Source organism: Microbacterium sp. C7(2022), from assembly GCF_028823665.1.
In the GTDB taxonomy this organism is placed as follows: domain Bacteria; phylum Actinomycetota; class Actinomycetes; order Actinomycetales; family Microbacteriaceae; genus Microbacterium.
In genome coordinates this window covers 1-230,686 of record NZ_JAPEHV010000001.1, presented here as the reverse complement: position 1 = coordinate 230,686, position 230,686 = coordinate 1, and the positions used below count along the sequence as shown (strand labels likewise).

The 230,686-nt window shown below is 67.2% G+C and carries 197 protein-coding genes, 4 tRNA genes and 2 pseudogenes; 84 read left to right on the top strand and 119 right to left on the bottom strand.

Going from position 1 to position 230,686, the window contains the following annotated elements:
- Window positions 1-19 precede the first annotated feature (19 nt).
- From ON062_RS01015 to xylA, 5 genes are all read right to left on the bottom strand, one after another.
- Window positions 20-724, bottom strand: a complete 705-nt coding sequence (locus ON062_RS01015) for a GTP pyrophosphokinase family protein (RefSeq protein WP_274645270.1) — start codon at window positions 722-724, stop codon at window positions 20-22.
- A gap of 46 nt (window positions 725-770) precedes the next feature.
- On the bottom strand, window positions 771-1,604 hold the full coding sequence (locus ON062_RS01010; RefSeq protein WP_274645269.1) for a transposase: 834 nt from the start codon (window positions 1,602-1,604) through the stop codon (window positions 771-773).
- Window positions 1,605-1,677: 73 nt separating this feature from the next.
- A complete protein-coding gene (locus ON062_RS01005; protein WP_274645268.1) occupies window positions 1,678-2,406 on the bottom strand; it encodes a VIT family protein in 729 nt (242 codons plus the stop codon).
- A 64-nt stretch (window positions 2,407-2,470) separates the two neighbouring features.
- Window positions 2,471-3,778, bottom strand: coding sequence for a xylulokinase (locus tag ON062_RS01000; RefSeq protein ID WP_274645267.1), 1,308 nt, complete (start codon window positions 3,776-3,778; stop codon window positions 2,471-2,473).
- Window positions 3,779-3,889: 111 nt separating this feature from the next.
- Entirely contained in the window at window positions 3,890-5,077 is a 1,188-nt protein-coding gene (xylA, locus tag ON062_RS00995) for a xylose isomerase (protein ID WP_274645266.1), read from the bottom strand.
- 108 nt (window positions 5,078-5,185) lie between these two features.
- Here xylA and ON062_RS00990 point away from each other — a divergent pair, with 108 nt between their 5' ends.
- The 3 genes from ON062_RS00990 (at window position 5,186) to ON062_RS00980 (ending at window position 12,343) form a co-directional block, all read left to right on the top strand.
- The gene (locus ON062_RS00990) at window positions 5,186-6,193 is read left to right on the top strand and encodes a LacI family DNA-binding transcriptional regulator (RefSeq protein WP_274645265.1); all 1,008 of its coding nucleotides are present in this window, start codon (window positions 5,186-5,188) and stop codon (window positions 6,191-6,193) included.
- Between the two features lie 169 nt (window positions 6,194-6,362).
- Window positions 6,363-11,042 (top strand): endo-1,4-beta-xylanase, encoded by a 4,680-nt coding sequence (locus tag ON062_RS00985; protein WP_274645264.1) that lies wholly within the window; start codon window positions 6,363-6,365, stop codon window positions 11,040-11,042.
- 128 nt (window positions 11,043-11,170) lie between these two features.
- Window positions 11,171-12,343: an ROK family transcriptional regulator gene (locus tag ON062_RS00980; RefSeq protein WP_274645263.1), complete on the top strand. Its 1,173-nt coding sequence runs from the start codon at window positions 11,171-11,173 to the stop codon at window positions 12,341-12,343.
- Here ON062_RS00980 and ON062_RS00975 read toward each other — a convergent pair whose 3' ends face one another.
- The gene (locus tag ON062_RS00975; protein WP_274645262.1) at window positions 12,344-13,360 is read right to left on the bottom strand and encodes a LacI family DNA-binding transcriptional regulator; all 1,017 of its coding nucleotides are present in this window, start codon (window positions 13,358-13,360) and stop codon (window positions 12,344-12,346) included. It lies immediately after the preceding gene.
- Between the two features lie 180 nt (window positions 13,361-13,540).
- On the opposite strand from ON062_RS00975, the gene ON062_RS00970 reads away from it, so the two are divergent.
- The 4 genes from ON062_RS00970 to ON062_RS00955 all read left to right on the top strand — a co-directional run bounded on the left by ON062_RS00970 (window position 13,541) and on the right by ON062_RS00955 (window position 19,013).
- Window positions 13,541-14,833 (top strand): ABC transporter substrate-binding protein, encoded by a 1,293-nt coding sequence (locus ON062_RS00970; protein ID WP_274645261.1) that lies wholly within the window; start codon window positions 13,541-13,543, stop codon window positions 14,831-14,833.
- 1 nt (window position 14,834) lies between these two features.
- Window positions 14,835-15,851 carry a carbohydrate ABC transporter permease gene (locus tag ON062_RS00965; protein WP_274645260.1) on the top strand — a complete coding sequence of 339 codons (1,017 nt, stop codon included), beginning with the start codon at window positions 14,835-14,837 and terminating at the stop codon, window positions 15,849-15,851.
- A gap of 5 nt (window positions 15,852-15,856) precedes the next feature.
- Entirely contained in the window at window positions 15,857-16,729 is an 873-nt protein-coding gene (locus ON062_RS00960) for a carbohydrate ABC transporter permease (RefSeq protein ID WP_274645458.1), read from the top strand.
- A gap of 61 nt (window positions 16,730-16,790) precedes the next feature.
- On the top strand, window positions 16,791-19,013 hold the full coding sequence (locus ON062_RS00955; protein ID WP_274645457.1) for a glycoside hydrolase family 3 N-terminal domain-containing protein: 2,223 nt from the start codon (window positions 16,791-16,793) through the stop codon (window positions 19,011-19,013).
- 57 nt (window positions 19,014-19,070) lie between these two features.
- Here the strand turns inward: ON062_RS00955 and ON062_RS00950 are convergent, their stop codons facing one another.
- From ON062_RS00950 to ON062_RS00940, 3 genes are read right to left on the bottom strand one after another with little or no spacing between them, the layout of a single operon-like run.
- Entirely contained in the window at window positions 19,071-20,153 is a 1,083-nt protein-coding gene (locus ON062_RS00950; protein WP_274645259.1) for a Gfo/Idh/MocA family protein, read from the bottom strand.
- The gene (locus ON062_RS00945; RefSeq protein WP_274645258.1) at window positions 20,132-20,830 is read right to left on the bottom strand and encodes a ThuA domain-containing protein; all 699 of its coding nucleotides are present in this window, start codon (window positions 20,828-20,830) and stop codon (window positions 20,132-20,134) included. The genes ON062_RS00950 and ON062_RS00945 overlap by 22 nt, the downstream gene beginning before the upstream one ends.
- Window positions 20,827-22,008: a Gfo/Idh/MocA family protein gene (locus ON062_RS00940; RefSeq protein WP_274645257.1), complete on the bottom strand. Its 1,182-nt coding sequence runs from the start codon at window positions 22,006-22,008 to the stop codon at window positions 20,827-20,829. Before ON062_RS00940 ends, ON062_RS00945 begins: the two co-directional genes overlap by 4 nt.
- An 80-nt stretch (window positions 22,009-22,088) precedes the next feature.
- On the opposite strand from ON062_RS00940, the gene ON062_RS00935 reads away from it, so the two are divergent.
- Entirely contained in the window at window positions 22,089-23,084 is a 996-nt protein-coding gene (locus tag ON062_RS00935; RefSeq protein ID WP_274645256.1) for a substrate-binding domain-containing protein, read from the top strand.
- Between the two features lie 23 nt (window positions 23,085-23,107).
- Here ON062_RS00935 and ON062_RS00930 read toward each other — a convergent pair whose 3' ends face one another.
- Both ON062_RS00930 and ON062_RS00925 read right to left on the bottom strand, forming a co-directional pair.
- Window positions 23,108-24,880, bottom strand: coding sequence for an ATP-binding cassette domain-containing protein (locus tag ON062_RS00930; RefSeq protein WP_274645255.1), 1,773 nt, complete (start codon window positions 24,878-24,880; stop codon window positions 23,108-23,110).
- On the bottom strand, window positions 24,877-25,980 hold the full coding sequence (locus tag ON062_RS00925) for an ABC transporter permease (protein ID WP_274645254.1): 1,104 nt from the start codon (window positions 25,978-25,980) through the stop codon (window positions 24,877-24,879). Before ON062_RS00925 ends, ON062_RS00930 begins: the two co-directional genes overlap by 4 nt.
- A gap of 75 nt (window positions 25,981-26,055) precedes the next feature.
- Here ON062_RS00925 and ON062_RS00920 point away from each other — a divergent pair, with 75 nt between their 5' ends.
- A complete protein-coding gene (locus ON062_RS00920; protein ID WP_274645253.1) occupies window positions 26,056-26,679 on the top strand; it encodes a TetR/AcrR family transcriptional regulator in 624 nt (207 codons plus the stop codon).
- The gene (locus ON062_RS00915; RefSeq protein WP_274645252.1) at window positions 26,676-28,358 is read left to right on the top strand and encodes an MDR family MFS transporter; all 1,683 of its coding nucleotides are present in this window, start codon (window positions 26,676-26,678) and stop codon (window positions 28,356-28,358) included. Before ON062_RS00920 ends, ON062_RS00915 begins: the two co-directional genes overlap by 4 nt.
- Here ON062_RS00915 and ON062_RS13910 read toward each other — a convergent pair.
- Window positions 28,343-28,732, bottom strand: a complete 390-nt coding sequence (locus tag ON062_RS13910; RefSeq protein ID WP_274645251.1) for a response regulator transcription factor — start codon at window positions 28,730-28,732, stop codon at window positions 28,343-28,345. The genes ON062_RS00915 and ON062_RS13910 overlap by 16 nt on opposite strands.
- A gap of 237 nt (window positions 28,733-28,969) precedes the next feature.
- Here ON062_RS13910 and ON062_RS00905 point away from each other — a divergent pair, with 237 nt between their 5' ends.
- Window positions 28,970-30,373 (top strand): aspartate aminotransferase family protein, encoded by a 1,404-nt coding sequence (locus ON062_RS00905; RefSeq protein WP_274645250.1) that lies wholly within the window; start codon window positions 28,970-28,972, stop codon window positions 30,371-30,373.
- A gap of 69 nt (window positions 30,374-30,442) precedes the next feature.
- Entirely contained in the window at window positions 30,443-31,867 is a 1,425-nt protein-coding gene (locus ON062_RS00900; protein ID WP_274645249.1) for a DUF2252 domain-containing protein, read from the top strand.
- A 3-nt stretch (window positions 31,868-31,870) separates the two neighbouring features.
- Here ON062_RS00900 and ON062_RS13905 read toward each other — a convergent pair whose 3' ends face one another.
- From ON062_RS13905 to ON062_RS00885, 3 genes are all read right to left on the bottom strand, one after another.
- Entirely contained in the window at window positions 31,871-33,433 is a 1,563-nt protein-coding gene (locus ON062_RS13905) for an SLC13 family permease (RefSeq protein ID WP_274645248.1), read from the bottom strand.
- Window positions 33,434-33,473: 40 nt separating this feature from the next.
- Window positions 33,474-33,878: an arsenate reductase ArsC gene (locus ON062_RS00890; RefSeq protein ID WP_274645247.1), complete on the bottom strand. Its 405-nt coding sequence runs from the start codon at window positions 33,876-33,878 to the stop codon at window positions 33,474-33,476.
- 62 nt (window positions 33,879-33,940) lie between these two features.
- Window positions 33,941-34,810, bottom strand: coding sequence for a metalloregulator ArsR/SmtB family transcription factor (locus tag ON062_RS00885; protein WP_274645246.1), 870 nt, complete (start codon window positions 34,808-34,810; stop codon window positions 33,941-33,943).
- Between the two features lie 176 nt (window positions 34,811-34,986).
- On the opposite strand from ON062_RS00885, the gene ON062_RS00880 reads away from it, so the two are divergent.
- Together ON062_RS00880 and ON062_RS00875 are read left to right on the top strand one after the other, a co-directional pair.
- Window positions 34,987-35,280, top strand: coding sequence for a metalloregulator ArsR/SmtB family transcription factor (locus tag ON062_RS00880; RefSeq protein WP_274645456.1), 294 nt, complete (start codon window positions 34,987-34,989; stop codon window positions 35,278-35,280).
- Complete coding sequence (locus ON062_RS00875) at window positions 35,277-35,984, top strand: MIP/aquaporin family protein (RefSeq protein ID WP_274645245.1); 708 nt, start codon at window positions 35,277-35,279, stop codon at window positions 35,982-35,984. The genes ON062_RS00880 and ON062_RS00875 overlap by 4 nt, the downstream gene beginning before the upstream one ends.
- Before the next feature lie 164 nt (window positions 35,985-36,148).
- Here ON062_RS00875 and ON062_RS00870 read toward each other — a convergent pair whose 3' ends face one another.
- The 3 genes from ON062_RS00870 to ON062_RS00860 form a co-directional block, all read right to left on the bottom strand.
- Window positions 36,149-37,177 carry an endonuclease/exonuclease/phosphatase family protein gene (locus ON062_RS00870; protein ID WP_274645244.1) on the bottom strand — a complete coding sequence of 343 codons (1,029 nt, stop codon included), beginning with the start codon at window positions 37,175-37,177 and terminating at the stop codon, window positions 36,149-36,151.
- Window positions 37,178-37,245: 68 nt separating this feature from the next.
- Window positions 37,246-37,788 carry a YaeQ family protein gene (locus ON062_RS00865; protein WP_274645243.1) on the bottom strand — a complete coding sequence of 181 codons (543 nt, stop codon included), beginning with the start codon at window positions 37,786-37,788 and terminating at the stop codon, window positions 37,246-37,248.
- An 18-nt stretch (window positions 37,789-37,806) separates the two neighbouring features.
- Entirely contained in the window at window positions 37,807-37,971 is a 165-nt protein-coding gene (locus ON062_RS00860; RefSeq protein WP_274645468.1) for a hypothetical protein, read from the bottom strand.
- 39 nt (window positions 37,972-38,010) lie between these two features.
- Here ON062_RS00860 and ON062_RS00855 point away from each other — a divergent pair, with 39 nt between their 5' ends.
- Both ON062_RS00855 and ON062_RS00850 read left to right on the top strand, forming a co-directional pair.
- Complete coding sequence (locus tag ON062_RS00855; RefSeq protein WP_274645242.1) at window positions 38,011-38,991, top strand: formylglycine-generating enzyme family protein; 981 nt, start codon at window positions 38,011-38,013, stop codon at window positions 38,989-38,991.
- A 123-nt stretch (window positions 38,992-39,114) separates the two neighbouring features.
- On the top strand, window positions 39,115-39,285 hold the full coding sequence (locus ON062_RS00850) for a CsbD family protein (protein WP_274645241.1): 171 nt from the start codon (window positions 39,115-39,117) through the stop codon (window positions 39,283-39,285).
- A gap of 78 nt (window positions 39,286-39,363) precedes the next feature.
- On the opposite strand, the gene ON062_RS00845 is transcribed toward ON062_RS00850, so the two are convergent.
- The 3 genes from ON062_RS00845 to ON062_RS00835 form a co-directional block, all read right to left on the bottom strand.
- Window positions 39,364-40,854, bottom strand: coding sequence for a sulfatase (locus ON062_RS00845; RefSeq protein WP_274645240.1), 1,491 nt, complete (start codon window positions 40,852-40,854; stop codon window positions 39,364-39,366).
- Window positions 40,855-41,035: 181 nt separating this feature from the next.
- On the bottom strand, window positions 41,036-43,525 hold the full coding sequence (gene pepN / locus ON062_RS00840) for an aminopeptidase N (protein ID WP_274645239.1): 2,490 nt from the start codon (window positions 43,523-43,525) through the stop codon (window positions 41,036-41,038).
- A 25-nt stretch (window positions 43,526-43,550) separates the two neighbouring features.
- On the bottom strand, window positions 43,551-44,120 hold the full coding sequence (locus ON062_RS00835) for a dienelactone hydrolase family protein (protein WP_274645238.1): 570 nt from the start codon (window positions 44,118-44,120) through the stop codon (window positions 43,551-43,553).
- A gap of 82 nt (window positions 44,121-44,202) precedes the next feature.
- Between ON062_RS00835 and ON062_RS00830 the strand changes: the two genes are divergently transcribed.
- Complete coding sequence (locus ON062_RS00830) at window positions 44,203-44,676, top strand: GbsR/MarR family transcriptional regulator (protein WP_274645237.1); 474 nt, start codon at window positions 44,203-44,205, stop codon at window positions 44,674-44,676.
- On the top strand, window positions 44,673-45,959 hold the full coding sequence (locus tag ON062_RS00825; protein ID WP_274645236.1) for a glycosyltransferase: 1,287 nt from the start codon (window positions 44,673-44,675) through the stop codon (window positions 45,957-45,959). Before ON062_RS00830 ends, ON062_RS00825 begins: the two co-directional genes overlap by 4 nt.
- A gap of 9 nt (window positions 45,960-45,968) precedes the next feature.
- Here ON062_RS00825 and ON062_RS00820 read toward each other — a convergent pair whose 3' ends face one another.
- The 3 genes from ON062_RS00820 to ON062_RS00810 all read right to left on the bottom strand — a co-directional run bounded on the left by ON062_RS00820 (window position 45,969) and on the right by ON062_RS00810 (window position 47,787).
- Window positions 45,969-46,640, bottom strand: coding sequence for a GAP family protein (locus ON062_RS00820; RefSeq protein WP_274645235.1), 672 nt, complete (start codon window positions 46,638-46,640; stop codon window positions 45,969-45,971).
- A 127-nt stretch (window positions 46,641-46,767) separates the two neighbouring features.
- Window positions 46,768-47,415 (bottom strand): hypothetical protein, encoded by a 648-nt coding sequence (locus ON062_RS00815; protein WP_274645234.1) that lies wholly within the window; start codon window positions 47,413-47,415, stop codon window positions 46,768-46,770.
- A gap of 282 nt (window positions 47,416-47,697) precedes the next feature.
- Window positions 47,698-47,787 (bottom strand) — tRNA-Ser (locus ON062_RS00810).
- A gap of 141 nt (window positions 47,788-47,928) precedes the next feature.
- Between ON062_RS00810 and ON062_RS00805 the strand changes: the two genes are divergently transcribed.
- Both ON062_RS00805 and ON062_RS00800 read left to right on the top strand, forming a co-directional pair.
- The gene (locus ON062_RS00805; protein WP_274645455.1) at window positions 47,929-49,317 is read left to right on the top strand and encodes an MFS transporter; all 1,389 of its coding nucleotides are present in this window, start codon (window positions 47,929-47,931) and stop codon (window positions 49,315-49,317) included.
- 12 nt (window positions 49,318-49,329) lie between these two features.
- Window positions 49,330-50,280, top strand: coding sequence for an L-lactate dehydrogenase (locus tag ON062_RS00800; RefSeq protein WP_274645233.1), 951 nt, complete (start codon window positions 49,330-49,332; stop codon window positions 50,278-50,280).
- A gap of 7 nt (window positions 50,281-50,287) precedes the next feature.
- Here the strand turns inward: ON062_RS00800 and ON062_RS00795 are convergent, their stop codons facing one another.
- Window positions 50,288-50,755, bottom strand: a complete 468-nt coding sequence (locus ON062_RS00795) for a hypothetical protein (protein WP_274645454.1) — start codon at window positions 50,753-50,755, stop codon at window positions 50,288-50,290.
- 85 nt (window positions 50,756-50,840) lie between these two features.
- Between ON062_RS00795 and radA the strand changes: the two genes are divergently transcribed.
- Genes radA through ON062_RS00780 form a run of 3 tightly spaced genes read left to right on the top strand, consistent with a single transcriptional unit; the run spans window position 50,841 to window position 52,911 of the window.
- Complete coding sequence (radA, locus tag ON062_RS00790; RefSeq protein ID WP_274645232.1) at window positions 50,841-52,208, top strand: DNA repair protein RadA; 1,368 nt, start codon at window positions 50,841-50,843, stop codon at window positions 52,206-52,208.
- A 41-nt stretch (window positions 52,209-52,249) separates the two neighbouring features.
- A complete protein-coding gene (locus ON062_RS00785; RefSeq protein WP_274645231.1) occupies window positions 52,250-52,507 on the top strand; it encodes a type II toxin-antitoxin system VapB family antitoxin in 258 nt (85 codons plus the stop codon).
- Complete coding sequence (locus tag ON062_RS00780; RefSeq protein ID WP_274645230.1) at window positions 52,504-52,911, top strand: type II toxin-antitoxin system VapC family toxin; 408 nt, start codon at window positions 52,504-52,506, stop codon at window positions 52,909-52,911. The genes ON062_RS00785 and ON062_RS00780 overlap by 4 nt, the downstream gene beginning before the upstream one ends.
- Window positions 52,912-52,923: 12 nt before the next feature.
- Here the strand turns inward: ON062_RS00780 and ON062_RS00775 are convergent, their stop codons facing one another.
- The 8 genes from ON062_RS00775 to ON062_RS00740 all read right to left on the bottom strand — a co-directional run bounded on the left by ON062_RS00775 (window position 52,924) and on the right by ON062_RS00740 (window position 61,445).
- Window positions 52,924-53,328, bottom strand: coding sequence for a dehydrogenase (locus tag ON062_RS00775; RefSeq protein WP_274645229.1), 405 nt, complete (start codon window positions 53,326-53,328; stop codon window positions 52,924-52,926).
- Window positions 53,329-53,405: 77 nt separating this feature from the next.
- Window positions 53,406-54,089 (bottom strand): hypothetical protein, encoded by a 684-nt coding sequence (locus ON062_RS00770; RefSeq protein WP_274645228.1) that lies wholly within the window; start codon window positions 54,087-54,089, stop codon window positions 53,406-53,408.
- Between the two features lie 31 nt (window positions 54,090-54,120).
- Complete coding sequence (locus ON062_RS00765; protein ID WP_274645227.1) at window positions 54,121-54,651, bottom strand: amino-acid N-acetyltransferase; 531 nt, start codon at window positions 54,649-54,651, stop codon at window positions 54,121-54,123.
- An 81-nt stretch (window positions 54,652-54,732) separates the two neighbouring features.
- Window positions 54,733-57,258, bottom strand: a complete 2,526-nt coding sequence (locus tag ON062_RS00760; RefSeq protein WP_274645226.1) for an ATP-dependent Clp protease ATP-binding subunit — start codon at window positions 57,256-57,258, stop codon at window positions 54,733-54,735.
- Between the two features lie 336 nt (window positions 57,259-57,594).
- Window positions 57,595-58,554 carry an endonuclease domain-containing protein gene (locus tag ON062_RS00755; RefSeq protein WP_274645225.1) on the bottom strand — a complete coding sequence of 320 codons (960 nt, stop codon included), beginning with the start codon at window positions 58,552-58,554 and terminating at the stop codon, window positions 57,595-57,597.
- 321 nt (window positions 58,555-58,875) lie between these two features.
- Window positions 58,876-59,589, bottom strand: a complete 714-nt coding sequence (locus ON062_RS00750; protein WP_274645224.1) for a hypothetical protein — start codon at window positions 59,587-59,589, stop codon at window positions 58,876-58,878.
- Between the two features lie 136 nt (window positions 59,590-59,725).
- Entirely contained in the window at window positions 59,726-61,189 is a 1,464-nt protein-coding gene (cls, locus tag ON062_RS00745; RefSeq protein WP_274645223.1) for a cardiolipin synthase, read from the bottom strand.
- 52 nt (window positions 61,190-61,241) lie between these two features.
- A complete protein-coding gene (locus ON062_RS00740) occupies window positions 61,242-61,445 on the bottom strand; it encodes a hypothetical protein (protein ID WP_274645222.1) in 204 nt (67 codons plus the stop codon).
- A gap of 129 nt (window positions 61,446-61,574) precedes the next feature.
- Here ON062_RS00740 and ON062_RS00735 point away from each other — a divergent pair, with 129 nt between their 5' ends.
- Window positions 61,575-62,846: a DUF4192 family protein gene (locus ON062_RS00735; protein ID WP_274645221.1), complete on the top strand. Its 1,272-nt coding sequence runs from the start codon at window positions 61,575-61,577 to the stop codon at window positions 62,844-62,846.
- 26 nt (window positions 62,847-62,872) lie between these two features.
- On the opposite strand, the gene lysS is transcribed toward ON062_RS00735, so the two are convergent.
- The 16 genes from lysS to tilS all read right to left on the bottom strand — a co-directional run bounded on the left by lysS (window position 62,873) and on the right by tilS (window position 77,705).
- Window positions 62,873-64,402, bottom strand: a complete 1,530-nt coding sequence (gene lysS, locus ON062_RS00730) for a lysine--tRNA ligase (protein WP_274645220.1) — start codon at window positions 64,400-64,402, stop codon at window positions 62,873-62,875.
- 84 nt (window positions 64,403-64,486) lie between these two features.
- Window positions 64,487-65,350 (bottom strand): pantoate--beta-alanine ligase, encoded by an 864-nt coding sequence (gene panC, locus ON062_RS00725; protein WP_274645219.1) that lies wholly within the window; start codon window positions 65,348-65,350, stop codon window positions 64,487-64,489.
- A complete protein-coding gene (locus tag ON062_RS00720; RefSeq protein ID WP_274645218.1) occupies window positions 65,347-66,075 on the bottom strand; it encodes a DUF2520 domain-containing protein in 729 nt (242 codons plus the stop codon). Before ON062_RS00720 ends, panC begins: the two co-directional genes overlap by 4 nt.
- Window positions 66,059-67,741 (bottom strand): PH domain-containing protein, encoded by a 1,683-nt coding sequence (locus ON062_RS00715; protein ID WP_274645217.1) that lies wholly within the window; start codon window positions 67,739-67,741, stop codon window positions 66,059-66,061. The genes ON062_RS00720 and ON062_RS00715 overlap by 17 nt, the downstream gene beginning before the upstream one ends.
- On the bottom strand, window positions 67,738-68,367 hold the full coding sequence (locus ON062_RS00710) for a PH domain-containing protein (RefSeq protein ID WP_274645216.1): 630 nt from the start codon (window positions 68,365-68,367) through the stop codon (window positions 67,738-67,740). Before ON062_RS00710 ends, ON062_RS00715 begins: the two co-directional genes overlap by 4 nt.
- Window positions 68,309-68,806 carry a DUF3180 domain-containing protein gene (locus ON062_RS00705; protein WP_274645215.1) on the bottom strand — a complete coding sequence of 166 codons (498 nt, stop codon included), beginning with the start codon at window positions 68,804-68,806 and terminating at the stop codon, window positions 68,309-68,311. The genes ON062_RS00710 and ON062_RS00705 overlap by 59 nt, the downstream gene beginning before the upstream one ends.
- Window positions 68,803-69,354: a 2-amino-4-hydroxy-6-hydroxymethyldihydropteridine diphosphokinase gene (gene folK / locus ON062_RS00700; RefSeq protein ID WP_274645214.1), complete on the bottom strand. Its 552-nt coding sequence runs from the start codon at window positions 69,352-69,354 to the stop codon at window positions 68,803-68,805. The genes ON062_RS00705 and folK overlap by 4 nt, the downstream gene beginning before the upstream one ends.
- Window positions 69,351-69,734 carry a dihydroneopterin aldolase gene (folB, locus tag ON062_RS00695; protein WP_274645213.1) on the bottom strand — a complete coding sequence of 128 codons (384 nt, stop codon included), beginning with the start codon at window positions 69,732-69,734 and terminating at the stop codon, window positions 69,351-69,353. Before folB ends, folK begins: the two co-directional genes overlap by 4 nt.
- Entirely contained in the window at window positions 69,731-70,552 is an 822-nt protein-coding gene (gene folP / locus ON062_RS00690) for a dihydropteroate synthase (RefSeq protein ID WP_274645212.1), read from the bottom strand. Before folP ends, folB begins: the two co-directional genes overlap by 4 nt.
- Entirely contained in the window at window positions 70,549-71,154 is a 606-nt protein-coding gene (gene folE / locus ON062_RS00685) for a GTP cyclohydrolase I (protein WP_274645211.1), read from the bottom strand. Before folE ends, folP begins: the two co-directional genes overlap by 4 nt.
- Before the next feature lie 5 nt (window positions 71,155-71,159).
- A complete protein-coding gene (gene ftsH / locus ON062_RS00680; RefSeq protein WP_274645210.1) occupies window positions 71,160-73,175 on the bottom strand; it encodes an ATP-dependent zinc metalloprotease FtsH in 2,016 nt (671 codons plus the stop codon).
- Window positions 73,176-73,305: 130 nt separating this feature from the next.
- A complete protein-coding gene (gene hpt / locus ON062_RS00675; RefSeq protein ID WP_274645209.1) occupies window positions 73,306-73,857 on the bottom strand; it encodes a hypoxanthine phosphoribosyltransferase in 552 nt (183 codons plus the stop codon).
- Between the two features lie 43 nt (window positions 73,858-73,900).
- Complete coding sequence (locus ON062_RS00670; protein ID WP_274645208.1) at window positions 73,901-74,356, bottom strand: hypothetical protein; 456 nt, start codon at window positions 74,354-74,356, stop codon at window positions 73,901-73,903.
- A 75-nt stretch (window positions 74,357-74,431) separates the two neighbouring features.
- On the bottom strand, window positions 74,432-76,333 hold the full coding sequence (locus ON062_RS00665; RefSeq protein ID WP_274645207.1) for an alpha/beta hydrolase: 1,902 nt from the start codon (window positions 76,331-76,333) through the stop codon (window positions 74,432-74,434).
- On the bottom strand, window positions 76,330-76,614 hold the full coding sequence (locus tag ON062_RS00660) for a hypothetical protein (protein WP_274645206.1): 285 nt from the start codon (window positions 76,612-76,614) through the stop codon (window positions 76,330-76,332). The genes ON062_RS00665 and ON062_RS00660 overlap by 4 nt, the downstream gene beginning before the upstream one ends.
- A 95-nt stretch (window positions 76,615-76,709) precedes the next feature.
- The gene (gene tilS, locus ON062_RS00655) at window positions 76,710-77,705 is read right to left on the bottom strand and encodes a tRNA lysidine(34) synthetase TilS (RefSeq protein ID WP_274645205.1); all 996 of its coding nucleotides are present in this window, start codon (window positions 77,703-77,705) and stop codon (window positions 76,710-76,712) included.
- 84 nt (window positions 77,706-77,789) lie between these two features.
- Between tilS and ppa the strand changes: the two genes are divergently transcribed.
- Window positions 77,790-78,323 carry an inorganic diphosphatase gene (gene ppa, locus ON062_RS00650; protein ID WP_274645204.1) on the top strand — a complete coding sequence of 178 codons (534 nt, stop codon included), beginning with the start codon at window positions 77,790-77,792 and terminating at the stop codon, window positions 78,321-78,323.
- Between the two features lie 84 nt (window positions 78,324-78,407).
- Here ppa and ON062_RS00645 read toward each other — a convergent pair whose 3' ends face one another.
- Window positions 78,408-79,856 carry a M23 family metallopeptidase gene (locus ON062_RS00645; RefSeq protein WP_274645453.1) on the bottom strand — a complete coding sequence of 483 codons (1,449 nt, stop codon included), beginning with the start codon at window positions 79,854-79,856 and terminating at the stop codon, window positions 78,408-78,410.
- A 223-nt stretch (window positions 79,857-80,079) separates the two neighbouring features.
- Between ON062_RS00645 and ON062_RS00640 the strand changes: the two genes are divergently transcribed.
- The 3 genes from ON062_RS00640 (at window position 80,080) to ON062_RS00630 (ending at window position 80,388) form a co-directional block, all read left to right on the top strand.
- Window positions 80,080-80,152: transfer RNA gene (locus tag ON062_RS00640), tRNA-Glu, on the top strand.
- Window positions 80,153-80,173: 21 nt separating this feature from the next.
- A tRNA-Asp gene (locus ON062_RS00635) sits at window positions 80,174-80,247 on the top strand.
- Window positions 80,248-80,315: 68 nt separating this feature from the next.
- Window positions 80,316-80,388 (top strand) — tRNA-Phe (locus tag ON062_RS00630).
- A gap of 297 nt (window positions 80,389-80,685) precedes the next feature.
- On the opposite strand, the gene ON062_RS00625 is transcribed toward ON062_RS00630, so the two are convergent.
- Window positions 80,686-81,612, bottom strand: a complete 927-nt coding sequence (locus ON062_RS00625) for an alpha/beta hydrolase (RefSeq protein WP_274645203.1) — start codon at window positions 81,610-81,612, stop codon at window positions 80,686-80,688.
- Window positions 81,613-81,688: 76 nt separating this feature from the next.
- On the opposite strand from ON062_RS00625, the gene ON062_RS00620 reads away from it, so the two are divergent.
- Both ON062_RS00620 and pgi read left to right on the top strand, forming a co-directional pair.
- A complete protein-coding gene (locus ON062_RS00620) occupies window positions 81,689-82,528 on the top strand; it encodes an SDR family NAD(P)-dependent oxidoreductase (protein ID WP_274645202.1) in 840 nt (279 codons plus the stop codon).
- Between the two features lie 92 nt (window positions 82,529-82,620).
- Window positions 82,621-84,303 carry a glucose-6-phosphate isomerase gene (pgi, locus tag ON062_RS00615; protein WP_274645201.1) on the top strand — a complete coding sequence of 561 codons (1,683 nt, stop codon included), beginning with the start codon at window positions 82,621-82,623 and terminating at the stop codon, window positions 84,301-84,303.
- Between the two features lie 6 nt (window positions 84,304-84,309).
- Here pgi and ON062_RS00610 read toward each other — a convergent pair whose 3' ends face one another.
- The gene (locus ON062_RS00610) at window positions 84,310-84,825 is read right to left on the bottom strand and encodes a glycine cleavage system protein R (protein WP_274645200.1); all 516 of its coding nucleotides are present in this window, start codon (window positions 84,823-84,825) and stop codon (window positions 84,310-84,312) included.
- Window positions 84,826-84,943: 118 nt separating this feature from the next.
- Between ON062_RS00610 and ON062_RS00605 the strand changes: the two genes are divergently transcribed.
- A complete protein-coding gene (locus tag ON062_RS00605) occupies window positions 84,944-85,960 on the top strand; it encodes an SDR family oxidoreductase (RefSeq protein ID WP_274645199.1) in 1,017 nt (338 codons plus the stop codon).
- A 13-nt stretch (window positions 85,961-85,973) separates the two neighbouring features.
- Here the strand turns inward: ON062_RS00605 and ON062_RS00600 are convergent, their stop codons facing one another.
- The gene (locus ON062_RS00600) at window positions 85,974-86,324 is read right to left on the bottom strand and encodes a hypothetical protein (RefSeq protein ID WP_274645198.1); all 351 of its coding nucleotides are present in this window, start codon (window positions 86,322-86,324) and stop codon (window positions 85,974-85,976) included.
- 20 nt (window positions 86,325-86,344) lie between these two features.
- Entirely contained in the window at window positions 86,345-87,487 is a 1,143-nt protein-coding gene (locus ON062_RS00595) for a glycosyltransferase family 2 protein (protein ID WP_274645197.1), read from the bottom strand.
- Window positions 87,488-87,525: 38 nt separating this feature from the next.
- On the opposite strand from ON062_RS00595, the gene ON062_RS00590 reads away from it, so the two are divergent.
- From ON062_RS00590 to ON062_RS00565, 6 genes are all read left to right on the top strand, one after another.
- A complete protein-coding gene (locus ON062_RS00590; RefSeq protein WP_274645196.1) occupies window positions 87,526-87,789 on the top strand; it encodes a glutaredoxin domain-containing protein in 264 nt (87 codons plus the stop codon).
- Between the two features lie 49 nt (window positions 87,790-87,838).
- A complete protein-coding gene (gene kynA, locus ON062_RS00585) occupies window positions 87,839-88,696 on the top strand; it encodes a tryptophan 2,3-dioxygenase (RefSeq protein WP_274645195.1) in 858 nt (285 codons plus the stop codon).
- Complete coding sequence (locus ON062_RS00580) at window positions 88,696-89,673, top strand: hypothetical protein (RefSeq protein ID WP_274645194.1); 978 nt, start codon at window positions 88,696-88,698, stop codon at window positions 89,671-89,673. The genes kynA and ON062_RS00580 overlap by 1 nt, the downstream gene beginning before the upstream one ends.
- Window positions 89,666-90,919 carry an aminotransferase class V-fold PLP-dependent enzyme gene (locus tag ON062_RS00575; protein WP_274645193.1) on the top strand — a complete coding sequence of 418 codons (1,254 nt, stop codon included), beginning with the start codon at window positions 89,666-89,668 and terminating at the stop codon, window positions 90,917-90,919. Before ON062_RS00580 ends, ON062_RS00575 begins: the two co-directional genes overlap by 8 nt.
- Before the next feature lie 61 nt (window positions 90,920-90,980).
- Window positions 90,981-92,495: an MFS transporter gene (locus ON062_RS00570; RefSeq protein WP_274645192.1), complete on the top strand. Its 1,515-nt coding sequence runs from the start codon at window positions 90,981-90,983 to the stop codon at window positions 92,493-92,495.
- A 26-nt stretch (window positions 92,496-92,521) separates the two neighbouring features.
- Window positions 92,522-94,324 carry an aldehyde dehydrogenase family protein gene (locus tag ON062_RS00565; protein ID WP_274645191.1) on the top strand — a complete coding sequence of 601 codons (1,803 nt, stop codon included), beginning with the start codon at window positions 92,522-92,524 and terminating at the stop codon, window positions 94,322-94,324.
- A gap of 11 nt (window positions 94,325-94,335) precedes the next feature.
- Here the strand turns inward: ON062_RS00565 and ON062_RS00560 are convergent, their stop codons facing one another.
- Complete coding sequence (locus ON062_RS00560; RefSeq protein WP_274645190.1) at window positions 94,336-95,925, bottom strand: DEAD/DEAH box helicase; 1,590 nt, start codon at window positions 95,923-95,925, stop codon at window positions 94,336-94,338.
- A 173-nt stretch (window positions 95,926-96,098) separates the two neighbouring features.
- The gene (pip, locus tag ON062_RS00555) at window positions 96,099-97,139 is read right to left on the bottom strand and encodes a prolyl aminopeptidase (protein WP_274645189.1); all 1,041 of its coding nucleotides are present in this window, start codon (window positions 97,137-97,139) and stop codon (window positions 96,099-96,101) included.
- A gap of 180 nt (window positions 97,140-97,319) precedes the next feature.
- Here pip and ON062_RS00550 point away from each other — a divergent pair, with 180 nt between their 5' ends.
- Entirely contained in the window at window positions 97,320-99,086 is a 1,767-nt protein-coding gene (locus ON062_RS00550) for a sodium:proton antiporter (protein WP_274645188.1), read from the top strand.
- A gap of 73 nt (window positions 99,087-99,159) precedes the next feature.
- Entirely contained in the window at window positions 99,160-99,675 is a 516-nt protein-coding gene (locus ON062_RS00545; protein WP_274645187.1) for a recombinase family protein, read from the top strand.
- Window positions 99,676-99,687: 12 nt separating this feature from the next.
- On the opposite strand, the gene ON062_RS00540 is transcribed toward ON062_RS00545, so the two are convergent.
- The 20 genes from ON062_RS00540 to ON062_RS00445 form a co-directional block, all read right to left on the bottom strand.
- Complete coding sequence (locus ON062_RS00540; protein WP_274645186.1) at window positions 99,688-100,410, bottom strand: hypothetical protein; 723 nt, start codon at window positions 100,408-100,410, stop codon at window positions 99,688-99,690.
- Window positions 100,411-100,469: 59 nt separating this feature from the next.
- Window positions 100,470-102,248, bottom strand: a complete 1,779-nt coding sequence (locus tag ON062_RS00535; protein WP_274645185.1) for a serine/threonine-protein kinase — start codon at window positions 102,246-102,248, stop codon at window positions 100,470-100,472.
- Window positions 102,245-103,678, bottom strand: a complete 1,434-nt coding sequence (locus ON062_RS00530) for an FHA domain-containing protein (RefSeq protein ID WP_274645184.1) — start codon at window positions 103,676-103,678, stop codon at window positions 102,245-102,247. The genes ON062_RS00535 and ON062_RS00530 overlap by 4 nt, the downstream gene beginning before the upstream one ends.
- Window positions 103,675-104,538 carry a PP2C family serine/threonine-protein phosphatase gene (locus ON062_RS00525; protein ID WP_274645183.1) on the bottom strand — a complete coding sequence of 288 codons (864 nt, stop codon included), beginning with the start codon at window positions 104,536-104,538 and terminating at the stop codon, window positions 103,675-103,677. Before ON062_RS00525 ends, ON062_RS00530 begins: the two co-directional genes overlap by 4 nt.
- Entirely contained in the window at window positions 104,535-104,912 is a 378-nt protein-coding gene (locus tag ON062_RS00520) for an FHA domain-containing protein (RefSeq protein WP_274645182.1), read from the bottom strand. The genes ON062_RS00525 and ON062_RS00520 overlap by 4 nt, the downstream gene beginning before the upstream one ends.
- Window positions 104,909-107,218, bottom strand: a complete 2,310-nt coding sequence (locus ON062_RS00515) for a transglutaminase family protein (RefSeq protein ID WP_274645181.1) — start codon at window positions 107,216-107,218, stop codon at window positions 104,909-104,911. The genes ON062_RS00520 and ON062_RS00515 overlap by 4 nt, the downstream gene beginning before the upstream one ends.
- On the bottom strand, window positions 107,215-108,474 hold the full coding sequence (locus ON062_RS00510) for a DUF58 domain-containing protein (protein WP_274645180.1): 1,260 nt from the start codon (window positions 108,472-108,474) through the stop codon (window positions 107,215-107,217). The genes ON062_RS00515 and ON062_RS00510 overlap by 4 nt, the downstream gene beginning before the upstream one ends.
- Window positions 108,474-109,445 carry a MoxR family ATPase gene (locus tag ON062_RS00505; protein ID WP_274645179.1) on the bottom strand — a complete coding sequence of 324 codons (972 nt, stop codon included), beginning with the start codon at window positions 109,443-109,445 and terminating at the stop codon, window positions 108,474-108,476. Before ON062_RS00505 ends, ON062_RS00510 begins: the two co-directional genes overlap by 1 nt.
- A 40-nt stretch (window positions 109,446-109,485) precedes the next feature.
- Window positions 109,486-115,572, bottom strand: coding sequence for an Ig-like domain-containing protein (locus tag ON062_RS00500; RefSeq protein WP_274645178.1), 6,087 nt, complete (start codon window positions 115,570-115,572; stop codon window positions 109,486-109,488).
- Between the two features lie 154 nt (window positions 115,573-115,726).
- Entirely contained in the window at window positions 115,727-118,078 is a 2,352-nt protein-coding gene (locus ON062_RS00495) for an excinuclease ABC subunit UvrA (RefSeq protein ID WP_274645177.1), read from the bottom strand.
- 93 nt (window positions 118,079-118,171) lie between these two features.
- Window positions 118,172-118,786 carry a hypothetical protein gene (locus tag ON062_RS00490; RefSeq protein WP_274645176.1) on the bottom strand — a complete coding sequence of 205 codons (615 nt, stop codon included), beginning with the start codon at window positions 118,784-118,786 and terminating at the stop codon, window positions 118,172-118,174.
- Window positions 118,783-119,241: a hypothetical protein gene (locus ON062_RS00485; protein ID WP_274645175.1), complete on the bottom strand. Its 459-nt coding sequence runs from the start codon at window positions 119,239-119,241 to the stop codon at window positions 118,783-118,785. Before ON062_RS00485 ends, ON062_RS00490 begins: the two co-directional genes overlap by 4 nt.
- Window positions 119,242-119,266: 25 nt before the next feature.
- Window positions 119,267-120,871 carry a hypothetical protein gene (locus tag ON062_RS00480; protein ID WP_274645174.1) on the bottom strand — a complete coding sequence of 535 codons (1,605 nt, stop codon included), beginning with the start codon at window positions 120,869-120,871 and terminating at the stop codon, window positions 119,267-119,269.
- Window positions 120,868-121,158 (bottom strand): hypothetical protein, encoded by a 291-nt coding sequence (locus tag ON062_RS00475; protein ID WP_274645173.1) that lies wholly within the window; start codon window positions 121,156-121,158, stop codon window positions 120,868-120,870. Before ON062_RS00475 ends, ON062_RS00480 begins: the two co-directional genes overlap by 4 nt.
- 85 nt (window positions 121,159-121,243) lie before the next feature.
- A complete protein-coding gene (locus ON062_RS00470; RefSeq protein WP_274645172.1) occupies window positions 121,244-121,819 on the bottom strand; it encodes a DNA-3-methyladenine glycosylase I in 576 nt (191 codons plus the stop codon).
- 48 nt (window positions 121,820-121,867) lie between these two features.
- Window positions 121,868-123,973, bottom strand: coding sequence for an acyl-CoA dehydrogenase (locus ON062_RS00465; protein ID WP_274645171.1), 2,106 nt, complete (start codon window positions 123,971-123,973; stop codon window positions 121,868-121,870).
- 206 nt (window positions 123,974-124,179) lie between these two features.
- Window positions 124,180-125,010 (bottom strand): SDR family oxidoreductase, encoded by an 831-nt coding sequence (locus ON062_RS00460; protein ID WP_274645170.1) that lies wholly within the window; start codon window positions 125,008-125,010, stop codon window positions 124,180-124,182.
- Between the two features lie 84 nt (window positions 125,011-125,094).
- Window positions 125,095-125,637, bottom strand: coding sequence for a TetR/AcrR family transcriptional regulator (locus tag ON062_RS00455; protein WP_274645169.1), 543 nt, complete (start codon window positions 125,635-125,637; stop codon window positions 125,095-125,097).
- Window positions 125,638-125,759: 122 nt separating this feature from the next.
- Window positions 125,760-127,535, bottom strand: a complete 1,776-nt coding sequence (locus ON062_RS00450) for a glycoside hydrolase family 3 protein (RefSeq protein WP_274645168.1) — start codon at window positions 127,533-127,535, stop codon at window positions 125,760-125,762.
- Window positions 127,535-128,839, bottom strand: a complete 1,305-nt coding sequence (locus ON062_RS00445; RefSeq protein WP_274645167.1) for an MFS transporter — start codon at window positions 128,837-128,839, stop codon at window positions 127,535-127,537. The genes ON062_RS00450 and ON062_RS00445 overlap by 1 nt, the downstream gene beginning before the upstream one ends.
- A gap of 134 nt (window positions 128,840-128,973) precedes the next feature.
- On the opposite strand from ON062_RS00445, the gene ON062_RS00440 reads away from it, so the two are divergent.
- A complete protein-coding gene (locus ON062_RS00440) occupies window positions 128,974-130,272 on the top strand; it encodes a TetR/AcrR family transcriptional regulator (RefSeq protein ID WP_274645166.1) in 1,299 nt (432 codons plus the stop codon).
- Window positions 130,273-130,316: 44 nt separating this feature from the next.
- Here the strand turns inward: ON062_RS00440 and recQ are convergent, their stop codons facing one another.
- The 3 genes from recQ to ON062_RS00425 are packed head-to-tail and all read right to left on the bottom strand — an operon-like array spanning window position 130,317 to window position 136,738.
- The gene (gene recQ / locus ON062_RS00435; protein ID WP_274645165.1) at window positions 130,317-132,323 is read right to left on the bottom strand and encodes a DNA helicase RecQ; all 2,007 of its coding nucleotides are present in this window, start codon (window positions 132,321-132,323) and stop codon (window positions 130,317-130,319) included.
- A 41-nt stretch (window positions 132,324-132,364) separates the two neighbouring features.
- Entirely contained in the window at window positions 132,365-134,869 is a 2,505-nt protein-coding gene (locus ON062_RS00430) for an RNA helicase (protein WP_274645164.1), read from the bottom strand.
- 12 nt (window positions 134,870-134,881) lie between these two features.
- Window positions 134,882-136,738 (bottom strand): MDR family MFS transporter, encoded by a 1,857-nt coding sequence (locus ON062_RS00425; RefSeq protein WP_274645452.1) that lies wholly within the window; start codon window positions 136,736-136,738, stop codon window positions 134,882-134,884.
- Window positions 136,739-136,856: 118 nt separating this feature from the next.
- Here ON062_RS00425 and ON062_RS00420 point away from each other — a divergent pair, with 118 nt between their 5' ends.
- Window positions 136,857-137,168, top strand: a complete 312-nt coding sequence (locus tag ON062_RS00420; RefSeq protein WP_274645163.1) for a GNAT family N-acetyltransferase — start codon at window positions 136,857-136,859, stop codon at window positions 137,166-137,168.
- Between the two features lie 35 nt (window positions 137,169-137,203).
- Window positions 137,204-138,202 carry a pirin family protein gene (locus ON062_RS00415; RefSeq protein ID WP_274645162.1) on the top strand — a complete coding sequence of 333 codons (999 nt, stop codon included), beginning with the start codon at window positions 137,204-137,206 and terminating at the stop codon, window positions 138,200-138,202.
- A 97-nt stretch (window positions 138,203-138,299) separates the two neighbouring features.
- On the opposite strand, the gene ON062_RS00410 is transcribed toward ON062_RS00415, so the two are convergent.
- Window positions 138,300-141,869, bottom strand: coding sequence for a S8 family serine peptidase (locus ON062_RS00410; protein ID WP_274645161.1), 3,570 nt, complete (start codon window positions 141,867-141,869; stop codon window positions 138,300-138,302).
- 140 nt (window positions 141,870-142,009) lie between these two features.
- On the opposite strand from ON062_RS00410, the gene ON062_RS00405 reads away from it, so the two are divergent.
- The 5 genes from ON062_RS00405 (at window position 142,010) to ON062_RS00385 (ending at window position 146,766) form a co-directional block, all read left to right on the top strand.
- Window positions 142,010-142,561: an ECF transporter S component gene (locus tag ON062_RS00405; protein ID WP_274645160.1), complete on the top strand. Its 552-nt coding sequence runs from the start codon at window positions 142,010-142,012 to the stop codon at window positions 142,559-142,561.
- Window positions 142,562-142,627: 66 nt separating this feature from the next.
- The gene (locus ON062_RS00400) at window positions 142,628-144,388 is read left to right on the top strand and encodes an ABC transporter ATP-binding protein (RefSeq protein ID WP_274645159.1); all 1,761 of its coding nucleotides are present in this window, start codon (window positions 142,628-142,630) and stop codon (window positions 144,386-144,388) included.
- Window positions 144,385-145,218 carry an energy-coupling factor transporter transmembrane protein EcfT gene (locus tag ON062_RS00395; protein ID WP_274645158.1) on the top strand — a complete coding sequence of 278 codons (834 nt, stop codon included), beginning with the start codon at window positions 144,385-144,387 and terminating at the stop codon, window positions 145,216-145,218. The genes ON062_RS00400 and ON062_RS00395 overlap by 4 nt, the downstream gene beginning before the upstream one ends.
- A 49-nt stretch (window positions 145,219-145,267) precedes the next feature.
- Window positions 145,268-146,197, top strand: coding sequence for a siderophore-interacting protein (locus ON062_RS00390; RefSeq protein WP_274645157.1), 930 nt, complete (start codon window positions 145,268-145,270; stop codon window positions 146,195-146,197).
- On the top strand, window positions 146,194-146,766 hold the full coding sequence (locus ON062_RS00385; protein ID WP_274645156.1) for an ECF transporter S component: 573 nt from the start codon (window positions 146,194-146,196) through the stop codon (window positions 146,764-146,766). Before ON062_RS00390 ends, ON062_RS00385 begins: the two co-directional genes overlap by 4 nt.
- 80 nt (window positions 146,767-146,846) lie before the next feature.
- Here ON062_RS00385 and ON062_RS00380 read toward each other — a convergent pair whose 3' ends face one another.
- Window positions 146,847-148,010, bottom strand: coding sequence for an acyl-CoA dehydrogenase family protein (locus ON062_RS00380; protein WP_274645155.1), 1,164 nt, complete (start codon window positions 148,008-148,010; stop codon window positions 146,847-146,849).
- A gap of 100 nt (window positions 148,011-148,110) precedes the next feature.
- Here ON062_RS00380 and ON062_RS00375 point away from each other — a divergent pair, with 100 nt between their 5' ends.
- Window positions 148,111-148,950 carry a thioesterase family protein gene (locus ON062_RS00375; protein WP_274645154.1) on the top strand — a complete coding sequence of 280 codons (840 nt, stop codon included), beginning with the start codon at window positions 148,111-148,113 and terminating at the stop codon, window positions 148,948-148,950.
- On the opposite strand, the gene ON062_RS00370 is transcribed toward ON062_RS00375, so the two are convergent.
- Window positions 148,951-150,015, bottom strand: coding sequence for a M15 family metallopeptidase (locus tag ON062_RS00370; protein WP_274645153.1), 1,065 nt, complete (start codon window positions 150,013-150,015; stop codon window positions 148,951-148,953).
- 97 nt (window positions 150,016-150,112) lie between these two features.
- Here ON062_RS00370 and ON062_RS00365 point away from each other — a divergent pair, with 97 nt between their 5' ends.
- Entirely contained in the window at window positions 150,113-151,210 is a 1,098-nt protein-coding gene (locus tag ON062_RS00365; RefSeq protein WP_274645152.1) for an Rv2578c family radical SAM protein, read from the top strand.
- A 132-nt stretch (window positions 151,211-151,342) separates the two neighbouring features.
- Here ON062_RS00365 and ON062_RS00360 read toward each other — a convergent pair whose 3' ends face one another.
- Complete coding sequence (locus tag ON062_RS00360) at window positions 151,343-153,190, bottom strand: DEAD/DEAH box helicase (protein WP_274645151.1); 1,848 nt, start codon at window positions 153,188-153,190, stop codon at window positions 151,343-151,345.
- A 386-nt stretch (window positions 153,191-153,576) separates the two neighbouring features.
- Here ON062_RS00360 and ON062_RS00355 point away from each other — a divergent pair, with 386 nt between their 5' ends.
- Entirely contained in the window at window positions 153,577-154,206 is a 630-nt protein-coding gene (locus ON062_RS00355; protein ID WP_274645150.1) for an antibiotic biosynthesis monooxygenase, read from the top strand.
- Window positions 154,207-155,387: 1,181 nt separating this feature from the next.
- On the opposite strand, the pseudogene ON062_RS00350 reads toward ON062_RS00355, so the two are convergent.
- The 5 genes and pseudogenes from ON062_RS00350 to ON062_RS00330 form a co-directional block, all read right to left on the bottom strand.
- Window positions 155,388-158,462: pseudogene (locus tag ON062_RS00350) on the bottom strand (efflux RND transporter permease subunit); the annotation flags it as partial.
- A gap of 147 nt (window positions 158,463-158,609) precedes the next feature.
- The gene (locus ON062_RS00345; protein ID WP_274645149.1) at window positions 158,610-158,984 is read right to left on the bottom strand and encodes a CrcB family protein; all 375 of its coding nucleotides are present in this window, start codon (window positions 158,982-158,984) and stop codon (window positions 158,610-158,612) included.
- Window positions 158,981-159,418, bottom strand: coding sequence for a CrcB family protein (locus ON062_RS00340; protein WP_274645148.1), 438 nt, complete (start codon window positions 159,416-159,418; stop codon window positions 158,981-158,983). Before ON062_RS00340 ends, ON062_RS00345 begins: the two co-directional genes overlap by 4 nt.
- 38 nt (window positions 159,419-159,456) lie before the next feature.
- A complete protein-coding gene (locus ON062_RS00335) occupies window positions 159,457-160,443 on the bottom strand; it encodes a DNA topoisomerase IB (RefSeq protein ID WP_274645147.1) in 987 nt (328 codons plus the stop codon).
- 18 nt (window positions 160,444-160,461) lie between these two features.
- The gene (locus tag ON062_RS00330; RefSeq protein ID WP_274645146.1) at window positions 160,462-160,731 is read right to left on the bottom strand and encodes a Rho termination factor N-terminal domain-containing protein; all 270 of its coding nucleotides are present in this window, start codon (window positions 160,729-160,731) and stop codon (window positions 160,462-160,464) included.
- Window positions 160,732-160,980: 249 nt separating this feature from the next.
- Between ON062_RS00330 and ON062_RS00325 the strand changes: the two genes are divergently transcribed.
- Window positions 160,981-161,145: a hypothetical protein gene (locus tag ON062_RS00325; protein WP_274645145.1), complete on the top strand. Its 165-nt coding sequence runs from the start codon at window positions 160,981-160,983 to the stop codon at window positions 161,143-161,145.
- A 98-nt stretch (window positions 161,146-161,243) separates the two neighbouring features.
- Here ON062_RS00325 and ON062_RS00320 read toward each other — a convergent pair whose 3' ends face one another.
- Entirely contained in the window at window positions 161,244-162,068 is an 825-nt protein-coding gene (locus ON062_RS00320) for a TipAS antibiotic-recognition domain-containing protein (protein ID WP_274645144.1), read from the bottom strand.
- A 144-nt stretch (window positions 162,069-162,212) separates the two neighbouring features.
- Here ON062_RS00320 and ON062_RS00315 point away from each other — a divergent pair, with 144 nt between their 5' ends.
- Both ON062_RS00315 and ON062_RS00310 read left to right on the top strand, forming a co-directional pair.
- On the top strand, window positions 162,213-163,136 hold the full coding sequence (locus ON062_RS00315; protein ID WP_274645143.1) for a DUF4097 family beta strand repeat-containing protein: 924 nt from the start codon (window positions 162,213-162,215) through the stop codon (window positions 163,134-163,136).
- Entirely contained in the window at window positions 163,133-163,747 is a 615-nt protein-coding gene (locus ON062_RS00310) for a PadR family transcriptional regulator (RefSeq protein WP_274645142.1), read from the top strand. Before ON062_RS00315 ends, ON062_RS00310 begins: the two co-directional genes overlap by 4 nt.
- Before the next feature lie 38 nt (window positions 163,748-163,785).
- On the opposite strand, the gene ON062_RS00305 is transcribed toward ON062_RS00310, so the two are convergent.
- Window positions 163,786-164,325 (bottom strand): universal stress protein, encoded by a 540-nt coding sequence (locus ON062_RS00305; RefSeq protein ID WP_274645141.1) that lies wholly within the window; start codon window positions 164,323-164,325, stop codon window positions 163,786-163,788.
- A 153-nt stretch (window positions 164,326-164,478) separates the two neighbouring features.
- Here ON062_RS00305 and ON062_RS00300 point away from each other — a divergent pair, with 153 nt between their 5' ends.
- Window positions 164,479-164,664 (top strand): DUF3073 domain-containing protein, encoded by a 186-nt coding sequence (locus ON062_RS00300; RefSeq protein ID WP_274645140.1) that lies wholly within the window; start codon window positions 164,479-164,481, stop codon window positions 164,662-164,664.
- Window positions 164,665-164,717: 53 nt separating this feature from the next.
- On the opposite strand, the gene ON062_RS00295 is transcribed toward ON062_RS00300, so the two are convergent.
- From ON062_RS00295 to purM, 3 genes are all read right to left on the bottom strand, one after another.
- On the bottom strand, window positions 164,718-165,083 hold the full coding sequence (locus ON062_RS00295; protein WP_274645139.1) for a TIGR02611 family protein: 366 nt from the start codon (window positions 165,081-165,083) through the stop codon (window positions 164,718-164,720).
- A gap of 236 nt (window positions 165,084-165,319) precedes the next feature.
- A complete protein-coding gene (purF, locus tag ON062_RS00290) occupies window positions 165,320-166,780 on the bottom strand; it encodes an amidophosphoribosyltransferase (RefSeq protein WP_274645138.1) in 1,461 nt (486 codons plus the stop codon).
- 6 nt (window positions 166,781-166,786) lie between these two features.
- Window positions 166,787-167,935: a phosphoribosylformylglycinamidine cyclo-ligase gene (gene purM / locus ON062_RS00285; RefSeq protein ID WP_274645137.1), complete on the bottom strand. Its 1,149-nt coding sequence runs from the start codon at window positions 167,933-167,935 to the stop codon at window positions 166,787-166,789.
- Window positions 167,936-167,999: 64 nt separating this feature from the next.
- Between purM and ON062_RS00280 the strand changes: the two genes are divergently transcribed.
- Window positions 168,000-168,605, top strand: coding sequence for a zinc-binding alcohol dehydrogenase (locus tag ON062_RS00280; protein ID WP_274645136.1), 606 nt, complete (start codon window positions 168,000-168,002; stop codon window positions 168,603-168,605).
- Window positions 168,606-168,617: 12 nt separating this feature from the next.
- Here the strand turns inward: ON062_RS00280 and ON062_RS00275 are convergent, their stop codons facing one another.
- Window positions 168,618-168,947, bottom strand: coding sequence for a potassium transporter Trk (locus ON062_RS00275; protein ID WP_274645135.1), 330 nt, complete (start codon window positions 168,945-168,947; stop codon window positions 168,618-168,620).
- Between the two features lie 142 nt (window positions 168,948-169,089).
- Window positions 169,090-169,458: a sterol carrier family protein gene (locus ON062_RS00270; protein WP_274645134.1), complete on the bottom strand. Its 369-nt coding sequence runs from the start codon at window positions 169,456-169,458 to the stop codon at window positions 169,090-169,092.
- A gap of 51 nt (window positions 169,459-169,509) precedes the next feature.
- Here ON062_RS00270 and purD point away from each other — a divergent pair, with 51 nt between their 5' ends.
- Window positions 169,510-170,775 (top strand): phosphoribosylamine--glycine ligase, encoded by a 1,266-nt coding sequence (gene purD / locus ON062_RS00265; protein ID WP_274645133.1) that lies wholly within the window; start codon window positions 169,510-169,512, stop codon window positions 170,773-170,775.
- A gap of 124 nt (window positions 170,776-170,899) precedes the next feature.
- Here the strand turns inward: purD and ON062_RS00260 are convergent, their stop codons facing one another.
- Both ON062_RS00260 and ON062_RS00255 read right to left on the bottom strand, forming a co-directional pair.
- A complete protein-coding gene (locus ON062_RS00260) occupies window positions 170,900-172,396 on the bottom strand; it encodes a DHA2 family efflux MFS transporter permease subunit (RefSeq protein WP_274645132.1) in 1,497 nt (498 codons plus the stop codon).
- 5 nt (window positions 172,397-172,401) lie between these two features.
- Entirely contained in the window at window positions 172,402-173,019 is a 618-nt protein-coding gene (locus tag ON062_RS00255) for a PadR family transcriptional regulator (protein WP_274645131.1), read from the bottom strand.
- Window positions 173,020-173,212: 193 nt separating this feature from the next.
- Here ON062_RS00255 and ON062_RS00250 point away from each other — a divergent pair, with 193 nt between their 5' ends.
- Complete coding sequence (locus tag ON062_RS00250; protein ID WP_274645130.1) at window positions 173,213-174,115, top strand: phosphoribosylaminoimidazolesuccinocarboxamide synthase; 903 nt, start codon at window positions 173,213-173,215, stop codon at window positions 174,113-174,115.
- On the opposite strand, the gene ON062_RS00245 is transcribed toward ON062_RS00250, so the two are convergent.
- The gene (locus ON062_RS00245; protein WP_274645129.1) at window positions 174,105-175,613 is read right to left on the bottom strand and encodes an SPFH domain-containing protein; all 1,509 of its coding nucleotides are present in this window, start codon (window positions 175,611-175,613) and stop codon (window positions 174,105-174,107) included. The two genes, ON062_RS00250 and ON062_RS00245, sit on opposite strands and share 11 nt — an antisense overlap.
- A gap of 50 nt (window positions 175,614-175,663) precedes the next feature.
- Between ON062_RS00245 and ON062_RS00240 the strand changes: the two genes are divergently transcribed.
- The 3 genes from ON062_RS00240 to ON062_RS00230 all read left to right on the top strand — a co-directional run bounded on the left by ON062_RS00240 (window position 175,664) and on the right by ON062_RS00230 (window position 178,210).
- Window positions 175,664-175,861, top strand: coding sequence for a hypothetical protein (locus ON062_RS00240; protein WP_274645128.1), 198 nt, complete (start codon window positions 175,664-175,666; stop codon window positions 175,859-175,861).
- A gap of 50 nt (window positions 175,862-175,911) precedes the next feature.
- Entirely contained in the window at window positions 175,912-177,264 is a 1,353-nt protein-coding gene (locus ON062_RS00235) for a uracil-xanthine permease family protein (protein ID WP_274645127.1), read from the top strand.
- Window positions 177,265-177,379: 115 nt separating this feature from the next.
- Window positions 177,380-178,210, top strand: a complete 831-nt coding sequence (locus tag ON062_RS00230; RefSeq protein ID WP_274645451.1) for a VOC family protein — start codon at window positions 177,380-177,382, stop codon at window positions 178,208-178,210.
- An 18-nt stretch (window positions 178,211-178,228) separates the two neighbouring features.
- Here the strand turns inward: ON062_RS00230 and ON062_RS00225 are convergent, their stop codons facing one another.
- From ON062_RS00225 to ON062_RS00205, 5 genes are all read right to left on the bottom strand, one after another.
- A complete protein-coding gene (locus tag ON062_RS00225) occupies window positions 178,229-179,242 on the bottom strand; it encodes a LacI family DNA-binding transcriptional regulator (protein WP_274645126.1) in 1,014 nt (337 codons plus the stop codon).
- A 37-nt stretch (window positions 179,243-179,279) separates the two neighbouring features.
- Complete coding sequence (locus tag ON062_RS00220) at window positions 179,280-180,722, bottom strand: GH1 family beta-glucosidase (protein ID WP_274645125.1); 1,443 nt, start codon at window positions 180,720-180,722, stop codon at window positions 179,280-179,282.
- A gap of 61 nt (window positions 180,723-180,783) precedes the next feature.
- Window positions 180,784-181,698, bottom strand: a complete 915-nt coding sequence (locus ON062_RS00215; protein WP_274645124.1) for a carbohydrate ABC transporter permease — start codon at window positions 181,696-181,698, stop codon at window positions 180,784-180,786.
- On the bottom strand, window positions 181,695-182,723 hold the full coding sequence (locus tag ON062_RS00210; protein WP_274645123.1) for a carbohydrate ABC transporter permease: 1,029 nt from the start codon (window positions 182,721-182,723) through the stop codon (window positions 181,695-181,697). Before ON062_RS00210 ends, ON062_RS00215 begins: the two co-directional genes overlap by 4 nt.
- Window positions 182,724-182,826: 103 nt before the next feature.
- Window positions 182,827-184,104 (bottom strand): ABC transporter substrate-binding protein, encoded by a 1,278-nt coding sequence (locus tag ON062_RS00205; protein ID WP_274645122.1) that lies wholly within the window; start codon window positions 184,102-184,104, stop codon window positions 182,827-182,829.
- Window positions 184,105-184,358: 254 nt separating this feature from the next.
- Here ON062_RS00205 and purS point away from each other — a divergent pair, with 254 nt between their 5' ends.
- Together purS and purQ are read left to right on the top strand one after the other, a co-directional pair.
- Entirely contained in the window at window positions 184,359-184,607 is a 249-nt protein-coding gene (purS, locus tag ON062_RS00200; protein WP_274645121.1) for a phosphoribosylformylglycinamidine synthase subunit PurS, read from the top strand.
- Window positions 184,604-185,308, top strand: coding sequence for a phosphoribosylformylglycinamidine synthase subunit PurQ (gene purQ, locus ON062_RS00195; RefSeq protein ID WP_274645120.1), 705 nt, complete (start codon window positions 184,604-184,606; stop codon window positions 185,306-185,308). Before purS ends, purQ begins: the two co-directional genes overlap by 4 nt.
- A 291-nt stretch (window positions 185,309-185,599) precedes the next feature.
- On the opposite strand, the gene ON062_RS00190 is transcribed toward purQ, so the two are convergent.
- Window positions 185,600-186,037 (bottom strand): DUF1761 domain-containing protein, encoded by a 438-nt coding sequence (locus tag ON062_RS00190; RefSeq protein WP_274645119.1) that lies wholly within the window; start codon window positions 186,035-186,037, stop codon window positions 185,600-185,602.
- A 52-nt stretch (window positions 186,038-186,089) separates the two neighbouring features.
- On the bottom strand, window positions 186,090-186,365 hold the full coding sequence (locus ON062_RS00185; protein WP_274645118.1) for a hypothetical protein: 276 nt from the start codon (window positions 186,363-186,365) through the stop codon (window positions 186,090-186,092).
- A gap of 99 nt (window positions 186,366-186,464) precedes the next feature.
- Here ON062_RS00185 and ON062_RS00180 point away from each other — a divergent pair, with 99 nt between their 5' ends.
- A complete protein-coding gene (locus ON062_RS00180; RefSeq protein ID WP_274645117.1) occupies window positions 186,465-187,391 on the top strand; it encodes a 2-hydroxyacid dehydrogenase in 927 nt (308 codons plus the stop codon).
- A gap of 38 nt (window positions 187,392-187,429) precedes the next feature.
- Here the strand turns inward: ON062_RS00180 and ON062_RS00175 are convergent, their stop codons facing one another.
- From ON062_RS00175 to ON062_RS00165, 3 genes are read right to left on the bottom strand one after another with little or no spacing between them, the layout of a single operon-like run.
- Window positions 187,430-187,639 (bottom strand): SCO4848 family membrane protein, encoded by a 210-nt coding sequence (locus ON062_RS00175; RefSeq protein ID WP_274645116.1) that lies wholly within the window; start codon window positions 187,637-187,639, stop codon window positions 187,430-187,432.
- Window positions 187,640-187,691: 52 nt separating this feature from the next.
- Complete coding sequence (locus ON062_RS00170; RefSeq protein WP_274645115.1) at window positions 187,692-187,862, bottom strand: hypothetical protein; 171 nt, start codon at window positions 187,860-187,862, stop codon at window positions 187,692-187,694.
- 41 nt (window positions 187,863-187,903) lie between these two features.
- Window positions 187,904-188,179: a hypothetical protein gene (locus ON062_RS00165; RefSeq protein ID WP_274645467.1), complete on the bottom strand. Its 276-nt coding sequence runs from the start codon at window positions 188,177-188,179 to the stop codon at window positions 187,904-187,906.
- Between ON062_RS00165 and pucL the strand changes: the two are divergent.
- Together pucL and ON062_RS00155 are read left to right on the top strand one after the other, a co-directional pair.
- Window positions 188,154-188,639 (top strand): annotated as a pseudogene (pucL, locus tag ON062_RS00160) (factor-independent urate hydroxylase); the annotation flags it as partial. The gene ON062_RS00165 and the pseudogene pucL overlap by 26 nt on opposite strands.
- A gap of 61 nt (window positions 188,640-188,700) precedes the next feature.
- Complete coding sequence (locus tag ON062_RS00155; protein WP_274645114.1) at window positions 188,701-189,864, top strand: GTPase; 1,164 nt, start codon at window positions 188,701-188,703, stop codon at window positions 189,862-189,864.
- 279 nt (window positions 189,865-190,143) lie between these two features.
- Here the strand turns inward: ON062_RS00155 and ON062_RS00150 are convergent, their stop codons facing one another.
- Entirely contained in the window at window positions 190,144-190,659 is a 516-nt protein-coding gene (locus tag ON062_RS00150; RefSeq protein WP_274645113.1) for an adenine phosphoribosyltransferase, read from the bottom strand.
- Between the two features lie 97 nt (window positions 190,660-190,756).
- On the opposite strand from ON062_RS00150, the gene ON062_RS00145 reads away from it, so the two are divergent.
- From ON062_RS00145 to sufU, 5 genes are all read left to right on the top strand, one after another.
- The gene (locus tag ON062_RS00145; RefSeq protein WP_274645112.1) at window positions 190,757-192,433 is read left to right on the top strand and encodes a glycoside hydrolase family 13 protein; all 1,677 of its coding nucleotides are present in this window, start codon (window positions 190,757-190,759) and stop codon (window positions 192,431-192,433) included.
- Between the two features lie 19 nt (window positions 192,434-192,452).
- On the top strand, window positions 192,453-193,472 hold the full coding sequence (locus ON062_RS00140; protein WP_274645111.1) for a LacI family DNA-binding transcriptional regulator: 1,020 nt from the start codon (window positions 192,453-192,455) through the stop codon (window positions 193,470-193,472).
- Between the two features lie 58 nt (window positions 193,473-193,530).
- Window positions 193,531-194,745 carry an amidohydrolase gene (locus tag ON062_RS00135; RefSeq protein WP_274645110.1) on the top strand — a complete coding sequence of 405 codons (1,215 nt, stop codon included), beginning with the start codon at window positions 193,531-193,533 and terminating at the stop codon, window positions 194,743-194,745.
- 103 nt (window positions 194,746-194,848) lie between these two features.
- The gene (locus ON062_RS00130) at window positions 194,849-196,147 is read left to right on the top strand and encodes an aminotransferase class V-fold PLP-dependent enzyme (RefSeq protein WP_274645109.1); all 1,299 of its coding nucleotides are present in this window, start codon (window positions 194,849-194,851) and stop codon (window positions 196,145-196,147) included.
- The gene (gene sufU / locus ON062_RS00125; RefSeq protein ID WP_274645108.1) at window positions 196,144-196,602 is read left to right on the top strand and encodes a Fe-S cluster assembly sulfur transfer protein SufU; all 459 of its coding nucleotides are present in this window, start codon (window positions 196,144-196,146) and stop codon (window positions 196,600-196,602) included. The genes ON062_RS00130 and sufU overlap by 4 nt, the downstream gene beginning before the upstream one ends.
- A gap of 11 nt (window positions 196,603-196,613) precedes the next feature.
- Here sufU and ON062_RS00120 read toward each other — a convergent pair whose 3' ends face one another.
- The gene (locus ON062_RS00120; protein WP_274645107.1) at window positions 196,614-197,513 is read right to left on the bottom strand and encodes a TerC family protein; all 900 of its coding nucleotides are present in this window, start codon (window positions 197,511-197,513) and stop codon (window positions 196,614-196,616) included.
- Between the two features lie 56 nt (window positions 197,514-197,569).
- Between ON062_RS00120 and ON062_RS00115 the strand changes: the two genes are divergently transcribed.
- From ON062_RS00115 to ON062_RS00085, 7 genes are all read left to right on the top strand, one after another.
- On the top strand, window positions 197,570-197,830 hold the full coding sequence (locus tag ON062_RS00115; RefSeq protein ID WP_274645106.1) for a type II toxin-antitoxin system Phd/YefM family antitoxin: 261 nt from the start codon (window positions 197,570-197,572) through the stop codon (window positions 197,828-197,830).
- Window positions 197,827-198,234 (top strand): PIN domain-containing protein, encoded by a 408-nt coding sequence (locus ON062_RS00110; RefSeq protein ID WP_274645105.1) that lies wholly within the window; start codon window positions 197,827-197,829, stop codon window positions 198,232-198,234. The genes ON062_RS00115 and ON062_RS00110 overlap by 4 nt, the downstream gene beginning before the upstream one ends.
- Before the next feature lie 42 nt (window positions 198,235-198,276).
- A complete protein-coding gene (gene purL / locus ON062_RS00105) occupies window positions 198,277-200,625 on the top strand; it encodes a phosphoribosylformylglycinamidine synthase subunit PurL (RefSeq protein ID WP_274645104.1) in 2,349 nt (782 codons plus the stop codon).
- Between the two features lie 10 nt (window positions 200,626-200,635).
- Window positions 200,636-200,776 carry a hypothetical protein gene (locus ON062_RS00100; protein WP_274645103.1) on the top strand — a complete coding sequence of 47 codons (141 nt, stop codon included), beginning with the start codon at window positions 200,636-200,638 and terminating at the stop codon, window positions 200,774-200,776.
- 65 nt (window positions 200,777-200,841) lie between these two features.
- Complete coding sequence (locus ON062_RS00095; protein ID WP_274645102.1) at window positions 200,842-201,708, top strand: hypothetical protein; 867 nt, start codon at window positions 200,842-200,844, stop codon at window positions 201,706-201,708.
- Window positions 201,709-201,717: 9 nt separating this feature from the next.
- Window positions 201,718-202,731 carry a hypothetical protein gene (locus ON062_RS00090; protein ID WP_274645101.1) on the top strand — a complete coding sequence of 338 codons (1,014 nt, stop codon included), beginning with the start codon at window positions 201,718-201,720 and terminating at the stop codon, window positions 202,729-202,731.
- A 45-nt stretch (window positions 202,732-202,776) separates the two neighbouring features.
- Window positions 202,777-203,205 (top strand): SLC13 family permease, encoded by a 429-nt coding sequence (locus ON062_RS00085; protein WP_274645450.1) that lies wholly within the window; start codon window positions 202,777-202,779, stop codon window positions 203,203-203,205.
- A gap of 13 nt (window positions 203,206-203,218) precedes the next feature.
- Here the strand turns inward: ON062_RS00085 and ON062_RS00080 are convergent, their stop codons facing one another.
- The 4 genes from ON062_RS00080 to ON062_RS00065 all read right to left on the bottom strand — a co-directional run bounded on the left by ON062_RS00080 (window position 203,219) and on the right by ON062_RS00065 (window position 206,979).
- Window positions 203,219-203,554, bottom strand: coding sequence for a nuclear transport factor 2 family protein (locus tag ON062_RS00080; protein ID WP_274645100.1), 336 nt, complete (start codon window positions 203,552-203,554; stop codon window positions 203,219-203,221).
- A gap of 75 nt (window positions 203,555-203,629) precedes the next feature.
- Window positions 203,630-204,547 carry a glycine betaine ABC transporter substrate-binding protein gene (locus ON062_RS00075; protein ID WP_274645099.1) on the bottom strand — a complete coding sequence of 306 codons (918 nt, stop codon included), beginning with the start codon at window positions 204,545-204,547 and terminating at the stop codon, window positions 203,630-203,632.
- 144 nt (window positions 204,548-204,691) lie between these two features.
- On the bottom strand, window positions 204,692-205,633 hold the full coding sequence (locus tag ON062_RS00070; RefSeq protein ID WP_274645098.1) for a proline/glycine betaine ABC transporter permease: 942 nt from the start codon (window positions 205,631-205,633) through the stop codon (window positions 204,692-204,694).
- Window positions 205,633-206,979, bottom strand: a complete 1,347-nt coding sequence (locus ON062_RS00065; RefSeq protein WP_274645097.1) for a glycine betaine/L-proline ABC transporter ATP-binding protein — start codon at window positions 206,977-206,979, stop codon at window positions 205,633-205,635. Before ON062_RS00065 ends, ON062_RS00070 begins: the two co-directional genes overlap by 1 nt.
- A gap of 383 nt (window positions 206,980-207,362) precedes the next feature.
- On the opposite strand from ON062_RS00065, the gene ON062_RS00060 reads away from it, so the two are divergent.
- The 3 genes from ON062_RS00060 to ON062_RS00050 are packed head-to-tail and all read left to right on the top strand — an operon-like array spanning window position 207,363 to window position 209,343.
- The gene (locus tag ON062_RS00060; RefSeq protein WP_274645096.1) at window positions 207,363-207,743 is read left to right on the top strand and encodes a GntR family transcriptional regulator; all 381 of its coding nucleotides are present in this window, start codon (window positions 207,363-207,365) and stop codon (window positions 207,741-207,743) included.
- On the top strand, window positions 207,740-208,651 hold the full coding sequence (locus ON062_RS00055; RefSeq protein ID WP_274645095.1) for an ABC transporter ATP-binding protein: 912 nt from the start codon (window positions 207,740-207,742) through the stop codon (window positions 208,649-208,651). The genes ON062_RS00060 and ON062_RS00055 overlap by 4 nt, the downstream gene beginning before the upstream one ends.
- On the top strand, window positions 208,648-209,343 hold the full coding sequence (locus ON062_RS00050) for a hypothetical protein (protein WP_274645094.1): 696 nt from the start codon (window positions 208,648-208,650) through the stop codon (window positions 209,341-209,343). Before ON062_RS00055 ends, ON062_RS00050 begins: the two co-directional genes overlap by 4 nt.
- A gap of 44 nt (window positions 209,344-209,387) precedes the next feature.
- On the opposite strand, the gene ON062_RS00045 is transcribed toward ON062_RS00050, so the two are convergent.
- Entirely contained in the window at window positions 209,388-209,681 is a 294-nt protein-coding gene (locus ON062_RS00045; RefSeq protein WP_274645093.1) for a chorismate mutase, read from the bottom strand.
- 66 nt (window positions 209,682-209,747) lie between these two features.
- Between ON062_RS00045 and ON062_RS00040 the strand changes: the two genes are divergently transcribed.
- Entirely contained in the window at window positions 209,748-210,908 is a 1,161-nt protein-coding gene (locus ON062_RS00040; protein WP_274645092.1) for an AI-2E family transporter, read from the top strand.
- Window positions 210,909-210,980: 72 nt separating this feature from the next.
- Window positions 210,981-212,852 carry an alkyl/aryl-sulfatase gene (locus ON062_RS00035; protein ID WP_274645091.1) on the top strand — a complete coding sequence of 624 codons (1,872 nt, stop codon included), beginning with the start codon at window positions 210,981-210,983 and terminating at the stop codon, window positions 212,850-212,852.
- A gap of 2 nt (window positions 212,853-212,854) precedes the next feature.
- Here the strand turns inward: ON062_RS00035 and ON062_RS00030 are convergent, their stop codons facing one another.
- From ON062_RS00030 to ON062_RS00020, 3 genes are all read right to left on the bottom strand, one after another.
- Window positions 212,855-213,886 carry a beta-propeller fold lactonase family protein gene (locus ON062_RS00030; protein WP_274645090.1) on the bottom strand — a complete coding sequence of 344 codons (1,032 nt, stop codon included), beginning with the start codon at window positions 213,884-213,886 and terminating at the stop codon, window positions 212,855-212,857.
- Entirely contained in the window at window positions 213,886-215,172 is a 1,287-nt protein-coding gene (locus ON062_RS00025) for an adenylosuccinate synthase (RefSeq protein ID WP_274645089.1), read from the bottom strand. The genes ON062_RS00030 and ON062_RS00025 overlap by 1 nt, the downstream gene beginning before the upstream one ends.
- Window positions 215,173-215,240: 68 nt before the next feature.
- Window positions 215,241-225,431: a DUF5979 domain-containing protein gene (locus ON062_RS00020; RefSeq protein WP_274645088.1), complete on the bottom strand. Its 10,191-nt coding sequence runs from the start codon at window positions 225,429-225,431 to the stop codon at window positions 215,241-215,243.
- Between the two features lie 179 nt (window positions 225,432-225,610).
- Between ON062_RS00020 and argG the strand changes: the two genes are divergently transcribed.
- Window positions 225,611-227,053, top strand: coding sequence for an argininosuccinate synthase (gene argG, locus ON062_RS00015; RefSeq protein ID WP_274645087.1), 1,443 nt, complete (start codon window positions 225,611-225,613; stop codon window positions 227,051-227,053).
- A 63-nt stretch (window positions 227,054-227,116) separates the two neighbouring features.
- Here the strand turns inward: argG and ON062_RS00010 are convergent, their stop codons facing one another.
- Window positions 227,117-227,476, bottom strand: coding sequence for a hypothetical protein (locus tag ON062_RS00010; RefSeq protein ID WP_274645086.1), 360 nt, complete (start codon window positions 227,474-227,476; stop codon window positions 227,117-227,119).
- 203 nt (window positions 227,477-227,679) lie between these two features.
- Here ON062_RS00010 and ON062_RS00005 point away from each other — a divergent pair, with 203 nt between their 5' ends.
- A complete protein-coding gene (locus ON062_RS00005; RefSeq protein WP_274645085.1) occupies window positions 227,680-230,310 on the top strand; it encodes a penicillin acylase family protein in 2,631 nt (876 codons plus the stop codon).
- Window positions 230,311-230,686 lie beyond the last annotated feature (376 nt).

The window sequence follows — 230,686 nt, the reverse complement described above, 5'->3', positions numbered from 1 at the left end:
TCAGCGTACCCGCGGCGGCCTAGACCCCTGTCACACGCGGGCGGGCGCTGCCACGGATCTCCTCGTGAAGGCCATGCATGCGCTGATCCAGTTCGGACGCGGTCAGCGCCGCTTCGCGCAGGCTGTCGAGCAGGTGCGATGGCACGTGGCGGTCGTACTTGTAGTAGATCTTGTGCTCGAGGCTCGCCCAGAAGTCCATCGCGACGGTGCGGAACTGCACCTCGACGGGCACCTCGATGCGCCCCGTCGATAGGAAGACGGGCACTTCGAGGATCGCGTGCAGACTCTTGTAGCCGTTGTCTTTCGGCGACGCGATGTAGTCCTTGACCGACAGCACGCGCACATCATCCTGTGTGGTCAGCAGGTCGAACAATCGATACACGTCACTCACGAACGCACACGTGATGCGCACGCCCGCGACGTCGTGGATGCTCGCGCGAATGCTGTCGAAGTCGGTCTCGACGCCCTTGCGCTGCACCTTCTCCAGTAGTGAGTCGGCCGTCTTCACCCGGCTGGAGACGTGCTCGATCGGGTTGTAGTCGTGCATGAGCTGAAACTCTTCGCGCAGGATGGCGATCTTCGTCTCGATCTCTTGCATCCCGAAGCGGTACTCCAGCAGAAAGCGCTGGAACTCGTCACGCGCGGCCCGCAGTTCGGCCGGCGAGACCGTGATGGATTCCTCCAGGCCGTCGAGGGGATCGAGCGTCGATGCGGGGTTCGCCATGCGCCCCACCGTAGGACGCCCGCTTACGAGAGTCCTGTGAGCTGCACTAGTCGGCGTCAAGGCTCGTGCGGGCGCGCTCCGCGGCGGCTCGTGCGCGGGCGGCTGTCGCACGCGCCTGCCGCAGGTCGCTCTCGAGAGAGGAGAGATCGGATGCCGCGGCCGCCGCGTCGCTCTGCACCCGCTCGAGGTCGCGGCGCAGGTCGTCGACGCGTTCGTTCAGGTGATCCACGCGTTCCTGCACCTTCGCGCGCTGCTCGTCGAGGCGCTGCTCGATCCGCTCTGCCTCGTTCGCGGCACGCTCGCTCTCGCGCGCCGCGCGCTCGGCTGCCTTGCGAGCGCGGCGTGCGGCCAGATCGTCGCGTGTTGCGGGCGGCGCCGGCGCGGCGCCGGGGAGTGTTCCGCCGACGGCGTCTGCGGGCACCTCTCCCCCGGCATCGAGGCCCGTCACCAGACGAGCGGTGAGCACAGCCGCGGCGGACGCGGCATCCATCACCGCCGCATTGATCGTGGCGCGGATGCTCTCGTGCGCGGCCGAACTCACCGACACCCCCTGCGCCGTCGCGAGGCCCGCCGCACTGTCGGCGAGCGCGGCGACGAGGGCACGACGCTGCGGCGCGAGGCGCGACAGCTCTGCCGCGTCGAGGTCGTCCTGGGCTTCGCGCAGCGCCGCCGACAGCTCGACGGCTTCGCTGAGCTGCCCGTCACGGGTCAACAGGTTCACCGCGAATGCCGCGACCGTTGGTTTGCGCAGCGCCCGGATGGCGCGGGCAAGCGGCGGCGCTTCGCGCTGTGCGCGGGCATTGCGAGCCGCCGTGAACTCGGCGGGTGGCAGCGCGTAGAGCTCTGCTGCCACCGCGTCGAGGTCGTCATCACCCGCCATGGGTTCATTCTGGCCCAGTCGCTGGCTCGATCACGCGGACGCGGTCAGACCCGGTGGAACTTCTCTACGCGCATCAGACGACGGTCGTACCGAACAGCGAGCCGACAAGGAATGTCGCGCCCAGCGCGAGCGCGCCGCCAATGACCGTGCGGAGGATCGCACGCCCACGGCTGGCGCCGCCGATCCAGGCCGCGACGAACCCTGTGGCGGCGAGAGCGACGAGCACAGCGACGAAGGTCAGCCAGATCCGCGCGGGGTGCGGTGCCAACAGAATGGTGGCCATTGGCAGAAGCGCCCCCACGGTGAACGCGATCGCCGACGCAAACGCCGCATGCCAAGGGCTCACGACGTCGTCCTGATCGATATTGAGCTCAACGGCAAGGTGCGCCTTAAGCGGATCTTTCGCGGTGAGTTCCTGCGCCACCGTCGTCGCGGTGGCATGGCTGAGTCCCTGCGCTTCGTACAGCGCAGTCAATTCCGCCAGCTCTGCCTCGGGGTCTTCGTCAAGCTCGCGGCGCTCCTTTTCGATGAGCGCCTTTTCGGTGTCCCGCTGCGAAGACACGGAGACGTACTCGCCGAGCGCCATCGAGATGGCCCCGCCGACGAGTGCTGCCGAGCCAGCGAGCAGCACGGGAGCGGTGTCGGATGTCGCAGACGCGACGCCGACGACAACGGCGGCCGTGGACACGATGCCATCGTTCGCACCCAGCACACCGGCGCGGAGCCAATTCAGGCGTTGCGCGAGCCCCGCGTTGTGCGGTTCGCCGGCATGGCCCGAAACGGGCGTGGTCTCGTCAGTCACGGCGCCAGACTACCCACGCGTGCCTCGATGCTTCGCGAGGCTTGCTGCGGTCGCTCTATCGGCGTCAATCCGCGCGGAGCACGCTCACCGCCTGCCGCGCCGCCCCTCGGGCAACGTACTCCCCCGGCTCGGGCACCTCAACTGGCAGGCCCAGCACCTGCGGCGCGATCTCGCGCACGGCCGCAGACTGCGCGGCCCCGCCGATGAGAAGCGCTCGCTCGAGCGGCACACCCAGACCGCGAAGCGCCTCGAGTCCGGCTCCCATGCCCGACAGCATCCCCTCGACAGCCGCACGCGCGAGGTTCTCCCGAGTCGTGGAAGCGAGAGTCATGCCGAGCAGTGACGCCGTCGCGTCGGGAAGGTTCGGCGTGCGCTCCCCCTCGAAATAGGGCACGAGCGACAGTCCGCCAGCGCCGGTTTCGGCCGCGAGCGCGAGTGTGGCGAGCTCGTCATGCTCCACGCCGAGCAGACGCGCAATCGCGTCGAGGACGCGCGCAGCGTTGAGGGTCGCGACCAACGGCAGGAAGCGCCCCGTGCAGTCGGCGAAGCCGGCGACCGTCCCCGTGGGATCGATCGTGCGGGTCTCGCTCACGGCGAAGACCGTGCCGCTCGTCCCGATCGACACGACGACGTCGCCGGGGCCTGCACCGAGGCCGAGTGCCGCGCCGGCGTTGTCGCCGGCTCCCGGTCCGACGCGGCGGCCAGCGGCATCCGTCACCCATTCCTCAGGCCCAAGCACGCGCGGGAGCACCGCGTCGCGCCCGAGTGCGGACGCAAACAGTTCGCGGTCGTACTCCCCCGTCGCCGGGTTCCAGTAGCCGGTGCCCGACGCGTCGGAGCGATCGGTGACGAGCTCATCGATCGCCGGACCGAGAGCGCTCGTGTCGGCCGGGCCGTAGCCGCGCAAGCGCCAGGTCAGCCAGTCGTGCGGCAACGCGACCACCGCGACGCGCGCAGCGTTGTCGGGCTCGAAGTCGCGCAGCCAGCGCAGCTTTGTGATCGTGAAGGATGCCACGGGCACCAGCCCGGTGCGCTCGGCGAGCGCGTCCGCGCCGTACTCGGCGATCAGGTCCGTGGCCGCTGCGGCCGAGCGAGTGTCATTCCACAGCAACGCGTCACGCACCACGCGACCCTCGGCGTCGAGCGCGACCATGCCATGCTGCTGCCCGCCGATCGCCCACGCCTCGACGTCATCGATGCCGCCCGCCTCGGTGATGGCGGACTGCAGCGCCTGCCACCAGGCCTCGGGGTCGACGCTGGTGCCGTCCGGGTGCCCGGCGCGCCCCTGGCGCACGATCTGCCCACTATCGGCATCCGTGATCACGACTTTGCACGACTGGGTCGACGAGTCGACCCCCATCACCAGCGCCATGACGGCTCCGTTTCGTTCTTCGTTCGATGAGACACGCCCCGTGCGCTGAGACACCGTGGCAGGCACGATGTCTCAGCGCGACGAGCGTGTCTCGACCAGCCGGGGGTCGGATTAGCGCGCGCCCATGAGGTGCTCGGTGGCGAGCTGCTGCAGACGTACGAAGCCGAAGCCCTTGCCGCCCAGGTACGCCGAGGGGTCGAAGTCCTCGTACGCCGAGCGGTCGGCCAGCAGATCGTCGTACGACTCTCCCTCGCCGAGCGTCGGCTGCGCGAGCTCGAACACCTTCGCTGCCTCGAGTGCCTCCTGCACCTCGGGGTCGGCGCGGAACGCCGCGGCGCGCTCCTTCAGCAACAGGTACGTGCGCATGTTGGCGGCAGCCGAGTCCCACACGCCGGTCTCGTCTTCGGTGCGGCTCGGCTTGTAGTCGAAGTGGCGCGGGCCGTCGTAGGACGGGCCGCCGTTCGGGCCGCCGTTCTCGAGAAGATCAACCAGCGCGAACGCGTTGTGCAGGTCGCCGTGGCCGAATACGAGGTCCTGGTCGTACTTGATGCCACGCTGACCGTTCATGTCGATGTGGAAGAGCTTGCCGTGGTACAGCGCCTGGGCGATGCCGGCGGCGAAGTTGAGGCCCGCCATCTGCTCGTGTCCGACTTCGGGGTTCAGGCCCACCAGCTCGGGGCGCTCGAGCGAGTCAATGAAGGCCAGCGCGTGGCCGACCGTCGGCAGCAGGATGTCGCCGCGGGGCTCGTTGGGCTTGGGCTCGATCGCGAATCGGATGCCGTAGCCCTTGTCGGTCACGTAGTCGCCCAGCAGGTTCACGGCCTCGCGGTAGCGCTCAAGAGCCTGGCGCACATCCTTGGCGGCGTCATATTCGGCACCCTCGCGGCCGCCCCACATCACGAAAGTCTCGGCGCCGAGCTCGGCAGCGAGGTCGATGTTGCGCAGCACTTTGCGCAAGGCGAACCGGCGCACATCGCGGTCGTTCGACGTGAATCCGCCGTCCTTGAAGACCGGCGCGGAGAAGAGATTGGTCGTGACCATCGGGGTCTTGAGGCCCGTCGCCTCGAGCGCACCCTTCAGGCGGTCGATCTGCGTCTGACGCTCGGCGTCGGTCGAGCCGAAGGCGAAGAGGTCATCGTCGTGGAAGGTCAGGCCGTAGGCGCCGAGCTCGGCGAGCTTCTCGACCGCGTGAACGACGTCGAGTGGCTGACGCGTCGGGCCACCGAACGGATCGGTCCCGTTGTAGCCGATGGTCCAGAGGCCGAAGGTGAACTTGTCGGCGGGCGTGGGGGTGGGCATGACGCTCCTTCGCGGTAATTGTTGCTGAAGACAACCTATACCACGAGCGCCGCGCCGTCCACCCCCTGCCACACCTCCCCGATAGTTTCGAAGCGCTAGCATGCGTGCATGGCCGATACCGCACGCGTGACGCTCGCAGACATCGCCGCCGAGGCGGGCGTCTCGCTCGCGACGGTGTCGAAGGTGCTCAACGGGCGACCCGACGTCTCGTCCTCCACACGCGCGCGCCTGGAGGAACACCTGGCGCAGCACGGCTACAAGCGGCGCACCGCGTCACAGCACAGCGAGTACATCGAATTGGTGTTCCATGAACTCGAGCCCAGCTGGTCGATGGAGGTCATCGAAGGCGTGGAGCAGGTAGCCCACGCGGCTGGACTGTCGGTAGTCCTCACCGTGAGCGGCGATCGCCATGCGCCGGCGGCAGACTGGGTCGACGGAGTGCTTCGGCGCAGACCCACCGGCGTCGTGCTGGTCTTCTCTGACATCACCGAGGGGTTTCGAGAGAAGCTGCGCTCGCGCAGCATCCCGTTCGTGATCGTCGACCCCGCCGGCGACCCTTCCCCGGATGTGCCGTCGGTCGGCTCAGCGAACTGGTCGGGCGGACTCATGGCGACGCGCCACCTGATCGACCTCGGACATCGACGGATCGCGGCGATCACCGGGCCCGAAGACATGATGTGCTCCCTTGCCCGCGTCGACGGCTATCGTTCCGCGATGAACGCCGCCGGCATCGAGATCGATCCGTCCCTGATCCGATTCGGCGACTTCCACACCACCGGCGGCGAGCGACACGCCCGCGACTTGCTCGCCCTCGCAGATCCTCCGACGGCGATCTTCGCGGGGAGCGATCTGCAGGCCCTCGGGGCGATCGCCGCAGGGACGGCGGCGGGGCTGCGCGTTCCCGACGACCTTTCGGTGGTCGGCTATGACGACATCGCGCTGTCGCGGTGGATGAGCCCACAGCTCACGACAGTGCACCAGCCGCTGAAGCGGATGGGCGAAGAGGCCGCGCGCCTGGCACTCAGGCTCGCAAGCGGATCGACCGTCGACACTCCGCGGATGGATCTCGCGACGCACCTCGTCGTGCGCGAGAGCACCGCGCCGCCGCGCCGCTGACCTCGCCTCAGCGCCCGCACCTCAGAGAGTCAGGCTGCCGCGTCATCTCCCGAAACTTCCGCGGTAGTTTCGTAACGCTTACGTAACGGTCATGCCGCGCTGGGCTCATGCGGGATTAGTTTGCGAAGACCACAAATCGGTCACCTTCCCCAGCGCAAAGGAGCGCAGCGTGACGCAACGCCGTGTCCGCACCACCCTCTTCGCCGTCGCCACGGCGGGAGCGATGGTGCTCGCCCCCCTCATTCCCACAGCGGCCACTGCCGCACCCACCACTGTCACAGCGGTGGACTTCAACGACTCCAGCATCGGCGACTGGACGCAGAGCGGCGGCGGAATCGACACGCTCTCGTACGTCGCCGACCCCGACGATGCCGCCAACACGGTGCTGCGCGTGAACGACCGCGACGCGGACTTCGTGGGCATCGAAAGCTCGCTCGGACTGTTCACCGAAGGTGAGGAGTACTCGTTCTCGGCACGCGTGCGACTCGCCGACGACGCCCCCGCCGAGAGCACCGAGGCGCGGTTCATCGTGAAGGACGGCTTCCACTGGGTCGACGGGAGCAACGCGACCATCACGAAGACCGCCTGGACGACAATCTCGGGCACCCGAACCGCCGACGCCGACGATTCGAACGTCTACATCGGGACCAGCGAACTCACGCCCGCTGCCCCGTACTCGTACCTCATCGACGACGTCCTGATCACGACGGAGTCGTCCGAGCCGGCCGGCCCAACGGTCGTGCTGGAGAGCGACTTCGAGACCGAGGTCGCTTCTTGGGCCGGTCGCGGAGCGACCGTCGCCCGCATGGATGCCGCTGCGCACTCGGGCGTCTGGAGTCTGGCGATCACCGACCGTGCGAACGCCTGGAGCGGAGCATCCCTCGATGTCTCGTCCCTCTTCGACGAAGGCACCCCCTACTCGATCAGCGCGTGGGTGCGCCTCGCCGACCCTGCGGCAACCCCCGTCGGGGTCAACCTCGGTGTCAACCAACCCGGAGCATCGAACGAATACCCCTGGGTGGGCACGCGGACCACGGTCGGCGCCGAGTGGGTCGAGCTGACCGGCACGGTCACCAGCGCCGCAGAAACGCCCATCACCACGCTCTACATCGAGGCGGCTGCCGCAAATGTCGACCTTCTCCTCGATGACGTGACCATCCTCGGCCCCGAAGACGGCGGCGAAACCCCGACCAACCCCGATGTCGTTCCCGGAGGAGCAGTGAACCCCACCACCACGCCGGTCGCCGCGGCACAGGGCACGGGTGATGTCGCCGCGCTGACGTTCGACGACGGCCCCAACCCCGGCACCACGCCCGCTCTGCTCGACTACCTCGCCGAGAACGACATCACCGCGGTGTTCTGCGTGATCGGGCAGAACATCACCGCACCCGGCGGTGCGGACATCCTGCGTCGCATCGTCGCCGAGGGACACGTCTTGTGCAATCACTCGACAGGCTACGGTGACATGGGGTCGATGTCGGCCGAGCAGGTGGAAGCCGACATGATCGAGAACCTGCGGATCATCCGCACGGCGCTCGGCGACCCGAACGCGGCCGTCCCGTTCTGGCGCGCCCCCAACGGCAGCTGGGGCGTAACCCCTTCGGTCGCGGTCAGCCTGGGCATGCAGCCCCTCGCCGTGATCAACACCATCAACGACTGGGCCACCCAGGACGTGCCCACACTCACGGCCAACCTGCGTGCGGCGATCACGCCGGGCGAGATCGTGCTCGCACACGACGGTGGCGGCGACCGATCGGGCACCCTCGCGGCGGTACGCACCGTGGTCGACGAGCGCCTTGCCGACGGCTGGACGTTCACACTGCCGGTCGGAACACCGACTGCGGCAGGCAAGGTGCTGATCAGCACCGACTTCGAGGACGGCCTGGACGGATGGAGCGCGCGCTCCGACGGCACGGGCGATCCGACGGTGACCATCTCGACTGCGCAGGCCCACGGCGGAGCGCAGTCCGCCCTGGTCTCGGATCGCACGTCGCAGGGCAGCGGCATCGGCGTGGACGTGACCGGCGTGCTGGTGCCCGGCGAGACCTACGAGCTGACCGCCTGGGTGCGCTTCGCCGACGAGCAGCCGACCGATGCGGTGTGGCTGAGCATGGCACGCACCGTTGACGGCGCCACGACGTACAGCACCCTCGCGCAGTTCTCGGAGATGTCGAACAGCGAATGGGTCGAGGTGACCTCGACGTTCCAGATGGGGGCGGCCGACAGCGCACTGCTCTACTTCGAGACGAACTACAACGGGACGAACACCTCGCCGTTGTACATCGACGACATCGTGGTGCGCACCCCCGAGCCCGCCGTCATCGAAGACATCCTGCCCATCAAGGACACCGCCGACTTCCCCGTCGGGGTCGCCATCGACAGCCGTGAGACGCAGGGATCGGCATCCGAACTGCTTCTGCGCCACTTCGATCAGGTGACGGCCGAGAACCACATGAAGCCCGAGGCGTGGTACACCGCGGCCGGAGACTTCCAGCCCGCCGCCGACGCCACCGCGATCATGGACTTCGCCGCCGAAAACGACCTGAACGTCTACGGTCACGTCCTGGTCTGGCACAGCCAGACTCCGGCGTGGTTCTTCCAGGATGCCGCGGGCGACCCGCTCACCACGAGTGAGGCCGATCAGCAGATCCTGCGCGAGCGCATGCGGACGCACATCTTCGACGTCGCGGAGTACCTCTCCGACGACTGGGGCCTGTTCGGCAGCAACACGAACCCCCTCACGGCCTTCGACGTCGTGAATGAGGTGGTCTCCGACAGCGGCGACTTCGCGGACGGTCTGAGGCGCAGCGAGTGGTACCGGATCCTCGGCGAGGAGTTCATCGACCTGGCATTCGAGTACGCGGACGAGGCCTTCAACGACACCTACGCCGCGCCCGGCGCGGGCCGACCGGTAACGCTGTTCATCAACGACTACAACACTGAGCAGGGAGGCAAGCAGAACCGCTACCTCGCTCTGGTCGAGAGGATGCTCGAGCGCGACGTACCGATCGACGGAGTCGGCCACCAGTTCCACGTCAACCTGGCGATGCCGGTGTCGGCGCTCGACACGGCGATCCAGCGCTTCCAGGGCCTCGGCCTGACGCAGGCGGTCACCGAACTCGACGTGACGACCGGCACCCCGGTGACGCAGGCGAAGCTCGTGGAGCAGGGCTACTACTACCGCGACGCATTCCGGGTCTTCCGCGAGCACGCCGCCGACATCTTCTCGGTGACGGTGTGGGGACTCACGGACGGGCGCAGCTGGCGCGCCGACAACGGCGCCCCGCTCGTGTTCGACGACGCGTATCAAGCCAAGTCCGCCTATGACGGCATCGTCGACGCCGGCCTGCCGGACCGGTTGCGGACGGCCAACGTGTTCCAGGCCGACATCGCACTCGACGCCGACGCCCTCGACCTGGTCGAGTGGAGCCAGCTTCCGCTGCACACCATCGATGACGATGCCGCGTTCCAGCTGCGCTGGTCGCCGGGTCACCTGACCGTCTTCGTACGCGTGGCCGACACGCGCCCCGACGCGGTGAATCTGACCGTCGACGACGACACTTTCTCGGTCGACCCCGAGGGCTCAGGTGATCTCGAAACGGTCTCTCGCGACGTCGACGGCGGCGTCGAGATGGTGATCGAAGTGCCATGGGACGGCGCGGCATCCTCGGACACCGTCTCGTTCGACGTGTCGATCGACCGCGACGGCGCGGTCACCGGGTGGAACTCGCCCGGCGCACTGGGCACGCTCACGCTCGTCGAACCGCTGTCGTACACGGAGGTGGCGCGTACGGATGCCGCGCCCGCCATCGACGGCGACATCGACGATGCGTGGGCCGACGCCGGCGCTGTGTCGACCGACAAGCAGGTGCAGGGAACGTCGACGGCGGGCGCCGAGGTGCGCACGCTCTGGCGTGAAAACACCCTCTACGTGCTGCTGGAGGTCGCCGACGACGTCATCGACGTGACGGGGTCGGATCCGTGGATTCAGGACTCCGTGGAGATCTATGTCGATCCCGGCAACGTGAAGGACGGCTCGTACCGATACGACGACATGCAGCTGCGCATCAGCGCCGATAACGTGGTGTCCTTCGGCACCGGAGACGAAGCGTTCCAGCGGGCTCGTGTCGAGAGCGCGACGTCGGTGACCGACACCGGGTACGTGGTCGAGGCGGCGATCAGCCTCCTCGAGTACGGCGGCGAGGGGTCGTTCCACGGCGTCGACTTCCAGGTGAACGACGCCGCGGACGGCGCGCGACTCGGCATCCGGAACTGGGCGGACCCGACCGGTGCCGGCTATCAGTCCACCGCGCGCTGGGGCGTGGCGCAGCTGGTATCGGAACAAGATGGCGGGCCCACCGATCCCACGGACCCGACCGATCCCACGGATCCCACGGGCCCGACCGACCCGACCGATCCGACCGATCCGACAGAGCCCGGCGCGTCATGGGCGACGGTGGACATCGGCTCGGGCACCGTCGAGCAGGGCGGCGTTCTGCCTGTGCGACTGACGGGACTCGGACCCGGTCAGCAGGTGGGTGCCACGCTGTTCAGCGACCCGATCGTGGTGGAGGGGATCCCCGCGGCCGATGCGGCGGGATCGGTGTCATTCGATGTCGCGATTCCCGCCGACCTGCCACTCGGTGAGCACACCCTGGTTCTGACGTCGGGTGACCTCGATCCGATCAGCGTCGCCGTGACGGTCGTGGCGCCCGGTCAGTTGCCGATCACCGGCGCGCAGGCGCCGTGGGCCATCGCGCTGATGGGCGCGTTCGCTCTCGCCGTCGGCACGATGCTGATCGCCCGCAAGCGCCGCCCCACCGGAGTCGCGAAACGCGCCCAGGCGTGACCCCCAGGAGGAGTGCGGCTTGCCCGTGACCACCCCGTCAGTGCGGGCAGCCACACTCCTCCTGGGCCGTTGCCGGTCTCGGATCACCGCGAACGACGCGTGCGAGAGGAACCCCCTACAGTGAAGACGTGAGGTCAACGAGCGGCGCGATCAACGTGCGACAGCAGAACCTCGCCCGTGTTCTCCGTCTGGTCCACCTTTCGGGGCCGCTGTCGCGAGCGGCACTGACTGAAGCGACCGGACTCAATCGCTCGACGATCGCCGACCTCGTCGCGCAGCTCAGCGACGAAGGTCTGGTCGCCGAGCGCGACCCTGATCCGTCCTCACGGGTCGGGCGACCTTCGAACATCGTCGTGGCTGATCCCCGCGTGGTCGCCATCGCCGCCAACCCCGAAGTCGACGCGATCACGATCGCCGCCGTCGGCCTGGACCGGGAGATCCGGGTGAGCCAGCGCATCGAGATGACGGCGGCCCCGACCGCGACCGACGCGGCTGATGTCGTCAGCGCCACCATCCAGTCGTGGACGGGCGGTCCGCTTCACGGCTCCCGCATCGTCGGCGTCGGCCTCGCCGTCCCCGGCTTGGTCCGGGCGCGGGACGGGCTGGTGCGGAGCGCCCCCCACCTCGGCTGGACGGACGCGCCGATCGCCGATCATGTCCGCATGCGAACCGGACTCCCCGTCGCGATCGAGAACGATGCCAGCTTCGGCGCGCTGGCCGAGCACAGATTCGGCGCAGCCCGCGGCCACGACTATGCCGTGTACCTCAACGGCGGTGCCAGTGGAATCGGAGGCGGGCTCATCGTCCATGGGCAACCCACCGGCGGCGCCATGGGCTACGCAGGCGAATTCGGCCAGAACCGCCCCGGCATCGGGTCCGATGCGGATCGCACCGCTCGCGACGGGGTACTCGAGGACGAGGTGTCCCGCGCGCGGCTGCTCTCGTACGTCGGACTCACATCGGCCGATGAGCCCACGCTGGCCGCGGCGCTGCGCAACGCCCAGCCGCCGGCCCACCACGAGATGGGGCGACAGCGACGCATCCTGGCGACGGCGCTCGCCAACGCCGTCAACGTCCTCAACCCGACCGTGGTTGTGCTGGGCGGGCATCTCGCGACCCTCGCCGAAAGCGACATGGACGAGCTCCGCCGACTCGTCGTCGCCCAGGCGATGCCGGCGACCATGGAGGACGTAGAGATCCGCGTTGCGTCGCTGGGCGAGGATCGCCTGTTGATCGGCGCGGCCGAGGGTGCCTTCGAAGCCCTGTTGAATGCCCCCACCGGCGGCAACCCCGCGGCGTGATCAGTCCGTCGCCACGCCGGCGTGCACGCGTGCAGTCGTTGCACGCGGAACAAGACGCGTAGGCAGGCGTATGTGCGTGGCCCGCGGCTCTTGACCCTCCAGCAGCGTGAGCAGCATGCGTGTGGCTTCGGCGCCCACCCGCTGTATCTGCTGTCGCACCGTGGTCAGCCGGGTGAGCGAACGCGAGGCTTCCGGAATGTCGTCGAAGCCGATCACGGAGAGATCGCGAGGGACGTCGAGCCCCATCTCCACCGCAGTGTCGATGACCGCCAGCGCGGATACGTCATTCGCGGCGAACACCGCGGTGGGCCGATCGGAATGTTGCAGCAGCGCCCGCGCCACTCTTCGCACGATCCGGTCTTCATACTGCCCCTCGACGATAAGGCGGGGGTCCGGGCGGATGCCCGCGTCGGCCAGCGCCTTGCGATACCCCGCCTCGCGCGCCGCCGACGACCGCAGATCGGCGCGACCCGAGACGTAGCCGATCCGCTCGTGCCCCAGATCGATGAGATACCGCACAGCTTCGCGCGCTCCCGCGAAGCTGTCCGATTCGACTGTCGGCAGGTCTGCGGGCCCTGTGTGCGGGTCGACGGCCACGACGGGGATGTCGACCCCGACGTTGACGACCGTCGGGGTCACCAAGATGGCACCGTCGATCATGGATCCGCTCAGTCGGTTGAGCGAGCGACGCTCCCACCCCTCGCTCCCACGCTGGCGCGATCCGCTGTACGCCAACAGGTCGTATGCCGTGTCGTGCAGGACCTGGCTCACCCCTTTGAGCACCTCGGCACTGAACGGCTCGATCTCGGGAACGAGCACACCGATGACACCGGATCTCTGGGACCGGATGCTGCGCGCCCCCAGGCTGGACTCGTAGCCCAGCTCGCGCACGACGGCCTGCACGCGGTCGACGGTGCGTGGGGCGATGCCGTATCGGCCGTTCATCACCTTCGAGACTGTCGAGACCGATACGCCGGCCGCAGCGGCGACCTCGTGGATGGTCACTCGTGTGGTCACAGAGCGAGCGTAGATCAGTTTCATCACATTTTCGAAAACGTTTGACGGTACATGGCCGGGTTGTCACACTTGACTCGTTCATGGTTCGAACATCGCGCAATGCAGAGCGAAAGTTTCGCTGTGCATGTTGCATCAACGCATGCCGGTTCCGGGGATGCGTACTCAAAGAGGAGACATCACATGAGAAATAGGAAGTTCGCGCTCGGCGCGGCGGCCCTCGCGATCGGGGCGCTGGCCATCAGCGGCTGCTCCGCGGGAGGCAGCGAGTCGACCGAAGAAGGCGGCGCGGTCGAAATGACCCTGTGGCAGAACTCGACCACCGGTCCCGGGCAGGAGTTTTGGGAGAACGCGATCGCGTCGTTCGAGGACGAGAACCCGAACGTCACGATCGAGATGCAGTCCATTCAGAACGAAGACCTCGACGGAAAGCTGCAGACCGCCCTGAACGCCGGCGACCCGCCGGACATCTTCCTCCAGCGCGGTGGCGGAAAGATGACGGCGATGGTCAACGCCGGTCAGCTCATGGATCTGACGGACCTCATCACGGACGACGTCAAGAGCGAGGTTCCCGCAGGATCGTTCGCCGCCGAGACCTACCAGGACAAGGTGTGGGCGATGCCGTTGTCGGTGCTGCCCGGCGGGCTCTTCTACGCACAGCAGGCGTTCGATGAGGCCGGCATCACCGAGAACCCGACCACGATCTCCGAACTCGAGGATGCCGTCTCCGCCCTGAAGGACACCGGAATCGCGCCCATCGCCCTCGGCGCCAAGGACGCGTGGCCGGCCGCGCACTGGTACTACTTCTTCGCGATCCGCGAGTGCAGCCCGGCCGTCATCGAGGCGACCGGCGACAGCAAGGACTTCAGTGACGAGTGCTGGATGCGCGCGGCCGAGGACCTCGAGGACTTCGCGGCGATCGAGCCGTTCAACGAAGGCTTCCTGACCACCCCGGCGCAGCAGGGCGCAAGCAGTTCGGCGGGCCTCGTGGCAAACCGGCAGGCTGCCATGGAGCTCATGGGCGCCTGGGACCCGGGTGTGATCGCATCGCTCACGCCGGATGAGCAGCCCCTTCCTGACCTCGCATGGTTCCCCTTCCCCGAGATCGAGGGTGGAGACGGTGAGCCCGGATCGATCATGGGTGGCGTCGACGGTTACTCCTGCTCGGCTCAGGCTCCGAAGGAGTGCGCGGACTTCCTCAACTTCATCGCCAGCTCCGAGCAGCAGACGCTGTACTACGAGGCGTTCAACTCGCCGGTAGTGAACACGGTGGCGCAGGAAGCGATCACCGAGCCCTACCTGCAGCAGATCCTCGAGGCGTACAACAACGCTCCGTTCGTCTCGCAGTGGCTGGACACCGTGCTCGGCCAGAACGTCGGAAACGCGCTGAACGTCGCCGTGGTCGACATGCTCGCCGGCAACAGCAACCCGCAGAAGTTCGTCGACACGATCCAGACCGCGGGCGCACAGGGCTGACATGAATACACGCGAGACGTCCCCCGCGGATGCTCGCGAACTCGCGCCACACAGCGGGGGCGGCGACACGCCGCCCCCGCCTGTGTTGCGAGAACGCAAGCGCCGCCCAGGTCTGAGCTGGCTCGGCCGACTCGAGGTCCTCCTCCTGGTCGGGCCCGCTGTCATCTTCTTCGTAGGCTTCGTGATCGTGCCGGTCGTGATGGCCGGGTACTACGGATTCTTCCGCTGGTCGGGCTTCGGCCCTGCAACCGACTTCGTCGGGCTCCAGAACTACGTCATCATCTTCAGCGACCCGAACTTCCAGGCAGCGCTGGGCCACAACGCCTTCATCGTCGTGATGTCGCTCATCTTGCAGGGACCCATCGCAATCCTGCTGGCGCTGCTTCTGAATCGGCGGATGCGCGGTCAGTCGGTGATCCGCGTGCTGATCTTCGTGCCGTACGTGATCGCCGAGGTCGTCGTCGGCACCGGATTCTCCCTGATGCTCGCCACGAATGGCGCGGCCAACGCGATGTTCGAGAAGTTGGGACTCGGATTCCTCGCTCACGACTGGCTCGCCGACCCCCAGATCGCCATCTGGACGCTCATGGCCATCCTCACCTGGAAGTACATCGGGTTCGCGGTCATCCTCTTCCTCGCCGGCCTTCAGAGCATCCCGGAGGAGCTCTACGAAGCCGCGGCGATCGACGGCGCGTCCTATTGGCAGATCCAGCGCAGGATTACACTGCCGCTCCTCGGACCCACCCTCCGAATCTGGGCCTTCCTGTCGATCATCGGCGCCCTCCAGCTGTTCGACCTGGTCTACATCATCTGGGGTCAGTACGTCTCCTCGGTCGCCGGCACCAACACGATGGCGATCTACATGGTCGCCACCGGGCGAAATTCTGGGAACTTCGGCTACGGCAACGCTGTCGCAGTGGTCATCTTCATCATTTCGCTCATCGTCGCACTGGTGTACCAGCGCTTCGTCCTGCGGCGCGACACTGCCGGGGCGATCACAGAGAGGGGTGCCCAGTGAGCACCATGGCCATCACCACGCAGCCCAAGGTTGACCGGCGGGGCAAGTACTCCAAGCCCAAGCTGCCGTGGGGACCACCATCGGTCTACTTCATCGCGCTCGTCACCATCGCGTTGATGCTCGGACCTGTGATCTACATCATCCTCGGCGGCTTCCGGTCGAACTCGCAGATCACCGTCGACCCGGCGGGCCTACCCGACCCGTGGCAGCTGGAGAACTACGTCAGCGTCATCACGAGCGGCCTGTTCTGGAATCAGGTGTTCAACTCGACTCTGGTCGCCCTCGCCACCACCGTGGGGGCCGTGGCCCTCGGTCTCATGGCCAGCTACGTGATCGCGCGATACAGCTTCCGCGGGCGCGGTGCACTGTACGCCCTCTTCGCGGCGGGGCTCATGTTCCCGATCACCGTCGCGATCACGCCGCTGTACATCGTGGTGCGCAACCTCGGACTCATGAACACGTTGCCCGGTGTGATCCTTCCGCAGATCGCCTTCGCCCTGCCGGTCACGATCATCATCCTCGTGCCGTTTCTGCGAGCCATCCCCGACGAGATCCAGGAGGCTGCGTACATCGACGGATGCGGTCGCCTGTCGTTCTTCTGGCGGATGGTCCTTCCGTTGTCGGTGCCCGGAGTCATCACGGTGGGGATCCTGGCATTCATCGGCAGCTGGAACGCGTACCTGCTGCCTCTGTTCATCCTCAACAATGAAGGAGCGTTCACGCTGCCGCTGGGCGTTCAGGCGTTCTCCTCGCAGTACTCGGTCGACACGGCAAAGGTACTGGCGTTCACCTCTCTGTCGATGCTTCCGGCGCTGGTGTTCTTCAGCCTGTTCGAACGACGGATCGTCGGCGGCCTCACCGGCGCAGTGAAGGGGTGACCGCGTGACCATCGCAGATCACAAGACAGTGGTGCACAGGGCCGACGCACTCCTGGCCCAGATGACCCTCGAAGAGAAGGTTGCCCAGCTGGTGGGCTTCTGGGTCGACCAAGGCGACGAGACGGTCGCGCCGATGGCGGGCGAGATGGCGACCTCGACGCGATACGAGGAGGCGAGCATCCATGGCATGGGTCACCTCACCCGCGTCTACGGCACCCGCCCGGTCGATCCGAGCGAGCGTGCCGGGTGGCTGTGGTCGGAGCAGCGCAGGCTGCGCGCCGAGACACGCCTTGGCATCCCCGCGATCGTGCACGAGGAGTGCCTGACCGGGCTGGCGACGTGGAAGGCGGCGACCTACCCGACGCCTCTGGCCTGGGGCGCCGCGTTCGATCCGGAACTCGTTGAGCAGGTCGGCACGCAGATCGGCGAGTCGATGCGTGAGCTGGGCATCCATCAAGGTCTCGCCCCGGTGCTCGACGTGGTCCGCGATCCCCGGTGGGGGCGCGTGGACGAGTGCATCGGCGAAGACCCGTATCTCGTAGGAACCGTCGGCACCGCGTACGTGCGTGGACTGCAGTCCACCGGCATCCACGCGACGCTCAAGCATTTCGTCGGCTACTCGGCGTCGCAAGCCGGGCGCAACCACGCACCGGTGAGCATGGGGCGGCGCGAACTCGAAGACGTGATGCTGCCTCCGTTCGAGATGGCCATCCGCGACGGAGCCGTGCGAAGCGTCATGAACTCCTATGCGGCGATCGACGGCATCCCCGTCGCGGCGACGCCGGAGTATCTCACCGAGATCCTGCGCGATCGATGGGGCTTCGACGGCGTCGTCGTCTCGGACTACTTCTCGGTGGCCTTCCTCCACACCATGCATGCCGTGGCGGCAGACCTCGGTGAAGCCGCACACCTCGCCCTCGAGGCAGGGATCGACGTCGAGCTGCCCACGGGCGACGCCTTCGTCGCTCCGCTCATCGAACGCCTTCGGGACGGTCGCACGGACATCGGTCTGGTCGATCAGGCGGTACTGCGTGTGCTGCGCCAGAAAGAAGAGTTGGGGCTGCTCGACGAGACCTTCGACGAGGCACCACAGGGCGTCGACCTGGACTCGTCCGAGCACCGGTCATTGGCGCGGCGACTCGCCGGCGAATCCGTGATCCTGCTGTCCAATGACGGCATCCTTCCTCTGGCTCGCACACCTCGGCGCATCGCGGTGATCGGCCCCAATGCCGACGCCTCCGAGGCGCTCATGGGCTGCTACTCGTTCGCCAACCATGTGCTCCCCCACCATCCCGGCACCCCGCTGGGATTCGACGTGCCGACCGTCCTGGAACGCCTCACGGCCGAGTTCGCCGACACGGACGTGGTCCACGAGGCGGGATGCGACGTCGAGGGCGATGACGAATCGCGTATCGCCTCGGCGGTGAACGCGGCGCGAGAGGCGGATGTGGTCATTGCGGTGGTGGGCGACCGAGCCGGCCTGTTCGGGCGTGGCACCGTCGGCGAAGGAAATGACGTGGACGACCTCGAGCTGCCCGGGCTGCAACGCCGACTGGTCGAGGAACTGCGCGCCACGGGGACTCCCGTCGTGATGGTCTGCCTGACCGGACGCCCGTATGCGCTGGGTTGGGCGATCGAGGGTGAGAACGCGCCCGCGGCGGTGCTGCAGACGTTCTTCCCCGGCGAAGAGGGAGCGGATGCGATCGCGGCGGTGCTCTCCGGTCGCGAAGCACCGTCGGGCCACCTGCCGGTGTCTCTGCCGCGCTCGTCCGGATCGCAGCCGTACTCGTACCTGCACCCGCTCCTCGGGGGGCCGAACGAGATCACCAGCGCCGACAACGCGCCGGTTCTCGCGTTCGGCCACGGGCTGACCTACTCGTCGTTCGAGCGACGACTGTCGACGGTCGACGCGGTACCTGCCGGAGGACGGTTCACCGCCGAGGTACGCGTGCGGAACACAGGGTCTCGAGAAGCTACCGATCTCGTGCAGCTGTATGCGCACGACGAGTTCGCCACGGTCGCCCGACCGCTCGCGCAGCTGGTCGCATACACCCGGGTCTCGCTCGCACCGGGCGACGAAGCAGTCGTGCGCTTCGACGTTCCCACCACACGATTCGCGCTGACCGACCGGTCCTTCCGGCGAGTGGTTCAGCCCGGCGACGTCGAGCTGTGGGTTGGGCCGGACTGCCGCACGAAAGAGTCCATCGCGCGCGTGACGGTCTCGGGCGACGAGTACCTCGTCACCGACGCGGATCCGCGAGTGGTCGACGTCACGCTCGGCTGACGTGTGAGTGCGATGTGGTGCTTCGACCGCGCCCCCGGCGGCCGAAGCACCACATCGTCATGCCGAGGCGGACGCGGTGAGCGGCACCACCGGTGGCCGCTCTACCGTCGTCGCCAGCACCACACGCGCGTGGTCGGCGGCGGCCCGGTGCAGCGACTCCATGACATCAAGCACGTGCAGGGCCATGTCGCCGCTCGCGCGACGATCACCCGCGACGAAGTCCAGCAACCCGATCCCCCGAGCCGCGTGCTCGTAGCCAGCGCTCACGGGCACCGGTGACCAGTCGTCCGCGCCGCGCATGCGCACCCGAACCTCACCGGCGTGCATGTTGGGGTCCGGAACCGTAAGCGCACCCTCGGTGCCGTACACCTCGATGGGGCGTGCGGACGTGGCCACGCCGTCGAAGCTCATCGTGATCGTCGAGATGGCGCCCCCTGCGTGTTCGAGCACACCCGCGATGTGCGTGTCGACCTCGACGCGCACGGACTCGCCGGCGCGCGGTCCGGTTGCGATCACGCGCGTCCGGTGCGCGCGCGAGGCGGCTCCCGAGACGGCGACCACGGGCCCGAGCAGCTGCACCAGGCTGGTGACATAGTAGGGACCCATGTCGAGCAGTGGGCCGCCTCCCGCCTGGTAGTAGAAGTCGGGAGCGGGATGCCAGTGCTCATGCCCCGGCGAAACCCACGATGCCGTTGCGCCGACCGGAGACCCGATCATCCCGCCGTCGACGGCGGCTCGCGCGGTCTGCACGCCCGTGCCCAGGACGGTGTCCGGCGCGCACCCCACGGGCACACCGGCCTGCTCCGCGGCATCCATCACCGTCTGCGCCTCGGCGAACGACGCCGCCAGCGGCTTCTCGCCGAACACCGCCTTGCCGGCGCTGATCGCCGCGAGGGCGACCTCAGCATGCGCGGCGGGAATCGTGAGGTTCAGCACCGTGTCGATGTCGGAATCTGCCATGAGTTCGGCGGTCGTGAGGGCACGGCATCCCTCGATCTCTGCGGCTGTCGCCTCAGCGCGCGACGCGTCCAGATCGGCGACGGCGGCGATGCGGATGCCGGGGTGCCCGGCGAGGGTGTCGAGGTAGGCGCGAGAGATGACCCCGAGTCCGACGATTCCTATCGCGTGCGTGCTGCCCACAGCATCCCCCTCTCGATGATGGTGCGGACGTTGTCGTCGCGCAGGACGTCGAGGCTGTGGCCCGGCGTGGCGACGAAGACCCGTCCCCGGCCCCACAGCCGCGTCCATACCGCCGGGGACACCAGCGGACGGCGCCAGGGGTGGTACGGCTGGACCGGGTGTGTGGTTGTGGCCAGCACATCGATCAGGCCGTCGTGCAGCACCCAGTACTGCTCGGTGTGCAGCGTGAAGTCATCGATGCCGTCGGTGATCTGGTGCTCTCGGCCGAGGTCGGTCATCTCCACGCGATACGTGAGGTAGTTGTCGGTCTCGTTCCCGCACACCTCGTCGGGATGCTTCGACGGATGCGTCGCGAACTGACCGCCGACGAGCTGCAGGTAGTCCGAGCTGTTGCGGTACGAGTCCGCGATCCCGCCGTGCCAGCCGGCCAGTCCGGTGCCCGCCTCGACAGCGGCGCGCAGGCCGTTCACCGCGTCGCCGGATGCCTCGGACATGGTCACGGACTGCAGGATCAGGTCGACGGATGCCATCCGCTCGGCATCCGCGTAGACCTCGGGGGTGTCTTCGATCGTCACGTCGAAACCCTCGGCCCGGAGGAAGGGGACGAACAGGTCCGTCGCTTCAACGGGGTGGTGCCCCTCCCAGCCGCCACGGACGATCAATGCGTTTCGGGTCATCGGGGATTCCTTTCGACCGGTGTCATCACAGAGTCATGGTTCGCGCTCGCCTCGACAGCGGCGAGCACGCGTTGCACGGCGGCGGCTTCGGCGAACGTCGGGGATGCGTCGGTGCCGCCGACGATCGCATGCACGAAGTCGACGGCCTGGTGGATGAACAGGTGCTCGTAGCCCAAGCCGTGGCCGGCGGGCCACCACGCCGCGGCATAGGGATGCTCGGGCTCGGTCACCTGGATGCGACGCAGACCCTGCTCCCCCGCGGGGTCATCGGCGCGGTAGTACTCGAGTTCGTTCATGCGCTCGAAGTCGAACGCGATCGACCCCTCGGATCCGTTGATCTCGATGCGGTTCGCGTTGCGGCGTCCGGTCGCGATGCGCGTCGCCTCGAACACACCGAGCGCTCCCTGTGCGAATCGCGCGGTGAAGGCGGCAGCATCGTCGACCGTCACGGGCAGCCGAGCGCCATCGGCGTCGCCCACTCCGCCCAGCCCCTGCGCCTGCGCCATCACGGGCCGATCGGCCACGAACGTGCGCATCGTCGCCGATACCGCGGTGATCACGTCACCAGTCAGCCACTGCGCGGTGTCGATCGAGTGTGCGCCGATGTCGCCGAGTGCGCCCGAGCCGGCCCGGTCTCGATCCATGCGCCAGGTGTAGGGAGCATCGGGGTCACTCAGCCAGTCCTGCAGGTACTGCGCGCGGACGTGACGGATCTCACCCAGCCTGCCGTCGGCGATCAGACGCCGAGCTGCGGCGAGCGCTGGAGTGCGGCGGTAGCTGAAGCCGCACATCGAGACTCCCGGCGCGGCGGCGGCGGCATCGGCCATGCGTTCGGCTTCGTCAACCGAATTGGCGAGCGGCTTCTCGCACAGCACGTGCTTGCCTGCGGCGAGCGCGGCGAGCGCCATCTCGGCATGCGTGTCGCCGGGTGTGCAGATGTCGACGATGTCGATGTCGTCGCGGTCGACGACATCACGCCAGTCGTCGGCGTAGCTGTCGAAGCCGAGCGACGAGGCCACGTCGCCGCCGTCCGGGCTGCGACCGACCAGCACGCTGAGCTCGATCGGGCGGCCGAGGTGGAAGAACCTCGGCGCCGTGCGCCACGCGTGCGCGTGCATGCGCCCCATGAATCCGCCGCCGATCACTGCGATCCGCAACGGAGTAGTGGATATCGACATTGATGTCCTTCCGTCGTCACCTGCCACGAGAGTGTCACCCCCATCACGCGCAGCACAGGAGTTTGCGCAATACTGGCGCGATGTCGTCACCCACGCTCGCCGAAGTCGCCGCGGCTGCCGGAGTGAGCGTCGCGACGGCCTCGCGGGCGCTCTCCGGCCGCGGCGACCTCTCCGCGGCGACCCGCCAGCGCGTGAGGAGCAGCGCGGCGGCGCTCGGCTACACGCGCGAGCGATCACGCGGGGGCCGACCACACGCCACCGCTCAGGTGTTCGATCTGGTGTTGGGCGGTTTCCACAACCCCTGGGCGGATGAGGTGGCCGCCGGAGCCCATGTCGCCGCGACGGCACGCGGCTTCGACCTGACGCTGACCTCGGAGAGGGATGCCCCGGGCGACGATTGGCCGGTGCGCATCCGCCGCAGAGGATCTGCAGGCGTCATTCTCGGGCTCATCGCTCCGACCACGCCTCAGATCGCGCTGGTGCGGAGCATCGGCGTTCCCGTGGTGGTGCTCGATCCTCCCTCCGAGTCGACCCACGACCTGCCGAGCGTGCGGACCACCGACATCGCGGGTGCCGCCGCCGCAGCCCGCCACCTGGCGTCTCGCGGCGCGACACGGTTCGCGGTGATCAACGGCTCACCGCCGTTCCGCTACGGACGTGCGCGCCATGCCGGATTCACCGCCGAACTCGCCCAGCACCTGCCCCACGCGCAGATCGACGTCGTGAGCAGCGCCTGGCGCGGAGCAGCAGCCAGGGACGCCGTGGTCCCTGTGTTGCGATCGCTTGCTCCCGATGACCGCCTGGGCCTGTTCGCCATCTCGGACGAGCTGGCGGCAGGAGCGTACGCCGCGGCAGCGGTCACGGGGCACCGCATTCCCGAGGACATTCTCATCGTCGGCTTCGACGACGTCCGCGGCGCTCGCTGGCTGACCCCACCGCTGAGGACGGTGCGCCAGCCGATCCGCGAGATGGCTGCGGCTGCCGTCGACATGCTCGCGGATGCCGTGGACGGCGCCTGCCTGCCTGCGGCGCCGACGATCCTGCGCACCGAGCTGGTCGTGCGCGGATCGACGTGAGGGCGCATCCCGCAACGCCTTCCTTACTCGTCGAGGAGAACCATCGCCTCTTCGAGGGTCGGTGCGACGTCGTCCACCTCGGCGTCGATCCCGCCCAAGGCGTCGCGGACTGCCGGAACAGATGAACCCGCGACCCGTACTGTGCGTCCGTCGAGCGTCGTCGCAAGCCCCGCTTCACCGAGCGCGAGGAACGCCCGCTGCCATTTGGTCGCACGCACGCGCACCGCGCTGAGGCCGGCGGTCAGTTCGGCGACCGAGCCCACACCGAGCAGCTTGCCGTGCGACATCAACGCCAAACGCGTGCACTGCTCCGCCTCTTGCAGATAGTGCGTCGTGACAATGACACCGCGACCCGCTTCGGCCTGCGCGTGGATGATGTCCCACAAGCGCGCACGAGAGAGCGGATCGACACCCGATGTCGGTTCGTCGAGCACCAACAGGTCGGGTTCGTGCTCGAGAGCAAGCGCGAAGGCAAGCTGCCGCTGTCGCCCCAAACCGATCGCTTTCACAAGACTGCGGTGGACCGGCCGCAGCGACGGCGGCAAGCTCGCCGGGTCGGTCTCGTACACCCGAGCGAAGAACCCCACGTTCTCGTCGACACTGAGCGTTTGATAGAGCCCGAGGCCTTGCGGCACGTACCCGAGACGACGACGGGATGCCGCGTCCGGCGCCTTTCCGAAGAGTTCGATGTCCCCCTCATCCGCGCTGTCGAGTCCGATGAGCGTGCGCAGGAATGTCGTCTTCCCGGCACCGTTCGCGCCGATGAGGCCGACGATCTCGCCGGCGCGCACGTCGAGCGAGACGTCGTCGACGGCGACATGCGAGCCGAAGCGGCGCGTGACCGAGTGGCCGGCTGCGTAAACCGCGCCGGGCCGGTTGCTCGTCGATTCAGCAGACGTCGACGCTGCGCCGAGCGCGGACTCCGAATCCGGCTGCGCGCGCTCGTTCGTTTCACCGTCGCCCTGTTCGCGCGCGGCCTGCACGGTGAGGGCGATGAGCGCGTCCTCGAGGTCGGGCGCGCCGAGCGGCGTCGCCCCGGCGGCAGCGCCGTCGTACCAGCCGTGGCGTTCGGTTCCGCGACGCCAGGAGTCGACCGGCGGTGAGGACTCCCCCGACAGCCGCGCGATGGTTCCGGGAACGGCCGCGATGATGCCGTCGGGTTCACCCGCGGCCAGAACTCTGCCTCCTTCGAGGGCGGTGACGGATGCCGCGCGTTGTGCCTCGTCGAGGTAGGTCGTCGCCATGAGCACAGCGGTCTCACCCGTCGCCGCGGTGGAGATGAGCCGCCACAGCTCGACGCGGCTGACGGGGTCCACACCGGTGGAGGGTTCGTCGAGAAGAATCAGTTCGGGTTCATGCAGAATCGCGAGCAGGAAGCCGAGCTTCTGTCGCATGCCGCCCGAGAGTTGGGCGCCGGGCCGAGCACGGGCGGCTGTGAGTCCTGCGCGTTCGAGCAGTTCATCGCCGCGCGTGCGGATCGCCTTGGCCGACATCCCGTAGGACTGGCCCACGAACCTCACGTTCTCGATAACCGACAGGTTGCCCCACACGCCCGACGTCGAAGGTTGGTACCCGATACGGCGCTGATCGAGGGTGCACACGTCTCCGGCATCCGGAATCAGTCGACCCGCAAGAATCCGCAGCAGGGTGGATTTGCCGGCACCGTCTCCCCCGACGACGCTTGTCACCCGCCCGCGCGGCACGTCGATGGTGACGTCGTCGAGCGCGACGGTGTCACCGAAGGTCACCCGCACGCCCGCGACGCCGAGCTCGGTCTTCGTCAGGGAACCCCTCACGCGTCCTTCGACGCCCTGCGCGCGTGTCGGCGCGCGACGCGCGAGGGCTTCGCCGGCGAGATGCTCGCGTGAAGGCGGAACACCGCAAGCCCGAAGATGACGATGGCCATCACCGTCAGCACCGTCAGCGGCAGCCACAGCGAGTCGAGCGGTGCGCCGCGCAACATGACGCCCTGCGAGATCATCGTGAAGTAGGTCAGCGGCAGCAGGTAGCCGATCCAGCGCACGCCCGCGGCCATGGCATCAAGCGGGAAGATCATGCCCGACAACAGGATCTGCGGCAGCAGCGTCATCATCGCCAGCTGGATCGCCTGACCCGATGTCTGCGACACCGACGAGATGAGGAGGCCAATACCGAGCACGGCGAACAAGAAAATCGCCGCGCCGAGCGCGAACACCCACACGTTGCCGACGAACGGTACATCGAACAGCCAGATGCCCAGCACTGCGATCAGAACGAGGTCGAACGCCGCCAAGAGGAAGTACGGCATGATCTTGCCGAGGATCACCCCGGTCGAGCGCAGCGGCATCACCGCCAGCTGCTCGAGGGTGCCCGACTCGCGCTCGCGCACCAGTCCGATGCTGGTGATGATCGTGCCGATGAAGGTCACGATGAGACCGATGATCGCGGGGATCATCACCCACGACGTCTTCAGGTCGGGGTTGAAGAGCACGTCGATCTCAACCGGCGGCGCCTGCGGATTCTGCGCCATCTGCTGCTCGGCCTGAGTGAAGAGCACGAGCGCGGATTGTGCCGCGAAGAGGTTCGATCCGTCGATCAGAACCGTCATCGCATCCGAATCGGCCACAATCGCGACATCGGCGCGGTCTTCGACCAGCAGTTCCTCCGCGTCGTCCTTCGTGGCGTCCGGCTCGGCGGAGATGACGTCGAGCGTGTCCGACAGGTCGTCGTTGTCATCGATCAGCGTCTCGACCTGGTCGGTCTGCGCACCCACGATCGCGACCTTGAACTCGTCCACCGTGAAGTTCGCCGCATAGCCGAAGATCACCAGCAGCAACAGGGGCATGACCACGAGCATCCCGAGCGTGCGGCGATCGCGCCGCAGTTCCTGAAACTCTTTGACGAAGACGGCGCGCATGACCCCATGCATTCCCACGCGGCGCGAGCAACGCAAGAGTTGCACTATCGGACTGAGAGTGTAAAGTTGCACGCTATGTCTGAGAGTGCACGTTCCCTGCGCGAACAGCGGGTGGTCGATACCGCGCGCGCTCTGCGATCACGCGCGCGCGAACTGACCGCCGAGCGTGGCATCCACGGCTTCACCGTCGAGGAACTCTGCACCGACGTCGGGGTCTCGCGCCGCACGTTCTTCAACTACTTCGCGACCAAAGAGAATGCCGTTCTGGGCGTCGCGATCCGCGCCGATCTCACAGGTCTCGACGAGCAGTTCGTCACCGGGTCGGGAACCCTGGTCGACGACCTTGCGGACCTGATGATTGCACGATGGGATGCCGCCGACATCGCCGTCGATGACTTCGCCTTGGTCGCCGCCGCCGTCGAGCGCTCACCCGAATTACATCGGCACTTCTTGGAAAATCTGGCGCAGAACGAGCGCGAGGACATGGCGCTGGTCGCTCGCCGCGAGGGAATCGACCCCGACGATGACCGCGCCACCGCGGCGGTGTTCCTCATGGGTGCCGTCATGCGACCCAGCGTCGCCGAGGTTCTCCGCCCCGAGGTCGAGGACGACTTCGCCACCATCTTCCGCCGCCGCCTCGAGGCCACCCGTGGCCTGCTCGCACCGATTTCTTCTTCGACCTCGAACGGAAAGTCATGACCACCACCGCCACGGAGCAACCCTTCCTGCTCACTCAACGGCGCATCTGGATTATCTTCAGCGCGCTCATCGCTGGCATGTTGCTGGCGAGCCTCGATCAGACCATCGTCTCGACCGCCATGCCCACCATCGTGGGCGAACTCGGTGGCGTCGAGCACCAGGTGTGGATCGTCACCGCCTACCTCCTCGCCACCACGATCGTCATGCCGATCTACGGCAAGTTCGGCGATGTGCTCGGGCGGCGACACCTGTTCCTCATCGCGATCGCCCTGTTCACGCTCGCATCGGTCGGCTGCGCGTTCGCCGGGGACTTCTGGATGTTCGTCGTCTTCCGCGCCATGCAGGGCCTCGGCGCTGGCGGTCTCATGATCTTGTCGCAAGCGATCATCGCCGACATCGTGCCCGCCTCAGAGCGCGGCAAGTACCTGGGCCCCATCGGCGGCATCTTCGGTCTCTCCGCCGTCGCCGGGCCCTTGCTCGGTGGATACTTCGTCGACCACCTCACGTGGCAGTGGGCGTTCTACATCAACATCCCGATCGGGATCGCCGCATTCATCATCGGCTTGGTCGCCCTGAAACTGCCGAGCAAGAAGGCAACGAAGAAGATCGACATCCTCGGTGTCGTGTTCCTGTCGGCCGCGACCACATGCCTCATCTTCTTCACCGACTTCGGCGGCGACGCCGCCCACGGCTGGGATGCACCCGAGACGTGGATGTGGGGTGCCGGGCTGGTGGCCGCCGCCGCCGCGTTCATCCTCACCGAGGCGCGCGCGGAAGACCCCATCATCCCGTTGGCGTTCTTCCGTAACCCCGTGTTCGTCAACGCCACGGCAATCGGTCTGTTGCTCGGCATCGGCATGTTTGCCGCCATCGGCTTTGTCCCCACGTTCCTGCAGATGGCCTCGGGCACGTCGGCCGCGGCATCCGGTCTTCTCATGCTCCCGATGATGGTGGGCCTCATGGGCACCTCGATCATGTCGGGGCTGCTCATCACCAAGACCGGGCGCTACCGCGTGTACCCGATCGTGGGAACGCTCGTCACGGGCGCCGCGATCGTCATGATGACGAGCCTCACCGCGGCCACCCCGATCTGGCTGATCTGCGTCTTCCTGTTCATCTTCGGCGCGGGGCTCGGCCTCATCATGCAGGTCGTAGTGCTGGTCGTGCAGAACGCCGTTCCAGTCGCCGACCTCGGGTCGGCCACCAGCACGAACAACTACTTCCGCGAGGTCGGGGCGGCGCTCGGCACGGCGGTGTTCGGCACGCTGTTCACCACGCGACTGAGCGAAAACCTCATGGACGTGTTCGCGTCCGCCGGGGCAGACCCTTCCGCCGCCGCCGAGGCCACCGCCACGATCGATCCGCAGACGCTCAGCCAGCTGCCCGAGACCGTGCAGGACGGCATCGTGAACGCGTACGCCGACGCCCTCGCGCCCGTGTTCTGGTACATCCTGCCCTTCATCGCCGCGGCATTCCTGCTGGCGCTCTTCCTCAAGCAGATTCCCCTGTCAGATGTTGCCGGTCTCGTCGCCCGCGGCGAGGCCATCGGCGGCGAAGAGGCAGAGCGGATCGAGGCCGCGCAGCGCTCGGGCGCGAAGACCTCCGAGGCGCCTGCGGCGGAAACCGGAGCCGGACCAGACACCGGCTCGGTCACGACCGACTCTCACTCGGTCAAGTAGTGCAGCACCGCGCGCACGCGACGGTGGTCATCGGCATCCACCGGGAGCCCGAGCGTGTCGTAGATACGCGACGTATGCTGCACAACGGCCTTATCTGAGCACCCGAGGGCTGCGGCGATCCACGAGTTGCTGCGGCCCTCGGCCATCAGTGCGAGCACTTCACGCTGACGCGGCGTGAGCTGCTCAACGCCGCCGCCGAGCATGCGCGCCCGAGAGACGAGAATCTCGACGACGTCGGGATCCAGCGCTGTGCCCCCGCGTGCCACCCGGCGCAGATCGCCGGTGAACACGTTCGCCTTCGCCCCCACCGGTGAGAACGCCCCGGCAGGTTCGCTGTCGTCGGCGACGTTCGAACGCACCGGAGAAGATGTCACATCCGTCACTCTGCAGTTCTTCGACGGGCGTGGCTTGGGCACCTGGGGCGCCCCGGCAACGCAGTGACGCGGGCGCAGGGTCGGGGAGACTTGGGGACCCCGCCCCTGCGCCCATCCCCTGACGGCGCACCATGACCGGACGGTTCGACGCGTAGCATCCGCGATTCGGACGAACCGGCCATGGCCGGTGACGAACCCGCACGAGTAGGGTCGAGACAACGCCAGAGTGGAGTTCTCATGTCGACACCGTCCTCGCGCGCCACGCGCTCCGAATCCGAACTGCAGCAGATGGCGAAGGACCACCTGTGGATGCACTTCGCCCGCCAGTCGGTGATGACCGAGGGCCCGGGCGTGCCCATCATCGTCAAGGGCGAGGGTCACCACATCTACGACTCGCAGGGCAAGAAGTACATCGATGGCTTGGCAGGCCTCTTCGTCGTCGCCGCCGGGCACGGGCGCAAGCGCCTCGCGCAGGCCGCGGCCGCACAGGCCGAGCAGCTGGCCTTCTTCCCCATCTGGTCGTACGCGCACCCCGCCGCGATCGAGCTGGCCGATCGCATCGCCAGCTACGCGCCGGGTGACCTCAACAAGGTGTTCTTCTCGACCGGTGGTGGCGAGGCCGTCGAGACGGCATTCAAGCTCGCGAAGTACTACTGGAAGCTTCAGGGCCAGCCCACCAAGCACAAGGTCATCTCGCGCTCGGTCGCTTACCACGGCACACCGCAGGGTGCGCTGGCGATCACCGGCATCCCCGCGATGAAGGCGATGTTCGAGCCTCTGACGCCCGGGGGTTTCCGCGTCCCCAACACCAACTTCTATCGGGCAGCCGACATGGGGGCGCCGTCAGAGAACCTTGAAGAATTCGGCGTGTGGGCGGCTGACCGCATCGAAGAGATGATCCAGTTCGAAGGTCCCGAAACGGTTGCCGCCGTGTTCTTGGAGCCGGTGCAGAACTCGGGTGGATGCTTCCCCCCGCCGCCCGGATACTTCAAGCGAGTCCGCGAGATCTGCGACAAGTACGACGTTCTACTCGTCTCGGATGAAGTGATCTGCGCCTTCGGCCGCATCGGGCACATGTTTGCGTGCGACGCGTACGACTACCAGCCCGACATGATCACGTTCGCCAAGGCCGTCACCAGCGGCTACTCACCCCTGGGCGGCACGGTCGTGAGCGACCGCATCTACGAGCCGTTCGCCCACGGCGACACTGCGTTTTACCACGGCTATACCTTCGGCGGGCACCCGGTCTCGGCCGCGGTCGCCATGGAGAACCTCGACATCTTCGAGGAAGAGGGGCTGCTCGGGCACGTTCGCGAGAACTCACCGATCTTCCGCAAGACGCTGGAGAAGCTCACCGATCTGCCGATCGTCGGCGATGTGCGCGGCGACGGCTACTTCTTCGGCATCGAACTGGTGAAGGACAAGGCGACGAAGGAAACGTTCAACGACGAGGAGTCCGAGCGCCTGTTGCGGGGCTTCTTGTCGAAGGCGCTGTTCGACGCAGGGCTGTACTGCCGTGCCGATGACCGCGGCGACCCCGTCATCCAGCTCGCGCCGCCGCTGACGATCGGTCCGAGCGAGTTCGACGAGATCGAGCAGATTCTGCGCGGTGTGCTGACCGAGGCGGGTAACCGACTCTAAGCCTGGGGATGCCGAGGTCCGGCGGTTCTGTCTCTCGCGCAGCCGCCCGACTTCAGCCATGATCTGATCATGCCCGTCGACGACCTGCGCCCCGCGTGGGACCTCCCTGTCCTCTCTCGCGCGGATTCACGCGCGCTCGGGCGCGGCCGACGCAAGGTCGCACCCCGTCGAGCGCTGGCCGGCCTCGACGTCGCGGCGGATCGCGACCCGGTCGCGCACCTCGAACATCAAAACGCCGACCGCGTTCCCGAGTTGGTGCCACTGCGGATGCAGCGGATGTTGGCCAACCCGTTCGCGTTCTATCGCGGCACGGCAGGACTCATGGCCGCCGACCTTGCCGCGGGAACGAGTTCGGGCATCCCGGTGGCCGCATGCGGCGATGCCCACATCAGCAACTTCGGGTTCTACGCCTCCCCCGAGCGTCGCCTCGTGTTCGACCTCAACGACTTCGACGAAGCGGCGATCGCCCCATGGGAGTGGGATGTGAAGCGGCTTGTCACGAGCGTCATCATCGGCGGCCGGCACGCGGGCTACGATCCTGCCGATGTGCACCGCACTGCCAAAACCGCGGTGCAGGGCTACGCCCTCGCCCTGCGGTCGAGCGCCGGAAAGAGCGCCCTCGAGCGCTACTACATGCACCTCAGCAGCGAGTTCGCGAACCAACGCATGAGCAAGAAGGGGCGCGCCGCCGCGAAAGCCGCGATCCGCGCGGCACAGAAGCGCACCGGTCTGCGCGCGATCGAGCGCACGACCGAGCGCGCCGAGGATGGCTCGCTGCGGTTCCGTGAGCAGGCTCCGACCATGACTCGAATGAGCCTCGCTGACGCCGAGCGCGCGGGCGGCACCGCGCACGCAGACGGAGGCATCGAAGAGCTCCTCGAGCAGTACCGCGCGAGCGTGCCGATCGACATCGACATCGTCCTGTCGCAGTACGTTCCCCGTGATCTCGCGCGGCGTGTGGTGGGTGTCGGCAGCGTCGGCACGCGGTGCTACCTGCACCTGCTTGTCGGTGCGGACGATGATGCCCTGGTGCTGCAGATCAAAGAAGCCGGCCCGTCGGTTCTCGAGTCTCACGGCGGGATCGCGCAGCCTCCTCGCCTCGAAGACGGTGTCGCCGCGCACGGCCACGGGTACCGAGTAGTCAGCATGCAGCGGATCCTGCAAGCCGTCTCAGACCCGTTCTTGGGCTACTTGCGAGGGCCCAACCGCGACTATTACCTGCGACAGTTCCACGACATGAAGGGGTCGATCGAGCTGGAGGGCCTCGCGTACGAAGCGTTCCACGACTATGTCGTGGGTTGCGCAGCCGTGCTCGGGCGTAGCCACGCCCAGAGCTACACCGCGGGCCAAGTCGTGGGCTATATCGGCGACCCCGCAGCGGCAAGCACGGCGCTGGTGACGTGGGCCGAGGCGTACGCCGATCTGTCGCAGCAGGACTATGAGCGCGCGTGCGGGCGGTGGGATGCCACGACCGGAGCGGACCGCGACGCGTAGGCGTTAGAACGGCCAGATCAGGGGCACGTAGAGCACCGCCATCGCGAGGAAGAAGAGCGCCAGCGGGAGCCCCAGCTTCCAGTAGTCGCCGAACCGATACCCTCCCGGCTCCATCACCATGAGGTTGGCGGGCGTCGCGATCGGGGTGAAGAACGCGGCGGCGCCCGCCACGGTCAGTGCCATCATGAACGGCATCACCGACAGATCCAGGATCCCGGCGAGCGCAACGGCGATCGGGGCGACGATCAGCACCGTGGCTGTGTTCGAGATCAACTGGCCGAGGATCAGCGTCAGCGCGCACAGCGCCAGCAGCGACAAATAGGGGTTCGACCCACCGAGCCAGCCGATGAGCGCATCGGCCACCAGGTCGGCGGTGCCGGTGACCGACACCGCGGTGGCGAGCGGCATCATGCCGGCGATGAGCACGATCGTCGTCCACGACACCGAGCGATACGCCTGCGGGAAGGTGAGGCCGCGGCTGAGGATGAGGGCCCCAACGGCGAGCAATCCGGCAACGGCGGGCGGCACCAAGCCAGTCGCAAGAAGGACGACCATCCCGGCCAGAACGATGAGCGAACGACGCGCGCCGCGACCCAACGGCACCGATCGACGCAGTTGACGCGGAGCGTCGACGGCCAACACCCCCGAGGTCTCACTGTGGATCACCAGGTCGTCCCACGACCCCTGCATCAGGAGGGCATCGCCCGCCCGGATGACGACCTCCTGGTCGTTGATCACGTCATCGCCCCGACGCACGGCGAGCACAACCACGGCGTCTCCGGGTACGGCCATACCGGGAACCACGCGCTCGCCGATCATGGGCGAGCGCGGGGGTACGACGATCTCGCTGACGCCGTCGGTGGTGTTGACGATCGCCGCCGTCTCGAGAGTGACGTGGTACTGATCGCGGAGGAGGCGGGCATGGCGCGACAAGTCGACCGGCACCGTCGCCGCGGGCCGTTCGGGCAGCAGGCGCGGACCGAACAGAAGAATGATCGCGATGGTGCCGAGCACGACCGGAATGCCCACCAGAGCGAATTCGAAGTAGCCGAATGCTCGCCCTCCGTTGGATGCCGCAATGTCGGAGACGACGATGTTTACCGGCGTTCCGGTGAGAGTAAGGAGAGACCCCGCCGAGGCTGCGAAGGCGAGCGGAATCAGGAGTTTGGATGCCGCGATCCCCGCCCGCGCGGCGACCACCACGACCAGCGGCAGCAGGGCCGCCACGGCACCGTTGATGCTGATGAAGGCCGACACGACGGCCACCAGCAGGCCGATCACGATGACCAGCCGCGTGGGTTTGGTGCCCGCCCGGCCGATGACCCACTGCCCCGCCCAGGCCATCACGCCCGCGGCATCCAGCGCCTCACTGACAATGAACAGGGTCGCGATGAAGATGACGGTGGGGTCACCGAAACCCGACAGCACCTCGGGGAGCGTCAGGATGCCGGTTGCCCACAGCGCGAGGGCAACCCCGACCGCCACGATCTCCAGCGGCACGCGGTTGCTCACGAACGCGATGATTGCGACCGCGAGGATGACGAGCGTCGTGATGACGGGATCCACGGCGCCAGCGTAGCGGGGCCGTGGACCCCCGCGCTCCGAATCAGTCGGTCAGGAGTTCGGCAAGGAGAGTCTGCACGCGGGCCTTGATGTCATCGCGCACGCGCCGGACCGTCTCGATGTCTTTCCCGGCGGGGTCTTCGAGCTCCCAGTCTTCGTAGCGCTTGCCGGGGAAGATCGGGCACGCGTCGCCGCAGCCCATGGTGATCACGGCATCCGATTCCTTCACCGCTTCGACGGTGAGGACCTTGGGTACGTTGTGCGCGATGTCGATGCCCTCTTCGGCCATCGCTTCGATCGCGATCGGGTTGATCTGGTCTTTCGGTGCCGATCCGGCCGACAGCACCTCGACGCGCCCCTCGGACAGCGCCTGCATGTAGCCGGCGGCCATCTGCGAGCGACCCGCGTTGTGGACGCAGACGAAGAGGACGGTAGGTGTGTGAGTCATGCGGAAAGCATAGACCACCATCTATGCTTTCTCATCACGCGAAGCCGCCACTCACCCGATGTTCACCCGAGCGTCGCCAACAGGCCTCGCACGCGCGCCTCGATGTCATCGCGGATGCCCCGCACCCCCGGGAGCGACAGTCCGGCCGGATCTGCGATCGGCCAATCGAGATACGTCTTTCCCGCGTAGACCGGGCATGCATCCCCGCACCCCATCGTCACGACTACGTCGGCGGCCCGCACGACCTCGTCGGTGAGGGGCTTAGGGAACTCACCCCCGAGCGGCACACCGATCTCATCCAGGGCCGACACGACGACCGAGCGCACCGCCGACGCAGGCTCGCTGCCGGCGGTCCGCACGTGCACGCGATCCCCCGCGAAGTGCCGCATCATGGCGGCCGCCATCTGCGAGCGCCCGGCGTTTTGCACGCACACGAACAGGACTTCTGGACGCACGGCCGGTCGCTCGACGGAAAGGAGGGCATCCAAACGCTCAGCCGCAAACGCAGCGGCACGCGATGACTCGCGCGCATCGGCGCCACGCGCGCGAATCAGCTCCACGCTCTCCCGCACGTAGCGCTCCACGGTTTCGCGGCTCAGCCCGCCGTCGAAGCGCTGCGCGAGATCGTCGACCATCCGCGCGATCACATCTTCGGTCATGCCGCCGGCGCGGTCATCCGCCGGCAGCAAGCCGGCGAGGGCGTCAGAGCGATCGGGGGCGATGGAGTACCACACACGTCGGCCCTCCTGCTCTCGACGAAGCAGTCCCGCGTCGAAGAGCGCCTTGAGATGGTGCGACACCGTGGGTTGCGACACCCCGAGCTCCCGCGCCAGCACCGTCACACTCTGTCGACCCGCAGCGCGCACGAGCGAGACGATCCGGGCGCGCGTGGGGTCGGCGAGCAGTCGAACATCATCGAGAGAAGCATCCATCGATTCCAGTCTATGGATGCGAATCTCGCGGAGCATTGCGGCTCCAATATCGATGACTGTCGATGTACATCGTCGACCCTATATTGACGAGTGTCAATATTCGCTATCATCGATGCGTGAATCAGACGACCCCCGCGTCTTGCGCCCCCGATACCGACGCGTGCTGCACGTCCCTCGTGCGCGACCCGCTCGACGCCGAACAGGCGGAAGCACTCGCCCGCACCCTCAAGGCCCTCGCCGACCCGGCGCGCTTGCGGCTGCTCTCGATTGTCGCCGCGAGCGACGGCGCCGAAGCGTGCGTGTGCGACCTCACCGAGCCGGTCGGACTCAGCCAACCCACGGTGTCTCACCATCTAAAAGTGCTGACCGAGGCGGGGTTCCTCACCCGCTCCAAGCGCGGAACCTGGGCGTACTACGCACTCGTACCCGATGCGCTCGAGTCCCTCTCGACCCTCCTGGCGCAACCATGAATACCACCGCCGAGACCACTCGCCCCATAGACGACGTCCGGCTGTCGCGACGCCTGACCGCGGAGTTTCTCGGCTCGGCCGGGCTCGCCGCCGTCGTCGTCGGCTCGGGCATTGCGGCATCCGAACTCTCCCCCACCGATGTCGGCCTGCAACTCCTCGAGAACGCGATCGCGACCGCCCTCGGTCTCGCCGTGCTGATCGTTGTATTCGCGCCGTTCGGTGGGGCACAGTTCAACCCGGTCGTCACCCTCGTCGACGCGGTGTCACGAGGGCGCACGTGGTCGGATGCCGCGGCGTACATCCCGACTCAGATCGCAGGCTGCATCAGCGGCGCAGTGCTCGCGAATGTGATGTTCGCGGGGCCCGCGGTCAGCATCAGCACGACACAGCGACTGACCCCGGCGACTTTCCTCTCAGAGATCGTGGCGACCACGGGCCTGGTGCTGGTGATTTTCCTTCTCGCACGCACGGAACGACAGTCGGTCATCCCGTGGGCGGTCGGCGCGTACATCGGGGCGGCGTATTTCTTCACCAGTTCGACGAGTTTTGCGAACCCCGCAATCACGGTGGGGCGCATGTTCAGCGACACGTTCGCCGGCATCGCGCCCTCGTCTGCGCCCGGGTTCATCGGCGCACAATTGCTGGGCGCCACCCTCGCGGTTCTGCTCCTGCGGTGGATGGGAAACCCTCGCTCGCACCCTTGACGGCCGTCGAAATCGACGATGACAAGCCCAGCCGCGTCGAGCGGGCGGTGCAACGCGCCGTCGAAGCGATCCGCTCGATCTTCGACTGGCTGCGAGGCATCTTCGGCTGATCGAGTACCCATCGTCCGGGGCGTGTGACGTCGCGTCACCGCCCCGGACGCATGTCAGCGGAACGGGCGGTAGCGGAATCGGACGGTGACGATGCCGTGATCGCCGCTCCCGTCGGCTCGGTGGTCTGCAGCATCCAGATGATCGTTGTTGATGCGGAGTCCGTCGAACAGCCACAACCGCCGGCGAGAGTTGTCGTAGAACTGCTCGCTGACCAGCACGTGGTCCAGCGATTCCCGTAGGTCTTCGTGCACGTGCGTGTAATACACGTCACGCGTATCGCGGTATTCCTGCAGCGTCTGCGCGGTGTACAGGCCAATGTCGGCACCGCCGCGCGAATCCCCGACGAGGTAGCGCGGTTGCTCGGTGAGGATGTTCACCGTGTTGCTGTGCTGCCCGTCGTTGATGTCGCCCAGCACGATGACCGGCGTGACCGTGCCCTTCATCAGGGTCGTGAGCAACACGCGCAGAGCGGTCGCCTCGGCCGTGCGCTGAATGGTCGCCAGCGCCGCGCCGATCGCCGTCGCGTGCGGTTTGTAAACGTCAGGTTCGTCCTCGAACCACGGCTCGGTATCGATGCGGATCGGCAGTTTCGACTTGAGGTGCGCGACGAAGACCTCGGTGTGCGGGTGGTCATCACGCAGAGCGATACGAAAGCGAAGGACGGGTCGCGCGAAGCGATCGATCGAGACATGGATGCCCGGGGATTGCAGGTCCATGGGGGTGTTCGACTGCAGCCGCAGGGCGTCGGGGAAGTGCTCGATCCATTCCGGATCCCCCACCCGCAGGCCCGTGCGGACGAGCGCCGCGCAGATGATACGCCCGCCCCCGGCGGGGGTGGCCAGCAACTCGTAGTCGTCGCGCAGGCCCGCGGCATCCATCACCGCTTCCATGGCGTCCGCGTGCCAGAGCTCTTGCAAGCCGATGACGTCCGCATCCAGCGCACGGATTTGCCGTCCGATCCACTCGACCTTGCGGTCGAATTCTTCCGGCGTCCAGTGACGCTGGCCCGGATTCATGTGCAGACCGGGCAACTGGAAGTTGTACAGATTGAACGTGGCGACGCTGAAGTGCTCGAGGTTCATGGCGTTTCCTCCCGCTGGGGAGAGTCTCGCCTCTCGGCGCCTGATACGCCAGGGGCGGACGTTGGCCGTCAGACGCTCAGCGTGTGGTCGTGCACAGCCGACGACAGGTGAGTGCCGTTCAGTTCGAGGTAGAGCTGACGTTCGGTCACCGAAAGGGTCGCGGTGTTGCGCCGGTCGAGCGCGCGCACGGCGTCATCGATGAAGCCGGGATCGAAACTGTGCAGCGTGATGGCCGCGCTGTCGTGAATCTTCTTCCCCGCCCACGGCGCCATCACCTTCGCGGGATCTCGGTGCGTGTACACGGTGGTGCGATCGGCGAGCTTGCTGCCGTAGTGCAGACGCGCGGCATCCGGAGCCCCCACCTCGATCCAGGTGGTGATTCGCCCCGTGAGGTCGCGAACGATCACCGCGGGCTCCTCGGTCGACGAGATGCCCTCGCTGAACGCGATGCCCTCTTCGTACTCGAGCAGGTACGCCAGCAGGCGCGTCATCATGTACGCCTCGGTCTCAGACGGATGCCGCGCCACGCGCAGCGACACCTCTTCGTACACCCCGCGATCGACGTCGGCCAGGTTCACCGTGAAGGTATGGATCGTCGCGGGAAGTGCCATAAGGCACGAGCCTACGCGTCAGTCGGTGATCGTGACGCCGGGGGCGAAGGCGACGTAGACCGAGAAGTCCTTGCCGACGCGGTCGAAGGCCGACGGGTACGGCGTCGGGTAGCTCCACGCGGCGTCTTTGTGCTCTGTGCCGAGCCTAGTTTCGCCACGGGGAAGAGCCAGGCCCTTGCGCATGCCCGCCATCTGTGCTGAGCCCCCCGATAGGCTGAGGGGGTGGCTGACGACGACTCGACCTGCGGTGACAACTGCCGTTGCGGCGCACCGGCGCGGGATGCTTTTCTTTCGATCGGGCGGGCACCGGCGTCCGCTTCCCCGACCCCGGCCGAAGAGAGCCCACGCCACCTGATCCCGCAGGTACTGATCCCGGCAGGCCGCTTCATCATGGGCGACTCGTCGGGCGACGAGAACCGTGGCGACGGCGAGAGCCCGCAGCACGAAGTCGAGATCTCGGAATTCTCGATGGATGCCACGACCGTGACGAACCGCGCATTCGCCGAGTTCGTCGACGCGACCGGGTACCGCACCGAGGCCGAGACGTTCGAATTTTCGGCCGTGTTCCACCTGGCGCTCGCCGCCGACCGATCCGACATCATGGGGCAGCCCGCGCAAACCCCGTGGTGGTTCGGAGTGAAGGGCGCCGACTGGCGGCATCCTGGCGGGCCCCTGTCGTCACTCGATGGACTCGAAGACCACCCGGTCGTCCACGTCAGCTGGAACGACGCGCAAGCGTACTGCGAGTGGGCCGGGCGCCGTCTGCCGACGGAAGCCGAGTGGGAGTACGCCTCACGCGGGGGGCTCGACCGCAAGAAGTATCCGTGGGGCGATGACGAACCCGACACCGATGGCACCTGGCGCGCGAACATCTGGCAGGGCACGTTTCCGCGCGAGAACACCCTCGAGGACGGTTACTTGACCACGGCGCCCGCAGATGCCTTCGCACCCAACGGATACGGCCTGCACCAGACCGTCGGGAACGTGTGGGAGTGGTGCGCCGACTGGTTCGACCCGCGCTACTACGGCACCTCGCCGGCGACGAACCCGACCGGCCCCGAACGCGGCCAGGTGCGCATCCTGCGCGGCGGCAGCTACCTGTGTCACATCTCGTACTGCAACCGCTATCGCAACTCGGCGCGCAGCCAGAACACGCCGGACTCATCGATGGGCAACGCAGGCTTCCGCACGGTTTCGCGCTGACGCGTAGCGCGATTTCTCTGACCCATTGAGGGCCATCTGTCAAGCCCCTTGGGCTGTTGTCTCGAATGCCATGAAATGGCCTGACCGCCTCACAACGGCGGCCCCCAGCGAAAGGAGCACAGCATGGGTCTCGACGACAAGATCAAGAACACCGCGCAGGACCTCACGGGCAAGGGCAAGGAAGCTATCGGCGACGCGACGGACAACGAGCGCTTGCAGGCGGAGGGCAAGAAGGACCAGGCAGAAGCCAACCTGAAGCAGGCGGGCGAGAACGTCAAGGACGCCTTCCGCTGAGTTCCGCGCGAAGCTGATTCGCACACAACGGGCCGGGGATCACTCCCCGGCCCGTTTTTCTGCACGTGGCGAGGATGGCTACGAGAGCCACCCGCGCGGGTTCTCGGCCATCTCGGCGTTGCGGCGCTCGAGTTCTGCGGTCAGGTCGGCGACCACGTCCGGGTACTTCGCACTGACGTCGTACGACTCGCTCGCATCCGACTCCATATCGAACAGCCACGGGCCCTGCTGGGTCGCGGCAGTGAACGGCAGACCACTGTTGGTGTGCAGGTACGGCTGCTTCGTGTAGTACTTGAAGCGCCCATCGCTCACCCCCAGGAGCTCACGGCCGGCGTAGAAGTAGTAGTACTCGCTCACCGAATCGGCCTCGCCCGCAAGAAGCGGCGCCATGCTGGTGCCGTCGAGCATGCGATCGGTCGGCGCGGGGACGTCGATCCACTCCATGAGGGTCGGCAGAATGTCGGTTCCCATGGTCATTGTCTCGAGCGTGCGCCCGCCGTCGATCCCGTCGGGCCAGTGCACGAGGAACGGCACACGCGTGCCGCCTTCGCTGATCGATCCCTTGCGACCGCGGTGGTCGCCCGGGCTTCCCTGGTACCAGGGACCGTTGTCGCTGGTGACGATGATGATGGTGTTGTCGAGCTCACCCGTCGCCTCGAGCTCATCGACGATGCGACCGATGCCGTCGTCGAGGCTCTCCACCACATCGCCGTAGAGACCGGCATCCGACCGACCCTCATTCTCGGGCGAGGTGAACAGCGGGTCGTGCGGGAAGTTGTGCGCGAAGTAAAGGAAGAAGGGGTCTTCGGATGCCGCGGCCGTGTCGATGTACTCGACGGCAGCGTCCGTGTAGAGCTCGTCGAGCATGGTCTGGTCCACCGGGGCGGCGATCTCGACCTCGTCGTCGCGGTAGATCTCGAACGGATCCATGTCGTTCGAGTACAGCGAGCCGAGGAAGCTCTCGAAACCGAACTGCGTAGGCGCCGACTCGGCGGTGTCACCCAGGTGCCACTTGCCGATCATCGCGGTCTGGTAGCCGGTGGCCTGCAGGACTTCGGGGATCGTGATCTCGGCTGCCGTCAGCGGGAAGTTTCCCGAGACCTTGTCGATGAGTCCCATGGCCGAGCCGGTCGGGAACAGCACGCTCGGTACGTCGGCGCGAGGGGCGAGGCGACCGGTCAGGAGCGCGGCGCGCGACGGCGTGCACACCGGCGAGGGCGCGTGGAAGTTGCTGAGAACGACCCCGTCTTCGGCGAGCGCGTCGAGATTCGGGGTGTCGATCACGGTGTTGCCGGTGAACCCGAAGTCGCCGTAGCCGAGGTCGTCGTAGTAGACCAGCACGACGTTCGGGTCGGCCTCGGGCGCGGTCGCGCGAGCGCGGAGCGATTCGAGGTACTCGTCCTTGGACTGCTCGTGCTCGGGCGAATCATCGGGGCGGTTGGTCAGCGCTTCGAAGCCGACGTAGCCGGCGGCACCGACGACGGCGACGAGCGGGATCGCCAGGACGAGCGCCGTTCCCTTCAGGAATCGTCGGAGGAAGGGCGGGCGGGGGGACGTCGGATCGGCCATCGATCGGGTGCCTCTCTTGCAGGATTACAGCGTGCCGTCGGCGGCACGATGCCCCCGCAGGCACGACACCCGTCACGAGTAACCGCCGGCGCGGAGGCAACATCGCCCTACTGTAGTCGAAGTTCCACCACTCGGTGGAACTCTGCGCGTAGCACCCCGGCAGCGCCCTCGCGGCGACCGGTCAGGCGTTGATGTGCTGCACCCGGAGGGCGCGCTCCCGCTGGTCTCGCTGCTCGATGACGAGTCGGCGCAGGGCACCCGGCGCATCTTCGTGATTCGCCAGCCACTCATCCACCAGGTCGAGCGAGTCCGTGTCGGGGAAGAGCCCCACCACGAGGCGCTTGGCGATCTCGATGCTGCGGGTGCGCCATGCCTCTTCGATACGCGCGAAGTAGTCGGCGTCGAACCGTTCGACGAGGTCGCGTCGGCCACCCGCGCGGAAACCAGCGATCGTCGCATCGAGGTGATCGTTGGTGAGCGCCAGATCGTTCCACGCCGCGTTCCACGCCGCTTCCCGAATCGCGGCCGTGGGCTGCGAAGCGACCACGCGCAGGCGCTGCGTGCGACCGCTGGCAGTGTCGTCTCGTTGCAGTTCGCTCTCCGCGTCCGCCTCGGCGGCGTTGCCGGTCGCTGCGAGGGCAGCAAGCAGCATCCATCTCAGGTCAGCGTCCAGCGCGAGCCCTGCGGGGGCGGATGCCGGGTCCGAAAGCATCGCTCGGATTTCGGCAGCGCGTGAGCCGTCGCGGGACGCCGCGTCGGCCACCGCACGCGCCCAGATGAGCTGTGCGCCGCTCCCGGCATCCGCTTCGGTCATCGCACGCCACGCGGTATGCAGCCACTCGCGCATCGCCGCCTCACGAACACCCTCGGGAAGGTATGTGCTCGAGGCGACCGCCGCGTGCGCGACGACACCGGTGAGCACACTGAGGTTCGACTCTGCGAGGGCGTGCGCGCCCACGATGCGCAGGTAGCGTTCGACGCGCAGCTCGCCGTCGCGCGTCGCGTTCCACAGTGACGACCAGACCAAGCCTCGCGCGAGAGAGTCGTCGAGGGTCGACAGCGCCGCTTCGACCGCGTCGAGCGAGGTGTCGTCGAGGCGCGCCTTCGCGTAGGTGAGATCACCATCATTGATGAGCGTCAGCGCAGCGTCGGCGAGCGCGATCTCGGTCTGCTCGCCACTGATGTCGACGTCGACGCGCTCGCGGAACACGAGCCGCTGATCGTCGAGATCGAACAGCGCGACGCGCAACCGGTGCGGTCTGGCCGGAGACTGGTGCAGGACGGCCGAGCCGTCGCTGGCACGCTCGAGCCACAGCGTCGAAACACCGCTGGTCTCGAGCCACGCACGCGACCACTCGCGAAGGTCGCGACCCGAGGACTCTTCGAGTTCGGCGAGCAGGTCGCCGAGCGTGGTGTTCCCGTACGCGTGGCGGGCAAAGTAGCTGCGCGCGCCGGCGAAGAAGGCTTCCTCGCCGACGAACGCGACGAGTTGCTTGAGTACCGACGCGCCCTTGGCGTATGTGATTCCGTCGAAGTTGAGCTTGGCCGCTTCGAGGTCGGCGATATCGGCGACGATCGGGTGAGTGGTCGGCAGCTGGTCCTGCGCGTACGCCCACGCCTTGCGACGATTGGCGAACGCCACCCACGCGTCGGTGTACTTTGTCGCGGCGACCGACGCGTGCGAGCCCATGTAGTCGGCGAACGACTCTTTGAGCCACAGGTCGTCCCACCAGCGCATCGTGACGAGGTCGCCGAACCACATGTGCGCCATCTCGTGGAGGATCGTGTTTGCCCGCGCAGCCTGCTGCGCCTGCGTCGAGGCTCCGCGGAAGAGGTATGCCTCGGTGAAGGTGACGAGCCCCGGGTTCTCCATCGCGCCGATGTTGTACTCGGGGACGAAGATCTGGTCGTACTTGCCCCACGGGTAGGGAAATCCGAAGGCGTCATCAAAGAAGTCCATGCCCTGGCGCGTGACCTCGAGGATCTCGTCGGCCTCGAGGTACTCGGCCAGCGACGCACGGCACAGCGCGGCGAGTGCGACAGTTCGGTCGCCCTTTTGCCACGTCGACTCGACGCGGTGATAGGGGCCCGCGGCAAGAGCAGTGATGTAACTCGACAGCGGAAGGGTCGGCGCAAAGGTCACGGTCTGCGCGTCGCCGGTGACCACGGTGGCCGTGGCATCCTGATTCGACAGCACCTGCCACCCGAGGGGGGCGGTGACCTCGAACGTGTAGCGCGACTTCATGTCGGGCTGCTCGAAGCACGCGATCACGCGGCGAGCGTCGGCCGGCTCATAGTGCGTGTAGAGGTAGGTCTCGCCGTCGACGGGGTCGACGAAGCGGTGCAGGCCCTCGCCGGAACGGCTGTACCCACCCGCCGCCTCGACGATCACGGTGTTGTGAGCGGTGAGCCCGGAGATGGCGATGCGCGCGCCGTCGTAGCGGACGGGAATCTCTGCGCCGTTGACCGTGACGCGGTTCACGCCCGGGCCGATGAAGTCGATCCAGGTCTCGTCGGTGGCGGCGTCGAACTCGAGCGTGGTCGTCACCGGGAAGTCGGTCCGGTCAGGGTCGATCGCGCCCGTCAGGTCGAGGACGGCATGGATGCTGCGCGCAGTGATCGCCGCGGATCGCGCGGCCGTCTCTTCGCGGGTGAGGTTGGCGGTTCCCATCCCTCCATGGTGTCACCCTGCGGGACTACAGCCGCCCCAGGAAGCCATGCACGCGCTCGCGGACCAGCGCGGCCGCCTCGGGGTCGTACGCGTCGAGCGATGAGTCGGTGAAGAGGTGCTTATCGCCCGGGTACACGAACAGCTCGGCGTCCGCGGCGACGGCGACGAGATCGCGCGCGGCAGGCAGATCCTCGTCGAAGAACTCGTCGCCTTCCATCCCGTGGATCTGCACGGGCACTTCCGCAGGCCAGACTCCGCCGAACTCTGCCAGGGGAATGCATGAGTGCAGCAGGAGCGCGCCGCGCGCACCCGGCCGGTTCTGTGCAAGCTGCTGGGCGATCATGACGCCGAACGAGAAGCCTGTGTACACGAGGTCCGCGCCGAGCCCATCGGCGGCCGCGACACCGCGCTCGCGGAGCGTCTCGAACCCGGCATCCTGTGCGTACGCGAACCCCTCCTCAATGCTGCCGAAGGTGCGGCCGTCGAAAAGGTCGGGTACGTGCACGGTGTGCCCGGCTCGCCGCAGGTCATCGGCAAACTCCTGCACACCGGCAGTGAGTCCCTGGATGTGGTGGAAGAGCAGGATGTCAGCCATGCCAGCGAGAGTAGCCCTGGGGTGCGACACTCGGGAAGAGATGATAACTTTCAGAAAGTTCTGAACGTACAAGGAGAACAGGATGGACGAGTCCACGTCGAAGCAGTATGCCGCCGAGGTCGGCATCGCCCTCTCCGCCATGGGCACGACCCCGTCTTTCGGTACGCTGCTCGGCTGGTTACTGATCTGCGAACCCCGCGCCCAGACCACGTCCCAGCTATGCGAAGCCGTGGGCCTCTCGAAAGCATCGGTGTCAACGGGAATGCGCGCGCTCGAGCAGTCGGGCCTCGTGCGCCGCGTGCCCACAGCGGGCCGCGGCCACGCGTACGAAATCCACGATGACGCCTTCGTCCGCGCGATCGACCCGACCGCAAAGATGCGGACGTTCCTGGGCGTGCTCGAACGCGGCCTCGAATTGGTCGGGGACGATCCTGCACGCGCACAGCGCCTACGGCACAGCCGCGACTTCTACGCCTTCATGATCCAGCGCATACCCGCGCTGATCGACGAGTTCGCCCGGGTGACGGCATCCACCACTGCGAAGGAACTCTCATGACGCGAATACTGATCGCTACCGTCGGCTCTCGGGGCGACGTGCAGCCGTATGTTGCGCTGGCGCGGGGACTGAAAGCAGCCGGCCACGAGCCGGTCATCGCGACGTGCGCGCGATTCCACGACTTCGTGACGAGTCACGGCATCGCGTTCGAGCCCCTCAGCGACGAGATCCTGCAGCTGCTCGACTCGGACGCCGGACGCTCGGCCATGGAAGAGTCCAGCGGGCTGATCGGTACGGTCAAGACGAATCTCGCGCTCGCCCGCGAAGCCGGCCCGATCAACGAGCGGTTGCTCGGCGACATCTGGCGTGCCGCACAGCAGGCCCAGCCCGAGCTAGTGATGTATCACCCCAAGGCGCTGGCTGGCCCGCACGTCGCGGAAGCCCTCGGAGTACCGGCGATCCAGGCGCTTCCGGTGCCCGTCGTCGTCCCCACGGGCGACTTTCCCGTGATCGGGATGCCCCATCTGCCGTTCGGCAGAGGCTACAACCGCATGACCTACTCGCTCGTATCCCTCGGCTACAAGCAGTACGAGAAGATGGCGAACCGCTTCCGTGTCGAACAGTTGGGGCTGTCACCTCTCAAGGGCGCCGCGATGATGACTCGGATGCCGGAGGGCACACCCATCGAGGTGCTGCACGCCGTGAGTGAGCATGTAATGCCACGGCCCGCGGACTGGCCCGAGAGCGCGCATCTGTCGGGCTACTGGTTCCTCGACGAGACCGCCGACTGGACGCCGCCGAGCGACCTCGTCGACTTTCTCGACGCGGGCGACCCGCCGGTCTACGTCGGCTTCGGCAGCATGGCCGGGCGCGACCCGCGCCGCATCACGCGCGAGGTGGTCTCGGCGTTGGAACAGGCCGGCGTGCGCGGCATCCTCGCTTCCGGATGGGGAGGGCTCGACACCGCCGAACTCCCCGACACGGTGCACGCAATCTCAGAGGCGCCACACGACTGGATCTTCCCTCGCGTGTCGGCCGTGGTGCACCACGGCGGCGCCGGCACCACCGCGGCGGGCCTGCGCGCAGGCCGCCCGACGGTGGTGTGCCCGTTCATCGTCGACCAGTTCTTCTGGGGAGCGCGGGTCGCCGACCTCGGCGCCGGACCGACCCCGGTGCCCCAGAAGAAACTGACCGCTGAGCGACTGGCCGCAGCGATCGTCGAAGCAACGACGAGCACCAGCATCCGCTCTACTGCCGCCCGCGTGGGAGAAGCGCTCACTGCCGAGGACGGGGTCGGCGCCGCCATCGCGCAGATCGAGAGAGTCATCGCAGAGCGCGGGTGAGCCGGCGGGCTAGAAGCTTCCGATGCCCTTGCCGATGAGGACCACACCAAGCACGAGCAGCAGAAGCGCCATGATGAGCGCGTTCTCGCGCGCGAGCCAGCCGCGCAGCGCGTCGAGCGGACCGCGCAGACGATCGGCCGCGAGCAGGTAGCCGACCACCGGCACGAGGACAGTGGATGCCGCGATGAGCGTGAACACCGCAATCGCCGCAATCGTCAGACCGGTGCCGAGGGCCGCCGACCCGATGGTGACGCCGGCGCTCGCCGACAGCAGCAGGTTCTTCGGGTTGACGCCCGACAACAGTGCGCCCAGGCCCGCCGCGCCGGCGAACGACATGCTGTCGATCGCTTGCATCCACTTCGGCATCTCGGGCTCTTCCCCGGGACCCGGGCGCTTGCGCCAATTGCGCAGGGCAAGCACGAGCAGTAGCGCACCGAGCACGAGATGGATGATGCCCTTGATCGGTGTGGGGGCGTCGTCGTCGCCCGAGGGCAGCACCGAGGCGAGCAAGGTGAAGATGGTCGAGGCGAGCACGATGCCGACAACCCAGCCGAGAAGGAACCCGACACTGGTCACGCGCGCCTTCGGCGAGAGCAGCATGAGGATCGCCGCAATGATCGGGATGGGGCTGACCGCGACGCCCAGTGCGACCGGAAGAATGTCGCCGATGACCCCGTTCATCGAGCAGGAGCGATCTGTACTGCGCGAGAAACCGGGGCGACGGTCACGGTCGCGGCGAAGCGATGCATGAGCACAACTCTGGCCGAACCCGCGCCCGCGGCGCAACGCGGCCTGTGGCTTGCGACCGCTATGGGCATTCCAGCGGGAGGCGCGTGTCACCCATCCGCTGCCATGGCGCGAACGACTCCGCATCCGCCGGGGACACCCGCAGGACTTCGGTAACCGCCGCGCACGGGTCATTTATGCCTTCGGCGATGAGGACCTCGACGGTCGGCCGTACAGTCTCGGCGTCGTACTCCGGCTGTCGTTGCTCCATGTACTCGGCGAGGCCGTCGATGCTTCTCAGGTCGTCGAGCTGCGCGACCACGCCTTCAGCGGGGTCGCTCCAGGGTCGCTGGATGCTGAGCGCTGCCCCGGGGGCAGTCTCGTCGTCGATCGGCATGAGAGTCGTGAGCGTGTAGATCTCCACTCCCATGCCCGGCTCGAACTCCCCCGCGCGTGTCACGGCCGCGTCGATCGTAGCTTCGTCGGCACTCGGGTCGAGGTCAACGGTGAGGTCACCGCTGCCGAGGAACGGCAGGTTGTTGCTGATGAACCCGCCAACACCGATCACGCCCGGAACGCCGGCCATGTACTCAGCGAAATCGTCGCTGGCGCGCGAACCCGCATTGGCGCCGCTGCACCCGGCGAGCACCAGAATCGCGGACGCCACAGCCACCGCAGCAACGCTGCGCAGGCCCGCCGCGACGCGGCCGCGTCGTGTCACCCTGCCCATGCATTTCCCCTTCGGCGGCGCGCCATTCCCGCGGCATCCGCTCAATTCTGATCGATCGTCGCGCGCCCACAAGCCTTCTCCCCACGGTGGATGACCCGACCGGCCTCACCACCGGCCTCGCCACCGGCCTCGTGAGCATAAAACCTGCGAGTGAGCATCAGATCGCATGCTCACTCGCAGGTTTCGTGCTCCCGAACCGCCCCCTGGCGACGATGCTTCCCGCAGCGCAAAGCAAAACCCCCGCGATCCCAATGTCTTCAGGGGATCTGCGGGGGTTTCAAATGGCGGTGACGGTGGGATTTGAACCCACGGTAGGGGTGAACCTACACAACATTTCGAGTGTTGCACCTTCGGCCGCTCGGACACGTCACCGCCGACTAGCTTACGACACGATTCCGGATGCCGCGAATCCGGGCATCCGGCTCACCCGGCCCCGAAACCCGCGCACGGGCATACGGTGGCATCGTGACCGACACCCCGCCCGCACAGCGACCCGAACGCGCGAGCGGACCCATGAGCCGCGAGCAACGTATCGTGCTGACAATCGCAGTGCTCGCGTCATTCGTCGCGTTCCTCGACGGCACCGTCGTCAACGTCGCCCTCCCGTCGATTCGTGACGACCTCGGTGGCGGACTCGCCACCCAGCAGTGGGTCGTCGACGCGTACCTCATCACCCTGGGCGCGCTCATCCTGGTCGCAGGCTCGGTGAGCGATGCCTACGGGCGCATCCTCGTGATGCGCGTCGGACTCATCGGGTTCGGCGTAGCATCCGTCGCCGTTGCTCTCGCGCCGACCGCCGAGGTGCTGATCGCAGCCCGCGCGGTGCAGGGCGCCGCCGGCGCGTTCCTCGTCCCGAGTTCCCTGGCCCTCATCACCTCGACGTTCCGTGGCGCCGCGCAGGCCCGCGCGATCGGCATCTGGACGGCCTGGACCACCACCGCCATGATCGCCGGCCCCCTCATCGGCGGAGCCTTCGTCGACCTCGCCTCGTGGCGCCTCGCGTTTCTCATCAACGTGCTCCCCATCGCGCTCACCCTGTGGCTGCTTACCCGCACGAGCGCGCGAGACACGCGGCATCCCGATGCCCGCATCGACTGGCTCGGCGCAGCCCTGTGCACCTTCGGCCTCGGCGCCCTGGTCTTCGCCCTCATCGAGCAGCCCAATCTCGGGTGGACGTCGATCGGGATCTGGATGCCGCTGGCCGCCGGCCTCGTGCTCTTCGCCCTCTTCCTCCTGCGTCAACGCACCGCGGCGCACCCGATCTTGCCTCTGGACATGTTCGCGTCACGCAACTTCTCGGCCGGCAACATCGCGACGCTCTTCGTGTACGGCGCTCTCGCCCTCAACGGATTCGTCGTCGCCGTGTATCTGCAACAGTCCGCGGGCCTGTCCGCAACCCTCGCGGGGCTCGCCAGCCTGCCGATCACGGTGCTCCTCATCGCGCTGAGCTCCCCCGTCGGCGCGCTCGCCGGCCGACTCGGACCTCGCCTGTTCATGGCCCTCGGCCCCGCCGTGATGGGCGCGGGTGCCCTGTTGCTTCTGACCGTGGCATCCGACTTCTCTTACTGGTGGCAGGTGTTGCCGAGCATGATCGTGACCGGGCTCGGCCTCGCGATCACGGTGTCACCCCTGACGTCGACGATCCTCGGCGCGATCGAGCCGGAGCGATCCGGCATCGCCTCGGCGGTCAACAACGCCGTTTCTCGCGTCGCCGGGCTCCTCACGATCGCGCTCCTCGCCGTCATCGTCGGAGGGGCCCTCGACCTCGAAGGATTCCACCGCGCAGCGATCGCCACCGCCGCGCTCATGTTCGCCGGCGCCGTGGTGTCACTCATCGGCATCCGCAACCCGCAGACACCCTCCGAGCACGACTCGTTCTGGCGAGAGCCGCGCCGAGACTGACAGACTGGCCGCATGGCCGTCATCGAGAACTCCAAAGTCACCGTCGTCGGCGCGGGCAGCGTCGGCTCTTCCGTCGCCTACGCCGCGCTCATCCGCGGGTCTGCACGTCACGTCGCCCTGTACGACATCGCCACCGCGAAGGTCGAAGCTGAAGTTCTCGACCTCGCCCACGGCACGCAGTTCACCGGCTCAAGCAGCATCACCGGCGGCAGCGATCTGTCGGTCGTCGAGGGCTCGCACGTCGTCGTGATCACCGCGGGAGCGAAGCAGAACCCCGGCCAGACGCGCATCGAGCTCGCCGGAGTCAACGCCGGCATCATGAAGAAGATGATGCCGCAGCTGCTCGAGGCCGCCCCGAATGCGATTTACGTCATCGTGACGAACCCGTGCGACGTGCTGACGGTGCTCGCGCAGGAAGACACCGGCCTGCCGCCCGAGCGCCTGTTCGCCTCGGGAACGGTTCTCGACACGTCGCGCCTGCGGTGGAAGCTCGCCGAGCGCGCGGGAGTGTCGACCTCGTCGGTGCACGCATACATCGTCGGCGAGCACGGCGACACCGAGTTTCCGCTGTGGTCGGCCGCCACGATCGGCACCGTGCCGATCCTGGATTGGGTCACCCCGCGCGGTGACAAGATGACCGTCGAAGAGCTCGACCAGATCGCGATCGATGTTCGGGATGCCGCGTACAAGGTCATCCAGGGGAAGGGCGCCACGAACTACGCGATCGGCCTTTCGAGCGCGCGCATCATCGAGGCCATCCTCGGCGACGAGCACGCGGTCATGCCGGTCTCGCCGGTGCTGAGCGACTTCCACGGAGTCGACGGCGTCGCCCTCTCGGTGCCGTCGATCGTGAGCGCGAAGGGTGCAGTGCCGATCCGCGAGACCGCCTTCGCCCCGAACGAGCTCGAGCTGTTCCACCGCTCGGCCGACGCCCTGCGCGAGGTCGCTTCGTCGTTGCGCTGACGCCGCCTCACTCCGACGTGTGGGAGTCGGGGGATGCCGCGGGAGTGGCATCCCCCGCTCTCGCCCTTCTTCGCGCCCGCCAGTCGGCCCACGCCCCCGTGGACCACAGCGCCCACACCACCAGTAACGGCTGAAAAAGGAGCCGGATGCCGCGGGCCAGGTCGCTGTCCAGGCCGAACGCATCGCGCGCTTCGACGAACTGGGCGATATTGCCGGGGAAGACCGCGAAAAAGAACAGCGCGACGATCCACCCCACCGGCACGCGCCAGCGACCAAGGAAGAGCAACGCGAGCCCGAGCGCGATCTCGACGACTCCGGATGCCACAACCACCAGATCGATATCGAGCGGCAGCCACGGGGGCACCTGCGCGCGGAAGTCTTCGCGGGCAAACGTGAGATGCGCGGCGCCGGCGAACGCGAGGAACGCCCCGAGCAGTCCGCGCGCAATGCGCCGCGGCCACGTGTCGGGGTGCATCGCTTCCATGCCCTCCAGTCTGAGGGCATTCGTGCTTCGACGGGTGTGATCTGCCGATGTCGGTGGCGCCTCGTAGAGTGATCGCATGGCGACCCGACGACCCACGACCACTGCCGCCTACAAGTGCACCGAGTGCGGGTGGACGGCACCCAAGTGGGTGGGGCGCTGCGGCGAATGCCAGCAATGGGGCACCGTCGTCGAAGCCGCCGAGCAGACCGGCATCGTTCGCTCGGTGAGCCCCGTCGCACCGGGCGCCGCGCGTTCTGCACGTCCGATCACCGCGATCGACACCAGCGACACCCCGCGTGGGACGACGGGCGTCGGCGAGTTCGACCGCGTGTTGGGCGGCGGCATCGTGCCGGGCGCCGCGATTCTGCTCTCGGGCGAGCCCGGCGTCGGAAAGTCCACGCTGCTGCTCGAAGTCGCCGCCAAGTCAGCCCAGGCCGGTCTGCGCGTGCTCTACGCGAGCGCCGAAGAATCCACCTCGCAAGTGCGCTTGCGCGCCGAGCGCACCGGCGCGCTGCACGACAGCCTGTATCTCGCGAGCGAGACCGACCTCGCCACGATCCTGGGCCACGTCGACGAGGTACAGCCCGATCTGCTGATCGTCGACTCGGTGCAGACCGTCTCGTCCGCCATGTCCGAGGGCATGGCCGGGCACCCCTCCCAGGTGCGCGAGGTCGCAGCAACGCTCATCCGGGTCGCCAAGGAGCGCAATCTGCCGACGATCATCGTCGGGCATGTCACCAAAGACGGCTCCATCGCGGGCCCGCGCGTACTCGAGCACCTGGTCGATGTCGTCTGCCACTTCGAGGGCGACCGGCAGACATCCCTACGGTTCGTGCGCGCGCTGAAGAACCGATTCGGCCCGACGGATGAAGTCGGATGCTTCGACATGACCGGCGCCGGCATCGCCGAAGTCCCCGACCCAAGTGCGCTGTTCCTTGGGCATGGCAGCAACGAACCGGGCACATGCGTAGCGATCGCGCTGGAAGGTCGGCGCGCACTGCCGGTCGAGGTGCAGGCGCTCACCATCGCCACCAACGCACCCAACCCGCGCCGCATCGTGAACGGCGTTGACTCCGCACGCGTCGCCATGGTGCTCGCCGTCCTCGAGAAGAAGGCCGGCATCAAGACGTCCGACCAGGACGTCTACGTTTCCACCGTCGGTGGTGTGCGCTTCACTGAGCCTGCGGCCGACCTCGCGATCGCCCTCGCCGTCGCCGGCGCCGTACGCAACGAGTCGATACCCAAGCACATCGCCGCCATTGGCGAACTGAGCCTCGCCGGCGAGATCCGACCCGTCACCCAGTCAGCTCAGCGTCGCGCAGAAGCCGCACGCCTCGGCTATCGCGACCTCATCGACAACCGGTCGGTGCGCCTGCGCGGTGCGCTCGACGATGTGCGCGCGCGGGCCACCGCACGCCCCGGCGACGACGTCCCCGAGTTCTAGCGGGTGCAGACAGGGTAGACAGTCTGACTAGACTTCTACCCATGAGCCTGAATATCAAGAACGAGGACGTCCACGCGCTGGTCCGCGAGCTGGCGACCGCGCTCGGGGTGAGCCAAACCTCTGCGGTAGAGCTCGCGGTGCGCGACAAACTCGCAACCGTGCGTTCCGGGGCCGAGCACCACGCTCGCCAGCGTCGCATCGAACGCGCCGTCGCCGACGCCCAAGAAGCGTTTCGCGGCATCGACCTCAGAGCGTTCGCCGACAACATGTACGACCCACAGACCGGCCTCCCACGATGATCATCGACACGTCGGCGCTGATCGCCATCCTTCAGGGTGAGGAGGGTTCCGACCGGATCGTGCAGGCGATCGCCGACGCCCGGCGCCCTGCCATCTCGAGTGCGACGCTGGTCGAGGCATCCATCGTCGCTGACGGTCCCCGCGATCCCGTGCGCTCGGCGCGGTTCGATGCGATGGTGCGCTCGTTCGGCCTTGACGTCGTCCCCCTCACCGCCGAACACGTCCGCATCGCGCGAAGCGCCTTTCGCGACTACGGTCGGGGCTCCGGGCACCCGGCGAAGCTCAACTTCGGCGATTGCCTCACCTACGCGCTCGCGGCCGAGCGCGATCAGCCGCTGCTTTATGTCGGCGACGACTTCGCCCACACCGACCTTCGTTCGGCTCTCGACGAGCCCGAGGTCTAAGCGCAGACCGGCCTATGCGTCGAGCGCGGCGATCAGGTCGGCGGGAGCAGCCTGCAGCGGGTGCGGACCCGCGATGTCGAAGAACACCGTCGTGATCTCGTCCTCGTGCGTGCCCAGGAATGCGCGCAACCAGGCCGGCGACTGCAACGCCACACCCGGCGGCAAACTCGCCGGCTTGTGCGCGGCATCGCTGAACAGCAGGAGCGCAACATCCCCCGTGTTCGGGTCGCGGTACGTCCACACCTCGCCCGAGTCGAGCGGGTTATCGCGCTGACCGGCGCGCATCAACGGCACCACCGTCGGCCCGTGGCGCAGAGCGAACGCGACGGCCGCCATGTCGCCCGTCTGCAGCGCGTCACTCAGCTGAGTGTTGCGAAACTCCAGCGGCTTGGGGTCTTTGCGCTTCTTTCCTGCCACGTCACCAGCGTAGTCGCGCCCGGTCGCGGCATCCGGCCCTCTCGCGCACAGCGAACGACGACGCAGCCAGAACGCGGTCAGTAGAGCAGGAACATCGCCTCTTCGAGCGACGGGATGCCGCCGATCTCGACGGTCAGGTTGTACGTCGCCCCGCCGCCGGGCGCGCGCGGCCGCGACTCGTCGTCGCACGTCGACACCGACGAGCGGGTGCGATCCCACTCGAGTGGAGCGGCACTTTCGACCGTCTGGCCGGCCGCGAGCATCACGACCATGTCGCTCGGTTCACTCTGGCAGTCTGTCGAGCGCCACCACGTGTCGCTCCCGCTGGTGATCTCGAACTTCTGCGCGCTCGTTCCGACGTTGAGCGAGCAGTCGGTCTCGCCGTCGTTCGTGAGCCGGATTGACAACTGCGGGTTCTCGCCCGAGCCGTACGACGTCTTGTCGGTCAGCGGAACCACCGTGATGTTGCTCTCGAGGCACGGGGTCACGGTCGGCGTTGCCGACGCATCAGGTGTGGCCGCGGCATCCGTCGCCCCCGGCGTACTTTCCGACGAGGTCGACCCGGGCACGGGGAGATCTGAGGCCGCTTCTTGAGACGCCGTTTGGCTCGACGTCGTGTTATCTGCGGCCGACCCCTGCCAGGGCTGAGCGATCAACAGCCAGATCGACGCGCCGATCGCGATGATGGCCAGCAGGACGACGAGGCGCCGCCGACGGTACACGGCGGGCGAGTGCCGCCTGCGAGAAGGCTGGTCGGTCATGGCATCCAGGGTAGGCGCGCCCAGCCGAGAGTCAGGTGTGACGCGCCCCATTCAGCTGCTTCAGCATGCGGGTATTGCCCAGCGTATTCGGCTTCACGTGCGCGAGATCCAGGAACTCGGCGATGCCCTCATCCGGGCTACGCACGAGTTGCGAGTACACGTCGGGGTCGACGATCTGTTCACCGATCGTCTGGAATCCGCGTCGCTCGAAGAACGGCACCTCGAAGGTCAAACAGAACAGGCGCGTGAGTCCCAGCGCACGCGCGTTCTCTTCGAGCCGTTCGACGATGTTGCGCCCTACGCCCTGATGCAGCCAGCCATCGGCGACGATGAGCGTGCGCACCTCGCCGAGGTCTTCCCACATCACGTGCAGAGCCCCGCAGCCGATGAGCGTGCCGTCCGCGGCTTCAGCCACCACGAACTGCTGGGTTGCCTCATACAGCACCACGAGGTCCTTGCCGAGCAGGATTCGTCGCTGCACGTACGGCTCCAGCAGTGCCTGGATGCCGCGCACATCACGCGTCAGCGCCGGCCGAACCGTATACGGCTGAGGTGCAGTCATCTTTCCAGCGTAGAGGCGAAAACGACGAAGAGTGGATGCCGCGTGGCATCCACTCTTCGTTCTTGCGCTTCTTACGAGAAACTAGTCGCTCGTCGCGGCCAGGTAGGGCGTCGCCGAGATCTCACCGTGGTTGATCTCGCCAACAGCAACCTTCTCGCCGCGCGGCCCGTGCTCGAAGACGAACTCGCCGTTCTGAGCGTCGACCTTCACGTGGTCGCCCGCGTCGAGCTCACCGTGGAGGATCTTCTCGCTCAGGCGGTCTTCGACCTGTCGCTGCATCGCGCGACGCAGCGGGCGCGCACCGAGGGTGGGGTCGAACCCGATCTCGATGAGACGCTCCTTCGCCGCCTGCGACAGCTCGATCGTCATGTCGCGGTCGAGCAGACGCTCGCCCAGACGCTTGGTGAACAGATCGACGATCTGAACCAGCTCGTCCTTCGACAACTGCGGGAAGACGATGACGTCATCGACGCGGTTGAGGAACTCGGGCTTGAAGTGACGCTTGAGCTCTTCGTCGACCTTGCCCTTCATACGCTCATACGTCGTCGCCGAGTTGCCCTCGACCTGGAAGCCGACGGGACCACCAGCGATCGCCGACGAACCGAGGTTGGTCGTCATGATGATCACAGTGTTCTTGAAGTCGATCACGCGGCCCTGACCGTCGGTCAGGCGACCCTCTTCAAGGATCTGCAGGAGCGAGTTGAAGATGTCGGGGTGCGCCTTTTCGATCTCGTCGAACAGCACGACCGAGAACGGCTTGCGGCGCACCTTCTCGGTGAGCTGACCGCCCTCTTCGAACCCGACGAATCCGGGAGGAGCACCGAACAGACGGCTGACCGTGTGCTTCTCACCGAACTCGCTCATGTCGAGCGAGATCAGCGCCGACTCGTCGTCGAACAGGAACTCGGCGAGTGCCTTGGCCAGTTCGGTCTTTCCGACACCGGTGGGGCCGGCGAAGATGAACGAACCGGAGGGACGCTTCGGGTCCTTGAGGCCCGCACGCTGACGACGGATCGTCTTCGACAGTGCGGCGATCGCCTCTTCCTGGCCGATGACGCGCTGGTGCAGCGCCTTCTCCATGAAGACCAGGCGGCTCGACTCCTCTTCGGTGAGCTTGAACACCGGGATGCCGGTAGCTTGCGCGAGCACCTCTGCGATCAGACCCTCGTCGACCACCGCGTGGCTGGCGACGTCACCCGAACGCCACTGCTTCTCGAGGCGCAGGCGCTCGGCGAGGAGGGACTTCTCCTCGTCGCGCAGGCTAGCCGCCTTCTCGAAGTCCTGCTCCTCGGACGCGATCTCCTTGTCGGCGCGCACGCGGGCGATCTTGTCGTCGAACTCGCGCAGCTCGGGCGGGCTCGACAGGATACTCAGGCGCAGACGCGCACCCGCTTCGTCGATAAGGTCGATCGCCTTGTCCGGCAGGAACCGGTCGGCGATGTAACGGTCGGCCAGGTTCGCCGCCGCGACGATCGCACCGTCGGTGATCTGCACCTTGTGGTGCGCCTCGTAGCGGTCGCGCAGACCCTTCAGGATGTTGATCGCGTGGGGCAGGCTGGGCTCTGCGACCTGGATCGGCTGGAAGCGGCGTTCGAGCGCAGCATCCTTCTCAAAGTGCTTGCGGTACTCGTCGAGCGTCGTGGCACCGATCGTCTGGAGCTCGCCTCGCGCCAGCAGGGGCTTGAGGATGGATGCCGCGTCGATCGCGCCTTCGGCCGCGCCCGCACCCACGAGGGTGTGGATCTCGTCGATGAAGACGATGATGTCGCCGCGCGTGCGGATCTCCTTCGTGACCTTCTTCAGGCGCTCTTCGAAGTCGCCGCGGTAGCGCGAGCCTGCGATGAGCGAGCCGAGGTCGAGCGAGTAGACCTGCTTGTCCTTGAGCGTCTCGGGCACATCGTTCTTCACGATCGCCTGCGCGAGGCCCTCGACGACCGCGGTCTTTCCGACACCGGGCTCACCGATGAGAACGGGGTTGTTCTTCGAGCGACGCGAGAGGATCTGCATGACCCGCTCGATTTCCTTCTCGCGGCCGATCACGGGGTCGAGCTTGTTGTCGCGCGCCGCCTGCGTGAGGTTGCGACCGAACTGGTCGAGCACGGCCGACCCGCCCTGCGCGGCAGCCGACTGCTCGCCTCCACCGGCTGCGACACCGGCAGGCTCTTTGCCCTGGTAACCGCTGAGGAGCTGGATGACCTGCTGGCGAACCTTGTTGAGGTCGGCGCCGAGCTTGACGAGCACCTGGGCGGCGACGCCCTCGCCCTCGCGAATGAGGCCGAGCAGGATGTGCTCGGTGCCGATGTAGTTGTGGCCGAGCTGCAGCGCTTCGCGCAAGCTCAGCTCGAGCACCTTCTTGGCGCGGGGGGTGAACGGGATGTGGCCGGTGGGCTGCTGCTGCCCCTGGCCGATGATGTCCTGCACCTGTTCGCGCACGGCATCGAGCGAGATTCCCAGGCTCTCGAGGGCCTTGGCGGCGACACCTTCTCCTTCGTGGATCAGGCCGAGCAGGATGTGCTCGGTGCCGATGTAGTTGTGGTTGAGCATCTTCGCCTCTTCTTGGGCGAGCACAACCACACGACGTGCACGGTCGGTGAATCTCTCGAACATCGCATTCCTCCGGGGTACCAGGGGTCGGTCGACCGCTGAGTGCCTTACATCGAGGGTAACGACGCGCGCGCCGCGATATGCCGGTGTTCGCCATGGGCATACGCCCGGCATCCTTCACCCCCGCACTCTCAAGTGCTCGAGCCCGGCCTCGTCGGCTCCCGGCGCTCCACCCCCACCTTCTGCACCCCGCCACGGCAAATCCTGGGGGCCGAACCCCAGCCGCGCCCCGCCGTTTCGCTCCACCCCCAAGATCTGCAGGTGCGAACGGCAGAAGTTGGGGGCGGAACGGAAGCCCGCGCGGGCGCACGAGTCCGAGCAGTCACACGCGGCCGCGCGTCAGGATCGCGCGCGGATTGCCGCGTGGATGCGATCCATGAGCCCGCGGTTCCCGCCGAAGAGCTCAGCTTTCGTCACGCGCACCACCCGCCACCCCGCGGCTTCGAGCCGCTCGTAGCGCCGGATGTCGCGCGCCCACTGCAGCGGATCGGTGAGGTGATGCTCGCCCTCGTACTCAATCGCGACGCGCCATTGCGGGTACGCAAGATCCACGCACGCGATCTTCTCGCCAGCCTCCACGACATCGAAGTTCAAGAGCGGCTCGGGCAGACCATCATCCACGATCGCCAGCCGCAAGTGGGTTTCCGGCAACGACGCAGATCGCGTGCGTACCAGTGGCAACGCCTCGCGTAGCATCCCGACACCGACGCGGCGTCCCGATGCGGTCACCGCGTGGAGTTCCCGCAGCGACGCGAGAGGCGTCGCAACCCTCCACTCACGCACGACCGCATCAGCAGACGCCACCACGTCGCGAGGGTTCCGCAACACGCTGCCGAGCATCGCCCACGTCGTCGCAGGCGTCGCAACGCGCACGCCGAGCAAGGGGTGACGGATGTAACACGCCGTCTCGACTCGACACTCGTGCCCGCGCACTCCATTGCGGCGCGGATACTTCCGCGCACCGTGGGTCGCGACATCGACCGCCGCATCGCCGCGCAAGAGGTGTCCAGGCACCGGAATGTCCCACAGCGCGGCAGCGGTGACGTGGCTGAAGAACTCACCGTCGCGCATCACCTGCACGTAGGCGAGTGCCTTCGCAATGTGCTCGCGTTCGTGGTCTCCACGCGCTTGCCCCAGTCGATCGAGCAGGATGCCACTGTCGTCGGCACCCCGCACGCGGACACCGGAAAAAGGCTTGTGGAGGTCATCTCGTCGCAAGCGGGCGGGCGAGACCCCGGCGTGGAGCGCTGCGCGGACCGAGAAGCGATCGCCGAGTTCGTCTGGGAGCGGGTGAGGCATGCCTCGATCGTCTCGAGTGCCCGGCTGCCTCAGGCGGACCGGGCGCAATCGGTGGAGAATGCGGGGGCGCGGGCGCCCTGGGGAGGACTCGCGCCATCGCGCGCTGCGCCGACTGGTCCCTGATCCGACCGCTCCGCCCGAAGCTCAGCCCCCAGAATTCGTCGTCCCCGCGGACAGATCCTGGGGGCGGAGGTGAGGGGTGCGAAGTGCACGAAACTCCACCCCCAGCTTTCGCGCGAAGCCAGCGCAGAAACTGGGGGCGGAGCGTGGAGAGGGTCGCGCGCGACTGGGCAGGCGACCAACCCGGCGAGCGCGGAAGTGTCAGCGCTCGCCGAGGATGGGCACCACGGTTCCGACGAACTCGCCGCCGGTGAAGGATGCCACAACGGGCCCCTCGCCGAGGCCGGACGCGTCGACGGCAACCAAATTCGCGCGCGGCGCCATGTCCATGGTGCAGACCTGCTCGCTCGGCGCGGACGCGAAGGTGACGGTGATCTCGGTGTCTCCGGTGACCTCAGCGGTGTCCACCACCGGGGCGCAACTCGACGACCCCCACGTGAGCACCGCGAACTGTCCCTCCGCGCCGGTCCACCCGGCACTCGGCGCCAAGTCTTCGTTCTCGCCCACCTCACCTGCGTCAAGAGGTGCCAGCAACGCGATGCCGTCGTAGGCGCCGCCCGTGACGACAACGTCCAGTCCCTGCGTGGGATCGACCTCCACCGGCAGCGCGACGACAGACACTCGCGGGGCGAGATCGCGCGTGCATGCTGCCGCAGGGTCGTCCGTCAGCGACACCTCGAGCGTCCCATCGGTGTACGGGCCGACCTCGGCGAGCGGCATGCATGAGGATGACCCCATCGTGACGATGCCGACCATCCGGCCGCTGTCGAGCCACGCGGCATCCAACTGCTCGATCGGAGCATCCCCCGCAACGGCGCCCGAGCCCTCCGGTGACGCCGACGCGCACCCGGTCATCAGCGCGCCCAGCGCGAACGCAAGCACCGCGCCGCCGACCGTCTTTCGTGCACCAGCCACGGGTGCCCCCTTCTCTGCGAATGCCGCCGCCGGCATCCTTCCGAACGGATGCCGCCGCCGGCATCACTCCCCTAGTGTCGCCTCGACACGGAACGTCTCACCGCGCAGAGCCCGCGCATAGCCCGCGAAGACCCGCTTACTGCAGCGCCGACGTCAACCGCGCGAGGTTGTCGAGCACGGTCGAACGCAGCGGCTGCTTCATCCACTCTTCCAATGTCAGCTCGCGCGAGAGCGACCGGTAGGTGTCCTCCACGCCGCGCATCTGCTCGGTGAATTCGGCGCCGCGCACCAGCATGGTGATCTCCATGTTGAGACCGAACGAGCGCATGTCCATGTTGCTCGACCCGATGATGGCCGTCTCGTCGTCGATCGTCATGGACTTCGAGTGGAGGATGTAGGGCTTGCGATACATCCAGATTTTCACGCCCGCGCGCAGCAGCGCCTCGTAGTACGACCGCTGCGCGTGGTAGACCAGCGCCTGATCGCCTTCTTCTGACACGAAGAGTTCGACATGGATGCCGCGCTGGCACGCCGTGGTGATGGCGAGCAGCAGCGCCTCGTCAGGCACGAAGTACGGACTGACGATAATGATCTTCTCTTGCGCGGCGTAGAGCATCGCGGCGAAAAGTTTCAGGTTGTTCTGAAATTCGAACCCGGGCCCGGAGGGCACGACCTGGCAGTCGAGATCCCCCGAACCCGACACCACGGACAGCAGATCGATCTCGTCGGTCAGAATCTCTTGCGTCTCGGCGTACCAGTCCGAAAGGAAGACGGCGTTGACGGATGCCACGACCGGCCCGTCGAAACGCACCATCATGTCGACCCAGTGCAAGCCCCGCTTGATGTTCTTGCGCAAGTTGTACGTCGAGTCGGTGACATTCTGAGAGCCCGTGAATGCCACCAGTCCGTCGACCACAAGCAACTTGCGGTGGTTGCGCAGATCGGGCCGCTGGTATTTGCCCTTCAACGGCTGCACCGGGAGCATCAGCTGCCAGTGCGCACCCATCGCCGTGAGTCGCTGCAGTGTCTTCTTGTAGTACGGCTTGCCTCGGTTCGCCCAGTGGTCAAGCAGCACCCTGACGACCACTCCCCGCGCGCAGGCCTCTTCGAGTGCGGTGAAGAAGTTGTCAGTCGATGCGTCGGTCTGAAGGATGTAGAACTCGACGTGCACGTAGTTCTGCGCCTGCCGGATCTCGTCGGCCATGGCGTCGAGGCTCTGCTGGTAGTCCGAGATCAGTTGCGCGCCGTTGTCCCCAGCGAGGGGCATGGCGCCCAGGTTGCGGTTGAGGGTGACCAGCGACGTGAACCAGTCCGGCGCGTGGGGGCGCAGAGTCCCGAAGTCGAGCGACGCGCTCGTCTCGTGGATGTACTCGTTGATCGCGCGCTGCATTCGTCGCCTTTTGCGCGGCAATCGGGGGTTTCCGATCAGCAGAAACAGCAGCACACCGACGAACGGGATGAAGTAAATGGCCAACAGCCAGGCCATTGCCGCCGTGGGCCGGCGGTTGCGCGGGATCACGATCACCGCGGTGATGCGAATCACGAGGTCGACGACGAAGACAAACACCAACCACCAGTTGGTATATACCTCGACAGTCATGCGTTTCGCTCTCCCCGGGCCCGTGAGCCCACTGTAGTGGGCGGCGGCGACACTATTCGGAGGCGAGGGAAGATGAGCCGGATGCCGCGGCCGGCGGCATCCCTCGACGTGCACGCTCTTCTGCTTCGAAGCGCGCGTACGCGCGACGCTCATTGCGATCCGCGCGAATCACGCTGCGCATGACGAACACGAAGATGGCGCTGACGACAACCGTGGGCAGAAGCGTCCAGACGACGGCGACCCAGTAGCTATCCATGCCCTCCAGGATACCCGCCGATTCCTCCCCTCCTCCCCAGGTGGGGCATTCGGCCCGGTTCTCGCCGATCATCCTCATCTCGTCTTTTGGTCAACCATCGAACCCTCGCGCAGACCACGCTCGTTGCTCATGACGACGATCATCACAGCCGCCGACGCGGCACAGTTCCTCTCCTACGTCCCGCAGTTGGTCGGGTGCACCCCGACCGAGAGCCTGGTGCTGGTCCCGCTTTCGCGAGATCGCAGCATGGGGGCGATGCGATTCGACCTCCCGGCGAAGGAAGATACGACCGCCGCGGACGACACCGTCGAACGTTTCGCTTCCACCGTGCTCGGCATGGTGTGCCGACTCGCTGAGGCCACGGCCTTCACGGCGGTGGTCTACACCGCAGCCCAGTTCGACGAGACCGGCCGAATGCCCCACCGTGAACTGCTCGAGGCGCTCGCGGTCCGTGCGGACTCAGCCGGATTGCGCGTGACCGATCTGCTGTGCGTCGCCGCCGATGGGTGGGCATCTGCGTGCGATCACGATGGTCAGGTGGGCGTGCGCGCTCTCGAGGAGATCAGTTCTCGAGAGGATGCCGCGCCCGGCCAGCCGCTCGGTGATCAGACCTCCGGCGCCGACTTGCCCGAGATCGAACCCGCCGAACTCGAGCACGTGGAGCGGGCACTGACATCGATGCGCACGGTGTTTCGCGTGCTCGCGGGTGCCCACGATGACGAAGTGGAGGGGCCAGGGTGGGATGACGCAGCGAGCGCGCGCGATGTGGGCGACGCGCGCGATGCAGACGACGCGGGCCACGCGCGCGATGTGGGCGACGCGGACGACGACCTTCGTTCAGGAGAGTTGCGCATCGACCCACAAGCGATCGCGGCAATCGCCCGAATCGACGACGTTCCCGAACTGTACGAGAAGGCGCTCGGCTGGACGGGCCGCGAAGGCGGAGCGTACGACATCGCGATCCTCGGGTGGTGCCTGTCTCGCCCCTCTATGCGCGACGTGGCGCTCGTTCAGTGGAGCGGCGACTTCGACGACGGCGACGATGCGCTCGACGCGCAGTTGCGATGGGAATCGGGCGAAGAGTACCCCACGCATCTGGCCATGCGGATGTGGGGCGAAGGTCCGCAGCCCGACCCCGCGCGTCTGATGCGCGCGCTCGAGGTCACCAAACGCGTCGCGGCGAGCATGCCGCGTGCGATGCAAGCCGGGTCTCTCGCGATGTGCGCGTGGCTCTCGTGGGCGCTGGGCCGGTCGACCCACGCCGAGATCTATGCCTCTCGGGCGTGCGAGATCGAACCCGAGCATGGGCTCAGCGAGATCGTACGATCGTTCGTCGGCGCGGGCCACTTGCCCGAGTGGGCATTCCACTCAGCGCGCACCCGCGCCACCGGCTCGTGCTGAGTGATCCGTCCCGAACGGGAACGGGGCTACTTCACGAGCGGGAACAGAATTGTTTCGCGGATGCCGAGCCCGGTGATCGCCATCAGCAGACGGTCGATCCCCATTCCCATGCCACCGGTCGGCGGCATGCCGTGTTCGAGGGCGCGCAGGAACTCCTCGTCGACGCGCATCGCCTCGTCGTCACCGCGCGCGGCGAGCTTGGCCTGCTCGACGAAGCGCTCGCGCTGGATGACGGGGTCGACAAGCTCGGAGTAGCCGGTCGCCAGTTCGAACCCGCGCACGTACAGGTCCCACTTCTCCACGACGCCGGCGATCGAGCGGTGCTCGCGCACCAGCGGGCTGGTGTCGACGGGGAAGTCCATCACGAAGGTCGGTCGGGTGAGATCACCCTTGACGAAGTGCTCCCACAGCTCCTCAACGTACTTGCCGTGCGTTGCGACCTTCTCGGGCACCTCGACCCCCTCGGCGGCAGCAAGCGCAGCCAAGTCCTCGAGCGAGGTCTCGGGGGTGATATCGCGGCCGCAGGCCTCGGACAACGAGCCGTACATCGAGATGCGATCCCACTGCCCGCCCAGGTCGTACTCGGTGCCGTCTGCCCACGTGACCGTGGTCGATCCGGCAACGGCGATCGCGGCGTTCTGGATGAGCTCCTGCGTCAGATCGGCGATGCCGTTGTAGTCGCTGTACGACTCGTATGCCTCGAGCATCGCGAATTCGGGGCTGTGGGTCGAGTCGGCGCCCTCGTTGCGGAAGTTGCGGTTGATCTCGAACACCCGATCGATGCCACCGACCACGGCACGCTTGAGATACAGCTCGGGCGCAATGCGCAGGAACAAGTCGGCATCGAACGCGTTCGAGTGGGTGATGAACGGGCGAGCGGATGCCCCGCCGTGCTGCACCTGGAGCATCGGCGTCTCGACCTCGACGAAGTCGTGCCCGGCGAACGTGGCGCGCAGGCTCGCATTCACCTTCGCGCGTGCGAGCACGGTCTCACGCGCACGGTCGCGAACGATCAGGTCGAGGAAGCGGCTGCGAACACGGCCTTCTTCGCTCAGTTCGGAATACATGTTGGGCAGGGGCAGCACGGCCTTGGCCGCGATCTGCCACTCCGACACCATGATCGACAGTTCGCCCCGACGGCTCGAGATCACCTCGCCGGAAACGAACACGTGGTCGCCGAGGTCGACGAGTTCCTTCCAGGCCTGCAGCGACTCTTCGCCCACGTTCGCGAGCGAGACCATCGCCTGGATGCGACTGCCGTCGCCAGCCTGCAACGAAGCGAAGCACAGCTTTCCGGTGTTCCGACTGAACACGATGCGACCAGCGACGCCCGCAGTGACACCGGTCTCGGCACCCGCTTCGAGGTCGCCGTACTCAGCGCGCAGCGCCGAGATGGTCGTGGTCGTCGGGACCGCGACGGGATACGCGCCGCCCGCGGCATCCGACCGCTCTGCAATCAACCGCTCGCGCTTGGCGAGCCGCACGGCCTTCTGCTCGAAGATGTCCTCTTCGGTGGGTTCGGTCTCGGCGTTGGCAGGCGCGGTCGTATCGCTCATCGCAGGGGCTCCTCAAAAGTCTCGGAAAGTCTACCGGCGGCGCCCCAGCACTCCCTGATCGTCCGTCCTGCGCAGAGCGCGTGGTCAGCGAATGTAGATCTCGGCGTTGTCGATGAACCGGTGCCCGCCGACGCTCGCGGCGATGAGCGCGAGAGCGCGTCCCTCGTGGCCCTCATCAACCGGCAGGAAGGTCCCGGGATCGACCACGTTGAGGTACTCCAACCGGATGCGAGGCTCGCCCATCAGGGCAGACTGGGCCGCGGCGATGCATGCGTCGACGCCGCGGTCGGCGTTCGATGCCGCTGCTTCGAGCGCAACCGGGAGCATGGTGGCCGCGTGGCGGTCCTGCTCGTCGAGCATGCCGATGCGGGTTGAGATCGGGATGCCCGACTCCTCGCGCACCGTAGCCACCGTCTCGATCGCCACGTCGAAATTGAGATCACGCACCATGCGCTCAACCAGGAAGACACGCTGCCGGTCGCGTTCACCGTAGATCGCAATGTCGGGGTGCACGAGGTGGAAGAGCTTCGCCTCGACCGTGAGTACGGCATCGAAGTAGAACGGGCGCGTGCGTCCTTCGTAGCGCAGGCCGAGGTCGCCCGCGCTGATCTTCGTCGTCGCGGTGCCCTCGGGCAGCATCTCTGCGGCATCCGGCGCGAAGATCACGTCGACGCCGAGGGAGGTGAGCAGCTTCTCGTCCTCTTCGGGAGTGCGCGGGTACGCGGCGAACTCGGCCGGGTCGCGAAAGCGCAGCGGGTTGACGAACACCGACACCACGATGATGTCGGCGAGTTCCCGCGCGCGATGTACGAGGTCGATGTGCCCGTCGTGAAGCGAACCGATGGTCGAGATGAGGGCGACGCGGGGCGCGTCAGCCCCGCCTGACCCGGATGCCGCGCTTCTGGCTTCGGCCAGTCGGGTGCGCAGCTCCTGGATGGTGCTGATCATCCGTTGATCGTATCGGTGCCATCGAGATCGATCTGACCAGCCGTACCTCCCGCTTCGGCGAGCGCGTGATCGACCGTCGAGTGCACGAGCGTAGACAAGTACAGCCCCGGGTTCGAGATGCCGATACCCGCGAGCAAGGATGTGGACTGCTGCACGATCGCGCGCGAGAACTGCGTGGCCGTCGCGATGCCCTCGGCGTACGCGGCACGATCGGCCTCGGCCACGACGACCGGCTCGCAGCCGAGCTCGACGGCGAGCGCCTGAGCGATAGGCAGCACGGGGGCGGGGGCCGTCACGGCAGCGAATGCACTCGAGAGCAAACGCAGATCCATCGAGGTGCCGGTGAACGCGATCGCCGGATGCACCGCCAGCGGAATCGCACCCTGCGCCATCGCTGGCCCCAAGACCGTCGTGCCGTAGGCGGGGTCGGTGTGAAGCACGAGCTGCCCCGGCTGCCATGCGCCGACGTCGGCGAGCCCCGAGATGAGCCCGGGCAACTCGTCATGCGGCACCGCGACGATCACCAGTTCGCTCCGTCGCGCCACCTCGGGGGCGTCCAGCACCGGGACACCTGAAAGGATCGCCTCGACTCGGTCGGGGTCGCTCCCTGAGGTCACCCCGACCACTGCGTGCCCGGCACCGGCGAGCGCCGCGGCAACCACCGGCCCGACGCGGCCCGCGCCGATGACGCCGATCCCGAGCCGCCCCTCACGCATCGCCGCCATCCGTCCGTTCGCTCGCCCAGCGGTGTGATCGATCCCCCGCCGCGGCACGCACGGATCCCGAAGCGACGTCGTCGAACAAGCGCAGTGCCGCCCCGCGATCGACCGCCGCCAGGCGACCGTCGACCTGACCGGCGACCGTGTGCGCGCGAATGGCGGTGACACCGCTCGCCCGATCGAGCGGCCCCTGATACAACCCCACACTCTGGGTTCGGGCCAGCGGCAGCATCTGCAGCGAACGCCATATGAGGCCGTGGCGCAGCAGCAGCACGTCACCGTCGAGCCGGAACCCGTTGCGCTTCCACGACAGCGGGCGAATCCAGGCGGCACGCCGCGGGGTCGTGGTGAATCCGTCGTCGTCAACAACCGGTCCGAGAAGGCCGTCACGCACGAGGGGTGACCAATCAGCGTCGGGCACCTGGGGCTGCAGCAACGCCAACACGCGTTCGACATCGGCGATCGTGCCGACCGGCAGCACCGTCGTGAATTGGTCGGTCGCGGCATCCGTCGCACTGCGCCCGGTGAATCGGTTGATCCGGATGCTCCACCAGCCCGCCGGTCGCCACAGTAGCGGCTGCCGAACCTCGAGAGCGTGGACGCGACCGGGCGGCACGATCTCGGTGATCGTCGTGAGCAGACCGAACGTGATCCGCACCCCGTCAGGCGTCGGCGCGATCGAGTAGCGCAGCGACTTGACAATCGAACGCACCCAGTAGGCGCCGATACCCAGCAACGCCGGGATAAAACCGAAAAGCAACCACGTGCTCCCCGTGCTCGCCCCGATGATGATGGCGATAAGGGCCAGCGCAACGAACAAAGTGGACGAGCTGAGAATGTGGGATGCCACAAGTCGCCCGACCGGGATCTGCACGACGGACTCGGGTTCGACGGGGGTCTCGGGCCCGTCGACCATGCCCGTCAGCTCACGGCTGACCGTCTGCCCGAGCGCAGACACTAGTGAGCCGGTGCGACCGGGTGCGGCATCCGTTAGCCCTTCAGCCAATCGCTGCCCCGAAGCCAAGCGAAGAATGTCGGCACGCACGGTTTCGGCGTTCGCTGTCGTGAGGTATTCGAGCTTGACGTTGGAGTCGGTTCCCGCGCCGACTACTTCGAGCTTGGCCATCCCCAACAGGCGCGCAATCATCGGGCGCGTGAGGTTGACGCCTTGGACGCGGTCGAGCGGTGCACGACGGTGGGTGCGGAAAAGGATGCCGCTACGCACCTCGACGGTGTCATCGGTGATGCGGAACGTGTGGAACCGCCACGACAGCGCGAACCCCGCGACCACGATGAGGACCACACCAAGCACGGCGAGCGCGGCGACGAGGTAGAGGTTGTTGGCGATGACGTAATCGACCGGGTCGCCCGAAGACTCCCACTCCTCGTAGCCCTCGAAGTCTTCGCTGAGCCACGGCAGGAAGACGGCAATCACCCGGTCGCGCAGATTCGTGAAGATCACTCCGAGGACGACCAGGAGCACGAGCCCACCGCGCATCAGCGGGCTGAGGGGATGCATGCGGTGCCATTCGCCGTCGCTGAGCGGCGAGCGCACGAGGTCCTGCGGCGGCGGAGTGGCGCCCTGCGGCGCCTGCGGCGGGGTCGCACCGGCCGGCGGTTGAGCACCAGCCGGGGGTTGGGCGCCCGGGGGCGGGAACGGCAAGTCGCTCATAGCCCGGTACGGCGGCTCTCGGCGACGGCGATGAGGTGGTCGCGCAGTGTCTCGGCGGTCTGCTGCGGGAGTCCCGGGATCTCGACGCCGGTGCTCGCGGCGGCCGTGACGAACTTCAGCTGCGCGATCGCGAACATGCGGTCCAGGGGTCCGTGGGTGATGTCGACAAGTTGCATGCGCCCGTAGGGCACCGCAACGAATCGCTGCCACAGGATGCCACGGCGAAACACCAGGTCATCCTCGCGCAGCTGATACCCGATCGAGCGGGCTTGACGCGGGAGAACCGCCAGCGTCGCAACGAGGATCGCCGTGAGGATGCCGCCGGGGATCCACGCCCACCACTGGTGCATCGCCAAAGCGAGCACCAGTGTCGCCGTCACGACGATCGCCAGAATGAACCCGCTCGAGATGAACTGCACGGTGACGTATTTGGGCGAGATCTGGTGCCAGACCCCGGCTTCGAGGACGAGACGATTCGCAGAGCGAGGCTCGACAAGAGCACCGAAGGTCGCTTCTGCGTTGGCTTCCGCAGTCACCGGCGCCGGAGCGGCCACGACGGGCGGGACGTCAGTGCCCGCGGAGCCGGGGCTCGAGTCCGGGGTCGTCCCCTCCGGGGTGTTCGTCATCGTCGTCCTTCCGGATGGTGCACAGGTGCTCGGCGATCAGCGCGGCCACGACGAGCAACGCTCCGCCGACGATTGTGGCGATCACCGCCGACATCGAGCCTACCGAGGGCGGCACAGGCCGGGTCAGCAGGAAGGCCAACAGACCGACGCCGACCCCACCCACGGCTGCGCCGACGATGCTGGATGCCTTCGCGAGCATCGCGGTGCGCAGGGCGCGGAACGGGTTGACGGGCCCACCCCGCTCGCCACGCGTCGCGCGCCGGATCGGCACGGCCAAGCCGACCACCGCAACGCCCAGCAGCACAAGCAGAATCGGCAACATGACGGTCGGAGTGAAGGTCGGTCGCCCCGTCGCCGTGAGCATCTGGTCGAGAAGGTAGCCGGCCGCGATTCCTAGGACAGCCGCCGATGCGAGGATGCCAGCCCCGGTGCGCTTCACGACTCAGTCCCCGGCTCCACGCCCTCGCGCAGTGCCGCGAGCAGCGCGTCGACGCGGCCGCGCCCCGGCAGGACAGCACCCGGGTCGACATCGAGCCACGGGCCGAGCACGAAATCGCGCTCGGCCGCACGCGGATGCGGCAGGAGCAACGCGGGATCATCGCTTTGCACATCCCCGTAGGCGATCAGGTCGAGGTCGAGCGTGCGATCGCCCCACCGTTCGCGGCGCTCACGGCCGTGACGCGCCTCGATCGCGTGCAGATACGACAGCAGCACCGACGGAGCAAGCGTCGTCGTCAGCACAGCTACCGCGTTCAGATACGTCGGGGCCTCGGCATCCGGCCCCGAAAGCGTCACTGCGATCGATTCGATCGCACGCGAAGCGCGGACCTCGGCGACCAGCGGCACGCGTCGCAGGTCGGAAAGCGCCTGGTTCATCGTCTCGGCACGGTCGCCGAGGTTGGCGCCCAGGGCGACGACGGCGTGCACAGGCGCGGAATGGCCGGGAGCGGCATCCGTCCCCATCCCCTGCGCGAGCCGTCGATTCACGACCCAACTCCGGATGCTTTGGCGCGCTCTATCGTCACCGACACATCGGCGAAAGTGAGCGGAATCGGCGCGTGGGGCTTGTGCACCGTCACGCGCACGCGCTCGACCAGGGGGTGCGTGAGTGTGTCGCGCGCGATGCGCTCGACGAGGGTCTCGAGGAGGTCGACGGGGTCGTTCGCGACGAGGGATGCCACGCGCTCGGCGAGCTCGCCGTAGTGCACCGTGTCGGCAACGTCATCACTCGCCGCTGCCGGGCGCGTGTCGAGAAACAGTGCCAGGTCGACGATGAACTCTTGCCCATCGCGACGTTCATCGGGGAAGACACCGTGATGGCCGAAGACGCGGAGCCCGGTGAGCGTGATCTCGTCGCGCCCGCTCACGGCGTGCCGCCCTGCGTCGCTGAGCCGTCCCAGTGGTTCCACACACCGATAGCATCTCGCGTTGCGGCGACATCGTGAACGCGCACCGCCCACGCACCCGCTTGCGCGGCCAGCACACTGGTCACCGCGGTCGCCAGATCTCGGCGCGCGATGTCGGGGTCAGGTCCGAGCGCGTCGGCGAAGAACCGCTTGCGGCTCGTGCCGATGAGCACGCGAAATCCGGTGCCCACGAGCGCGGGAGTTGCTCGCAGCGCCTGCCAGTTCTGCTCGCCCCGCTTGCCGAAGCCGATGCCCGGATCGAGGATGATGCGATCCGCGGCGATTCCCGCAGAAAGCGCGGCGTCGGCGCGCTCGCGCAGTTCACCAACCACCTCGGCTGCGACATCGTCGTAGTCGGCGCGCGCGTACATCTCGGACGACGGCCCGCGCCAGTGGCCGAGCACGATCTCGGCCGCGGTCTCAGCGACCGCAGCCAGCATGTCGGGGTCTGAAAGTCCTCCCGACACGTCGTTGACGATGTTCGCACCCGCCTCGACCGCGGCACGCGCGGTGCTGGCGTTCATGGTGTCGACGCTCAGAATCGCGCCCGGAACCTCTCGCCGCAGACCCGCGATCACGGGCACCACTCGCGCCTGCTCCACGTCGGGCGGAACCCGATCAGCACCCGGACGCGTTGATTCGCCACCGATGTCGAGGATGTGCGCGCCGTCAGCGAACAATGCTCGGCCGTGCGCGGTCGCGGCATCGGCCTCGAGGTAGCGCCCGCCGTCACTGAACGAATCGGTGGTGACATTCACCACGCCCATGATGAGCGTCATGCGTTCGCGCCCGGCCCGAAACCGCCCCCCAGCAGCGCGAACAACTCGGCTCGGGCACCGGGCTCGCGGTATGCGCCGCGCGCGGCGATCGTCACCGTCGAGGTGTCGGCCTGCTGACCGCCGCGCATCGTGACACATTCGTGCGTAGCATCCAGCACCACCAACACCCCTCGCGTGTCGAGCGATGTCGCGATGGCGTCGGCGATCTGCTCGCCCAGGCGCTCCTGCACCTGCGGCCGCGACGCCACGATGTCGACGACTTTGGGCAGGGCACCGAGGCCCACGACCTGCTCCCCCGGGAGGTACGCGATGTGGGCGTGCCCCCGGAACGGCAGCAGGTGGTGCTCGCAGATCGAGCGGAAGCGAATATCGCGCAGCATCACGGCACCCGAGGGCAGGGTGTCAGGGGCTGGGCCTTGCGCTACCGAAATCGTGTGCGCGAGTGGCTCGGCGGGGTCGTGCCCGACGCCGGAGAAGAACTCGGCGTACGCCGCCGCCACCCGGTCGGGCGTCTGACGAAGGCCCGGCCGATCCGGGTCTTCGCCGATCGCCTCGAGCAGTTCCCTCACGAGCGCCGCGACGCGCTCCCCGTCGACGGCCACGAGAGTTACGCGGTCGCCGGACGCGCCTGCCCGCTGGGGCGGCGCTGCGGAGCAGTGTCGGTGGCCGTGGCATCCGCCTCGACCTCTACCGCAGCCGCGACAGTGTCGGGAGCGGGCGCACGCGCGGGCACCTGGACGGGCGGATGCTGCGAAACCGGGCGCTGCTCGCTCGAGAGCCACTGCGGGCGCGGCGGGAGTTTCTTCACGTCCTTGAAGATCTCCTCGAGTTCGAGGTGATCGAGCGTCTCTTTCTCGAGCAGCGCGAGGGCGAGCTTGTCGAGGACATCGCGGTTGTTGTTGATGACCTCGTACGCCTCGTTGTGCGCCTGCTCGATGAGCGCGCGTACCTGCACGTCGACACGCTCGGCGATGCGCTCGGAGAAGTCGCGGCCGTGGCCCATGTCGCGCCCCATGAACACCTCGCCCGAGGACTGGCCGAGCTTCACCGGACCGACGTCGTTCGTCATGCCGTATTCGGTGACCATCTTGCGCGCGATCCCGGTGGCCTTCTCGATGTCGTTCGAGGCCCCGGTGGTCGGATCGTGGAACACGATCTCTTCGGCCACGCGGCCGCCCATGGCGTAGGTCAGCTGGTCCTGCAGTTCGTTGCGGGTGACGGAGTACTTATCTTCGAGCGGCAGCACCATCGTGTAGCCGAGGGCGCGACCGCGCGGCAGGATCGTGACCTTCGTCACCGGATCGGTGTTGTTCATCGCCGCCGCCGCGAGCGCGTGACCGCCCTCGTGGTACGCCGTGATGAGCTTTTCCTTGTCCTTCATCACGCGCGTGCGGCGCTGGGGGCCGGCGATCACGCGGTCGATGGCCTCATCGAGAGCGCGGTTGTCAATCAGCTGGGCGTTCGAGCGTGCGGTGAGCAGCGCGGCTTCGTTCAACACGTTGGCAAGATCGGCACCGGTGAAGCCGGGGGTCTTGCGCGCGACGACCTCGAGATCGACGCTGTCGGCGAGCGGCTTGCCGCGGCCGTGCACCTCGAGAATCGTCTTGCGACCCTTGAGGTCGGGGGCATCCACACCGATTTGGCGGTCGAAGCGACCCGGGCGCAGCAGCGCGGGGTCGAGGATGTCGGGGCGGTTCGTCGCGGCGATCACGATGACGTTCGCCTTGGGGTCGAAGCCGTCCATCTCGACCAGCATCTGGTTGAGCGTCTGCTCGCGCTCGTCGTGGCCGCCACCCATACCGGCGCCGCGGTGACGACCAACAGCATCGATCTCGTCGATGAAGATGATCGCCGGGGCGGTTTCTTTGGCCTGGTTGAACAGGTCGCGCACGCGGCTGGCGCCGACGCCGACGAACATCTCGACGAAGTCCGAACCCGAGATCGAGTAGAACGGCACCCCCGCCTCGCCGGCGACGGCACGGGCGAGCAAAGTCTTTCCGGTTCCGGGAGGGCCGTACAGCAGCACGCCCTTCGGGATGCGGGCCCCCACGGCCTGGAACTTCGTGGGGTCCTTCAGGAAGTCCTTGATCTCTTCCATCTCTTCGATGGCTTCGTCAGACCCGGCTACGTCGGCGAAGGTGACCTGCGGCATCTCTTTGGTGACGAGCTTCGCCTTCGACTTGCCGAACTGCATCACCTTGCTGCCGCCACCCTGGGCGCTGGAAAGAAGCCACCAGAAGAGCAGACCGAGGAGCAGGATCGGCAGGATCAGCGAGAGGAATCCGTCGAACCACGTGGCGCGCGGGACGGTGTCGTTGAACCCGTCCGCGGGCGCAGCAGCGTTGATCGCGTCGACGACCTCCTCGGCGCGGGCGTCGACGTAGTAGAACTGCACGTCATCAGCGCCTTCGTACGGCGACGAAAGCTTCAGGTCGACGCGCTGGTCACCGTCGGTGATCCCCGCCTCGGTGACGGTGTCGCCCGCGAGCAGTTCGAGGCCCTCTTGCGTGGTGATCTGCTTGGTGCCGGTCAGCGAAGAAATGAGCGAGAAGCCCACGATCAACATGACGCCGATGAGCAGCGCATAGAAGAACGGGTTGCGGGTGATCTTCTTGAAGTTCATGGTGCGGGCGGGTGCCCGATCCCTTTCGTCGACGAACCGCAGGCGTCACGACGCCACGACGGTGCCCTCAGGGTATAACGCCTCCGCTATGCGCTCTCTGTGGATTCGCCCACGGCGTACCGCGAGATGACTACTGGTAGACGTGCGGTGCGAGCACGGCGACGTCGCGCAGGTTGCGGTACTTCTCGGCGTAGTCGAGCCCGTATCCCACGACGAAGTCGTTCGGGATGTCGAATCCGACGTACTTGCAGTCGATGTGCACCTTTGCCGCGTCAGGCTTTCGCAGCAGCGAGAACACCTCGATCGACGCCGCGCCACGCGAGGCGAAGTTCTCGAGCAGCCACGCGAGGGTGAGCCCCGAGTCGATGATGTCCTCGACGATCAGCACGTGCTTGTCGTGCAGGTCGGTGTCGAGGTCCTTGCGGATCTGCACCACACCGCTGGACTTGGTGCCGGCACCGTACGAGGACACCGCCATCCAGTCCATGGGAACGACGTTCGGCAGCGCCCGCGAGAAGTCGGCCATCACCATGATCGCGCCCTTGAGAACGCCGACCAGCAGCAGATCCTTACCCTCGTAGTCGGCGGTGACCTGCGCGGCGATCTCGTCGAGCTTGGCGCGAATCTCCTCCTCGGTCACGAGGATGTCGGTCAGGTCGTCTCGGATGTCAGCCGCACGCATGCACGTGAGTCTACGTGCCCCGTCGCTGTGGCCGCAGCCAGACCTACGAGGGCACGTCGTGATCGCCGCGGACGGTCTGGGGGCTCACGACGAGCACCTCGATCACCTCGGCTTTGTCGGGCCTTGTCATCACCCACGTAACCTCGATGTACCACCCCTCACCATCGAGATCCTTGCGGAACCCGTCAGCGATGCGCGCACCCTCTTGGGTCATGCGCACGCGCGACTCCCGCCACCCGTCGGCGTTCAGGCCGCTCGCGATAGCCGCCGCCGCATCGGCCGACGCATCCGTCTCCGACACGAGATTGAGATCCTCGCGAGCCTGCCACCATGCGGGGTCGTTCGGGTCGTCCGTGCCCAAAATGGCGGCACCGCTGCGCGGCTCAGACTCGGAAAAGCCGACGTTGTCGATCAGCTCAGGAGGGATCAGGGCCACCGTCTCAGCCACGATGCGATCAGCCTCAGCGTGGTACTCGTCAAGCTTGCTTTCGGACTGCATGCTGCATCCTCCAAGTGTGAGGGCGATGACCGTTGTGATCGCGCATGTCAGGGCGGCGACGAAAGGGCGCTTCATCTATCCACCGACTTTCGTATACGCGGGCGTGTAATCGTCGCGGTCGATGCCGTCGATCGTCACCGCGCGACCCCCGACGATCAGGACCTCATCCGGCGCAAACAACTCTGCCTCTCCGCCCGTGATGACGGCGACCATGTTGTTGAACGCCGTGGAACCCGGCGTGTACAGCGAACTATGGCTGTCGATCGCCGACGGAGTTCCGTTGCCCGAAACGTTGAAATCCTCGATATCGATGCTGTTCGGGTCGTCGCCGTCGATGACTCCCGTTTCGAGCCGGGTCACTCCGTCTGCACGAAGTGAAGATTGCCCGTGCAACGCGTGCAGGTCGCCCTCGCTCCCCTGGATCAACCCCACAACGAGATCATTGCGGCTCATCATGGCGTAGTGCGGCACATCTGAAGTATGGGGGAAGTCGTCGACGCCCGAGACCCCGTCGCCCATTCCCGCCGCTGCAACGTACAGCACGCGATCGGCGCGCAGGCCGGCCTCCTCCGCCAACCCCACCGTGGCTCCGCCGTAACTGTGCCCCATGACGGTGAGCGCGGCAGAATCCGGGACGCTGACGCCGGCCGCGAAGTCGCGCAACCGCGGTGCGAGATCGTGTGCGTATGACGTGTCCATCGCACCGGGGATAGTCTGTGGAAACTCCCCACCGGCCCACTGGAAGATTGCCGAATCGCCACCGGCCGCGGCGTACAGCTCCGCAGCGCGATTGTCGCTGAAGCCGGTGAGCTGCGCACCCGTTCCGGGAACCGAAATCGCGACGGAGGTCACCCAGTCGGGAATACCGCCCGTCTCGGGGTCGAGCGCTCCATGATAGGTCGCGATCGCCTGGCGAGACGGGTCAAATACAACCACGCGGGCCCCGACGTCTTCTTGCCGCACGCCCGATTCATCCTGCCACGCGACCTTCTGCGTCAGGAGCCCATCGTAGTAATCGATCATCTGCTGCTCCTGCGCGATGAGATCGTCGAAGCGTCTCTCGATGGCCGTGCGGCCGCGTCCGGCGCCGATGAGCGCCGCCTCGCGCGCGTCTTGGAGTCGCTCGATCTCACCTTCGTGGTCGACGATCGCGTCAGCGATGTTGATCCGGTTCGCGGTGATGCGATCGGCGATCGGGATGCCATCGAGGTTGCCGATCACTTCCGGTGACTCTTCGATCAGGGTGTCACGCCGGGCGCGGTCAAGGCTGTCCCACACCTCGCGCACGAGTTCGGGGTCAGCGAGCGCGGCGATCTGGTCGGCGGTGACCTCGTCAGTGTCACCCACCCACAGAGCCGTCGAGGCGAACACCCCGGCCCCGTCGACCACACCGTCACGCGTGATCCGATTGACCAAGTCAATGGCGAGTAACCGCCCCGCGGTGGCGCTATCGACATCGTCACGCTCGGCTCGCAATGCGTTGTAGCGAGCTGCCGTCAGGCGGTAGTCGTCGATCGCTGCCTGCCAGCGATCGAGGTACCCGCGATCGTCGAGGTACAGCCACGACGGCAGCACGTCGTCCCAATCCAAAGCCCACCCGACCGCGAAGTCGGACGCCGCATTTAGTGCGGCGGTGCGCTGCGTCCAGATCGAGGAGTAGTCCTCCTCCGCCTGCGCCCGCAGGCGGGACGCGCGGTACTGAAGGTCTTCTACAGCAGCGGCGTAGTCGTCGAGGATCTCACCCGCGTCCTCGGCCGCCAGCGCGACGTCGAGGAAGCGATGTGCGAACGCGGTCAGATCGGGGCGAAGGGCGTCGACACTCAGCGCCGTCACCGGCGACAGCGATCTCAGGCCGTTCAGCGCGGCTCGGTTGCGTTCACGTTCGGCCGCGCCGCGCCGGCGAAATAACCCCGCGATCGTCCGAATGGAATCGGCGTCGCCCTCACCGGGAACATCGCCGAGACCCGGCAGGCTCATTCGGCAGCCCCCGCCATCGAGCTGTCGAGACGCTTCAACTCCGAGTGGACAACGGCCGCGGACACCGCGAGCTGATCGCCTCGCTCGGCGAGCGCCGCCATGGCGGCGCGAACGACACCATCGACATCCACCAACGCAGCCTCGACCCGTGCCGATCCGAGCACACCGAACGCCGGGCAGAAGGCCTCCTCGTGGGCGGCGCCGCTCTCCCGGAGATGGGCGACCGCGTCGATGAAATCTGAGTGTCGAAACTCCACGTCGGCCATGATGCTCGCCAGCATATCGGGCACCGTCGTGCATGCCGCAGGGGATTATTCCCCGCCGACCAGGCATGGAGCATCGACCTGCATCGTCCCGTAGCCGACCCTGCGGCCCCTCAGCGCGCGGTGAACTCCAACCGTTGGCCGATGCGCCGGGCCGAGCATCCGGGCAGGTCGATAGGCCCCTGCCCCTTCCAGTCGGTGATCAGCCGCGCGACTTCCAGGGTCTGGGTACGGGTCAGGCTCTCATGGAACTCGGATGCCACCACCAGCCGGATGATGCGGTTCCGCACCGCCGCGGGGTTGGCGGCGAGCGCGGGCACCGACACCGAGATCCCCGCCTCGGCGGGCTCGACGATGTCTTCGATCGTCTCGTGGATCATCTCGTCGAACGCCTCGGCGTCTTCGCGTAGCTGCTCGGCCGTGCGCGCGAGCGCTTCGGCGATGCCTGGCCCGAGCTCGGCCTCGAGCACGGGCAACACGCGCTCGCGGACGCGCACGCGGGCGAAGCGCGGCTCGCTGTTGTGGGGGTCGTCCCACACTTCCAGCCCCGCAGCCACGCACGCGGCGCGAGTCGTCTTCCGGCGAACGGCGAGCAACGGACGCAGCAGAGTGATTCCTTCGAGATCGGATGCCACGGCCATGCCCTGCATGCTCGTCGCCCCCGCCCCGCGGGCAAGGCCCAGCAGTACCGTTTCGGCCTGGTCGTCGAGCGTGTGACCGGTGAGGATCGCCGCAGCTCCGGAGTGCGCGGCCTCCTGTCGCAGCGCGGCGTAGCGCGCGTCACGGGCCGCGGCCTCGGGTCCGCCGTCGCCGACCACGTCGACACGCACCACGATCGCCTCGAGGCCGAGCGCCTGAGCCTTCGCGGCCGCGGCGGCAGCGGCATCCGCTGACCCTTCCTGCAATCCGTGGTCGACCGTCACCGAAAGCGCCCGGATGCCCTTTTTCGGCGCTTCAAACGCTGTTGCCGCAGCGAGGGCGAGCGAATCGGCGCCGCCCGAGAGAGCGACGATCACCGTGCCCCCCTGCTCGAGCGTGGCGAGTGCACCGCGCACGGCGAGGCGCACCTCGGCGATGGCGGGGTTCAGGCTGGGGCGGCGATCTTCCACGCGCCTACGGTACCGGGCGTGCCGCGACTAGGCTTGTCCTCGGACTTTCCGCAGACTTTCCACCCGACTCGAAGGAGCACCATCATGGGCGCATACGACGCCGTCATCGAGATCCCGCGCAACAGCAAGATCAAGTACGAGGTCGACCACGGCACCGGCCGCGTCTTCCTCGACCGCATCCTCTACACGCCGATGGGCTACCCCGCCAACTACGGCTTCTTCGAGAACACGCTCGGCGAAGACGGCGACCCGCTCGACGTTCTGGTGCTGCTCGACCACGACCTCGCTCCCGGCATCATCGCCAAGGTCCGCCCGGTCGGCGTGCTCAAGATGAGCGATGAGGCCGGCGGCGACGACAAGGTTGTCGCGGTCATCGCCAAGGACCCGCGCTGGAACCACATCCAGGATGTCTCGGACATCTCGGAGTACACCCAGGCCGAGATCGGTCACTTCTTCGAGCACTACAAGGACCTCGAGCCCGGCAAGTGGGTCAAGGTCGACGAGTGGGCGGACGCCGCCGAGGCCGAGCGCCTGGTCGCCGAGGCCTTCACGCGCTTCGAAGAGCACGAGGGCGAGACGCGCACGCAGGGTGAGGGCGAAGCGCCCAGCACCATCTGACGTCATTCATAGGGAAGAGCGGATGCCCCGGCATCCGCTCTTTTCTTATGCGCCGCTCTCGCGGCGCGGCCATCCGGGAGTGGGTTAGACCGAGACGCCGCGCGCCGCCATGAAGTTGATGGGGTTCACCGGCGAGCCGTTGACGTACGTCTCGAAATGCAGGTGGCACCCGAGCGAGTTGCCGGTATTGCCCTCGCTCGCGATCAGCTGGCCCGCGCGCACCTTCTGCCCGCGGCTGACGAAAATGCCGCCGTAACGGATGTGCGCGTAGCCGGTGGCGAGGCCGTTGCCATGCTGGATGCGAATGTAGTTGCCGTATCCGCCGTTGTACCCGGCGTAGTCGACCGTGCCGGAATGTGCCGCGTAGATGCCCGCCGAGCATCCGGCGGCGAGGTCAACACCACGGTGGAAGCCGCTCGCGCAGAAACCCGCGCCGCACTGCACGTAGCGGGGGCCATAACCCGACGTGCGCCCACCCGATGAGGGACGAGCCCAGCCCGAGGATGCGGTGCTCCCTCCGCTTCCGCCGCTGGACGACCCGCCCCCGCCGGATGAGCCTCCACCACCGCTGTTGGCCGCCGCTTCTGCCGCAGCCTTCTCAGCCGCGGCCTTGGCGGCCGCGATCCGCTCGGCTTCTTCACGTGCCTTGCGCGCAGCCTCTTCACGAGCCTTGCGCTCCGCCTCCTTGCGGATGCGCTCACCCTCCTTGTAGTCGGCGATGGTCTTCGCCGTCGTGTCCTGGAGCGCCGCCAGTTGCGCATCGAGCGTGATCTTGCGGGCTTCTTGCTCGTCGAGTGCGGCTTGTGCGGCATCCGCCGCCGCCTGCGCGGCCACCATCTTGTCTTCGGCGATCTTCTGCAATCGATCGCGTTCGACGCGCTGCAGCTCTGCCTGATCGCTGAGGCTCTGCGCCGAATCGCGCGCCGTGACCGCGTCGGCATACACCGACTGATTGCGCTCGAGCAGCTTGTCCATCGTGCCCAGGCGCGCCAGCAGATCGTCGGCCGTGCCCGCCGACCCCGAGAAGAAGAGCTCCATCGACGTGTCATCGCCGCCGTTGCGGTACAGCTGCGCGGCAACCCGGCCGGCTTTGTCCGCGGCATCAACGGCGAGCTTCGCCTGCTCGTCGGCCTGCTCCTGAAGGGTGTCGGCCCGGTACGCGGCGTCGAAGTACTCCTGCTGTGCGACGTAGAACTCATCCGCCGCTTTCTCTGCCGCGGCTTGCTTGCGCGCCACGTCATCGGCGAGGTTCTGGATGAGACCTTGAATGCGCTGAATCTCAGCGGCCTTGGATGCTTCGTTCGCCTTGGCTCGCTCGACGTCGTCCCACGACGGATAGCTGGCCGCGAAGGCCGGCGCAACCGCGATACCGCCGAACAGTGCGCTGAAAGAAACGACGCTCAAAGCGCCGATTCCCAGGGCTGAGCGACGGTTGACCGGCGAAGCGAACAGCCGCTGCTCGCGCTTCGTGGGCGCGCAACCGCAGTCTTCTGCGTCGCCGTCGGTGCTCGCCGCGGCATCCTCGATGCGCATCGAACCCTCCCGTCGGCGCTCAGTCACAACTTTCACACTAACAACATGCGTCACAAATGGGGAGCATGAAGGTACCTCTATCCTGCTCCTGTTCGGGCACAAGCGCACCGCCCAGTCTCACCCCGACACGCCCGGACGGCAGCATGACTCGCCCTCGATTGGCGCATTCGCGAATGTTTGCGTATGCTTGACCCTCGGTAAGCCTGATCCCCTCGGGCGATCCGGCCCCATCGTTTAGCGGCCTAGGACGCCGCCCTTTCACGGCGGTAGCACGGGTTCGAATCCCGTTGGGGTCACACACACAACTTAATATGCAAGGCCCTGTAGCGCAGTTGGTTAGCGTGCCGCCCTGTCACGGCGGAGGTCGCGGGTTCAAGTCCCGTCAGGGTCGCTCTGAGCGACGGGCCCTTCTTCGAGAGGGCCTTTCGTCTTAGATCGCGACATTCTCGAATGTTGCGAGGCTCTGTAGCTCAGTTGGTAGAGCGTTCGACTGAAAATCGAAAGGTCACCGGATCGATGCCGGTCGGAGCCACAAGGGTGATCGTTACAATCACCCCAGGAACCCTCGCGTAGCTTCTACATCGCGGGGGTTTCGTCTTTTTCGCGTGCGCGGGGCCCGGCGCGCCCCTCCCGATTGGCGCCCGCCCGGCCGGCCCCGGCACTTCCCGCGCGGCGAGCCCCGGCACTTCCCGCGCGGCGAGCCCCGGCACCCCCGCGCGGCGAGTGAGCACGAAACCTGCATGTGAGCACGCAATCTGATGCTCATTCGCAGGTTTGATGCTCACTCGCGAGGCGGCCAGCGCGACGGCGGCGCAGGCGCGCGGCAACGCTACGCGGGGAAGAGCGCCTTCTGCAGCGCGTCGGCCTGCGTGCGCCAGAATGCCTTCGACACCGGCTTGCCGGGGAACACCGCGTCGAACCCGTGGAATGCCCCCTGGATGACCGTCACCTCGCACGGCACGCCGGCGTCGCGCAGACGCTGAGCGTAGGCGATGTCTTCATCGTGGAAGAGGTCGAACGAACCGACGCCGATCCACGCGGGAGGAAGCCCGCCGAGGTCTCCCCGCCGTGCGGGGGCGGCATAGTCCGAGACCTCCGCGCCGCCGGGGGTGCCGACATACGACGTCCAGCCGTACAGGTTGCTCTTCTTCGTCCACACGCGCACCTCGGGGAGATCGTGATCGGTGCGAAGAACCGTCCGATCGTCGATCATCGGGTAGACGAGCAACTGGAACGCCACATCGACCTCACCGCGGTCATGCGCCATCAACGCAACGCCAGCCGCGAGGCCTCCCCCGGCGCTCGCCCCGCCGATGGCGATGCGAGTCGGGTCGATGTCGCGCTCGGACGCGTGATCGAACAGCCAGCGCAATGCGGCGTAGCAGTCTTCGAGGGCTGCGGGCGCAGGATGCTCGGGCGCCAAACGATAGTCGACGGATGCCACGGTGATGCCCAGCGTTCGCGCGAAGTCGACGCACGAACGCTCATCCTGCAACGCAGAGCCCGTGATCATGCCGCCGCCGTGGATCCAGAACAACGCCGGCGCGGGTTGACGCAGCGCACGCGGACGATAGAACCGCACGGATACGTCGGGCGCACCCTCGGGTCCGGGCACTCGCAGAGTCTCTATCACCATGTCGACCGGCGTCGGCGGCACCCTCGGCGTGGCCTTGTTGATCAGCGCCGTCGTGCGCGCCGTGAAGTTCAGCGGCGGAATGAAGCGGGCGATCCGCAGGTCGGGATGAAACGGCGCCATGGCGACTCCTTCGTACACGGGTGCGCACGAGTCTGCCACGACAGCTCTAGGGTGGAGCTGACGACGAGGAGGTCACATGCGCACCCACCCGATCGACCCCGTACACGGCGCGATGGTGCTCATCACCGGCGGCGCCCGCGGCATGGGCGAGTTGTACGCACGGCGCGCGATCGCGGGCGGCGCCCGGGCGATCGCCCTGTGGGACATCGATGCCGATGCGGCCGAGGCGCTCGCGACCGACCTCTCGCGCTCGGGCATTACCGTGCTGGCCTACGCCGTCGACATGGGCGATCTCGACAGCATCCGATCCACCTATGCCGCCACGGCACGCGATCTGGGCGACCCAGACATCATCGTCAACAACGCGGGCGTCGTGCGCGGGGCTGCGTTCTGGGATCACGACCCCGTGCGCGACATCGAAAACACCCTGCGCATCAACACGTTGGGTGCGATGTGGCTCACGCGCGAAGCGCTCCCGGCGATGATGACGGATGCCACGAGACTCAAGCGCATCCTCAACATCGCGTCGGCCGCCGGCACCCTCGCCAACCCTCGCATGAGTGTGTACGCGGCATCCAAATGGGCGATGATCGGCTGGAGCGAGTCGCTGCGGATCGAACTCGAGCAAGCCGGGCACCGGCACATCGCCGTGACCACCTTCTGCCCCAGCTTCGTCTCCACCGGCATGTTCGCCGGTGCGCGCGGTCCGCTGTGGACGCCGATCCTCTCCCCTCGCGAAGCGACGGCTGCAGCCTGGAACGGCATGCGGCGCGGGACCCCGATGGTGCTGCGCCCCTGGACGGTGAAACTCGGGATGGCCGCGCGCGGCATCCTCCCGACGAGGGTCTGGGATGCTGTCGCCGGGCCGATTTTCAAGGTGTACCGCTCGATGGACCACTTCACCGGGCGCACGTGATGTGCCGGGTAGCGGCATCCCACAACTTCTGCGTCGTCATTGTGACGACGCAGTAATGCCGACAGTACGAACCAGTGGGTAGCGTGGCATCCGTGACTGCTCCGATCGATGCCACCGCCACCGCCGCCTGGGCCGAACTGTCCGCCCACAAGGACGGCTTCAGCCCCGACCTGCGCGACTGGTTCGCCACCGACCCGGGGCGCGTTGAGCGTCTCACGTTCGATCTGGCCGACCTGCGCGTCGACCTGTCGAAGAACCTCGTCACCGACGACATCCTCGCCTCGCTGGTGCGTCTGTCCGCGCAGACCGGCGTCGCCGAGCGCTACACCGCGATGCGCGAGGGCGTGCACATCAACACCACCGAAGACCGCGCGGTGCTGCACACCGCGCTGCGTCGGCCGCCGGGCGCGACCCCGGCCCTCACCGTCGACGGGCAGGACATCGATACGGACGTGCAGGAGGTTCTTGACCGCATCGATGCGTTCGCCGATCGGGTGCGCTCGGGCGACTTCGCTGGCGTCAGCGGCAAGAAGATCACGCACGTGGTCAACATCGGCATCGGCGGATCGGATCTCGGTCCGGTCATGGTCTACGAAGCTCTGAAGCCGTATGCGGATGCCGGGATCGAGGCGCGCTTCGTGTCGAACATCGACCCGACCGACATCGCGCAGACCACGGCCGACCTCGACCCCGAAACGACCCTTTTCATCGTCGCATCGAAGACGTTCACCACCCTCGAGACCCTCACCAACGCGCGTCTCGCGCGCGACTGGCTGTGGGCGTCGCTGACCGAGGCCGGCGTCATCGACGGTTCAGAAGACGCCAAGACGAAAGCCGTCGCCCACCACTTCATCGCTGTCTCCACGGCCCTCGACAAGGTGGCAGAGTTCGGCATCGACACCGACAACGCGTTCGGATTCTGGGACTGGGTCGGCGGTCGCTACTCGGTCGACTCGGCGATCGGCACATCGCTGGCGATCACGCTCGGCCCGCCCGCCTTCCGCGGGCTGCTCGCCGGTTTCCACGCGGTCGACGAACACGTGGCATCCGCTCCGCTCGATCAGAACGTGCCGGTCCTCATGGGTCTGCTGAACGTCTGGTACTCGAACTTCCTCGGCGCCCAGTCGCACGCCGTGCTGCCCTACGCGCAGCAGCTGCACCGCTTCGCCGCGTACCTGCAGCAGCTCACGATGGAGTCCAACGGCAAGTCGGTCCGCTGGGACGGCAGCCCCGTGACGACCGACACCGGCGAGGTGTTCTGGGGCGAGCCCGGCACCAACGGGCAGCACGCGTTCTACCAGCTGATCCACCAGGGCACGCGCCTGATCCCCGCCGACTTCATCGCCTTCGTGAACCCTGCGTACCCGCTCGAGGACGGCGGGCGTGACGTGCACGGGTTGTTCCTGGCGAACTTCCTCGCGCAGACCAAGGCGCTCGCGTTCGGCAAGACGGCCGAAGAGGTCGAGGCCGAAGGCACGACCGGCCCGTTGGTCGCCGCACGCACGTTCAGCGGAAACCGCCCGACGACGTCGATCTTCGCCCCGTCACTCACCCCCGAGGCGCTCGGCCAACTGATCGCGCTCTACGAGCACATCACCTTCACGCAGGGCGTGATCTGGGGAATCAACTCGTTCGACCAGTGGGGCGTCGAACTCGGAAAGCAGCTCGCGCTGCAGATCGCGCCCGCGATCGAGGGCGACGAAGACGCCATCGGCGCGCAGGACGCGTCGACCCAGTCGCTGCTGGCGTACTACCGCGAGCACCGCGGTAGCTGAGTTCGCTCAGGCGTCGATCGTGACGTCGACTTGGATGTCGTGCGCGAGGCGCTCGAGGTCCGATTGCAGGTCAGTGAGGTCGATGGATGCCGGTACCCGCGCCTCGACGGTCGCCTCGAAGAGTCGGCCGCCTGCCATGGCGGCATCCTTCGTCTGAGTGACGAGGCTGTCGATGCTGACGTCGTGCGTGCTGAACACCGATGACACATCGCGCACGATGCCCGCACGGTCGTTGCCGAGAACCTTTACGGTGACCGCCCGCGCGTCGGCGGTGTCGGCATCCGCTTCCCCGCCCGTGTGGGCGGTGATGGTGAGCAACCCCTCGAGCACGTCGAGCGCCGCGCGCAACTCATCCGCCCGCTCGGGGACGACCGACACCTCGATGACACCGGCGAACGTGCCGGCGAGTTCTGCCAGCTGACTGTTCTCCCAGTTGCCGCCGTGCCCCTCCACGATTCCAGCGATCGAGGCCACGAGGCCTGCTCGGTCATCTCCGACGACGGTCAGCACGAGAGTAGTCACGTCGCCAGCGTAGCCGCGGCTCTCGTCGGTGTCACCGCTACGGCCCGCCCGTTGACGTATCACCACGACGGTACGAGACTCTGTGAACGCAGTGATGGTCTCGCCTGAGGAGCGACGAATGGATGCTGCAACGGACCCTGCCGTGCCCGCGCCGTCCGGACCACGGGCCGGGGTTCCGGCGCGCCGGTGGCACATCGACCTGCCTGATCTGCACGGCCGCACGGCTCTGGTGACCGGTGCGAGCGACGGCGTCGGATTCGAGATCGCGCGGGCCATGGCAGGAGCCGGAGCGCACCTCATCATGCCAGTACGCAATCGGCCGAAGGGCGAGCAGGTTGCAGACCGCCTGCGGACCGAGCATCGCGATGCTCAGCTTGAGGTGCGCGATCTCGACCTCGCCTCGCTTGCCTCCGTGCGCACCCTCGCCGATGACCTCCGGGCCGAAGGGCGCTGCATCCACCATCTCGTCCTGAACGCCGGGGTCGTCATGCTCGGCGATCCGCGGCGCTACCTCACCGTGGACGGCAATGAACTGCATCTGCAGACCAATGCCGTCGGCCATGCGGTGTTGGTCGCCGGCATCCTCCCCCTCCTTGCGGCGAGTAGAGCGCGTGTCGCCGTGCAGTGCAGCCTGGCGGCACAGCGCACGCGGTTTGCGTGGGACGATGCGCAGAGTGCGCGCGACTATCGCCCGCTGCGCGCGTACGCGCGATCCAAGGTGCTGCTCGGCACGTTCGCCCTCGAGTTGGCGCGTCGCAACGAACGGTTCGGTTGGGGAGTGCGCACCGTGCTCTGCCATCCGGGTGTGGCCATGACGAACATCGCACCGGCCGCGGTGCGTGCGCGAGTGACTGTGCGCGACCGCGCCACCCGCAGCCTGATGTCTCGCGGGATCTTCGGCCACCATCCTGGCGACGCCGCACTCCCCGCGCTGCGCGCGACGTGCGATGACGCGGTGCACGAGGGGGACTTCATCGTGCCCGCGCGGCTGGGCGAGACGAACGGTCCGCCAAAGGTACGCGCACCGTACGCTTCATTCACCGATCCCGCCGATGGCGAACGTGCCCTCGAGCTGCTTGCCGAGATGGCCGGAGTGCGACTGCCCGACGATCTGACCCGCGAACCGGCAGGGTAACGCCGTCCGTTGGCTACGCCGGGCGCAGCTGATCGCCCGCGGGCCACGGCAAGCGGAACCGATCGACGTTCGCTCCGACAGCGGCGGCCGCGCCGTACTCGTCCGCGACGAGCGAGATCCCCGTGCGGCTCACCTCGGCGATGCGCACCGGACGCTCAGAGCCGTCGGGCAGTCGCAGCATCCACTTGTCGGCGAGATAGCCGATACCCAGCTCGTCGAGCAGCTCTTCTCCCACCAGCCAGTCGACGGGCACGTCGGTGCGCGGTCTGCCGAGCAGATCGTGCACCACGAATCCGTCACCCTCGGGGACCAGGTAGCCGAGGAGCTCACGGTCGCCTCGCCGGTGCTCGATCCAGTCGTTCACTCGCCCGACGATAGCGCGGCCTACAGCTCGCCGGGCGACATCACCTGATCGTCGATCTCGTCGACGAGCTGCCGTGCACGCGAGGGCGAGCCCTGCTTGCGCGGCGCGTAGACGACGAGCGAGTGGAAGACGAAGCGCACGATGAAGGCGAACACCAGAGTGATCGCCGTCGCGATGACGACTGACACGTGCCCCGACTCGACCATCAGCGCGACGATCGGGATGCGCACCAGCGCTTCGGCATTGTTGAACGAGAACGACTTCGCAAAACGCACCCACACGGCCGATGCCTCGCCCCGCATGTCGTGGAAGACGAAGCGCTCTTGCAGCAGGAAGTTGCCGATGATCGTGGTCTCTGCCGCGATGATGGCCGCCCACAGGTAGTCAACCTGCAGTTGCGTGAGCGCCCACACGATCGCGATGTTCGCCACGGCTCCGAGCGCCCCGATGACGGCGAAGAGCGACATCTTGCCGAACCGCAGCGCCGTCAATTGGGCGAGAAAGTGGACGCCCTGACGTAACGATGCCTTCGACTCCCCCGCGTGGCGGCGGTCGAAATCGAACGGCACCTCGGCGACGGTGAAGTTTCGCCGCGCAAGGATCTCGAGCAGGATTTTAAACCCGCGCGGCTTGAGGATCGCGTAGTCGACGGAGCGTCGGTCGATCATGAAGTAGCCGGTCATCGGGTCGGTGACATCGTGCAGGCGTACCGGGAACATCGCCTTGGTGACGGCGGTCGACACCTTCGACACCAGCACGCGCGTGCGGTCGGCAAGGCCATGCGAGGTGCCACCGCCGGCATAGCGCGACGCGATCACGATCTCGGCGTCACCGACGCCGAAGCGCTCCCACATCTCGGGGATCTTCTCCGGCGGATGCTGCAGGTCGCCGTCGATCACGACGCAGATGTCCGCCTGTGCCTGTACGAAGCCCTCGAGCACGGCGCCGCCCAGGCCGCCCTCGCGAGATTCACGATGAATGACCCGCACGGGTAGGGGGGCGGATGCCGCAACCTCGCGGATCACGGCGGGAGTGGCATCCGTGCTGTCGTCGACGAAGAGAATCTCGGCATCGATTCCCGCCACGCTCGCGCAGACGCGCCGCACGAGCTCCGCGACGTTGGGAGCCTCGTTGAATGTGGGGACGATGACGGTGAGCTGCACTGCGACCTATCGTCCCACGCGGGGGGGACAATGGAGGAATGACCGAATCAGCTTCTTCCACGATCACGATGTTCGGTGCGGACTGGTGCCGCGACTGCATTCGCACCAAGGCGCAGCTCGACGGCCTGGGTGTCGAGTACACCTACGTCGACCTCGTCGCGACGCCGGATGCCGCCGATGTGGCCCGCGAGATCTCTGGGCGCACCAACATCCCTGTCGTCGTCTACCCCGATGCAAGCCACCACGTCGAGCCCTCGAACGCCGACGTTGAGGCCAAGCTGCGCGAGCTGTCGCTCATCTGATCTGCGCGGGGGCCTGACGACGAATCGAGGCGCTCGTTAGGCTGGCGGGGTGAGCGAAGGTGTGCAACGCAATACCCGAGCGATCGAAGAAACGGTGGTCACCGATTTCGTCGACCGCATGAGCTATGGCGGCTATCTCGACCTCGACACCCTGCTCTCGGCTCAGAACCCACTGAGTTCCCCCGAGCACCACGATGAACTGCTGTTCATCATCCAGCACCAGACGACTGAGCTGTGGCTGAAGCTCGTCCTGCACGAGTTGTCGGCGGCGCGCGTCTACCTGCGCGAGGACAACCTCGCCCCCGCCCTGAAGTGCGTCGCGCGGGTCAAGCACATCCAGCGCACGCTCACCGAACAGTGGTCGGTACTGGCCACGCTCACCCCGGCCGAATACTCCCAGTTCCGGGGGATTCTGGGGAATTCGAGCGGGTTTCAGTCCGCCCAATACCGGGCTGTTGAATTCACGCTCGGCAACAAGAACGCCGCGATGCTCCGCGTGTTCGAGGGCGACACTGTGGCGCACGATCTCGTCCGATCGGCGCTTGAGGCCCCAAGTCTGTACGACGAGTTTCTCCGGTTGCTTGCCCGTACCGGGTACCCGGTCCCGAACGAACTGCTCGAACGCGATGTCACGCAGGCGTGGGTGTTCTCGCCCGAACTCGTGCCGGTCTTCACCGCGATCTACGAAGACCCGCAGACACATTGGGCCGCGTACGAAACGTGTGAAGAGCTGGTCGACCTCGAAGACAACTTCCATCTGTGGCGGTTCCGCCATCTCAAGACCGTGGAGCGCATCATCGGTTTCAAGACGGGAACGGGTGGCTCGAGCGGCGTGCCGTTCCTGCGACGCGCACTCGAGCTGACCTTCTTCCCCGAGCTCTTCGCGGTGCGGACGGAGCTGGGCTGATGACTCACATCGACCCGTTCGCCCTGCGCGCGCTGCTCGGTCCACACGCGCGGCCGTGCCGTCGGGCCCTCACGGGCGAGTCCGGCGTGCACCTGCCGCCGTTCATCGACCACCACGTGCACCGGCATCTCATCGCCCCGAGCGGGTTCGCAGCCGCCGGCATCGCCGGCATCGTCGACCTCGGCGGCGATCCGGTGACCCTCGCGCACCTCGCCGGCGACGGTATTCCGCGCGTGGCATATGCCGGCGCGTTCATCACCGCTCCCGGTGGATACCCCAGTGGCCGGGCGTGGGCACCCCCGGGGACAGTCCGCGAAGTCAGCAGCGCGTCGTCGCACCCCGGTGTCGCCGGCGGCGCGGCCACGGCGATCGACGAGCAGGTCACCTTCGGGGCATCCATCATCAAGATCACCCTTCATGCTGGTGCGGCGCCGTTCGACCTCGACACCGCGCGGGCGATCGTCGGCCTCGCCCACGAGCGCGGGCGACCCGTCGTCGCGCACGTCGAAGGCGACGGGATGCTGCGCCGAGCGCTCGACGCGGGTGTCGACGTGCTCGCGCACACACCGTTCAGCGGGCCGGCGCACGGCGACGAAATCCGCGACGCCGTCGACGCCGGGCAAGCCTGGATCTCGACCCTCGATATCCACCGCGACGAGCCCGATACAGTCTCGGCAGCGAGCGCGAACCTTGCCGCCTTCGCGGCCGCGGGTGGGCGAGTGCTGTACGGCACCGATCTCGGCAACGGCGAGTTGCCCGTCGGCATCAACACCTGCGAACTGGCGGCGCTGCACGCCGCGGGGGTCCGCGGCGAAGCGCTCATCGCGTCGCTGTGCGATCCGTGGCCGTTCACCGAGGCTCCCGCCGGAGTCGCCACGTTCATCGCGGGCGACGCGCCTGCCGACCTCGACGACGTGCCCGCGTGGTTGGGTCGGGCGTGCGTCGTCCCCGAAGAGGAGTTGGTGCACGATGAGTGAACCGGATGCCGCGACCGCCGACCTGCACGACCGGGCGCACGCCCTCGATGCCGGCGACCCCTTGCGCCGCTTCCGCGATCAGTTCGTCGGCGCCGAGTCGAACCTGGTCTACTTCGACGGCAATTCGCTGGGTCGCCCGCCGCGGGCAACCACCGAGCGCCTCGCGACCTTCACAACCGAGCAGTGGGGTGGCCGCCTGATCCGCGGGTGGGATGAGCACTGGATGCAACTCCCGTTCGAGATCGGTGACACGATCGGCCGTGTGGCGATCGGCGCTGCTGCGGGGCAGACCGTCGTCGCTGACTCGACGACCGTGCTGCTGTACAAGATGATCCGCGCCGCTCTGGGCGCCGCGCGCGCCGCGTCGCCCGCGCGACGCGAGATCGTCGTCGACCGCGACAACTTCCCCACCGATCGCTACGTGGTCGAAGGCATCGCACGCGAGTGCGCTGCCGATGTGGTCTGGATCGACGTCGATACGTCGTCAGGGGTCACGGCCGAGCTGCTCGCCCCGGCGCTGAGTGATCGGACGGCGGTGGTCGTCCTCAGCCACGTCGCCTATCGCTCGGGCCACTTGGCCGATGCCCGTCACCTCACCGAACTGGTGCACGAGGCGGGTGCGCTCGTGGTGTGGGACCTCTGCCACTCGGCGGGATCGGTGCCGGTGAGCGCCGACGAATGGGGCTTCGACATCGCTGTCGGCTGCACCTACAAGTACTTGAACGGCGGCCCGGGATCGCCCGCGTTCGCGTATGTCGCCGCCGACCTACACGACCGACTCGCGCAACCGATCCAGGGGTGGATGGGCAGCGCCAATGTGTTCGCGATGGGACCCGAGTACCGACCGGCCCCGGGTATGCGACGATTTTTGTCGGGCACACCTCCGGTGGTGGGGATGCTCGCCATGCAAGACACCCTCGAGATGCTGGCGGATGCCGGAATCGACGCCGTGCGAACGAAGTCGATCGCGCTGACCGACTTCACAATCGAGGTGGCAGACTCTCTGCTCGCCCCGCTCCGCGTGGAGGTCGCGTCCCCGCGCGACTCGGCCGAACGCGGTGGGCACGTCACGCTGTCGCATCCGTCCATGCGCGAAGTCACTGCGCGCCTGTGGCGCGAGGACGTGATCCCCGACTACCGCGACCCGCACGGCCTGCGCATCGGACTCTCACCGCTGTCGACCTCGTTCGCCGAGGCGCTGCGCGGACTGCACGCGGTGCGCGACGCGGTCGCCGACTGTCGCTGAGTCCGAGGGGTCTCTTCCACAGGCGTCAGCGCGCGGGTTCGCGCTGACCTACACTGGCGCGATGGGCACCGACGCTCCCGACGCCGGCGCAGCAGCCGCCGCACCCGACCACATCTCCGCTTCGCTTCGATCCGACGCGGAGAACACACCCGCGCCGGCGGCCGCGGCATCCGCTCGCCTTCGCGCGGGAATCATCGCGCGCTACGCCGCCGGATCGCTCGGCACCGGTGGGTTCGCGACGCTGCCGGGCCTCGTACTCACCTACTACCTGACCGATTCTCTGGGGGTCGCCGCTCTCGCGGCCGGCGTCGTGATCGGTGCCGCGAAGATCTGGGACGTCATCATCGACCCGGTGATCGGGGCGCTCACCGACCGAGACCTCGCGCGCCACGGCTCACGCCGCCGCCTCATGCTGATCGGCGCACTCGCGCTGCCCGTTCTGTTCGCCGCAACCTTCGCGGTACCGCCGTCGCTCGGGCCGGTCGTCGGCGCGATCTGGGTGATGATCGCCTTCCTGTTGTCGGCCACCGCGTTCAGCCTCTTCCAAGTGCCGTACATTGCGCTCCCAGCCGAACTCACGCCCCGCTACGACGAACGCACGCGCTTGCTGTCGTGGCGCGTGGTGGTGCTCACGTTCGCGATCCTGGCGTTCGGCGCTGGCGGCCCGGCGCTGCGCCGCCTCACCGGCGATCCGGTCACCGGGTACCTCGTCATGGGCGTCGTCGCAGGGGTCGCCATCGCTGTCGGCATGCTGATCGCGATCACGGTCACGCGCCACGCGTCGATCTCGGCACTGGGTGCGGAGGTCGCGGGCGCGGCATCCACTCTGCCCTCCTCCCCGGTGCCCGACAGCGTCGCCCCGATGGCCAGCCTGCGCACGCAGCAGAGCGGGCTGCGCGAGCACTATGCGTCCGGAATCCGTGCGCTGCGCCGCAGCCGCGCGTTCCGCTTGTTGCTCAGCACGTTCGTGCTGCAGGCTCTCGCGACCGGGCTGATGCTCGCCGGCGCGCAATACGTCGCCACGTGGGTGCTGCACTCCGAGGCTGCGGTCGAACTGCTCTTCGTCGCGCTCATCGCCCCCGCACTGCTCGCCGCCCCCGCGTGGGGCGCCGTGGCCCGACGCATCGGGAAGGAGCGCGCGTTCGCCGTGGCGAGCGTGGTGTTCGCCGTCGCCGCCGTGTCCATCGGAGGAGCACTGTGGGCACCGGGCGCGTGGATCTACCTCCCGGTCGGGATCGCCGGGATCGCCTACGCCGGCATGCAGTCCCTGCCGATGGCGATGCTGCCCGACGTCATCTCGGCCGACGAGCGCGCCCACGGCCCCGGCCAGGCCGGCGCGTTCAGCGGAATCTGGACGGCCGGCGAAACGGTCGGCTTCGCCCTCGGCGCGACCGCGCTGTCGATCATCCTGACCGTCACCGGCTACGTGTCCTCCACCGCGGGCGCGAGCGTCACCCAGCCCGACGCGGCCGTGAGCGGCATCGTCATCAGCTTCAGCCTGGCCCCGGCCGCGCTCATCGCGATCAGCCTCATCACCCTCGCCCGGTACCCCCTCCGACGCGCCGACGTAGACTGAGTACTCCCGCCCGAAGGAGAGCAGCCGTGAGTCAGGTCGCCCCGAAATCCCCCGCCTCGGTGCGCGGCACGAAGAAGCCGCGCGCGAAAGCCGCCGCCCTGCCCGACGATGTCACCCGCACCCTCGACGCCGCGTTCGACCGCCTCGATACCGGGGCCCAGATGTGGAGCCACCTCACCCTGCGCCAGCGGGCGTCACTGATGAAGGCGCTGCATTCTTCGGTGTCGAGCGTCGCCGAGGAATGGGCCGACATCGCCGCAACCTCAAAAGACCTCGCACCGGGCAGCCCACTGCGCGGCGAAGAGTGGCTGTCGGGCCCTTACAACGCACTCACCGCGATTGACGCCTACCGCCGCACGCTCGAAGCGATGGCCGCCGGTCGTTCCCCCGTCGAGAAAGTGAAGATGGATGCCGCTCCCGGCGGCCGCACCCGCGCGCATGTCTTCCCGCTGCAGCCCATCGACGGCATCCTGCTCTCGGGCTTCACCGGTGAGGTGTGGTTCGAACCCGGCGTCACCCCGGACGATGTGCGGCGCGAAGCCGGACTCGCGCAACGCACCCCGGGCGAAAGCGGCGGAATCGGCCTCGTGCTGGGGGCGGGAAACGTCACCGCGATTCCCGTTCTCGATGTGCTCTACGAACTGCTCGCCCACAACCGCGTCTCACTGTTGAAGGTGAACCCCACGCAGGATGCGCTCGTGCCGGTGTTCGAACGCGCGCTTGCGCCGCTGATCGCACCCGGCTTCCTGCAGATCGTCACCGGAGGCGGCGATGTCGGTGCGCACCTGGTGACGCATCCGCGTGTGACCCACGTGCACATCACGGGCGCGGCCACCACGTTCGATGCGATCGTGTGGGGGCCGTCGTCAGGACCTGCCGCGGGTGCGACCACGCGCCGCAAGCGTGAGAACCGGCCAAAACTGACCTTGCCGATCACCGCCGAACTGGGCGGGGTGTCGCCGATCATCGTGGTGCCGGGGCAGTGGAGTGACGCCGACCTGGCCTTCCAGGCCGAGCACATCGCCACGATGCGCCTGCAGAACTCGGGGCACAACTGCATCGCCGGGCAGGTCGTGATCCTGAGCGCGGACTGGCCGCAGCGCGAGGCGTTTCTCGCGGCGCTGCGCTCGGCGTACGACGCCGCCCCGCACCGTTCGTCGTGGTACCCCCAGAGCACGAAGAAACTCGAGGGCGCGGCATCCGACTACCCCGACGCGCAGTGGTGCGCGGGCGGCACTCGTGCGCTGGTCGACCTCAGCGACGGCGGCAACGCCGAGGCACTTGAGACGACCGAGTACTTCTCGCCCGTGCTGGGCGTGGTGTCACTCCCGGGGGAGGGCCAGAAATTCCTGGATGCCGCGGTGCAGCGTGCGAATGAGCGGCTCTTCGGCACCCTCGGCGCGAACGTCCTGATCGACCCCGTGACGCAGTCGCGCCTGGGTGGCGGTTTCGAGCGGGCGATCGCCGATCTGCGCTACGGAACGATCGCGGTCAACGCATGGACTGCCGTGGGATTCTCGACGCCGACGCTCACGTGGGGCGCATTCCCCGGCGCGACGCTCGACGATGTCTCGAGCGGTCTCGGCGTGGTGCACAACGCGTTGCTGCTCGACCGCGTCGAGCGCTCCGTGGTGCGGGGGCCGTTCCGGCCGTTCCCGCGGTCGGCGGGAGCGCTGCTTGGATCGGGAACGCCGTCGGTGCTGCCGAAACCGCCGTGGTTCGTCACCGCCCGCACCGGTGCCAGCGTGTCAGAAGGCCTGACACGCTTCCGTATGACGGGAAGCGTGCCAGGCCTCGTGAAGACTCTCGCCCGCGCCTTCGGCGCGTAGCGGGCAGCGGGTCAGCGACCGCCGCGGCGGTTGCCGCCGTTCTGACGAACGACCGAGCCGACCATCAGCTTGCCCGAGCCGCCGGCGTGCGACGCGCGCCGCGAACCGGGCTGACGCGGGGTGCCCGACTTCGGGGCATCGTGGTGCGAGCTGTCGCGGTGCGGCGCAGCGTGCTGCTGGCCGTTGCGCGAAGCGCCCTGTCCGTTGCGCGACGCAGCCTGGCCGTTGCGCGAAGCACCCGCGCCGCCTTGACCTGCCGACTGCCCTTGGCGCTGACCGGCCGCGGGGCGACCCGAGCGGTCGCGACGCGGCTGGCCGCCCTGGCCACCGCGCTCTTCGCGGGCCGCGCGCTTGCGCTGCGCGTTCGCGCCCTGGCTGCGTCCGCCGCCCTGCTGCTGCACGGGCTTCGGCTCGGGCTTGACGTAGGGGGCGACCTCGCCGACGAGAGCGACGACCTCGGGTGAGGTCGGCGTCACGCGCGTCGGCGCCACCGAGATGGCGGCCTTACGCAGAAGCTGTGCGACGTCGCGCTCCTGGCCGGGCAGCACGAGGGTCACCACGGCGCCCTCGGCACCGGCGCGCGCCGTACGGCCCGAGCGGTGCAGGTACGCCTTGTGCTCCATGGGCGGGTCGACGTGAATCACGAGCTCGACGTCGTCCACGTGCACGCCGCGTGCGGCAACGTCAGTGGCGACGAGCACCTTGGCGGCACCCGACGAGAACGCCGCGAGGTTACGGTCGCGCGCGGGCTGTGACAGGTTGCCGTGCAGGTCGACGGCGGGGATCCCCGCAGCGGTCAGCTTCTGGGCCAGCTTCTTCGCCTGATGCTTGGTACGCATGAACAGGATGCGACGGCCCATTCCGGATGCCAAGGTGCGCACGACGTCGTTCTTGGCATCCGTCCCCTCGAGCGTGAAGACGTGGTGGGTCATCGCCGCGACGGGCGAGTTGGCCTCGTCGACGGAGTGCAGCACCTCGTTCTGCAGGAAGCGCGAGACGAGCTTGTCTACGCCGTTGTCGAGGGTTGCGCTGAAGAGCAGTCGCTGACCGCCCGACGGCGTGGCCGACAGGATGCGCGTGACACCCGGGAGGAAGCCCAGGTCAGCCATGTGGTCGGCCTCATCGATGACCGTGATCTCGATCGCGTCGAGCTTGACGAAGCCCTGCTTCATCAGGTCTTCCAGGCGCCCGGGGCACGCGACGATGATGTCGACGCCCGCTTTCAGGGCCTGCACCTGACGGTTCTGGTTCACGCCACCGAAGATCGTGGTGGTGGTGAGCCCGTAAGCCTTGGCGAGCGGCTCGAGAGTCGCGTTGATCTGGGTGGCGAGCTCACGGGTCGGGGCGAGGACGAGCCCGAGGGGCAGGCCGCCGCGGCGGCTGCCGCCAGCGAGCTTGGTCCCGAGGCGCGCGACCATCGGGATGGAGAAGGCGAGGGTCTTGCCCGAGCCGGTCTTTCCGCGGCCGAGCACGTCGCGGCCGGCGAGCGTGTCAGGGAGGGTGTCGACCTGGATGGGGAAGGCCGTGGTCTTTCCGTCTGCGGCGAGCGCCGCAACGAGAGGCTGGGGCACGCCGAGCGTGCTGAAGGTGACGTCAGTCATGAGGAATCAATCTCCGGGCACACGACAGTGCCCGGGTTCGGTGGCCCGAGTCGTATTTCGACCTGGGGTCGCCGTACGAAAGTTGTCAGCCAGCGGAAACGGAGGTCATCCGAGACGGCGGCGAGGGAAGCGTTCTACGACGCAAGAAGCGCGATGATGCGCTGCAAGATTCTTCACTCTACCAGCGCCGGGTCGTGCGAATCCTCCACGCTCACTGGCTGCGCGACCACCGGCTCGCTCCCCCGCGAGGCGAAGCGGTCAGTGGCGGCGCGCAACGCCGCGGCGATACCCGGCTCACTCGCCGCATGCGCGGCATCCGGAACCATCACGAACTCGGCTTCGGGCCACGCGCGATGCAGGTCCCATGCCGTCATGGGCGGGGTGCACATGTCGAAGCGGCCCTGCACGATGACGGCCGGAATATGGCGGATCGCACCGACACCGGCGATCAACTGGCCTTCCTCGAACCATCCGCCGTGCATGAAGTAGTGATTCTCAATGCGAGCGAACGCGGTCGCCTGCGCGGCATCCGTCATCTGATCCACCAGCGAGGGGTCGGGCAGCAACGTGAGCGTGGAGGCCTCCCACTTCGACCATGCGACCCCGGCGGGAATGTGCACCGCCGGATCGGGGTCGGTCAGGCGCCGGTGGTACGCCTCGATCAAACGCGAGCGCTCGAGCACCGGGATCGGCGCGATGAAGTCCTCCCACAGATCCGGATACACCGCCCCGGCACCGCCCTCATAGAACCATTCGAGTTCGTGGCGGCGCAGCGTGAAGATCCCGCGCAGCACGATCTCGCTGACGGCATCCGGATGCGTCTGCGCGTATGCGAGCGCCAGAGCACTCCCCCACGAGCCCCCGAACACCTGCCACTGCGTGATGCCCAAGTTGCGCCGGAGCAACTCGATATCGGCCACCAGATGCCACGTGGTGTTGAAGCGCAGGTCAGCGGCCGGATCGCTCGCGTGCGGGGTGGACTTTCCGCATCCGCGCTGGTCGAACAGGACGATCTTGTACCGCTCGGGATCGAAGAACCGGCGATGCCACGGTGAGGTGCCACCCCCGGGCCCGCCGTGGAGGAAGACAACGGGCTTTCCTTCAGGGTTGCCGCTGATCTCCCAGTGGATGCGGTTGCCGTCACCGACAATCAGTTCGCCGGTCTCGTACGGCTCGATCGGCGGGTACAGGATGTCATCCAGTCGGTCGATCATGCGGCTTCCCCCCGGAATCCAGAGGTCGCCGGCTGTATCGCAACCTCTCCGTGCGGGCGCTCGTCACCCGCTGTGAACATCTTGTTCACGTTGAACGGTACCGGTCACAGCCCATTCAGGCGAGGATTGACCGGACCCTTCCCACGCGATCAGGCGGCATTTCCCCCTAGGCTCGCCCTCATGGAAACGCTGATCGTCGCTCTATGCGCGGTCGTCGTCATCGCCGTTGCGACCGCGATCGCACCGCGAATTCGCATCGCCGGGCCGATGATTCTCGTCGCAATCGGCATCGGCGTCGGGTTGCTGCCCGGGGTTGACGTTCCCGAAGTAGACCCCGAATGGATTCTGGTCGGCGTGCTTCCCCCGCTGCTGTATGCCGCCGCGGTGAAGCTGCCGGCCGTGGAGTTTCGACGAGACTTCGGCCCCATCGCAGGTCTCGCGTTCGTCCTCGTCGTCGTCAGCTCGCTCGTGCTGGGTGGTTTTTTCTTCCTGACGATCCCGGGTATCGATCCCGCCATCGCGATCGCCCTGGGCGCGATCCTTTCTCCGACGGATGCGGTTGCCACGGCGATTGCGCGCAGAGCCGGCATCTCGCGACGAGTCGTCACGATGCTCGAAGGTGAGAGCCTGCTCAACGATGCGACGGCTCTCGTGCTGCTGCGCACCTTGATTGCCGCCGCTGCCACGGGCGCCGCGGCCGCCAGTGTGAGCGCTGAGGAGGCCACCACCACCCTCGGGATCGGGTTCCTCGGCGCATTCGTGTGGGGAGTGATCGCCGCTGTCGTGATCGGCGGGTTCGTCGGATGGGCCAACCTGCACCTGCGTTCTCGCGTCAGCCACCCCGCCGCCAACACGGCACTGGCCTTCGTCGTGCCGTTTATCGCCTACCTTCCGACGGAGGCGCTCGGCGGCTCGGGTCTCGTCGCCGCCGTTGTGACGGGCATCGTCACCGGCCAAGGGGCCGCGCGTCACTTCTCACCGATCCAGCGACGAAGCGACGAAGCGACGTGGGGCACCGTCGAGGTCATGCTCGAAGGTGCGGTCTTCCTGCTGATGGGACTCGAGCTCAAAGCGATCGTCGACGGCAACATGAGCGATGAAAGAGGCCTCGGTCTCGGGTTGCTTCTCGCGCTCGGCGCGTTCGCGATCCTGATGGTCGTCCGCGCCGGGTACGTCACCTTCCTCGTGTGGCTACAGGGCCGCCGCGCGTCTTCGGCGCAACGCAAGCGGCTCGATGCCCTCAACGCGCATCTCGACGATGTCATGGCACACCCCGAGCGCATCGCCGAGAAGAAGAGCATCGACACCGAACGTCTGCAACGACGCGTCGAGTCGATGCGTCGTCGCATTGCTCGATCTCTGAGCGACCTCGACTACTACCAGGCCACCGCCCTGGGGTGGAAGCACGGCACCGTGATCGTGTGGGCGGGCATGCGAGGCGTCGTCACCCTCGCCGCCGCGCAGACGCTTCCGCGCGACCTCGCCGATCGCGACCTGCTGATCTTCATCGCGTTCACGGTCGCCGTGGGGTCCCTGGCGATTCAAGGCCTCACCCTGCCCTGGGTCGTGAAGATGCTGAAGTTCCCGCAGTCGGAGAACGACGACGCCGCCGCGCGCGACGAACAAGACAGCCTCGACGACGAACTGCGCGCCGCCGCGGAAGACGCACTCGCGTCTCCGCAGTTGCGGCGGCGGGACGGCACCGCGTTCCCCGACGAGGTTCGCTCACTCGTCGTGAAACGGTTGCGCCCGCCAGAGAACGATGAGTCGAGCCTGCAACGACGCGACATGCTCGAGTTGCGCCTGGTGCTGATCGCGGCCGAGCGCCGCCGACTCGACGACCTCTCGTCGGGCGGCGCGTACAGCACCGAAGCGCTGCGGCACGCGCTGGCAGAACTCGACGCCGACCAACTGAGTCTCGAACTGCGCCTCGAGGACGCTGACTGACGGGACTGAGCGGGATCTGTTGGTGTTGCCGGCTGGCGTGGGTGAGAATGAATCCCGACGAAGAGGGGTCTCCATGAGCGAGGCAATGAGCGAGACACTGCGACCCGCAGAGGGGATTGCGGCAACGACCGGCGACGCCGCCGATAGCGGGCTGTCTGGCGTGGCATCCGACACTGCTCCCTTGCACCTGCCGCACGCAGCGGCGGAGTGCCCGCGGTGCTTCTCAGAGCTGCAGGCTGACCGCCATTTCTGGCAGGCACGCCCCGCGGGCTCGCGGCTGGTCGGGCTCGTCATCTCGCGCGACGACATGCCGTCGGTGGTCGAGCAGCGCAACGAACTCACACGCTTCGGCGTGCCGATCGAGGGGTTCCGGCACCCGGCGCCCGAGACGCTCGAGTCGTGGGAGGAGCGCCTGGTCAGACTGTTCGGGACGCTTCGGACCGGCGATGTGCTGGTCGTCGCGAACATTCACGCGCTCGGACGCAACACCGAAGAGGAGAGCCGCACGATCGCGGCGCTGCGCGGGCGCGGCGTGATTGTGAAAGTGCTCAGCCACACCGGGCGCCACCTCGCCGACCCGGTGCGCTGACGTCGAGTCAGCTCAGTCCTCGGCGGAGTCGGCCGAGGCCTCGCGTTCCGCATCGAGAAGGGGAAGGTCCTCCCGGGTCACCAGGCGCGCAGCGATCGCATGCTCGACCAGGCGCGCGCGGCGGTTGGTGGCGTAGGAGCGCGCACCACCGCGCATACCCGGGACGCCGATGCGGTCGAGTTTGTCGCACACGGCATCCAATTTGCGGTTGAAACGCGTCGTCGTCCAGCCGATCCGCTCGGCGGCCTGCGCGGACGTGGGCAGTTCGCTCATGCCGGTGCCCTCGCGGCGCAGCAGCGGCTCGGCGAGCGCGAGGATCATGACGCGCTGACTCGGAGTGAGCGGGACCTCGCCGATCGTGCTCTGCCCGTCGTCCGTGGCGAAGTGTGCGGTCTCGCGGAACGGCGGCTCGTCGATGCGGATCGTGAGTTCATACGTCGTAGCCCCGGCGCTGAAGATCACCGAGGTCGCAGCGAACACGATGGGCAGGCGAGCGCCGGGGGCAAGCCAGGCTTGCACGCGGCTCGCTGAGTCGGTCACCGTGGCGCGCAGGCGACTGCCGACGTTCGACAGCAGCCACAACCCGTCGACGTTCTCGACCGTAAGGAAGTGGCGGTGCAGGAACAAATTGTCATCGATCGCGAGGTCGCCTTCGCGGCCGACCCGGAAGACATCTCCTGAGCGGACACGAAACTCCTCGCCGGCGAAGTCGACGATCAAGTCGCTGTTAGTCATGTGCTCTCCGCCCCCCGGCGCATTCTCGTCGCTCTCGTCGCTCACGTCGCTCACGTCGCTCACGGAGCGCACGCCCTCACCGGCTCACTCGACGAACCGTTCGCCCGCACGGTCATCACTTCGAGGCACGTGCGACCCGAAGCGTCAGCGTCAACGGTGACCTCGGTGTCGGCGACCGACGTGTAGGCAGGCTCGCCGCCGGCGGCATCGACGACACCGTAGAGGTAGAAGTCGCCATCCTGCGGGTCGGGGTTGGACCATGTGAATCGGATGCCATCGCTCGACTCGCTACCGGCGAGATCGGCTGGCTCGGGAACGACGGTCGACAACGGATCCTGCGGCTGCGAACTGGTCAGCGGGGTGGGCTCGACCTCTGCCGGCCCCGATAGCAGGCCGGGGAGTGACACCGCGACCACCGCGATGAGGATGAGCGCGGCAGCGCCAGCGCCGAGCGCGATCCACAGACCCCGCCGCGAACGCGCGATCGGGGATGACACAGCGGCCGTCGGCGGCGGCCCGGTGAACGCCATGGGTGCCGGGTCGACGGGTACCGCGGCGGGGCTCGCCGCGGTGAGACCCGCCGGCGCGGTGCCACCGCGGATCACCGTGTGATCGAGGTCCTGTGCGCCGTCGGCGCCCGGTGCCGCGTAGGTCGGCGAAGCGCCCGCGCCCGACGCCGCATCCGTGGCGGGTGCAGCGCCCGGCGCGGGCGCGAAGGCGCCGGGTGCGAAAGCGGCGCCGCGGGCGATCGTGGCATCCGTCCCATCCCCCGCCGGAGCGAACCCGCGAGAACGCTGCACAGTGCGCGACTGGGTTTCGGCGCGAGCGTCGGTGGTGTCAGGCGCGAATGCTGCCGTGGTGGGACGCGTGAGCCCGGCCGCCGGGCCGGTGGCCGGGTCGATGCTGACCACGCCACGCACGCGGGTCAGGCCGTCGTCATCGTCCTCGTCATCGTCTGCCTCAGCAGAGTCGTCGAGGATGTCGATGGGCGTCACCGCGTGCGAAAGCTCGATCTGCACCTTCTGCAGCGCGCGCGCAAACGCGAGGGCGCTCTCGTATCGGTCGCCCCCCGACTTCGCCATGGCACGCTCCAGCACGTGCTGGAGCGAAACGGGGACGTCCGCGCGCGCGACGGCGGGCAGCGGCATCCGCTCAATCCGCTCCATCAGGTCGGCCGCGGTGTTGCGCTGATCTCCGAGCTCGAACGGCGACCGCCCCACGAGCAGCGAGTACACCGTCGCGCCCAACTGGTACACATCGCTGCGCGCATCGCTGCGCGGAACATCGGCAAACGCCTCGGGCGGCGACCACGGGATCGACAAGCCCGCCGATTCGTCGGCCGCACTTGTCGTCGAAGCGATGCCGAAGTCGGTGAGCGCCGGGCGGTTGTACTCGGTGACCAGAACGTTGGCGGGCTTGATGTCGCGGTGCAGCACGCCCGCGCGGTGCGCCGTCTCGACGGCCGCGGCGACCTGCACGCCGACGCGCAGCGACTCGGCCACCGAGAACGGCTCGCGGCGGTAGCGCACCTGCAGATTGGGCTTGGGGCAGTACTCCATCACCAGGTACGGGCGCCCGTCGCGTGCGACGCCGGCCTGGTAGATCGTGACGATCGCGGGGTGCGTCGACAGCATCGCCATGACGTTGGCCTCGGCGGTGAACTCTTCAACCGATCCGCTCGACATGCGATCGGGGAGCAACACCTTGACGGCGACGCGGCGCTTAGGCAGGTGTTGCTCGTACAGGTACACGTCGGCGAATCCGCCCGAGCCCAGCACGTCGATGAACGTGAAACCCTGCAGGTCGGGTGGCGCGGCTGGCGCGCGCTTCGCGCTCACGCGTCTTCCTCGACGGTCACCGTGACGCCGTCGCCGAGGTCGAGAATGTCGCCGTGCACGACAACGGTCGCCTCGTGCGGGTGCAAGCGCACCGGGTCGGCGCCCGAGCGCACCAACAGCGTGCCGTTCGTGGTGTCGAGGTCGGTGGCGACGATGCTGCCACCCTCGACGCGCACCTCGAGGTGGCTGCGTGAGATGTCTTGTTGGGGCGACTCGACGGTGATGAGGTGCGGCAGATCGGTGCCCGTGATGCGCGTCGAACGCGGGCGACGCCCGAAGACGACGGTGCGATTGAGGGGAACAACCTGCCCCGTCGACACGCGCAGCTGACCGGGTGATGGAAGGCGGGGAGGTGCGAGCGGGGGTGGTTCGGTCGAGCCTGCGGCACTGCCGGACGATGCCGGAAGATCGGATGCCGCGCCCCCGCCGGCCGCGCGCTGTCGCGCCGCCCGCGCCTCGGCGAGAGAAACGGTCTGCCCGTCGTGGTCGCCCAGAGCGGGGGCAGGCCGCGGTGTCCGAGCAGCTGCACCCTCGACCCCTGCGCGCATGACCGTCGCCTCCGCGACGTCGTCGTCGGCCGGCGTGTTCGGCGTGTTCGGCGTGTTCGCCGCTGAGCCGCTGCGCTCGGAGATCTCGGTCGCATCGAAGTCGTCGTCGACCGCTGAACCGTCGGACGCGGCTTCGTCGTGCTCTTCGTCGCCCACGGTGAACGTGGTCTCTTGAGGAAGCAGGGTGTCGCTCAGCGCGAGCACTGCGGCTGAGTCGATGATCCCCGGGGCAGCGGAAGGGGGAATGGATGCCGCGCCCGCCGGCTGCGATGGAACCGACGCCTGGCGTGGCGGCAGGGGCGGTCGGGGGCTCACGGGCTCGGCGGCACTGAACCCGTGAGGCACGAGCCCGGGAACCGGCGGACCGATCACCGGCGGCGCCGGCGCGACCTCGGCTCGGTCGGCATCGGCGTCGGCATTGGGCTCAGGGTCTGGCTCTGCCGCGGCGTCCGGAACCCACTGGATCTTCGAGACGAGGACGACCCCCGCATCGATGGGCAACTCGCTGGGCGCGTCAGCGGTGGCCGCACTCACGGTGACCCGTGAGGCAGAGCCCAGCACGCGTTCACTCCACGTGGTCACTCCCGCGCCGCTCAGCAGCTCGGCTCCCCCTGCGCTCTCCACCTCAACGGCGATATCGCCGCGCACGGCGATGCGCCACGAATCAGACTCACGCAGCACGACCGCGAACGGCGGAATCGCCGCCAACGACGTGCCGTACGCCCCTGTGAGGGCTTCGAGCACCGCGGGAAGACCTCGGCCGGCAGCGACATCGTGCCACACACGGGCGACCAGCGACGCCGAGGATTCCGGGCTGAGCATGACGAAGCCGTGCGGGGTAACGGCAACCGGGTGAGCACCCGGAGCATAGTGAGCGGTCATCGGCGCGCGCCTCCTGTCATCGCACGCGGGCGAGTGTCTTCATCGAGATCGTCATCGGTCGGCGGTTCGATCGGCGCCGCCGGCGGGACGGTGCGGTCCAGGGCGCGCGACCCATCGCTACCGTGAACCGTCACCGCGTCGGCGACGACGGCGGTGATGTTGTCTCGCCCACCCTTGAGCATCGCTTCGTGGACCAGGCGGGTCGCTGCCTCCTGCGGGTCGGCGACGCTCCCCAGAATCGCGGCGATGGCGTCGTCCTCGAGTTCGTCGGGGAGTCCGTCTGAGCACACCAGAATGCGATCGCCCTGCTCGGCGGGGACCAGCCAGTAGTCAGTCTCGCTCTCGCTGTCGGCTCCGATCGCTCGCGTGATGACGTTGCGCCGCGAGTCTGTTCGCGCGGCGGCGACGGTGAGCGTCCCGGCGGCGACGAGTTCTTGTACGACCGTGTGGTCGACACTCAACTGCTCGAGCTCTCCCTCGAAGAAGCGGTAGGTGCGCGAATCCCCCACGTTGAGGGTGAGCCAATATGCCGTGCCGTCAACGTCGCAAACCACGACCCCCGACAGCGTGGTTCCCGCGCTCGCTCCGTCACCCGCGGGGAGCGCGTGTACCCGTTGACGCGCGCGACCGAGCGTTGCCCGAACTTCGGCGAGCGCGACGCTCGGTCGCCCCACGAGTTGTGCGAACTCATCGATCACCGTTGCGCTGGCCACTTCGCCCGCGTGGTGCCCGCCCATTCCGTCGGCGACGAGGAAGACCGGCGCGGCCGCGATGTGTGAGTCCTCATTGAGCGCGCGACGCAGTCCGGGGTCGGTCGCCGCTCCGCACGCGACAACGATCGGCGGGGGTGCAACAGTCATGCGGCACCCCCCACAACCGCACTGCGGTCACCGAGTTCGATGCGGTCACCGACGTGAAGGGAGTATGCAAGGCCGGCGATCAGTGGCATCCGCTCGCCCCCTCGCACTCGCACCGTGCCATTGGATGAGTGCCGATCGGTGATCCACGTGCCGCCGGCATCGCGGCCGATCTCGCAGTGGGTGCGCGACAGCGACAGCGTCTCGTCACGCAATGTCACCACCACCGCTCCGTCTTCCCACGCGGGATTGCGCCCGCACAGCATGCGATCGTAGACCGCCGTCCGTGTGCCATCGTCCCACGTCAGGGCGAGAACGGGTGCTGCCGCCGAGTCATCGCCCGCGTCTGAGGGGGCGTAGGGCGACAAGGTCGTCATGCGTCGTGCCCCGCTTCCCGCCGGGACGTCCGCGGACTGCGCAGCGCGAATCGCGTGCCCGCAAGCAGTGAGCGCAGGCTCAGTCGTGCGCGCAGGCGCCCCCAGACCGACGTGCTGCGGCCCATCTCGGCGACGATGTCGTCGACCTGGCGCCAGAACTCGGCAACGTCCTGGTCGGTCGGGTCGGTCGGCCCGAACACCTCGGCGTCGGCGCGGGCGGCGAGCGTGACGACCGCCGTCTGCTCGAAGGCGGTACTCACGGTGGTGGCATCATCCATCCGTGTACCGCCAACTCGCACCGGGCTGCCGTAGTCGGCGGCCCGGTCGACGAGTTCCTCCCACCCACCGCTGATGCGGTCGGCGCTGCGCTCGGCCTGCAGGCGGCGACGACGGCGAGATGCCTTGATCGCGCCGATGATCAGGAACGGCGCCAGCAGCAACGCGAGCGTGAGCAACAGCGACCCGGCGATCAGCAGGATGAAGCCGTATTCGAACGCCGACTCTTCTTGGTCATCGTTCTGCTCCCGCTCGTCGGGAACGGTCGGGGGCAGGTCGACCGGCTCTTGCTGCGGAGGCGGCGGCTGCAGCACCTGCGGCTTCGGGTCGGCCCGAGGCTTGGTGGTCTGGTCGCTCGGAACCTGATCTTCGGGCGGCGTCGGATCGAACGGCACCCAGCCGGCCCCGTCGAAGGCGACCTCGACCCACGCGTGCAGGTTCTCGCCCGTGGCCGTGAATACGCCCGAAGCCGTCTGGTTCTCGTCGGGGTGGAACCCCATCACTACGCGTGCGGGGATGCCGATCGAGTTCGCCAGCAACGCCATCGCGACGGCGTACTGCTCGTCATCCCCGACCATCTGCTCCGAGCCGAGCAGGGTGGTGATGCGCTCGGCACCGTGCCCGGCGCGCGAGAGGGGCTCTCCCTCGAGGCCATGACTGAAGAACCCTCGCTCCGAGAGCGACTGCTGCAGCGCGCGCACCTGTTCGATCGGGGTCTCGGCGTCGGCGACGGCCTGTGAGGCGATCTCGACGAAGTCCTGCGGCACGCCCTCTTGGGCCGGCATGCGCACCGGCGCGAACGGCGTATCGGCCAGTGCCGTGTCGTTCGGCGTCTCGGGGATCACCACGTCGAGGTCGTACTCGGCTCCGGGCTGCACACCCGAGGTAAGAACCGCCGTCTGCGTCGCCGCGTTGTAGTGCGCCGCGCGTCGAAGGTCATCAGCGCTCTCCCCGGCGAAACCGATCTGGGTCACGGCGCCCACCGTCGGCAACCACACGCCCTTCAGGTCGGCGATCTGCACGTGAACACTCGCCGGGGTGCCCTCGGCATCGGGCGACATTTCGGGACGCACCGGCACGAACGCGCTCGATGACCCCGCGCCGCCCTCAGAGACGTTGTATACCGTGCCCGAATACGCGTCCATCGCGGCGATGCGCACGCGCGCACCCTGCGGAAGACCCGACACGGTGAACAGAGGATCAGCGTCGAAGTCACGCACGTAGCCGCGGAACGATTGCAGTGGGCTGGCGTACTCCTTCACGTCGAACGGGGGAATCACCACGTCACGCAGCACGTATCGCGGGCCCGCGGGCGCGGCAAAGCCCGCGGTAGCGACCCCGATGACCACGGCCAGCGCGACAACGCCCGCTCCGGTCAGCACCCGACGCACGTGCGACGTGGACACCGGTCCCTCGCCGAGAGATACCGCGCCCTGCGCGGGAGCCCATGCTTGCCGCACCGCCAACCAGACGATCGCGACAACCGCGAACACCACACCCTCGATCACGGGCAGTGCCGGATCGGAGGTACCCAGCGCGATCTGCAACGCGAGGAACGCTCCCGCCGGAAGCAGAGCCCACGCGGCATGCCGGGCGCGCAGCGCGAGCGACGTCACGAGAACGGCCGAGACGAGCGTGAGCAGGAAGGGGGCGATGAGGAACCCCTCGGCGGCGGGGATCGGCGCCACCGTGGTGAGGATCTGCTTCCACGACGTAACGACACCGAGCGCCAGCTGCGTCCACGCATCCAGCGTCGGGATGCCGAACACGGTCGCCTGCGGCACGGCCAAGGCGGGGCCGACGATGAAGTACGTCACGACGGTGATCGCCGCGATGGTCAGCGCGCTCCATCCCCGCCAGGCCGCCACGGCCGCAATCGCAACGCCGAAGATCGCCGCGCCGACAACCGCGGGAAGATACCCGGGCCCGGCGAACGTCGGCCAGAACCCGACGATGGGCACGGCCAGCAGCAAGACGGTGGCGCTGAGGTCAGCGAGCCACCGCTTGCGCGGGATCGGCGTCCGGGTCATGCGAGCACCTTTCGCAGAGCCGGCGGCAACTGATCGAGCGACCCTATGGTGATGACGTCTGCTTCGGCAATGCGGCAGCGACTGGATGCCGCGCCCGAGTCGGCCACGATCACCAGAACGCGCGCGCCGTAGGGCAGGCGCGCGCAGGCGGCGCGCAGGGTCGCGACGTCGACGGAGGAGCCGCACAACAACACCACGACCGACGCGAGGGGAAGGGATGCCGCGACCGTACCCGCCAGGTCGAGAAGGCGCGGGTCGCGGGAGCGCGACGACTCCAGCGCCGCGAGCGAGTCGAGAAGGCGCTTGCCCGAAGCCGCGGCGAGCTGCCGGCCCTGCACCTGGAGGTCGACCTGGCGTGAGTCGCGGATCGCGCGCAGGCCCAGCGAACCGGCGGCCGAGATGGCGAGCTCGAACTCCTCCGCATCGGCGTAGTCGGCGGGGTTGCGCGACAGTCCCAACACGAAGTGGGAGCGCCGTGTCTCTTCGTACTGGCGCACCATCACGGTGCCGGTGCGTGCGGTCGACTTCCAGTGCACGTGCCGCAGGTCATCGCCCGGCTGATACTCGCGCAGGGCGTGGAACGAGACGTCGTCAGGCGACAGGTCACGGGCCGACATGCCCTCGAGGTCGCGGAAGAACCCGAGCGACTGGCCCTCGAACGACACGGTGCGGGGGTGCACATACAGGTCGACGGGCTCGTCTCGGTGGTGGACGCGCTCGAACAGGCCGAGGGGGTCGCCTCTCACGACGCTGACCGGGCCCACGGAGAGCACGCCGCGCCGATTCGTCGGAATCGCGAACAGCTCTTCCACTTCGGCGCCGGGTGCGAGCCTGCCCACCGCGAACACACCGCGCCCACTACCCACGGGGAGGACGACACGCGAGGGCAGGATCGCCCGCGAGCCGGTGTTGGAGAGCGTGAGCGCGCCGACGGCCCGGTCTCCGACCACCACGCGCGTGCGGGTGAGGTCGAGGGACACGTCGTACGCGGTGCGACCAATGAGGAACAGGGCACTGAGGGCAAGGACCGCCGTCATCACGACGGCCGTCACGGTGAGTTCGAACCAGCCCAGCGCCGCGCCGGCGATCCAGAGAGTGATCGCCACACCGATCAGCACCCACGTCGCCGGGCGCACCACTTTCACGACGGCGCGCAGGCGCGCCACGATGACCGATGACGCGTGGCCCGCGGCATCCGTCCACCATGACCGTCGCTCCTCGACCTCGGGAGCGACAGCAGCCGTCGATGTGGTCATCAGGCCACGGCCCTCGCCTGCGGCGCGGCGACGTCCTCGACGACACGGGCGATCACGGTCTCGGCCGTGATTCCGGAGAATTCCGCCTCGGGGTCGAGCACCAGGCGGTGGGTCCACACCGGCTCGACGAGGTGCTTGATGTCGTCGGGCGTGACGTAGTGACGCCCGTGCGAGGCAGCCCACACCTTGGCGATGCGGATCATCGCCAACGAGCCGCGCACCGAGACACCCAAGCGGGTGGACGCGTGATCGCGCGTGGCCTGCGCGAGCTCGGCCGCGTAGCGCAAGACGGCCGGTTCGACGTGCACGGTCGCGGCGAGGTCGGCCATGTCCGCCACCGCGCCGGTGGTGATGAGCGCCGTCAGTCGGTCGGCGGGGTTGCGCTCTGCGGCACCGGCGAGGATGCGCTCGGCGACGTCGAGGTCGGGGTAGCCGATCGATGTCTTGATGAGGAAGCGGTCCAGCTGCGCCTCGGGCAGCTTGTAGGTACCGGCCTGCTCGATGGGGTTCTGGGTCGCGATCACCAGGAACGGCCGCCCCACGGGGTGCGCCGTGCCGTCCACCGTCACGCGGGATTCTTCCATCACCTCGAGCAGCGCGGACTGCGTCTTCGGCGATGCGCGGTTGATCTCGTCGGCGAGCACGATCGACGAGAACACCGGTCCCCGGTGGAACTCGAACTTGTGCTGCGCCTGGTCGTAGATGGTCACACCCGTCACGTCGCTGGGCAGAAGGTCAGGAGTGAACTGGATGCGCGTGCTCGTGCCCTGCACGGTCGCCGCGAGCGCCTTGGCGAGGCTGGTCTTTCCCGTTCCGGGCGCGTCTTCGAGGAGCACGTGGCCCTCGGCGATCATGCTCGCCAGCACGAGACCGACCACCTCGCGCTTGCCCATGAGGGCTTGATCGACGTTGTCGACCAGGCGCGAGAACGTGCCTTGGAACCAGCTGGCTTGTTCGGGTGTCATGGTCATGGTGTCGTTTCCTCTCGAAGAGTGTGAAGCAGTCGGGGCATCACCACGTCGCCCTCTCGCTGGTTCCCCAGCCGTCGATGATGAACCAGGCTTGGGTGCCGGCTGCGCCGCCGAAGTGGCAGCCGAACTCGCGCGTGAACGAGCCCGAAATGTAGACGTTGTTGTAGGTGCTGAACCCACCGGGCGTCGCGTAGTGCGCACAACGCACCCTGTAGTTCCCCGCGGGGAAGTTCTCGGTGTGCAGCACCATCTTGTGACACAGCGTCGTTGTGCACGTCGCACTGTTGGTGCGCGTGCCCTTCGTGGTCCACGCTCGTGCCTGCGGCGGTGGTGGTGCGGCGACCGTCGTCGCCGAGGCGGACCGGACGTTGCTCACCTGACCCTCGGTGTCGTACGCGCGTACCTCGATCTTGTGGGTGGTGCTGTACGCGTACGTGTTGGTACGCGAACCGTTGTTCGCCACGTTCTGCCACCCGCCGCCGTCGATGCGAATCTGCACCTGATCGATCGCTCGCCCGTTCTGCGCCGGAGCGCTCCAACTGAAGGTGATGTCGCGCCCGCTCCGGCTGGCTGATGCGCCGGGGGTCCCGACAGGACCGTACGGCTTCTGTGCCGCCGACGCCGTCGATGCGGGGCCGTTGTAGCGCACGCCATCGAGCGCGGTGTACGCGCGCAGGCGCACGGTGTAGTTGGTGCCGTTCGTCAGGCCCGTGATCACGTTGTTGCTCGGCAACGCGTTCCACCCGCCACCGCTGAGGGAGTACTCGTAGCGCAGCTCTGACGCCGTTGCGCCGTTACCGGATGCCGCGGAGTAGCTCACCGTGAGCCGTCGGTCCCCCGGCACTGCCGACACGTTCGACGGTGCCCCCGGCTCACCGAAGGCGCGCCGCGGCGACGAGGTCGCACCCCACTCGCTCCAGCCTGCCTTGTTGCTTGCGCGGACGCGGAAGGTGTAGTCGGTCGTGGACGTGCCCACCGAAATGGCCTGCGTGCGCTGACCCGCTGGGATTCCGGTGATCGTGCGCACAACGCTCGACCCCTGGCGCACCTGCAGTTCGTAGCCTTCGATGTCGGCGCCATTGGTCGTCGGCTGCGTCCAGGCCACCTCGAGCTGCGCTTGCGATCCGACCGGCTCTAGACGCGCCACGCTCGGCGCGGCCGGCGCATCGGGTTGACGTGCGGGAACCTCCGATGCCGACCAGGGACTCCAGCTCGACGGGTCGGGCGCGCGGTTATGGGCGCGCACGCGCACCTGGTAGTTCGTGCCGTTCTCCAGGCCATCCCAGACGAGCGAGTTGCCCGTCACCTTGGTCTTCTGTGCGATGCCCGACGGCGGGGCCGGTGAGATTTCCAGCGTGAACGACTCGACCGGAGACCCGGGAGTGGTCGGGGTCACCCACGCCACCTGCAACGAGCGGTCGCCGAACTTCAGCGTCGGCGGAGCCGGCGTGTCGGGTCGGGCATCCGGCCGTGCCGTCGCCGAAGGCGCCGATGCGTCAGAGTCGCCGACGCGGTTGTGGGCGATGACGGTGAAGTTGTACTCGACGTTGTTGGTGAGTCCGTCCAGCGTGCACGTCGTTGCCGCGCATTCCTTGGTGTAGTCCTGCGCTACCGCCGACACGGTGTACCCCGTGATCTCGGCACCGTTGTCTGCGGGCGGGGTCCACGACAACACGACGGTGCGGTCTTGCACGCTCGAGACCGTCGGCGTACCAGGGATATCGGGGCGCCCGAGCACCGTGAGCGTGATGCGACCCTCGACCTCGCGGTCAGGGTCTGCCGTGGCATCCTGCACCCGATACCGCACGACCAGTGTTCCGACGAAGTCAGGCTCCGGGCTCACGAGCACTTCGTCACCCGTGACTTCGGCCAGGCCACCGGCCGTCTCGGGCAGCGCCGAGACCAACGTGAGCGGCTCGCCCGGGAACGGACTGACGTCGTTGCGCAGCACGGGCACCGACACCGGAACACCCTGGTGCGCCTCGGCGACGACATCGTCGACGGCCGTCGCGAGCGGCTTGGTCGACGCGGTGACGGTGACCACGACGTCACCGGCGATCGGATCGGTCTCACCATCGGTGATGCTGAGGGCGAGCGTCGCCTGCGTCCCCTTGGGGGTCGCCACGTCTGCGCTCACGAGGAGGGTCTGGCCGTCGATCGACGCGCTCATGCCATCGGGCGATCCACCCACGAGCGTGTACGACATCGAGTCGAGGTCACCCTCGTCGATGTCGGCGGTGAGCGCGCGCAGGTCGAGGGATGCCGCCTCTTCACCGGGCGCGACGCTGATCGCTCCGTTGGTGAACGTGGGCGGCTGGTTGTCGGGCGGGAGCACCGTGATCGGCAACGTCAGGGTGGCCTTGATGCCCTCGGGGTCGTCGGGCCCCGTCCCGTCGGTCACTTCGAACGTCAGGGCATCCTGGCCGAAGTATCGATCTGCTGACGTGTACACCAGTGTCGTCTGGTCTTTCACGAGCGCGTCACCGTTGCCGTGGACCGCACTGACCTTCGCAGCCTCGGTGATGACGAGCTTCTTCCCCGTGGAGGTGCGCACGTGATCGGTGAGCGGAATCTCGACGGTCTCCCCGCTCTTCACCTCGAGCGGCTCGGTCGAGATCAGCGTCGGTGGGAGTCCTTCGAGAGAAGGAACACCGATGAAAGCGGATGCCGTCAGCCCGTCCTGATCGGTGATGGTGTAGGTCAACAGGCGCGGGCGGTCTTCGAGCGTGATCCGCACCATCCCGTCTGAGAGCACGCGCGCGCCGGTCTCGACGCCGCTGAGCGACACCTCGAGCCCGTCGATGGTCCCGTCGGGGTCTTCGTCGTTGGCCAGCACCTCGAGGTCGACGGTGTTCTCTTCACTAATCTCGTCAACCAGCACGCGGTCGTCTCGGGCGATGGGACGAAGGAGGGGCACGTCTTCGTCGACCGTGATCTGCAGCACCGCGATCGCCTCGGCACCGCGCTCGTCGCGAATCGTGTACTGCAGGGAGGTGTTGCCTTCTTCAGCCGGTGCGGTGACGATCACGCGGTCCCCGAGCACCTCGGCGTCGAGCTCAGAGTTCTCCGGCAGGATCAGCCCGTCGCTGAGCAACGTCAGCCTGTCGCCCTCGGGGTCAGAGTCGTTGGCGACCACCGGGACGGCGACCGAGCGGCCGGGGCGCATCACCACGGAATCCTTCACCGCGTACGGCGCCTGGTTGAACGCGAGCGACGGCGCGATACCGACCCTCACTGCGGCTGTGGCCTCTTGGCCGAGGTTGTCGCGCACGCGATACGTGAACACGTCCTCGCCGACGGCGTCGCCGACGGCTTCATACGTGAGCGAATTCGCACCGACCTCGATCACGCGGCCCTTCGTGGGAGCCGAGGCGATCCCCACCAATTCCACCGAGTCCCCGTCGGGGTCGATGCCATCCAAGGTCACCGGGATGCGGGTCTGCGCACCCGTCAGCACGCGCGCGGTGATGTCGCGTGGCTTCGGCGCCTGGTTAGTCTCATCCGACCGCGGGAGCACCTGGATCGTGATGTAGCCGGCATCCTTCTGCCCCGCACTGTCGACGACCTCGTAGGTGGCGTAGGTCGTGCCGGGTTCTGTGCCCGCGCGGAAGCGCACGGTGTTCTGCGAGACGAAGATCTCGCCCTCATCGGCGGACGGCAAGGGCTCGACGAGATCGGGGGCGACCGTCATCCGGTCGTTGTTCGGGTGGTAATCGTTGTCGAGCACCGGGATCGTCACCACGTCACCGACACGAACGACCACTTCGTCGTCGTTCGCCACCGGCGGGCGTAGCTTCGACGGCGGCGGCACCGGAATGACCACCACTTCACCGTCGGCGCTGTCGCGGCCGTTCGAGATCGTGTAGCCGATCACGATCTGCTCCGTGAGAGCCGCCGTGTCCGAGATGCGGAGCGTCTCGTGGCCGAGCACAGACACCGACACCCCGCTGTCGCGATTGACAGACACCGACTGGATCACCAAGACCCCGCCGCTCGGGTCGGTGTCGTTCGCCAGCGCGTTCACGAGGACTTCGCCACCGCTAGGAAGCAGGGCGACATCGCGGACGGCGACCGGTGGCAGCTCGGTCAGTTCCGGTTCGGTCACGTCGATACGCACGATGCCGGGCGCCATGCGCGAGCCGACGGCGGCGAGATACTGCACGTAGTAGACGCCGGCCGAGTCCGAAACGAACGAGAAGCGGTTGGCGCCGAAGTCGGCCCGGACCCGCGCCCCGTCGATCTCGTCGACCCGCGCGAGGCGCAGCGGCTCGGTACTTCCGCTCGTGTCATTCGCCAGGGGCGATACTGTCACCGTCTGACCGACGCGCGCCTGGATGTGGTCGGCGTTCGTCACCGGATCGGTCGACCCTGCCGGCCGTACGTCGATGCGGACGATCCCCTGCGTCGCCTTGTCGCCATCCGACACGGTGATCTCGACGTCCTTGCGACCGTTCGTGAGCCCCAGGGCTCGGTACGTGATGCGCCCGTCGGCGGTGAAGTCGACCTCGTCGCCTTCGGCGGGGACCACCGACCGCAGGAAGACGTCGTCACCGTCAGGGTCGATCCAGTCGGGGAGGACGTTGTAATCGACCACCCCGCCGGATTCGACGATCAGCGATGTGATGCGCTTCTGCTTGGGTGCGCTGTTGGTCTCCCAGCCCCGCACGGTGAGCGCCACGGTGGCGCTGGCCGTGCCACCACGGCCGTCATCCACTTCGTATTCGAAAGACGCGGTCCCGGCGGCGTTCTCGGGAACGGCGATCTGCAGGCCGGATCCGGCGTTGATCGACTGCACGTCACCGAGCGAAGGGCCACCCTCGGGCAGGGTGACGGTGAGCACGTCGCCATCGGCGTCGGTGTCGTTGTCGAGCACGGGGAGCACGGTGCTGCGGCCCGGGCGCACGCCGAAGGTGTCATCGACCGCGATGGGCACGGTGTTCTTCTCGCTGCGCTCGGGCAGCGTCGTCTCGACCGTCTCTTCGGCGGTGTCTTCGTCGTTCTCCTCCGCCTCACCTTCGGGCGGGGTGATGTCGTTCCAGTTGTCGACCTCTTGAAGATCGTCGCTCGCCATCCACGCGGTGCCCCCGATGATGTCGTTGAGCACGATGACGTCGCGATTGACGCGGAACTTCAGCTGCGCTGTCTCGTCGGCGCCCGAAATCGGAGCGGTCAGGTCGTCATCGGTGCCGACACAGTCGCGGATGAACATCGCCGATGCCGACCAGGCGCCGTACGCGCACCCCAACAGAGAGACGGGGGCTGCGGGAATGCCGTTCGCTCCAGCGGGAATCTCCACCGGATCCGAACCATCGAAGGGCACCCGCACCAGAGCATCCGATGTCGCCACAAGGGCGGCGTCGGATTGTGCCGACGCGTACTGCAGGACGGCGTCATCGCTCGCGCCGATCTCCGCGCGGAGGCCGCGAGAAGTGATGACAGAGCCGGATGCCGCATCCAGCACGACGGCGGTGTCGCCGACGGCGGTGATCGTCAGGGTGTCACTATCGGCAAGCTCCTCGATGCCCGCACGCGACGGCTCTTCCGCCTCGCCCTCCGCATCGACGGGCACGGTGATGATCTCGGCATTCTCTGGCGAGACCGCGTAGACCGTGCCGTCGAGACCGACCGTCACATCACTGTCCGGTCCCAACTCGACCGTCGGTTCCTCACCAGCGACTTCGAGTGCACCGACGCTGTCAACAGGAGCGACCCACAGCGCACCACTCGCAGAGTCGAGCACCGCGATCGTCGGCCCGCCAAGGGCGACCTTCGCGCCGGCGGGAACGTTGCTCGAATCGGTGAGCGTGACCATCGCGGGATCGATCGTCGTGATGGCGGATGCCGCCTGATCGACCATGATGACGTCGTCACCAGACTGCAGGATGTCGTACTCGTCCGCGGACGTGCGCAGCCCGCCGTCCAGTACCTGGGACTGGTGGTTGAAGTGACCGATCAGCAAGCTTGACTGCTTCGTCACCCAGACGCCGCCGTCGTGAAGATCGACTTCGGTCGTGGGTAATCCCTCGTAGGCGAAAGCGAGCGACGTAATCACCACGGCCGAAGCAGACAGCACCGACGCCGATGCCACAGCCCGCGGGCGGGCGCGCATCCAGGCGAAGGCTGTCATGGCGCGGTCGACCCCCGGAGTGGTTGCGGTGTGGTAGTGATAATCTCGCCCGCGCGAATGGTCACAGTCGGAGCGAAACTACGGCCCGATCAGGATAACCCGGCAGCGAGAGGCCTCCGTACGCCATTGACGGGGACAATTCCCCGTCCTACGATCAGCTCGCGACGTACTCGGCCAGATGCTGGGCGGTGAGCGACGAGGCCGACGCGACGAGCTCGGCCGGTGTTCCTTCGAACACCACGCTTCCTCCGTCGCGCCCCGCCCCCGGGCCGAGGTCGATGATCCAGTCGGCGTGCGCCATCACTGCTTGATGGTGCTCGATCACGATCACGCTGTTCCCGGCATCCACGAGGCGATCAAGAAGTCGCAGCAGATTGTCGACGTCGGCGAGGTGCAGACCCGTCGTCGGCTCATCAAGAACGTAGATCGCACCCTTCTTGGCCATCGAGATGGCCAGCTTGAGTCGCTGGCGCTCTCCGCCCGAGAGCGTATTGAGGGCCTGACCGAGCGTGATGTAGCCGAGCCCGACATCGATCATGCGCGACAGCGTCGTGTGCGCGGGGCCCTTCGTGAAAAATCCCGCGGCTTCGTCGGCAGACATGGCTAACACTTCGGCGATGTTCTTTCCCTCGAGCCGATACTCGAGCACGGTGTCGCTGAACCCCGAGCCCTCGCACACCTCGCACAACGTCTCGACGCTCTGAGTGAAGCCCAGATTGGTGATGATCACCCCGAGGCCCTTGCACGCTTCGCACGCGCCCGCCGAGTTCGCGCTGAAGAGCGCCGGCTTCACGCCGTTCGCCTTGGCGAAAGCGCTGCGGATGACATCGAGCAGGCCCGTGTAGGTCGCGGGGCTGCTGCGCCTCGATCCTTTGATCGCCGATTGATCAACGACCACGACATCATCGAACGCGGGCACGTTGCCATGAATGAGCGACGATTTGCCCGATCCGGCGACTCCGGTGACCACGGTGAGAATTCCGAGCGGAACGTCGACGTCGACGCTGCGCAGGTTGTGCTGCGTCGCGCCACGAATCGGCAGACTGCCGGTGGCCGAGCGCACGGCGGCCTTGAGCTGTGCGCGGTCGTCGAGATGACGGCCGGTGATCGTGCCCGAGGACCGCAGCCCCGCGAGATCCCCGGTGTACTGGATCTCGCCTCCCGCACGGCCCGCGGCCGGACCGAGATCGACGATGTGATCGGCGATCGCCATGACCTCGGGCTTGTGCTCGACGACCAGCACCGTGTTGCCCTTGTCACGGAGCTGTTGCAACAGGGCATTCATGCGCTGGATGTCGTGCGGGTGCAGACCTGCCGTGGGCTCATCGAACACGTAGGTCACGTCGGTGAGCGATGACCCCAGGTGCCGGATCATCTTGGTGCGCTGCGCTTCCCCGCCCGAGAGCGTCCCCGAGGCACGGTCGAGCGACAGGTAGCCCAGTCCGATCGCGATGAACGAATCGATCAACTGCCGGAGCCCCGCCATGAGCGGGGCGACCGCGGGGTCAGTCACGGTCTCGAGCCACGCGGCGAGATCGGTGATCTGCATGGCTGCGGCATCCGCAATACTCACTCCGGCGATCTTCGACGAGCGGGCGCCTTCGTTGAGGCGCGTGCCTTCGCAGGCGGGGCACGCGGCGAACTTCACGGCACGGTCGACGAACGCGCGCACGTGAGGCTGCAGGCTGTCGCGATCCTTCTGGAGCATCGACTTCGTGAGCTTGAGCACAAGCCCCTCGTAAGTCATGTTGATGTTCTGGATCTTGACCTTCGTCGGCTCTTTGTAGAGAAAGTCGGCGAGTTCCTGTTCGGTGTAGTCCTGGATCGGCTTGTGGGGGTCGACGAAACCGGATTCGGTGAACCCGCGCACCATCCAGCCGTCTGCGCTGTACCCGGGAACGGTGATGGCGCCCTCGGCGAGCGACTTGGTCTTGTCGTACAACTCGTCGAGGTCGACGTCGCTCTTCTGACCGAGACCTTCACAGGCGGGGCACATGCCCCCGGTGATCTCGAACGAGCGGCGCTCTTTGATTTTCTCGCCGCCCTTCTCCATCGTCACCGCACCCGCACCCTTGACCGAGGGCACGTTGAACGAGAACGCCTGAGGAGAACCGACGTGCGGCTGCCCGAGCCTGCTGAACAGCACGCGCAACATGGCGTGCGCGTCGGTCGCGGTGCCCACGGTCGAGCGGGAGTTGGCGCCCATGCGTTCCTGATCGACGATGATCGCGGGGCTGATGTTCTCGAGCGCGTCGACGTCGGGGCGGTTCAGCTGCCCCATGAACTGCTGCACGAACGTCGGGTACGTCTCGTTGATCAGCCGCTGGGACTCGTTGGCGATCGTGGCGAACACGAGCGATGACTTCCCCGAACCGCTGACGCCGGTGAAGACCGTGAGTCGCCGCTTCGGGATCTCGACATCGACGTTCTTCAGATTGTTCTCGCGCGCCCCCACCACGCGGATGACTTCGTGCGAATCGGCGATGTGGACGGATGCCTCGGCCATGGGGTCCTCTCGGTCGGCAGCGCACGAATCTGGCGCCGCTTCATTCTGACGCCCGGGACGGACATTTCCCAGACCTGGCGTCGCTGGCGGCGCCTATTCGGGAAGGAATGCGGCCGAGTGGGCGATGGCGTCGAACAGGTGTGTCATCGCATCGGCGAGTTCGCCCAGGGGCGACGCGAAAGACGCGAGGACGACCTGCTTGGTTCCCGGAACCGCGAACCAGTATTGCGCCTGGATTCGGATGCCGCTGACGCGCACTCCGTCATGATCGGCCACCTCTTCCCACGTGCGCATGATGCGTAGGGCGCGAGTCTGCGGGCCAGTGATCCGGGTCGCGGCGTCGATGCCCGGAACCTGAAGCGCGCGGAAGCTCTCTTCGAGCACCTCGAGCACGGCGGCAGGTGATGTGCCCACGGCGGGACTCATCCGCATCCCCTCGGGCGCATGAACGGTGAGCGTGACTGGCGTAGCGAGGCCCGGCACCAGCTCGGTGCACAGGAACAGCGCCTGGGCTTTCGCTTCTCGGGCCCGATCTGCCGCCTCGCGCAGCGCATCGCGCACGCGGCGGCGCGCGGCTGCTCCGTCATCAGCGACGCCCAGCACCGCGCGCACGGACTCGTCGATCTGCGCGTGAGCCACGGCCGAATCCTGCGGGTCGATCCGGACCCAGGTGCCGGGGAGCGAGAAGGTGAGTTTCGGCGCGGTCATTGCGCGTCAGCGAGCGCGCGCAGGTCGTCACCCGACAACACCAATAGCCCGCCCGAGCCCGAGCCAACGCCCAGCTCGTCTGCGACAGAATCCATGTTCTGGAAGTTCTGGGTGCTGCTGTGGGTCACCGGGTCGTACTCCGTCGGGTCGGCATCGGTGACGAACAGGCTGACACCGCGCTTGGCGGTGGCATCGTCGGCAAGGAACACCGGCGCGCTGGCGCGCGTGACGTCGGCAACACTGTCGACCGTGGGGTCCTCGACGAAGAGCAGCACCACGATGTCGGTGTTCCACGGCGCGCCCGAGTGCGCGACCGTCGCTCGAGCGGCGTCCACACCGGGCACTGTCTGCAGTTCGGTCTCAAGCGAAGAGACATCGGGGTTGGCGGCGCAACCGCTCAGAGTCAGGGCGCCGAGGATGATCGCGACGGCGAGCGCGCCTGTGCGCTTCAGCACCCGGTACCTCTTTCCGCTGCCCTCATCACGAGCCTCTCGTGTACTCCGCCACGTATACGTCTTCGTAGCTGGCGCTCCCCTCGGCGGCAAAGAAGATCTCATCGCCGGCACGGGGCTCGGGGAGGAAGCGCTCCGCTTCTGTACCGTACATGGTCGCCTCGTGAATCGGCCAGGCCAAGGGGCGGTACGTCTGCCACGTGCCCCCGGTGCGCACGTAGTCCTCCGCGCCGAGCCCGCTGAACTCGAGAGTGTGCACCGGGTCGATGCCGTTGTTGATCTGCGTCACGCGCACGCCCTGCGGAATGTCGCTGTAGTGCTTGTCGATCGCCGCGCCCGCGGTGAACACCGACTCGACGCGATCCGCGACGCGCGCATCGGTCGCAAGCTCGCCAGCCATCATGCCGCCGAGAGACCACCCGGTGAACATGATCGGCGCCTCACTTTCGAAGACCCCGGCATCGGTCATCGCATCCCACACCGCGCTCTCGTATTGCGTGGGCACACCCGGGAACAGAGCGAGCATCGCGTCCGTGCGCGCGTCGTTGAGCGCTCCGTCCGTATTCGTCGGCGACCAGGCCTGCGTGCTCGGCAACTGGATGCGCCACGAGATCACTTCTCCCGCGGCATCCCGAATCGCCACGACGCGGATCTCGGTCTTGACAAACAAGCCGTTGAGATCCTGCTCGGCAAGGTCCTGCATGATCCCCTGATAGTCGCGGGCTTCCGCCTTGTTGACGTCCGTGTCTGCCCCCTCGGTGGTAACGTGCGTGCCCCCCACCTTTACCGGCTTGCCCAGCGACTCGGTGATCACCAGCGCGAGCAGCGCCGCCGCAAGGATCGCCGCCACGACGATCAGCCCGGCAGTCCCCAGGGTCGTGACGATGAAGCCGATCACGAGCGCGCCCACGAGCATCAGCACCGCGACCACCAGTGCCGACACTGCCGCGCTTATTCGGTCCATGAGGACGGTGGTGACGACCTTCAACGCCCGTTGGGCCCATTCGGCGACGGGCGAGAAGAAGTCGCGCACTCCACCCCAGAACTGATCCCAGTTGTCGCCGAACGAGTCCTTGCCGTCCTCGATCGCCACCTCGATGGCCGAGATCGCTCGATCCGCGGCATCCCGAATCTGCTCCCGCGCGTCGTACAGGGTGCGCCGGGCATCTTCGAGCCCCGCGGCGGCGCTGCTCAAGCCCGCGTACGCGTCCCAGCGATCTGATTCGAGTGCGGCGGTGGATACGCCCCGCGCTTCCGCCTGCACGATGTCGATCTCGATGTCGGCGAGGTGTGCTTGCAGCATGTACTGCCGAGACTGTTGATGCTCGGCGTCGGCGATCGCGCTTCGGGCCGCGGCCTGGATGGGCGCAAGCTCGACGGCATACGTGGTGAGTGCCTGAGCGGTCCGCTCGTAGCGGCGGCCGGCGCGGCGCATCTTTGCGGTGGACTCGTCCGCGGTCTCCCCCACCGCATCCGTCGCGAGGCTGCGTTGCTCATCCACCAGATCGCGCAGGGCATCAGCTGCCGCCAGAATCGCTTCCGCCGTTGCGCTGAGTCGATCCGCACGCGCGCCGAGTTCATCCGGCCTGCCTTCGAAGACATCGGAGAACTCCGCCTCGAGCGCCGCTGTCATTGCGAGCCGGCGCCCGCACCATCGGCCAGCGAGCGGTCAAGATCGCTGACCGAATCGACGATCGCCTCCAACCAATCGCGCACCACGGTGAGTTCGTCCTCGAGTTCGCGGCGATTGTGGTCCCAGTTGTCGGCGAAGTCGCGCACGCGGTTCGACAGCCTCCGTTCACCGGTGAGGGCGGCGATCTCGTCGCTGACGCGGTCGGCCGATGCGAACGTGTCGATCACTCGCGACACACGATCCCGTGCACCGCCGAGAGCAGTGAGATTCAGGTCCACATCGGGCATTCGTCGGCCTCCACGAGAAAGCATAAGGCCGAGTGCGAGCCTCACCGACGGGGATAATTACCCGCCCGTCTTGGCACAGCAGGGCTCAGTCGGATGCCGCGCGGTGGCATCCGACGACGTGATCATCCACCATTCCCGACGACTGCATGAGCGCGTACATCGTGGTCGAGCCGACGAATCGAAAGCCGCGCTTCCGCAGCGCCTTGCTCATCGCATCGGACTCGGCTGTCGTGGCCGGGACCTCGGCCAGCGTCGCCGGGCGCGGGCGACGAGGCGGCGCAAAGCCCCACATGAAGGCATCGAACTCACCGTCGGCCATCTCGAGCATCAGGCGGGCGTTCGAGATGGTCGCCTCGATCTTGAGTCGATTGCGGATGATTCCGGCATCCTGCATCAATCGCTCGACGTCTGCGTCACCGAAAGCGGCGACGACCTCGGGCTCGAAACCGGCGAACACCTCTCGAAACCGCGGTCGCTTGCGCAGAATCGTGATCCAGCTCAGTCCCGCTTGAAAGCCTTCGAGGCTCAGCTTCTCATAGAGCGCGCGGTCGCCGTGCAGCGGGCGACCCCACTCTTCGTCGTGATAGCGGCGGTACTCTGCGTCGTCGCCGACCCACGCACAGCGCGCCAGGCCGTCAGGGCCGGTGAGGGTGTTCGTCACGGCGTCAGCATATGCCGCGCCACCGACACCCTCACCGGGAGCCGAGACCTACTTCTTCTTGAGCGACTTCTCCGAGACGGGTGCCTCGCCTGACGCGGCAAGGTTCTCGTAGTAGGCACGAGCCTCGTCTTGTCGCGCCTGCTCGGCGCCCGAGGCGATCGGTGCGCGCACGTGCTCGGGCTCAAAGCCGTAGGCGTCGACCAAGTCCTGCGCGTGCGGGCGAAGCCGTGCGCACAGTCGGTCGATGTACCGCGTCACGGCTGCGGCGCGCTGCGCCGACAGTCGACCGTTGATCAGGTACCACGCCAGGTGCTTCTCGATCAGGTGCAGACCGAACAGGTCGCGCAACCACGTGAGCACCTGCGCCGTGCCGGCGTCGGTGATGGTGGCAATGCCGTCGCTGAAGGCCTCCCACTGCAACAGTTCGCCGTGGGCGCGAGCGGCCTCGATCAACTGCGCCTGGTGTGCGTTGAACACGGCGGCTGCCTCACTGGCGGAGAGCTTGGATGCCGGGCGCAACGCCCCGGCGACGTCGGCAACCATCTGCTCGACGCGGCCGGCAAGCAGTTCGTGCTGCTGGTCTGCGCGCAAGCCCAGCTCGACCGAACGGGCGGTCGAGCCGAAGTCGGCAACCGACTGACCCAGCTGACGCAGACCCGCGCCGTGGAAGATCTTGCCCGCGGTGTGCTCAACGGCGTACTTCGCCAGCTTCGCGGCATCCGCCCCCTTGAACTGGCTGGCGTAGTCCGACAGCAGGCGCTTGCCGACGAGCTGAAGCAACACGTTGTTGTCACCCTCGAAGGTGACGTAGACGTCGAGGTCCTGGTGCAGGCCGACCATACGGTTCTCGGCCAAGAAGCCCGAGCCACCGCACGCCTCGCGCGCCTCTTGAATGGTGTCGAGCGCGTTCCACGTCGACAGCGGCTTGAGGGCCGCGGCCAGGGTCTCGAGGTCTTCGCGCTCTTCGGGGGTGTCCTTCTTACCCGAGAACACACCGTCGAACTTGCGCAGCAGTTCATCGTGCGAGAAGAACTGCGCGTAATTCTGTGCGATCAGCGGGAGGAGGCGGCGCTGGTGCTTGCCGTAGTCGAGGAGCGTCACCTCGTCGGTGCCGGCACCCGAGTCGAACTGCCGGCGCTGGTTGGCGTAAGTCGTCGCGATGTACAACGCGAGCGCGGTGCCGGTCGTCGCCGCACCGTCGAGCGAGACGCGACCCTGTACGAGCGCGCCGAGCATGGTGAAGAACCGGCGACCGGGACTGGAAATATCGCTCGTGTACGAGCCGTCGGCGGCGACGTCGCCGTAGCGGTTCAGCAGGTTCTCGCGCGGTACGCGCACGTGGGTGAAGTGCAGGCGACCGTTGTCGATGCCGTTCAGCCCTCCCTTGACGCCGTCGTCTTCGCCACCGACGCCGTCGAGGAACGCGCCCTCATCGTCGCGAATGGGCACGTAGAAGCAGTGCACGCCGTAGTTGACGCCACCGGTGATCAGCTGCGCGAACACCGTCGCCGCCTTGCCGTGCACGGCGGCGTTGCCGAGGTAGTCCTTCCACGCACCGCGAAACGGCGTGTGGATCACGAACTCTTCGGTGTCGGGGTCGTAGGTTGCGGTGGTGCCGATCGCTGCCACGTCAGAGCCGTGCCCGGTTTCGGTCATCGCGAACGCACCCGGAATGCTCATGTCGACGATGCCCGGCAGCCACTTGTCGTGGTGCTTCTTGGTGCCCAACTGCAGCACTGCCGAGCCGAACAGGCCCCACTGCACGCCGGACTTGATCTGCAGGCTGGGGTCGGCAAGCACGAGCTCCTGGAAGCCGGCGAGGTTCGCGCCGTTGTCTTCGAGGCCGCCGTACTCCTTAGGCATCGCGCGGAGCGACGCGCCGTGCTCGACCAACAGGTGAAGCTGACCCAGCACGCGCTCGCGGTGCTCGGCCATCGGCATGCCATCCGGCCGCCAGAATGCAGGGTCCTTGATCATTTCGCGCGCTTCGCGGCGAGTGTCTGCCCACGTGCCGAGCAGCAGATCGGTGACGGCCTCGATGTCGATGCAGGACTCGGATGCTTCTTCCGCCGTGTGTGCAGCGGTGGGCGCGCCACCGGCGGGCGTGCGCTTGCTCTGGGCGGGAATGGACGAGCGGACGGCGGTGTCGGCCATGGGCTCACCTTTCGATGTGAGGGACAGGCTAAGTCACTCTTGACGGTAGGACTCCTCCAACCCCATGGCAACAGCGTTGGTTGGTTTCAACAACCCGCGTGCGTCGCGGCGCCGCACGCGGTTGTGCATTTTCAACAGCCCCACCACACACGCACGACACCCCCTGACCAGCGGGGCTGGTAGGGGGTGTCGTGAAGTGAGCGGGATCAGCGACCGGATGCCGCGGGCTCGCGGTCGAGGAGGTCCTTCATCTTGTCGGCGATGAGCTCGATGGCCTTGGTCGGCATGAGCCGGCCGAGGCGGTCGAGCATGCGGGCGTCGCCACCGATGCGCACGCGCGGGGTGCCCTTCGCGATCGCCTCGACGATCTGACGACCGGCGTCCACGGGCGAAGTGGTCTTGTGCTCCTTGCCCGCTTCGGCGGCCGCGCCACCGGGCGTGGTCACACCCGAGTTGCCGGTGATGTTGGTGCCAACCGCGCCCGGGAAGACAACCGTGACCGCGACGTTCGTTCCACGAAGTTCGGCATGAAGTCCCTCAGTGAGCGACTTCACGGCCGACTTGCTGGCGCCGTAGGCGCTCTGACCGGGAACCGGCACCAGGGCGCTCATGCTCGACACGTTGACGAGGCTCGCCTCGGGACGCTCAAGCAGGTGCGGCAGGAACGACTTGTCGATGTGGACGGTGCCCCAGAAGTTCACGTTCATCACGCGCTCAATCTGCTCATACGGCAGTTCGTGCAAGCGGACGAACGGCTGGATGATGCCGGCCACGTTGACGATGCCGTCGATCTGCCCGTGCGCCTCGATCACGGCAGCGGGGAGTGCCTCCACAGCCGCGCGATCGGCGATGTTGACGGCGTGGGTCGAGATGCGCGTGCCCGCCGTGGGGGCGAGCGCGGCGGTGTCGGCCAGTCCGGCTTCGTTGAGGTCGACGGCGGCCACGCGGGCGCCGCGGCGCAGCAGTTCGAGCGCCACTTCGCGTCCGATGCCGTTGCCTCCGCCCGTGACGACGAAGACCTTGTCAGAGATCTGCATGAGTGAGTCCTTTCGCGACCGTCGGGTCAACTAAGTTGACGGTCAACATTGTTGACAGCCTACGCCGCGAACGCACCTGTGGCGTCAGAGGGGCGTAATCAGCTCTTGAAGCAGCGCTCCATACCGACGCGCGAGGGCCTCAGGATCCGCGGCCGCGGCGGTATCCCCGACGACCCACAGCATGTAGAACAGCCCGCCGACGAGACCAGCGGCCAGGCGCGCGCGCAGGTCGGCGTCCTCCCCCGCCAGGCGACGGCGCAGCGGAGCCACGAAGCCCTCCTCGTGTGCGCGCGTCAGGCTCGTGCCGATCGCGCCCGCATCGCTGGCGCGCAACAGCGCCAGAAAGACGCCGCTCTCCGAGCCATCGGTCTGCAGCAAGCGGGTGACAATCGCGTGCCCCAACTCATCGAGCGGACCCGCGAACAGCGCGTCGGCGTCCAGCTCCCACCGCATCGTCTCGAGGAAGAGGTCGACCTTGGTGCCGAAGTGGCGGATCACCAGCGCAGGATCCACGCCGGCGTCCGCCGCGATCGCGCGCACCGACGTCGCCGCGAATCCGTCGCGGGTGAACAGCTTCACCGCCGACACCGCGATGGCTCGCGTGGTCTTGGTATCACGGACCGACATGTGACTCCTCGAGGTCGTGCCTCACCAGCGTAGCCAGCCGCGAAGGCGCCCCACACCGCTTGCGACAAACAACAACGGCGCCGCGCGACCCGAGGGTCTGCGCGGCGCCGTCGTGAGCTCGACTACAGCGAGAGGCCGTGCCCGAAGCGGAACAGCGGGTCTTCGGTGTCGAACGGCACGTCGGGGCGGGATGCCTCCACCGCCGCCATCGACCGGGGAAGGTCGAACGGCAACCGTCCCTTCGGAGAAGCTGCACCGGTCAGAACATCGAGCAGCGCCGCAGCGCTGACGCCCCAGTTCGCCGTGATCGCGGCAGCGTCCTCGACGAACGGGGTGAGAATCGCGGGGCGGTCGAGCAGAACGTCCACCACGGTCGGCACCGCGACAGCGACCTCGCGCACGTGCGCGACGACATCTTCGGGGAAGTCGAGCGACCCCGCGTGGAAGAAGTTCTCGAACATCGTCTCGCGCTGCTCGTACGGAGCCTGCAGCCGGAGGATCGCAGCATCCGCTTCTGCAGGCGTCGAGACGACCTCGCCGTACTGCGCGGCAACCTCAGCGGCGATGCCCTCGACGTACAGTTTCGGGCGACCGGCCACCGGCAGCACGCCATTGTTGGTGAGCACCGTGATCGAGGCGCGCTGTGCGGCCTCTCCCGCGGCACGGAACTCAGCGCGCCCGACGACATCATTGGCCGCCGCGGCGTCGACGAACGGGTTCTCGAACAGGCCGAGCTCGAACTTCTCGCGCAGGATGCGACGAGCCGAAACATCGAGGCGCGCGGCATCCACCGCCCCCGACGAGACGAGCTCGACGAGCATCTCGGGGCACGCTTCCCCACCGAACTGGTCGACTCCGGCATCCAGAACCTTGATCATGCGCTCGCGCGGCGACAGGTGCTCGACACCCCACGCACGCGCGGGGAAGGGCTGCCCGAAGATCGCCGCGTCGTTGATGAGGCCCCAGTCGGTGCACACGACACCGTCGAAACCGTAGCGTTCGCGCAGCAGACCGGTGATGACCGACTTGTTGAAGCCGAACCCGACCTCTTCGTACTCGGTGCCCACGGGCATGCCGTAGTACGGCATGATCTGGCGGGTACCCGCCTCGAAGGCTGCCTCGAACGGCTTCAGGTGGTGTTCGAACTGTCCGCCCGGGTACACCTGCTCGCGGCCGTAGGCGAAGTGCGGGTCTTCGCCGTCTTTCTGGGGGCCGCCGCCGGGGAAGTGCTTGGTCATCGTCGACACGGATGCCGCGCCGAACGACTCGCCCTGGAAGCCGCGGATGTATGCGGCGCCCATGCGACCGGCCAGCTCCGCGTCTTCGCCGAATGTGGCCGTGCCCCGCGCCCAGCGCGGTTCGGTGGCGAGGTCGACCTGCGGGTGCAGGGCAACGCGCAGACCCACCGCGGTGTACTCCTGGCGGGCGATGTCGGCGAACTGCTCGACGAGCTCTTCGTCTCCGATCGCCGCGAGGCCCATCGTCTCGGGCCACTGCGAGAACGGCCCCGCCATGATCGCCGCCCCCGGGTTGTCGCTGAACGAGTGGCGCGGATCGGTCGACAGCGTCACGGGGATCCCCAAACGCGTCGACGCCGCGAGCTCTTGCAGCGCGTTGTGCCATTCCGCGATCTCGGCCCCGCTGGGCGCCGCACCGAGCAGGTTGAAGTGCGTCATGTGGCGCTGCTCGACGAAGTCGACTGCCGACGGCGTTCCGAACACCGGGTTCGGCTCTTCGAGCGAGCCGATACCGATCATCGTGTGGAAGAACAGCCCCGCCTTCTCTTCGACGGTCATCTCGGCGAGCAACAGCTCGACGCGCTCGTCGACCGGAAGATCAGCGTTCAGCCAGGGGCGGTCGGATGCCGCGGCCGTGCTGGCAGTGGTGGTGTCGGTCATTACTTCACTCCCTTGATTCGGTAGACGAGGACGGCGCCGGCGAGGGCGACCAGAGCGCCGAACAGGTAGTACACGGTGTAGCCACCGAGCGCGGTGGTCGCACCGAGGGCGATGATTCCCGGCGCGATCGCGGGGGCAATGGACTGCGGGAGGGCGTTGGCGATGTTCAGCACGCCGAGGTCCTTGGCGGTGTCGTCCGGGTCGGGCAGCACCTCGGTGGCCAGGGCCAGGTCGACCGAGAGGAACGATCCGGCACCCAGACCGATGATCGTCTGAGCGATGATCAGCGTGGTGATGTCGGGCGCGAAGGCCAGGATGACAAGACCCACGACCATGATGACGCCGGCGATGGCGACGAACGGGCGGCGCTTGCCGATGCGGTCCGACAGGATGCCGCCGACGGGGCCCGAGACGGCCATGGCGGCCATCGAAGCGAGGTTCGCGATCAGGATCGTCGTGATCGCCGTCTGCTCATCGAGACCGAACTTCTCGGTGAGGTAGAAGGGCAGGAACGTCGCGATGCCCGCGTAGCCGAACATCACGAGGAACTTCGTGAGCCACGTCCATCCGAAGTCAGGGTGCTTGGCCGGGTTGAAGACGAACGAACCGAAGAACTGTCCCAGCGTGAACTTCTGCGCGGGCTTGTGCTCGAGCTTGCGGTCCTTCAGCACCAAGACGAACAGCACCGCGAGTACGGTGGCGATCGCGCCGGGCACGACGAAGCGGGCGAGGTCATCCGAGAGGAAGTTGACGAGGACGTTACCGCCCAGAATTCCGAGGGGTGTGGTGAGCCCGACGATCCCCGAGACCTTGCCGCGGCTGCTCACCGGCACCTGGTCGGGCAGCGTCGCGTTGGCCGCGGCCAGGACGGCGTTCATGGATGCTTGCACCAGGCACCATGCGACCAGCACCACCCAGATCGAGGTGGCCATGCCGATGATCGTGAAGGCACCGAGCGCAACCAGCGAGCCGCCGAGGATCCACGGGCGCCGCATTCCCCACCGCGACGTGGTGCGGTCAGACAGGCGCCCGGCGAGCGGATTGGCGATCAGCGCGAAGAACGCACCGATACCGAGGACCATCCCCAGCTGGGCGGTGGCTTCTTCGGTGGTCTCGGTGATGTGCTGGATCTTGAAGGCCATCGAGACGAGCACGGGCGTGAGGAGCGCGAGATAGACGCCGAAGTTAATGCCTGCGAGACCGGGGAGATATCCGCGCGGCGTCTTGGCAGGGGTCGTGCCGGGCGCCTTGAAGCCCGTCGTACCGACGGCGGCGGCGTTCGCCGCGGGCGACAACTCTGTCATTGGTGGTCCTTCCACAACTGCGTGAGGTGCCAGCCTCGGCACCGAAAAAAAGCGTACCTCAAACCCGACCATTTGGTAACTTAATCTCGACCAACCGGTATGCGACAGAATGGTCACACTTCAAAGGGGAGTGCATGGCAGCCATCAGCAAGGCCCGCGAGCGCACGCCGGGCTCGGGGCTACGCGCAGAACGCACGGCACGCACGCGGGAGTCGATCATCGCCGCCGCACGCGAACTCTTCGCCACGCGCGGTTACCGATCGACCTCCCTTCGCGAGATCGCCGCCTCCGCCGGCATCAGCCACCCTGGCCTGCTGCGGCACTTCGCTGGTAAGGCCGACCTGCTCGCCCACGTCGTGGAATCGCTCGAGGCTGACAACCTTGCGGCGCTCCTCATCGTGAGCGAATCGGCCGAACCCGGAGCGCTCGTGTTCGAAGAGGTGGCCGCGCGGAACGAAACGGTGCCGGGGTACCTCCCCCTGTTCGCCACGCTGATCGGCGAGGCGTCGAGCACACAGCATCCTGCCCACGAGCGCATGAGAGCGCGCTACGCGACGATGCTGCCGTGGTCGATCGACGCATTCGAAGCCGCCCAAGCACACGGTGTGGTCGAGGAGGAGAGGGATGCCGCGGGCGAGGCATTTCGCCTGACGGCGGCATGGGATGGCCTGCAAGTCATCGAGCAGTACCTACCCGACAGCGTGAGCGTGGTCACGACGCTCGGCGATCATGCCACCCTGCTGGCGTACGCACCGGGGTGGTCTGACGCCACCGACGAGCAGCCCGAAACCGGTGCCCACGAGCTTCCGCAACTCCCCTCTTTCGGTGGTGAGGAGCAGGTGCCCAGCGCCGGCTATCGCTCCGGGCATGCGCGCCGCGAAGACATCGTGGCTGGCGCGATGAGGCTCTTCGCCGCCGAGGGGTATGGCGATACAAGCATCCAGAACATCGCCGAGCACATCGGGATCTCGAAGTCGACGCTGCTGCATCACTATCCGTCGAAAGAAGACCTGCTGCGCGCGGTCGTGCGTGCTCGTGATGCGGGAATTGCGAGCCACCCCTCGTACTCAGCGCAGGCCACGGCCGCCGACCAGCTGCGCAGCCTCGCCGAGGAGGCGGCGACGAACACGCGCGAGAGCCCGGGGCTCATCGAGGTGTATGCCGTGCTGTCGTGCGAAGCCGTTCCGGGTGATCACCCCGCGCACGAGTACTTCGTGGATCGCTTCGACAAGACGATCCAGTACTTCAGTGCCCTGTTCCGCGCGGCACAGCAGGACGGAGATCTGCCCTCGCACCGCGACCCGGAACACGAGGCACGGTGGCTCGTCGCCCTGTGGGACGGCCTGCAGTATCAGTGGCTGTACGACCGAACGGTCGATGTCGCGGCGCACCTCGACGCACACCTCGCGGACGTCTTGCCGTCTGCTCGCTGAGCCCCGCGCCCCGGGCTCATCGGGCCGAGCTCATCCGGCTACGGTCACCCGCCCGCGATCACCTCGAGCACGGCCTCACCGTAAGCCTCGCGCTTCTTGGCGCCGATGCCGGTGACGCCGTCGAGGTCGCCGAGCCCCGCCGGTCGGTGCTCGGCGAGCGCGCGCAGTGTCGCGTCACCAAACACGATGTATGCCGGCACGCCGAGCTCTTTCGCGACGCCCGCGCGCCACTCGCGAAGCTTCTCGAACATCTCGCGGTCAGCCTCGTCAAGGGTGTCGGATGCCGTGGTCTTGCGCACGCGCGGCGTAGTACCGGCCCGCCCGATGACGTCGCGGCGCAGCAGCACCTGGACTTCACCGCGCAGCACGGTACCCGCCGGCTCGCCGAGGGCGAGCGTGCCGTACTCGCCCTGCGCGACAAGGATGCCGCGCGCGAGGAGCTGACGAATGACACTGCGCCAGTCCTGGTCACTGAGGTCGGCGCCCAGACCGTATGTCGTCAAAGTGTCGTGCCCCTGCTGCCGGATGCGTTCGGTTGACGCACCGCGCAGGATGTCGATCAGATGCCCGGCACCGAAGGCCTGGTTGCGCTCACGCTTGAGTCTCACGATGGTCGACAGCAGCTTTTGTGCCGCGATCGTGCCGTCCCACGTGGCAGGAGCTTGAATGCACGTGTCGCAGTTGCCGCAGGCAGGCGACTGCTGACCGAAGTAGGCCAACAGGTTCTGGCGCCGACACGAGACGGTCTCGCACAGCGCAAGCATGGCATCGAGGTGCTGACCGAGTCGCACCTTGTAGGTGCGGTCGCCCGGGCTCTGGTCGATCATGCGGCGCTGCTGCACGACATCGCCGAGGCCGTAGGCCATCCACGCGACCGAGGGGTCGCCGTCGCGTCCGGCGCGACCGGTCTCTTGGTAGTACCCCTCGACCGACTTCGGCAGGTCGATGTGCGCGACGAACCGGACGTCGGGCTTGTCGATCCCCATGCCGAACGCGATCGTGGCCACCATCACGACGCCGTCGTCTCGCAAAAAGCGCGCTTGGTTGGCCGCGCGCTCAGATGCGGGGAGGCCGGCGTGGTACGGCAGCGCGTCGAACCCCTGCGCGCGCAGATAGTCCGCCGTCTGCTCGACGGACTTACGGCTGAGCGCATAGACGATTCCTGCCGAACCCGCGGGTTGCGTGCGGATAAATGCGGCGAGCTGCTTGCGCGGGTCGGTCTTCGGTTCGATGCGGTACTGGATGTTGGGGCGATCGAAGCTCGACACGAAGTGCCGCGCGTCTGGCATGCGCAGGCGTTCGGTGATCTCGCGGTGGGTCGCGGGCGTGGCAGTCGCCGTCAGTGCGAGGCGCGGCACACCGGGGAATCGCTCGACGAGATCCCCGAGCGCGAGGTAGTCAGGCCGGAAGTCGTGGCCCCATTGCGACACACAGTGGGCCTCGTCGATCGCGATCACGCTCAGCGTGCCGCGTGCGAGAAAGCGCAAAGTCGCGTCGGTGTTCAGACGCTCGGGGGCGACGTACAGCAGATCGAGCTCACCGGCGAGGTACGCGCGTTCGACCGCCGAGCGCTCGTCGGGACTCTGCGTCGAGTTCAGGTACGCCGCGTGGACGCCGTTGGCGCGCAGCGCGTCGACCTGGTCGTGCATGAGGGCGATGAGGGGGCTGACGACGAGACCCGTACCGGGGCGCACCAACGCAGGCACCTGGTAGCAGACGCTCTTTCCCCCACCGGTGGGCATGAGCACCACGGCGTCGCCGCCGGCGATCACCTGGCCGACGATTGCCGCCTGCTCGCCGCGAAAGGACTCGTACCCGTAGACCTCGTGCAGCACCGCGCGGGGGTCGGCCCCCACGAAATCCCTGCGGGCGGTCTCCGGCAACGATGCGCCCGGCGAGGCCATCGCGCCCGCGCCGCTCGGCCCCCGCCCCGAGGTGGCGCCCGGAGCATACGAATCCTCGTAGGGAGGCTCGTCGAAGTCGGGCGGCGGGGCGACCTCGTCGGGGTCCCACACCAGGTCTGCGTACGGGTCACCCTGCGGAGTACTCATCCGTTCCAGGGTAGCTGTGGCATCCGACACCGCCGCCATCCCTAGAGCCGCAGTACCTCGGTGATGCGCACCACTGCGGTGCCTGCCTCCACGGAGGCGGCCAGGTCGACCTCACCGCGAATGCGCCAGTCGTGATCGCCCGCCGGGTCGTCGATGATCTGCTCGACCTGCCAGGTGCCCTCCGCGGCGTTCTGCTCGTCGATCGTCACGAGGCGCGGCGAGCGCGCTGGCCCACCGGTGAGGATCTCGTCATGGTCGTCGAAGTACCCATCCAGCGCGGCGGGCCAATCTACGTCGGGGTCGAGTGCCACTAGCTCTTCGTCCTTCTGCAGCGCGGCCAGCTGCACACGGCGGAACATCTCGTTTCGCACCAGCACGCCGAACGCGCGACGGTTGGTCAGCACCGACGGAGGCGCAGGCGGGACGACAGGCCCGGCCTCTTCGGCAACCGGGTTGATCATCGCCTCCCACTCGTCCACGAGCGACGAGTCGACTTGCCGCACCAACTCACCCAGCCACTCGATCACATCGAGCAGTTCGGCCGTCTGCGCGTCGCTGGGCACGGTCTGCCGAATCGCGCGGTACGCGTCTGACAGGTAGCGCAGCACGAGGCCTTCGCTGCGCGCCAGTTGGTAGTGCTGAATCAGCTCGGCAAATGAAAACGCCCGCTCGAACATGTCACGCACGACCGACTTGGGCGACAGCTCGAAGTCACGAATCCATGGCTGAGACGACGCGAACACCTCGTACGACTGCGCCAGCAGCTCGTCCAGAGGCTTCGGCCACGTCACCTCTTCGAGCAACTCCATCCGCTCGTCGTACACGATGCCGTCGCGCTTCATCGCCGCGACGGCCTCGCCCCGCGCGAGGAACTGCTGCTGCGAGAGCACCGGCCGCGGGTCGTCGAGCGTCGCTTCGATCACGCTCACGACATCGAGCTCGTAGTGGCCGGTGCCGACCCCGCTCGCGGCATCCTCCGGGTCGAGCAGCTCGATCGCGGCGAGCGCGAACGGCGACAGCGGCTGGTTGAGGGCGAAGTTCGGCTGCAGGTCGACGGTGAGTCGGATGCCGCCCCCGGGCGTCACCTCGACGACCTCGGCTGCCACCAGGGTGCGGAAGATCGCCAACGCCCGGCGTGCGAGTTCGAATTGGCGCGCCCGCGGCTCGTGGTTGTCGCGCACCAGCGCGCGCACGTTGCCGAACACGTCGCCGCCGCGCGCGATCACGTTGATGAGCATCGCGGCGGTCAGTTGCAGCTGCGGCACGAGCGGCTCGGGCTCGGCATCGACGAGCCGCTCGAATGAGGCCTCGCCCCAGTTGACGAAGCCTTGTGGCGCCTTCTTGCGCACGACTTTCTTGAGCTTCTTCGGGTCATCGCCCGCCTTCGCGATCGCAACCGCGTTCTCGATCTCGTGCTCGGGTGCCATCACCACCACGGTCCCCGCCGTGTCGTATCCGGCGCGGCCAGCGCGCCCCGCGACCTGGTGGAATTCACGGGCCGTGAGCTGCCGCATCCGCTGCCCGTCGTATTTGGTCAACGCCGTGATGAGCACCGTGCGAATGGGCACGTTGATGCCGACGCCCAGCGTGTCGGTGCCGCAGATCACGCGCAGCAGGCCGCGCTGCGCGAGCGTCTCAACGAGGCGTCTGTAGCGCGGGAGCATTCCGGCGTGGTGCACGCCGATCCCCGCGCGGACGTAGCGCGAAAGCGTGCGACCGAACGCCGTGGTGAAGCGAAAGCCGCCAATCGCTTCGGCGATCTCGTCGCGTTGCTCGCGTGTGAGGATTCGGATGCTCGACAGGGCCTGCGCGCGTTCCATGGCGGCCGCCTGCGAGAAGTGCACGATGTAGATCGGAGCCTGCCCCGTCTCAAGCAGTTCTTCCACGCTCTCGTGAACGGGCGTGCGCGCGTAGGAGAAGTGCAGCGGGACGGGCCGCTCGACACCGGTGATGCGCGCCACAGACCTGCCAGTGCGGCGCGAGAGATCGGCGGCGATGTCGGTGACGTCGCCGAGCGTGGCCGACATCAGGATGAACTGCGCGCGATGCAGAACGAGCAGCGGCACCTGCCACGCCCACCCGCGGTCGGGGTCGCCGTAGTAGTGGAACTCATCCATCACGACCTGGTCGACCGCGGCATCCGACCCCTGGCGCAACGCGAGGTTGGCGAGAATCTCTGCCGTGCAACAGATGATGGGGGCGTCGGGGTTGACCGACGAGTCACCGGTGACCATGCCGACGTTCGCGGCCCCGAAGATGTCGACGAGGGCGAAGAACTTCTCGCTCACGAGCGCCTTGATCGGCGCGGTGTAGTAGCTGCGTCCGCCCCGCGCGAGCGCGGCAGCGTGCGCGGCGATAGCGACCAGCGACTTTCCCGTGCCGGTGGGTGTCGACAAGATCACGTGCGCGCCCGAGGCGATCTCGATGACCGCTTCGTCTTGCGCGGGGTACAGCGTCAGTCCGCGACCCGACGCCCACGTCACGAATCCGTCGTAGACGACGTCCTCGTCAGCGCCGGGCGGAACGAGGTCGGTCAGCTGCGGCATCCCCCCACTCTGTCACTTGTTGCGGACATCGTCCCGTTCGTCGTCGCCAACGACGCGGATCGAACCGGTCATCGGCTCGAGGGGCGCGCCGGTGAGCGTGGCTGCCCGGTGGGCGACCTCATCGATCTCGGGGCCGTCCTCGTCGGCCTTCGGCTGCTCGCGCGCAGCTTCCCGCGCCGCGATGTCGGCGGCGACATCCATCTCTTCGGCCACCCCGATCGCCGCAACACTGGCCGCACTCGCCGCGTCCGCGTCGGCTTGTTCCTGCATCGCCGATACCTGGCGCAGCGGAAGTGATGGCACGAACCACGCCACGAGGAATGCCAGAGCGGATGCCGCGAAGCCCAGCCAGTACACCGACACGGTGGCCTCGTTGAAGCCCACCAAGAACGGTTCAGCCAGGCGGGGGTCTGCGCCCAGGAGGAACGAACTGTCGGTATCGAGCGCGGACCCGATCTGCGCCGGGTCTTGCGTGCCCAGCAGTGCGAGGATCTCGGCGTTCGCGGGGTCGGCCTGCACGGCGGGATCCTGCGCGGCCTCGGTGAGAGGTCCCATGATGTCGGGGTCGCTGAACGCCGCTGGCAGCGTCTCGTTCAGCCGCGAGAACAGCAGCGAGAAGAACACGGCGGTGCCCAGCGTGCCCCCGATCTGCCGGAAGAACGTCGACGCGCTGGTCGCGACCCCCATGTCTCGCGCCGTCACCGCGTTCTGGCTGGCGATCGTGAGCGTTTGCATCAGTTGCCCAAGGCCCAAACCGACGATGGCCATGCCGACCATGATCACCCAGATCGGCTGGTCGGCATCGAGGAAGGTGAGCCACAAGTATCCGACGGCGAGGAAAGCGGTGCCGGCGATCGGGAACGCCCGGTACTTTCCGGTGCGCGCGATGATCTGTCCGCTCGTAATCGACGAGATCATCAGGCCGAGGATCATCGGCAGCATGAGCAGACCGCTCTCCGCCGGCGTCGCACCGTCGACCAATTGCAAGTAGAGCGGGATGGTCATCATCGCGCCGAACATCGCGAAGCCGACGAGGAAGCCGAGCACCGCGATAATCGAGAACGTCGGGATGCGGAACAGGCTCATCGGCAGAAGTGCATCGGTCCCCATCTTGACCTCGGTGAAGATGAACGCCGCCGTTCCCAGGATGCCGACGACGTAGCATCCGATCGCCGCCGGAGACCCCCAGCCCCATTCCGCACCCTGCTCGGCGACAATCAGCAGCGGCACGAGTGCGAGCATCACGAACGTCGCACCCCACCAGTCGATGCGCACCTTGCGCGACGGCGCGAAGCGCGGCACATGCAAGAAGCGGACGACCATGAACAGCGCGACGATGCCGACGGGCAGGTTCACCAGGAACACCCAGCGCCAGCCGGCCACCCACAGGATTTCGTCAGCGCCCGACAGCAGCCCACCGATCAGCGGGCCGATCACGCTCGATACGCCGTACACGGCGAGGAAGTACCCCTGATAGCGGGCGCGCTCTCGCGGGGCGAGAATGTCGCCCATGATCGCGAGCGGCAGCGCCATGAGGCCACCGGCGCCAATGCCCTGCAGGGCACGGAACAGCGCGAGTTCGTACATCGAGGTCGCCATGCCCGAAAGCAGCGACCCGAGCAGGAACACCCCGATCGCGAAGATGAACAGCGGGCGCCGGCCGTACAGGTCGCTGAGCTTGCCGTAGATCGGTGTGGTGATCGTGGCGGTGATCAGGTACGCGGTCGTCACCCACGCCTGCATGTCGAGCCCGCCCAGATCGTCGGCGATCGTGCGCATGGAGGTGCCCACGATCGTCTGATCGAGAGCCGACAGGAACATCGCCGACATGAGGCCGAGGATGACCAGCAGAATCTGGCGTTGCGTCATCAGAGTGCCGGAGCGCGAAGGGTCTGTCACCCTGGGCAACCTACTCCGTCGCGGCCCCAGGCGACAGTATGGAGTGAGAACATACGGTGAGGACCTGGACTGAACGAAGGGGATGCCGATGGCTGACGAGACGACCGCTGTGACCCGCAACGACGAAGAGCAGCGCTATGAGATTCACACCGGCGGCGTGTTGGCCGGGTTCACCGAGTTCCGCGACGGCAGCGACGGCGTCGAGTTCCCCCACACCGAGATCGATCCGGCATTCAAGGGACGAGGCCTCGCCACGATTCTCGTGGCCGAAGCGATGACGGATGCCGCCTCTCGCGGCCTGACAGTGGTTCCCCATTGCACGTTCGTGGCGAAGTACCTGCGCGAGAACGAGGTTCCGGGGCTCGAGGTGTCGTGGCCTGACACGCCACTCCCGCAGTGATCGAGCGCCCCGGTGAGTAGGACGCGAGGGTCGCGATGACCCGCCTGGACTCTGACGACGCCGTCACGCGCGAAGCACCCGCGGAATGCGATGGCCCCCGAGCGCTGGTCTTCGAAGCGCGTGAGGTCCCACTCGGCGGGGTGCGGGCTATGGAGGTGCGTCGAGCCCTCCCCCAGCGGGAACTCCCCCTCGTGGGCGCGTGGTGCTTCCTCGATCGATTCGGCCCGCAGGTCACGACCATGCGCGTGGAGCCGCACCCGCACATCGGCCTGCAGACGGTGACATGGCCGCTGGTCGGCGAAGTGCGCCATCGCGACTCGATTGCCAGTGACGTCGTGGTGCGGCGCGGGGCTCTCAACCTCATGACGAGCGGCGCCGGGATCTCGCACTCGGAATACTCCGTTCCCGACTCGGCCGCTGGGAACACCGACACACCCCTCGACGCGCTGCAACTGTGGATCGCGCTGCCCGAATCGCGACGGCACGGCGCTCCCGCGTTCGAGCAGCACGACGATCTGCCGATGATTGCGCTGGAAGCCCTCGAGGGCGCCCCGGGGGAGGCGACCGTGGTGCTCGGCACCCTGGCCGGAATCTCATCGCCCGCGACCGTCTACACCCCGATCGTCGGGGCCGAGATCCGCCTTCCGGCTGGAGCCGTCGTCCGGGTGCCGCTCGACCCGGACTGGGAGCACGCGATTGCCGGCGTCACCGGCAGCGTCGTGATCGACCCCGGCTCGTCTTCGGAGGCAGAGGCGAATCCTCAGCGCATGGTCTACCTCGGCATCCGCCGCACCGAAGTCCTGCTGCGCAGCGACACGGATGCCACGGTGTTCCTCCTGGGCGGTGAGCCGTTCGAAGACGACATCGTCATGTGGTGGAACTTCGTCGCACGTTCACACGACGAGATCGTGGCCGCACGCGAGGCGTGGGAGGCGGCATCCGACCGATTCGGCGTCGTCAACGGACACGACGTGCGCATCCCCGCACCGCCGATGCCCGGCGTGCGCCTCACGCGCCGCCGGCGTCGAATCTGACCGCCGGTGCCGAGCCGCGTCGGGCGGGCCCAGACACCAGAGCAGGGCGCCCGGGCCGAAGCCCGAGCGCCCTGTCTCGCTATCTAGCGTCGCTGGGTCAGCGGGTGACGAAGAACCCCGAGAGCCCCGCCGAGCGATCGACCGCGTCGCTGCCGGCGTAGTACGCCGTCACCACGTGGACGCCCTTCTTCTGCTTGGGCAGCGAGACCTTCGCCTTGCCGTCCTTCAGCGTCGCGGTGTACTTCTTGGTGTCGACCCATACCGTCACGTCGCCGGTTGCGGTGCCGCCGCCGGTGGGTGTGACGGCCACAGTCACCTCGAACGTCTGCGATGACGAGCCGCTGTAGCGGTTCATCGTGACCTTCGTCTTCGACGTGCTCTTCACAAACACCTCGTCGGTGACCGCGGTGCCCGGGTTCACGTTCCCGGCGGCAACGGCCGACACACGAACCGACAGCGCCGTGCCGACGTCGGTGGTTGCGACCTTGTAGCTCGCCGAGGTAGCACCCTCGATGGGCTCGCCGTCACGCAGCCACTGGTACGACAGCGTCACCTTCTTCGGATCCCAGCGGCCGCCGTTCACCTTGAGGGTCTTGCCGACCTTTGCCGAACCCGTGATCTTCGGGTCCTTGGTCGCGACCGGTCCTTCGGCTCCGGAATCGACCGAGACCAGCGTGCGGACCTCTGAGTCGCCGTACTGCACGACACCCAGGTAGCTGGTGTTGTAGTCGAGACCCGACCACGCCACCGTGTACGTCGCTTCTTCACCCTGCGTCACCGACACGGGGTTCGGGATTGCGGTGAGGCTGCCCACGCCGTCCTCGGTGACGAGTGCCTCGGTGAGGTTCCACGTCATCGGTCCGCTGACGGAGTACATGTTCGCGATGACCATGTACGTTCCCGCCTCGGGGTTGTCGATCGTCACTTGCTCATCCGCCGAGCCGCTCGCCGACTGCCACATCTCGTAGTAGCGCAGGTCATCCGGGGCCACGACGTGATAGACGAACAGATCGAGGTCGCTGCCCTCATCGTCGGACGAGTCGAGAGTCCACTGCGCGAGGCGCGTTCCCTCTTCGACCGAGACGATCCAGCCGATGTCGCCGTTGGCGTCACCCGACGTCTCGTCACCCGAGTGTCCTTCAGGTGCTCCCGGGCCTTCGAGCAGTTCCAGCTCAGCCAGGCCGCTCAGCTGAAGCTCGAGATCGCCGGTGATTCCCGACAAGAAGGTCACGTCGACGCTCGAAGACACTCCCTCGCCGGCCACCGTTGCCGGCGCCTCTGCGGTCACCGGACGCACCGCGATCGGCGAGCGCACGGCGACGCTGTCACTCGTCCACGTGAGCGAGCCGGTCGCCCACTGCTCGACCGGAGCGCTCGCGTTGGTGAAGGTGAGCGTGAAGTCGGCGCTCTCACCTTCGGCGAGGGTGACCGACGCCGGCGAGACCGAGACATCGACGCCGGGCACCGAAACGGATGCCGTGTACGTGCCCGCTGTCGTGGCGGTGACCGTACGCGTGACGTCTTCGGTGCTCGACAAGCTACCGATGCCGACCGAAGCCAGGTTCAGCTCGCTCGGGTCGATGGGATCGATCGCGTCGCCGAAGTCCGCGTTACCCGTGCCCTCGATGAATGCCGCCCAGTCGTTCGGACCGTTGAGGTACAGCAGGCCCGGTTCGAAGAACTTCGTCGGGTCGACGTGTCCCGCACCCTGCGTGAACGGGTCGCTGATCGGGTCACCGGCCGCGTCGACGGTGTCGTATGCGGTGGTCATCATCGCTGACTTGATCTCGTCGGGTGTGGCCAGCGGTCGCTCACCGAGATACAGCGCGGCGAGACCCGCGATGTGCGGGGACGACATCGACGTTCCCGACAGGAACTCGAACACACCCTGCTCGCCCGGCTGGTTCGCCGCGGCCGCGAGGATCGCGACGCCCGGTGCAGAGATGTCGGGCTTGATGACGTCGCTGCCGTCGGCGAGCATCGGTCCGCGGCTCGAGAAACCGGCCACCTGCGGCGTCGGGGTCTCGACACCGGTGACGTTGTCGCCGACGAGCGTTGCCGTTGCGCCTTCGGTGTTGCGGACGTAGTCCAGCAGGTCATCGCGGTACTGCGCGTTGATGTGAACGGTCGGCACCGAGTGGAAGTCGTTGTCCAGCGAACCCGGCGTGACATTCACGAGGATCATGCCGATGCCGCCAGCTTCATCCACCGCCTGCGACTTCTCGACGCGTGCGATCACCCCGCGGTCGCAGACCACGATCTTGCCCTCAATCAGGGCTGGGTCGAGCGTATCGAGGAAGCACATGGCCGCCTCTGCCGGGTCAGCGTCCGGGGCAACCGCGTCACCCGCGTAGATGACGTCATCGGTGACCGACTCACCGAACGGCACCGTCACCGAGGCACCAGCGGCCTCGAATCCGTTGGGCAGCTGCACCGTTCCCTCGTAGGTGGGGATCGTGGATGCCGCAACCGTGGTGTACCACGGCGACGCGTGGTCAGCGGTGGATGCTCCCGGTCCCGAGTTGCCGGCGCTCACCGAGACGAAGACCCCGGCGACAGCGGCGTAGAAGAACGACACGTCGTCGGCAGCGAGCGTCGAGGTGGCCGAACCGCCACCGATCGAGTAGTTGATGACGTCGACACCGTCTTCGACGGCGGCATCGATCGCGTCAAGGAGGTCACTCAGCGCGCAGATGTCATCGCTCGTCGATAGCGGATCGGGCCCGACGTAGCACGCCTTGTACGAGGCGACCTTCGCCGCCGGCGCCACACCCGAGATCGCACCGAAGTCGGTGCCCGAAACGGAGGCGGCCACGTCGTGGTTACCCGCGGCCGTGCTGGCGGTGTGCGAGCCGTGCCCGTCACCGTCGCGCGGCGACAGATAGTCGGGGCCGAAGTCGAAACCGGCCGCTGCGGCACCGGTGCTGAAGTACTGGGCGCCCACGAGCTTGGTCGAGTAGAACGACGCGTCCCACTCTTCGCCCGTCACTCGCTCACTGCGGAACTCGTTCCCGTCGGCCTTGGTGAAGACGACCTCGTTGCCGTCCAGGTAGGGCTCATCCCCTGCGATCGTGCCGAGCGGTTCGCCCGCGAACGACGGGCTCTCGGGGGCAATACCGGTGTCGACGACACCGACGACGACACCCTCGCCCGCGGCATCCACACCACCGACGGCATCCCACACGCCACCGTCGCCCTCGAGGCCGAGGAACTCGGTCGACGGCACCGCATCGGGGTGACGGATCTCGTCGGGGTACACACCGAGCACGCCCTTCGTGCTGGCGAGCTTGGCCGCCTGCTCGGGCGACATCTGCGCACTGAACCCGTTCAGCGTCACCTGATAGGTGGCCGACGTCTCAACCCCCGCCTCGTCGGCGACCTGCTCTTGGCGCTTCTCGAGGAACGCGGCGTAGCGCTTCGCCTTGTTCGACTTGGTGTCGAGCTTGTCGCCCTCTTCGGGCTTGGTGGGCGCGAGGCCCGGCTCGCCGCCTTCGTAGCCGGCAACCGGCTCTTCGTCGAGGAGGACGATGTAGTTGCCCGTCGGTGAATCGATGGGCTGTGGGGGTGTCACCTCCTCTACGGACGCGCCGAAGCTGGCGGTGGCGGTTCCGGTGAACAGAGCGGCGAGTGTGACGACCGCGGCTGCCCTCAGAGCGTTTCGACCCATGAACTGGCTCCCTGCTGAGTAATGAAGGGCTGATGAACGTCGTCTTCGACACTCACCGAACCCAAAAGTAGTTCACAGCATTCTTCAAGTGAACCACTCTTCGTGAGAGTTGTGTGAGAGAGCACGGCTACGCTGAGCAGGTGACGTCATCTGCCCGCCTCTCAACGAGCATCCTGCTCACTTGCGCCGCAATCGGCGTCGCAACAGGCGTTCTGCAGATTGCGGCGGGGGCGATCAGCATCCCCGTCTCGGCCACCCTTCCGGTGCTGTACGGTCTGGTTCTCGGCGTGCATGTCCTCCCCGGAGTCATCGCACAAGAGTTGCTGCGGGCCCCGTGGGTTGCCCTGCTCACGCATGTCATGGCGGCGCTCGTCGCCAGCGCGATCACGCCCCTGTGGATCGGCCGTTATATCGGAACGGCGTTGCTCATCGGCGGGCTGCAAGAGCTCATCGCGGCCGCGACGCGGTACCGACGCTGGGAGGCCTGGCGATTCTTCTTATCTGCCATCATCGTCGGAGTCGTCATCGCGGTCGCGATCTGGTTCGCCGCCGACGTCACGCGGTTCCCCTTGTGGGGGCAGATCCTCTACGTCGCGTTGTTCATCCTGGGCCCGGTGGCCTGGACGGCCGTGGGCCTCGCGATCGGCCGCGCACTGCGCCGCGCGGGGGTTCCACGCCGCCGCCAGGGCTGAGCCCGTTCGCACTATTAGTGAGGGTCGTCTAAGTTAGGTGTGGCTTAGTTAACCCTGGAAAGACGCATGACCGCACCCGAGCTGGTAACCCTGCGCGACGTCGCGATCACGCATGAAGGATCGGATGCCGCATCCCCGGCATCCGTTGACTTCTCCATTGCGCCCGGCGACGTGGTCCTCCTCCTCGGCCCTTCGGGCTCGGGGAAGTCCACCCTCACCCTCGCTCTCAACGGACTGATTCCTCACGCTGTGCCGGCAAGAGTGGACGGCACGATCACCGTCGACGGACTCGATACGGCGACCGCGAGCGTGGCCGAGCTCAGCACGCGCGTAGGCATGGTGTTTCAGGATCCGGACGCGCAACTCGTGACGGGCACCCTGCTCGACGAAGTGGCCTTCGGCCCTGAGAATTTGCGGATGCCGGTGGTCGACGTCCTCGCGCGCGCCGAGACCGCGTTGCGCCGCGTTGGCCTGTGGGAACGCCGCGCCGACAACCCGGACACCCTTTCTGGGGGCGGTCGGCAACGCCTCGCGATCGCCTGCGCGCTAGCGATGGGCTCACCCCTGCTCGTGCTCGACGAGCCGACCGCGAACCTTGACCCGAAGGGCATCGAAGACGTCTATGCGGCGCTGGCAGATCTCGTGCGCGCGGGCGATCACGCGATCCTCCTCGTCGAGCACAACCTCGATGCGGCGCTCGGGTTCGTCGATCGCGTCGTGGTGCTGGATGACACCGGTCGCGTCATCGCCGACGGCCCGGTCGGGACGGTGCTGCGCGAGCGGGCGGACGAACTCCATGCGCTCGGCGTGTGGCTGCCGGTGTCGACACTGGCCGCCCTGCAGCTGCGCGACGCCGGCTACACACTGGATCCGCTGCCCCTCACGCCCCGTGAACTGCGCGCCGCACTCGAGCGGACCCCTCGTGCGGCCTCGAGCGCCGACGCCACAGCGGCCGCTGGCGCCATCGCGTCACCGCGCGAAACGGCCCCTCACGACACCGCGAAACGGCAACAGACCATGCTCGAGGTGCGGGGCCTCTCGCTGCGCCGCGGGCGTTCCGAGGTGCTGCACGACGTGTCGCTCGACATCGGCGCGGGCGAGTTCGTGGCGATCGTCGGCGCGAACGGGGCGGGCAAGACCAGCCTCATCCAGGCGATGTCGGGCGTTGTGACGCCTCCCCGCGGCACGGTGCATCTCACCGGCGCCGCACGGCCCCTCGATGTCGCACGCACCGACAGTCGCACCCTGTCCCGGCACATCGGCTTCGTATTCCAGAATCCCGAGCACCAATTCATCGCCCACACCGTGTTCGACGAGGTCGCCCACGGGCTGCGCCGCCAGCGCCTGGCCGAAGACGACATCTACACACGCACCACCGAGCTGCTCGAGCGCTTCGGGCTCGCCGACAAGGCCCAGCAGCATCCGTTCCTCCTCTCCGGCGGGCAGAAGCGGCGCCTCTCTGTCGGAACAGCGCTGGTCGCGGGCGCACCACTCCTCGTCCTCGACGAGCCGACCTTCGGTCAAGACCACGCTCGCGCCGACGAACTGCTGGCACTCCTCGACGAATTGCGCGCCGGCGGGACGACCATCGTCGTCGTCACGCACGACATGCAGCTGGTGACCGATCACGCACAGCGCACGGTGGTCCTCTCTCACGGGCGCGTGGTGACCGCTGCCGCTACCGCCGACGTCTTCGCCGATACCGCCCTGATCGAGGGTGCCGACCTTCGCCTGCCCCCACTGCGACAGGCGCTGCACGACCTGCCGTCGCACCCCGAACTCACCGGGATCGCGCGCGTCGCCGACCTTCCGAGGCGCACCTCATGAGCCCCGCGACCAGCGCAACCGCCACGACCACGGTCGACCCATACGCCGCCGGGCCCGTGGCCCACGGCCGGTTCCTCACGCGCATCAATCCGCTCGCCAAGCTGCTGGCGCCGGTGCCCGCGATGGCTCTGCTGATCTTTGTTCGGGATGCCGTGACCCCGGCATCCTTCATCGCACTCAGCGCCCTCGTGATCATCGTGGGCGTGCGCATCACTCCGCGGGTGCTCGCCGTCCTGGCAGCCATCCCTCTCGGGGTGATCGTGATCGGCATGGGCTTCTCGTTGTGGACCGACCCCTCGCAGGTCGACGACACGACGGTTCTCGTGCAGCTCGGCGGGTGGACGCTGTACTCCGGCGCGCTCGGGGTGGGCTTCGCGACGGGTCTGCGCATCGCGGCCATCGTGATGCTCACCCTGATCGCCGGCCTGTCTACGACCGGGCCCGACCTCGTTCGCGCGAGCGTGCAGCAGCTACGCGTGCCGTACCGCATCGGCTACACGGCACTCGCGGCATTCCGCTTCGTGCCGCGCTTCGCGCACGAGCTCGACGTGATTCGCCAGGCTCACCGCGTGCGCGGGGCCCACGGCGGACGCGGACCGTTTGCGGCCCTCGCCCGATGGTTCGGCTACGTCGTGCCTCTGCTGGCGGGGGCGATCCGCCATGCCGAGCGAGTCGCACTGGCGATGGACGCGCGCGCGTTCGGCGCCCACCCCGACCGCACCGAGCGCCATCTGGTGCCGTGGCGAGCGCGAGACACCGTCTTCGTCGTCGCGTTCGTGGTGGCATCCGCCCTCATCTTCTTCGTCACCTTTCCGTGGGGTCTGTCATGACCTCGCGCCTGCCCATCCGGTGCACCGCACCCCTACCCCGGAGGATCGCATGCCTGCCCTCAGCCGCTTGGTGAAGCCCGAAACCCAGGGGCTCATCCATCTGCGCGTTCTGCGCACCGAACGGGTCTCGCCCCATTTCATGCGCGTCACCGTCGGGGGCGGCGAGATCGAACGCTTCCGCCCGATGGGGTATGACCAGTGGTTCCGCCTATTCCTCCCGCTGGGCGGCGACGAGGGCCTTGACCGACTCCCGGCGAAGGCGAACAAGATGCTCGGGTACCTCAAGTACCTGCGCATTCCCGACGGTGTGCGCCCGGTCATGCGCAACTACTCGGTGCGTGAGTACCGCGCGCAGGGCGCGTCCGGCGGCGCCGAGATCGACATCGACTTCGTCCTGCACGGCACCGCCGACGAGGGCACAGCGACACAGGCCACAGTGACACAGGGCACAGTGCAAGAAGGACCAGCAGGGCCGGCGTCGCAGTGGGCCACGACCTGTCAGCCGGGCGAGAGCATCGTGATCATCGACGAAGGGCTCACGTTCAATCCGCAGCGCGGCACCGAAAGCGTCCTGCTTGTGGCAGATGAGACGGGCCTGCCGGCCCTCGCCAACATCTGCGCGAGCCTGCCCGCAGAATCGAGCGGCATCGCCCTGATCGAGGTTCCTTCAGAAGCGGATGCCGTGGCGTTCGCCCATCCGTCGGGCATCGACGTGCGCTACCTGGTGCGCGATCACGAGACGAAGCCCGGCACGCTCGCGCTCGACGCGCTGCGCACCCTGCCCAGCGACGATCTGCCGCCTGCGCCGATTCATGCCTGGATCGTCGGCGAGCAATCGCTTCCGACCGAAGCGCGACGCCACCTGGTCGGCGAGCGCGGCATGCCGAAAGACCTCGTGAGCTTCTGCGGGTACTGGCGCGTGGGTGCGGCATCCCCCACCCCGAAGTCTCAGCAGAGCGTCGCGGAGGCACGCGCATGAGCCGCCTCGCGACCTCGTACCTGCTGACGTGCGCCGCCATCGGCGTCGCCGGCGGCGTGCTGCTGTGGGGCGCGACGGCTCTGTCGACCGCGCTGTTCGCCGTGGTGCCGTTCATCTCGGTCGCACTGGCTGGCCTGTGGTTGCTGCCCGCCGTGATCGCACTGCGTCTGCTCGAGCGCCCGGGCGCGGGCCTGCTCGTGGGTCTCATCTCGGGGTTGGTGGTGTTCCCATACCTGTTCACCAACCTCTGGTGGGCACTGTTCGCCGAACTGCCGTTCCTGCTCGCGTTCTACCGCTCGTGGCGCACATGGCAGTACTACGCCGGTGCGGTGTTCGTCGGGGTGCTCTACCCGGTGCTCGCCGCGGCATCCTTCAATCTGTGGGCGATGCCGCTGTGGGCGACGGTGGGATTCTTCGCCCTGACGATGGCCAGCTGCCTGCTCGGAACGTGGGTCGGAATCCTGATCGCCGATCGCCTGCGGCGTGCGGGTGTGGCCACGCTCGCTCGTCGCCGGGGCATCGCCTCGCGCGGCCTCGGCCGCGGAGACGGACCGGCCGGGCAGCACTAGCCTGCGGCGCTCGCCTAAAGCACAGGATGCCGCACCCCCCAAGCGGGCGGGTGCGGCATCCGTGATTCGAGCTTTGTGCGTCAGCGCTTTCCGGCGATCTGGCGACCGACGATCTCGCGCATGATCTCGTTGGTGCCGCCGTAGATGCGGTGCACACGCGCGTCGAGGAAGGCCTGAGCGACCGGGTACTCGGTGATGTAGCCGTAGCCGCCGTGGAGCTGCACGCACGTGTCGAGCACTTCCCACTCACGGTCGGTGCACCAGAACTTGACCTTGGCCGCTTCTTCGGCCGTCAGCTTGCCGTCCTTATAGGCCAGCAGCGCGCGGTCGAGGTATGCCCACATCACGTCGACGGTGGTGACCACGTCGGCGAGCTTGAAGCGGGTGTTCTGGAAGTCGATGATCCGCTCACCGAAGGCCTCGCGGTCCTTCGTGTAGGCGATCGTCCAGTTCATCGCGGCCTGCGCGGCGGCGGCACCAGCGATGCCGATCGAGAGGCGCTCGAGCGGCAGGTTCATCATCAACTGGATGAATCCCTGGCCTTCCTTGCCGCTAATGAGGTTCTCTTCGGGCACGAACACGTCGCTGAACGACAGTTCGGCGGTGTCGTGGCCGTGCGAGCCCATCTTCTTGAGCTTCTTGCCGTGGTCGAAGCCCTCCATGCCGTTCTCGAGGATCAGCAGGCTGAACGCGTCGGGGCGGTTGCCCTCGCCGGTCTTGACGAACGTCACGACGATGTCGGCGGTGTTGCCCGACGAGATGAACGTCTTGGCGCCGTTGACGATGTAGCCGCCATCGACCTTCTTCGCGGTGGTCTTGATACCGCGCAGGTCGCTGCCGGCACCCGGCTCGGTCATCGCGAGAGCGCCGAGGACCTCACCGGTCGCCATGCGCGGGAGCCACTTCTCCTTCTGCTCCTGCGTGCCCATGTGCACGATGTAAGGCACCGCGAGGTCGTCTTGGATGCCGAACGCACCGGCGAGCGAACCGGCGCCGGCACCGATCACCTCTTCGTTCACGATCGTGCGGAACCGGTAGTCCTGCAGCATGCCCGCGCCGCCGAACTCCTCGGGCACCGACAGGCCGATCAGGCCCGACTCACCCGCGGCCAGCATGGTCTCGCGGTCGATCTCGCCGGCGGCGTCCCAGCGCTCGCGCGCTTCTGCCGTCGCATAGCGCTTGATGAATTCCTTTACGACGTCGCGGAACGCTTCGTGGTCCTCGTCGTAGATGTCGCGCTGCATGTGCGCCTTCCTCTCGTCTTCGAGGGGCTACGCCGGCGTGAATCGCCATCGGCGGCCCGTTCCCGATCATACTCTCGCATGACATTGCGTCCACTGTGAGATGACACTGAGTCTCACGGATGCCGCTGCCGCGACGTACGATGCCAGAGTGACCGCTTACTTCGACCGTATCGAGCCGACAGTCTTCGATGCCCGCAGCGCAGTGCAAGGAGCATGGAACACGGACGAGCAGCACATCGCGCCTGCTCTCGGCCTGATCGGGCACGTGCTCGAGCAGGACCACGCCTCGCGCCGCGGCGACGACGTCCTCTCGCTCGCCCGTGTCTCGTATGACATCCTCGGGGTCCTTCCCATCGCACCTGTGGAGGTGACCACGCGGGTCCTGCGGGCCGGGCGCACCATCGAGCTGCTCGAGGCCACCCTCAGTCACGCCGGCCGGGCAGCGGTCATCGCACGCGCGTGGTTCCTGCAGCCAGGCGACAGCACCGCATCGGAGGGCAGCGCCCTGCCGTCGATGCCGCCGCGCGAGGAGTGCCCACCGTGGGATGGGGCGACAGTGTGGCCGGGCGAGTGCATCACGACGATCGAGGTACGCCGGCGCGAGACCGCCCCCGGTCGTGCACAGGCGTGGCTCCGCCCGGGCTTGCCGCTCGTGGCGGGCGAATCGATCAGCGATACGGCGCGACTTCTCGGCATCCTCGACTTCGCCAACGGCATGACTCCGCGGGTTCCCCCGACGCAGCTGGCCTTCCCCAACGTCGACCTCACGGTGCACCTCTTCCGCGCGCCACGCGGCGAGTGGATCGGATTCGACACCACAGTGAGCTTCGGTGACGGAGGCCTGGGGGTGACGCACACCGTGCTGCACGACGAGGTCGGCCCGATCGGAGCCCACCAGCAGTCCTTGACAGTGCGTCCCCTCGCCGCCCCGCCGACGTGATCAGTCGACGTAGTCTGGGGCTGGCTCGAGCGCGAAGAAGTCCTCGAGGGTGTGGAAATCACCGTCGTGGTACGCCTGCGCCAGCTCCGTGCCGATGTAGCGCAGATGCCACGGCTCGGGCAGGTAGCCGCTGACCTCGGTGTGACCCTCTTCGTAGCGCACGATCCAGCCGTACTCCCACGAGTTGGCGGCGATCCACTCTCCCTGCGCGGTCGCCGCGAGGTCGTCGATCGAACCGCACCCGCCGTTGCACGCGACGACGTCCGCGGCGAGCCCGCTCTGGTGCTCGCTGTGGCCCGGGCGAGCACTCACCAGATCGGCGCCCTCGACTCCGCGCGAAGCGACTTGGCGCCCGTAGCTTCCCTGCTGTGTCGTGTACGAGCGGTACCCGCTGTGCAGGGCGATCTCACCCGCACCGTCCGCCGCGATGGCGTCGGCCATCTCGGCGAGCGCGGCTGCCGCATCGGCACGCAGCGAGCCGCCGGAGAGGTTTCGCACGCCCAGCGACGAGGTCAGCGGCGACGGGGAGTAGTCGACAGGATCGAACGCGTGCACCTTGTTGATGATCGTCCACACGCGCGTGGGGTCATCGAGCGCGAAGCACGCCGCCCCACCATCCGCGATCGCCGCACGCACCGCCTCGCCCCCGCCGGCGGCCGCGATGGCCCGGTCGTCGTCGCCGTCGTCGATGAGTCCCGTGACTCCCTCGACAGCGCAGGGGTCGGATGCCGCTGCCACCGCGGCACTGTCGGGAGCAGGAATCTGCTCGGCTTCTTCAGGCATGGGCAACGTCGCGCGGGCCCCCACGGCATCCAGCACCTGATCATGCGCGATCGCGGGCCCGGTGAGCGCCGCGGTCACGGCGACCGCTGAGCCCACGAGGAGGGTCGCGATCGCGACGGCGCCGAACCCCATTCCGATGCGGGCGGCGCGGCGTGCGCGGGCATGCCGCACCGGAGCGACTTCGGCAGCCAGCAGGGCCGTCGCGCGCGCCTCCCGCCGCGACGGCATGCCGGGCGTACCGTCCTCGGCACGCCTGCGCGATCGCTGATCGGGGGATGTCACACCTTCCATTGTGGCCCCGGTCACCCGAGACGCTGGGATTTCGAAACTCGCCGGAGAAGTATTGACAGCATCTTGGTAATTATGTTCGACTATGGGCATGCGATGGCAAGGTCAAGAAATTGGCGCGACAGATTCGTCGGCCCTGCCAGGACTCGAGAGCATGTCGTCGCTCGTCCGGTCCGTGAATACCCCCGAGTTCGCGGACGTCACCTTCCACGAGGTGCTCTGCAAGTCGGCACTGAACCACGTGCCCGGCTCATCGGCGATGCCCTTCGACTGGACCGTGAACCCCTACCGCGGGTGCAGTCACGCGTGCACCTACTGCTTTGCGCGCGGCACCCATGAGTACCTCGAACTCGACGCTGGCCGCGACTTCGACACCCAAGTCATCGTCAAGGTCAACGTCGCCGAAGTCCTTCGCCGAGAGCTCGCGCGCGGGTCGTGGGAGCGCGAGCCGGTCATGCTGGGAACGAACACCGACCCCTACCAGCGCGCCGAGGGCAAGTACCGGTTGATGCCCGAGATCATCTCGGCCCTGACCGAGTCGGGCACCCCGTTCTCCATCCTCACCAAGGGCACCCTGCTGCGCCGCGATCTGCCCCTGCTGACCGACGCCGCGCGCGAGGTGCGCGTATCCCTCGCCCTGTCGATCGCCATCTTCGATGACGCACTGCAAGACGCCGTCGAGCCGGGCACCCCGAGTACGGCAGCCCGCCTCGACACGGTGCGCGCGGCGGTGGCGGCGGGCTTCCGCGTGACCGTGTTCCTCATGCCGATCCTGCCGCACCTCACCGACTCGATCCCCGTGATCGACGAGGCACTGCGCCGCATTCGCGAGGCAGGCGCGTCTCGCGTCGTTTTCGGCGCTCTGCACCTGCGCCCGGGGGCGAAACAGTGGTTCTTGCAGTGGCTCGAGCACCAGCATCCCGAACTCATGTCGAGCTATCGCGGGCTCTACCCCGGCGCATCAACCACTGCCCCGAAGGCCTATCGCTCGTGGCTGAACAAGCGCGTGCGCCCGCTGTTGAGAGTGCATGGCCTCGACGGATACGCCGAGGACGACCACCCACGCGGCGCACCGGTGGCGGGGCTCGCCGCACGCTCGCGCGTCGTCACGACCAGCCGCGGTCACGCCGCCGCGGCGCGATCGGGCGGGAGAGGCCAGGCGTCGGGCGCGGCATCCATGCTGTTCTGAGTCTGCGCAGCGGGCCGAATCCGCACCCGGCCTCGCCCGAGTTGCGGAATACCCAATGAACGATTGCCGTGCAATTCGCCCGCGAAACGACGAAACACCCCTCCCTGCGGAGAGGTGTTTCGTCGAGTACGTCTAGCGGTCGACGTTCGCGAGCTGGCGACCAGCCAACTCTTCGAGCACGTCGTCTCCGGGGCGCACGTCTTCGAACGGCGCGTCGATCTCGGCGCGGTCGAGCATCTCGGTCATGCGGCGGCGACGCTGGCGCGGGATGAGCGTCACAACGGTGCCCGAGCGACCCGCACGGCCGGTACGACCCGAGCGGTGCAGGTACGTCTTGTACTCGTCGGGAGCGTCGGCCTGGATCACCAGATCGATGTCATCGACGTGGATGCCGCGCGCCGCCACATCGGTTGCGACCAGCACGTTCACCCGTCCCGACGTCATGCGCTCGAGGTTGCGGGTGCGCTTGGCCTGATTGAGGTCACCGTGGAGTGCGAGGGCTCGGATGCCGGCGTCGTCGAACTGCTCGGCGAGCATTTCGGCGTAGGCACGGGTGCGCGCGAACACCAGCGTCTTGCCCTCGCGGTCGACGAGCGACGCCAGGATTTCGGCCTTGTCGCGGTGGTCGATGACCAGAACGCGGTGCTCGATCGTGCCCGAGTCCTGGTCTTCACCGGCGACTTCGTAGACGGCCGGCTCGACGAGGAATTCGTCAACGAGGGCTGCGACTTCGCGGTCGAGGGTCGCTGAGAAGAGCAGCTTCTGGCTGCCTTCGGCGGTGTGACGCAGAATGCGCTGCACCGGCTCGAGGAACCCGAGCTCGCACATGTGGTCTGCTTCGTCCAGCACAGCGATCTGGATCTGCGAAAGGTCGAGCTTTCCCTGGTTGACCAGGTCTTCGATGCGACCGGGCGTGCCAATGATGATGTCGACGCCCTTCTTGAGGGCGCCCACCTGGCGACCCTGCGGCACGCCGCCGTAGATCTGCGTGGTGAACAGACCGACGCTGCGCGCGATGGGCTGAATCGTCCGGTCGATCTGCAGCGCGAGCTCGCGCGTGGGGGCGAGGATGAGGGCCTTCGGCGAGCGACCGAATTCACGACGCTTGCCGGCCTGCGAGCGCAGAACGCTCTCGACCAGGGGCGCGCCGAACGCGATCGTCTTGCCGGAGCCGGTGCGTCCGCGAGCGAGGACGTCCTTGCCTTCGAGGATCGGCACGATGGTCGCCGCCTGGATGGGGAACGGCGTCGCCGCACCCATCTCGCTCAGAGTGCGAACGATGTTGTCGCCGAGACCGAGGTCGCCGAAGCGGATGTCGGCGACTTCAGCTGCCTGCACGGCCTCAGCCTGCAGGCGCTCGTGCACGACATCGACGTGCGCCTCGTGAGCGGCCGAGCGCGGCGTGGCGTTCCAGTCCGAGCGGTTGGGCGCCTGAGTGCGGCGGGCCGGGCGGTCGTCGTAGGAGCGGGCGGGACGACCACCACGGTCATCACGACGAGCGGGGCGCTCATCGTAGGAACGGGCGGGACGACCACCACGGTCATCACGACGGGCGGGGCGCTCATCGTAGGAACGGGCGGGACGACCACCACGGTCATCACGACGAGCCGGACGCTCATCGTACGAACGAGCCGGGCGCTCGTCGTAGGAACGAGCCGGGCGCTCGTTATACGAACGGCCCTGACGAGCGCCACGGTCATCGTACGAGCGGTTGCCGCCACGGTCCGAAGACGAGCGGTGCGACCGGATCGCGCGCGATTCGTCGCGCCCGGCGCGCTCCTGCGCGCTCCAGCGGCGCTTGGGCGCGGCATCCGATTCTTCTGGACGATATCCGCGGTGGCTGGGGCTCTTGCTTCCCGGCTTGCCGCTCGAGGCCTCACCGGGGCGACGCTTGCGGTCCTGGTAGCTGGTCTTGGCGCCGTAGCGCGGCTCGAAGTTTTTGGCGGGGCGACCGCCGGCGGGCTTCTTGCTCTTAGGCATGGTGTGTCCTTCTGGGTTGTTCTTCGTGAGAACAGCGCTCCACAGGTCGCACACGAGCGACAGCCGCACGGCACGCGCGGCACGGAGTAAACCCGGACAGATCGTCGGCCGGGGGCCATTCAACATGATGGTCGTCGAGACGGATTCGCCTCCACCATCGGCCCCTTGGACTCACAAACCCATATCCGCGAACAACGCGGTGTCCAGAGCCGACTGCCCAACCTTAGCGACTCGACCTGGGAGCGGGCTGGCACCTCACCCCGCGCCTCACCTCCCCGGGGCCCGCACCGTCAGCAGCCCCCACCTCGTCTGCACCGCCACCTCGCCTGCGGCCTCCACCTCGTCTGCGCCCTCGCCGCCGATTTTCGCACCGCAGAATGGAACACATGGCAGAACCCGTGGCCCACCCCATCACCGTCGCGATCGAGCGGCGAATCGACCCGTCTCGCACGCCCGAAGCCACCAGCTGGATGCAAGCCGGAACGGACCTCGCCACGTCATTCCCCGGATTTCTCGGCTCGGGCTGGGTCCGTGCGGGCGAGTCCAGTGACCTCTGGTACATGCTCTATCGCTTCCGCGACATCACCACCCTCGAGGCGTGGGAGGGCTCATCGCAGCGCGCGTGGTGGCTCGACTCGGGGCGCGCGTTCGCCGACGAGGTGCGCGTCGAGCGCCGAACGGGCATCGAGGGTTGGTTCGACGCGCCGTTCGCGACGCGCGTCGAAGCGCGCCCTCGTGGTGACGCATCGCCGGGCGGTTCGATCACGACGGGCCCGGTCAAGCAGCCGATTCCTGCGGCGCCCCCGCGCTGGAAGCAGGCGGTGACGATCTGGCTCGGCTTCTTCCCGACGAACCTGCTCGCGACGTGGCTGCTGGGCATGATCCCCGGCTTCGCCGAGCTACCCCTGGTCGTCCGCGTACTCATCGCTACCATCGCGCTCACGCCCGTGATGACGTACGCGGTGCTCCCTTGGGTGACCCGGATGCTGCGCCCCTGGCTTCAGCGCTCCCGCTGACCTTCCGCTCCGCGGTGCCGCACGCCTCACGCACGCCGCCCGCCGCCGCCGCCGAGTGAGCACAAAACCTGCATGTGAGCACCAGATTTGATGCTCACATGCAGGTTTAATGCTCGCGATTAGTCCCGCTTGTCGGGTTCGCCGGATTCGTCGGTGTCGGATGCTTCGCCAGCGCCATCCCACTCAGGGATGCTGTCGATCACCGGAGTGTCGCTGTCGCCAGCCTCCTCGGCGTCCTCGGCGTCCTCTGCAGGAGCTTCCTCTGCAGGAGCTTCCTCGGCAGGAGCTTCCTCGGCAGGAGCGTCCTCGGCAGGAGCGTCCGCCCCGTCGATCTGCTCTACCGCCTCATCCGTAGACGACACATCGTCGGCGGGCTCGCTCTCACCGTCTAGGGCTGTTTCAGTACCAGCAGCGTCGCGCTCTGCCGCTCCACCATCGATCGTTTCTGCCTCGGCCGGCTGGGCCTCGTCCGGCTGAGCGTCAGCGTCGCCTGCTTCAGCCTCGACAGGGTCAGCATCGCCGCTCGCCGCTTCGACAGCCTCATCCTGGTGATCGGCGTCGGTCTCGGCATCTCCGACCGGCGCAACATCAGCGTCCTCGGCGCCAGGATCGGCCACCGTCTCAGCACCGTCAGCCTCAGCATCGGCCGCCTCAGCACCATCAACAGCTTCGACCTCCGCGTCGGCAGCATCTGCCTCAGCGACGTCCGCGTCCCCTCCAGCAGCGCTAGCATCAGCCTCGACCTCAGCAGCTTCACCGTCAGCCTCGACCTCACCACCGCCGTCAACAGCCTCGACCTCAGCAGCGTCATCGTCGGCCTCGACCTCAACAGCGTCACCGGCGCCGTCAAGTCCCGCAGCGTCAGCATCCGCGGCGGCAGCGTCTGCGTTTACGCCATCAGCCCCCGCGTCAGCGTCCGCATCGGCAGCTGCGCCAGCACCCGCCACACCCGCGGCAGCCGCAGCGGCAGCCGCCTCGGCTTTCTCGCGCTCACGGCGCTCACGGCGCGTCTCGGTGATCGGCTCAGCAACGACCGCACCGGCAGCACCGGCACCGGCAGCCACGGCCCCGGCCGAAGCACCAGCACCCGTCGGCTCATCGCCACCTGAGCCATCCCCAAAACCACCAGAATCAGACCCCGAACCGTCAGAACCCGAACCGTCACCACCCTCGCGGCGACGACGCTTCTCGGCGCGGCGCTCCTTGGCGCCCTCGACGAGGTTGTACAGCGTCGGCAAGACGAGCAGCGTCAGAACGGTCGACGAGATGAGTCCACCGATCACGACGATCGCGAGCGGTTGCGAGATGAACCCACCCTGACCGGTGATGCCCAGCGCCATCGGCGTGAGAGCGAAGATCGTCGCGAGCGCGGTCATCAGGATCGGGCGCAGACGACGCGCGCCACCAGCGATCGTCGCGTCATGGGCACTGAGCCCCTTCTCGCGGTACTGGTTGACCAGGTCGACCAGCACGATCGCATTCGTGACCACGATTCCGATGAGCATCAGCACACCGATGAGCGAGGCGACACCCAGCGGCACGCCGGTCGCGATCTGCAGCAGGATCGCACCGGTCGCCGCGAACGGCACTGACACCAGCAACAGCAGCGGCTGACGCAGCGACTTGAAGGTCGCGACCATGATGATGTAGACGATCAAGATCGCGGCGAGCATCGCGAGGCCGAGCTGGCTGAACGAGTCCTGCTGCTGCGAAACCACGCCGCCAAGCTCTGCATCGGCAGCAGCCGGCAGATCGGCGTCCTCGAGAGCCTCGGTGACCGTCGCGGTCGCGGCCGCAAGGTCGTCGGTCGACGGCGTGACCGATACGGTCGCGGTGCGCTGACCGCGCTCGGTGGTGATCGACGCCGGGCCGACGCTCTCCTCCACGGTCGCGATGTCTTCGAGCGGAACAACGCCGAGCGCGGTCGGGATGCTCAACTGGCGCAGGTCTTCGAGCGACTGCGGGGTTTCGGATGCCGCGAGGTACACCGTCAGTGCGGTGTCATCGACTTCGACCGAACCGATCGACTGTGCCTGCATCGTGTTCGACACGATGGCGCCCACGGCGACCTCTGACAGGCCGCGCTCGGCGGCGGCATCCCGATCCACCTCGACGGCGATGTAGGGAAGCGAGGCCGACAGGTTGCTCGAGACCTGCCCGATACCGTCTTGACCCTCGACCGCGGCAACGACCGCGTCGGTGGCCTCCTGCAGCGTAGACGAGTCGGGGGCGGTCACCTCGATGGCGATGTCGCTGCCGCCGAAGCCACCCTGCGAAGCGCCGATCGTGATCGTGCCGACGTCGTCGAGGTCGGCCACGGCCTCGGTGACCTCTTCGCGAATCGCGACCTGGTCGTAGCTGGGGTCGGTGGTGACCGAGTAGGTCACACCCGAGCCGCCACCCGAGAAAGCGTCGAGGAGGGCCGAACCACTCGTGCCGATCGACACCTGGACAATGTCGATACCGTCGATACCGAGCAGGGCCTCTTCGACGGGTTCGGATGCCGCTTCCTCGGTCTCAAGGCTCGGCGCCGGGCCGAGGTCTTGCGTCACGGTGAAGGTGTTCTGACCGCTGTCACCGAGGAAGTTGGTCTTCATGAACGGCGCCGCTGCGACGGTGCCGCCGAGCACGAGAACGGCCAGAAGCAGCGTGATCCACGAGTGCTTGAGCGTCCAGGTGAGGATCGGCACGTATGTGCGCTGCAGGCGGCTGTATGGCGCTGCCTCGTCTTCGGGGTCGATCTGCACGCCGTTCGCGTCGAGCAGCGGCTTGCCCGGCCGCAGGAACCAGTATGCGAGCACCGGCACAATCGTGAGCGCCACGAACAGCGACGCGGTCATCGCGATCGTGACGGTCAGCGCGAAGGGCCGGAAGAGCTCACCGGTGACATCCCCCACGAACGCGATCGGGAGGAACACCGCCACCGTGGTGAGCGTCGAGGATGTGATGGCGGATGCCACTTCTCGCACACCGAGAAGGATTGACGCCTTCTTGTCAGCGTCGCCCACGTAGTGCCGCTTGATGTTTTCGATCACGACGATGGCGTCGTCGACGACGCGGCCGATCGAGATCGTGAGTGCACCGAGGGTGAGGATGTTCAGCGAGTAGCCGAACGTCTGAATCCCGATGAAGGTGATGAGCACGCTCGTCGGGATCGAGATCGCCGTCACGAGCGTCGCGCGCACTGAGAGCAGGAAGACGAGGATGACCAGCACGGCGAAGACGAGGCCGAGCATGCCCTCCTTGGCGAGCGTGTCGATCGACTCCTGGATGAACGGCGCCTGGTCGAAGACGACCGTGAGGGTGACACCGCCCAGCGACTCTTCGATATCAGGGAGGAGTGCCTGCACGGCGGTCGACACGTCGACCGTGTTGGCCGACGGCAGCTTCGTAATCGCGATGGTGATGGCCGGCTCGCCGTTGACGCGCGAGATGCTCGTGACCGGGTCCTGCTCCTGCTCCACCGTCGAGACGTCGCCGATGGTGACGAGGTCACCCTGAAGCTGCTCGGCCGAGGTGCCCACGAGCGGCAACGCGGCGATGTCTTCGACGCTCGTCAGCTTCGACCCCGTCTGCACGGTCAGGGTCTCGGCGTCCTCGGTGATCTGGCCACCGGGGAACAGCACACCGTTCTGCTCGAGCGCGTCGGTGATCGCCTGCTGGGTGAACCCTGCAGCGGCGAGATCCGCGGCATCCGGGGTGATCGTGACGCGTTGCCCGACGCCACCGACGATGCCGGCGGAGTTGACGCCCTCGACGTCTTCAAGGTCGGGAATGGCGGATGCTTCGAGCTCAGCCTGAATTGTCTCGGCGTCGTCGTACCCCGTGACGGCGATCTGAATCACCGGCAGATCGTCGATACTGGCGAGGATCACCTGCGGCTCGACGCCGTCGGGGAGCTGGTTCGAGATGCGGTTGATCGCCTGCGTCAGCTTCTGCTCGGCGGTGCCGAGATCGGTGCCGTACGTGAACGATGCCTGCACGACCGACGCGTTCGTGGTGCTGGTCGCGGTGGTCGATTCGAGCCCCGGCACCCCCTGGATCGCCGTCTCGATCGGCGTCGAGACATCGTTGTTGACGACATCGGGCGATGCGCCCGGGTACGTCGAGACGATGATGACGGCGGGGAACTCGATCGACGGGATGAGCTCTTGCTTGAGGCTGGTGAGCGCGATGCCGCCGAACAGCGCGGCGACGATCGTCACGAGCGCGATCAGGGCGCGGTTCTTCAGGCTCAGGATGGCGAGGTTCGACATGGCGGGCCTTCGCTGGTGAGGGTGCAGATCCCGCGCGCGGACGGCGGGGTTGGATACGGGAATGTATCGGTTGTCCATTCTTCCATGGGCCCTCGCGCGGTGACGCCATCGGGCGCACGCGGGGCCGTCACCGCATCACGGCGAGAGTTATTGCAAAAGGAACGCGAGCCCGAAGCCGGCCGCCGCAGCGGCGAGCGCGGCCACCAGGGTGCAGAATGTCGTGATCAGAGACGCTCTGCGCTGGCGGCGCTCGGCCAGCAGCACGCTTTCAACCGATACCGTGCTGAAGGTCGTGTAGCCGCCGAGCAGCCCGGTGCCGATCACGAGCACCATGTCCGAGTTGATGGCGGCGCCGAACCCGGTGAGTAGCCCCAACGCGAACGATCCCGTGACGTTCGCGATGAAGATGCCCCACGCGACTGTGAGGCCATCGCGCGAGGGCCACAGGCGGTCGAGGATGTAGCGAAGCCCCGCCCCGACGCCCCCGGCGATGGCGAGCGCGACCAGCACACCGGTGCTCACTCGGGCACGTCCTGTTCTTCCGCAGCGACCGGTCGTGCCACGCGCCCGATGATCACACCGATCCGCGCCGCGAGGAGTCCGAGAACAACGGATGCCACCACCAGCACGACCGCGAATAGCGGCGTAGCTGTCATTTCGACCGCGTGCACGGCGAACGCGCTGTAGGTGGTGAATCCTCCCAGCACTCCCGTGCCAAGAAAGGCGCGCCAGCGGGGGAAGTCCGTCCCCAGCGCGGCGATGACGAAGCCCAACAAAAGCGAGCCGACGACGTTGACGGCAAGTGTGACCCACGGCACCGCTGTGAACGCGATGCCTGAAGCATCGCCCGCAGGCGGAGGGCTGGCCGGAACGGTGAGCGCGGCGCGCACCAGAACGCCGACGGCGCCCCCGAGGACCACCACACCGAGGGTGCGCGGGTCGATCGCGTGCGGCATGACGCAACGCTACTGGCCAGCGCGCGGGTGGCGCACCCTCACTCCGTTGACGTCGGCTGCCGTGTTGGCCTGATGAGCGCGCGAATGGCCGATTCGGGCGAGACGCTCAGGTCGAGCAAGTGGCCCACGCGATAGCGCGTGAACACGCGCGGGTCGATGTACGAGCTCCGCGCCACCGACGGGGTGTTTCCCAGCGCATCTGCGGTGGCCTGCACTGCCAATCGCTCCGCACGAGTTCTCTCCCGCTTCGTGTCCACGAGCCCAATACGGGCGAGCGCATCCGCCGCGTTGATAGTCCCCCGCAGAGTCCGGAAGTCCTTCGCAGTGAAGGTTCCGCCGGTGAGTCCGCGTACATGCGCATTCACCTCCGCAGGGGTAAGCGGCACGCGTGAGCGCCCTCGCTCCCACGCGAGCAGCGGGCCGCGCGAACGCTGTGCAGCCAGCTCGCTGATCACGGCCGCGAGATCCTCATCGTCGATCTCGAGGAACTGCCGCTTGCCGCTCTTCCCCGGAAAGCTCAGCACGACACGCGTGCCCTCAACGACGGCATCCCGCCGCTGCAGCGTCGTCAATCCACGACTTCCGTGGGCGGTCAGGTAGCGCTCCGACCCGATGCGCGGCGCTGCTTGATCGAGGAGCCGGAAGGCCGCCGCGAGCACGCGCTCGCGGTCGATGTCCGGTCGTCGCAATGACGTCGTGACCCGACCTCGGGCCCGCGGCAACGCCTCGGCCAACAAGAGAGCGCGCGCATACTTACCTTTGTCGCGCCCTGCCGACCACTGCGGGTGGTACACATACTGACGGCGCCCCGCGTCGTCCACGCCTACGGCTTGGATGTGGCCGTCCGGGCGGTGGCAGATCCAGACCTCTTGCCACGCCGGCGGGATAACCAGTTCGCGGATCCGCTCGACGTGCTTCTCCGAGACCGCCCGTCCCCGGGCATCCACATAGCGAAAGCCGCTGCCGCTCCGGATCCGACGTATGCCGCGATCTGCATACGGCTGTACTCGCGTGAGTCGCGGCATCCGCTTCGTTCCTCTCTATCAGTGGTTGCGAAGCATGCTGACGAGCTCGGACTTCCTCTTGTCGGAGTACCCCGACAGTCCGATTTCCTTGGCGCGCTTCTTCAAGTCGCGCACCGTCCAGTCCTCGTACGAGCCGGACTCTCCGCCGCGCCTGCCGACGTCGCTCCGTCCGTCTCGCGCGGCCGCGTTCGAGATGCGCGCGGCTTTCTCCTTCGATGCGCCGTCGTCGCGCAACTCTTCGTACAGTTCGGGGTCTTTCAGGCTGTTCGGTCCGCTTCCACCGGGCATGGCGTCTCCCTTCGCTCGTGGCGACCCTTCGCACGCTAGACCGCTGAGGGCGCCGCGACGATGGGCTTGACAGCCACAGCAACGGCGCGATAGCCCGTCGGCATATCGTCGGCCATGTAGCACTGCGGGGCATTGCTCCGCAAGGCCCTCGATCCGAGCGTCGAAACCTGCCACGGTCTCTAAGTGCCCAACAGGCATCAGGCGCCGATCCCCCTGTCGGAACCTGCGAAAAGAGAAGGAGCACCCTCCATGAATCTCGCACTGATCATCATCATCGCCATCGCGATCATCCTGGCCATCGTCAGCGGGCTCGGAGAGGCTCTCGGCTTCCTCCTGTGGGTCGCGATCATCGTCGGTGTCATCGCACTCATCGCCCTGTTGTTCCGCCTTATCACCGGAAGCCGGGCCGGGTAGCCCCTAGCCGAACGATTGAGATGCGGATGCCGCGACCATGACCGGTCGCGGCATCCGCATTTTGTGTCTCTGGGCTTATCCCCGCGGGCTGGCGCGCATCACAGATGCGCTGCGGCGTAGACCTGCAACGCCTCACGCACGAACTCCGCTCCTGCGCTCCCACCGTCAGCGGTTGCGTAGTTCGCGCCGAAGCGCTCATCGGCGACGTACATGTCGGCCAAGCCCAGCACGTACGCCTTCACATCCCCACCGGGATTCGCGGCCGGCGTGCCGGGCACGCTCCGCAGCCACTCGACGTGGCGCTGAGCGAGGGCCTGAGCGACATCCGAGTCGGCCGCCGCACCACTCTCGGCCGCGCGAACCCAATCGGCACTCAGCTGCGCAACGTCCTGTTGCCAGGCTTTCTGCTCGGCCGGCGACTTCGCCCGCCACCAGGCGTCGCTATCGGCGTAGGCTCTCTCGCCCCAGCGCTGCTCGACTTCGTCTTTGTACTGCGTGTGATCGAAGCCGTCGAACATCTTGTCTGCCATGAGTTTTTCACCCCCTTCCAATGCATCGATGGTGTGTTGCACTGACGCGATCTGTCGCGCCAGGCGGTTCTGTTCCTCGCGCAACCACGTGAGGTGAGAGCGGAGCGCGTGAGACTCAGCTGCAGTCGGTGAACCCGCGTGCGCATTGCCTTCGGGATCGCGTCCGGCGAGTGCGTCCGCGATCTGCGGCAGGCCAAGTCCCAGATCTCGCAGCAACAGAATGCGCTGCAGTCGGCGCAACGCGCGCTCGTCGTAGTAGCGGTACCCGTTGTGGCCGATCCGGCTCGGCGTCAGGATTCCGACGTCGTCATAGTGGCGCAGCGTGCGGCTCGTCGTGCCGGCCATCTTCGCAACTTGCTGAATCGACCACTCCGGCAGTGTCGTCGTATCCATATCGCGCTCCTTTCGTCTCGTGACAACGGTAAAGGTTGACGTAGCGTCAATGTCAAGGAGAAGTCATGGAGAAACGCGATATAACGTGTTATCGTCTAGGCGGACACGATATATCGCGAGTCCCCTCACCCTTGGAGAACAGTCATGACCCTCGAAAAGTGGATCATCCACCCCGGAGAGACACGCGTGATCGACATCGACACGGTGCGCTCCCTCAAAGTCGGACTCGTCGGAGGCCAGATCGACGTCGTCGCTCACGACGAACCCGGCGCCCGCATCGAGGTGCACGGCGTCACCACAAAAGACCTGCGCATCGAAATCTCGGGCGATCTGCTCGAAATTGATCACCCGCAGCTGCGCTGGGACAACTTCCTCGAGGTGTTCCGCAACTTCGGCTCGGGCGGACCTAAGGCTGAGATCAGCGTCGCGGTGCCGCGATCGGTAGCACTCTCCCTCGGCGTCGTCAGCGCCAGCGCCCTCGTGGCGGGCCTGCACAGTGACGCGCGCCTGAACACCGTCTCGGGCGACATCATCGTCGACGGCCTGTCGGGTGACGTCACGATCAACGCCGTCTCGGGCGACGTGAACGTGCGGGGCCTTGTGGGTTCACTCAATGCCAACTCGGTCTCGGGCGATGTCGCCGCCACCGGCGAACTGCGCAAGGCGACCGCCGACACCGTGTCGGGCGGGGTACTTGTCGACTCCGTCGGTCCGATTCAGGCCATCAGCCTGAATACCGTGAGCGGAGCGTCGACCGTGCGCCTGGACGAGGGCTACCCCGCCAACTACGTCGTGCGCAGCGTCAGTGGTCGCGTACAGATCGACGGCCACGTGCGCTCGGGGCAGGGCACCGGACCCACGACCAACTACAACGGTGCGGTCGGTGAGCTCAGCGGCTCGTTCGTCGACGTCCGCGCGAACTCGGTGTCGGGCGACATCACCGTGCTGCGACGCGCGGCTGCGCCAGCCGACGCCCCCGTCACAGAGGACCAGGCTCCCTCCGCTGATGGCGAGGCGCCGGTTACCGATGGCGAGGTTCCCGTCGCCGATGGCGAGGCACAGCGATGAGCCCCGCCGTCTTCTCCCACGGCGACCTCCGCCTGTATCTGCTCAACCTGCTCGACGAGGGGCCCCGCCACGGGTACGACATCATGCAGGCGCTGTCGGATCGCACGGGTGGCACGTACACCCCCAGCGCCGGAACGATCTACCCGCGGTTGGCGAAGCTCGAAGAAGAGGGCCTGGTGACCAAAAGCGTGGACGGCCGCAAGTCGATCTACGCGATCACCGAAGCGGGCCACGCCGAAGTGATAAGCCGCGCGGGCGATCTCGAGGGCATCGAAGCCGGCCTCGCCGACAGCGTGCGCCTCATCGCCGACGAAGTCCGAGGCAGCGTCCAAGAAGCGATGAAGAGTTTGCGAGCAGACCTTGCCGCCGCCCGTCGCGCCGAAGAAGACGCCGCCCATCGCACGCCGCCACCCGCGGACGATGTGCGCGGGCGCAGTCGCGAGCAGCTTAACCGCGCCGATGCGCTGATCAACGAGTTCCGTGGCCGCGTGCGCGGTGACCTCCGCTCGCACGTCGCGCGCGGAGGGGAGTTGGATGCCACGGTCGTCACCGAACTTGAAGAAGCACTCGACGCGGCCGGTCGCGCGCTCACACGCGCGCTCGCTCGCTGACCTGAGACTCTCTCGCTGAGGTCAGCGCCTCGTCTGCTCTAGGCGGGCCAGATCTCTTCGTCGTCGGGCGCGGGCTCACCGAGCGGCACGACCAGGATCGTCCGATGCTGGCGGTGAGCCAGTCGCGCTCCGACAGAACCGGTGAAGAACTCTCGGATCGATTCGCCGAGGCCGCGCTTGCGAGTACCGACGACGAGCAGTTTCGCGTCGACCTGCTCGGCCAGGTGCTTGATGGCCATGGCCGGGTCACCCACCAGCTGCCGCACGCTCCAGGTCCCCGCGAAGTCAGCCAGAACTTCGTCGGCCTGTGCCTGCACGGCGACGAGTTCCCCCTCACCCGCGGCGATGTTGATGTCGATCGGCGCCGAGTGGACGTAACCGTCCGGATCCTCGTACGTGACGAATCGCGTGACATCGACGTGCACCACGATCAGAGGAGCACCAAGCAGGCCCGCGTAACGCGCCGCCTCTTTGAGAACACGACTCGACTGGTCCGGAATCACCCCGACGATCACGGCCCCGCGCACAGCAGGATCGGCTGCGGCCTTGTCGTCGATGTCGGGTGCGTCATTCGTCATCTGTGTACTCCTTCGACACGGCTCGGGGGCCCGGAGCCGCCGAGTGTGGAAGGCTCCGTGTTATTCTGAATGCTACTCTTACCGGCTTGATGCCGGCCCAACGTTGAAGCGGGCATTCGTATAGTCCGTAACTCAGAAATGAGGGGGTCTCGCATGGGGCGTGGCCGTCAGAAGGCGAAGCACACCAAAATCGCCCGAGAGCTCAAGTCGTACAGCCCGAGCGTGAACTATTCCGCTCTGGAGCGCGAGTTGGGTCACCCGTCGAACGAAGATCAGTACGTCGACAAGTGGGCAGATCAGTACGCTGACGAAGACGAGGATGAGCTAGAGCGAGCGTAACCACGCTCGTCCAGCGACAACTCTGCACGAAACCTTCGGGGACGCGGTACGCGTTACCCGGAGGTTTTGCGCGTCTTCTCTGCGCGGCGCTGGCGCCACCAGGTCCAGAACCGGTCGAGCATGCTCTTGAGCCAGCTCGAGATGCGGTGCGCCCAGTGGAACTCGGTTCCCAGCACCGCGAGGCCGAGGAACACGATGAGCCAGCCCGGCCCGGGAAGCGGCACCAAAATGAGCCCGCCGATAGCGAGAATGCTGCCGGCGATCGCGACGCCGACCCGGTACGCGATTTCGACTCGGGGATGCTCGGCCAACCAGGCGCGGATGCGACGCATCGTGCGGCGAATCGGACGTTCGGGGTTCTCAGCGGCGACGATGTCGTCGCGGATCTCCCGCTCGAGCGGCGCCGTGTCAGAAGACATGGTGCGACCGTAGCGAGCAATCCGGCGAAACCGCCGGGAGTCTGCTCCACACCACGTGCACGCGGACTGGGTCCCGCCGCGCCGCGGCATCCCACCCTGCAGACCGTCGCGCCGCGGCATCCCGCGATCCACTCTCGCGACAGTAACTGAGGAAATTTCGCTCCGCGAGGAGCGCCAGCCTCAGATCGCCCTCAGCACGAGAATTCTCCTCAACTAGCGCTGCCACTGGATCGGTCTCAGGACTCTTGCGAGCCTTCCACCCAGGCGAGGTACTCGTCAGACACGGTGCCGGTGACGTAGCGGCCGTCGAAGCAGCTCATGTCGAGGTCGTCGAGGTCCGACCCCTCGAGGATGGCGGCCTTCAGGTCTTCGACCTCTTGGTACACCATGTAGTCGGCGCCCAGCTCTTCGGCGATCTCGGGGATCGTCCGGCCGTGCGCGACGAGCTCGTGACGCGAGGGCATGTTGATGCCGTACACGTGCGGGTAACGCACCGGGGGTGCCGCCGAAGCGAAGGTGACCGAGGTGGCGCCGGCATCCCGAGCCATCTGGATGATCTCTTTCGAGGTCGTCCCGCGCACGATCGAGTCGTCGATGAGCAGAACATTCTTGCCCTTGAACTCGCTCGACATGGCGTTGAGCTTCTGGCGCACGCTCTTCTTGCGTACGGCCTGGCCGGGCATGATGAAGGTGCGGCCCACATAGCGGTTCTTGTAGAAGCCTTCGCGGTACTCGATGCCGAGCTTTCGGGCGACCTGCATGGCCGCGGGGCGCGACGAGTCGGGAATCGGCATGACCACGTCGATCGCCCCGGAGGGCGTGTACTTCGCGATGGTGTCGGCGAGCCGCTCCCCCATGCGCAGGCGCGCCTCGTACACCGAAATGCCGTTCATGACCGAGTCGGGTCGGGCGAGGTAGACGTACTCGAACGAGCACGGCGCCAGCTGCGTCTCTTTCGCGCACTGACGAGTGTGCAGGTTGCCGTCCAGATCGACGAAGATCGCCTCGCCCGGGAGAACATCGCGCACGACCTCGAACTCGCCGTTCTCAAGAACGAGCGATTCGCTGGTCACGACCCACTCGTAGGTTCCGTCGTCGTTCTTCCGGGTTCCCAGAATGAGGGGACGGATGCCGAAGGGGTCACGGAACGCGAGAAGACCGTAACCGGCGATGAGCGCGATCGCCGCGTACGAGCCTTCGACCCGCTCGTGCACGCGCTCGACGGCCCGGAACAACTGCTCGGGTTCGAGCTCATCGCCCGAGATCGACGCCTGAAGCTCGTTGGCGAGAACGTTGACGAGAAGCTCGGTGTCGCTCGTGGTGTTGAGGTGGCGACGGTCCTTGCGGAACAGCTCCTCGGTCAGCTCACGCGTGTTCGTGAGGTTGCCGTTGTGAACAAGCACGATGCCATACGGAGCGTTGACGTAGAACGGCTGCGCTTCTTCTTCGTTCGACGCGGCGCCCTTGGTGGCGTAGCGCACGTGGCCGAGGCCGAGGTTTCCGAGCAGTCCGCGCATGTCGCGCGTGCGAAACGCCTCGCGCACCTGACCGCGCTCCTTGTGCACGTGGAAAACACCATTGGGTTCTGCCGTGGCGATACCCGTGGAGTCCTGTCCGCGGTGCTGCAGGAGGAGGAGGGAGTCGTAGATCTCTTGGTTGACGGATCCTCGACCCACCATCCCGACGATTCCGCACATGGGGTGTTACTTCGCTCCGTTCACGGCCGAGCCGTCTGCGTATGCTCCGACCAGGCGGACCGCGCCGCCGTCGACGCCCTTGGCGCCCTGTTCGTAGTGCCCGTCCGGACGGGCGTCGGTGTGAACCACACCGACCTGCCACGTGGCGATGCCGTCCTCTGCCAGGGCGGCGATCGCGGCATCCGCCTTATCGGCCGACACGATCGCGAGGAATCCGATGCCCAGGTTCCAGGTGCCCTCAGTGTCCTGCAGGTCGAGCGAGCCAAGGTCGGCGAGCACACGGAATACCGGCGGCGGCGACCACGTCGAGCGGTCAACATCGACCCATGTGTTCTGGGGGAGCACGCGCGCGAGGTTCGCGGCGATGCCGCCACCGGTGACGTGGCTGAGCGAGTGCACCGCTCCGCCGAGCCCGGCGATGAGGCGCAGCAGCGGTGCCGTGTACAGGCGGGTCGGCTCGAGCAGGGATTCGCCCCATGTGAGGTTCGACCCGAGGTCAGCGGCACGATCGCCGTATTGAATGCCCGCGCCGGCGACGATGTGTCGCACGAGGGAGTAGCCGTTGGAGTGCAGTCCGCTCGAGGCGAGCGCGAGAACGACATCGCCATCCTGCACGCGATCGGCGCCGAGAACCTGGCCAGCCTCGACCACACCGGTTGCCGCGCCTGCGACGTCGTAGTCATTCACTCCGAGCAGGCCCGGGTGTTCGGCCGTCTCGCCGCCCACGAGCGCCGTGCCGGTGTCGGAGCACCCCTGCGCGATGCCGCGCACGATGTCGGCGATGCGCTCGGGGAAGACCTTGCCGCACGCGATGTAGTCGGTCATGAAGAGGGGCTTCGCCCCCACAACCACGATGTCGTCGACGACCATGCCGACCAGGTCGAGCCCGATCGTGTCGTGCTTGTCGATGGCTTGCGCAATCGCGACCTTCGTGCCCACGCCATCCGTGCTGGTGGCGAGCAGGGGTCGATCGTATGCACGCAGCGCGCTGGCGTCGAAGAGCCCGGCGAACCCGCCCACTCCGCCGAGAACCTCGGGTCCGTGCGTGCGGCGCACGGCGGACTTCATCAGTTCAACGGCAAGGTCACCGGCGGCGGTATCTACGCCGGCGGCGGTATAGGGGTTCGCAGAGGCGTCACGAGAAGGGGAGCCCACGGGTAAAGACTACCCGGGGTCGGAAGTGATGGATGCCGCGTGACGCCTCTTCTACACTGTCGGCATGGGCGGCGCCGGCATTCCGGAATGGCTGATCCGCGAAGACGCGGGTCGGCCGGTGCTTCTTGCCCTCTACGTACGTCAGGCGCTCGGCATCCGTCATCCTGACGAATTGCCGCACCTGCGCGGCATCCCTCCTCGCGCGAACAACCGCTCGACGGCCGCGCAAGACGTGCTCGAACAGCAGTGGCGGATGCTGTGGGAGATGACCGTCGAGCCCGAGGCTCACGCTTCGTCGGTGCCGCTCGAATTGGTGGACGGGTATGAGACGCTCGTCGCGCTGCCATCGCAGGGCGCGGATGAACTGCGCGAGGCGATGACGCCGTTCGCGGCCGAAGCTCTGGCGTACTCGCAGTCCGCCCACGCACGCTACCGGCGCGATGTCGGCAACGGTGTGAGCTACCGCGCCTACGCGAGTGCGATCGCCGAGTACGAACGCCAAGTCGGGCGACGAGCACACTCTTTCGAACTGAATGTGCAGGTGCTACCCCTGAGCCAGCGCGGCGTGTGGTGGATCGGCGCACTCACGATCGCCGTGACCGATGGGCTACGCGGCGACGTGGTGGCCTTCGACGCCGCGATCAACCCGATCATCGCCGAACTGGCGTAGACCTCGCGACCGTCAGCTCTCGTCGTCAGTAACGGTGACGGTGTCGTGGTCGATCTGGATCGATCGCGCACGCTTGGAGGAACGCCGGTCGAGGATGACCGCGACCATCCCGCCGAGCGCGACGCCGATCGGCGCGCAGATGAGCGCCACGAAGCCGAACACCTGACCCTGCGAGTACTCGAAGCCGGTGTTGGGGCTCGGGTCTGCGGTGCCGTCGAACGCGAAGGTCAGAATCATCGCGACGACGATGCCGAGCGCGGCGCCCAGGAGCAGGAACACCGACATCTTCGGTGCACGACGCACCTGCACGGTCTCGATCCGGTCGTTGTGCTGCTCAGCCATGCTGTCCATTGTCTCACTGCGCAAACGCTCCGCGCCCCGTGCCGCCCCGGAGGTGAGGCGGCACGGGGCGCGGAGGAGAGCGCGCTACGCAGAGGTCAGTCGCCGCTCGTTTCACCCGCGCCGGTCCGCGGCGGGCATCGCCTTAGGGCCGCAGCGGAAGAAGATCCGACACGTCGGCGCGCACACCCGACGCCGAGATCAGGCCGGCGGCGGCGGCATCCGACCATTCCTGTGTTCCCGTCGCGAGCGCGATCCAGGTCTGCGCGTCCATTTCAACCACGTTCGGCGGGGTGCCGCGCGTGTGCCGCGGCCCCTCGACGACCTGCACGGCGCCGAACGGCGGCACGCGCACCTCGACGCTGTGGCCCGGGGCCTTCTCGACGAGCAACTGCAGCAGGTAGCGCACGGCGGTGGCAAGATCGGCGCGTGCGGGCGCGGACCCAGAGTCGGATGCCGCGCGCACAGCACCCAGTGCGTCGCGGCCATCCGCGGTCGAAATACTGCGAGGCATGCCAGTACGGTACGCCTTCGCGCCGATGGTGAGCCTGGGTAGGCTGGGCGGGTGAAGATTCTGGTACTCGGTTCGGGCGCGCGCGAGCACGCCATCATCCTCGCCCTTCGCGCAGAGGAGGCGACCCACGAGATCTTCGCCGCTCCGGGCAACGCCGGAATCGCACAGGACGCGAGCCTCGTTTCGATCGACGCCAACAGTCCGGTCGAGGTCACCTCCTACGCGCTCGAGAATGCGATCGACCTGGTGATGATCGGCCCCGAGGCGCCCCTGGTGGCCGGTGTCGCCGACGCGCTACGCGAGCGTGGCATCCCGGTCTTCGGCCCCGGCAAAGCCGCCGCGCAACTCGAGGGCTCGAAGACGTTCGCAAAGCGAGTGATGGATGCCGCGGGTGTGCCGACCGGCCGCGCGACGCGTGCCGCCACACGCGCCGAGGTCGAAGCGGCGATCGACGAATTCGGTGCGCCCTACGTCGTGAAGGCCGATGGCCTGGCCGCGGGCAAGGGCGTGATCGTCACGAGCGACCGCGATGCGGCGCTCGCCCACGCCGACACCTACCTGCCCACCGGCGCGGTGCTCGTCGAGGAGTTCCTGTCTGGCCCCGAGGTATCGCTGTTCTTCTTGAGCGACGGCGACCACGTCGTACCGCTCAGCCCCGCACAGGACTTCAAGCGTCTACTCAACGACGATGAGGGCCCCAACACCGGCGGCATGGGCGCGTACTCACCGCTGCCGTGGCTGGCCGAGAGCTTCGGCAGCGAGGCAGCGTTCGTCGAGCAGGTCACGCGCGAGGTCGCCGAGCCCGTGATCCGCCAGCTCGATGCCGAGGGCACGCCCTTCATCGGGCTGCTCTATGCCGGGCTCATCCTCACCGAGCAGGGCGTGAAGGTCATCGAGTTCAACGCACGCTTCGGCGACCCCGAGACCCAGGTCGTGCTCCCCCGTTTGATCGAGCCGCTCTCCGAACTGCTGCTGGCCGCGGCATCCGGTCATCTCGAAGACTGCGCGGCGCCGACCTTCCGCCCCGACGCCACGGTCACCGTGGTGCTCGCCAGCGAGGGCTACCCGCAGTCGCCGGTCACGGGGCGCGCACTTTCGGGTGTGGATGCCGCCGCCACCGTCGACGGAGTGCACGTCGCTCACGCCGCCACCGCTGCGGGTGAGGGCGGGCTTGTTGCGACGGGCGGCCGCGTGCTCAACGTCGTGGCGACCGGTGGGTCGTTCGCGCAGGCGCGCTCGCGCGTGTACGACGCGCTGTCGCGGATCGAGCTCGAGGGCGGCCAGTACCGCACCGACATCGCCGCGCGAGTGGAGTAACCCGCGGGGGCCCTCGCACGCGGGCGACAGCAGCGAAGGAAAATTCACTCCAAAAGGACCGCCAAGCAGAATCCGTCCTCTCGAGGTGAATCCTCCTCAGCTGCTGTTGCCGTGCGCGGCGCGCTCACACCCGCGGGCGCCGAAGGAAGAGCACCGCAACCACGCCGACAAGCATCACGGCGGCAGGAAGCAGGATCGTCTGCGCCATGGCCGCGGAGAAAGGTTCGGCGACGGCATCCGGCAGTGAACCCCCGCCGAATCCCGACGATGCTTCAGACGCGCCGGGAAGGTTCGTTTCGAGGCGGCTCTGCATGAAGGCGGCGATCGCGGCCGAGCCGAGCACCGACCCGACCGTGCGCGTGGTGTTGTAGATGCCCGCACCCGCGCCGGCCTGGCGCGGCGGCAGGTTGCGCGTCGCGGTGGTGGCCAGCGGACCCCACATTCCGGCGTTGCCGACCCCCATGACGAAGGACGGGATCAGGAAGGCCCAGATCGGGGTGTCGAGGTTCATCATGGCCGCGTACATCACGAGCGAGCCGGCCACCAGCAACAGGCCGGGCACCAGCAGCACGCGTGGGTCGGTGCGATCGAGCCACCGGCCCGCGAGCGGGGAGAGCACACCCGCGGCGATCGCCATGGGAACCAGCAGCAACGCCGACTCGGTGGGTGTGAGCCCGCGCGCGAGCTGGATGAAGAACATCAACGGCAGCGACATGCTCGTCACTACGAAGCCGACGGTGGCGATGCCGATGTTCGCAACGGCGAAGTTGCGGTCGCGGAACAGGTCCATCGGCACGAGCGCCTCGCTCTTGGTCCTGAACTGCTGCCAGATGAACAGTCCGAGCACCACGAGACCGGCGGCGATCAGGCTCCACACCGAGATCGGCCCCCAAATGACACCCCAGTCATAGGCTTCGGCCTCTTGCAGACCGAACACGAGGAGGAACAGCCCGACGGCGCTCAGTACGACTCCGAGGACGTCGAACCGGTGCGGGTGCGTCTCGAGCGACGGCACGAGCAGCCACGCCAACACGAAGCCGACGATGCCGACGGGGATGTTCACGAAGAAGATCCACTCCCAGCCGAAATTGTCGACCAGAAGGCCGCCGGCAAGCGGACCGACGAGCATAGCGACGCCCGAGGTCGCCCCCCACAGGCCCATGGCCGCGCCACGCTGGTTCGGCGGGAAGGTGCGGGTGATCACGGCCATCGTCTGCGGAGTCATCATCGCCGCGCCGAGTCCCTGTACGGCCCGCATCGCGACGAGCATGCCGAGGGTGTCGGAGAGCCCGCATGCGAGCGACGCAAGCGTGAAGATCGCCAGCCCGACGAGGTAGATCTTCTTGGGGCCGAACCGGTCTCCCAACCGGCCGGTGATCAGCAGCGGAACCGCATACGCCAGCAGATACGCCGACGTCACCCACACCACGTTGTCGAGGTTCGGGGTGCCCGGGTCGAGATCGGCCTTGATCGCCGGGTTGGCGACCGAGACGATCGTCGTGTCGACCAGGATCATGAAGAACCCGATCACCAGCGCCCAGAGCGCTGGCCACGGGCTGCGGGTCTTGATCGGGGATGTCTGAGGGGCGGATGCCGCGCCCTGAACTGTCGGGTCGGTCATGTCGGTCATCGTCGTGCGGCTTCTCTCTGTGCGAGGTAACGATCGGTGACAGCGTGGTCTCCCCACGCGAAGTCGTCACCGGCGAGACGGGGGATGAAGGCGTCGAGCCAGGCGAGATCGCAGCGCTGGAGCGCCTCCTCGCGCTCCAGCTCGATCAGATACTGTGCGGGCACGCCCTTGGCGTTCGCGCCGGCGAGGCTGTCGACGTACTCGCGATGCTGAGCCTGCAGCGCGTCGCGCCGCTGGCGCAGCAGGCCGAGGACCTCGCCGCGGTCGAGATTGTGCGCCTCGGCGAGCGCGAGCCGGAATGCCTCTGGGCTGTCGACGCGGGGCAGTTCACGGCGAATCCACTCGCTGACGGCCGCGGTCCCGGCATCCGTCACCGTGTACGTCGTGCGCTCCGGGCGGTTGCCGTCGCGGTCCACGCCGACCTCGGCGAGCAGGCCCGCCTTCTGCAGGCGCGCCACGGTGTGGTACATCGTGCCGTTCGTGATGGTGACGAGGCGGTCATCGCGGCGAATGCGCATCAGCCGGATCATCTCGTACGGGTGCATGTCGCCCTCGGCAAGCAACGCGAGCACCATCAGCCCGAGCGGCGTGAGTGCGCGGCGCGTGTCCCCCATGGTGCCCCCTCGATAGTCGATGTGGATTAGTCCACATGAACTATAGCTCCGAGCGACAGCGCGATACCCCGGGCGACAGCAGCAAAGGGTTATTCACTCCAAGAGGACCGCCAGGCAAAATCCATCCTCTCGAGGCGAATCCTCCTCAGCTGCTGTTGCCGCGGTGCGCACGGGCACCGGCGATAATGGGCGGGTGAGCGAAGCGACAGAACTCCCCGGCTGGCGGCACGTCTACTCCGGAAAGGTGCGCGACCTGTACGTGCCTGCCGACACGGCCGATGACAGCACGGCGGAGCGGATGCTGGTGGTCGCGAGCGACCGCGTGAGCGCGTTCGACTTCGTGCTCAGCCCTGGCATCCCCGACAAGGGCGCGCTGCTCACGACCCTCAGCATGTGGTGGTTCGCCCAACTCGCGGGCGGCGACGGGGGTCGCGGCATCCCGAACCATCTTGTTCCTGGCGGTGAGGAAGAGATTCCGGATGCCGTCGCCGGGCGCGCCATGCATGTTCGCGCACTTCAGATGTACCCGGTCGAGTGCGTCGTGCGCGGGTACCTGACCGGGTCGGGGTGGCTCGAGTACCAGGAGCACGGCACGGTGTGCGGAATCGCGCTGCCCGCCGGCCTGTCGGACGGCGACCGGCTCCCCGAGCCGATCTATACGCCGGCGTACAAGGCGCCGATGGGCGAGCACGACGAGAACATCTCGTACGAGCAGACGATCGACCTGGTCGGCACGGAGGTCGCTGCGGCGCTTCGCGACACGTCGCTGGAGATCTACACGCGTGCTGCCGCGATCGCCGAGGCGAGGGGGCTCATCCTCGCCGACACCAAGTTCGAGTTCGGCGCCGATGCCGATGGCGTACTGACACTCGCCGACGAAGTGCTCACCAGCGACTCGTCACGCTACTGGGACGCGCACGCGTGGCAGACCGGCTCAACGCCGAAGGAGCGCATGGCCAGCTACGACAAGCAGATCGTGCGCAACTGGCTCGCCGCGAACTGGGACAAGCAGGGCACGCCGCCCGAGCTCCCGCAGGAGATCGTGCAGCGCACCGCCGCGCGCTACCGCGAGCTGATCGACACGCTTACGACGTAGCGGGCGCCGGCTTTTCGGCGGTCGCTGCGCCGCCCGCATCGCCCTGCGAGCCCTGCGAGCCCTGCGAGCCCTCCGCCCCCTCCGCGAAGCCACGGCCCACGGCCTGCCCCTGAATCAGGGTCGTCAGATCGAGCCCGGTGGCCGACTTCACGCTGTCGAAGGTCGCCGTGAGGCTGGCCGACTGCTCGCGCGCGAGGTGGGTGGCCGCGCTGTCGCCACCAACGAGCGTGATGCTGCCGACCTTCTCGTAGCCGCGCGCGAACTCGGCCATGAGCAGTGGCAGCTGCCCGATGATTTCGCGCGCAAGGATGGCGTCTTCGTTCTCGCGCAACGCCGCCGCCTCCGCGGCGATCGCCTCGGCCTGCGCCGCACCGCGGAGGCGAATCGCCTCAGCCTCGGCTTCGGCCTGCACGCGTACCGACGCTGCCTCGGCCTCTGCCCGCACACGCACGGCGGCAGCCTCAGCTGATGCCGATGCCTCACGGGCCTTGGCCTGCGCGTTCACCGAGTACGCCTCGGCGTCGGCGCGCTCCTGCGCAACGCGGCGGTCAGCCTCGGCGTTCTTCTGACGCTTGTACGCCTCGGCGTCGGCCGCGGTCTGCTGGCGGTACTTCTCGGCGTCGGCGACCTTCTTGACCTCCGAGTCGAGGCGCGCCTGCGTGTTGTCGGCTTCCTGCAGCAGAACGCCCTGCTCGGCTTCGGCGCGGGCGAGGTTCTCGGACTGCTCGGCCTGGGCGTTCGCGCGGCCGACCTCGGACTTCGCCGCGGCGGTGTTCTTGTCGAGGGCGGTCTGCTCGATCAGGTTCGCCTCGTCGGCGGCGAGCTGGCGCTTCTTCACCTCGCGCTGTGCGTCGATTTCGGCCACGTCGGCCTCGCGGCGCACGCGCTGCACCTCGACGGCCCCGAGGGCCGAGATGTAGTTGTTCTTGTCGGTGATCCCCTGGATCGCAAACGAGTCGAGCACGAGACCCTGGGCGAGCAGGTCACCCGAGATGCCCTCGGCGATCTCGTCGCTGAGCTTCTGGCGATCCTGCATGACCTGCTCCACCGTGAGCTTGGCCACTACTCCGCGGAGCGCACCTTCGAGCTGTTCGGTGGTGAACACGACGATCGCTTCATCCTGCGAGGCGAAGCGCTCGGCCGCGCGACGTACCTGCTCGGGGGTCGAGCCGATCTTCACCAGCGCGACACCGGTCAAGTCGATGGTCACGCCGTTGATCGTCTGCGCGGTCGGCTCGAACTTGATCTGGCGCGAACGCAGCGAGACCTTGTCGCTGCGCTGCGTCAACTTGTTGACGAACGCACCGCGGCCGGTGATGACCGTCATCTTGTTCGCTTCGCCGTCGGTACTGTCGCGTGCCTTCTTACCGACGATGACGATCGCCTCGTCGGCGCGCGGCACCTGATACCAGGCACGGAAGACGAAGAATCCGATGAGCGAGATGAAGAGGACGACGCCGACGGCAAGGCCCGTCGCGATCAGGGAGAAGGGATCCACGGTGAGTCTCCGGTTCGGGCCCGCCCAGATGCGAGCAACCCCTTGAATCTATGCGCTCACCGGCCGGTTGCCCCGGAGCCCGGCACCGTGTCGCGCGGTCAGCCGAGCAGCATCCGCTCGAGGTTCTCGCGTCCTCGCTCTGCTGTTCGTCGTCGGCGGTCGCCTCCGCGGATGCTTCGGGCTCAGCATCCGTCATCTCTTCGGAAGCGGATGCCGCGGTCGGCGTCGCCTCGCGGCCGCTAGGGTGAAGGGCGATCCGAGGATGCCGGATCCCCCACGCACCATCGAAGGAGTGTCCATGGCCACCTGGAAGCTGCACGGAGACGGCCGCAGGGTCGCACCGGGCGAGGTTGTGAAGCCCGACGAACGACTCGCATGGGGCGCGACCATCGCGGTCGGCGCCCAGCACGTGGTGGCGATGTTCGGCGCGACCTTCTTGGTGCCGCTGCTCACCGGCTTCCCGGTGTCGACCACGCTGCTGTTCTCGGGCATCGGGACTCTGCTGTTCCTCGTGATCACCCGGAACAAGCTGCCCAGCTACCTCGGGTCGTCGTTCGCGTTCATCGCGCCGATCACGGCCCTGAACGGCGGAAACCCGCTCGAGACTCCGGCGCAGATCACTCAGGCGCTCGTCGGCATCATCGTCGCCGGTGTGCTGCTGGCCGCCGTCGGATTCATCGTGCAGGCGCTCGGCACGCGCTGGATCGAGCGGCTCATGCCGCCCGTCGTGTCGGGCGCGATCGTCGCCCTCATCGGTTTCAACCTGGCGCCGGCGGCGTGGGGCAACTTCCAGCAGCAGCCGGTGATCGCCACCGTCACGCTCGCGTCGGTGATCTTGTTCGGCGTGTTCTTCCGCGGGTTCCTCGGCCGCATTTCGATCTTCTTGGGCGTCGTCGTCGGCTACGCCGTCGCCGTGATCAGCGGCGCGGTCGACTTCGCGCCCGTCGCCGAAGCCGCGTGGATCGGGCTCCCCGACTTCCACCTCGCCGCCCTCGGCAACCCCGACTCGTGGCTGCTCGTCCCGATGTTCCTGCCCGTCGTCCTCGTGCTGATCGCCGAAAACGTCGGTCACGTCCGCGGCGTGGCCACCATGACGGGCGACCCGGGCATCAACAAGCACACCGGTCGCGCGCTCATCGCTGACGGTGCCGCCACCGCGCTGGCGGGTGGCTTCGGGGGATCGGGCACGACCACCTACGGCGAGAACATCGGCGTCATGGCTGCCACGCGCGTCTACTCGACCGCCGCATACTGGGTCGCCGGCACCGTCGCGATCCTCTTGGCGTTCTCCCCCAAGGTCGGCGTGATCTTCAACACGATTCCGCCGGGCGTCCTCGGTGGCGTCACGACCGCGCTCTACGGGCTGATCGGCGTGATCGGCATCAAGATTTGGGTCGACAACCAGGTCGACTTCTCGCGACCCGTCAACCAGTACACGGTCGCCGTGTCATTCGTGATCGCGATCGCCGGCTTCACGATGAACATCGGGATGCTGCAGTTCGGCGCCATCGTGCTCGGAACGATCGCGGCGCTCGTGATCTATCACGGCGGCAACGCGATCGCGCGGTGGCGCAAGACGGGTGCCGATGACGGCGGTCCGATCGTGTCGATCGGGCCCCTCGGCGGAGACCCCGAGAACGCTCCCCGCTGAGGCTCGCCCCACCGACCTCGCCCGCTCGGGAACAATGCTCACGTGATCGCGGTTATGCATTCTCGTGAATGAAACAGTCGCGAACGAACGGGGCCGTCTTGCACCGACCACGGCGATGGGGGCGGTCACACTCCTCGTCGGCAACCTCGATGCCATGACGGCGTACTACCGCGATGTCGTCACCCTTCAGGTGCTGGATGCCGCGGGCGACACCGTGACGCTGGGGCGCGCCGGCCGCGCCCTGGTCGTGCTCAAGCACGAGCCGCAGCTCAGGCACGCGGCACCCGGCTCGGCCGGGCTGTTCCACACGGCGATCCTGTTCGAAAGCCAGCAGGCCCTCGCCGCCGCGCTGTACAGCGTCGCTCGCCACGCTCCGTCGACCTTCACCGGATCCGCGGACCACCTGGTGAGCCAGGCGTTCTACTTCACCGATCCCGAAGGCAACGGCATCGAACTGTACTGGGACCGCGCCCGCACCGAGTGGTCATGGGTGCACGGCCAGGTCGAAATGGCGACTCTCGCCCTCGACCCGAACGCGTTCCTGCGCGAGCACCTCTCCGCGGACGCGGCGAACGGCGCAGCCGCGGCGGATGCGGCATCCATTGGGCACGTGCACCTGTCGGTGGGCGATGTCGCTACCGCACGCGCGTACTACGTCGACGCGTTGGGGTTCGACACCACCGCCGAACTCGGCAACCAGGCGCTGTTCGTCAGCGCCGGCGGCTACCACCATCACATGGCGATGAACGTGTGGAACTCACGGGGCGCGGGGCCGCGGATGCCGGCACTGGGCCTCGGCCGCGTCGACCTGGCGATGCCCACGGCTGACGCGCGGGGCGAGCTCGGCGAGCGCTTGGCGCACTTCGGCATCACGACGCAGGACGACGGGCGCACTCTCGCGTTCAGCGATCCGTGGAACAACCAGATCCTCGCCGTCGTCGACTGACGAAGGCCGGGCCGCCACTCAGACCGAGTCGCGCAGCACCAGTTCGGTCTCGAGGATCGTGACGTGTCGCGGGTGCTTCCCGGCGAGACGGTCGAGTAGCACTTGCGCCATGCGCTCCCCCTGCGCGAACGAGGGCTGCCGCATCGTGGTGAGCCGCGGCGACACCGTCGATGCCACCGGAGAATCGTCGAATCCGACGATCGCGACGTCACTCGGAACCCGCAGCCCCGCCGCGTTCAACACCCCCATCGCGCCCTGTGCCATCAGGTCGCTGGCGACGAAAAGAGCATCGGGACGGATGCCGCGGGCGAGCATCCGACGCATTGCTTCCGCCCCGCCTTCGGCGCTGAAGCCGCCGTCCTCCACCGCGAGTTCCGAGAGGCCGGCCGCCTCGAGCGCCTGGCGGAACCCCTCGAGCCGGTCGATGCCAGCGGGCATCGTGAGGGGGCCGGTGATGGTGGCGATCTGGGAGTACCCCGACTCGATGAGGTGGGTTACGGCATCCTTCGCCCCACGCACGTTGTCGACGTCGACGTAGTAGTCCTTCTCGCGCTCGCGCACCGGCCGGCCACCGTAGACGACCGGCACGGTGTTGGCGATGCGCTCGACGAAGAGGTCGGTGCTGTGATGCGACACAATGATCGCGCCGTCGACGGCGCCGCTGCGCACGTAGCTCGTGGTCTTGTCGCCGGGGTCATCGCTCGCGATGAAGAGGTTCATCACGTAATCGGACTTGTTGAGGCACGAGTGAATGCCCGAAACGATCGCCGCGAAGAACGGGTCGCCGAAGAACCGGTTGGTGTCTTCGGGAACGATCAGCGCGACCGCATGAGTTTGGCGACTGGCGAGCGACCTCGCCGCCCGGTTGGGCACGTAGTTCAGTTCGGCGATCGCGCGCTGAACCGCCTCCAACGCCTCGGGGCTCACCGCGGTTGAGCCATTCACGACGCGCGACACCGTTGACCGCGAGACGCCAGCAGCTGCGGCAACCTCCTCGATCGTAGCGGCGCCCCGCACCGTTTCCAGGCTCATCGCGTGCTTCTCTCGTTCGTGGGGACCGCGCGTGGGCCTACAGGGCCCGCTGCCCGATTACCCTCGCATACTCGCGCCCGCTGTCCTTCACCGTGCGCTCCTGCGTGTCGTAGTCCACTCGCACGATACCGAATCGCTTCTCGTAGCCCCACGCCCACTCGAAGTTGTCGAGGAACGACCAGTAGAAGTAGCCGCGCACGTCGACACCCGCGTCGATGGCATCGAGGATCGCGCCGAGGTGCCCCGAGAGGAACTCGCGGCGCTCGTCGTCGTGCACACGCGCCTCGCCGTCGTCGGTGACGAGTTCGTCGTCGTACGCCGCACCGTTCTCGGTCACGTACAAGGTGACACCCTTCGGCTGCGCGTACTCGGTCCATACGCGTTCGAGGAGTTGCGTGAGGCCCTCGGGCTGCACCTCCCAGTGCATCGACGTACGCGGAAGCCCGCGATCGTGCCAGAAGACGGTGTGCGCAGCCGGGAAGGCAGACGCACTCACGCGGTCAGTCGGGGCGTCGCCGCCCTGCGGTGCGACCTCGGGCGCCGTGCCGCCGACGAACTCACCGTGGTAGTAGTTCACACCCAGCGAATCGATCGGCGTCGAAATGATCTCGAGGTCGCCCGGCTTGATGGCGTTCTCGAACGCGGCGATGGCCGCGGCATCCACTGCTCTGACGTCTTCGACCGCATCGGCGGGGTACTCGCCGCGGAAGATCGGGTCGAGGAACCACCGGTTGAACTGGCCGTCGATGCGGCGCGCGGCGTCGACGTCGGCCTCGACGGCGGGGTCGACCGGCTCGGCCACCGTGAGATTGAGCGTGATGCCGAGGTTCAGCGACTCGTCCCGCGCACGCAGCTCGCGCACGGTCTGGCCGTGGCCGAGCAGAAGGTGGTGGGATGCCAGTGCGCCCTCTTCGATCGAGTAGTGACCGGGCGCGTGAATGCCGGCGGTGTAGCTCAGCCACGACGAGCACCACGGCTCGTTGAGCGTCGTCCACACGTTCACGCGGTCGCCCAGCGCATCGTGCATGGTGAGGGCGTACTCGGTGAAGCGATCGACGTTGTCGCGGTTGGTCCAGCCGCCGATCTCCTGCAGCGCCTGGGGCATGTCCCAGTGGTAGAGCGTGAGCCACGGCAGAATGTCGGCGCCGAGCAGTTCGTCGACGAGACGCTTGTAGAAGTCGACGCCCTTCTCGTTGACCGCGCCACCGTCGGGCCGCACGCGCGCCCACGACGTCGAGAAGCGGTAGGTCTGCAGACCCATCTGCTTCATCAACGCGACGTCGCTGGGGTACCGGTGGTAGTGGTCGCATGCGACATCACCGGTGTCGCCGTTGATCACGGCATCCGGAATTCGACAGAAGGCGTCCCAGATCGAGTCGCGGCGCCCATCTTCTTGGGCCGCGCCTTCGATCTGGAAGGCGGCGGTGGCAGCCCCGAACAGGAAGTTCTGCGGGAAGGAGCGGGAGGCGGTCGCGGTCATGCGTACGGCGTCCTCTCTGTGATGAGGTGAAGAAAACGAAGGGTTGGTGGATGCCGCGGGCTCAGCCCTTGACGGCGCCGGCCATGATGCCGCTGACCAATTGCTTGCCGGCGAAGGCGAACAGGATGAGCAACGGAATCGTGGCCAAGAGTACGCCTGCAAGCACAACGGAGTAGTCGACGAAGTAGTTGGACTGCAGCAGCGACAGCGCCACCGGGAGAGTCGGGCTCTGGCGATCGAGGACGATGAACGGCCAGAAGAACTGGTTCCAGGCGTTCACGAACGTGAAGAGGAACAGCATCGCTGCCGCGGGGCGTGCGGCGACCACACCGACCGTCCAGAACGTGCGCAGTTGCGACGCACCGTCGACACGGGCGGCCTCGATCAGCTCATCGGGCACGCTCTGCGTGAGGTACTGCGTCATCCAGAACACGCCGAACGCGGTGATGAGCGAGGGGACGATGATCGCGCCGATCGTTCCGGTCCATCCCCAGTCGGAGAACAGGATGTACAGCGGCACCACGCCGAGCTGCATCGGGACGGCCATCGTGGCCACGACGAAGGCGAGCAGAGCCTTGCCGCCGCGGAACTTCAGCTTCGCGAACGCCCAGCCGGCGAGCGTCGAGAAGATGACGACGGATGCCGCGATGATCGTCGAACTGTAGATCGAGTTCCATAACGCCAGCCAGAAGTTGACGGCCGGGTCGTTCATCACCGACAGCGCGTTGTCGATGAAGTTGCCGCCGGGCAACCACGACATGTTCGGGTCGTTGATCGTGTTGGCATCGCCCGAACCGATCAGGAACGACCAGTAGTAGGGGAAGATCGCCGAGACGACCACGACGCCCAGGCCCATGTAGACCCAGAACCCGGCGCGGACACCGCGGATCTTGGTGGTCTTGTTGCGTCGCTTCTTTTCGGCATCGTTCGGGATGCCTTCTTCCATGATGGCCAGCGGGGGTGAGACAGAACTCATCGCGCAACTCCCTTCCGTCCGCGACGGGGTGTGACCACGCCGCGTCCTCCTTCATCGCGCACCAAGCGCCGCGTGATGATGAGGTTGATCAGTCCGATGACCAGGATGATGATGAACAGAATCCAGGCCAGGGCCGCGGCGCGACCGAAATTGAAGTCGCCCCAGCCGATGTTGTAGAGGTACAGCGTGATGGTGAGCCACTGCTGCGCGGCACCGCCCTGCCCGACGTTGTCGTACATGCGCGGTTCGTCGAAAATCTGCAGTCCGCCGATGGTGGACGTGATGATCACGAAGATCAGCGTCGGCTTGAGCGAGGGCAGCGTGATGTTCCAGAACTGGCGGAATGCGCCGGCGCCGTCGACGGTGGCCGCTTCGTAGTACTCGCGCGGCACGGCCTGCATGGCGGCCAAGAGAATGAGGGCGTTGTAGCCGGTCCAGCGGAAGTTGACCATCGTGGCGATGGCGATGTGACTCCAGAACGGGTCGACGTGCCACGGGATCGGGTTCAGCCCGATGGCGGCGAGGGTGTTGTTCACCAGGCCGTGGTTGTCGCCGAACATGTTGCTGAAGATCAGGGCGACCGCGACGGGCGCCATCACGAAGGGGAGCAGCACGCTCATACGCCAGAACGTCTTGGCGCGGATGTTGCGGTCGAGCATCGCGGCGATGAAGATCGCCAGAATCAACTGCGGCACCGACGACAGCAGGAAGATGCTGAACGTGTTGCGCAGCGCCGTCCAGAACTTGGGGTCGTTGAGGATCCAGATGTACTGCTCGAAGCCGACGAACTCACCGGAGTTGCGGACGAGGTCCCAGTCCTGGAACGAGATCACCGCCGTGAACGCGATCGGGAAGAGCCCCACGATGGCGAACATGATGAAGAACGGCGAGATGTAGAGGTACGGCGAGAACTTGAGGTCCCACTTGCTCAGCTTCTGGCTGAACGAGAGGACGCGCACGTTCTTGTCCGGGCGTGGCGGGCGCGATGCCGGTGTCGTCCGGGGGCGAGTGTCTGTCGCGGTCACGAGGGGCTCCGTATCGGCGGGGTCTCGGTGGTCTCTGCGGGGTCGGGTGAGGTGGAGAGGTGCCCGGGCGGGCCGCTGTGCGCGACCCACCCGGGTCAGGCGATCAGAAAGCCTGAACCTCTGCGACCCACGTGTCCCACGAGGTGGCTTCGTCTTCGGTTCCGTCGAAGACGCGCGTCACCGCGTTCTGCAGGGCGTCGTGGTACTGGAAGTACATGGCGTCCTTGTAGGGGGCGACCGTCACCGCAGCGGCGCGGTTCGACAGGATCTCACCGGTCGGCGCATCGTTGAAGTACTCGTTCGTCGCGCCGGCGAGCTCGTCGCTTTCGAGCGCCTCGAGCTGGCTCGGGAAGGTGCCCGCGTTGGCGAAGGCCTTCATCTGCTGCTCGGGAGCGGTCAGCCAGTCAGCGAGCGCGAGGGCGGCGTCGACGTTCTCACCGTCAGCGGGAACGGTCAGGTACGACCCACCCCAGTTGCCACCACCGTTGGGGAAGACGTCGGCGATGTCCCACCCGGTCACGTCAGCGGCGTTGCCCGAAATGACACCCAGCATCCAGCCAGGGCAGAGCATCGTGGCGAACTCGCCGTTGGCCATCGAGGCGAACCAGTCGTCCGACCACTGGCCGGCGTAGGCCGAGTTCGGAACGGCGCGCTCGGTGACGAGCTGGTACGCGTTGGCGATCTCGGGGTTCTCGGTCGCGATGACGGTGCCGTCGGGCTCGGTGTAGGTGTACTCGATCTGGTTCACGATGCCCTGCAGCACCGAGTTGGCCGAGTCGATCATCGGCTTGCCGGTGGCCGCCTGGTACTGGTCAGCAACGTCGAGGAAGTTCTCCCAGTCGCCGTTGAAGAGGTCGGCGACGCCCTCGCGGTCGCTGGGTAGCCCGGCCGCTTCGAACAGGTCGGCGCGGTAGCAGATGCCCTGTGGGCCGATGTCGGTACCGAAGCCGACGAGGCGACCGTCGCCATCGGTCGCTGCGGCTTCCTTCCAGTCGAGCCAGCGGCCCTTGACCGAGTCGGGTGCCTCGGCAAGCAGGTCGGAGTACTGCATCGCCTCGGCGAACCAGTCGATCTCGACGGCCTCGACGTCAGCGAGGCCGCCCTTGCCGAGCTTCTGGAAGTAGTTGGCGCGTGCGTCGCCCGACTCGGCGGCGCGGTTGTGGACGACCGTGATGTTCGGGTTGGCGTCCATGTACTCCTGGAGGAGCTCGTCGGTGTAGCCGAAGTCGTTGAACGTCGCCACGGTGAGGGTGATGTCCTCGTCGGTGGCGGCGCCCGATTCGCTGGGGGTGTCACTTCCGGCGCAGCCGGCGAGGACGATGGCAGAGGCTGAGAAAGCGGCGACGGCCACTGCGCTTCTGCGGAAGGCGCGAGTATTCACTGTCACTCCTTTGTGTTGTCAGGGTTGTGTTGCAGGTCGCGCGGTCGGGACGCTGATGTCTTCGGCCGCGGTGCCGTGGGAGCGTTCCCACCGGACGACAGCCACCGTAGGGGAGCGCTCCCACGCCTGTCAAGGGAGCGCTCCCACGACGCGGTCACGGTTTGATCACGGCGCTTCGCGTCTCGCGGCTGAGAGTGGGTGCGCGCGGCCAGTAGACTTGCGGCATCCCTTTTCCGCGACATCCGGAGCCTGCAATGCCCACCATCGTCGTCGACGTCATGCCCAAGGCCGAGCTGCTGGACCCGCAGGGAAAAGCCGTCGCCGGCGCTTTCTCGCGTCTGGGCGTATCGGATTTCACTTCCGTCCGCATCGGCAAGCGCTTCGAGCTGACCGTCGAGGGCGAGGTCACCGAGGATGTGCTCGCCGAGGCGAAGCGCGTCGCTGACGAAATCCTGTCGAACTCCGTCATCGAAGACGTCGTCGGCATCGAGGTGGTCGAGTGACCACCCGCGTCGGGGTCATCACTTTCCCCGGCTCGCTCGACGATCGCGACGCGCAGCGCGCCATTCGCGTGGCCGGTGGCGAGCCGGTCGCACTGTGGCACGGCTCGCACGACCTCGACGGTGTCGACGCGCTCGTTCTGCCCGGTGGCTTCAGCTACGGCGACTACCTGCGCGCGGGTGCGATCGCTGCGCTTGCTCCGATCATGGCTGAGGTGAAGGATGCCGCCGCCGCCGGCATGCCCGTGCTCGGCATCTGCAACGGCTTCCAGATGCTCGTCGAAGCACACTTGCTCCCCGGCGGACTGATCCGAAACGCGCACCAGCAGTTCATCCGTCGCGACCAGCGGCTCGTCGTCGAGAACGCCACCACGGCGTGGACGTCAGACTTCACCGCCGGGCAAGAGATCATCATCCCGCTGAAGAACGCCGACGGCGGGTACATCGCGTCAGAGGACGAGCTCGACCGCCTCGAGGGCGAAGGGCTCGTGGCCTTCCGCTACGCGGGCGTCAACCCCAACGGGTCGCTGCGCGACATCGCCGGAATCACCAACGAGCGCGGCAACGTGGTCGGCCTCATGCCGCACCCCGAGCACGCGGTCGAGGCCGGGTTCGGTCCGAACACGGCTGCGGCCATGCGCTCGGGCATCGACGGCCTGCCGTTCTTCACCTCGGCAATCGCCGCCGTCGTCGCCGCGGCGTAGCATCCCGGCCCCTCCGGCGTTCTCTGCCCGCGGCATCCCGTCGCCTCGGCATCCCGCCGCCCGCGGCATCCCGCCGTCCTGCCATCCCGCCGCCTCGAAACACACCGCGCGCGCTGAAACACAGCGCCAGGCGTGGCTGAGGACCCACGCTGCGGGCCGAAACACGCTGCGTGCGCCGAAACACAGCGCCAGACAGTGTGCCTCAGTGCAGCCACCGTGTTTCGCCGTTGGTAGGCGCGCTCGGCCGCGTGAAGGTGTCCCGCAGACCGGGACAACGGAACGGTTCCGCCGTCAGACGGTGCCCGCCGGCGGCCAGACGCCGATGATGAGCGCCATGACCAGGAACGTCACCAACTCGTGCGCAATATTCATGACGGTCAGCGATGAGGGGCGGCCCTCAAACTGATCGTGCGTGATGAACCGCGCCGCCGTGAACCCCGCCCACAGGATCACTGCCGTGCCGAGGGCGTTGAGCAGCCAGCCTCCGCCGTAGAAGTGCCATGCGATGGCGGTCGCGCCGGCCAGCACCCAGGCCGACAAGAAGCTCACGAACACCGTCACGATGATCGGCATCCAGGCCTGCAGTGCCGTCTTTTCGGCGTTCATGTCGACCTTGGCGAGCTTCGCCCAGCGGGTGCCGAAGACGGGCGGGGCGTACCAAACCGATCCGACGATCATCGTCGAGAGGGTGGCGATGATGACCGCCCAGTAATTGATCTCGGGAACCATGACGGCCTCCTATGCGTGTCGGGTTGTGGCGAGAGTATCGCCCCGCGACGCGCTACGGCAGTACCGATGCGATCTTGTTGTCGAGCGCAATCCGCCCGGGGTGGCGAAGGACGGGGTCGGGAACGTTCTTTCCCTGCCGAATGCACCCCTGGCCCGACGGCGCACCACATTCCGGACACGCATGCCGACGGGCCCACGCAAGGTTCTCGCGATACTCAGCGTGATCGCGCAGCGCAAGTTTCACCGAGAAGCGAATGATCGTGATCAACACGGCGATAACGAGCACAATCACCACGAGATACGCGAGAATTCCCAAGGCAGCGACCATGAGCACCTTCCGAAAACAGTGATCGTGAACCCGAATGTCGAGCCCATCGTTTGCGACCGTAGCACTGGCACCACCACGCGGGCGGGATAGCGTGGTGGGGTGAGCACCCGCCCCCTCGTCGTCAGCGTTCCCACCGATCAATTGGCGGCGGATCTTGAGCACCTGCCCGAGGGTGTTGAGGTGATCGTATGGCCGATGGATGCCGCGGCCCCGCGCGACCAGTTCGACATCGTCGTGCCTCCGTACATGTCGATGGCGCGCGTACTCGAGCGCCTCGAGGGCGTCGACGTCGCCCTGGTGCAGGGCCAGTCGATCGGGTACGAGGGCGTTGGTGACCTGCTCCCCGACGGTCTCGTGTTCGCCAACGCCGCGTCGGTGCATGAGACGTCGACCGCCGAGCTCGCGGTCGGGCTCGCGATCGCCGCGCAGCGCCGCATCGACACGTTCGCTGTCGACACCGCCGCCGGGCGCTGGAACAGCATCTTCACCGAGAGCCTGGCTGATCGACGCGTGCTGCTGCTCGGCTGGGGCGGCGTAGGCAAGGCGGTCGCCGCACGTCTGAGCGGCTTCGAAGTGGACCTGACCGCCGTCGCCACTCGAGCCCGCGTCGAAGACGGAGTCGCGGTGCACGGCATCGACGAGCTGCCGTCTCTGTTGCCCGAGGCCGAGGTGGTGATCCTCACCCTTCCGGGAGGAGACGCGACCCGACACATCGTCGATGATGCGTTCCTCGCGGCGCTCCCCGACGGCGCGTTGATCGTCAACGTCGGCCGTGGGTCTCTCGTTGACACTGAGGCCCTCGTCGACCACGTCTCTCGCGGGCGGATTCGGGCCGCGCTCGATGTCACCGACCCCGAGCCGCTGCCCGAGGGCCACCCTCTGTGGTCGTTCCCCGGTGTGCTGATTGCCCCGCACGTGGGGGGCAACTCGAGCGCCATGCGCCCGCGGGTCGCGCGCCTGGTGAAGCGTCAGATCGAGCGGATGCTTGTGGGCGACGCCCCGCTGAACGTCGTCCTCGGCGGATAGGCCGCCCGCTCAGCCGGTCAGCGCTCAGCGCTCGACGCTCACACGAGCAGGAGCACGCCCGCGATAGCCGAAGCCACGGCGAGGACGATCGCAATCGTGATCAGTACCACGTGCACGCGGTAGAACGCTGTCCGCGATCCAGGCTGCCCCGCACGGGCATCCGTGGCGATGCGACGGTAGAACCGTGGCCACACGACGACGTTGAACAGGGCGTTTGCGAACAGCACGATCGCGGCGAAAATCTCCACGTCTCGAGCGTACGCACCCGGGACGGCGTTGCGCGCCGCGCTGGGTCGGCGCTCAGTAGGGGTTGCTGAACCCGTTGCCTTGCATGGGCGAGCCGAAGGCGCTGCCCTTTCGCCCCGCGTCCCGGCGCGCCTCCTGGGCGATGCGCATCTCCTCGTGGGTGGGCTTCGGCTTGGGCGTGCGTCGCGCCAGCCGCTGCCAGAGTGTGCGCTTCTCGGTCGTCATCGTCGCCTCCGCGTTCAGCATGGCATGTGTCCCGCGCCAGCTCAATCGTTGCGCGCGGACGGGCGATCGACGTCGGCGCCCGACCACAGGTCGCCGCACTCCACCCGCAACGCGCCGTGAGCCCGAAGATACAAACCCGCTCCGCGATCGCCGTCGAGCGTTTCGACCAGAGCGGCGAAGTGCGCGGACCCGATGATGACCGGATGCCCAGGCGTGCCGTCATATGTTGCCTGAGCCAGCGCCGTGCGCAACGGCTCGTTGCCGGGCCCGCCGGCAGCGTGGTCGATTACCGTCACCGGCGGGGTGAAAGACCTCACGGTGTTGAAGTCGACGGGATCGGAGTTCCACGGATTCCCGCGCGACAAGTACACGACGCTCGTCGAAACCACCGACCGCATCATGGCGACCTCGGTCACCGGACGCTGGCGTTACCTTCCCGACGCCGTCGACGCCGGCATCGACTACAACGCGCTGTACGCCGAGGTGCTCGAGGTGTTGCTGTCGACGTTCGCGACCGTGCACTCGATGGCCCTGCAGCAGACCCTGTTCGCGATGGGTCGCGCCGCCATCGAAGCGCGCCCCGAGATCGCCGAAGTGCGCTTCTCGATGCCGAACAAACACCACTTCGCGTACGACCTCGCGCCCTTCGGACTCGAGAACCCGGGCGAGGTCTTCTGGGCGGCCGATCGCCCGTACGGCCTCATCGAGGGCACGGTCACACGAGATGGAGTGGATGCCGCACCCGACGCCTGGGTCGACCTGCCGACCTTCGTCTAGCGAGAGCGCTGGATGGGCGCGAAAAGCCCCGAATATCACCGAGAGGCGAGAGAATCCCTCTATGCCCTCTGAGTCACAGCTCCCTGCAGGGGACTCGCCGATCGATGATCAGGCGTTCCTCGATGCCACCGCCGACGCGCGGTCGCGGTACGGCCGCTTCAACCTCGCGATCATCGGGGCATCGGGCGTCGGCAAGTCGTCGCTCGTCAACGCCGTGTTCGGGCGCGACTGGGCCGAGGTCGGCAAGGGGCTGCCCGTCACGCGCGGCGTGCAGTACTACCACGACGATTCGCTGGGCATCTGGGATGTCGAAGGCTTCGAGATCGGCTCGCAGGTCGCCCCCGCCGAACAGCTGCGCGCGAACCTGAAGAAGATCGCCGAGTACCCCGCCGACCGGCAGATCTCGGTGGTCTGGTACTGCGTGAAGGCGAACGACGATCGCCTCACCCCGGCCGACATCGCGATGATCCGCGAGCTCGATGCCGAGGGCCTGCCGGTGATCCTCGTGCTCACCAAGGTCGACTGGGGAAAGAGCGTCGTACCCGGCAAGCGTTCCGTACCCAAGGGCGTCGAGCAGTTCGTGGAGTGGCTTGAGAACCCGGTCGACGGCTCCGGTCAGCCGATCCATATTCCGTATCAGCGCGTGATCCTCACCTCGACCAGCGACAAGCACGGAAAGGGTTCGGGGTTCGGCCTCGGTGATCTCGTCGCGGAGACCCTCGCCCTTTCGCCCGAAGACGAGAAGGATGCCTTTCGCATCGCACAGCGACTCAACCTCCCCTGGAAGCGCGAAATGGCGCGGCCTGTCATCACGGGTGCCGCCGGACTGGCGGCTGCCGCAGCTGCGACGCCCATCCCGGTCGCCGATTCGGTGGCCCTGGCGCCGATCCAGCTCGGAATGATGGGCCGGATCGCCACCATCTACGACCTCGAGATGAAGACGATGATGTCGGCCGGCGCCATCGCCCAACTGGGCGTGCAGTTCACCGGACAGGCCCTCGCGCGCAGCTTCATCAAGCTGATTCCCGGCGCCGGGAGCGTCATTGGCGCGTCGGTCGCGTTCGCGCTGACCGCGGCGACCGGCGAAGCATGGATGCGCCTGTGCGAGCACGTGCACACCGGCAAACTCGATCTCGCGAAGGTCAGCCAGTCATGGGGCGACTACGCGCCGAGTTTTCTCGACGTGATGCGCAAAATGGCCGAGCAGAAGGTCGGCAAGCGCTGAGGCTGTGCCGCCCGCCCGCTTCTCTCGCGCCCTGACCCGCGACCCGCGACCCGCGCGCGTTCATATGTCACGACACGCCGGTCGCGTGCGCCAAATCCCGCAAAGTGCGACCAACGAACGGGCTGGCGGGTCGGGGGACAGCGGCGTGGCCGCGCAGCTTGCCCCGCGCGCGTTCATATGTCACGACACGCCGGTCGCGTGCGCCAAATCCCGCAGAATGCGACCAACGAACGGGTCGGCGAACCCGCGCCGCGCCGGGCCGCGCGAGCGCGGCCAGCGTCAGGCCGTGAAGACGGCGTGGACGTCGCCGACGGCGGCGCGACCGCCCAGGGCGACCAGCTCCATCAGCACCGAGGTACCCACGACGCTCCCGCCCAGCTGCGACACCAGCGAATGCGCCGCCACCAGCGTGCCGCCGGTCGCCAACACGTCATCGACGAGCAGAACGCGCGCGCCGGATGCCATGTCGTCATGCGCTTCGATCGTCGCCGTGCCGTACTCGAGCGCGTAGTCCACGGATGCCGCCGGCCGCGGCAACTTGCCCGCCTTGCGAATCGGCACCAGCCCCACATCCGCCGCCACGGCGATCGCCCCGGCGAGCAGGAAGCCGCGCGCCTCGATACCGGCCACCACGTCGAACTGCCCCGCGAACGGCGCGATCATCGCGTCGATGACCGCGCGGTGCGCGGCGGCGTCGGCCAGAAGTGGAGTAATGTCGCGAAACAGCACTCCCTGTTCGGGGTAGTCGGGTATCGTGCGGATCAGCGACTCCGCGCGTTGCAGGGCTGTGGTCACTCGATCACGATACCCCTGGGCGTGCTCGCGGTCGGGCGCTGGGGCCCCGGCAAACGATCCCTTCCCGGAATGTAAGCGCTTGCATTATTCTCATGAGATGAGCTCTCCCATGAATGCATCCACCGACGTCGCTGTGACGCCCGGCTCAGAGTGGTGGCGTACCGCCGTCATCTACCAGATCTATCCCCGCTCCTTCGCGGACGCCTCGGGCGATGGCATCGGCGATCTGCCCGGCATCACGTCGCGCATGGACGACCTCGCCGACCTCGGAATCGATGCGATCTGGCTGAGCCCGTTCCAGAAGTCCCCGCAGAAGGATGCCGGGTATGACGTCTCGGATTACTGCGACGTCGACCCGCTGTTCGGCACGTTGGATGACTTCGACGCCATGCTCGCCGCGGCGCACGGGCGCGGCATCCGAGTGATCGTCGACCTGGTACCCAATCACTCGTCCGACCAGCACGAGTGGTTCCAGCAGGCCCTGGCCGCGGCGCCGGGCAGCCGCGAGCGCGCGCGCTACATGTTCCGCGATGGCAAGGGTGAGAACGGCGACGTACCGCCGAACAACTGGGACTCGGTCTTCGGGGGCCCGGCGTGGACGCGCGTCACCGAGACCGACGGCACCCCCGGCCAGTGGTACCTGCACCTGTTCGACTCGTCTCAGCCCGACTTCGACTGGACGAACGAAGAGGTGCGCGAAGAGTTCCGCCGCGTGCTGCGCTTCTGGCTGGACCGTGGTGTCGACGGGTTCCGCGTCGACGTCGCCCACGGCATGATCAAGGCCGACGGCCTGCCCGATTACTCGCCCGACCCCGAAGCGGGATCGATGGGCGGTGAAGAAGCCGACGTGCCGTACTGGGGCCAAGAGGGCGTCCACGAGATCTACCGCGACTGGCACACGCTGGTCGCCGAGTACGACGGCGACCGCGCCCTGTGCGCGGAGGCGTGGCTGCCGACCCCTGAGAAGACGGCCCTCTGGGTGCGACCGGACGAGATGCACCAGGCCTTCAACTTCGCGTACCTCGAGACGAAGTGGGATGCCGCGGCCCTGCGCGCCGTCGTCGATGACTCGCTGGCGGCGTACGGCGCCGTCGGTGCCCCCAGTACGTGGGTGCTGTCGAACCACGACGTGGTGCGTCACGCTTCGCGCCTCGCACTTACGGCGGAGAACCCCCAGGGGCACGGCATCGGGCCGGACTCGCCCGGTCAGCCCGACGCGGTGGTCGGCCTCGCGCGCGCTCGCGCGGCGACCACGCTGATGCTCGCACTGCCCGGATCGTCGTACCTGTACCAGGGCGAAGAGCTCGGCCTGCCCGAGGTCGTGCACATCCCCGGTGAAGCCCGCCAAGACCCCACGTGGTTCCGCACCAACGGCGAGCGCTACGGTCGCGACGGCTGCCGCGTGCCGATTCCGTGGACCGCCGACGGCGCCGCCTACGGCTTCAACACCACCGGCGAGTCGTGGCTGCCTCAGCCTGCCGAGTGGGCGCAGCTCGCCCGCTCTGCGCAGCAGGACGACCCGACCTCGACGCTGTCGCTGTACCGCGCCATTCTTGCCGCCCGCAAGCAGCACGCCCTGGGCGCGGGCACGCTCGAGTGGGTCGAAGGGTTCGGAGAGGATGCCGTCGCCTTCCGCAATGGCGATGTCACCGTCGTGGCGAACACCGGCACCCAGCCCATTGCTCTCCCCGAAGGAAGCACGGTGCTGATCGCCAGCGGCCCCCTCGAGGATGGCGCACTCCCCGGCGACACCACGGTGTGGATCGCCAGCTGACACAGAGCGGGAGCGCACGATGGTGAGCATCGATGAAGTCGCGCGGCATGCGGGCGTCTCGACGGCCACCGTCTCGCGCGCCCTGAGTGGGCGCGGAAATGTGTCCGCGCCCACGCGCGCACGGGTAGAGGCGGCGGCGTCACACCTCGGATATGTGGTGTCGGCGTCGGCGTCTTCCCTGGCATCCGGGCGCATGCGCAACGTGGGTGTGCTCGTGCCGTTCCTCGACCGGTGGTTCTTCTCCACGGTGCTGAGCGGTATCGCCTCTGCGCTCATGCGACGCGGGTACGACATCACGCTGTACAACCTCACGAGCGACCGCGCCGAGCGGCGCCAGGTGTTCGAGACGTTCCTTCGGCGCCAGCGCGTGGATGGCATCGTCGCGATCTCGATCGAGCTCGACGATGCCGAGACGACGCTGCTTCGCGGGCTCGGTCTGCCGGTGATCGCGATCGGCGGCCCGAACCCTCACCTGACGACGCTGACGGTCGATGACTCTGCCGTCGCGCGCCTCGCGACGGAGCACCTGCTCTCGCTCGGGCACCGCGACATCGCCCACATCGGCGCGAACCCCGAGTTCGACATCGACTTCCACGTGCCCACGCAGCGCCGGCTGGGGTTCGAGCACGCGCTGCGCGATGCCGGCCTGGCTCCGCAAGCGAGCCTGTACGAGCCCGCCGACTTCACCATCGAGGGCGGGTTCCGCGCCGCCAAGCAGCTGCTCGGAACACCCGGCGTACGCCCGACGGCGATCTTCGCGGCGTCGGACGAGATGGCGATCGGCGCGATTCTCGCCGCACGAGAGCTCGGCTATCGCGTCCCCGACGACCTGTCGATCGTCGGGATCGACGGTCACGAGCTGGGGGAATTCTTCCGCCTGACGACGGTCGACCAGTTCCCCCTGGGCCAGGGCGAGCGGGCGGCCGAGGCGCTCGTGAGCGATCTCGAGACGACGGATGCCACGCCCGTGCCGCACGAGCCGGGGCAGCTCCCCTACGAACTCATCGTGCGCGGATCCACGGCTCGGCACCTCGGCTGAGCGCCCTCGCCGAGTGCGGCCGCTGACACCGCGGCATGCCCCGCGTAGGCTCGACTGCATGACGATCGACCTCGACGCTCTGTACACCGACCTGCACCGGCACCCCGAACTGTCCTTTCAAGAGACGCGCACGGCGGGCGTCATCACCAGGCATCTCGACGCGCTCGGGCTCGAATACGAAGAGGGCATCGGCAAGACGGGCATCGCGACGGTGATCCGCAATGGCGAGGGGCCGGTGGTGTGGCTGCGCGCCGACACCGACGGACTCCCCGTCGAAGAGCGCACCGGTCTCGACTACGCCAGCACCGTGCGCGGCGTCGACCCCGCGGGCCTCGACGTCCCCGTCATGCACGCGTGCGGCCACGACATGCACATCAGCGCGATGATCGGCGCGATCGAGCGCCTGCTGCACACGCACGACGAATGGCAGGGCACGGTCGTGGTGGTCTTCCAGCCCGCCGAAGAGTACGGCGCGGGCGCCCAGGCGATGATCGCCGACGGCGTGTTCGACCGCTTCCCCCGCCCCGACATCGTGCTGGGCCAGCACGTGACTCCACTACCGGCCGGGACGATCGGCGTGCGCTCGGGTACGCAGATGGCCGCGTCCGACGGGCTGCGTGTGGTGTTGCACGGCCGGGGCGGACACGGGTCGCGCCCCCACTCGACGATCGACCCGGTGGTTATGGCCGCCGCCACGGTGATGCGCCTGCAGACGATCGTCTCTCGCGAAGTCGACCCGCGCGATGTCGCGGTGGTGACGGTGGGATCGATCCACGCCGGGCTCAAGAACAACATCATCCCGGCCGAGGCGACGCTCGAACTGAGCCTGCGTTACCCGGACGAGGCCGCGCGCGAGCGCATCATGCAGAAGGTCGAGCGCGTCGTCAATGCCGAGGCCGCGGCATCCGGCGCAGACACCACGCCCGTGATCACGATCGACCACTCACTGCCGCCCACGATCAACGACGTCGACTCGACGAACCGGCTGCGCTCCGCGTTCCAGAAGGCGTTCGGCGAAGCCGCCGTCGTCGACCCCGGAATGTTCACCGGCAGCGAGGACGTGTCGTGGTTCGCGCGCGAAGCCGGGGTGCCGCTCGTCTACTGGTTCTGGGGCGGAGCGGACCCCGACCTGTATGCCCGGGCGAAAGCATCCGGAACCATCGAGCGCGACGTGCCGACGAACCACTCGCCGTACTTCGCGCCGGTGATGCAGCCCACCCTCGCCAACGGCGTGGAGAACCTCGTCGTCGCCGCGCGCGAGTTCCTGGCATGACGCTCGTAGCCCTCGCGTGACGCTCGCCGCTCTCCCGTGACGCTCGCCGCTCTCCTGTGACGCTCGCCGCCCTTGCCCAGGCGCGACGGCGTAGCCTGGAAGGGTGAGCACCCCGACCGCCCCGACCCTTGACGCCGCCGCGCTACGCGCGGACTTTCCCCTGCTCGAGCAGAACGTCAACGGAGCGCCGCTGATCTACCTCGACTCGGGTGCGACCAGCCAGAAGCCGCGCGTCGTGCTCGATACCGAGCTCGACTTCCTCACGCGCACGAACTCCGCCGTTCACCGCGGCGCGCACACGCTCGCAGCAGAGGCCACCGACCTGTTCGAAGACGCCCGCGAAGCGGTCGCCGGATTCGTCGGCGCGCGGGCCGATGATCTCGTGTGGACGAGCGGGGCGACGGCATCCCTCAACCTCGTCGCGTACTCGCTGGGTAACGCCAGCGTCGGGCGCGGCGCCCCGGCAAGCACGCCGTTCGCGCTGAAGGCTGGCGACGAGATCGTCGTCACCGAGGCCGAGCACCACGCCAACCTCATTCCGTGGCAAGAGCTCGCCGCGCGCACCGGCGCGACCCTGCGCCACATCCCCGTCCTCGATGACGGCACGCTCGATATGACCGCTGCCGCGCAACTGATCGGCGAACGCACGAAGGTCGTCGCCTTCACGCACGTGTCGAACGTGCTGGGGCTCGTTAACCCCGTCGAGCAGCTGATCGCGATGGCGAAGGATGCCGGTGCCCTCACCGTCATGGACGCCTGCCAGTCCGCCCCGCACCTGCCGCTGGACCTGCAGGCCCTCGGCGTGGACCTCGCCGCATTCTCGGCCCACAAGATGATGGGGCCGTACGGGATCGGCGCGCTGTACGGGCGGGCAGAGATCCTCGACGCGCTGCCGCCGTTCCTCACCGGCGGGTCGATGGTGACGACGGTCACCCTCGACGAAGCAGGTTTCCTGCCCGCCCCGCAGAAGTTCGAAGCGGGCACGCAGCCCGTCTCGCAGGCGATCGCGTTCGCCGCTGCCGTTCGCTATCTCGACGGCGTCGGGGTGCCCGCGATCCACGCGCACGAAGAGCGCCTCGGCCACCGCATGATCGAGGGGCTGCGCGAGATCGAGGGCGTGCGGATCCTCGGCGACGCGATCCTCGACGATGGCAGCGCGGCGCCGCGCGTCGGACTCGCCGCTTTCGACGTCGACGGCGTGCACGCGCACGACGCCGGCCAGTTCCTCGACGCGCGCGGCATCGCCGTGCGGGTGGGGCACCATTGCGCACAGCCCCTGCACCGCCGCTTCGGCATCACCGCCTCGGTGCGCGCCAGCGCCGCCCTGTACAACACCGACGCCGACATCGACGCCTTCCTCGAAGGCGTCGCCGGCATCCGATCGTTCTTCGGAGTCTCATGAGCCTCGAATCCCTGTACCAAGAGCTGATCCTCGAACACTCCAAGCGCCCGCACGGCAAGGGGCTGGGCGAAGAGGTCGGCCGCACGGCCACCTCGCACCAGCGCAACCCGATCTGCGGCGATGAAGTCACGCTCCGTCTGCGGCTGAGCGACGACGGTGAAACCGTGCGCGAGGTCACGTGGGAGGGCAGCGGATGCTCGATCTCACAGGCATCGGCCTCGATGCTCGCCGCGCTCATCGAAGAAGACGGTGGCGAGGAGGGCCTCCCGCGCGAGCAGGTGACGAACCTGATCGAAGGGTTCCGCGAGGCGCTGCGCTCGCGCGGCAGTATTCCCCTGGATGAGGAGACGTTTGCGGATGCCGCGGCCCTGTCGGGGGTGTCGAAGTTCTCGGCCCGCGTGAAGTGCGCGATGCTCGCGTGGGTCGCTCTCGAAGACGACCTCGCCCGCGCCTGAGCCCCGGCGCGTCAGCCCAGCCCGGTTCGGCCCGGGCCCTCAGCCTCGGACGTGCCCGCGACGGGCTTGCGCGACAGGCCGACAGACCCCGACTCGGCGTCGGCCGACAGTGCCGCAGACACGGCGACCGACTCGTCGACATCGGGGTACTGCGGGCGCAGCTGCACCGCCGTCTGGCGCGCCTTCTCGCGCTTCGCCTTGCGAGCCGCGGAGGTGAGGTTGAGCGCCTCGACGAGGATCGCGAACGCCATCGGGCCGTAGATGAACGCCTTGTCGATCTTCACTTCGAAGCCCTCAGCGACAAGGAACACACCGATAAGCAGCAGGAACGACAGCGCGAGCATCTTCACCGTGGGGTGGTTATTCACGAACGTGAAGATGAAGCGCGAGGCGAAGAGCATGATGCCGAACGACAGCACGACCACGGTGATGATGATCACCAGGTTCTCCGTCATTCCCACGGCAGTAATCACCGAGTCGAGCGAGAAGACGAGGTCGAGCAGCAGGATCTGCGCGAGCACCGAGCCGAAAGTCACCGTGGCGCGCCCGCTCGCCGCGTGCTCCTCTTCATGGCCCTCGAGCTTGTGGTGAATCTCGGTGACGGCCTTGTACACAAGGAACAGACCGCCCGCGATCAGGATCAGGTCCTTCCACGAGAAGCCCATCTCGCCGATGAAGAACACGTCTTCCTTCAGCGTGATGATCCACCCGGCGAACAGCACCAAGATCACGCGCATCAGCATCGCGAGCGTGAGACCCAGGTTGCGCGCCTTCGCCTGTTGCTCCTTCGGGAGCTTCGAGGCGAGGATCGAGATGAAGATCACGTTGTCGACACCGAGCACGATCTCGAGCACGAACAACGTGATGAAGACCGGAATCAGATCAGGCGTGAAGGCGAAGGAGAAGTCCACGCGCCGATCATACTGCTGGCTAGCGACCTGGCTAGGTTGGGCGTACGATCGACCTCATGACGGCCTACAACATCCTCGAGGCGCGCAACAACCTCTCGCGCATCATCTCGTCGGTCGAGTCAGGGGCCGAGGTGACGATCATGCGTCGGGGTGCGCCGGTGGCCAAGATCGTCCCGATCGGTGAAGAGTCGCCGACGAAGTGGACCGGAGACGAGATCGTGGCCTGGCTGAACGCCCATCCGCTCCCACCCGAGTCTCGGCGCTCAACGGAGGAGATCGACGAAGACATCCTCCGGTCCCGCGAGGACTGGGAGTGATCTATCTCGATTCCTGCATCCTGATCTACGCCGTCGAAGACGACGGGCCGCGAGGAGCCGCCTGTCGCGAGCGCATCCAGGCGCACGGGGATGGCGGCTTCGCCATTTCACCCCTCGTTGTACACGAAGTGCTCGTCAGCCCGTTGCGCTCCGCCGACCAGGCGCGCATCGAAGCGTTCACCCGCCTCTTCTCGGCGATGACCATGATCGACCTCGACGTCGCGACGTTCGTCCATGCGGCCGAACTGCGCGCGAAGGTGCCGGGGCTCAAGACGCCGGACGCACTCCACATCACCGCCGCGCGCCTGCGTGAGTGCCACTCGATGTGGACGAACGATCGGCGCCTGCAGGCGGCATCCGCCGGTCTCGCGATCGATGTCATCCACGATCACCCCGGCAACTAGACTTGACCCGTCCGGCGCCCGCGAAATCTGGAGCTCAGCCGCATGACCACTTCTTCTGACACGACCGCTGCTGCGCGCCCCGTCGCCGACACGGTCGAGAACGCCATCACGACGCCCGAGAAAGAGCAGCCGTACGGCGCTCTCGGTCTCAAAGCGGACGAGTACGAGCAGATCAAGACCATCCTGGGCCGCCGCCCCACGTCGGGTGAGCTGGCGATGTACTCGGTCATGTGGTCGGAGCACTGCTCGTACAAGTCGAGCAAGATCTACCTGCGCCGCTTCGGCGACAAAGTCTCGGACGAGATGCGCGAGCGCCTCATGGTCGGCATGGGCCAGAACGCCGGCGTCGTCGACATCGGCGAGGGGTGGGCGGTCACCTTCAAGGTCGAGTCGCACAACCACCCGAGCTACATCGAGCCCTTCCAGGGTGCGGCCACGGGTGTCGGCGGCATCGTCCGCGACATCATCTCCATGGGCGCCCGCCCGGTCGCCGTGATGGACCAGCTGCGCTTCGGCGCGATCGACAACCCCGACACGGCGCGCGTCGTGCACGGTGTGGTCAGCGGCATCTCGTTCTACGGCAACTGCCTCGGCCTGCCGAACATCGGCGGCGAGACCGTGTTCGACGCGGTCTACCAGGGCAACCCGCTCGTCAACGCCCTGGCCGTCGGCGTCATGCGCCACGAAGACATCAAGCTCGCCAACGCCACCGGCGCCGGCAACAAGGTTGTGCTGTTCGGCGCCCGCACCGGCGGAGACGGCATCGGCGGAGCATCCATCCTCGCCTCCGACACCTTCGCCGACGGCGGCCCGACCAAGCGCCCCGCCGTGCAGGTCGGCGACCCGTTCGCCGAGAAGGTGCTCATCGAGTGCTGCCTTGAGCTGTACCAGGGCGACCTGGTCGAAGCCATCCAAGACCTGGGTGCCGCCGGTATCTCGTGCGCGACGAGCGAGCTGGCCGCCAACGGCGGATCGGGCATGCGCGTTGACCTCGAGAACGTGCTGCTGCGCGACCCGTCGCTCACGCCCGAAGAGATTCTCATGAGCGAGAGCCAGGAGCGCATGATGGCGATCGTGGCGCCCGAGAAGCTCGACGCGTTCCTCGCGGTCGTCGACAAATGGGACGTCGAGACGAGCGTCCTGGGCGAGGTCACCGGCGACGGACGCCTCGAGATCTTCTGGCACGGCGAGCAGATCGTCGACGTCGATCCCTCGACCGTCGCCGTCGACGGCCCGGTGTACGAGCGCCCGGTGGCCTACCCCACCTGGATCGACGCCCTACAGCTCGACTCGGCCGCCGCCCTCGAGCGCGCCACCGACGCCGACACCCTGCGTGCGCAGTTCACGAAGCTCGTTGCGAGCCCGAACCTCGCTGACACCTCGTGGGTGACCAACCAGTACGACTACTACGTCATGGGCAACACGGCCCTGAGCTTCCCCGACGACGCCGGCATGATCCGCGTCGACGAGGAGTCGGGCCTGGGCTTTGCGATCGCGACCGACTGCAACGGGCGCTTCTGCCAGCTCGACCCGTACCAGGGCGCAAAGCTCGCCCTCGCCGAGGCGTACCGGAACGTGGCCGTCACGGGCGCGATCCCGACGGCCGTGACCGACTGCCTCAACTTCGGCAGCCCCGAGAACCCCGAGGTGATGTGGCAGTTCTCGCAGGCCGTGGACGGTTTGAGCGACGGATGCCTCGAGCTCGGCATTCCGGTGACCGGCGGAAACGTGTCGTTCTACAACCAGACCGGTGACCAGCCGATCTTCCCCACCCCCGTCGTGGGTGTGCTCGGCATCATCGATGACGTCGCGCGCCGCATCCCGAGTGGGTGGCAGGACGCCGGCGAGAACATCTACCTGCTCGGCGTGACAGCGAACGAGCTGTCGGGGTCGCAGTGGGCCGGCACGATCCACGACCACCTCGGCGGACGCCCGCCGGCCGTCGACCTCGCGCAGGAGCGCAAGCTCGCCGAGCTGATCCACGCCGGATCACTCCAGTCGCTCATTTCGTCCGCACACGACCTGTCCTCGGGCGGACTCGCCCAGGCGCTGGCCGAGTCGGTCATGCGTTTCGGTGTCGGCGCGCGCGTGTGGCTCGACGAGATCATCGATCGCGATGGGGTGGATGCCGCCACCGCCCTGTTCTCCGAGTCCACCGGTCGTGTGATCGTCACCGTTCCGCGCGAGGACGACGTGAAGTTCCGCGGGCTGTGCGAGGGCCGTGGCTATCCGGTGCTGCGCATCGGCGTGACCGATGCCGCCGCCGACGGCGACGCCCCGGCGCTCGAAGTGCAGGGCCTGTTCACCGTGCCGCTGACCGAACTGCGCGACTTGTCGACCGAGACTCTTCCCGCCGCCTTCGGCGAGATCGTTCGCGAACCCGCTGTCTGAGAGGCCGATCATGACCAACTCTGCCGAAGACGAGTACGCCGGTTTCAACGATGCGCGCCAGCGCCGCGTGAAGGTGGTCGCCTGGGTGGCGATCGTCTCGCTCATCCTTGTCGGCGGCGGCGCGACGGTGTTCGCGCTGCTGTTCGGCTGACGCGTACGACTGGTAGTCCGCTTCGAACCGGACCGTGTGAGGGTGGGCGCGGCTAGCATGGCGATGTGGATCCGTTCTTGCTGGCCGCCGAAGCCTGGTGGTGGGTTGTGCCCGTCGCCGCCGGGGCGGGAGCGGGCGCGTACGGCATGTTGACCACGAAGAAGCGGCGTGCACGACGCCTCGAACTGGATGCCGCACGCCACGAAGAGGGCCTCGCGCGGCGCGAGCTGGCGCAGTCCAGCCTCCAGGTGAAGTCCGCTAAGGCTGAGGTGCTGGCCGCCAAGGCGCAGTACGGTGCCACCTCGCCCGCGTTCGCCCAAGCGCGCCGCGCGCTGAATAATGCGCGTGACATGCATCGCTCGGCGTCGCTGGCCTTGCGCGCAGCACGCGGTCACGTGAAAGCGAGCAGCATCCGCTATCACACGATGGCGCGAGATGCGGTGATGCCGATCGACGAACTGATCGCACGGCATGACGCACTGACCGCCCGGTGGATGGTGTACGAGACGGATGCCGCGACTGCCCTGTCGTATCCGCAAATGCTCGACGCCCAGCATCCGGCCACCCTCGCGTTCCTCCGCGCGCAGCGCGGCGCACAGGAGCTGCGTGGGCGCGCGAGCCAAGGGGACGTGACACCCGAGGTCTACCTCGCCTACCGCAACGCCGTGCGCGACGCCGAAGTGGCGTTTGAGACGGCCGAAGCCGACGCGCGCGGCGAAGTTCGCGAGCGCTACAGCGGATTGGGTTGGTCGTCGATGACGCCGATCGCCGACTGGATCCCCCGCGCAGCCGACGCCATCGAACACGCCGCACGGGTCGTCGGCGAAGTACGCGACATGGCACCCCAGCGCAAGCCTGCCGGCCGGAGTGGCGACAGGTCGCAAAACCCACCGTCCGGCACCGGCACTCCGCGCGGGGATGCCGCCGGATAGCATGTCAGGGTGGAGCCGTTCTTCACCTTTCTGGGTAGCTACTGGTGGCTGGCCTTTCCCTTGTTCGGGGTGCTGGCCTCGGTCGGTGGCGCGTGGGAGCGCAGCGCACGCCGGCGCCACAAGCGTCGGCTGGAGGTGCTCCACGCCAAAGCCGAGCTGAAGGCGGCTCAGGCCGCCGCACGCGGCAAGGGCGCACCGGCGGCGGCGCTGCCCCCGATGACTGGCCCGACGGCGACGACGCCGGGAGCTGCGGAGGCTGGGGCTGCGGGGCGTGCGGGTGCGGCATCCGAGTCATCCGCGAGCGATTCGACGGAGGCGTCCACCGAGACCGGGGGCACGCACGCCGAGCAGCTCGAGCGTCTGTTCGCGCTGCACGACGCGGTGACGGCGCGCTGGCTCGACTACGAACTCGATGTCGCGAAGATGATCGCCTTCCCGGCCATGAGCGACGGACGCCAGCCGCTCACTGCCGCCTTCCTCCGCGCGAAGCGCATCGCAGACGGCGTGCGGCCCGCTTCGGCGAAGGCCAAGGTGACGCGCGACCAGGTGACCGAATATCGCAATGCGGTGGCCGACTACGAGGTATCTTTCGACGTCGCGGAGCGCGAGGCCCGTCGCATCCGGGACTCCTCCTTCAGCGAGGTCGAGCGCAAGCGTCTCTCGACCGCCAAACAGCTGCTCACCGTGGCGATCGACCAGGCGGCGACGCCTGCAGAGCGTCAGGTCGCCTACCGGCGCGTGCGAGAGGAGCTCGACGGCCTGCTGCTGCTCTCTGACGACGCGATTGAGGTGCTCGAGAAGAAGGTGATGCTCGAGCTGCCCGCCGACGCGAAGGGGGGTGCGGATGCCGCGACCGCCGCGCCGACGAAGCCCGCGCCGGCGAAGCCCGCTGCTGCACCCTCGAGTCCCGCGGCCGAGCCCCCGTCGGCGAAGCCCAAACCGCAGCCCGCGCCCTGGCCGGTGCCCAAGCGCTCGAACGGCGACGGCCCGGACCGCAGCTCACCGTCGCAGCGGCGGCGCTGAGCGACTTCTCCTCCGGAGCCGGTCGGCATACTGGGTGCGGTGAACATGGACCTGGCGGTGGTCGTGGTGCTGCTCGTGGCGAGCATCGCCATGTTCGCGGTCGGCAGGCCGCGCATGGACGTGGTCGCGGTCGTGATGATCGTGGCACTTCCGCTCACCGGCATCCTCACCGTGCCCGAGACCTTGGCGGGGTTCGCCGATCCGAACGTGATGCTCATCGCCGCGGTGCTCATGGCCCCCATCGCGATCACCGCCGCCACCGAGCTCGGTGCATCTGCGCTGCCGTTCGCGATGATCATCGCGCTCGCGGCATCCTGCGCCTTCATGACACCGGTCTCGTCGCCGGTGAACACCCTCGTGGTCGAGCCGGGCCGCTACCGCTTCGGCGACTTCGTCAAGGTCGGTGTGCCGTTCACACTCGTCGTGCTCGTCGTCAGCGTCGTTCTCGTGCCGATCGTGCTGCCCCTGTACTGAGCCTCAAGACACCTCACGAGTCCGTGGTCACGATCGTCGTGTGTCGCCAGATCTCACCATCGCGCAGGACGAAGGTGCCGGCGACGGCGATGCGCGCCCCGCCTACGGTCAGAACGGCGCGGTAGTTGACGCAGTCGTCGCCGCGACCGACCTCGTTCAGCGACTCAAGGACGACTCCCTCGGCGAACTGCGCGGCGAACACCGCCTCGATCTCGTCACGGCCGGCAGCGACACCACCGGAATGGACGATCTGCGCATCGGCGCTGTATCGCGCGGCGAGGGCCCGCACCTCACCGCGCCGCAGAAGCGCCGCCTGCTCGGCGAGGAGAGATTCGACCACGACCCGCACGCCCCGATGCTATCCAACCCACGACGCACGAAGGGCGGGCACCCGAAGGTGCCCGCCCCGCAGAAGTGCCGCTCATCAGCTGGTGAGGCCGTCGACGTACTCCTGGTTGTCGGCGATCCACTGCTCAACGATGGGACCGTACTCGTCACCGTCGTACTGGTTGAACATCGCGTCTTCGAGCGAGTACAGCAGGTCGCTGGGCATCTCGAAGTTCGAGATCCACTCGTGAACCTCGGGGAAGTCGTCGCCGAACGTCGACGAGGCAACCGAGTGGATGCCCTCGGCGTCGCCGAGAAGGCCCTGCGGGTCTTCGAGGTCCTTGGTCGGGAACGCGTTGTACGCCCAGTGCGGACGCCACAGCGTGACGATGATGTTCTCGCCCGCGTCGGTGGCCGACTGCAGCTCGGCGAGCATCGCCGGGGTCGACGACTCGATGAGCGTCATGTCGTCCAGACCGTAGCCGGGAACAACCTCTTCGCCCGTGATGCGCATGAGGCCCGAGCCGGGCTCGATGCCGACGATCTCGTTGTTGAACAGGTCGGCGTTGTCAGCCAGCTCGTCCAGCGAGTCGATCGGGGCGTCCTCGTTCACCGCGATGGTGAGGGCAGCCTCTTCGTTCCAGGCGCCGAGGTCGTCGAGGTCGTCGCCGTACTGCTCCATGTAGTCGGCGTGGGTGATCGGCAGCCACGTGTCGAGCACGAGGTCGAAGTCGCCGCCCGCGAGGCCGGCGTAGACGGGCGCCACATCGGCGTACGTCAGCTCGACGTCGTAGCCCTTGTCGGCGAGGATGGCCTCCCACAGGTACGACGCGGCGATGCCCTCGTCCCAGCCGTTGAACACGGCCAGCTCGATGGCGCGGTCAGCGCCGCCCTCGGACGAACCCGAGTCCGAACCCGCGTCGTTCGAGTCCGAACCGGCGCAACCGGTGAGCACGAGCGCCGAGGCGCCGATGAGCGCGAGGCCCGAGGCCAGGTGCTTCTTCTTGGTCATCATGTTGACTTCCTCTCCATCCGCGTTGCTGTCCGCGGATCGGTCTTGGTCACGACGCCACGCATCTCGCGGCGCCGCCGGCGGGCAGATGCACCCGCCTGGTTTGTGAGGTGTTGGATGCTGCGACGCGGCATCCGACACCCAAAATCAGGTCATCGGAGCGCGACGCGGCGAAGCGATGATGCGCTCGGTCTCGTTCGCCTTCGCGGTATCCGACTTCTCATCCGTCGACGTCGTCACCTTCACCACACGACGCCGCGTGCGGTCGGGGCTGGCGAACGCCGACGTGATGCGGTCGAGGATCATGGCGATGAACACCACCGAGATACCCGCCTCGAACGCCAGGCCGATGTTGATGCGGCCGAGCGCGCGGACGATCTCGCCACCGAGGCCACCGGCCCCGACCATGCCCGCGATGACGACCATCGACAGGCTGAGCATGATGATCTGGTTGACACCGGCCATGATGCTCGGCAGGGCGAGCGGCAGCTGAATCTGGCGCAGGATGCGGCCCGGGGTCGCGCCGAACGCGTGGCCTGCCTCGACCACCTCTTTGTCGACGCCGCGGATGCCGAGCTCGGTCAGGCGCACACCGGGGGCGAGCGCGAACAGGATCGTGGCGATCATTCCCGGCACCGCTCCGACGCCGAAGAACACGATCGCGGGGATCAGGTACACGAACGCGGGGATCGTCTGCAGGAAGTCGAGCAGCGGGCGGATAACGCGCGAGACGTGGTCGTTGCGCGCGGCCCAAATTCCGAGCGGGATGCTGATCGCGGTGGCGATCGCCGCGGCGACGAGCACGAGTGCGAGGGAATCCATCGCCGCTTCCCACTGGTCGACGAGGACGATGAAGAAGAGGCCGACCGCGGTGCCGACGGCCAGCTTCCAGCCCTTCACCCAGAACGCGAGGGCCGCGAAGACGATGATGATCGCCCAGAACGGCGGGGTGACGAGCAGCCAGTCGAGGCCGTCGTAGATGACGCCGAGCACCGTCGCGATGGCGTCGAACAGCCAGCCAAACACGTCCCCGATGAAGTCGACGAATGCCTCGACCCACTCGCCGAGAGGAAGACGCAGGTTCTCCATCACACGCCTCCTTCCGTCGCGGATGCCGCCGGCGAGGCGCCGCCCGAGGGTGCTGTACCGTTCGCCGAGGCGGCAACGGGCTCGCCGACGGCGGCGAGGGTTTGAGCGAACTCAGCCGCGGGCACCGAGACGGGCACCTCGATGATGGGAATCTCGGTGGTCTGCGGGTCGACGTTGCCGAGCGCGGCGAGGAGCGTCACACGCGGGATCGTGCCGAGCAGACGGTTTTCGTCGTCGACGACGGCGATCGGGATCGGACTCTCGACTGAGCGCTCCACCACCTCGGTGAGGGGCTCGTCGGCCTTCACAACGGGTTGCGCGTTGCTGACGAGCGCCTTAAGGTCGGTCGAGCCCGACTTCACCGCACGAACGACGGCGCGGTCGGTCACCGAACCGATGTAACGGCGGTTCTCGAGCACCGCGACCGAGCCGACCTGCAGGTCGCGCATGACGCGGAGCGCACCGCGAACACCGGCGCTGACGGGGGTGGTCGCGACGGGCGGCGCCATGACCGAGCCGGCCGTGAGGACCCGAGCACGGTCGACGTCCTGCACGAACTGCGCCACGTAGTCGTTGGCGGGGTCAGTGAGGATCTCTTCGGGCGTGCCGTTCTGCACAATGCGGCCGTCGCGCATGACCGCGATGCGGTCGCCGAGGAACATGGCCTCGTTGAGGTCGTGGGTGATGAAGATGATGGTGCGACCGAGCTCTTGCTGCAGTTCGATCAGCTGCTCCTGCATCTCACGGCGGATCAGCGGGTCGAGGGCCGAGAACGCCTCGTCCATGAGCATGATGTCGGTGCCGGCCGTGAGGGCGCGCGCGAGACCCACGCGCTGACGCATACCGCCCGAGAGCTCGTCGGGCATGGCGTTGGCGCGGTCGCCCAGGCCGACCTTCTCTAGGATCTCCTGTGCGCGGCGGCGACGCTCGTCGCGGCCCACACCCTGGATCTCGAGCGCGTAAGCGGCATTGTCGAGCACGGTGCGGTGCGGCAGCAGGGCGAAGTGCTGGAACACCATCGAGATCGACGAGCGACGGATATCGCGCAGCTCCTTGGGCGACGCCTTGCCGACGCTGCGTCCCTGGACGAGGACATCGCCGTCGGTGGGCTCGAGCAGGCCGTTGAGCATGCGAATGATGGTGGACTTGCCCGAACCGGACAGACCCATGATGACGAAGATCTCGCCGGGCTGTACCGTGAAGGACGCGTCGATGACGGCGGCGGTACCGCTGTCGGCGACGTCGGTGCGGGTTGCGCCTGCGCGCAGCCGCTTGACGGCGTCCTTCGGGTTCTTCCCGAAGACCTTGTAAAGATTGCGCGCCTCAAGGGCGGGTTCGACGGTCACGTGCTGTACCTCGGTGGGCGCAGGAATGCTGCCCGACTCTGGTTGCGCCCGGGTGACGGAACATCGGCGCTGCCCGGCATCGCACACACGCGACACAGCAGCACATCCGGTGCGCACTTCGGGTGCGTCACCTAGTCCGCCGACCATACGCTCATCGCGCCGGAATCCCCAGGATCACTGTCGCGCGACGACCGCGGACTGGTCGTCAGTGGCCACAGATGGCCGTGAGAAGCCTAACGATGACACTTCTCGATGTAAAACCGAACGCGCCTTGGGTTCGAATCGTTATCTTCGCGTGATCAGAGACGGGGCTTGACACGAAGGCGATCTATGTTGCATGGTTAGTTAGTCAAGTAAGTAACCAACGAACAAGGGAGGTCTCGATGGACGAAGGCCGTGCTCTGTTCCTGCAGATTGCAGAAAGCGTCGAGGACTCGATCATCGACGGATCGCTGGCTCCCGAGTCACGCGCGCCATCGACGAACGAACTCGCCGCGTTCTATCGCATCAACCCCGCCACCGCCGCCAAGGGCATCGCACTCCTCGTCGACAAGGGTGTGCTGTACAAGCGGCGCGGCATCGGCATGTTCGTCGCCCCCGACGCGTACGACCTGCTTCTCGGCGAGCGCCGCGCACGCTTCGCCACCGGTTACATCGACCCGCTCCTCGCCGAGGCGCGGCGACTCTCGCTCTCAGGCGACGAGCTCGCGGACCTGATCCGCGCTCGCGCCGCTGACACACCTACCGAAGGGAACACCCCATGACCGCCGTGATCGAGGTGAGCCACCTCACCAAGCGCTATCGCACCACGACCGCCGTTGATGACGTCTCGTTCGCCATCGAAGAGAACACCATCTACGGCCTGCTGGGCCGAAACGGTGCCGGCAAGACCACCGTGATGTCGATCCTCACCGCGCAGAACTTCGCGACCTCCGGCACCGTCCGGATTTTCGGCGAAGCCCCGTACGAGAACGCCCACGTGCTCTCGCGCATGTGCTTCGTGCGCGAAAGCCAGCGCTACCCCGACGACGCGCTGCCCTCGCACGCGTTCCGCATGGCATCGCTGTTCTTCCCGAACTGGAACGAAGAGCTCGCACAGCGTCTGATCACAGAGTTCCGCCTCCCCATGAAGACGCGCATCAAGAAGCTCTCGCGTGGGCAGCTTTCTGCCGTGGGCGTCATCATCGGGTTGGCCTCTCGTGCCGAGATCACGTTCTTCGACGAGCCGTATCTCGGCCTCGACGCTGTGGCTCGCCAGATCTTCTACGACCGGCTGCTCGAGGACTACGCCGAGCACCCGCGCACGGTCATCCTGTCGAGCCACCTGATCGATGAGGTGTCGCACCTGATCGAGCGCGTGCTGGTCATCGACGACGGCCGCATCATCATGGATGAATCGACGGATGCTACGCGCGACCGCGCGACGACCATCGTCGGCGATTCGACCGCCGTGGACGCATTCGTCCAGGGGCGCGAGGTGATCCATCGCGAGTCGCTCGGCCGCGTGGCATCCGTCACCGTGCTCGGCGCTCTCAGCGACGCCGACCGCGACCGCCTGTCCCGCGACGGGCTCGACGTCGCACCTGTGTCATTGCAACAGCTCATCGTGCGTCTCACCCAGCGTTCCGGCGCAGGCGAGGATGCACCCCGCAACGAGGAGGAAGCCCGATGAATCGCACCGTCAATGTGCTGCGCATGCAGTTCATCAACAAGCAGACCTATCTCTGGGTGCCGCTGATCATCCTGGCGGGCGCGTTCGCCCTCAGCCTCGCCATCTACGCGATCATCGACGCGGCTGGCGGCGCGGGCCCGAAGTACGGCGGCGGAGCGCAAGCACCCCTGTGGTACTTCATGGTGGTCGGGGTGCAAGCGCTGACGCTCACCTTCCCGTTCTCGCAGGCGATGAGCATCACGCGGCGAGAGTTCTTCTTCGGGACGCTTCTGACCGCGCTCATCACCTCAGCGATCCTCACGTCCGTCTTCATCGTCGGCGGCCTGATCGAGGTCGCCACCGGTGGTTGGGGGATGAACGGGTGGTTCTTCCACCTCGACTGGATCTGGGCGGAAGGGGCGCTCGGCGCGGTGGTGGTCTACTTCTGCACCGCGATGCTCTTCTTCGTGAGCGGATTCTGGTCGGCCACCGTCTACAAACGCTTCAGTGGAATCGGACTGACCATCCTGCTCGTCGGAACCGGAGCGCTGCTCGTGCTCGCGCTCTTCGTGATCGGTCGACTCGACGCATGGGCCCAAGTGGGCGCGTGGATTGCCGGCCAGGGCGCCGTGGGGCTGTCACTGTGGGGTCTGGCCCTCGCCGCGGTCCTGGCGGGACTGTCGTACCTGGTGCTGCGCCGCACGCTCCCCTGATCGCCGCTCGCGACGTCGTGGGAAGACTCACCGAGGCCGCCTGCTCACTTCGAGTCGGCGGCCTCGGTGTGGTGGCGAATGACTTCGGCGACGACGAAGTTGAACCACTTCTCGGCGAACGCGGGATCGAGGTCGGCGTCGACAGCCAGTTCACGCAGGCGCGCGAGTTGGCGCTCTTCACGGGCGGGGTCTGACGGCGGCATCCCGTGCTCTGCCTTGAGCACACCGACCTGTTTGGTCGCCTTGAATCGCTCGGCAAGAAGATAAACCAACGATGCGTCGATGTTGTCGATGCTTCCGCGCAGGCGATTCAGCGTGGTGCTCGGGTCTTCGTTCATGGATGCTCCTCCCCGCATCATGAAGATACCTGAGCATCAGCTGAGTCACGTCACTAAGGTGAGTACATGACCGACGCCCCCCAGACGCCGCCGACTCCGACCGCAGCCGTTCCCGCGACTGCACCCGAGACTGCGGGTTCGGATGCCACCTCCCCCGATCTGCCCACCGGCTTCGCCCGCTGGCGTGCGCTCAGCAACCCGTTCGGAGTGGGATTCTCTCTGACCCTCGGTGGGCTGGTGGCTCTCGTGTTGGGACTTGCCATCGGCAATCTGTCGACGGTCATCATCTACATCGCGTTCGCACTGTTCGTCGCGCTCGGGCTTGACCCCGCCGTTCGAATGCTCGAGCGGCGCAAGGTCGCCCGCGGCTGGTCGATCGTGATCGTGTACGGCGCCTTTGCCCTCGTCCTCACCGCCGTTCTGCTCCTGATCATCCCCACGGTGATCGCGCAGGTCGCTCAGTTCATCCAGGACATCCCCTCGATCGTCGCCAACTTCCAACAGTCGAACGTCTACACGTGGCTCGAGTCGACCTTCGGCGACCCCATCGAATCGCTCACCAACGAGGTGCTGAAATTCCTCTCCGACCCCGGCAACATCGCCACCATCGGCGGCGGCGTGCTGCAGGTCGTCTTCGGTGTCGGCACCGCGATCTCGGGCGGCATCATCGTCATCGTGCTGAGCCTGTATTTCTTGGCATCGCTCGACGCGATGAAGCAGGGGCTGTACCGCCTGGCGCCGGCACGCAGCCGCGCGAAGGTCTCGTCGCTCACGGAAGAGATCACCGAGTCGATCGGTGGCTACCTGATGGGCATGGTGATGCTCGCGTTCTTCAACGCCACCTTCACCCTCATCATGTACCTGATCCTGGGTCTGCAGTTCGCCGCGTTGATGGCGGTCGTCGCCTTCTGCATCACGATCATTCCGCTCGTCGGTCCGGTCTTGTTCTGGATCATCGGCTCGTGCGTCGCCCTCTTGCTCAACCCGGTCGCCGCGCTCATCTTCGCGCTGGCCTACCTGACCTACATGCAAATCGAGGCATACGTGCTCACGCCGCGAGTGATGAACAAGGCTGTGGCGGTACCGGGGTCGCTCGTCGTGATCGGCGCGCTGGTCGGCGGCACCCTGCTCGGACTGCTCGGTGCCCTCATTGCGGTGCCGGTGACGGCATCCATTCTTCTCATCATCAAGCAGGTGGTGATCCCGCACCAAGACGCGAAGATCTAGCGATGAACTCTCGGTGACCGCTCTTCCGTCGCCGAAGAATCCGCGACATGATCGAAGGGATTGGAGCGTGACATGACCTTCTCTGACCCCACCGACGCCATCGTTGCCGCGAACCGCGGACTCCGCGAGAGCCTGCCGTTCGACGACGACGCCGACTTCGCCCTCGCCGACCGCGGATTTCTGGGCACGATCGATCCCCTCGTGATCCGCAACGACGACGGCGACGTCGTCTGGGACGCCGAGTCGTACAACTTCCTGACCGGCGAGGCCCCCGACACGGTGAACCCGAGCCTGTGGCGTCAGTCGACCCTGGCCGCCAAGCACGGTCTGTACGAGGTCGTCGAGGGTGTCTACCAGGTGCGCGGGTTCGACCTGTCGAACATCTCGTTCATCGAGACCGACAACGGCGTCATCGTCATCGACCCGCTCATCTCGGCCGAGCCCGCGGCAGCCGCCCTGAAGCTGTATCGCGAGCACCGCGGCGACCGGCCTGTGAAGGCGGTCATCTTTACGCACAGCCACATCGACCACTTCGGTGGCATCTTCGGCATCACCTCGCAAGAAGAGGTGGACTCGGGGGCCGTCGAGATCATCGCACCCGAAGGCTTCGTCGAGCACTCGGTCGCCGAGAACGTGTATGCCGGAACGGCCATGGGTCGCCGCGCAGGCTACATGTACGGCGCGAAGCTGGCCCGCGGCCCGAAGGGTCAGGTGGGCGCTGGTCTCGGCCAGACCACGTCGACCGGGTGGATCGGCATCATCGTCCCCACGAAGGACATCTCCACCACCGGTGAGACCTACACGGTCGACGGCGTCGAAATCGAGTTCCAGATGGCGCCGGGCACCGAAGCGCCGGCGGAGATGCACTTCTACTTCCCGAAGTATCGCGCGCTGTGCATGGCAGAGAACGCGACCCACAACCTGCACAATCTGCTCACGCTGCGCGGCGCGCTGGTACGCGACCCTCACGTGTGGTCCCGCTACCTGACCGAAGCAATCCACACCTTCGGCGACCGCACCGACGTCGTTTTCGCCTCGCATCACTGGCCGACCTGGGGAGCAGACGAGATCCACACGTTCCTCTCGACGCAGCGCGATCTGTACGGATACCTTCACGACCAGGTGCTGCGCATGCTCAACCGAGGCATGACCGGTACCGAGATCGCCGAGGCGATCGAGCTGCCGCCTGCGATCGAGAACGCGTGGAACGCCCGGGGCTACTACGGGTCGGTCAGTCACAACGTCAAGGCCATCTACCAGCGGTACATGGGCTGGTTCGACGGCAACCCTGCCAACCTGTGGGCGCACACTCCGAGCGAGCTGGCCACCCGCTACGTGTCGGCCATCGGCGGCATCGACCGCGTCGTCGAGATCGCTCAAGCCGCCTACGACACGGGTGACTACCGCTGGGCGGCCACGCTGCTCAGCCACGCAGTGTTCACGGATACGAGCCACGCCAGCGCGCGCGCACTCTACGCTGACACCCTCACCCAGCTCGGCTACGGTTCGGAGAACGGGACGTGGCGGAACTTCTTCCTGTCGGGCGCAACCGAACTCACCGAGGGCAACTTCGGCACCCCCACCAAGACCGATGCGCCGTCAATTGTGGCGCAGCTCAGTCCCGAGCAGCTGTTCGACGCGTTCGCGATCCAGGTAGACGGCCCGCGTGCGTGGCATCTGGATCTGGCCACTGACGTGACCTTCAGCGACCTTGGCCGCAGCTTCCGCGTGACACTGCGCAACGGCGTCCTCGTCTACGCCGAGCGCGAGCCTGTCGATGACGCGCAGCTGCACATCACCCTCACGAAGGCGCGTCTGCTCGCCGTCGCCGGCGGCGACGTGTCACAGGACGGAATTGATGTCACCGGCGACTTCGGCGTGCTCGAGACGCTGCTGAGCGTGCTTCAGCCCGGCGACCCCGACTTCGAGATCGTCCTGCCGTAGCGTCACGCGGCGCTCACCGGGAGGAGGCACGTCACCGACGGCGCCTCCACCCGGTGGCGCGGACGCCCCGGAACGCCGGTGCGGATATCGAGCGAGAGCGAGACGACTTCGTCGGACAGCTGACCACCCACGAGGAGTGTGTCGCGAACCACGAGGTGGTGGCGCGGCCAGTTGACGCCCGAGTCGACCAGCGCGACCGCCTCGGTGCGGTCGCCGCCGTCACGCACGCGCAACACCGCAATGGTGTTGCTGCCGCGCAGGCCCGCGTACAAGTACTCGCCGTCGCGTGAGCGCGCAAGCTCGGCCGCCGCGTCGCCGGGCAGGCCGCCCAGTGGCGTACCGCCAATCACGGCCCAGCGGCCATCGCGCCCCTCGGCGAGCGTGAACACCTCACACGAATACTCGGTGACCACGTGCAGGTGGCCGCTCGGGTGCAACACCATGTGGCGCGGGCCACTGCCGCGGGGCAACACGACCTCGTGGTCGAGAACCAGGCCATCGCGGCTCCCGCGCCAGAACCTGATCAGGTCGAACCCGAGATCCGCAGTCGCGATGCGTCCATCCGGCAGGAAGCGTGCGGAGTGGGCGCGTGACACGCGCTCCTCGAAGCCTGCGTACGGATCGGCAGCGGCGGCACCCAAAGCGGAGGCACGCGGCGTCCCGGCGGAGTCGACATCGATGTGCACGACACGCCCGTCGCCCCAGCAGCTGGCGATCAGCGACGAGCCGTCTGGCGCGACGGCGACATGACAGGTCGCTTCGCCCGCGTTGACGGCATCTCCGAACGCGGTGAAAGATGCTTCCCCCGTGCGTCGATACGCCTGGACGGCGCCCGTCTTCTCGATCGCGGCGTACACCACATCGAGAGAGGGGTGCGCGGCAACCCACGACGGCGAGTCAGCCTCGGCCACCGTGCCCTGGAACGACAGCGGGCCGCCGGCGAGAGAAGAATCCGGCTCGCCAGCCACCAGCATCCCGATCCCCGATGCGCGGCCGTCCATGTCGGGCGTGTACCCGCCCAGCAGGAAGCGCATCAGTCGACGAGGTCGTGGCGGACGATCACCGCGTCGCGGGCGGGGCCGACGCCGATCACCGAAATGCGGGTGCCGCTCATCGCCTCGAGTGCGAGCACGTACTCCTGTGCCTCGATGGGCAGGTCCTCGAACGTGCGTGCCTTCGAGATGTCACCCTTCCAGCCCGGGAAGTACTCGAGAATCGGGGTGGCGTGGTGGAAGTCAGACTGGTTGACGGGGACCTCGTCGAACCGCTCGCCATCCACGTCGTATGCGACACAGACCGGAATCTTGTCGAGACCGCTCAGGATATCGAGCTTGGTGAGCACGAGATCGGTGATGCCGTTGATGCGCGTGGCGTAGCGGGTGATCGGCGCGTCATACCAGCCGACACGACGCGGCCGCCCGGTGGTCGTACCGAATTCGAACCCGCGCTTTCGCAGGAAGTCGCCGTTCTCGTCGAAGAGCTCGGTGGGGAACGGACCCGATCCCACACGCGTCGTGTACGCCTTCACGATTCCGACGATGCGGTCGAGGCGGTTGGGTCCGACTCCCGAGCCCGTCGCGGCGCCACCGGCCGTGGCGGATGAGGAAGTGACGAACGGGTAGGTACCGTGGTCGACGTCGAGCATGGTCGCTTGACCGCCCTCGAAGACCACGACGTCACCGTCATCGAGCGCACGATTGAGCAGCAAGCCGGTGTCGGCGACCATCGGCCGCAGGCGCTCGGCGTAAGAGAGCAGATCGTCAACGATCTCGTCCGGGGTGATCGCGCGCCGATTGAAGAGCGTGACGAGCATGTGGTTGCGCTGGTCGAGGGCGCCCTCGACCTTTTGGCGCAGGATGTTCTCGTCGAAGAGGTCCTGTACCCGAATGCCCACGCGGTTGATCTTGTCGGCGTAGGCTGGCCCGATTCCGCGACCGGTGGTGCCGATCTGGCGCTTACCGAGGAATCGCTCGGTGACCTTGTCGATCGTGCGGTGGTACTGCGTGATGATATGGGCGTTGGCGCTCACACGCAGTCGCGAGGTGTCGAGCCCGCGAGCCTGGAGGGCATCGAGTTCCGCGAAGAGCACTTCGAGGTCGACTACGACGCCGTTGCCGATGACGGCGTTCACCCCCGGGGAGAGGATGCCACTCGGTAGCAGGTGGAGCGCGTACTTCTCGTCGCCGATGACGACGGTGTGGCCGGCGTTGTTACCGCCGTTGAACTTCACCACCCAGTCGGTGCGCTCACCGAGGAGGTCAGTCGCCTTGCCCTTGCCCTCGTCACCCCACTGAACGCCGACGATCACGATGCCTGGCATGGATTCCCCCCGTAGTCGAGACGGTTACACCCCATCCTATCGGGGGGCATCCATGCCACCGCATTTCACTACACCTCGCGACGTCGTAGGACGAATACCAGTCCGGCGGCGATCATGATTGCCGCCAGTCCACCCGCGAAGCCGATCACGCGCGCGTCGAGACCCGTCGCCGGCAGCGGCGGCTCGAAGGTGTTCTCGAGCGTGAACATCAGCTCGGTGCTGTCGAGGATCTCGTAGTACCCGTCGGTGCTCTCCCCCGTCAGGTCGACCTGCGGGATCTCGTTCCCATCAGCGTCGAGCAGACGCGTAGCATCCGCCCCACCGTCATCGGTCTCGGCGACACCACACCACACGCCCACCGGGAGCGCTTCGTACGTGGTGGAGTACTCGTTGGAGTCGTCGAGTGTACGAACGGCCCCGCCGGGGATGTTCGTCCACACGTCGCCGGTCTCGGGATCGATGCATTGGAGCGTGACCTCGAACGGCCCTGCACCGAACTCGTCTGCTCCGCCGCCAGTGATCACCTTCTCGACCGTCACCTGACCGATCAGGAAGGTGTTGGTCACCGTCACGGTCACCGGGTCAGCGAGCGGCCCGCCGATCACCACGGACGCCGGTTCGATCGTCACCTCGTTGGCGCGTGCCGAATCCGTTTCGGTCACCGTGCACTCGGATCCCGTCGGGATGCCCGTGATCGTCGCTTCAAGTGGCTGATCGCCCCCGAGAATCACGTCCTCGTCGTACACGGTGAGCCTTGGAAGCAGGTCCTCTTCGAGGGTGCACGTCACGTGCACCGTGAAGGGGCCCTGGCCGAAGTATTCGGCGCCGTCGCCCGTGACCTGCTTTTCGATGATCAGATCGCCCGACGCGAAGACGTTGATGACGACCATCTCCACGCTGCTGTTCTCCGTCACCGTGACGGTGCCGTCGAGGGCATTCGTGCCGTCACGAGTCACAATGATGACTCCGGTCGCACCGCCGCTCTCGACCTCACTGAGTACACACTCAGCGCCGTTCGGAAGGCCCTCATACGAATTGGCGTATCCGTTGGCTTCGTTGAGCAGTCGCAGCGCGGGGAAGGGCAGGGGTCCGGGAATGTCGATCTCCACCGTTTCGCCCTGGATCTCCCACGTGCACGACAGCGATACGACGAAGTTCGCGTTGCTGCCGAGCTCGCCGCCGGCGCCGATGATCACCTTGCGCACGTCGATCCCGCCGACGTCGTAACGGTTCTCGACGTCGATGGTGACCTCGGCACCCGGCTCGACCACGACCTCGCCGCCGGCCGGTGTGATCGTCACCTCGGATGCGCTCGCACTGTCGGTCTCTTCGAGCACGCACTCTGCGCCGTCGGGAAGATCCTCGTACGTGGTGCTCATGGCGGTGTCTGTCGACAACGTGCGCACCGCCCCGCCCGGAATCTCGATCTCTCCGCCGTTCCAGGTGCACGAAAGGGTGACCTCGAACTCGGCGACGATGCCCTCCTCGCCGTTGACCCAGTCGGCACCGTCACCGGTGATCTCCTTCGTCACGACGATCTCGCCGACATCGAACGTGTTGTCGATCGTCACGGCGACCGGCTCGTCGCCGTCACCCACGGTGACCGTACCCACGGCGGTGTCTTCCCCGTCGTTCGGCTCGATCGTGAAGCTGCTGGCACCGCCGGTGTCAGGCTCGGTGACCTCGCACTCGGCGCCGGGTGGCAGCTGCTCGTACACAACGGTCGACGTCGCCGGGTCGCCGGTGATCTGAAGCGTGCGATCAGCACCGCCGGGGATCTCGATCGGCTCACCGTTCCACGTGCAGTCGAGATGCACCGTGAACGTGTCCGTCGCCCAGAGCTCTGCTCCGTCACCCGAGGCGATCTTGGTCACCTCGATCTCATCGGTCACGAACGTGTTGACGAGCGTGAACTGCAGGTCGTCGTCCTCGGTCACGGTCCAGGTGTCCACGGGCTGGCCGTTGGCATCTTCGAACACAGTGGACGAGGCGTACCCGTCGTCCGTTTCCGTCAGTTCACACTCGGCTCCGACGGGAAGCGGCGAGTACGTCGTCGCGTATCCGTTCGACTCGTCGAGCGTGCGATCGGCACCACCGGGAATCTCGATGACCCGCTCCGGGAAGTCCGGGTCGGTGCAGTCGATCGTGATGGCGAAGCTGTCGGGCGCCCAGTAGGTGTCACCCTCCAGCACCTTCTGCACCGTCACGCTGCCTTCGAGGTATGTGTTCGTCACGGTGACGGTCACCACCTCGTCCGCGCCCGAACCGATGACCACCGTCGTGGGGTCGATCGTGTACTCGTCCGCGTATCCCATGTCGGTCTCTTCGAACGAGCACTCAGAGCCCGTTGCAATGTTCTCGATCGTCGCGGTGAAGTCCGTGTCGTCGTCTGCGGTGCTCGGGTCATCGGATGCCGCGTCGAACACGACGTCACCCGCCCAGGTCACGTCCCCATCGAGGGCGCATGAGACCGCCACCGTGTAGGGACCCGACGCGAAGGGCGAATCGACCGGGTCGATGACCTTCTCGAGGGTCAGCGAGCCACTGTCGAAGGTGTTCTCCACGTCGATCTCGACTGTGGTCTGGCCTTCGTCGAGCGGCGAGACCACAAAGGTCACTCCTGTCTCATCCGACGGCGTGATGTCTCCATCCGCTGTCGTGCCCGAGATGACGACGCCAGCTGCGTCATCACTATCGGTCTCCGACACGGTGCACTCCGAGCCTGCCGGCAAACCCGTGATCTCGGCATCTGCGTCGGCATCGATCGTGATCACCATCGGTGACGCGGTGTATCCGTCACCCCACACCGGGGCACCCAGGAACGTGCAATCGACGCTGAGCTCGAAGGGACCGTATCCGATCGGCTCGCCCTCGGCATCCACTGCATCCGACACCACCGTCTTGTGCAGCGCGATCGCGCCATCGTCGAAGCGGTTGTCGACAGTGACGTCGACCTCGGCGCCGGGCTCGATCGTGACCGTGCCATCGTTGGGCGTGAGGGTCACCGCCGCGGCACCCGAGTCGTCCGTCTCGGTGACGGTGCATTCAGCGCCGTCGGGCAGATCGTCGTACGTCGTCGTGAAGGCGCCCGCAGCAGAGAGCGTGCGCGCCGAGCCGCCGAGAATATCGATTGTCTCGCCATTCCACGTGCACGACAGGTCGATGTCGAAGCTTCCGATGACGGCCCAGTCCGCGGCATCCCCCGACAGCGTCTTCGTGACGACCAACTGGCCGACATCAAACGTGTTGTCCACCGTCACGAGTACGGGCTCATCCGGTCCACCAACGACGATCTCGCCGCCGTTGGGCGTGATGACGGAGCTGCTCGCCCCACCGTCGTCGATCTCAGTGACCGTGCACTCCGCACCCGGCGGAAGCGCCTCGTAGGTCACCGTCTCACCGACGGTGACCGTGCGGGTTGGGCCACCGGGAATGTCGATCTCAGTGACGATTCCGTCAATTTCGGCCGTGCACGACAGCGACACGGTGAACTCGGCGTCATCCCACAGACCCTCGCCGTCGCCGGAGGATTCCTTGGTGACGTCGATGCTGCCGACCTCGAACGTGTTCACCACGGTGAACGAACGCTCGACATCGCCCTGGACCTGCCAGAAGCTGACCGGCTCGCCGGTGGCATCGTCGTAGATCTCACTGCTGGCCGAGTTGCCGGGATCGGTCTCGTTGAGGATGCAGTATGCGCCGGCGGGAAGCCGCTCGTACGTCGTCGTGTAGCTGTTCGACTCGTCCAGGGTGCGCACTGCCCCACCGGGGATCACGACGAACAGTTCACCGCTCGTCACGTCGATGCACGTGATCGTGACGTCGAAGGCCGAGTCGGCCCAGCTCGTGTCACCGGCGAAGTCCTTCTTCACGGTGGCACTGCCCTCGGCGAACGTGTTGGTGATCGTGACGTTGACCGATTCGTCGCTGACGATCGTCACCGGTGAGGTCTCGATGGTCGTCGTCGTCGCGTTGCCGTCATCCGTCTCGACGACGGTGCATTCCGAGCCCGTGGCAATCCCGTCGATCTGCACGGTGGCCGGGACTGACGCGTCGTTCGGGTCGGGCCCGAGCACGATCTCGTCGGACCACGTGGACTCACCGTCGAGGACGCAATCGACCTGCACCAGGTACGGTCCCTCGGCAAATGGCGAATCCGCCGGCTCGACCACCTTGGTGAGCACCAGCGATCCGTCGCCGAACACGTTGTCGAACTCGACAGCGTTGGTGACGGCGTTGTCGGCGTCGGGGGTCAGCACGATCGTGATCGACGTGTCGTCGGTGGCCGGCACGTCGCCATCGGCGTTCGTGCCCGTCGTCGTCGTGCTCTCCGCGCCGTCGGTGTCGGTCTCACCCACCATGCAGGTCGCGTTCGCGGGGAGCCCCGTGAGTGTGACGGTTTCATCGGCATCCAGCGAAATGATCATCGGGCTCACGGCGTAGCCGTCGGCAAGGACGACCTCGCCGACGAACGTGCACGTCACCGCGACAGTGAAGAGACCGTACTCGATGGGAGTGCCGTCCTGGTCGACGGCCTCAGACTCCACGCTCTTCGAGATCTCGAGTCCCGCGACGTCGTAGTAGTTGTCGAGGGTCGCCTCACCCACGGGTGAGCCTTCGGGGTTGTCCGGGCCGACGACCACGCCGCCGGTACCCGACGAGGAGATCTGACCATTGTCGCCCTCGACGATCTCGCACTCGGCGCCGTACGGAAGGTCCTCGACCGGCTGTGCAACATCGGGCGTGAGCTGCAGCGTGATCGGATCGAGCTCTGTCTCCACAGGAGTACCGACCGCCGAGACACACTGCAGTGTCACCGTGAGTGGGTCGGGAGCGAAGTCCTCGCCGGGGCCGCTCGTAGTCTTCAGCACCTCGAGGTCACCGGTCGCCAGGGCGACACCGGTCTTCGTCCCTTCCACAGGGACCATGTCCTGCGAACCCGTGCTCTGTGGGAGCGTCACGTGTGCGCCGGTGGCCACGGTGTTCCACGCGATGGTGTTCGTTCCCGCGGTCTCCGATTCGGCGGGGGTGATGCTGCGAGCGTCCATGAGGAGGATCTCGCCGGGCATCAGAGGTTGACCCGAGAGATCGATCAAAGTCTGCACGCCAGTGATCGTGGCCGCGTCCTGGACGTCCCCGGCTTCGACCCACTCGCCAGCGGGGCACGTGTCCCATTCGGTCACGGAGAGATCATCGGTGCACACATCACCCGTGGTGACGCGGTAGCTCCAAGACGTCGGCTGCCGGTCGGGGAACTCGATGCTGCCGGGAATGAAGATCGGACTCCACTGGCTCCCTCGCTCGATGTCGCTGATCGCGCCGGTGTCACCCGGGGTGGGAAGTCGGTCAACGAGCATCAACCGATCCATCGGGATGTTTCCGGTGTTCGCGATAGCCATGCGCCACACGACCTCACCGCCGGGCTTGGAGATTGGCACGCAGGTGGCGGTGTAGAACGTCTCACCGTCCGGAACGAGGTCCGGGTTGGTGACCGGTCCACAGTCCTCACCCGTGTTGCTGTTGAACTGACCCAACTCGTCGTCGACGGTGCGCACGAGCTTGCCCGAGCGCGCGGCGCCGGCCGAGAGGACCTGGACATTCGTCGTGGTCTCACACGTCGACGTGGCCGGGCCCGTCCCGTTGCACTCGTCGAAGATACGGTCGCCCGAGACCCCCGCATCGTTGTTGATGACGGTGTTCGCGGGCACACCGGGCACCGTGACCATGTCGATCGTGATGGTGTAGGTCTCGCCGACCTCAAGGTTGGTGCCTTCGGGGAAGGTGAAGGTGTAGAGCTCACCGCTGACCGTGACGGTCACGTCAGCCGGGTCTACCGGCATCGGGAGTCCCGTCGACCCTGCCGGCGTCCCCGAGAGGGCGTAGGCGTACGGGCCGGCATCCCCCGCATCGGGATCAAGCATCAGCACACCCGCGTCAGGCTCGTCCGTGATGACGGGGTTCTCGATCGGCCACTCGCCCGTGTTAGTCACCGAGATCGTGTACGGGATCACGGCGCCGGGGAACACCTGCTCGCCCGCGTCCGGCGTCTTTTCGATCGTCACCGCACTGGGGAGGTGACGGTAATAGATCGTGTCGGATGCCGCAGCGCTGACCACGTTGGGGCTGCTGGCATCCTCTTGGTCACACGAGGGGCCGAGGATGGCGCAGGCGTACACGTTGATGTCGTTCGTGAACTCACCGGGAGCCGCCTCGTCGGGGGCGGGTGCCAGGTCTGCACGGTCCGAGGGCACCTCCCCACCGGTACGCAGTTCGCCGCGACGCTGTACCAGCACGGGGACGTCCTGACGTGGGTTGGTGGGGTTCTCCCACTGCACCGGGTTGCCCTGATCATCGAGCTGCGTGAACGAGAAGCGCACACCCTGGATCTCATCCTCGGTGACGCCGAACGGAAGCGGGTCGGCGAGGAATTCTTCCTCGGTCAGGGTCTGACCGTTCTGCCACGCCCCACCGGTGGCGACGATGGTGTCGCCGACCACCGTGTAGGTCACACCGGTGAGGACATCCATGCGCACCCGGTTGATCGGGTCGGTGAGCACGAACGACGGGTCGATGCCGACGTAGTCGAACGCGTTCCAGAAGCTCTCGTCGCGGTCGGTGATGCGGGTCGCGCCCGTCCTCGCAGACCCTTGCGGCTGCACCGAAAGGGTCATCACCACTGGTGAGTCGTCGGGCTCAGTTTGTTCGTCGGGGGTGAAGACCTTCTCGCCGGCAACCTCGAGGTTGAGCTGATCGAACTCGACAGTCGCGCTCGCATCTGCCTCGGTGACGTTCTCTCCGTCGACTCCGCCGCCGGCGTCCTCGACCGTGGCGAGGGCATAGTTCGTCAGCGGATCCGGTATCGGGTCCGTCGTTGAATCGAGCACGATCGGGGTCGACGAGCGTGTCTCGGTGCGAAGCCGAAGGTCCATGACGACCACTCCGTGCGCATCGGAGTCAATGCGACCGTAGAAATCGACCGTTACTCCCACCACGTTGGCCAGGAACGCCGGGCCAAGGGTAAGCGCCTCATCCCGTGTGAGGACAGAAGTCGAGTCGGCCACGCCATCGCCATCGACATCGCGCGCCAACGTCACCGTCGTCTGGGCGGCATCCGCACCACTCGGCGTCGAAATCGTCGAGAAGAACAGGAGGTCGAAGTACTCGAAAGGCGTCTCAGGCGCACCCGGTGTCGGATCCTCGATCCGCAGATGGTCAACCTTCGTTGCGGTCAGGTTCTGTACGTCCAGCGTCACGCGACCGGTCGGATAGTCGGCCTGCGTCGTGCCCTCGATCGGCAGACCGAACGGGCTGTTCGACCATGTCTTGGTGAGGTTGACGTTCAGCGGCACGTCGAGGATTGCGATCGTGTCGGCATCGTCGGTGTCGATCACCGTCTCGCCGGACGCATCGGTTCCCGTCGCATTAGCAACGTCGAGCACCGTACCGATCGTGGGGTCGTCATCGTCGATGTTGTAGTCCTGGTAGCCCATGACCGGCGATCCGTCAGAACGACGCTCATCGCGCAGACGGAAGTGCAGCGACACTTCACGATCGTTTCCGCTCGAGCGGCTGACCCCACTGCCCACGGGCGGCGCGGTCGGATCCGTGGCATCCACTCGACCCGAGCCTTCCTCGAAGACCAAGCGAACCGCCAGCGCGGCCGCGCGTTCGGGGTTCTGCAGCGTCACTCCCGGGAAGGATCCGTCACACGGACACGGGTCGTTGACGATCGGCCCCCATGAGGTTCCATCCCAGATCTCAATTGCCACGATCTGGTCGTACTGCAGGTGCGGGTCCATCTCGGGCGTGATCGCGTCGATGCTGATGAGGTCGAAGGCGTCGTAGAACGACCCGGCGAGCGCCGCGGCATCCTCGTCAGGGTCCCCCGTGAGCACGGGAGGTGCGGACTCGTCCTGAATCACCATCTGGTCGACGCCACTCAACCCGCCCGTCGACCAGTACAGGTGCGCGCGCACATTGTCTTGCGAGCGGGCAACGACCGTGTTCGGGCTGATGTCCTTGTCCAGCGCGTCCGGCCCCTCGTCGGGGTCGAACGGGTCAAGGTTGATCTCATCGCAGTCGGCGGCTGTGGCCGCGAACGTGGACTGCAGACCGTCTTCGCCGGAGGCCGAACTGCTACCGCAGTTCTCGATCGCGTAGGTCGGGCCGTCAGGGTCGTCCGGGAACGTCGTGGTGGTGTCGCGCTCGCTATCACGGATCTCGGCCGTGAAGTGCGGGGCAACCGTCGTTCCCGGCGGGAGAGATGAACCATCGTCAGCGGTGTAGACGAACTGCAGGCCCTCGATCTCTTCCTGCTGCTCGGGAGTGAGCTCCATCGTGAAGTTGTCGACGGGCCCTTCGACCGAGACGGGGTCGCCGTTCTCGTCGAGGAGCGGCACCCACTCGCTGCCGTTCCAATAGTTGATCGTCATCGTGGTGTTCGGCGGCACCGCGGTGTTGGTGATCTCAGTGGCGTCGAACTTGTCCCAGAACGTCCCATCGACGTCGTAGGGAACAGTCTGCGGCTCTTGCACCACGATCTCCGTGGCATCCGTCGTCGATCCGGGGAACGGAGCGAGCTGGCCCGACAGCGTGACAAGAACCCACTCGCCCGGGCGATCCAGAATCTCCGAGGGGTAGATCGACTTGTCCATGATCGTCTCGAGGTGCTTTTCGTAGACGAGGAGGTCATCGTCGACGTCCACCGAGACATTTCCACCTGCAGGGCCGGTGCCATCAACGGTGGCGACGTTCGTGATCGTGGCCGGATAGCCCGCCTGGTCGGGATCGGTGTCCACGTCGAACGGGATCTCAGTAGAACCCCCGGATGCGATGTCTCCGGTGAACGTGATCTCGAACCGCACAACGGTGCCACTGGGCGCCGGCGGCTCGGCGCCATCTGCGAAGTCGAGCGGGCCCTCTGAGGTGCCGTCGTCGTAGTAGTAGGTGATCGACGCGCCGGTCGCACCCTGCGGGTAATCGATACCGTCGGTGAAACCGCCGAAGGCCATAGAGGCATCGAAGCCACCGGCGTACGGATCGTCGGGGTCGGTGAGCGCAGGCTCGGTGATGGTCATGTCCGTCAACGCGAAGTCGCTGTCGTTGGTGGCCGTGATCGTCGCGGTGCTCGAGTCGCCCGCCGCTACCTCATTGGGATCGAATTCCTTCGACGCCGTGATGTCGATATCTTCGGCCACGATCTCGTGAGTAGCCGAGGCATCGTCACTGTCGGTGTTGCCGTCGAGATCCACCGTGCCGTCAACCGTGTTGGTGACGGTGGTCGTCGGGAGTTCCTGAACGTCGTCGGGCTGCTCCATGCCGATCTCGGCCGAACCGGTCGAGCCCGCGGCGATTCCGGGGTCATCGGTCGACGTGAAGACGACCTGCACACCCTTAACGTCGGCGGGGTCGACCGACGCCGGGGCAGTGGGCTGATCCGGAGCGGTGACGACCGGGCCGGGAACCCAGGCCTGAGTGGTGTCATCCCACACCAGCACCTGTGCGGTCTCCGCGCCGTCGGGGTAGGTGACGGTACCGATACCCGTGAAAGGCAGGACGTCGAACGGGTTGTCCGCGGCCGTGGGATCGACGGGGTCGGTCAGGGTGACGGTGTCGACGTTCGCGTTCGAGGTGTTCTGTGCGCTCACGGTCGCCGTCACCGGCAGCCCCGGCGTTGCGACGGCGCTCGCGGGATCCATGGTCTTCGACGTGTCGACATCGAGGTCGAGCGGGATCACGAGCGTGACATCGGCGGAAGAGTCCAGCGGACCAGAGGTCTGCGTCGAAGCATCCGTCACAGCAGTATTTGTAAGAGTCGTGCCGTTCAGTTCATACGGCAGCGGGTCACGGACCGTGACGCTGATTGTGATGATGCCGGTGGTACCGCCGGGGATGCCTGACCCGCCGCTGGCCGTCGGCATGTCGAAGTCGACTTCGACGTCCTGCCCGTCGACGCTCGAGGTGCCGCTGAGGCCGGCGCCGATCGTGACGCTGTTGACGATGAGCTCACCCGGAACCGAGTCGGTGAGCACTGCGTCGTTACAACCCGTGGTGATCGAGGTGCACGACACCACGATGCTGTAGCTGAAGGTCTGGCCGGGTACGACCTCGCTGACGCTGGCGGTCTTGGTGACCTGCACATCGCCGTCCGCGGCGAAGGCGGCGGGGGCGACCCCGACGAGGACGGATGCCGCGGCGAGCGTGACGGCGGTCAGTGCCGCCAACCAACGCCTGAGCTGACGCGGATGCTGTCGTGCCATCTCCCTGAGAGCCTCCCGTACGCCACACCTCGCGCCAGCCTATGGGTAAGCACCTGCCCCGTGCTAGGCGTGACGGGCGTGAAAGGTGTGAACGTTGCGCATCTGTTACAACGCGACCAGCGCTAGAGGCCGTTCACCCCGTTTCGGGCCGAATCCCGCGCGACGGTAGGCTGGAGCGCATGTCGAAGGTCCTTCAGTCTCTGCCCGTCGGCGAACGCGTCGGCATCGCCTTCTCGGGAGGTCTCGACACCTCCGTCGCGGTCGCGTGGATGCGCGATAAGGGCGCAGTCCCGTGCACCTATACGGGTGACCTCGGTCAGCCCGATGAAGACGACATCGAGTCGATCCCCGGGCGCGCTCTCGAGTACGGCGCCGAGGTCTCGCGCCTGGTCGACTGCAAGACCGCGCTCGTCGAAGAAGGCTTCGGCGCTCTCGCGTGCGGCGCGTTCCACATCCGCTCAGGCGGACGCACCTACTTCAACACCACGCCCATCGGTCGCGCGGTGACCGGCACCCTCCTTGTGCGCGCAATGAAAGAGGACGGCGTCGACATCTGGGGCGACGGCTCGACCTATAAGGGCAACGACATCGAGCGCTTCTACCGCTACGGTCTGCTCGCCAATCCCGCGCTGCGCATCTACAAGCCCTGGTTGGATGCCGACTTCGTCACCGAGCTGGGTGGACGCCAGGAGATGAGCGAATGGCTCGTCGAGCACGGCTTCCCCTATCGCGACTCTGCCGAGAAGGCGTACTCGACCGACGCGAACATCTGGGGCGCGACGCACGAGGCGAAGACCCTCGAGCACCTTGATGTCTCGCTCGAGACCGTCGAGCCAATCATGGGCGTGCGCTTCTGGGACCCGTCCGTCGCGATCGAAACCGAAGACGTCACCGTCACCTTCGACGCCGGCCGCCCCGTGGCCCTCAACGGGCGCGAGTTCAGCGACCCCGTCGCTCTCGTGTTCGAGGCCAACCGCATCGGCGGTCGTCACGGACTCGGAATGAGCGACCAGATCGAAAACCGCATCATCGAAGCGAAGTCGCGTGGCATCTACGAGGCCCCCGGCATGGCGCTGCTGTTCATCGCATACGAGCGCCTGGTCAACAGCATCCTGAACGAAGACACCCTCGCGACCTATCACGAGCAGGGCCGCCGGCTGGGTCGCCTTATGTATGAGGGTCGCTGGCTCGAGCCGCAGTCGCTCATGCTGCGCGAGTCGGTCCAGAAGTGGGTCGGGTCGACCATCTCGGGCACCGTGACGCTGCGCCTGCGCCGCGGCGAGGACTACACGATCCTCGACACCACCGCGCCGCACATGTCGTACGGCCCCGAGAAGCTCTCGATGGAGCGCGTCGGCGATGCCGCATTCGGCCCCACCGACCGCATCGGCCAGCTCACGATGCGCAATCTCGACATCGCCGACTCGCGCGCACGCCTCGAGCACTATGCCGCCGCAGGCCTCATCGGCGGACCGACCGGTGAACTCGTCGGCCGTGTGACCGCGGGCGAAGCCGACGAGATCACGGAGCACGCGTCGCCGCTCGGCGCCGAGAAGGAATCTCTTGCGGATGCCGTGGACGAAGCATCCGAGGGCGCCGCATTCGACTTCGGCACCGACTGAGCACCACGTACACAAAACGGGTCGGGCGCTGCGGCGTCCGACCCGTTTTTCTTGTGGTGTGCGTCAGCCGACACCGCCGTCCGACTTCTCGCAGGTTCCGTCGCGGATCACGTAGCCATCTTGATTCTCTTGATTTTGTCCCGGGAAGACCACCGTGTCTCCATCCCACACGTACGTGAAGGCCGGAATGATGTCTTCGTCATTCTGGTGCTTCTCGTGCGCGCGGATGACCGCGACCTTGTCAGTTTCGATGTAGACGTACGGATTCTTGGCGCTGTGCGTCGCGTGGCAATACGCGACCTTGTGGCTCCCATCGACGGGTTGCGAGGCGAGCGCTGGCGAGGCCCCTGCCAAAGCGAGGGCTGCCGTGAGAGGAACAACGGCCCCCATGGCCGCGACCCTCTTGGACATGCGAATAGACATCGTCCGACTCCTTTCCCCAGAAATGTCGGATGCTTCCACCGTCGCACCGCGCGTGTGCGTCGTCAAGAGGTCTCGCGCGCGCAAACCCAAGCCGGATTCGGTTACCTGTGTCATGCGGGTTAGCATTCCTCAGGCCGCAACCCGAACCTGCGGCTCGCCCGCGGCATGTCTGCGAGCGCGATCCACAACCCGAAAGCCCTTCAATGTCGAAGCCCGTGATCGAAGAGGTCGCTCCCGAAGAGGCCACTGCCCGACCCCGCCGCTCGGTGGGTCGCATCGTCGGCATCTCCGTTTTCAGCGTGGTCGCCGGAGTCATCATCCTTGCGCTCATCGCTGCCGGCACCCTCGCCTACACAGTGCAGCGTTCGTTCCCGCAGCTCGAGGGATCAGTCACCGTCTCGGGGCTCGGCGCCGATGTCACCGTGCAGCGTGACGTGCGCGGCATCCCGACCATCACGGCGAAGACCACGGACGACCTGTTCTTCGCCGAAGGCTACGTGCACGCGCAGGATCGCTTCTGGGAGATGGACTTCCGCCGGCACCTGACCAGCGGGCGGCTGTCGGAACTGTTCGGCGAATCGCAACTGGCGACGGACAAGTTTCTGCGCACCCTTGGTTGGCGTGAGGTCGCCGAACAAGAGGTCGAGGCGCTCGACGACACGACGCGTTCGTACTATGACGCGTACGCCGACGGCGTGAACGCCTACCTCGCCGAGCACGACGGAGCCGACGTCTCGTTCGAATATGCCGTTCTCGGACTACAGAACGGTGACTACGAGATCGAGCCATGGACGGCCGCGGACTCGGTCGCATGGCTGAAGGCGATGGCCTGGGACCTCCGCAGCAACATCGAGGATGAGACGCAGCGCGCGGTTCTCGCCCAGACGTTGTCGTCGGAAGAGATCGACGGGCTGTACCCGGGGTACCCGTTCGATGAGAACCCGGTAATCGTGCCGGTGATCTCGGACGTGCCCGCTGTCGGCTCCGCTGCCCAGCCGGCTTCTGCTCGCGGTCACGTCGAGGGCTCTGAGGTATCGACGGCGTCGCTGGAATGGACCGAAGTCGGTAGCGTCATCGAAGCGGTCTCGGCTCTCGTCGGCGACACCGGCGAGGGCATCGGCTCGAACTCGTGGGTTGTCTCGGGCGCATATACCGATACCGGCATGCCACTCCTTACCAATGACCCTCACCTCGGCGCTTCACTGCCCAGCGTCTGGTACCAGGTGGGCCTGAAGTGCGCGTCCGTGAGCGAGTCGTGCCCCTTCGATGTGTCGGGCTTCAGTTTCTCGGGGTTGCCGGGTGTCATCATCGGCCACAACGACCGCATCGCGTGGGGCTTCACGAACCTCACGACCGACGTCACCGACCTGTACCTCGAGAAGGTTGACGGCGACTCGTATTGGCGCGATGGCGAACTCATTCCTCTCGATGTGCGCACCGAAACGCTCAAGGTCGCCGGTAGTGACGACGTCGAACTCACCATCCGAAGCACGGTGCACGGCCCCATCGTCTCGGGCCTGACCTCGGACTTCACGAGCATCACCGAGGAACCCTACGTGGGCAGCGGCGGCGACATCACCCCGGCCGAAGGTGCGCCCGAAGGCGAGTACGCGGTCAGCCTGCGGTGGACGGCACTTGAGCCCGGCACCACCGCGACAGCGATTTTCGACCTGAACCTGGCGCAGAACTTCGATGACTTCCGTGGCGCGGCGCAGAAGTTTGACGTCCCGGCGCAGAACCTGATCTACGCCGACGTCGACGGCAACATCGGGTACCAGACGCCCGGCCGCTTGCCGATTCGCGGCGCCGGCGATGGCTCGATGCCTCAGCCAGGATGGGACTCTGCCTACGATTGGGACGGCTTCATCCCGTTCGAGGAGCTCCCCGTGGTGCTCAACCCCGAGGACGGCTACGTCGTGACCGCCAATAACGCGATCGTCGACGACTCGTACGAATACTTCCTGACCTCCGACTGGGACTACGGCTACCGGGCCGCGCGCATCACCGATCTGCTTGAGCGCAAGATCGCCGAGGGCCCCATCACTGCCGAAGGACTGCGGCAGATCCTCGCCGATAACGAGTTCTGGATCGGCAAGCGGCTCATCGCGGCGTACCTCGACGTGTCGCTGGGTGAAGAGGGTCCGGATGCTGCGCTTGACCTCCTACGGCAATGGGACGCTCAGAACGATGCGTCCTCCGCCGGCGCCGCGTACGCGAACGTCCTGTGGGACGAGCTCGCGCAGAACCTGTTCACGCGCGGGCGTGAGAACCCCGCCCCGTTGACCGATCAGGCGCGCATGTTCCTCGTCGTTGACCAGTTGCTTGACGACCCCGAGTCAGAGTGGTGGACCAACGACGCCCTGGGTGTCTCGAGCCAGGAAGAGATGCTCGCGCTCAGCGCGAAGGGCGCCTACGACACACTCGTCTCACTGTCGGGCAGCAACATGTCGGGATGGTCGTGGGGCTCGTTGCACGCTTTGCCGCTCACATCGGACACGTTCGGGTCGTCGGGGATCGCCGCAATCGAGTATCTGTTCAATCGCGGCCCGTACCCGGCGGGCGGCGGAAGCTCAGTCGTGAACGCGACCGGGTGGAACGTCGGCACGAGCTTTGCCACCGTGACCGTGCCGTCGATGCGCATGATCGTTGACCTCTCGGACTTCGACGCATCGGGCTGGAACCACCTCACCGGCGCGAGCGGGCACACCTACCACCCGAACTACGTCGATCAGACCGAGGCGTGGCAGAAGGTCGAGCTCACACCCTGGGCGTTCTCCCGTGATGCGGTGGATGCCGCCACCACGCACACGCTCAACCTGACGCCCGCCGACTGACCTCGGGCGCCGGGCGCGGTTCCCCGCGCCCCGCGCCCCTTCGGCCCCACTCTCCCGACGCTCCACCCCCAAGATCTGCTGTCGGCTACAACCGATTCTGAGGGCGGAGCGACGTGGGCGCGCCCACGAGCCGACCACCCAGCGTTCCGCCCCCACAAACTGCCACCGGACGGAGCAGAATCTGGGGGCGGAGCGATGAAGTTCCGGGTGCGAGCGCGGATCGGCCACCGGCCTGCTCTACCCCCACAAACTGCTGTCGGCTACAACCGATTCTGGGGGCGGAGCGACGTGGGCGCGCCCACGAGCCGACCACCCAGCGTTCCGGGTCAAGTCCCGTCGTGTGGTGTCATTCCTGCTGTTGCCTGGGGGTGGTTGG

Bases quoted from the DNA above. Each gene is read 5' to 3' on its own strand.
- ON062_RS01015 (WP_274645270.1), bottom strand. From the start codon at position 724: ATGGCGAACCCCGCATCGACGCTCGATCCCCTCGACGGCCTGGAGGAA.
- ON062_RS01010 (WP_274645269.1), bottom strand. From the start codon at position 1,604: ATGGCGGGTGATGACGACCTCGACGCGGTGGCAGCAGAGCTCTACGCG.
- ON062_RS01000 (WP_274645267.1), bottom strand. From the start codon at position 3,778: ATGGCGCTGGTGATGGGGGTCGACTCGTCGACCCAGTCGTGCAAAGTC.
- xylA (WP_274645266.1), bottom strand. From the start codon at position 5,077: ATGCCCACCCCCACGCCCGCCGACAAGTTCACCTTCGGCCTCTGGACC.
- ON062_RS00990 (WP_274645265.1), top strand. From the start codon at position 5,186: ATGGCCGATACCGCACGCGTGACGCTCGCAGACATCGCCGCCGAGGCG.
- ON062_RS00970 (WP_274645261.1), top strand. From the start codon at position 13,541: ATGAGAAATAGGAAGTTCGCGCTCGGCGCGGCGGCCCTCGCGATCGGG.
- ON062_RS00965 (WP_274645260.1), top strand. From the start codon at position 14,835: ATGAATACACGCGAGACGTCCCCCGCGGATGCTCGCGAACTCGCGCCA.
- ON062_RS00960 (WP_274645458.1), top strand. From the start codon at position 15,857: ATGGCCATCACCACGCAGCCCAAGGTTGACCGGCGGGGCAAGTACTCC.
- ON062_RS00955 (WP_274645457.1), top strand. From the start codon at position 16,791: ATGACCCTCGAAGAGAAGGTTGCCCAGCTGGTGGGCTTCTGGGTCGAC.
- ON062_RS00945 (WP_274645258.1), bottom strand. From the start codon at position 20,830: ATGACCCGAAACGCATTGATCGTCCGTGGCGGCTGGGAGGGGCACCAC.
- ON062_RS00940 (WP_274645257.1), bottom strand. From the start codon at position 22,008: ATGTCGATATCCACTACTCCGTTGCGGATCGCAGTGATCGGCGGCGGA.
- ON062_RS00935 (WP_274645256.1), top strand. From the start codon at position 22,089: ATGTCGTCACCCACGCTCGCCGAAGTCGCCGCGGCTGCCGGAGTGAGC.
- ON062_RS00925 (WP_274645254.1), bottom strand. From the start codon at position 25,980: ATGCGCGCCGTCTTCGTCAAAGAGTTTCAGGAACTGCGGCGCGATCGC.
- ON062_RS00920 (WP_274645253.1), top strand. From the start codon at position 26,056: ATGTCTGAGAGTGCACGTTCCCTGCGCGAACAGCGGGTGGTCGATACC.
- ON062_RS00915 (WP_274645252.1), top strand. From the start codon at position 26,676: ATGACCACCACCGCCACGGAGCAACCCTTCCTGCTCACTCAACGGCGC.
- ON062_RS00905 (WP_274645250.1), top strand. From the start codon at position 28,970: ATGTCGACACCGTCCTCGCGCGCCACGCGCTCCGAATCCGAACTGCAG.
- ON062_RS00900 (WP_274645249.1), top strand. From the start codon at position 30,443: ATGCCCGTCGACGACCTGCGCCCCGCGTGGGACCTCCCTGTCCTCTCT.
- ON062_RS00890 (WP_274645247.1), bottom strand. From the start codon at position 33,878: ATGACTCACACACCTACCGTCCTCTTCGTCTGCGTCCACAACGCGGGT.
- ON062_RS00885 (WP_274645246.1), bottom strand. From the start codon at position 34,810: ATGGATGCTTCTCTCGATGATGTTCGACTGCTCGCCGACCCCACGCGC.
- ON062_RS00875 (WP_274645245.1), top strand. From the start codon at position 35,277: ATGAATACCACCGCCGAGACCACTCGCCCCATAGACGACGTCCGGCTG.
- ON062_RS00870 (WP_274645244.1), bottom strand. From the start codon at position 37,177: ATGAACCTCGAGCACTTCAGCGTCGCCACGTTCAATCTGTACAACTTC.
- ON062_RS00865 (WP_274645243.1), bottom strand. From the start codon at position 37,788: ATGGCACTTCCCGCGACGATCCATACCTTCACGGTGAACCTGGCCGAC.
- ON062_RS00860 (WP_274645468.1), bottom strand. From the start codon at position 37,971: ATGCGCAAGGGCCTGGCTCTTCCCCGTGGCGAAACTAGGCTCGGCACA.
- ON062_RS00850 (WP_274645241.1), top strand. From the start codon at position 39,115: ATGGGTCTCGACGACAAGATCAAGAACACCGCGCAGGACCTCACGGGC.
- ON062_RS00845 (WP_274645240.1), bottom strand. From the start codon at position 40,854: ATGGCCGATCCGACGTCCCCCCGCCCGCCCTTCCTCCGACGATTCCTG.
- pepN (WP_274645239.1), bottom strand. From the start codon at position 43,525: ATGGGAACCGCCAACCTCACCCGCGAAGAGACGGCCGCGCGATCCGCG.
- ON062_RS00835 (WP_274645238.1), bottom strand. From the start codon at position 44,120: ATGGCTGACATCCTGCTCTTCCACCACATCCAGGGACTCACTGCCGGT.
- ON062_RS00830 (WP_274645237.1), top strand. From the start codon at position 44,203: ATGGACGAGTCCACGTCGAAGCAGTATGCCGCCGAGGTCGGCATCGCC.
- ON062_RS00825 (WP_274645236.1), top strand. From the start codon at position 44,673: ATGACGCGAATACTGATCGCTACCGTCGGCTCTCGGGGCGACGTGCAG.
- ON062_RS00820 (WP_274645235.1), bottom strand. From the start codon at position 46,640: ATGAACGGGGTCATCGGCGACATTCTTCCGGTCGCACTGGGCGTCGCG.
- ON062_RS00815 (WP_274645234.1), bottom strand. From the start codon at position 47,415: ATGGGCAGGGTGACACGACGCGGCCGCGTCGCGGCGGGCCTGCGCAGC.
- ON062_RS00805 (WP_274645455.1), top strand. From the start codon at position 47,929: ATGAGCCGCGAGCAACGTATCGTGCTGACAATCGCAGTGCTCGCGTCA.
- ON062_RS00800 (WP_274645233.1), top strand. From the start codon at position 49,330: ATGGCCGTCATCGAGAACTCCAAAGTCACCGTCGTCGGCGCGGGCAGC.
- ON062_RS00795 (WP_274645454.1), bottom strand. From the start codon at position 50,755: ATGCACCCCGACACGTGGCCGCGGCGCATTGCGCGCGGACTGCTCGGG.
- radA (WP_274645232.1), top strand. From the start codon at position 50,841: ATGGCGACCCGACGACCCACGACCACTGCCGCCTACAAGTGCACCGAG.
- ON062_RS00785 (WP_274645231.1), top strand. From the start codon at position 52,250: ATGAGCCTGAATATCAAGAACGAGGACGTCCACGCGCTGGTCCGCGAG.
- ON062_RS00780 (WP_274645230.1), top strand. From the start codon at position 52,504: ATGATCATCGACACGTCGGCGCTGATCGCCATCCTTCAGGGTGAGGAG.
- ON062_RS00770 (WP_274645228.1), bottom strand. From the start codon at position 54,089: ATGACCGACCAGCCTTCTCGCAGGCGGCACTCGCCCGCCGTGTACCGT.
- ON062_RS00765 (WP_274645227.1), bottom strand. From the start codon at position 54,651: ATGACTGCACCTCAGCCGTATACGGTTCGGCCGGCGCTGACGCGTGAT.
- ON062_RS00760 (WP_274645226.1), bottom strand. From the start codon at position 57,258: ATGTTCGAGAGATTCACCGACCGTGCACGTCGTGTGGTTGTGCTCGCC.
- ON062_RS00755 (WP_274645225.1), bottom strand. From the start codon at position 58,554: ATGCCTCACCCGCTCCCAGACGAACTCGGCGATCGCTTCTCGGTCCGC.
- cls (WP_274645223.1), bottom strand. From the start codon at position 61,189: ATGACTGTCGAGGTATATACCAACTGGTGGTTGGTGTTTGTCTTCGTC.
- ON062_RS00740 (WP_274645222.1), bottom strand. From the start codon at position 61,445: ATGGATAGCTACTGGGTCGCCGTCGTCTGGACGCTTCTGCCCACGGTT.
- ON062_RS00735 (WP_274645221.1), top strand. From the start codon at position 61,575: ATGACGACGATCATCACAGCCGCCGACGCGGCACAGTTCCTCTCCTAC.
- lysS (WP_274645220.1), bottom strand. From the start codon at position 64,402: ATGAGCGATACGACCGCGCCTGCCAACGCCGAGACCGAACCCACCGAA.
- panC (WP_274645219.1), bottom strand. From the start codon at position 65,350: ATGATCAGCACCATCCAGGAGCTGCGCACCCGACTGGCCGAAGCCAGA.
- ON062_RS00720 (WP_274645218.1), bottom strand. From the start codon at position 66,075: ATGGCGGCGATGCGTGAGGGGCGGCTCGGGATCGGCGTCATCGGCGCG.
- ON062_RS00715 (WP_274645217.1), bottom strand. From the start codon at position 67,741: ATGAGCGACTTGCCGTTCCCGCCCCCGGGCGCCCAACCCCCGGCTGGT.
- ON062_RS00710 (WP_274645216.1), bottom strand. From the start codon at position 68,367: ATGACGAACACCCCGGAGGGGACGACCCCGGACTCGAGCCCCGGCTCC.
- folP (WP_274645212.1), bottom strand. From the start codon at position 70,552: ATGACGCTCATCATGGGCGTGGTGAATGTCACCACCGATTCGTTCAGT.
- ftsH (WP_274645210.1), bottom strand. From the start codon at position 73,175: ATGAACTTCAAGAAGATCACCCGCAACCCGTTCTTCTATGCGCTGCTC.
- hpt (WP_274645209.1), bottom strand. From the start codon at position 73,857: ATGCGTGCGGCTGACATCCGAGACGACCTGACCGACATCCTCGTGACC.
- ON062_RS00670 (WP_274645208.1), bottom strand. From the start codon at position 74,356: ATGCAGTCCGAAAGCAAGCTTGACGAGTACCACGCTGAGGCTGATCGC.
- ON062_RS00665 (WP_274645207.1), bottom strand. From the start codon at position 76,333: ATGAGCCTGCCGGGTCTCGGCGATGTTCCCGGTGAGGGCGACGCCGAT.
- ON062_RS00660 (WP_274645206.1), bottom strand. From the start codon at position 76,614: ATGCTGGCGAGCATCATGGCCGACGTGGAGTTTCGACACTCAGATTTC.
- ppa (WP_274645204.1), top strand. From the start codon at position 77,790: ATGGGCGCATACGACGCCGTCATCGAGATCCCGCGCAACAGCAAGATC.
- ON062_RS00645 (WP_274645453.1), bottom strand. From the start codon at position 79,856: ATGCGCATCGAGGATGCCGCGGCGAGCACCGACGGCGACGCAGAAGAC.
- ON062_RS00625 (WP_274645203.1), bottom strand. From the start codon at position 81,612: ATGGCGCCGTTTCATCCCGACCTGCGGATCGCCCGCTTCATTCCGCCG.
- ON062_RS00620 (WP_274645202.1), top strand. From the start codon at position 81,689: ATGCGCACCCACCCGATCGACCCCGTACACGGCGCGATGGTGCTCATC.
- ON062_RS00605 (WP_274645199.1), top strand. From the start codon at position 84,944: ATGGATGCTGCAACGGACCCTGCCGTGCCCGCGCCGTCCGGACCACGG.
- ON062_RS00590 (WP_274645196.1), top strand. From the start codon at position 87,526: ATGACCGAATCAGCTTCTTCCACGATCACGATGTTCGGTGCGGACTGG.
- ON062_RS00580 (WP_274645194.1), top strand. From the start codon at position 88,696: ATGACTCACATCGACCCGTTCGCCCTGCGCGCGCTGCTCGGTCCACAC.
- ON062_RS00575 (WP_274645193.1), top strand. From the start codon at position 89,666: ATGAGTGAACCGGATGCCGCGACCGCCGACCTGCACGACCGGGCGCAC.
- ON062_RS00570 (WP_274645192.1), top strand. From the start codon at position 90,981: ATGGGCACCGACGCTCCCGACGCCGGCGCAGCAGCCGCCGCACCCGAC.
- ON062_RS00560 (WP_274645190.1), bottom strand. From the start codon at position 95,925: ATGACTGACGTCACCTTCAGCACGCTCGGCGTGCCCCAGCCTCTCGTT.
- pip (WP_274645189.1), bottom strand. From the start codon at position 97,139: ATGATCGACCGACTGGATGACATCCTGTACCCGCCGATCGAGCCGTAC.
- ON062_RS00550 (WP_274645188.1), top strand. From the start codon at position 97,320: ATGGAAACGCTGATCGTCGCTCTATGCGCGGTCGTCGTCATCGCCGTT.
- ON062_RS00545 (WP_274645187.1), top strand. From the start codon at position 99,160: ATGAGCGAGGCAATGAGCGAGACACTGCGACCCGCAGAGGGGATTGCG.
- ON062_RS00540 (WP_274645186.1), bottom strand. From the start codon at position 100,410: ATGACTAACAGCGACTTGATCGTCGACTTCGCCGGCGAGGAGTTTCGT.
- ON062_RS00530 (WP_274645184.1), bottom strand. From the start codon at position 103,678: ATGACCGCTCACTATGCTCCGGGTGCTCACCCGGTTGCCGTTACCCCG.
- ON062_RS00525 (WP_274645183.1), bottom strand. From the start codon at position 104,538: ATGACTGTTGCACCCCCGCCGATCGTTGTCGCGTGCGGAGCGGCGACC.
- ON062_RS00520 (WP_274645182.1), bottom strand. From the start codon at position 104,912: ATGACGACCTTGTCGCCCTACGCCCCCTCAGACGCGGGCGATGACTCG.
- ON062_RS00515 (WP_274645181.1), bottom strand. From the start codon at position 107,218: ATGACCCGGACGCCGATCCCGCGCAAGCGGTGGCTCGCTGACCTCAGC.
- ON062_RS00510 (WP_274645180.1), bottom strand. From the start codon at position 108,474: ATGACCACATCGACGGCTGCTGTCGCTCCCGAGGTCGAGGAGCGACGG.
- ON062_RS00505 (WP_274645179.1), bottom strand. From the start codon at position 109,445: ATGACCATGACACCCGAACAAGCCAGCTGGTTCCAAGGCACGTTCTCG.
- ON062_RS00500 (WP_274645178.1), bottom strand. From the start codon at position 115,572: ATGACAGCCTTCGCCTGGATGCGCGCCCGCCCGCGGGCTGTGGCATCG.
- ON062_RS00495 (WP_274645177.1), bottom strand. From the start codon at position 118,078: ATGGCCGAGGCATCCGTCCACATCGCCGATTCGCACGAAGTCATCCGC.
- ON062_RS00490 (WP_274645176.1), bottom strand. From the start codon at position 118,786: ATGACCGCGCCGAAACTCACCTTCTCGCTCCCCGGCACCTGGGTCCGG.
- ON062_RS00480 (WP_274645174.1), bottom strand. From the start codon at position 120,871: ATGACAGCGGCGCTCGAGGCGGAGTTCTCCGATGTCTTCGAAGGCAGG.
- ON062_RS00475 (WP_274645173.1), bottom strand. From the start codon at position 121,158: ATGCCCGATGTGGACCTGAATCTCACTGCTCTCGGCGGTGCACGGGAT.
- ON062_RS00465 (WP_274645171.1), bottom strand. From the start codon at position 123,973: ATGGCCGACACCGCCGTCCGCTCGTCCATTCCCGCCCAGAGCAAGCGC.
- ON062_RS00460 (WP_274645170.1), bottom strand. From the start codon at position 125,010: ATGCAGATCTCTGACAAGGTCTTCGTCGTCACGGGCGGAGGCAACGGC.
- ON062_RS00455 (WP_274645169.1), bottom strand. From the start codon at position 125,637: ATGTCGGTCCGTGATACCAAGACCACGCGAGCCATCGCGGTGTCGGCG.
- ON062_RS00450 (WP_274645168.1), bottom strand. From the start codon at position 127,535: ATGACCGACACCACCACTGCCAGCACGGCCGCGGCATCCGACCGCCCC.
- ON062_RS00445 (WP_274645167.1), bottom strand. From the start codon at position 128,839: ATGACAGAGTTGTCGCCCGCGGCGAACGCCGCCGCCGTCGGTACGACG.
- ON062_RS00440 (WP_274645166.1), top strand. From the start codon at position 128,974: ATGGCAGCCATCAGCAAGGCCCGCGAGCGCACGCCGGGCTCGGGGCTA.
- recQ (WP_274645165.1), bottom strand. From the start codon at position 132,323: ATGAGTACTCCGCAGGGTGACCCGTACGCAGACCTGGTGTGGGACCCC.
- ON062_RS00430 (WP_274645164.1), bottom strand. From the start codon at position 134,869: ATGCCGCAGCTGACCGACCTCGTTCCGCCCGGCGCTGACGAGGACGTC.
- ON062_RS00425 (WP_274645452.1), bottom strand. From the start codon at position 136,738: ATGACGCAACGCCAGATTCTGCTGGTCATCCTCGGCCTCATGTCGGCG.
- ON062_RS00420 (WP_274645163.1), top strand. From the start codon at position 136,857: ATGGCTGACGAGACGACCGCTGTGACCCGCAACGACGAAGAGCAGCGC.
- ON062_RS00415 (WP_274645162.1), top strand. From the start codon at position 137,204: ATGACCCGCCTGGACTCTGACGACGCCGTCACGCGCGAAGCACCCGCG.
- ON062_RS00410 (WP_274645161.1), bottom strand. From the start codon at position 141,869: ATGGGTCGAAACGCTCTGAGGGCAGCCGCGGTCGTCACACTCGCCGCT.
- ON062_RS00400 (WP_274645159.1), top strand. From the start codon at position 142,628: ATGACCGCACCCGAGCTGGTAACCCTGCGCGACGTCGCGATCACGCAT.
- ON062_RS00395 (WP_274645158.1), top strand. From the start codon at position 144,385: ATGAGCCCCGCGACCAGCGCAACCGCCACGACCACGGTCGACCCATAC.
- ON062_RS00390 (WP_274645157.1), top strand. From the start codon at position 145,268: ATGCCTGCCCTCAGCCGCTTGGTGAAGCCCGAAACCCAGGGGCTCATC.
- ON062_RS00385 (WP_274645156.1), top strand. From the start codon at position 146,194: ATGAGCCGCCTCGCGACCTCGTACCTGCTGACGTGCGCCGCCATCGGC.
- ON062_RS00380 (WP_274645155.1), bottom strand. From the start codon at position 148,010: ATGCAGCGCGACATCTACGACGAGGACCACGAAGCGTTCCGCGACGTC.
- ON062_RS00375 (WP_274645154.1), top strand. From the start codon at position 148,111: ATGACACTGAGTCTCACGGATGCCGCTGCCGCGACGTACGATGCCAGA.
- ON062_RS00365 (WP_274645152.1), top strand. From the start codon at position 150,113: ATGCGATGGCAAGGTCAAGAAATTGGCGCGACAGATTCGTCGGCCCTG.
- ON062_RS00360 (WP_274645151.1), bottom strand. From the start codon at position 153,190: ATGCCTAAGAGCAAGAAGCCCGCCGGCGGTCGCCCCGCCAAAAACTTC.
- ON062_RS00355 (WP_274645150.1), top strand. From the start codon at position 153,577: ATGGCAGAACCCGTGGCCCACCCCATCACCGTCGCGATCGAGCGGCGA.
- ON062_RS00340 (WP_274645148.1), bottom strand. From the start codon at position 159,418: ATGCCGCACGCGATCGACCCGCGCACCCTCGGTGTGGTGGTCCTCGGG.
- ON062_RS00335 (WP_274645147.1), bottom strand. From the start codon at position 160,443: ATGCCGCGACTCACGCGAGTACAGCCGTATGCAGATCGCGGCATACGT.
- ON062_RS00330 (WP_274645146.1), bottom strand. From the start codon at position 160,731: ATGCCCGGTGGAAGCGGACCGAACAGCCTGAAAGACCCCGAACTGTAC.
- ON062_RS00325 (WP_274645145.1), top strand. From the start codon at position 160,981: ATGAATCTCGCACTGATCATCATCATCGCCATCGCGATCATCCTGGCC.
- ON062_RS00320 (WP_274645144.1), bottom strand. From the start codon at position 162,068: ATGGATACGACGACACTGCCGGAGTGGTCGATTCAGCAAGTTGCGAAG.
- ON062_RS00315 (WP_274645143.1), top strand. From the start codon at position 162,213: ATGACCCTCGAAAAGTGGATCATCCACCCCGGAGAGACACGCGTGATC.
- ON062_RS00310 (WP_274645142.1), top strand. From the start codon at position 163,133: ATGAGCCCCGCCGTCTTCTCCCACGGCGACCTCCGCCTGTATCTGCTC.
- ON062_RS00305 (WP_274645141.1), bottom strand. From the start codon at position 164,325: ATGACGAATGACGCACCCGACATCGACGACAAGGCCGCAGCCGATCCT.
- ON062_RS00300 (WP_274645140.1), top strand. From the start codon at position 164,479: ATGGGGCGTGGCCGTCAGAAGGCGAAGCACACCAAAATCGCCCGAGAG.
- ON062_RS00295 (WP_274645139.1), bottom strand. From the start codon at position 165,083: ATGTCTTCTGACACGGCGCCGCTCGAGCGGGAGATCCGCGACGACATC.
- purF (WP_274645138.1), bottom strand. From the start codon at position 166,780: ATGTGCGGAATCGTCGGGATGGTGGGTCGAGGATCCGTCAACCAAGAG.
- ON062_RS00280 (WP_274645136.1), top strand. From the start codon at position 168,000: ATGGGCGGCGCCGGCATTCCGGAATGGCTGATCCGCGAAGACGCGGGT.
- ON062_RS00275 (WP_274645135.1), bottom strand. From the start codon at position 168,947: ATGGCTGAGCAGCACAACGACCGGATCGAGACCGTGCAGGTGCGTCGT.
- ON062_RS00270 (WP_274645134.1), bottom strand. From the start codon at position 169,458: ATGCCTCGCAGTATTTCGACCGCGGATGGCCGCGACGCACTGGGTGCT.
- ON062_RS00260 (WP_274645132.1), bottom strand. From the start codon at position 172,396: ATGACCGACCCGACAGTTCAGGGCGCGGCATCCGCCCCTCAGACATCC.
- ON062_RS00255 (WP_274645131.1), bottom strand. From the start codon at position 173,019: ATGGGGGACACGCGCCGCGCACTCACGCCGCTCGGGCTGATGGTGCTC.
- ON062_RS00240 (WP_274645128.1), top strand. From the start codon at position 175,664: ATGCGCTCACCGGCCGGTTGCCCCGGAGCCCGGCACCGTGTCGCGCGG.
- ON062_RS00235 (WP_274645127.1), top strand. From the start codon at position 175,912: ATGGCCACCTGGAAGCTGCACGGAGACGGCCGCAGGGTCGCACCGGGC.
- ON062_RS00230 (WP_274645451.1), top strand. From the start codon at position 177,380: ATGGGGGCGGTCACACTCCTCGTCGGCAACCTCGATGCCATGACGGCG.
- ON062_RS00225 (WP_274645126.1), bottom strand. From the start codon at position 179,242: ATGAGCCTGGAAACGGTGCGGGGCGCCGCTACGATCGAGGAGGTTGCC.
- ON062_RS00220 (WP_274645125.1), bottom strand. From the start codon at position 180,722: ATGACCGCGACCGCCTCCCGCTCCTTCCCGCAGAACTTCCTGTTCGGG.
- ON062_RS00215 (WP_274645124.1), bottom strand. From the start codon at position 181,698: ATGAGTTCTGTCTCACCCCCGCTGGCCATCATGGAAGAAGGCATCCCG.
- purS (WP_274645121.1), top strand. From the start codon at position 184,359: ATGCCCACCATCGTCGTCGACGTCATGCCCAAGGCCGAGCTGCTGGAC.
- ON062_RS00190 (WP_274645119.1), bottom strand. From the start codon at position 186,037: ATGGTTCCCGAGATCAATTACTGGGCGGTCATCATCGCCACCCTCTCG.
- ON062_RS00185 (WP_274645118.1), bottom strand. From the start codon at position 186,365: ATGGTCGCTGCCTTGGGAATTCTCGCGTATCTCGTGGTGATTGTGCTC.
- ON062_RS00170 (WP_274645115.1), bottom strand. From the start codon at position 187,862: ATGACGACCGAGAAGCGCACACTCTGGCAGCGGCTGGCGCGACGCACG.
- ON062_RS00155 (WP_274645114.1), top strand. From the start codon at position 188,701: ATGCCCTCTGAGTCACAGCTCCCTGCAGGGGACTCGCCGATCGATGAT.
- ON062_RS00145 (WP_274645112.1), top strand. From the start codon at position 190,757: ATGAGCTCTCCCATGAATGCATCCACCGACGTCGCTGTGACGCCCGGC.
- ON062_RS00140 (WP_274645111.1), top strand. From the start codon at position 192,453: ATGGTGAGCATCGATGAAGTCGCGCGGCATGCGGGCGTCTCGACGGCC.
- ON062_RS00135 (WP_274645110.1), top strand. From the start codon at position 193,531: ATGACGATCGACCTCGACGCTCTGTACACCGACCTGCACCGGCACCCC.
- sufU (WP_274645108.1), top strand. From the start codon at position 196,144: ATGAGCCTCGAATCCCTGTACCAAGAGCTGATCCTCGAACACTCCAAG.
- ON062_RS00115 (WP_274645106.1), top strand. From the start codon at position 197,570: ATGACGGCCTACAACATCCTCGAGGCGCGCAACAACCTCTCGCGCATC.
- purL (WP_274645104.1), top strand. From the start codon at position 198,277: ATGACCACTTCTTCTGACACGACCGCTGCTGCGCGCCCCGTCGCCGAC.
- ON062_RS00100 (WP_274645103.1), top strand. From the start codon at position 200,636: ATGACCAACTCTGCCGAAGACGAGTACGCCGGTTTCAACGATGCGCGC.
- ON062_RS00085 (WP_274645450.1), top strand. From the start codon at position 202,777: ATGGACCTGGCGGTGGTCGTGGTGCTGCTCGTGGCGAGCATCGCCATG.
- ON062_RS00075 (WP_274645099.1), bottom strand. From the start codon at position 204,547: ATGATGACCAAGAAGAAGCACCTGGCCTCGGGCCTCGCGCTCATCGGC.
- ON062_RS00070 (WP_274645098.1), bottom strand. From the start codon at position 205,633: ATGGAGAACCTGCGTCTTCCTCTCGGCGAGTGGGTCGAGGCATTCGTC.
- ON062_RS00060 (WP_274645096.1), top strand. From the start codon at position 207,363: ATGGACGAAGGCCGTGCTCTGTTCCTGCAGATTGCAGAAAGCGTCGAG.
- ON062_RS00055 (WP_274645095.1), top strand. From the start codon at position 207,740: ATGACCGCCGTGATCGAGGTGAGCCACCTCACCAAGCGCTATCGCACC.
- ON062_RS00050 (WP_274645094.1), top strand. From the start codon at position 208,648: ATGAATCGCACCGTCAATGTGCTGCGCATGCAGTTCATCAACAAGCAG.
- ON062_RS00045 (WP_274645093.1), bottom strand. From the start codon at position 209,681: ATGAACGAAGACCCGAGCACCACGCTGAATCGCCTGCGCGGAAGCATC.
- ON062_RS00040 (WP_274645092.1), top strand. From the start codon at position 209,748: ATGACCGACGCCCCCCAGACGCCGCCGACTCCGACCGCAGCCGTTCCC.
- ON062_RS00035 (WP_274645091.1), top strand. From the start codon at position 210,981: ATGACCTTCTCTGACCCCACCGACGCCATCGTTGCCGCGAACCGCGGA.
- ON062_RS00030 (WP_274645090.1), bottom strand. From the start codon at position 213,886: ATGCGCTTCCTGCTGGGCGGGTACACGCCCGACATGGACGGCCGCGCA.
- ON062_RS00025 (WP_274645089.1), bottom strand. From the start codon at position 215,172: ATGCCAGGCATCGTGATCGTCGGCGTTCAGTGGGGTGACGAGGGCAAG.
- ON062_RS00020 (WP_274645088.1), bottom strand. From the start codon at position 225,431: ATGGCACGACAGCATCCGCGTCAGCTCAGGCGTTGGTTGGCGGCACTG.
- argG (WP_274645087.1), top strand. From the start codon at position 225,611: ATGTCGAAGGTCCTTCAGTCTCTGCCCGTCGGCGAACGCGTCGGCATC.
- ON062_RS00010 (WP_274645086.1), bottom strand. From the start codon at position 227,476: ATGTCTATTCGCATGTCCAAGAGGGTCGCGGCCATGGGGGCCGTTGTT.
- ON062_RS00005 (WP_274645085.1), top strand. From the start codon at position 227,680: ATGTCGAAGCCCGTGATCGAAGAGGTCGCTCCCGAAGAGGCCACTGCC.